Below are 221,932 nucleotides of genomic sequence, written 5' to 3'. Positions count from 1 at the left end.
ACACGTTCAGCGTCGGGTTTGGTTCGTCGTTCGCCGATGATGAGCTCGAGGATGCCGTCAAAACGGCCCGGACCTACGGGGCCAAGCACAATTCGGTTCACCTCACCCGGGAAACGTTTGAAGACGTCCTGCCCCGCATCGTGGACGTTCTCGAGGAACCTGTCGCCTCGTCATCGATCGTGCCCATGTACTTCGTCTGCCAGCGGGCTCGTGAAAACGTGAAGGTGGCGCTCATCGGCCAAGGGCCGGATGAGCTGTTCGGCGGATACACCCGACACCTAGGCGTGCACTATGGCGCCGCCTGGCGCGCGCTGCCCGCCTGGTTGCAGACACCCAGTGCCGCACTCGCACGCGCCCTCCCGCGGAACGATATGATCAAGCGTGGCCTTTACTCGCTGCACGAGCCCGACCGGCTTCGTCGTTTCCAGCAGATATTCTCCCTGGTTTCGGACGACGCGATGCAGGGGCTTTTTCGCCCCGAGCTGATCGCTGACGGGGAAGCTGCCGTGGCGGCCCGCTGCTGGGAGGAATACCGGCCGGCCTTCGAAAACCTGGACGACCTGAACGCCTTTCAGTTACTCGAGCTGCGCTCGTCGCTGCCGGACGAGTTGCTCATGTATGGTGACAAGCTGTCCATGGCGCACTCCCTCGAGGTTCGCGTACCCTATCTCGATCGTGAAGTGGTCGAGCACGTCCAGCAATTGGGCGCGTCCTTCAAGGTGCGTCATGGCGTTCGCAAGTGGCTTCATCGCGAAGTGAGCAAGCGGCTGTTGTCGTCGGAAATCATCCATCGCAAGAAGCGCGGATTTGCGGTGAATGTGGTCGATGGGTGGTTCCGCCAATCCCTCGACGGAGGGATCCGGCAATACTTGGCCGATCCGCAGTCACGGGTCTACCGGTTCTTGGAGCCGGCTGCGGTGCAATCCATGCTGCGTGACCACGCGGCAGGCCAAGCCGACCACCACAAGATGCTATTTAGCATCGTCGTGCTGGAGCAATGGCTCCGCAGCGTCCGTCTGACACGGCGGACGCGATGTCCACATCCCGTGCATTAGGCTGGAGGGTCGCCAAGCGGGCACGAGCTGAAAGATAATAGAATATCCCTGAGAGGGCGCGACAATTGCGACAGTAAGTATGGTTCGGAGTGACAATATGCCAAAGCCGATGATCTCGCGGGTTAGATCTAAGTTAGCTTTGCTCAATTATGAATTGAGGCGGTTGTATTTTGTTTATCTTTGGAAAATGGATATAAAAAAGGGGACACGCATCTCGCTTAGCGCAAAACTAGATAAGACAAATCCTACGGGCATACACATTGGTAAGAATACTGCAGTTGCTTTTCGATCTGCAATACTTGCTCATGATTTCATAAACACAAAGCACAAGGACGTTTTTATTGGCGACAACTGCCTGATCGGAGCGGGTTCAGTAATAATGCCAGGAATTCAAATCGGAAATAATTGCATTGTGTCACCAAATAGCGTGGTTTTGCAAAATGTGCCGGCGGGATCCATCGTGATGGGCAATCCGGCCAAAATCGTTCAGAAGAATATTATAACCGGCCCATGGGGAACCCGGTGCTCAACCCAAGAAAGCTCCGGCGAAACATCTGCAGCGGCGACTTGTCAGGGCTGAGCGCGGCCGCCGCTTCAGCTTGACCTCTCGTTCCTCAAGCTGCCCAGTCCGCGCATAAAGCTTGCCGTGTTCCCACTGACCGAGGTAGGCGCAATGGTTCTCTCAGCGAACATATCTGCGGCAGGTGATGCCGCCGGCGCGGTCCTTATCATCGTTGAGAACCTGCCGGTGCCGGCCGATCGCCGGGTCTGGACGCAGGCCACAGCGCTGCACCAGGCTGGTTACACCGTCTCGGTCATTTGTCCCAAGGGAAGGGGATATGACAAGGGATACGAGCAGATGGACGGTGTGCATATCTACCGCCATCCACGGGGTGTGGAAGGCTCGGGCGCCGTGACTTATCTTCTCGAATATACTGTCGCCCTTTTTTGGCAATTCGTTCTCTCGTTGAAGGTGTTGTACAGGCATGGATTCGATATTCTTCATGCATGCAATCCACCGGACTTGATCTTTTTGATTGCGATTTTTTACAAAGTTTTCTTTGGCAAGAAATTTCTGTTTGATCAGCATGATCCCGCGCCCGAACTTTATGAGGTCAAGTTCGGCCGCCAGGATTTCCTTTATCGTCTCCTGCTCCTGCTTGAACGCTGGACGTTTCGCTCGGCTAACGGGAGCCTCGTGACAAATCCTACCCTGAAGCGGCAGGCCGTGGAGCGAGGCGGGATGCCGCCAGACAGGGTCTGGATTGTCAGAAGCGTCCCCGAGCTTGGGCGCTTCAGCCGAGCCAAGCCCGAACTGTCGGTCAGGCGGGACTGTCGATATCTCGTCGGCTACGTGGGAATGATGGCCGAGCAGGACGGTGTAGACCTCCTGGTCAAGGCGATGGAACACATCGTCAAGCGCCTGCATCGAGCGGATATCGCCTGCCTGATCATCGGCGACGGGCCGGAGGCGGATCGGCTCAGGACGCTCACAAGCGAACTCGGGATTACCGACAATGTCGAATTTGCCGGGTACATTTCGGGCGATCCGCTTCCCGCCATGCTGGCGGCTTGCGACATCGGCGTTGTTCCGGATCCGCCCAATGCCTGCAACGTGGTTATGTCGATGATCAAGGTCTTTGAATACATGGCCCTCGGGCTGCCGTTCGTCCTGTTCGACTTGGCACAGGCGAGGGATGATGCAGGCGACGCTGGCCTGGTGGTGGCGGAGCCGACGCCGCGGGCGCTCGGCGAAGGAATCGTGGCGCTGCTTGAGGACGAGGCCGGGCGCGAGCGTATGCGGAACTACGGCAGGGAGCGTGCCTACGGCGCATTTCAGTGGGAGCTCGAAAAGCGTTCGCTTCTCGCCGCCTATACGACGCTGGCGCCGAGGCGCGCACGTGCAGGGACACCAGCCGATGCGAATCCTCACTGAGAGCGGAAGCAATTAGCCTCCGGGCGGTGGAGCGGGTGAACTGCTCGATCGCGAGGTCGAGTGTACCACGGCCCAGCCCCTTGGATCGCGAGCGTAATGTCCGGATCTTGGCTCCCGGCGGCGGCAAGACCGATCTGCACGGGGTGCGCGCCAGCGGCCGGACCTCGCGTGTCAATCGTTGCGACGTCCGTGCGTGCCGGGAAGAAAACCTTTCATTGAAAATGCGGTTTCGAAGATTCGGGTGCCGATCGGGACCAGGTAACTGCCAGCCCCCGCTAGAGAACGCTGACGTGGATTTTGTCCGCGCTGTCGGATGTTTTTGTCTACGCGTCTGGGGCGGTACCTCTTTGGTCTACCTCTTTCAGTTCTTGTCCGCGTGTTTTAATGCGATCGTAAATCGCATTGTGCTGCGCTAATCTCATTGAGACGCTCCATGCGTGGACGCTGGATCGCCACATAAGTCAGGCATCAGCTTCGTCAACACACTCGCCTCCATTCGATGTGGCCGCTCGTTTCGCCTAGCCTGAGATCGTGGCGATCGGCTCGCGCGGTGGGACAGGCGAGATACGGCTGCTCTCCTAGCCCACGATGAAGTTGACGAGGTCACCTGACTGCATCCCTGGTGGACCGAGGCCGATGGGCGGGGGCGCCGCCGCGTGTCGCACAACTTGGTAGGTCACCGGGTTCGCCTCTCTTCCGATTGCTGGGCGCAGGTCACCGGCAACGCGCTCAACTTCCAGATCGTACTTGAGGTCAGCCTTCGCAATAATCCTTACGGGTCAACCTGGAGCGGCAAGATGACTCCGCCATGCCGCCGATCGGTGGACTTGCAACGCCACTTGCTCCAAACAGATCGACAAACGACGCCACATTGCATGCTTATAGGCGCAGCGTTGCCACGTGCACTTCATGCGCAACGTGCTGGCGTATGCGGGCAAACGTGCTGGCGCATGCGGGCAAGAGCACACGGCGCGTCGTCTCCGCTTCCATCGCCATCGTTCGCCCAGGAAGATGCGACTGATGTGCTCGCCTACGCGACGTTCCGCGCTGGCATCGGACCAAGCGGTACTCTCCGACGCGATACAAGCTGACAGAAAAATCGGGTGCGCGTGTCTTGAACCAACCAATTCAATACGTGGCATAATATAGGCGCGTATGAGGCAAGTGCCGGGCGCTACATACTTGAGTATGAATCACACTTTGAAAGTTTTTTCGCCATTTTTGCTCATTAACCAACCGACCCAGCAGTCGGGGGGCACCTTCAAAAATCCCACTGCTTTGGAGTCCGCTCGCGGTCCGAGACCGCGATGCGTGGAATCCGCTCGCGGTCCGAGACCGCGATGCGTTGGAATCCGCTCGCGGTCCGAGACTGTGATGCGTTGGAATCTGCTTGCGGCCTGAGGTTGCGAGCACGTGGTATGTCGCGCGCCTTCGTGATGCGCGGCAGTGGAATTCCCTTGTCAACGTCAAAGACTCACGCAGAACGAAAGGTACGCATGTCGTTCAACTTGTCATCCACTCCGTTTTCGTCGACCTCCGCTTGGAACCAGTTGGTCCCGACCGGAGCAACGTATACGTCGCTGAACTGGCCCACCGCGACCGGATGGAACTACGACGTGGGCTGGGGCAACGTGCCAGTCTACGTCGCCTCGTCGTCGGACCCAGTCGTGCAGGTGTCTGTTCCCGCCAGCTGGGGATGGCCCGGCGGGACCGTCAGCGTCCATGTTCCGGCCGGGGGGACCGGCGGCATCGGCACGGACGGACCGGTTGTCATCGTCGACGGCGACATCGCCTACAATTTCTGGCGATTCAACCGCACGAGCACCACGACCGCGACCGCCCAGTCGTATGGCGAGGCGAACGTGGTCACGGGCACCGGTTGGGGCACCCCCGGGTTGGGCGCAGGCATCACTGCGGCCGGCTCGAACGAGCTCGGCGGGCTCCTGGTCCAGGCGCAGACGGACTCGGGCACGATCAATCATGCCCTGCAGCTCGCCGTCGAGGGCTCGCTCTTGAAGTCTGGCTATGTTTCCCCCGCCATTGCCACCGACGGCTCCAGTTCCAGCGGCATAATGCAGGAAGGGCAGCTTCTGGCCATTGCGCCCGGGACGCCGATGCCATCCGGCCTTTCGACGCTCGGCCAGGAGGTGTTCCGCGCGCTCCAGCAATACGGCGCCTACGTCATCGACGACGGAGGCACCCAGACCGCCATTCGCACCCAGGCGAACGCTTATGATTCGGCGACAATGAACGCCCTCCGTCTGGACATGAATTTGATGCTTCCGATGCTCAAGTCGGTGAGCGGGGGCACGCCGACAACGTCGCCCACCACCCCGAACGTCGCACCGACGGTGACTCAGGCCTCGGCTACACCGGGCACGGGTACCGAGCATGTCGGCGATACCGTCACGTTGACGCTCGGCTTCAGCGAGGCCGTGACGGTGACGGGTACGCCCACGCTGTCGCTCAATGACGGCGGCAAGGCCACGTATGCCGGTGGCTCGGGAACGAGCACGCTCACCTTCAAGACCACGGTCGCATCGACCGACACCAGTACGTCGGCGCTCGCGATCACGGGTGTCAATCTATCGAACGGTGCGGCGATCAAGGATACCTCCGGTCTCGCGGCCAACCTTGCTGGCGCCGTGAAGACGTTCTCCGGTCTGCAGATCGACACGACGTCTACGACGACGCCGACCACGCCCACGACGCCAACCACGCCCACGCAGCCGACGACTCCCTCCGTGATTTCGCCTGTCCTCACCATTGCGGATGACTCGCTCTGGGTGGCGGGTCGGGGTGGCACCGTCGATCTCGGGACGAAGGTGACGACGACCGATTCCAACGACCGCGTGGCCCTGCACATCACGGGGTTGCCAAAATATGAATCGATCACTGACAATCTCGACGGCCAAACGTTCCGCGGAAGAGACATCACGTTGACGGCCGCGCAGGTCAACAGCGGGCTAACTCTGACGTCCACCTACAGGGGCGGGGGCCATCCGGTTGCAGAACTTACGCTGACGGCAAGCGCGACGGATCCGTCAACCGGTGCGGTTGCGACCGCTGCGCCGCGGACCATCACCGTGGTCGATCCTCGACCTTCGACGGTCACGACGACAACAACGTCGTCGCACGGCCATCACACTGCGACGGATCAGCAGCCTGTTGCCGCCACGACGGCCGTGACCCCGACGACCTCGCAGACGATCGAGCCCACGGATCATCAGCCGGCGGCGGCTGCAAGCACGGGCTTCCTGGCAAGCCGGGCCTTTGAGCTGCTCCAGCAGCATTTTGATCCGGCCAGCAGCAGCCTGGCAACGACCGCTGCCCATCCGGTCATGGCGGCAGATCATCCGTCTGCCACCGGGAGCACGATGGCGTCGCTGGCAAGCCAGAGCTTTGCGCTGCTGAACCAGTATCTGGCCGCTCACACCGGCCGGGTGGATCCCGGTCAGATCGTGGCGGCGGTGTCGCAGGCGACCGGTTGGGGGCAAGACACGTTGCTGGCCAGACCGCAACACTAAGGCCATGCCGCACCCGGGCCCAGCGCCCGGGTGCGGCACCCGCAATGTTTTGGAATGCATGAGAAGGAACATCATACGCGGCCGGTAGCCGCGAAGGGTTGAGTATTAAATGGCGATCCAGAATGGAAATGCCCATGCCGGAGACCTCGGGCTTCGAACCCTGTCTCTGTTTCTGCGCCTTCATGGCGTAAACGCCGCGCCCGACCAGCTCCGCGACAGTTGCGGAGACAGCGCAATCGGCATCCGTGCGTTGCTTCGCTGCGCCCGCGAATTCGGCCTGAAGGTCGGTTCACGCACGACACATTGGAAACAGCTCGCAAGCATTAGTCTTCCCGGAATCGCAGCGCTGCGCGATGGCGGATTCCTGCTGCTCGGGAAGGTCGAGGACGGCGCGGCGCTTGTGCTGCATCCGAACGCGACACAGCCGAAGTTGATGCCGCGCGCCGAATTCGAGAAGATCTGGGACGGCCGACTGATCCTGAGCGGATCTCAAAGCCTCGCCGACCGGGCGCATCATGCATTTGCTGGCCTGACTGGGCGCGGACGCGATCTGGCCAACCGTGCCGGTGGCGCCCTTGCGCGTGTGTATCGTCGCGATACGCCGATCCAGGGGCCGGGGCCTGAGCCTGCGGATGGTGATGAATCGGGCTTGATTGCAATGGCGATATTGCTGCGTTGCCATGGCGTTGCCGCCGACCCGGAGCAAATTCGCCATCGCATGGGCACCTCGCGCGTCGGTGTGACCGAAATCCTGCGCTGCAGCAGGGAGTTCGGCCTCAAGGCCCGGGCACAACGGTCGAACTGGAGCAGGCTCGCCGTCACGCCGTTGCCGGCGATCGCCGCGCTGCGCGATGGCAGCTTCCTGATCCTGGGCAAGGTTGTCGACGACACGCTTCTCGTTCAGCGTCCATTGTCTTCCCGGCCCGAATCGATGACGCAGGCCGAACTCGAGGCGATCTGGGACGGTGACATCATCCTGATGACCCGACGGGCGGCCCTGACGGATCTCTCCAGACGATTCGATATCGGCTGGTTCCTCGGCGCGGTTCACAAGTATCGCGGCCTTCTCGGCGAAGTGCTGCTCGCCTCGTTCTTCCTTCAGGTCTTTGCGCTCGTCGCCCCGCTGTTCTTCCAGGTCGTCATCGACAAGGTTCTGGTGCATCGAAGCATCAGCACGCTCGATGTGCTGGTCGCGGGCCTCGTCGCGTTGACCTTGTTCGAGACCGTCCTCGGCACGTTGCGCGTCTATCTGTTCGCGCACACGACGAACCGTATCGACGTCGAGCTCGGCGCGCGGCTGTTCCGTCATCTGATGGCGCTGCCGATCGCCTATTTTCAGACGCGCCGCGTCGGCGACTCGGTTGCCCGCGTTCGTGAGCTCGAGAACATCCGTCAGTTCCTGACGAGCTCGGCGCTCACGCTTGTCGTCGATCTCCTGTTCACCGTCGTCTTCCTTGCGGTGATGTTCTACTACTCGACACCGCTGACGCTGATCGTTCTGGCTTCATTCCCGTTCTACATCGGGATCTCCGCCGGCGCCGCGCCGCTGTTTCGCCGGCGCCTCGATGAAAAGTTCAACCGCGGCTCGGAAAATCAGGCCTTCCTGGTCGAGAGCGTCACGGGCGTCGAGACACTGAAGGCGATGGCGGTCGAGCCGCAGATGCAACGCCGTTGGGAAGAGCAGCTTGCCGGCTATGTCGGGGCGAGTTTCCGCGTTCTCAGCCTGAACAACACGGCGAGCCAGGCGGTCCAGATGATCAACAAGCTGGTCACGGCCGCAACGCTGTACTTCGGCGCCAGGCTCGTCATCGGCGGCGATCTGAGCGTCGGCGAGCTGGTCGCGTTCAACATGCTGGCGGGGCGGGTGAGCATGCCGGTGCTTCGGCTCGCGCAGATATGGCAGGATTTCCATCAGGCCCGTCTGTCGGTCGATCGCCTCGGCGACATTCTCAACACCATTCCCGAGCCAAGCTTCAGTTCGGCTCGCGCCGCGCTGCCGCCGATCCGCGGCAAGGTTGTGTTCGAGCACGCGACCTTCCGCTACCGCGCCGACGGCCCCGAGGTGCTGCACGATGTGTCCTTCGGCGTCGAGCCCGGCCAGGTCATCGGTATCGTCGGCTCTTCGGGCTCGGGCAAGAGCACCATCGGCAAGCTGATCCAGCGCTTCTACGTGCCGGAGAGCGGACGCGTGCTGGTCGATGGCGTTGATCTCGCGACCGCCGACCTGACCTGGCTTCGGCGCCAGATCGGCGTGGTGTTGCAGGAGAACGTGCTCTTCAATCGCTCGATTCGCGAGAACATCGCGCTCGCCGACCCGTCCATGCCCATGGAGCGCGTCATCGAGGCGGCCTCACTCGCCGGCGCTCACGACTTCATCCTGGAACTGCCGGAGGGCTACGACACCGTCGTGGGCGAACGCGGCAGCACTTTATCCGGCGGGCAGCGCCAGCGTGTTGCGATCGCTCGCGCACTCATTACCAACCCGCGCATTCTTATCTTCGACGAGGCGACCAGTGCGCTTGATTACGAAAGCGAGAGGGCCATCCAGCAGAACATGAAACGGATTGCCGCGGGCCGGACTGTGTTCGTCATCGCTCATCGGCTCTCGACCGTGCGCAATGCGAACCGGATCATCACACTCGAGCACGGCCGAATTGTCGAGGACGGCAGTCATGATGAGCTGGTCCGCTCGAACGGACGCTACGCAAATCTCCACTACTTGCAGGCCGGTATCCATGATGTCCGCTAGCCGAAATATTGTCCCCTTTCCGCGAGCCGAGGTTCGACGGCGGGAGCCTGAGATCGCATTTCTGCCTGCGGCGCTCGAGATCACCGAATCGCCGCCGTCTCCGATCGGTCGCGCGATCGGGGCGAGCATCATCGCGGTCTTTTGCATCGCGCTGTTGTGGGCGTCGTTGGGCAGCGTCGATATCGTCGCCACCGCGACGGGCAAGATCGTGCCTGGTGGCCGTACCAAGCTGATCCAGCCGTTCGAGACGGGCGTCGTCCGCGCAATCCACGTACGCGACGGACAGAGCGTCAAGGCCGGCGACGTTCTGATCGAGCTCGATCCAACGATGACGGAAGCCGATCAGGAGCGCCAGAGAAGCGATCTCGTCGCCGCCGAACTCGACGTCGCGCGGCTGCGCGCGGCGCTCACTGACGACCCGCTGGCTGCCTTCCGGTCGCCGCAGGGCGCAAGCGCTGCGGAAATCGAAATGCACCGCCAATTTCTCATCAGCCAGCGCGCCGAACAGAGCGCCAAGCTCGCGGAGATCGAGCGCCAGCAAGGTCAGAAGGAAGCGGAACGGGCGACCACCTCGGCGAGCGTGGCGAAGCTCCAGGCGACGATACCGGTGCTCCAGGAGCGGGTCGATATTCGCAAGAATCTGGTCGACAAGGCCTTGGCCTCGAAGGTCGTCTATCTCTCGGAGTATCAGGAGCTGGTCGGCCTTCAGCAGGATCTGGTCCTCCAGCAGAGCCGGCTGCGCGAAGCGGACGCCGCTATCGCTCTGCTGAAGGAGACGAAAGAGAGAACCGCCGCGGAGTATCGGCGCGCGACCTATGACGCACTTGCGAAAGCCGAGCAGAAGGCGGCGACCACTGCGCAGGAAGTGGTGAAGGCGGAGCGGCGCACGAAGCTTCAGCATCTGACGGCGCCGGTCGACGGCGTCGTGCAACAGCTCGCCGTTCACACCGTTGGAGGCGTGGTGACGCCGGCGCAGGCGCTGGCCATCGTCGTTCCAAGCGAGAGTCAGCTCGAGATCGAGGCCATGCTCTCCAACCGTGACATCGGCTTCGTCCATCCCGGACAGAAGGCGGAGATCAAGATCGATACGTTCAACTTCACGCGCTATGGCCTCCTGCACGGGGACGTGCTCAGCGTGTCGACCGACGCCATCACGCGCGACAGGCAGGGGGCACCGAACGACCGTGCGTCGGGCACAGCGCAAGGCAGTAGCGAGCCAAAAGGCCAGGAGCTGGAATATGCGGCGCGCGTCTCACTCGACCGCTCGCACATGCAGGTGGAGGACAAGCTCGTCAAGCTCGGCCCCGGCATGGCGGTGACGGTCGAGATCAAGACCGGCGCGCGCCGGATCATCAGCTACCTGCTGTCGCCACTGGCTAGGTACAAGCAGGAATCGCTGCGGGAGCGGTAGACGAAGTGGAGCTTCTGCGTCGCAATTGTATGGCCTACCTGCGGCACGGTCGACATCGTCGCCACGGCCACCGGCAAGATCATCCCCAGCGGCATACGGTGGGGGCGTCGTTAGCCCGGCTCAGGTGCTCGCAGTCGTGGTCCCGCAGGATAGCCATCTCGAGATCGAAGCCATTGTCCAATGACGACGTCGGTTCGTCGATCCTGGGCAGGACGCCGAGATCAGGGTCCATACCTTCAACTTCACGCGCTATGGGGTGCTTCATGGCAAGGTGTTGAGCGTCTCGCCCGACACCATTTCGACGCGACGGCCGCGATGTCGCCGAACCCAGGTCTCGTGGCCAGAACAGGTCCGAAAGCCGACAGCAGGGGGCGGACGATCTCGTATAAGCCGCCCGGATCTCGCTCGACCAGCGGCAGTTGAAGGCTGAAGATCGCTTCGTCGATCTCGGCCCGGGCATGGCGGTCACGGTGGCGGTCGTCAAGACCGGATCCCGCCGTATCATCGGCTATCTACTCTCGCCCTTCGCCAGGTACGAGCATGACGTCCTGCGCGAACGGTAGGAAGCGCTCTTGTTGGCTCTGCGACCGAACTTGCCGTGCGCAGCGATGAAGATATCGCGACGTCGTCGACCTCGAACTTCGGAGGCGGCAACCAACCGGCCGAATGAGATCGGCCGCGTAGATGCTCCGGGCTAGGCGCCGGTATGTCATCCTCGGCAAATCTTAGCCGGGCGTCGTCAGTCGCATGCGCGAAGTCATATTGAAAGTTGGACCCGCGGCGCTCCAATTCGGCCCTCAGTTCTCGGAAATTATACCATGGGGGAGCCGCGAGATCGCGCTCACCCCGAACCCGTAAGGCGCGCTGGCCTTGTCTTTGCCGATATTTCAGATTGATGATGATCTGATCGAAGCACGTCCGGAATAGGTCGCTCGATCCAGTCGTCTTGTGCGCTTAGACGAGGTTCCCGCCCGATGGCGAGAATTGCGGACAGTTCGCGCAGTATTCCGATAGCGATGCCAAGAAGCGCTCCCGCAACAATCGCTGCTCCAAGCACGACTCTGGCTTTTGGCCAACTGGCCCTCAAAGGAGGCGACGCCCCAGTGATGAGACTCGCCTCAAACACCGGCAAGGATTGTTGTCGCGTGGCTTCCATCTTACGCAGCACGTGGCGAAAGTTATCATAGGCGCTTTTGGATGATTCAGCAGTCGCTGCCAGTCTATCGATAGTAGCAGCGGAATCCGCTGTATCTTTCCCGTTTCTACTGAAATCCTCCAATGCTTTTTGGGCAGCTAATGCTTGAGTGCTCAATTCGTTCAATCGATCCTTGATCCACGAATCATCTCGTAAGCCGGAATAGTCCATTTGACGGGTAATATATTTTTCTGCGACGGCGTTTAGGATCTGCGCCGCTCGATCAGGATCTCCGGAGTCAAAGGTAATCTCGACAAGATACGTAGCCCCGAGACGCTTGGCTGAAAGCTTGCGTTGGAACGACTCCACAATATACCGCGCCGCATTAGCTTTCGTTTCCGGTTTACTCCAACCGAGCAGACGGGATATCGAGCTGGTCATGCTGTGCAGGAGGCTGGCTTGGCTGGCATCAAATTCCGGATATTGAGCAAGACCGAGCTTTTCGATCACAGCGTTAGCGATGCTCTCAGACGTTATGATCTTGATCTGGCTTTCCACGATCGTTGACACCGAGGTAGGGTCGACCGCTCTCGAGTCCACCACGAGTTGCGCCTTCGCCGTATACGTGGGTGCCGCGGTAATGAGGTAAATTATGGCAGCGCCAAGCGTTGCCAAGGTTGCCAGCGATATGATCGAGAGATGTCGTCGTAAGAAGGCTAGCACTTCTACCAGGGACATGGTGGGTGCCGGACGAAAGTCAGGCGGCATATTGTCCCGATTTACCCAATTATCCGTTCTATTGGTCTGCACCATTTTTCGCACCAGCGCTGATAGTTGAGGCTTCGCGACGACGACCAAGCAAAATATGTCGATAAGGCGATCGTCGGTTGGCGGAAGATGCAGCAGACGAAGTCGCACGAGGCAACTAGCCGGCCCCTACCGACGCTTGGTGGGGCAGCCCTGCCGCCGTCGACTAAATGTGCCGGAAACTGTGTAGAGGCCGGCAATTTGGTGAAGAACGCATGACCCATGGCACTCTACTACCCAGTCGCTCATCTCCGGGTATCAGTACCTTGCCGCTCGGTGGATGGGAATTGGCGATAATTAGGTAACTACGATGGAGCGACGGCACTGCCGAAGGTTCGAGCTGCAAATCGGCCGCGCTGGCGGCGAAAGCAAGCCAGAAAGCTTCCCAGCGGAATCATACGAGCGAAAGCGGCGCGGTCTGAATTAGCTGCAAAAATCCCTGAACAGGAGCGCGAGCGCTCCGCAGGGCTGAAGCAGAAACTTGCGGAACAAGGTGGGCCGAATGACCGGGCATCGGGCGCGGCGCAAGGCAGCAGTGAGCCGAAAGGCCAGGAGCTGGAATATGCGGCGCGCATTTCACTCGACCGCACGCACATGCAGGTGGAGGACAAGCTCGTCAAACTCGGCCCCGGAATGGCGGTGACGGTGGAAATCAAGACCGGCGCGCGCAGGATCATCAGCTACCTTCTCTCGCCCCTGGCGAAATACAGGCAGGAGGCGCTGCGGGAGCGTTGAGCAGCGAGTTAGTTCTCGCAACGCCGATGCTCGACGCCACCACTGGGAAAGCGTCTGTGCGGTCCGCGTGCAGTTCGCGCGAAGGCGGCAAGACAGGTGTTAAGTGCCTGTCGAGTAATCGACGAAAAATATCGCAGCGTGCGCCCGCAATGGGAGCATTCCGATGGTTGGAGCCGTCTCCGGTCCCTTGGACTACTTATACAACCGTGGCGCCGCGCCGCCCTTGCGGATCCGGCCGTCGATAGCCGTTGCCGCGGCGTGACCAGACTGGCTGCGCAAGGGAGCCGTCTGATTGAGATGATCCGTCTCGGAGATCATCTTGAGAGGCGTCACGACACCTGCACCTGCATCGATGGCTGTCGGCGCGTGGTTGTTTGCCGCTCGCACCTGCGATCCATGGTTCATTCCCCAGATAGCTGCCTGAGTCCGGTTCTGAACCCGTATCTTTCGCAAGATCGCTTTGACGTGGACCTTCACAGTGGCTTCGGCGATATCGATCTTTCGAGCAATGCCTTTGTTGGAATCGCCTTCAATGAGGCAAGATAGAATTGCCCTTTCGCGCGGAGAGAGCTGCGGCGAGATCGCGTCCTCTGGAGCAACGAGGATCGCGTGTTCGTTCTGGCCGCATTGCTTGGTTTCACATTCGCGCTCGCGTTCACGATTGCCGTCGAGAGCGAACCACAGCAATGCAGGCGGGAAGACGGTCTCGCCCATCGTCACGAGTTCGACCGACTTGATGAAGGCGTCGCACGAATTGACGTTGACGAAGTAGCCATTGGCGCCTGCGCGAAATGCGGAGGCAAGCTCGACCGGCCGATAATTGTCCGACACGATTGCAATGGGCGCGTCGGGATAGTGATCTTTCAAATATCCGATCTGCGCTATCTCGAGGCCAAAATCATCGCCGGCGTGGATGATGAGAAACATCACTTGCTCGGCTTGAAGGGAGCTTGGCAACTCCTCGGCGCTCGAAGCAGATAGGGCAATGCGAAAATTTGCCTTGTGTAATATTCTGGCAATACCTTCACGGATTAAAACGCTCTTTCCGAGAAGCACCATTCCGTAAATTTGACGCCTCCTCATTTTTTTACCCTCCGGCCAACGCACTGACACAACAGAACCCAATTCACTGTAGTCTCACGACGGGCGAGCAGGCCTCGCTAGTGGTCGTCTTCGCCCTGCTTGCAAATTTTTGAACTAATGAATTTTCGTTACTCCGAACGCGCATCGTCCGGAAAATTTTATCCCTCCATGTTGTTGAAGCCTTTAAGAATGTTAGATGCGAATTGGCGATAGCCCTATATATCCTTCGTTATAGGCGTGCAGGCGCCGTCCACCCCCCAGTCCGGCTCGCAACGCTGCGTTTTTTGCGCAGTCTCTGCGCGAACTGCATGATCATGTTTATTCCAAATAGAAAATCGGTTACGCTTCGGTCGCCAATGCCGCCTCCGTGCGAACACGGTCTGCGACCGAATTTCGCAGCGCTCCGGCCGGTAGCAGTGTAGTCTCGGGGGGCGTGACGGACATCGGAAGCGCAAGTTGCCGCGTGAGCGTCGGAGAGCGAGGAGAGCAGCGCGTCAAGCCAATCCAATTTTGCGCTGCGACATGGACATCGGTCGTATTAGAAAAAATTTCGAAGGATCTGCGCCGCGCTTTGGGAAATAGCAGCGCGTTAGCGGCGTTAAAGTTTTTGGGGGCGTCAGACTGAGGAGCGCCCAATGCGACGTACTAATGTAGTCATTGCAGACCGGCATCCGGTCGTCCTACAGGGACTGAGCAACGTGCTCAGTGCCGCGACGGACTTCAACATCGTTGCATCTTGTAGCGACGCTGCGAGCTGCATCCGGGCGATTTATAGCTTGGCGCCCGACATCGCGATTGTTGACCCCGCGCTGCCCGAGCTCGCCGCGCTGATAGTTCTTTCCGTCGATTCAGAAAATCGTTCGACGCATTTGGTATTTTTCGCCTCGAGTGAAGATTGCGGATTGCTTTTGGATGCAGCCCCCTTTGCCTGCAGCATCGTCCTGAAAGATGCGGAGCCGGAGGCGCTGGTGCAGTCCTTGCGGCACATCGCCAATGGCCAAAGTCTGCTGCCGATGATGCCATCCGATTCGATCCAATCGCAGGAGCAGGGGGCGAAGTCGGACAAGATGGTGACAGCTCTGACCGACCGCGAGCGTCAGATCATGCGTCTGGTATCCGAAGGATTGTCGAACAAGGAAATCGGGCGACGGCTGAGAATTTCCGTCGGCACCATCAAAGTGCATCTGCACAACATTTATCAAAAACTTGAAATCAGCAATCGAACGGTGCTCGCGGCAATAGCGATCGGGCAACATGATCGTGCGAGCCCGACAGGTGAAGATCGCTAAGAGGATCGTCGCGGTGCGCCAATCCCGGTCACGCCTCCCACTGCAATGGACATGCGCCCTGGGGGCTGAAGACCAATTGCATGCGTCACTTGATCGCGCAGGTCAATGTTCGGAAGCTGAATGGAGTAATCCGTCGGGACCGTCAGTTCCCCCTGAATCGCAGCCAACGCAACGAGAGAGCGGGTTATTAGTCCATCATCTGCGGTTCTGGGTCGATCGTCGTAGTCCGCGGTCAGGTAAAGCGTCGTCGCGGGATATGGCGAACGGCTTGAGAAATCGCAGAGATGTGCCGATCTGAAACTCGGTACATGCGGAGCGGCGGCCCTGGCGCTGCCTTCCTGCCCTCCAGTGGTCAGGGCCGTTCTTCCTTCGCGCCTAGCCAGCGGGCTCACAACTCTGTGGTTGGGATGAAGGCCACTATGAGGCACAGCTAGATGTCTCTCAAGTTCAACCGTGCCGTCGCGGACATGGAAATCTGGAGCGCGACCGGCGACGGCTTTTCGTTTGTCATCTCGCATGAGAGCCCTGCTGGCGCCGGATTTCATGGGCGCGAGGGTTATGTGGCGTCATGGCGGCCGCTTGATGGGGGGAACGGCGCGATCAAGATCGGCGGTTCGGCCTTTGTAACTTTCACGGAGGCCGAGAAGGCCTGCAACACGATGCTTGGACATCTGACGGGGGAGCCGAGTTGAATCGTACAACCCAAGTCATGGGTTGCAGGCTGCGGTGAGGAGCTGCCAAATTGACGCGGCCATGACGGCGGGCTGCAGATCAAATACATCTTGCGGTCAGGCGGTATAACCCGCGTCGACCGTTACCACGGTGCCGGTGATGTTCCGGCCGCCTTCACCGAGGAGATATTCGACGTTACGCATCGGCGCGCGCCAGCTTCCCCGCTGCAGTGACCTCGAGCCGCTCGACGAAACGGATCACCGCGGGCACCTTCCATGCTGCGAGGCCGTCCTTGCATTGGCTGAGTATCTCTGAGCGAATGGTCTCGCGGCGCCTCTCATCGATGCCGCCCGCGAGGATGACATCGGCGACCACGATGGCGCCCGTGATCGGGCTCCTGCGCGATCGCGCGCGCGACATTTGAACGCAGGCGTGACGGTTGATCACGGCCTCCACCTCTTCCGGATGCACCTTCAACCCGCCGATATTGATAATGCCGCCCCGGCGGCCGACGAAGTAGTATCGTTCGCCGCGCAGCTCGACGATATCGCCGGTATCGACGAAGCCGTCCGCGTCGGCGAGCGGCGGCGCATCAGCGCCGACATAGGCGCGTGCAGTACGCTTGGAGCGGATCCGCAACGAACCCTCGACGACCTTCATCTCTACGCCGTCCCGATTTCGCCCGACCAGGTGGGCAGGAAATCCCTCGCGCCCGTCGTCGACGCTAAACCCGACTCCGGCCTCGGTTGAGGCATAGGCATGACCGATCGACGCGTGCGGAAATGCCTGGGCCAGGCCGTCGAGCACTGCCTGGTCGGCTATTTCGCCGGACAAGCGGATATAGCGCGGCGAAAAGTTGGCGGCCGCGCCGCTCATCAGGAGCTTGCGCCAGTGCGACGGCGTTCCGGAGATGTGGCTGACGCCGCCCGCGCGCAGCCGGGTCACATGGGCCGTGATGGCTTCTCCGGGCTCGGATAACACCATCGATCCACCGCCGATCACGGCTCGCAGGAAGATTTGCAGGCCGCCATAGCGGCGGATATCGTAGAACGTTGCCCAGGTTGCGTCACGGTGACGCGCAGGCCCCTCGGCAATGATCGCGCCGGCGAGCCCATCGAGCGTGTGTCGGACGATCTTCGGCAGCCCCGACGTCCCCGAGGTCAGCATCAACCATTCAGTCGCATGGTCGACCATCCGTCCCGTGGCTCTCCGTTCGGGCAGGTCGATGCCGATAACAGTGCATCTTCCAGCACAGTATCCGGATAGCGGTTGATCGGTGACGATGGTGTCGATCCCGGCCTGCTCGACCAGGACCTGCAGACGCTCCCAGTCGAGATCGGGCGGGCATAGAAGCATACGGCGTGCGACGCCGTCGAGCTCGATCATTGCAAGCGCGCAGAGCAACTGTCTCGACGTCGCAATCAGTACCGAGCGGCCGGACAACTCGCAGCATTCGCCAGCGAGGCAGCTGCGCCCGACCATGTCGGTCAGCGACACACTGTGCCGGGCATCGGAAATCGTGCGGTCCTTCGGTCCCTGGCCAAGGTAGTTGCGCAGCGCGATGATGTCAGGCGGGAACATTCTCATAGGCTCTGACAAACTCACCGAGGGTAGACGGGAAGGCAGCGTCCTCGGCAACAGTGAAGGGATCAATACCGAGCTCGTCCTCCAGACGCGCAACCAGGATGGCGAAGGCCAGCGAATCGAACCCGGTTTCGTTCAGGGACAGGTCGTCCTGAAGCCGCGGAAGCGTGACCTTCTGTTCCTCGGCGATCTGGTTCATTGCGGAGAAGATCTTTGTTCTGACCGACATGGTACACACCTCACATTTCGGCCTCCGGGCCGATGCTAGAGCCTGATTGCGCCCCCGACGATGCGCGCGTAGACGGCCCGGTCGATCGAACGATAGTGACCGGTCGCCGGATCACGCACGAAGAGCGGATCGTCCACGACCGAAGGATCGAACCCTTCGCGGATCAATCGCTGCTTCTTCTTCCTGAAGGTGTCTGTCGTATCCAGCGACGGGCACAACCTGACGAAAGCCGGGACTGCATAAGGCGGCAGGCGATGCGAAAGGTGTTCGCTGAACATCCCGAAATCGAAATTCTGGTCCGCCACCAGGGCCGCCATGCCGGCGCGGCCGTCGGTCCCGGACACCGCAACTCCATAAGTCGAGGCGTCGAGAACGCCGGGGCAGTCGGCGATTGCGTCGTTCACTTCGCTGGTCGCGACGTTCTCGCCCTTCCAGCGAAAGGTGTCGCCGACGCGGTCGATGAAGTGCAAGTAGCCCTGCGCGTCGCGCATCATCAGGTCACCGCTGCGGAACCAGGCATCCCCCATCACGAAGACGTCGCGCAAGATCTTCTTCTCGGTCTCGGCGGAATCCGAGTAGCCCTCGAAAGGACGGCCGTCGACATTGGCCTCGCCGATACGTCCGACGGCCTCACCGGTCTCGCCCGGGGCGCACGCGATGCAGAGCCCCGCGTCGTTACGGACCGGGCCGCTGTCGGCATCGACCCTGACGATCGATGTCGGAAAGCGATGCGCCAGAAAAGGCGGTATCCGGCCGACCGCGCCCGGCTTTCCCTCGACGTTGAACAGCGAAAAATTGCCTTCGGTGGCGGCGTAGAATTCGAGAATCTGCGGAATGGCGAACCGGTTGGCGAACGTCTCCCAGATGTCGCGGCGCAATCCGTTGCCGACAGCCAGCCGCAGCCGGTGCCGCGTCTCTTGTTCGGATGCCGGCGCCTTCAGCAAATAGCGGCAGAGCTCGCCGATATACTGGAAGACGGTACAGTCGAGGCGCTCGATGTCGTCCCAGAAGCGGCCAGCCGAAAATTTCTCCGCTATCGCAACCGAACCGCCCGCGCAGAGCATGCTGCAGGGAGCCGCGACGCCACCCACGGAGTGATGGAGCGGCAGGCAATCGTAGAGACGATCGTCGATAGAGGCGTCCGTCAGTCCCGCAAACCAGCCACCCCAGGCGAGAACGCGGCGATGACTGACGTTTGCCGCCTTCGGTAAGCCTGTGGTGCCCGAGGTGTAGATGAGGAGGGCGCGTCCATCGATCGTGACGTGGCCACGTTCGGCGGACGACAGCGGTCGTGGCTCGAAGGCGGCGAGCGCCGCGTCCAGATCGCCGCGTGAATTCCCGGCGCCAAGGCTCCAGCATTTCGGTACGCGGTGCAGGTGGGGACGCGCGCCCTCGAAGGCATCCGCGCAATCGGTCGCGAGGATGAGGTGATCTGCATGAGCGACATCGATACAGTGAGCGAGCGACCGGCCAACCAGCCTGGTGTTGATCAGCGCCACCGTTCCGCCAACGCTGCTGATACCGAGCCAGCAGGCGAGGTAGTCCGGCCGGTTCGGTGCCAGCAGGCAGACGGTGCGTCCGGCGTGAAGGCCGAGGTGCCGTGCCCAACGCGCATAGCGGTTGATCCGGTTCGTGAGTTCGCCATAAGAGAAGGATTGGCCATCCGAGAGCAAGGCGGGGCGCTCCGGCTGACGTTGAGCCCAATCCTCGACGAGGTCGGCGAACAAACGATGCGGCTGGGCTTCGAGCCGTGCGGTCAGTGCGATGGCTTGCAGCCAGGTCTTGGCGGCGGAGCGCCGCGGAGCGTCGCGTCCGGTGCGGCTTGCCTGGATTTCGAAGCATGACGGCATTTCAACTGGCTTCATCCCGCCCCGGATCCGAGCTGGTTGATAATCATCCGCTCCATCGCCTTCACCGATTGAAAGTTTTCGGGGGTGATCTCGAATTGGGGCAGGATGAGATCGAACTCGGCCTCGACTTTGAGCATCAATTCGACCATGCCCATCGAGCTCAGCCCGATGTCCACGAGTCGCGACTCCGGGTGGACTTCGGCGATGATCGCGTTCTGCTCGAGGACACTCCTGACGACCGATAGAACGCGGTGCTGAACATTGACGGCAAAGTGGTGCATTTCAGCCGGTCTCCCCGCCGTGATCACATTCAGGGCGACGATAACCAATTGTCCTTTCGGCCAATAGCTCTGCTTCGGAGGTACCTCGCCCGGGAGCGGAAGCTTCTTGATACCCACTTCTGCGCCAAGGACGCGGCGGGAGAAGTGGGCTAGTTGTCGTTCTTCATCGGAATCCTTCTGGACCCGGCTCGCATCGTCCAATCATGACAAGCATGAAGCGGGAGGCTCTGGCCAATGACTGTGCAGGAAGTTCAGTTCCGTAACGGCGCCACTGAAATCGGCCGAATCGCATTCTCTTCCGCCGAATCCTCGTTCCAACAACGAACGGCAAATGTCGCGGAGATCGCTGCCGCGGAGGCAGAAGCGGTCGATCGCGAGGCGTGCTTCCCGCGGAAGGCGATCGACGCGGCGCGGAAGGAGAGACTTCTGGGAGCTCAGATTCCGATCGAGTTCGGCGGGGAAAGCGCAGCGATCTCCGAGGTCGCGGACATGTGCTACGCGCTCGGCCGCGCCTGCGCCTCGGTCGGAATGATCTTCGCGATGCATCAGACCAAGGTCGCGTGCCTGGTTCGCCACGGCGCGGATAGTGCGTGGCACGAAAGTCTGATGCGGCGCGTGGCTGCCGAGCAGCTGCTGCTGGCATCGTCGACCACGGAAGGGCAGAACGGCGGAAACATCCGCTTCAGCTCGGCCGCGGTGGAGCGCGCAGGAACCGAGATTTCGCTGGTGCGCGACGCGACGGTGATTTCGTACGGCGCGGAGGCGGACGGCATCATCACTGTCGCTCGCCGCTCCGAATCCGCTGCCGGATCCGATCAAGTGCTGCTGGCCATCACCCGTGACGATTACACGCTGGAGCGCACCCTGGGGTGGGAGACGCTCGGCATGCGCGGGACCTGCAGCGCAGGCTTCAAGCTGGATTTCCGGGGGACTTCGGACCAGATATTCCCGGTGGCATACGAAAAGATCCATGCGCAGACGATGACGCCTGTCGCTCATCTGTGCTGGTCTTCGGTCTGGGCGGGAATCGCGGCAGCCGCGGTGGATCGGGCGCAGCTCTTCGTCCGCAAGGCCGCTCGCGGGTCGGGCGGCAACATGCCTCCTGCCGCGGCGCACTTCACCGCCGCCAGGATGACCCTGACGAAATTGCGCGCCGTCATCGCGGCAAATCTGCAGTTCTATGAAGCTCGTGGACAGGACGTGCGCGCGCTGTCGTCCGTCGACTTCCAGTCCTCGATCAATCTTCTCAAGGTGGAGGCCTCCGAGCTTGCGGTTGCGACCGTCATGCACGCAATGCGCACCTGCGGCCTCTCCGGTTACCGCAACGACACCGACGTGAGTATCGGCCGCCACCTGCGAGACGTGCTTTCTGCTCCGATCATGATCAACAACGATCGCATCCTCGCCAATATCGGCCCCGCCACGCTCATGAGCACGGTTCCAGATTCCCTGTGCGATTGATTTTTCTTCCGAGAAGGAGAGGGCCTGATGAAAGTGGCCATTGTTGAAGCACCGGCAGCCTCCACTCCGCCTCCAGCCGATCCGTTGGACCATCTCGCCGATGCACTGTTCCACGAGATGGGCTCGCCCGGCGTCTATGGCCGCACCGCACTCTACGAAGACGTGGTGGAACGGATTGCCGCGGTGATCTCGCGGAATCGCGACCCGAACACCGAGGTGATGCGTTTCCCGCCCGTCATGAATCGCGCGCAGCTCGAGAGGTCGGGTTACCTGAAGAGCTTTCCCAATCTCCTCGGCTGCGTCTGCGGCTTGCACGGCATGGAAAGTGAGATCGACGCGGCGGTCAGCCGCTTCGATGCCGGCGGTGACTGGACCACCTCGCTGTCGCCGGCCGATCTCGTTCTTTCGCCGGCCGCCTGCTATCCGGTTTATCCGATCGCGGCGAGCCGGGGGCCCGTTCCGGCCGGCGGCTGGAGCTTCGACGTGGCTGCCGACTGTTTCCGTCGCGAACCGTCGCGCCATCTCGACCGGCTGCAGTCCTTCCGAATGCGGGAATTCGTCTGCATCGGTAGTGCTGATCACGTCTCGGCATTCCGGGAGCGTTGGATCATGCGCGCGCAGAAGATCGCCCGAGATCTCGGGCTGACCTTCAGGATCGACCATGCCAACGACCCGTTCTTTGGCCGGGTCGGGCAGATGATGGCGGTAAGCCAGAAGCAGCTGTCGCTGAAGTTTGAACTGCTGGTGCCGCTGCGCTCCGAGGAGCGGCCGACCGCCTGCATGAGCTTCAACTACCACCGGGATCATTTCGGCACGACCTGGGGCATCGTCGATGCAGCCTCCGAGCCGGCTCACACGGCCTGCGTGGCGTTCGGAATGGATCGTCTGGCCGTCGCCATGTTCCATACCCACGGCAAGGACGTCGACCTGTGGCCGACCGCGGTGCGCGAGCTGCTGGGCTTCGCGCCGACCGACGGCCGAGCACCTTCAGCAAGCGAGGAGGTCCGATGCGCCAAGGAAGTCGGGAGCTAACCCGGGGCCGGAGAGCCGAAGGGCCAGCTGCCATGAGAAGAGAGACTGTCGCCGTCCATGGCGGCTTCGAAGACGATCCGGCAACGAAGGCCGTTGCCGTGCCGATCTACCAGACCGCCTCCTATGCATTCGACAGCGCCGATCATGGAGCCGCGCTCTTCAACCTCGAAGTCGACGGCTTCCGTTATACCCGGATCGGCAATCCAACCAACGCCGTGCTGGAAAAGCGCGTTGCCGCCCTCGAAGGCGGCATCGAAGCACTCAGCGTTGCCTGTGGCCAGGCTGCGGTGAACTATGCGGTCGTCAACCTCGCGGAGATGGGCTCCAATATCGTCTCGATCCCGCAGCTCTATGGCACCACACATACGCTGTTCGCGCACATCCTGCCGAGGCAGGGTATTGAAGTCCGCTTTTCGGAAGACGACCGACCGGAAAGTGTCGAAAGGCTGATCGACGACGACACACGCGCGGTGTTCTGTGAGAGCGTGGGAAATCCGGCCGGAAATGTCTGCGACATCCAGGCGATGGCGGAGGTCGCGCACCGGCACGGCGTCCCCCTGATCGTCGACAACACCGTGCCGACACCGATCCTGCTCAGACCGATCGAATTCGGCGCTGACATCGTCGTGGAGTCGCTGACGAAATTCATGGGCGGGCATGGCACGACGCTCGGTGGAATCATCATCGACAGCGGCAGATTCCCCTGGACCGAGCATCGCCGGCGCTTTCCGATGATGAACGAGCCGGAGAAGTCGTACCACGGACTGGTCTTCACCGAGCGCTACGGCGCCGCCGCCTACATTGCGCGTTGCCGCGCCGTTTCGCAAAGGACCACCGGCGCCGTGCTGGCGCCGATGAATGCTTTCCTGCTGCTCCAGGGCATCGAGACCGTCGCGCTCCGGATCGAGCGGCACGTCGAGAATGGCGCCAAGGTCGCGCGATTCTTGCGCGATGACGGCCGTGTCGGGTGGGTGAATTATGCGGGCTTTCCCGACAGCCCCTATTTTGCGCTGACGCAGAAATATCTGGACGGTCGAGCGTGTTCGCTGCTGACCTTTGGCGTCGCCGGGGGCTTCGAAGCAGGAAAGCGGTTCTACGACCGGCTGAAGCTTTGCAAGCGGCTGGTCAACATTGGCGATGCGAAAACGCTCGCCTGCCACCCTGCGTCGACGACGCACCGGCAAATGTCGGTCGAAGAACAGGGCAAAGCCGGCGTGCGGCCCGAGATGATCAGGTTGAGCGTCGGGATTGAGCACATCGACGACATCCTCGCGGATCTCGATCAGGCGCTCTGCGCCGCGAACGTTTCGTCAAACGTGAAGGCATTCGGATGACTGTCTTAATCGATATCGAGTCACACGATCACCACCTCTTCTCAAGAGCGCCGAGCGGCGCCTGTGCGACGGCGTCGCCGGGAGGCCGGGAGTGTCTCGACATCGGGCTCATCAACAACATGTCGGATGCCGCCTTGATGTCGACCGAGCGCCAGCTGTTCGACCTGCTCGATGCGGCTGCCGGACGACTTTGCGTCAGGCTGCACTTCTATACGATGGAGGCGACGCCCCGTTCGGAATGGGGGCGCGATTACGTGCGTCGATACTACCGTGGCATGGACGATCTGCTGAACAGGAGCCTGGATGGTGTGATCGTGACGGGCGCCGAACCCAGGGCCGCCAGCCTCACCGAAGAGCCATATTGGAACACCTTCACCGAGATCGCCGACTGGGCGACCGAGAACACCGTGTCGTCGGTGTTTTCCTGCCTGGCTGTCCATGGCGCCGTCCTGCACCGGGACGGCGTCGTGCGCCACAAGCTGCCTGCCAAATGCTTCGGTGTCTTCGCTCAAACGAAGACGAGACATCATCCCTTGATGCAGGATGTGCCGAGGACCTTCCGGATACCGCACGCCCGTTGGAATGAGGTGCAAGAGGAGGATCTCTCGGACTGCGGATACTCGGTTCTCACCTGGTCGGCGGAGGCCGGCGTCGACTGCTTCGTCAAGCAGCAGAAGAACAGCTTTTTCGTCCATTTCCAGGGCCACCCGGAATACGAAACCCAGAGCCTGCTGGGTGAATTTCGAAGGGATATCGGGCGTTTCCTCCGGGGCGAGAACGAAGTCTGTCCGACGATACCGAAGGGCTATCTGAACGAGGACGCGGAAAAGATCCTGATCGCTTTCCGACAGAAGGCCCTTTCCAACAGAAGCCCGGAGCTTTTTGCCGATTTTCCGGTCGATCAGCTGGCCAAGGACCTGAGCAACGTCTGGCGTCTTCCGGCCCATCGGATATACCGCAACTGGTTGCGCTATATCGTCTCGCAGCGACGCTCACGCTCGGTGCGAGAAGCAGCTCTCGCTGCAGCCGGAATTCCGCCACGTCGCCACGGACGCAAGTTGGTTGCCGCTCGATCCGCTCGCCTGGCGCGATCGCCAAACCCGGGGACCATGAGGCGGCTCGGATACAACGAGTGAGTCTGGATCATGATCCGGTGCCGTGAGATAGGAACAGCCGATCTCGACGCCGTCGCCGATCTTCTGACAAAGGGCTTTCCAATACGCTCGCGCGACTACTGGATCGACGGACTCAGGCGCTTGTCTGCGCGCGATACGCCCGACAGCTTTCCGCGCTTTGGCTATATGCTCGAGCACGACCAGGGACCCGTCGGTGCTCCCCCGGCTTGCCGACCTGTCGGACTCCGAGCTGGTGATCTACGGGCCGTGACTGGATCCCGGCTATTTCAGTTCCGTGTTCGCAATTGGCATGATCGAAGCGACGTGCCAGCCGTTCGCATCCAGAACGTAGGTCTGGCTGATCAGAAATGTATTTTGCTGCGGCGGCTTGCCCGCAAGGCTGCGCGTGAAGACGATTGGCACCAGGACCTGCATGACCTCGTTCGAGACCACGGCAACGTGGAATTTCGACATGTCGGGGTCGAGGTGCCAGGTGCCCTCGTAGTAGGTCTTGAAGCGGGCGGCGATTGCATCACGGCCCCTGGTCTCGATGCCTCTCGCAAACAACAGCGCGCCCGGCGAATTCCAGAGCAGGGCCTTCACATCGTCCGCGTTGTGCGCATTCTGTGCGGCAATGAACTTCTCGAAGATGATTCGTGCCTCCGCATCGTTTGCCGCGGCCAGCGCAGGCCCGGCCGGCCAGAACGCCGCCGCGAGAAACAGCGGCGCGGCAAGCGCCGCAGCATGTCGGCGCCGTGCACGGGGCCGCGGCTTGAGGGAGCCTGAAAACTTCCGGGAACGTGTCATCTTCACCCTTCTTTCTAGGAAAACCGGCGAATATTTTGAATGATGCACGTCATACCATAGATCGCCGCGCCGGGTTTTCAGGAACGTGCGATCGGCGCTCGCCGCTAAATCACGGTCTCGCGACTGTCGCGTCGCCTGGATGGAGGCAACGGGTCGGCGCGATGCGCCGCCCGATGACAGGCTCCGCGCAATCCGGGGATCTCGTCACTGGCACGAAACCCGGGTTACGCCACGCACCATTCGGGCTACAATCTGCTTCCGGAAACGAGGCTGTCCATGAGCGTGTCCGTCATCGAGCAAGCAAAAATCCAGGCCCAGGTGCTGGTGCCGCTGGTCAAGGCGCTCCAGGCCGAGCTCGGCGAGGCCCGTGCCAACGCGCTGGTGCGCAAGGCGCTCGGCGATCTCTATCGCGGCTTCGGCGAGGAGTTCTGGAAGGCCAAGAATACTGCGAACAACACTGCGAACAACGAAGCCGATCTCGGCAAGGCCGTGTCGTCGGCCTTCAGGACCTATGCCCGCGACGATGCGCTCGCCTATGACGTGATCGAACAGACCGCGGACGCCTTCGCGTTCGACGTGACGCGTTGCGCCTATGCCGAGTTCTACAAGGCGCTCGGCGAGCCCGAGCTCGGCTTTCTCCTGATCTGCACCGCGGACTTTGCGACCGCGGAAGGTTTTGGTCCTGACATCAGGCTCACGCGCACGCAGACCATCATGCAGGGCGCGTCTCATTGCGACTTCCGCTACCGGCGCGATGAAGGCGGATCACAGTGAGGGGAATGTGGATCATGCGGGCGAGCTGTCTTGCCGTGGCCCTGCTGACACTGGTCGCGCCGAACGCGCACGCCGCGATCATCGACTGGCAGGCCGAGCTCCAGCGCTGCCGCAGCTTGCGCGAAAACGTGGCGCCGCTGCTCCAGGCCGGCGAGGGCATATCCGCCGTCGGCCGCTCCAACAGATCCGTCCGCCGCTGCATCTGGATCCAGCGTATGGCAGTGCGGAAGAAGATCCCGGGTGCGGAGGCGTGGTAGGCATCGCGCCCGTCATGTGGGCTTGTTCCTCAGCCCGAGCAGCAAGTCCTTCAAACCGGTCGGATAGAGGCTCGGCCCGCCGACCACGTCGAGATCGACAAGGTCGAACCAGCGCGCGACGATCTCTTCTCCGTTGTCCTCCCGGAAATCGATGTGGTCCCGGCCGGCGAAAGCGCCTTCCGGAAACCCGACCTCGGCGATGAACATCACCTCGTGGCCGGTCGATCCCTCGTGCACGAAAATGTTCTCCAGCATCAAGGGCTCGCCGGTGATGGTGACGTCGATGCCAAGCTCTTCGTTGAATTCCCGCACCAGGGCAGCCCGCCAGCTCTCGCCGAATTCGATCTCGCCGCCGAGCGGACGTACGCCCTTGATCCGGCCCGCATCGTCGCGAACCTCGGCCGCCAGCAGCCGTCCGTCGCGCCAGTGCAGGCCGATCGCGACGACGCGGATGTGGGGATGAGGGCGCCATGTGGTCATGGAAGATCGTTATCGTGCTCGCCGCGGCTGCGCAATGCGCGCAGGCGAGTGTTGCCGGGCCTGGATCGCTTTCAAGCATGCAAAAGCTTCGCAGCCTTGATCCGTGACGTCCTGCCTGCCATTGTCCGGTCATCCATCGCGGCGACGGGCGTGGTGAAATCGAGATTGTGGCGTTCGGCGACATGTGTCGCTTCGCCGGATGCAAAAGGAAGACAGGTTGGCGAGATGAGCAGCGTGAACAAGCCCGGCGGCAACTACCTGCCGGTGATCATCCATGGTGGGATTGCGTATGTTAGCGGTCAGCTTCCGCGTCGCGGCGAAGACCTGCTGTATGCGGGCAAGGTCGGCGCAGGTGTCGATATCGTGGCCGCACAAGAAGCTGCGGCGCTCTGCGCTGATCTCTGCATTGCCGCCATCAACCACGCCACAGGCGGAGAGGACAGGATCGTCCAGGTCCTGCAACTCGTGGGATACGTCGCCTCGGCGCCTGGATTTACCCAGCAGTCGCAAGTCATGAACGGTGCCTCCGACCGGCTGATCGAGCGCCTCGGCGATCGCGGTCGTCACACGCGCACGTCCGTCGGCGTCGCCGAGTTGCCGCGAGGGGCGCCGGTCGAGCTGAACATGATTGCCGCTGTTCGGTCGTAGGCCCGTCGATCGGTGATCGACGCGGCGACAGGCGGCCTTATGTAACGAGATATTTGGCGACCGCCGCCTCGTCCCACGCGATCCCGTTGCCCGGCTCCTCGCTCGGCAGCGCAAAGCCGTCCTTGATCTTCAGCCGGCTCGCCAGCACCGCATCGGCCCAATCGACATATTCCAGCCAGTGCGCCGTCGGCGTCACACAGAGCAGATGCGCGCTCACTTCCGAGAACAGATGCGTCGACATCTCGATGCCGGCGGCGTGTGCCAGCGCAGCGGCGCGGAGCCAGCCGGTGACTCCGCCGATGCGCTGCACGTCGGGCATGACGTAGTCGCAGGCTTCCGCCGACAGTGCGGACTGCATCGCAAACGCGCTATCAAAATTCTCGCCGATCTGGACCGGCGTCCGCAGCGCATCCGCAATGCGGGCGTTCCCGGCATAATCGTCGTGGCGGATCGGTTCCTCGATCCAGGTAAGGCCCTCGTCGTCGAGCATCTCGCCGCGGCGGATCGCCTCGGTGACCGTGAGCGCCTGGTTGTAGTCGCACATCAGTGTCACCTCGTCGCCGACGGCCTTGCGTACCGCCCGCACCACGGCGAGGTCCTCGCGCGCATCGGGCCGGCCGACGCGGATTTTTGCGGCGTGAAAACCCTCGGCCAGCAGCTTGTGCGCCTCCTCAACCGCGGCGCCCGCCGGCATGATGCCGAGGCCCTTCGAATTGTAGGCCCTGACCGGTTTCGGTGCGCCGCCAAGCAGGCGCGCCAGCGGCAGTCCTTTGCTGCGGGCGAGCGCGTCCCATGCCGCCATGTCGATGCCGGATTGCGCCAGCCGCTGCAGGCCGGCAAGGCCCAGCAGGGTGAAGCGCTGGGTCAGCTTGCGCTCGATCTCGAACGGCAGCAGCTCGTCGCCGGCGACGAGCTCTGACATCTCCGTGACCATCGCTGTCAGCGGTTTCAAGGCCGACGGCGTGATCGAGAACAGGTAGGCATGCCCCACCGCCCCCTGGTCGGTCTCGCAGTCGATCAGCACCAGCGGCGCCCTGGCGACCGCCCCGGTCGAGGTCTGGAGCGGCAGGTTCATCGGCACGATCACGGGCCGCGCGATAAAGCGCTTGATGCGGATGGTCTCGGTCATGGCACTGGTTCCGGTTGATCAACGCAGGTTGATGGCGATCTTAAACATTCGTCATGAAACGAAAAGGCACCTGAAGCGACCACTATAAAATGGGGTTGCGCGGGCCTGCTTTTGTTGGCTCTGTGACGCCGCAGGCTGTGCCGAAAATCCACGTGATCTGCGACAAAATCGGACACAACGGAGCCACAGGGTGAAACAAGAGATCTCCGAAGAACAGCGCAAGAGCGGCGTCCTGACCGGGGCGGCGATCGCTTTCCTGCTGCTCGCTCTGCCGCTCGCGGTGTGGCTGGACCTGACCGAGCTCTCCAAGACCGCGCTGCGCCGGCAGGCCGCCGATCTCAATTCGGTGATCACGAGCGTGCGCAGCTATTACGCGACCAATGTGGTCGGGCGGGTGCTCGCCAACCCGAACGGCACGACCAGGGTCGTGCACAATTACGAATCCGTCCCCGGCGCGATCCCGATCCCGGCGACGCTGTCGCTCGAACTCGGCCGGGTGATCGGCGCCCAGCAGGAGAACATCACCTATCGCTTCGTCTCGGACTTCCCGTTCCAGAACCGCGCCCCGCACCAGCTCGACAAGTTCGAGAAGGACGCGCTGGATACGCTGCGCAAGGATCCCGAGCAGAAGATCGTGGAGACCGAGACCTCGCTGTTCTCCGACAAGGTCCGCCTGGTTGCGCCGGTTACCATGGGGCCGGCCTGCGTGAGCTGCCACAACAGCCACCCCGAGAGCCCGAAGAAGGACTGGAAGGTCGGGGATGTCAGAGGCATCCAGGAGGTGATCATCGCCCAGCCGATCGCCGCCAACATCTTCTCGTTCAAGTTCCTGCTGGCCTATTTCCTGATCGCCGCCGGCAGCGGCCTGTCGTTCCTCTCGCTGCAGCGCCGCCAGGCGCGCCGCATCAAGGGCATGAACAAGGAGCTCGAATCCGCCAACGACTTCCTGGCCTCGCTGTCGATGAAGATCTCGCGCTACATCCCGCCGCAGGTCTACAAGAGCATCTTCTCGGGCCAGAAGGACGTCACCATCCACACCGAGCGCAAGAAGCTCACCATCTTCTTCTCCGACATCCAGAATTTCACGGCGACCGCGGAGCGGCTGCAGCCGGAGCAGTTGACCCAGCTCCTCAACGAGTATTTCACCGAGATGTCGGCGATCGCCCTCGAATATGGCGGCACCGTCGACAAGTTCATCGGCGATGCCATGCTGATCTTCTTCGGCGACCCCGAGACCAGGGGCGACCGCGCCGACGCGCAGGCCTGTCTGCAGATGGCCTGGCGCATGCAGCAGCGCCTTGCCGAGCTCAACGGGAAATGGCGGGCCTCCGGCATCGAGCAGCCGTTCCGTTCGCGCATGGGCATCAATTCCGGCTATTGCAATGTCGGCAATTTCGGCAGCACCGACCGCATGGACTACACCATCATCGGTGCCGAAGCGAACCTCGCCGCGCGCCTGCAATCGATCGCCGAGCCCGGCGGCATCGTGTTGAGCTACGAGACCTTCGCGCTCGTCAGCGACATCGTCCGCGCCCACGCACTGCCGGCGATCACGATGAAGGGCATCAGCCGCGAGGTCATTCCCTATTCGGTCGACGCGCTGAACGATGCCGCGGCGGAAAAGAGCGGGATCATCACCGAGCGCGCGCCGGGGCTCGAACTTTATCTCGACCCGGCCATGGTGAAGTCGGGCGACGCCGCGCGCGTGCGCTCGCTGCTCGAGAACGCGCTGGCCTCGCTCAAGCCGGCGTGAGGGGGGCGATCAGACTTGAATAGTGTCTCTCGAGAGAGCGTGCAGCGTGGCGCTCTCTCTTACCCTCCAGGGGAGGGTAAGCGCGGACCTCTCATAACGCATGCACGCCGGCCCACGTCACCGCGCCGCCCCTTCCGTGAACGCCGTCTCGATCACCTCACCAAAAGGCTGCCAGGACCGCCCGTCGAACTGGACCAGCCGCATCTGCCTGATCGGCAGATAGCGGTCGGGCGAGGTGTTCATCCTGATGTTGGGCAAGGCGACGGAAGGCTGATAGTCCCTGAGCGAGGCCGCCTGGCGCATGATGTTCTCGCGCGAGACGTCGTCGCCGCATTGCTTCAGCACCTGCGTCAGCGCCTCGGCCGCGGCGTAACCGTAGACCGCAGCGCTGCTGTTGGTGCTTTCGACCTGATGGTACCTGTCCATGAACGTGAACCATTCCTTCATGGCGGGATCGTCTTTCCAGGCGGGATCGCTCGGATCCTTCAGGAAGGCCGACGAGATCACGCCGGCCGAATTCTCCAGGCCCGCCGGCGCCATCGCATTGGCGATCGTGGCCGAGGCATCGTTCACGATGAAGACCGGGCGCCATTTGAGCGACGCCGCCAGCTTGATCACCTTGGACGCGGTCGACGGCACACCGAGAAAGACGAAGATGTCGGCGCCCGCGCGCTTCAGGATCGAGACGTGCCCGTCGAGATGCTCGTCATTGATGTCGAAGGCGATGTCGACGAGGACATGACGATTCAGGTCACCGAGGCCTTCCTGGATGCCCTTGTAGAGCATGCGCCCGAACTGGTCGTTCTGCCAGAGCACGACGATCTTCTTCCTGGGATAATAGGCCTGGATGTAATTGGCGTAGATGCGCCCCTCCGAGCGGAATGACGGCTGCCAGCCCATGGTCCACGGAAACGCCCTGGCCTGGCTCAGCTCCTCGTCGCCGGAGGCGACGAACAGTTGCGGGATCTTCCTCTCGTTCAGGTACCAGCGCGTGGCGAGATTGCCGGGCGTGCCGAACGAGCCGAACATCACGTGCACGTCGTCCTTCTCGACCAGATTGCGCGTCAGCTCCAGCGCGGTCGCCGGATCGGAATTGTCGTCGCGGGTGATGAATCGGATCTTGCGGCCGTTGATGCCGCCGCGCGCGTTGATCATGTCGAAATAGGCAGCCTCCGCCTGGCCGATCGCGCCGAATTCCGACAGTGGCCCCGAATACGGCATGACATTGCCGATGCGGATTTCCTTGTCGCTCGCTGGCTGCTCTGAATGCTGTTGCTGCGACATCGCGCCGAGCGATGCGAAGGCAATCACGGAAACGAACAGCATCCTGCCGATGACGCGCATGTTCGAACCCTTGTCGTTGGCCCCCAACGAGGTCGGCTCAATCCGCACCAAGGCGAGTTGATCTACGTCAAGCGTTTGTCAATCGTGTGGCTTGACGGTTCGTTTTCGAAGCGGCGCACTTGTCATCCTCGAAATGGCAGGCGTGCTGACGCGCCGACCGTGGCGGGTCGCCAGGGCGGCCGCGGCTTTCGAACTCTATCTCGACCCGGCGGTCGTGAAATCGGGCGATACGGCGCGGGCTGCAATAGAGATATGCCAAGAGCCGCGTTGGCCGTTACAGGCAAAGGGCCCGTGCTACCGTTCAGCCGATAAGTTGACGAGGCGCAGCTTGGCCGCTTGAGCAGTCGCGGACGAAGGTGTCGGCGCTGTCTTCTCAAAGTCCGCGAGAATGCTGGCGCTGAGCTCCGAGGCAGGGACCGGCCGGCCGAAGAAGAACCCCTGGGCCTGATCACCGTCGGCCGATTCGAGAAAAGCCGCCTGGTTGGCGGTTTCGACGCCCTCGACCGTCACTCGCATGTGCAACTCGCGTCCGAGCGCGATGATCGCTTTCACCACCGTCCCGACCTGACAATGGGAGCCGTCGAGGCCCTGTATGAAGCTTCGATCGATCTTGATTTTGTCGAACGGAAAGCGCCACAGATAGCTGAAGCTCGAATAGCCGGCCCCGAAATCGTCCATCACGATCGCTACGCCCATCGCCTTGAGCGTCAGGAGCTGCGCCATGATCGTTTCGGTGTTGCCGAGCAGCAGGTTTTCGGTGATCTCCAATTCGAGCCGGTGCGCCGCGAGGCCCGCCTCTTTCAGTGCGGCGGCGACGATGCCGCTGATGCCACCCGCCACGAACTGCGTGGGCGACAGGTTCACTGCAACGGTCAGGTGCTCCGGCCAGGTCGCGGCGGTGCGGCATGCCTCCCGCAATACCCACGCCCCGATCTGGTCGATAAGCCGCAACTCCTCGGCGACGGGAATGAAGGTCAATGGCGGAATGAGCGTTCCGTCCGCCGCGGGCATACGGATCAGCGCTTCGAAGCCGACAAGGCGGCGCCGAGACATTTCGAAGAGCGGCTGGTAATGCAGTTCGAAGCGATGATTTAGCACCGCCTCGCGGATTGTCCTCTCGAGCTCGATCCGCGCCTGCAAAGCAGTATCCATCTCGGGCAGGAAAAACCGGATGCAATTGCGTCCGGCTGCCTTGGCCGCGTACAGCGCCAGGTCGGCGTTCTTGAGCAACTGCTCCGCGGTGGTGCCTTCCTCCGGCGCCAGGGCCACGCCGATGCTGGCGGTGGTGAGGATCTCGTGCTGCTTGAACTTCACCGGAGCATTTACAGCGGTGGCAAGATGGCGCGCAAACGAGTTGGCCTGCGTCCTGCCGGCGACGTCATACTGCACGACGACGAACTCGTCCCCGCCGAGCCGGGCCACCACGTCGTCGATCCGGACCGTTGCGCGCAGACGCTCCGCGATGGACTTGAGCAGAAAATCGCCACCGTCATGACCAAGCGTATCGTTGACCTCCTTGAAGCGGTCGACGTCGATGAAGTGCACGGCAAGGCTGCCGCCCCGCTTCGGCAAGTGAGCGAGAGCTCTCTCCAGTTTTTCGATCAGATGGGGACGATTGGTCAGTCCGGTCAACGCGTCATGGTGGGCGAGGAATCGGATGCGTCGGTCAGCCTGCTTTACCTTTGTTTCACGATACCACGCAATCGCGGGAATGGAGAAGGCGAGGCCCGACAGCAGGCAAAGGAATGCGGCCGCGGTCAGGAACGTATTGTGGACATTCTTGCGTTGCTCGGTTTCATCCACGTAGGCCGCAACGACCGCGGTGAGGCGACCATCGGTCTGGACCGGGACATAGGCGCGGGCGAAGAATGCCGGTCGGTCGGGCGAATTTCCCTCCCTGACGTCGACGATCGGTTGACCGTCAATCACTGATCGCGCCGCATCGGAGCTGTATTCAGACAAGTCGACGAGCGCGATCTTTTCGCGGGTCGAAACGAGCTGGGAGTAGCCATAACGGTTGAATATTTCGTAGTGAAAGACCTCGCCGGAATTTCGCGCCGACAGGAAGAACCGTAGACTCGCGGCTGAAGGCTGCTCGCCGCCGGCGATCTGCTCAAGATCGGTGACGCTGGCCGCCAGGAACCTCGCCCAGCTGCGTGCGGTCGACATCGCATCTTGGCGGAGAAGGTGATCGGTCGTGATCTTCAGGGTCATCCCGGTACCCGTCAACAGAATGGCGAGCGCAGCGACGATGGTGACGATATTTCGCTGAGGCCAGATGTTGGCGAGCGACGGCATCCGCGGCTACCGGGTCGATCGCATTTTCGTGAGCTCGGTCCGGACCGTTTTCAGCAGCTCGGCATTGCGCTCACTTTTTGAAGCCCAATCATTGGCAATGGCTGCGAACACGGCATTTGCCGCATCGAGGTCCGACGACGAGGGCATGATCAGCTGGCGCTTCGGATCGGACTTCAATTCCCGCATAATGCTGTTTTCCGCCGCTTCGTAGGTATCCATGAAGCGCGCGGCAGCCCACTCACCACTGTATTTGAGGATGATCGCCTGGGCCACTTCGGGCAGCCGATTGAACGTTTTTCGGTTCATCAGAACCATCAATGGCGCGCCGCTGATTCCAAGAAGGTAATGATAAGTTGCAACGCGTTTGATGCCATAGTCGACCAATGGAGACGGTGGCACGAGCGCGCCATCGATGCTGCCGTTGCCGATGGCTTCTGAGATCTTGGTGACCGCCAGAAACACGGGCTGCGCTCCGAGTTTTTCCAGCGCGGCGGCTTCGCCGGGATTGTTGACGCGAATTCTCTTGCCCTTCAAATCATTCAGCGACGTGATCGGGATCTTGCTGTGGATCGTCTCCGGTTCGGTGACGTAGGCGCCGATCACAGTGTAGTCATCGTATCCTTGCAAAGCGTTGGCGGCCACGAGCCGGGTGAACACAGGAACGGACTCCCGCATGCTCGTAAACAGACCGGGCATCTCGATGATTGCATTGTCTGCGAACCGGTTGCGCGTCAGGCCCGTCACGACGTAGGCGATGTCGGCCGTACCATCGAGCACGAGCTGGGGCTGCTCAGCCGGATCCTTGCCGAGCACGCCGCTGAAATAGGTTTCGATTTCGATCAGGCCTCTTGCTTCGGCGTTGACCGCGTCGACAAATGGTCTGACCGCGGCGAGATAGCTCGTCGAGCGGTCGGAGCTGGGGAAGGCCAATTTGAGCTTGACCGGTTCGGCGGCCGACGCCGAAATCAACACAACAGAGATCACCGCGCATCGCGCCAGCAACTTGAGCATCGGTTTTCCGTTCGTGGCGGCGGCGCGTCACACAGTTGTGCGAAACGCCGATTTCCTTGGTCTCTAGCAAACCCCCATAGATAGAAATGCCCCGGATAACTCTCCTAGATAGCACGCGGCGGTCCGGGGCGGCGACCAAATCGCGAATCGTGGTTTGAGGCGTGCTAACGCCAGCGAGACAATTGTCTGGGAGGCGCCAATGCGATGGAAGGCCGGGGAGGGAGCAACGCAGCAAAAGCTGGAGGCTATGGGAGCGCCGCCCGCAACGCCCCGCTACGGCAGCCCCCGCGCCTCCAGCTGGCGTACCAGCAGCAGCGTCGGTTCGGCGAGGCTGTCGCCGGAGCCGTCGAGACCGAACGCGGCGGCGATGCCGTCGCGGCTGCGCAGCAGCGCGCTGCGCGGGCAGTGGCCGGCGCCGCAGAGTGTCTTCTTCAAGGTCTCGCCCTGCGCCACGAGGCCGGCGGAATCGTCCGCGGCCCAGGCCAGCACAATGGGGACGTCGACATTGAGGATGCCGGGAAAGACCGATCGCTTGTCATATTGGGTGGGATCTAGGCCGAGATAGGCTTTCTCGCTGTCGCTGGCATCCTTGCCGACGCGGTAGATGCCGGACACCAGCACGACACCGGCGACGTCGGCGCGGTCGGTCTGCAGCTCCGGATGCGCCAGCAGGGTGGCGAGGTGGAAGGCGCCGGCGCCATAGCCGACCGCGACGATCTCGCGGGCATCGCCGTTGAACAGGTCGATATTGCCGTGGATCCAGGACAGCGCCGCTGCCACGTCGGTTGCCCCGGCGGGCCAGGTCGCCGCCGGCGCCAGGCGATAGTTGACGCGGACCCCGATTATGTCGTTGCGCGCGGCAAAGCACATCGCCTGGTCCTGGATTTCGCGGGACAGGTCCGGCGCGGCGCGGTCGCCGGTGAAGGTGTCGCCGGCCACGAACAGCAGCACCGGACGTGGCGTGTCCGCCTTGGTCGCGCTGGTGGCGACATCGAGCACCTGGGCCTCGCTCTCGCCGTAGCGCAGGCCGCGGGAGAAGGTGACCTGCTCGCACAGCCGCGCGGTGCCGCCGGCGGTGGTGTCGGAATCGGTGAGGCCTGCCGGGACAAGATCGGACGGCGCCGTCAGCCGCGGCGGCAGCGGGCCATGCGCGGAGGCGGCAGTCACGGTCAAAAGCAGGAAAAATGCGAGGTAATTCTTCATCATGGTGCCGGCCTTGCGCGCCCGATATTGGCTCGCTCCCTGGGCCTGTCTTTTCAATTCGCCTTATTAGTTGGCTGGTGTTGAGGCGATTTCACGGCACCCGCGGCTCGTGCGCCCGGCCTTGTGTCAATTCCCCGGCTGGAACGTGCAATCCGCCCCGCTGCCGTCCTTCCGCCTGATCGCGTTGGGATCGATCGTGCAGCTCAGCTTGGAGAGGCTTTCGAAATTCGATCCCGCCTCGCCGTCGGGCGGCACGCCCGCCAGTGCTTCGGTGGCGAAGATCTCGTTGGCGGTGGAGCCGTTCACGGTCTTCACCTTCTTGCCGAAGGTCACCTCGCAATTGCGAATGGTGATGTCGACATTGCCGGGCAGACGATCCGGTCCGCGGTCACCACGATGGCCTTCTTGTAAGGGATATCGGCATTGGCGGCGAACAGCATCGCCACCGCCTTCCTCTCGGCGCCGGTCAGGTCCGGTAACAGCGGCGCGATCACCCCGGCGAGCGCCAGCGCGGTCGCGCCCGAGACCTTTGCGGGCGTGGCTGCGGCGGTGCCGGCGAGCGGGAATGCGCCGGCAACGAGGGCGCAGGCGAGGATCGCTGGACCGGATCTCATCCCCTTTTCCCCCGGGCTCTCAGGCCGCCTTCTTCCGCTTGACGGACTTCTTCGCGGTCTTCCTGACGGCTTTCTTCACGGTCTTCCTGGCCTTCTTCGCCGCCTTCCGGGCCGTAAGGTAGGCCTCGACCTTCTTGGAGGAATGTCCGGCCGCGGCCACGGCGGCCTTCAGCTTGGCCGGGGTGATCTTGAATTTCTTCGACCAGTAGCGGACTTCGTAGGGCTCGCTGATCGCGATCCGGCTCTTGTCGGCGGCGCGGTGCTTCTGGAGCTGGATGTATTCCTCGACCTTCTTGGCGGAGCGGCCGACCTTCTTGACGGCGTATTTCAGCTTGGCCGGGGTCACCTTGAACTTCTTCGACCAGTAGCCGACTTCGTATTTCTCGGTGAGCGCGATCAGGGCGCGATCGGCGCCGCCCCGCTTCGCCTTGTTGTCGGCCATGCTTCCCTCCTGCCGTGGACGGCATCCAGTCTAGCATGCAACCGGATTTGGAAGGCAAGACGCCGGTCGTCCGACGATTGCGCGGAGCGGCCGTTTTGCACCGGTGAGTCAAGCTGTTGGGCGGCGTGAGCTGGCCTCATGCCCGAGCAGGCGTTCTACTGTGCATGGGGTTGTTTTCGCAGTTTTTGTTTTGCTCGCATTTCCGTGACGGAACCTTTTGCCGGCCGACGCGACTTATTCATGACACGGGGAAACACGTGCGAGGCAGTCATGGCACACAAGCATACCGCCGATCCGGCAGAGATCATGCGGGCGACTGGTCATCCCGAACTTGAATATGCCGCCGGCTGGACCATTGCGGGTCTCGTCACCATCGGCACCATCGTCGCCGCCTGGGTGTTTGCCATTTAGGCCACTGGAAACTGCAACTCGAAGGCCGCGCCCTCGTCGGTCGGCTTCAGTCTGATCGAGCCGCCATGGCTCGCCATCACCGCGCGCGCGATCGCCAGCCCCATCCCCGTGCCGCCCTGGTCGCGGCGGGTGGTGAAGAACGCATCAAAGATCCTGTCGCGGTTGGGCGCCGAGATCGGCTCGCCGTCATTGCTGACCGTCACAAGCAGGGTCGTCCGCTCGTCGACCGCCTCCAGCCGGATTGTCCCGGCCTTGTGCCGCACCGCGTTATCGGCGAGATGCGACAGCACGATCAGCGCCTTCTCCGAGGACATCCCGATCGCCCTGTCGAGGCTGCCGCTGGCTTCGATGGAGCTTGCCGGAAACCTGTTCCTGAGGTCGGCGATCACGGGTGCAAGCTCGGTGCGCTCGTTCTGTGGCAGGCTCTCGGCGCGGGCGAGCTCGCGCAGCCGCTGCGCCATCGCCTCCAGCCGCTGGGTGTCGGACAGGATATTGGCGATGAAGGTGTTCTGCTCGGCCGGCGTCAGGCCGTCGGCCTTGCCCTGAACCGAATCCTGCAACAGCTCGGCCGCGCCCTTGATCGAGGTCAGCGGCGATTTCAGCTCGTGGGTGAGATGGGCCGAGAACGTCGCGATATAATCGGAGCGCCGCGCCAGCTGTTCGGCCATGCCGAGGAAGCTGTGCGAAAGCTGGGCGAACTCCCGCGTGCCGTAATGCTTCAGCGGCTGGAACGCCTCGCGGTCGCCGCGGCCGATCCGCGCGGCGCGGTCGATCAGCTCGCGCATCGGCAGCGTGATGGTGCGGGAGAACACCAGCCCAATCAGGATCGTGCCGAGGATGACGGCGAGCCCGGCCAGCACGAACTTGCCGCGCTCCTGGTAGAGATGGTCGAAGATGTTGCTCGGCGTCCGCGTGGTGTAGATCACGCCCGCGACGCGGTTGTTGACGATGACGGGCATCGCCGAGAACACGTGCACGCCGAGGCCGCGGCTGAAGGAATAGATCGGCGGCGGCGGCTTGTCCGGCACGCGGTTGCGCAAGGTGGCGCGGTACTGCCCGCGCAGCGCGTCTCCGACCTCCTCGATATGGGCGAGCGATCGCCCGACCTCCTGCCGCCCGGCAATCACCACGCCTTGCGGATCGAGGATGCGAAAGCCCGCCAGCGTCACCTTCTGGGTCTCGCGGATGATCGGCGTCAGTTCTGCGCCGATCGCGACATAGGCTGCTTGCGCCGGCTGGGGCGCGGGCAGCGCATCGGGCCGCCGCCGGAGCAGGTCGTTCGCGGTGAGGTCGAGCGCGGGACGGATCGGGGTGACCTGGTCGCCGGGATCGGGCAGCACGCCCGGCGGCACCTCGGCGCCGAGCGTGAGGCCGCTGTCGAGCCGTGCCGTGACCTCCTGCGCATAGATGGTCGCCAGCACCCGGCTCTGTGCGATCAGCTCGGCCTGGGTCTGGCGGATCAGCTGGTTGTCGTAGAGGCGGAAGAAGAACAGGCCGACCAGCGGCAGCACCGCGACGGTCGCCAGCACCGCGAAGATCACGAGCCCCAGCGACGGCCGCCATTTGTCGGGCGCCGCGCTCATGCCTCTTTCTCGCAGCGGCCGAGCTTGAAGCCGACGCCATGGATGGTCTCGATCACGTTCTCGCAATTCAGCGCCGCGAGCTTGGCGCGGATGTTGCGGATGTGGCTGTCGATGGTGCGGTCGGAGACCTGGATGTTGAGCTGGTAGGCCGCCCGCATCAGCTGCTCGCGGTTGAACACCGAGGTCGGCCGGGTCAGGAACGCGCGCAGGATGCCGAACTCGATCGCGGTCAGCTTCAGCGGCGTGCCCGCGAACGACGCCACGTGCTGCTCGGGGTCGATCAGGAGGCCGCCTTGCGCCAGCGCGGCGGGCCCGGCCTTGGCCTCGCCATTGCGCGGGTTGAGGCGGCGCAGGATGACATTGACCCGCGCCACCAGCTCACGCGGGCTGAACGGTTTGGTCACGTAATCGTCGCCGCCGATCTCGAGGCCGAGGATGCGGTCGATCTCTTCGTCGCGCGCCGACAGGAACAGGATCGGCACGTCGGAGCCTTTGCGGATCTCGCGACAGACGTCGAGGCCGTCGAACTCGGGCATGCCGATGTCGAGCACAATCAGATCGGGCCTGTCGGCGGCAAAGCGGCTCAGCGCCTCCTTGCCGTCACGGGCCTCGATCACGTCCATGCCGGCCTTCCTCAGGGCGACGCGGATAACCTCGCGGATGTGGCCTTCGTCGTCGACGATGAGAATGCGATGCGCCAAGAATCTCTCCGCTGCCTCGTCAACCCGCCGGCTGATTCGTCGCCTGGGCGTCCAGCCTGCGCTGGAGCCGCCAGTTCCGAAAGCCCCAGCTCCGCCAGGCCAGATCCTGACGCTGCTGTTCTACAAGGCGGTCGCGGCGCGACACAAGGCAGGTCTCGGGATTGCCGGGCCTGAGCATGATCGCCTTGTCGATGGCGGGGAGCGCCTGCGGCCCAAGCGTCAGGAGATAGTTGATGTCGATCTGCACGCCGTTGCCCGATGCCTCCCGGCTGTGGGCGACATTGTAGTTGGCGATGAAGGCATCGAAATTCACCAGCGAGCAGCCATAGAGCACGACCGCCAGCGCGATCAGATTGACGCTGACCAGCCACTCGTTGGAGCGGTCGAGCACGATGCGCGCGACGATCAGGATCAGCCCGAGCGCCACCAGCCCCATCCAGATGAAGGCCGCGATGCGCCAATAGGTCAGCATGTAGATGCCGACATAGAGATCGAGGCGAAGGATGGAGGAGGCGACCAGCAGCACGTTCTGCCCCACCCAGAGATAGACCAGCGGCCGGATCACCTTCGATTTCTCGGCCGGCCCGCCCGGGCGCATCGCCACCAGCACGAAGGCAGCGGCGAGCAGGGCGGTTACGATCAGCGGATAGGCGCCGCGATGGGCGTACCATGCATAGGTCACATTATCGGGCAGCGCCACGTGGCCCCAGAGATAGATGCCGTCGAGCACGGACTGCGCCGCGAACAGCAGATTGAACAGGATGAGCGAGCGCAGGATGCTGGAGGGACCCAGAAACTCCGGCGAGATGAAGGGCGCAAGCGGCTCCGGCTCCACGACATCGGTTTGGGCGGTTGCGGCAATCTTCCTGCGCCGCCAGCGCACGTGGATGAACGGCCAGACCAGCGCCAGCATCACGATCCAGAACAGCACGCGCGGGACGCTGACATATTCGAGGATGATCTTTGGATTGAGCAGCGAGACCCATTGCTCGATCACGGGATTGGCGGCAGCGAACAGCGCGACGAACACTGTGCTCAGCACCACCGGCATCAGCCACAACGCAATGCCGCGGGTGAACGCCGACATGTTGAAGACCTGAAGCGCGTCGGGGAAAACTCTGAAGGGGCCGAACAGGACGAAGTTTCGCAGCGCGCGGGCTCGGTCGGCAAGGCCAGTCGTTTCAGGATTGGTTGCCAGCAGCAGGGCGATGACCAGCGCTGCAATGAGGATCAGGAACGAAAGCGTGTTGAGCTCTTCGATAACAGGCACGAGACCGAGGACGATGACGGCGGCACCGATCGCCGCGCGGCGGATGTCCAGGGATGCGTGGTTGGCGAGGAGCGAGGCGCAGACGATTGCTACCGCAAAGACGATCAGCGATAGCCCGGCCCGATGGCCATAGAAGAGCCAGTCGGCGAGTGCTGCGAGCACCAGCGCCATTGCGAGCTTGACCGAAATTGTCGAAGGCCTGATCGGTTGAATGTCCGTCGTAGACGTCGAAGCCAGGCTCGTCATGCGCAAATGACCTTTCGTGAACAGCGATGTCGTGCAGTCTGCACGGCGCTTGCGCAGAAGCCGGGGCCTTCGTCTGCACGGCTTCAGGAGTCTTTTGCAGTTTTCGTGCAGGTGCGCTTTTGCCCCTCGCGCAGCTTCAGTCGCCCTGATAGGTGCGATGCGTTCATCACCTTGGGCGCGACGCATCATGCAATTCCTCAATCGCCTTGGTCTCATCCTGCTCTGGCTTGCCGCGCCACTTGCCGCATTCGCGGCCGCGAACAAGAACGATCCCTATCTGCTCGTGCTGCGCGGCGCCGGAAACATCGCGCTTGTCGTCACAAGCATCCTGATCGTCATCGTCCTGCTGCGAAGAGGACGATGGCGCAGCATCGCAGGCAAGCTGCTCGTCATGCTCTGGTGCCTGCCGCCGGTGCTGATGTCTGCCGCACATCTGAAGTTCGAGCTGCGCAAGCGCGACGTCCTCGGTGCGAGCGCGACGGAGGCGCGGCAGCTCGGGCCTCACTTCATGGTCGGCTATTCCTCCTTTCCCGAGGTCACGCGCCTTGCCGAGCAGGGCCTGATCGGCGGCGTCTATGTCACCAGGCACAACATCCGTGGCCGGACCATCGAGGCGCTGCGGGCCGAGATCGCGGCGCTCCAGGACAAGCGGCGCGCAGCCGGCCTGCCGCCGCTGGTCGTCGCCGCCGACCAGGAGGGCGGCATCGTCGGGCATCTCGCGCCGCCGCTGACAAAGGTGCCGGCGCTGGCAACGCTCACCGGGCTTGCGCCCGACGAGCAGCAGGCCAAGGCGGAAGAGTTCGGGCGTATTCACGGCCGCGAGCTCGCGGGCCTCGGCGTCAACCTCAACCTCGCGCCGGTGCTCGACCTCAAGCCGCCGCAGCGGCGCAACCGCCTCGATTTCCACACCCTGATCGGCCAGCGCGCGATTGCGACCGATCCCGTCGTCGTCAGCACGATCGCAAGCGCCTATGTGCGGGGGCTGGAAGAGTCGGGCGTCGGCGCCACGCTCAAGCATTTTCCCGGCATCGGCCGCGTGCGCACCGACACGCATCATTTCAGTGCCAGTCTCAACACGCCGGTGAAGGAGCTGGAGACAACCGATTGGCTCCCGTTCCGCAAAGTGCTGTCGCACTCGCGCAGCGCCCTCATGGTCGGCCACGTCACGCTCACCGCCGTCGATCCCGACCGTGCCGCTTCGCATTCGAAGCAGGTCGTGCAAGGAATCGTTCGCGACAAATGGGGCTACCAGGGCATGGTGATGACCGACGATCTCGTGATGGGCGCGATCTACCAGAACGACGTTTGCAAGGCCGTGGTCGAGGCGATCAATGCCGGCGTCGATCTGCTGCTGGTCGCCTATGACGGCGCGCAATTCTACCGCGTCTTTGCCTGCGCTCTGGAGGGATCGCGGCAGGGCAAGCTCGATGCGGCGATGCTGCATGCGAGCGCAGCGCGGCTGGAGCGCGGCTTTCCGACCACGCAGGCGCGAGCCTCATCAGGCGCAATCAGCGTCGCGCGTCAGAACTAGCCCTTGGCGAATTGGCGATAGTCCGGCTCGCGGTGAAACCAGAATTCGTAGCCGGTGACGGCCTTCTGCATGGCGACGTCGTGGATCGGCTGGTTGAGCGGAATGACGGGGACGTCGCGCATGCAGAGCGCGATGAAATCCTTCACGCATCTGTCGTACTCCGCGGCATCCGTGGTGAAGCGCGCCTTGTCGATCAGGGCGTCCATCTCCTTGTTCTTGTACGAGGAGATGTTGAAGATCGAGTTGTTGCCGTGGAAATTCCAGTAGAAGTAATATTCGGGATAATCGAGCCAGCCGCTGAAGCGATTGAGCGCGAGCGGCAGCTCCTTCTTGTTCAGCGTCGTGCGCCAGTTCGCGCCGGGGATCTTTTCGATTCCCGCCTTGATGCCGATCTTGGCGAGGTTCTCCTGGATCAGGATCGCGGTCGGCTCGCCGACGGTGGCCGTGCCCGTGTCCAGAGACAACGTCGTCTCAAAGCCGGATTCGAATCCTGCTTCCTTCAGCAGCGCTTTGGCCTTGTCGAGATCGGTGACATAGGGAAACGGCTGCGGCCAGACCGGTTTTGAGACATCGGCCGCTCCGCCATACATGGGAACGGCGCGCCCGAAGAAGGCGCTGGTCTGGATCTGCTCATACGGCATCGCCCAGGCGATGGCCTGACGCAGCTTGGCATTGTCGAACGGCGGCTTCGCGGTGTTCAGCGCCACGTACCAGAGCGCATTCGGGATCGGCACGCCCGAGACCTTGACCTTGCCTTCCCTGATGATCTGCTCGAAATCGCGCGGCGCAAAGCCGCTGGAAATATCCGCATCGCCCCGCTCCAGCATGGCGCGGCGGGTGCCGGCGGAGGGGACGTCGCGCGCGATCACGCGCTTGACCTTCGGCAGCGGTCCGCTCTTCCAGTCGTCGAAGCGCGCCAGCACGGTCTCGCTGCCGGGCTTCCAGCTTTCGATCTTGTAGGCACCGCCGCCGGCCTCGTTGGTCTTCAGCCAAGCCAACGCCCACGGGTCTTCCGCAGTCGCGTTCTTCTTGGCAAGTTCGGAATTGATGATGAAGGGCACGACGACGGCGACGTTGAACAGCAGCATCTTGTCCTTGCGGACATAATCGATGCGGAAGGTGTAATCGTCGACCACCACGAACTGCTCGGGCTTTTCGAGGGAGCCCGCCGACATCTGGAAGGTCGGAAAGCCGCCGACCTTCACGGCGCGGTCGAACGACCATTTGACGTCTTTCGCGGTGACCGGCGTGCCATCGTGGAATTTGGCGTCCTTGCGAAGCTTGAAGGTGCAGGACATGCCGTCGGCCGCGACCTCCCAGCTCTCGGCGAGTTCAGGCGCGAGTTTTTCGCGGTCGTACGAGATCGTCCCATCGGGCAGCGTCTTGGAGGCGTAGGTCAGCAGGCGGTCGTAGCAATTCCAGGACAGGCCATTGACCGTCTGGTTGGAGCCGACGCCCTGCATGTCCAACGAATTCGGCCCGAGCTCCTGCACCACCAGCAGCGTTTCGGCTCGGCCCTGCGCCCAGGCGAGAGACGGAGCGACTGCTGCCGTTCCGGCAGCGCCGAGGCCGCCGAGCACCATTTCGCGCCGGGTCATATGGTGGGGTGCATCGCTCATCGTGGCCTCCGTCAGAGAATTGTCTGACATCGAGAGGCAAGGCGTATGCCATCGGCGCGCTTCAAGGTGTCACATGCCTTGTGCCCGAACGCACTACGGCGTCACCGCGCCGCGTGCGACCGGGCGCGGGGCGGTCAGCTCCTTCCAGGTCGAATTTGCCACGTGCACCGGCGAGAAGGCGGGACGTTCGACGTAACGGCCGTCGCCGGCTTCGGCGCGTAGTTCGCCAGCCTTCCAGACGACGCGGCCGCGTGACAGCGTCGCCGCCGGCCCGCCCGTACAGGCAAAGCCCTCGAACACGTTGTAGTCGATCCGGCTCATCTGCCGCCTGGCACTGATGGTCTTCGTCGCCTTCGGATCCCACACCACGATGTCGGCGTCAGAGCCGACGGCGACGGCGCCCTTGCGCGGATAGATGTTGAGGATGCGGGCGATGTTCGCCGAGGTCACCGCGACGAATTCTTCCTTGGTCAGCCGTCCCGTGGCGACGCCAGCGGTCCAGAGCAACGCAAGGCGATCTTCGAGGCCGCCGGTACCGTTCGGGATTTTTCTGAAATCGCCGCGCCCGAACCGCTTCTGCTCCGTGGTGAAGGCGCAATGGTCGGTCGCGACCACCTGGAGCGAGCCGGCCTGCAGGCCGGCCCACAAGCTGTCCTGATGCTGTTTGTCGCGGAACGGCGGCGACATCACGCGTTGCGCGGAATGATCCCAGTCCTTGTTCTGGTATTCACCGGCATCGAGCAGCAGATGCTGGATCAGCGGCTCGCCGTAGACGCGCTTGCCGGCGGCGCGTGCCCGCGCGATCGCCTCATGCGCCTCGCGGCAGCTGGTGTGCACGATATAGACCGGCGTGCCCGTCATGTCGGCGATCATGATGGCGCGGTTGGTGGCTTCGCCCTCGACCTCCGGCGGCCGTGAATAGGCGTGGCCCTCCGGGCCGGTGACGCCGCGCGCGATCAGCGCCTCCTGCATCAGGGCGACGACGTCGCCGTTCTCCGCGTGCACCACCGGCATGGCGCCGAGATGGGCGCAGCGTGCGAACGAGTTGTAGAGCTCGTCATCGTTCACCATCAGCGCGCCCTTGTAGGCCATGAAATGCTTGAAGGTGTTGATGCCGTAGGTTTTGACCACGGTCTCCATCTCGTCATAGATCTGCTTCGACCACGATGTCACCGCCATGTGGAAGCCGTAGTCGCTGGCCGCCTTCTCGGATTTGTGCCGCCACTCCTGATAGGCCGCGAGCATCGACTGGCCGGGATCGGGCAGGCAGAAATCCACCACCATCGTCGTGCCGCCGGTCAGCGCTGCCTTGGTTCCCGATTCGAAATCGTCGGCGGTCACCGTGCCCATGAACGGCATTTCGAGATGGGTGTGCGGATCGATGCCGCCCGGGATGACGTAGGCGCCGCCGGCATCGACGATCTCGGTGCCTGCCGGCGCCTCGATCGACGGGCCCACCGCGACGATGGTCTCGCCGTCGATCAGCACGTCCGCGCGGCGCGAATGATCGTGATTGACGACGGTGCCGCCGCGGATGAGGAGGGGCATGAGGAACTCCGGGGAGAGGTGAGGGACGGCCCGAAGGCTAAGCGCACCACCTGCGATGCGACAGGCGAAATTTTAGTCAGGCGCCGCCGATCTTTTTTACTCCGCGCGCGCGATCAGCCCGTCGATCATCGCGCGGACGAGGCCCGCGATCTCCTTGTGCAGCGCCGGCAGCGGAACGGCGACCAGTCTCTGCTCCAGCCCCAGCGCCACCATCCCGTGCACCGCCGAGAACAGGCTGCGTGCGGTGATGCCGAGCTCCTCCTGACTGCGCTTGGGTAACAGCAGCGCCAGCGGCCGGTAGATGTGGCGGAACAACTGCAACTGGTCGTCGATCGACCAGTCGGGGAGGATCTTGTCGGCGGCCATGCGGTGCTCGAACAACGCGCGCCAGAGCTCGAGGTTTTCGGCGGCGAAGTCACAATAGGCAATGGCGATGCGGACCAGCGTCTCCTGTGGGGACGGATCGCCCGCACTTTCCGCAGCGCTGAGCGCCTCATCGAGACGACGCAGCGTGCGTGAGCCAACCCGCAGGACGAGTTCGTCCACATCAGCAACGAGATTGTAGACCGCGCCATTGGCGCAGCCGATCTCGCGGGCCAAATCGCGAGTTTTCAGACCCGCGAGCCCCCGCTCAGCGATCATCCGCTCGGCCGCCTGGATCAGGTCGGTCCGAAGTTTCGCTCGACGTTCCAATGCCTTAGTCATCTCGCACCGAATTTTTGAGCGTCGCTCAAAAATATATTGAACGATGTTCAAGGTTTCTGCTACAAAGCATCTGTGAGCAACGCTCATAAAACAGGGAGCAGACAATGTTCAAGACCGTCGTGACACTTTTCCGCGGCAGCGTGGCGGCCGCGGGCGAGGAGCTGGAGGACCGCACGGCCCTTCTGATCCTCGACCAGCAGATGCGCGATGCCGCCGCCGCCCTCGAACGCAGCAAGCGGACGCTGGCGCTGGCGATTGCGCAGGACCAGCAGGAGGGCCGCAAGCTCGAGGCGACCGTCGCCCGCATCGCCGATCTCGAGACCCGCGCGGTTGCCGCGCTCGACGGCGGCCGCGAGGATCTCGCCAAGGAGGCCGCTGAAGCCATTGCGGGCCTCGAAGCCGATCGTGATGCGGCGATGACCGCACGCGCGCTGTTCGCGACCGAGATCGCGCGGCTGAAGCGGCACCTGACCAACGCGCAGGCCCGCATCACCGAGCTCGATCGCGGCCGGCGCCTTGCCCGCGCCTCGGAAGCGGTGCGCTCGCTCCGCCGCAGCGGCATCGAGGCGGCGCGTCCCTACGAATCCACGCTGCCGGAAGCCGAGAGTACCTTGAGGCGTCTGCGCGAGCGGCAGATGGAAGCCCAGGCCGCCGACGACGCGCTGGTCGAGCTCAATGCGGCCACGGGTCCGCTCGCTACCGCGGAGAGACTCGCCGAGCAGGGTTTTGGCCCCCGGCTCAAGACGACCGCCGACGACGTGCTGGCGCGGTTGAAGTCCAAGCGCACGCCGACGGCCTGAACTCAGATTTCATCATCATTTAAACCAACAGGAGACCATCATGAACCAGAACGGCCAGCCCCATAGCAGCGCCTGGGTCACCTTCACCTACGCGTCTTTCGCAGCCTCCGCCTTCCTCGTCGCCATCGGCGTCTTCTTCCTGCCGATCGACCTCTGGATGAAGGGCTACCTCACCATGGGCATCGTGATGCTGATCCAGACCTGCATCACGCTGACCAAGACCGTGCGCGACAATCACGAGAGCAGCCGGCTGGTGAACCGCATCGAGGATGCCAAGGCAGAGCGTCTGCTGATGGAGGTTTCCAAGGCGGCTTGAGGCGAGAGTGCGCCGCGGCCTGCAGTCTGACGCGGTGGGTGCCGGAGCATCCACCGCGTGCCTGATCCGCATATCGGGCCTGCGAAATGCAACCGAGCCATGACGGATCGCGCGGGCGCGCACCCTTGCGTGGCGGCGCCGGCCGACGCACTCTGTCCGGGCGGCGCGAAGAACGCCGCCAATAAAGACTGTGCGAGGAAACTCCGAGGAAACCTGCATGGCGGCGACGCGGATCGACTGCGACATCCATCCGGCGGTTGGTGGCACACGCACGACGCTGCTTCCCTATCTCAGCGACCATTGGAAAGAGCAGGTGGTGAGCCGCGCCATCGACGGGCTCGATCTCACCTCCTATCCGCCGAGCATGCCGCTTTCGGGCCGCGCCGACTGGCGGCCGGCCAATGGTTCCAAGCCCGGCTCCGATCTCGCCATGGTGCAGAAGGGCGCGTTCGATCAGCTCGGTGCGAGCCACGCCATCCTCAACGTGCTCTATGGCGCGCAGGCCGTGTTCGACGCCTACATGGCGGCCGACTTCTGCAAGGCCATCAATGACTGGATCGCAGCCGAATGGCTGTCGCGCGATCCACGCCTGCGTGCGTCCATCGTGGTGCCGATGCAGGCGCTGGATCTTGCCATCGAGGAGATCGAACGCCGCGCCGGCGACAATCGCTTCGTGTCCATCCTGGTGCTGGCGCAGGGCGAGACGCTGCTGGGACGGCGGCATTTCTGGCCGGTCTACCAGCTCGCGGAGAAGTACAAGCTGCCGCTCGCGATCCACGCCGGCACGCAATATCGGCAGGCGCCGAGCTCGGCCGGCTGGCCCTCGCATCGTTATGAATATTACTTCGTCGAGGCGCAGGCGTTTCAGGCGCAGATTTTGAGCCTGATCTATGAGGGCGTGTTCGGCAAATATCCTGACCTGAAGGTCGTGCTGATGGAATCCGGCGTCAGCTGGCTGCCGGCCTTCATGTGGCGCGCCAACAAGACCTGGCGCGGCGTGCGCGTCGAAGTGCCCTGGGTCGAGCGCGAGCCGGCCGCGATCATCCGCGAGAATTTCCGCGTCACCATGCAGCCGTTCGATGCACCTGGCGACGCGAGCAGCGTCGAGGAGATCATCGACCAGATCGGCTCCGAAAAGATGTTCCTGTTCGCGTCCGACTATCCGCACTGGCAGTTCGACGGCGACGATCCGATCCCGCCGAACCTGCCGCAGAGCTTGATCGCGAAGATGTGCGGCGACAATCCGCTGGAGACGTTTCCGCGGCTGTCGCTCGCCAACTAATTCCGGAGGTTTCGCATGAGTGAGGTCATCGACCGTCCGCTGCGTGACGACGAGAAGCCCGCGGCATCGCGGCTACGCATCGTCGATTGCGACGTGCATCCGAGCCTGCATTCGCTCGATGACCTCAACGAGTTCCTGCCGAAACGCTGGCAGCAGCATTTGAAGGAATATGGCAGCCATCTGCGCACGCCCTATCTCTTCACCACGCCCTATCCACGCTCCTCGCCGCTGATCGCGCGGCGCGACGCCTGGCCGCCGACAGGCGGGCCGCCGGGCTCCGATCTCGCCTTCATGCAGAAGCAGCATCTCGATCCGCTCGACGTCGAGTTCGGCATTTTGCAGGTGCTCGATCTCTTCATCTTCTCGCAGCAGAACCTCGAGTTCGGCGCCGCGATCCAGCGCGCCATCAACGACTGGCAGCTGGCGTTCTGGTCGCATCGCGATCCGCGCCTCAAGGCCTCGATCCTGGTCGGGCAGGACGGCGTGGATCTTGCCATCGCCGAGATCGAGCGCTGCGCCAAGATCGGCGAATACATCCAGATCAACGTCTCGCCGCGCGCCAACGAGCCGCTCGGCCGGCGCCGCTACTGGCCGATTTACGAGCGCGCCGAGGCGCTGGACCTGCCGCTCGGCATCCATGTCGGCGGTTATGGTGGTCACGCGCCGACCGGCGGCGGCTGGCCGTCCTATTATGTCGAGGAGCACCAGTCCAACGCGCACACCATCGCGGCGCAGCTTGCGAGCATCGTGATCGAAGGCGTGCCGGAGCGGTTTCCAAACCTGAAGATCGTCTTCATCGAGGGCGGTTTCGGCTGGATCCCGTCCGCGGTGTGGCGCATGGACCAGCATTTCGAGCGCTTCCGCAGCGAGGTGCCGCATCTCAAGCGCAAGCCGTCGGAATATGTCCGCGAGCACTTCTGGTTCACGACGCAGCCGATCGACGAGCCTGATGAGGCGCGGCACCTGCGCGCGTTGATCGAATGGGTCGGCATCGACCGTTTGCTGTTCTCGTCGGACTATCCGCACTGGGACTTTGACGATCCGCGCTTCGCCTTCAAGACGCCGCTGACGGAGGCCGAGCGGAAGAAGATCTTCAGCACCAATGCTCGTGCGGTCTACACGTTCTGAGACCGGCATGGCCCGTCACATCGTCGCCACCACCTCGGAGATCCCGCCCGGCGGCAACAAGGTCGTCGATGTCGCCGGCCGCGACATCGTGGTGTTCCATGTCAATGGCGAGTTCTTCGCGCTATTGAACCGCTGTCCGCACGAGGGTGCGCCGCTGGAGAAGGCGGCTTGCGTGGCGCGGCTGACCTCACCCGAGCCCGGCGTCTACGAGCGCTCGCGCGTCGGCGAGATGCTGCGCTGTCCCTGGCACGGCTGGGAATTCGACATGCGCAGCGGCCAGTCCTGGTTCGATCCCAAACGCGTCAGGATCCGGTCCTATCCGGTTGCGGTGGAGCGCGGCGAGGAATTGCAGAAGGGCCCTTATGTTGCCGAGACGTTTCCGGTGCATGTCGAAGACAGCTACGTGATTGTCGAGGTGTGAGGTCACCCACCGTCATTCCGGGGCATTCGCGCAGCGAATGAACCCGGAATCTCGAGATTCCCCGGTGCGCAATTGCGCACCTGAGGTCTGGTCCTTCGGACCATCCCGGAATGACGCGTTGATAGGGCCGCGATCCTCATCACGCATTGAGATTCCAACGCAGGTGCGATATGGCTCTCGCGCTTTCAGAGGCGGAGATCAGCTTTGTCGAAACAATCCCTGCGTGAGGAGGCCGAGCGCCTGATCCGCGAATCGATGGAAAAAAAGACCATCGTCGTCAAACAGGGCACGACCCGCATCGAGGCGGTCTGCGGCAAGTGCGGCGCGCCAAACCGGGTTCAGGCGGAAAAAGGCCAGAACCGCGTCAAGTTCGCCTGCAAGAACTGCGGGCACCAGCAAGAGACGCTGTAGGTTTCAACCTCTCCCCGCCCTTTGCGGGGAGAGGTCGGATCGCCCCGGCGATGCGAAGCATCGTCCGGCGCGATCCGGGTGAGGGGCAGGGCACTACGCAACCACGATCCAAGTCTATCCGACTCATGCCTTTCGCGGGCGCTCTTACAATTCTGACCGGAGTTTGCAGAGGCAGCCCCTCACCCCACCCTCTCCCCGTAAGAACGGGGCGAGGGAGTGAGAGAGCGGTGCAAGCCTACTCCCCCTCCACAAACCTCTTAAACGCATCCGCATAGTCCGGGTGCCAGCGCGACAGCGGCGGGCGGTTCTCGACGATGTCGCCGGCGGCCCACAACATGCGCTTTTCGTCGAGCGCACGCGGCACGTCGTTGTCCGGACACAGGATGTAGAAGTCGCCGGCCTCCAGTCGCGTCAGCATGAAGTCGACGGTCTGCTCCGGCGTCCACGCGCCGGCCGGTTTCTCGGTGCGGCCCTTTGCGGTCAGGCCGGTGAAGACGAAGCCGGGAATCAGCAGATGCGCGGTGATGTGGCAATCGCCGGTATTGCGCAGCTCGTGCTGGAGCGCTTCCGTAAAGGCCTTCACACCGGCCTTGGAGACATTGTAGGCGGGATCGCCCGGCGGTGTGGTGATGCCCTGCTTGGAGCCGGTGTTGATGATGAGGCCGGCCTTGCCGCGTGCGATCATGTTCGGCGCGAAGATGCGCGAACCGTTGATGATGCCCCACATGTTGACGCCGACGATGCGCTGCCAATTGTCGGGCTCTGCGAACAGCGTGCTGCCGGGCTGGATCCCGGCATTGTTCATGAGGACGTCGGTGCCGCCGTAATGCGCGCCCACGGCGCGTTCCAGTTCCATCACGCTTTCGGCACGGCTGACATCGACAGCGCAGGTCATCACATGTGTGGCAGACGTGACAGATGACAGTTTTGTTGCGGCCTCCGCCAGCCGCGCCTCGTCGACGTCAGCGATGCACACCTTCATGCCGGCACGCGCGAAGGCCGTGGCGGCGGCAAATCCGATGCCGGACGCGCCACCGGTAATCACGGCAACATTGTCCTTGATGATGGCAGGATGTGGCATGGCTCGTCTCCGCAGGAAGGGGCTTGGTCGAGCTATAACATGGCGCTCGCGCGACCCTGCACAAGTCGGCATGGGAGGTCTTCGCCCCACGCCGCCTTTACGCCTCTCCGGCACCGCTGTATTCTTCCCGACTTAACGGTCCCACCGAGATCGAACCCAATCAACGAGTTGACAGGGAGTGCAGCCATGGCTGTGTCGCAGGCTATTCCGATCACGCGCCACCCGTTCGCCAACGGGTCCTACAAGCAGATGTTGATCGACGGCAAGTGGGTCGACGCGGCCTCCGGCAAGCGCTTCGAGACCCGCAATCCCGCTACCGGCGAACTGCTCGCAACGGTCGCCGAGGGCGACAAGGAAGACATCGATCGTGCGGTCGCCGCCGCCCGCCGCGCCTTCGAGGGACCCTGGAGCAAGGTCAAGCCGTTCGAGCGGCAGAATCTGCTGCTCAGGCTCGCCGACCTCGTCGAGAAGAACTTTGACGAATTGTCGCAGCTCGACACGCTCGACATGGGAGCGCCGCTCAGCCGCACTCGCGCCTATCGTCTGCGCGCCATCGGCATGCTGCGCTACTACGCCGGCCAGACCACGGCGATCCACGGCGAGACCATCGAGAACTCGCTGCCCGGCGAGATCTTCTCCTACACGCTGAAGGAGCCGATCGGCGTCGTCGGCGCCATCATTCCCTGGAACGGCCCGCTCAGCGCGACGATCTGGAAGATCGGGCCGGCGATCGCGACTGGCTGCACCGTGGTGCTCAAGCCCGCGGAGGAAGCGCCGCTGACCTCGCTGCGCATCGCTGAGCTCGCGATGGAGGCGGGCATTCCGCCCGGCGTCGTCAACGTCGTGCCCGGCTATGGCGAGACCGCGGGCGCTGCGCTTGCCTCGCACCACGACGTCGACAAGGTCGCCTTCACCGGCTCGCATGTCACGGGCCAGTCGATCATCCGGGCCTCGGCCGGCAACCTCAAGCGCGTCTCGCTCGAGCTCGGCGGCAAGTCGCCGGACATCGTGTTCGCGGATGCCGATCTCGACGCCGCCGTGCCCGGTGCCGCGATGGCGGTGTTCGCCAATTCGGGCCAGATCTGCAGCGCCGGCACGCGCCTGTTCGTCGAGCAGGCGATCTACGAGGAGTTCGTCGGCCGCGTCGCCGAGTTCGGAAAGAAGCTGCAGGTCGGCAACGGTCTCGATCCCAACGTGCAGATCGGCCCGCTGGTGTCCGAGCAGCAGCTCGAGCGCGTCACCGGCTATCTCGATATCGGCCAGAAGGAAGGGGCGCGCGCGCTTGCCGGCGGCGGCCGCGTCACTGAAGGCGCGCTATCGAAGGGCTTCTTCGTCTCGCCGACGGTGTTCGCAGGCGTCCAGGACAACATGCGGATCGCGCAGGAGGAGATTTTTGGTCCCGTCATCTCCGCGATCGCGTTCAAGGACATGGACGAGCTGGTGAAGCGCGCCAACAACACCACGTTCGGCCTCGGTTCCGGCCTGTGGACGCGCGATGTCAGCAAGGCGCATGCGGTTGCGAAATCCTTGCGCGCCGGCTCGGTGTGGGTGAACTGCTACCAGGCGATGGACCCGGCCGTGCCGTTCGGCGGCTACAAGATGAGCGGCTACGGCCGCGAGTCCGGCAAGCAGCACGTCGAGGAATATCTCAACGTAAAGGCCGTCTGGATCAAGACGGCGTAACATCTATTTCCTCCTGCGTTCCGCGGGAGGGAATATCGACTTTTTACAGGGGCGGCGCCTTTTCGAGGGGCCGCCCCTCGCTATATGATCCGCATCCTTCCATAGCCATCTGGTGCCAGCATGAAATTCGAGGCGTTGTTTAGACCGTTGCAGGTCGGTCCGTACAAGCTCGCGCATCGCGTCGCGATGGCGCCGTTGACGCGCATGCGCGCCGAGCGGGAGAGCTTTTCGCCGCGCCCGCTCAACGCCGAATATTACGGCCAGCGCGCGACAAAGGGCGGCCTGATCATCGCCGAAGCCTCGCCGGTGCTCTCGCACGGCCGCGGCAACCCGGCGACACCCGGTATCTATTCGGAGGGGCAGATTGCGGGATGGCGCAAGGTGACGGATGCCGTGCACGCCAAGGGTGGCATCATCTTCCTTCAGCTCTGGCATGTCGGCCGCGTCTCGCATTCCTCCTTCCACGGCGGTGAGTTGCCGGTCTCGGCCTCGGCGATCGCGATCAAGGCCGAGGGCATGAAGGCGATGACCGCCGACGGCAAGATCGCCGATTACGAGACGCCGCGCGCGCTGGAGACGGAGGAGGTCAAGGACATCGTCGAGGCCTTCCGGCAGGGCGCCAAGAACGCGCTGGCCGCCGGCTTCGACGGCGTCGAAATCCATGGCGCCAATGGCTATCTGCTCGAGCAGTTCCTGCAATCGCGCAGCAACCAGCGCACCGACCAATATGGCGGCTCGATCGAGAACCGCGCGCGGCTGCTGCTGGAGGTCACGCAGGCCGCGATCGATGTCTGGGGTGCCAACCGCGTCGCCGTGCGGCTGTCGCCGCACGGCATTGCCAACGATTCCGGCGAACCTGATCCGATGCCGCTCTACACGCACGTCGTGAAGGCGCTCGACAAGCTCGGTCTTGCCTATCTGCATTTCATCGAGCCGCGCTCCAGCGGCGCGGGCCGTGCCGATGTGCACTGGGAGAACGTGCCCTCCGCCATGGTGCTGTTCCGCCCGCGCTACAGTGGCGTGCTGATGACCGCCGGCGGCTTTACCGGTGAGACTGCGAACGCGGCGATCGCCGAAGGCCATGCCGACATCATCGCTTTCGGCCGCATCTTCATCTCGAACCCGGATTTGCCGCGGCGCCTTCGGCACGACTACCCGATCACCCCGTACAACCGTGCGACGTTCTATGGCGGCGAGGAGAAGGGGTACACGGACTATCCAGAGCACGTGAGCTGACGCAGGCGTAATCTCTTCCGTCATTCCGGGGCGATGCGCAGCGTCGAACCCGGAATCTCGAGATTCCGGGTCTGGTGCTTCGCACCATCCCGGAATGACAGCGGGGAACAGAAACATGGCCAAAGCCGCAGCCGCCGCAGGAACCGCCACCGGCCAATGCCTCTGCGGCAAGGTCACCTTCGAGATCGACGTACCGGCGCGCTGGGCGTGGCATGATCACTCCGCCGCCAGCCGCCGCGCCCACGGCGCGGCTTACGCGACCTATATCGGCAGCTGGAAGAAGCGCTTTCGCATCACCTCCGGCAGGACTGCGCTGACCCGCTACGAGGACAAGGCGACGAGGACCGCACGCAGCTTCTGCTCGCATTGCGGCACGCCGATCATCTACGAGCGTCCGCGCGGGCCGCACATGGTCAACATCCCGCGCGCGCTGTTCCGGGAACGCACCGGCCGCCAGCCGCTCTATCACATCGCGATCGAGGAGCTGCAGGAATGGGCCTATACCGGCGAGCCGCTGGTGCCGCTGAAGGGTTTTCCCGGCGTGGTCTGGCAACGCTCGAAAAAGAAAAAGCGCGGAAGCGGCGAGGACCCGTTCGAATTGGGACGGGAAGAAATGTAACTCCGTTCTCCGTGCCCCGGACGCTGCGCAGCGCCTCTTCGGCGGTGCGCTGCCGAGCCGGGGCCCATGCGGCAATGGACTCCGCGCGAATCTGAGTCCCGGCTCTGCGTCGCAACGTTGCACGTTGCGCCGCGTCCGGGGCACGAGACCGTCACACGCAACGCAGCCATGACCGCGCTTCCTTGCGCGCCTCCCAGGACTTCGGCCATCATGCCTCCGTCCTTGCGGCAACGTCCGCTCCTGGAGGAAACATGAAGAACAAGATCACCGGCCGCTCCGCCTTTCTCGCGCTGCTCAAGGACGAGGGCATCACGCATCTGTTCGGCAACCCCGGCACCACCGAATTGCCGATCATGCATGCGCTGAAGGATCATCCTGATCTCACCTATGTGATGGCGATGCAGGAGAGCCTGGTGGTCGCGATCGCCGACGGCTATAGCCGTGCCTCCGGGAAGCTTGTCGCCTGCAACGTCCATGTCGCGCCCGGCCTCGGCAACGCCATGGGCTCGCTCTACAACGCTCAGTTCACGGGCACGCCGATGATCCTGACCGCAGGCCAGCAGGAGCAGGGCCACGGCCTGATGGAGCCGGTGCTCTACGGCCCGCTGGTGCGGATGGCCGAGCCGCTGGTGAAATGGGCGGTCGAGGTGACGCGGCTGGAGGATCTGCCGCGCATCGTGCGCCGCGCTGCCAAGGTCGCGATGACGCCGCCGACCGGGCCGGTGTTCATCTCGCTGCCCGGCGACATCCTCAACAGCGAGGCCGGCATCGATCTTGGCAGTTCCACCCGCATCGACGCGCGCACAAGACCGTCGGATGAAGCGTTGAAGGCGTTTGCTGCACGGCTGCTCAAGGCCGAGCGCCCCGTGGTCGTCACCATGGACGAGGTGGTCAAGAGCGACGCGCTCAGGGAGGCCGCCGAACTCGCCGAACTGCTCGGCGCTGCCGCTTACCAGTCCTCGACGCCCTATGGCGCGCACTTCCTCTCGGAGAGCCCGAGCTTCGTCGGCACGCTCGCGCGTCTACAAAAGACCGCGCGCGACACGCTCGCGCCTTACGATCTCCTGATCGCACTCGGCGGTGATCCCTTGCGGATGTCTGTTTATAGCGAGGTCGACGCGCTGCCTGATGGACTCGGCGTCGTGCAGGTTGGTCTCGTCGATTGGGAGATCGCCAAGAACTACGGCGCCGAGATCGCGCTGAAGGCGGATCTGAAGGAGACGCTGCGCGCGTTGATCCCGGTGCTGAAGGAGATGGGCGGTGCCACACTTGCGAGCCGCGCGAAACAGCGCCTCGCCGAACTCGCGCCGAAGAACTGGAGCGCGCGGCGCGCTGCGCTGGTCGAGCAGATCGGCAAGAGCGCGGGCCGCAACCCCATCGATGCGGATTTCCTGGTGCTGCAAATGGTCGAGGCCATGCCGGATAATGCCATTCTCGTCGACGAAGGTCTCACCTCCAGCCGCCAGGTGACGGCGCTGCGTCCACACCGCGACCGCTACGGCTATCATGGCCTTGCCTCAGGCGGCATCGGCTGGGGCCTGCCGGCCTCGGTCGGCGTCAGCATCGCCAATCCGGATCGCCCCGTGGTGTGTTTCTCCGGCGACGGCAGCGCGATGTATTCGATCCAGTCGCTCTGGACGGCGGCGCATCACAAGCTGCCGCTCAACGTCGTCATCGCCAACAATGGCGGCTACCGCATCATCAAGCAGCGGCTGCTCGCCTTCCATGGCGACGACAATTACGTCGGCATGGATTTTGTCGATCCACCCGTGGATTTTGCCGGAATGGCGAAAGCGCTCGGCTGCGAGGCGATCAAGGTCAGCGATCCCCGAGAGCTGAAGGCGACGCTGGCGTCGGCGTTCGGCCGGCCGGGCACGAAGCTGATCGAGGTGATGGTGGACGGGAAGGTGTAGCCCCGTCGTCCCGGCCTAGCGCGCAATTGCGCGCGGGGGGCCGGGACCCATACCGCGTGATCTCTCGATTGTGGATGCTGCTCGTCCCGAACGACCAGCCTTCGCCAAGCATCTCCCTGGGGTTGATGGGGTGGACGGCCCCCTACGGCATCAGTGTGCCAGAATGAGGTTGTTGCAAATCTCAGACAAGGGAGCCGTCCGTGAGCGAGATTATCCGAATTGGGATCGATACGTCGAAGCATATTTTTCAACTGCATGGGGTGGACGCGGCGGAGCGGCCAGTGCTGCGCAAGCGGCTGACGCGCAAGCAGATGCTGGAGTTTTTTGCCAAGCTGCCGGCGACGCAGGTGGGGATGGAGGCCTGCGGGGCGGCGCATTACTGGGCGCGGGAGCTGGGCAAGCTGGGCCACGAAGTGAAGTTGATGGCGCCACAGCACGTGAAGCCCTATGTCAAGCGCAACAAGAACGACGGGCGCGACGCTGAGGCCCTGTGCGAGGCGATGAGCCGGCCGACGATGCGGTTCGTGCTGGTGAAGAGTGCCGAGCAGCAGGCCGCGTTGATGCTGACGGGCTTGCGCGAGCAGATGATCGCCCGGCGCACCCAGCTTAGCAACATGATCCGCGGCTATGCGGCTGAGTTCGGGATCACGGCGGCCAAGGGGCTCAGCCAGGTCGAGCCGCTGTTGGCGCAGATCGCGCAAGACGAAAGCGTGCCGGAACTGGCGCGCGATCTGTTGGCGCAGCAGGGCCGCCAGTACGCGCAGTTACAGGAGGAACTGAAGACAATCGAAGCCAGGCTGAAGGCCTGGCACCGTGCCAACCCGGACAGCCGGCGCCTTGCAGAGATTCAAGGGATCGGGCCGATCGGTGCGCCTGAGCTGATCATGAAGACGCCGGATCCGCACGCGTTCAGCTCCGCAAGGCATTATGCGGCCTGGATTGGGCTGACTCCGAAAGACCATTCCACTGCCGGCAAAACCCGTCTCGGCAAGATCACCCGTGCTGGAGACGAGCGGCTGCGCAGCGTCCTGGTGGCGGGAGCGACCGCCGTGATCAAGCAGGCCATGTGCGGCCGCGGTCATCCGTCACCTTGGCTGTTGGCCCTGCTCAAGCGCAAGCCGCCCAAGCTCGCAGCCGTGGCGCTCGCCAACAAGAATGCCCGCATCGCCTGGAAGCTGATGGTGACGGGGGAGAGATACGACGGCGCTCGGATGCGGGCTGCATCCGCGGCTGCCGCCTAAGACAGATCAGCCGATCGGGTTCGCCCGACCGGCCGAGCCGGAGCTGCAAGAGGAGTAGATGGTAGGATCGATCGATCCGAGGTGCGAGACATCCCGTGGGACCCATCGGCCGAACCCAGGTCGCGTGGTTGATTGGAGCTCGCGTCGCGGAAACCATCTTGGCCAGCGGTTCAAATCAACCGCACCAACAGGCCGGACATATGGATGCAAGCGATCCGATCAGACCGCCAAGCCTCTTGTGCCACGGGGGCCGTCCACATATGGGTCCCGGCCCCCCGCGCGCAATTGCGCGCTAGGCCGGGACGACACCGAAATCCTACCCCTTCTTCCCCACCCGATACCCCGCCGCCGGATGCGGCGCACCTAGCCGCGCGCGGCCCTGGCCGAACAGCTTCTCCCGCAGCGTGCCCTTGGCATATTCGCTCTTGTACCGCCCGCGCCGCGTCAGTTCCGGCACCAGCATGTCGGCGATGTCCTCGAAATCGCCGGGCGAGATCGCGAAGGCGACGTTGAGGCCGTCGACGTCGGTCTTCTCGAACCAGTCCTCGATCTTGTCCGCAACCATCTCCGGCGTGCCGACGACGACGGGACCCGCGCCGCCGATGCCGACATGCTCGATGACGTCGCGCACGGTCCAGACCCGATCGGGGTCGGCGCGGGTGACGTTGTCCATCGCGCTGCGGCCGGCATCGTTCTGGACGTGACGCACCTGCTGGTCGAGGTCGTAGCCGGAGAAATCGACGCCGGTCCAACCGGACATCAGCGCCAGCGCCCCCTCGGGGCTGATATGGCGGCGATAGTCGGCGTATTTCTCCTTCGCCTCGGCTTCCGTCCGTCCGAGGATGATCGTCATCATCGAGAACATCAGGATCTCGGCCGGGTTGCGGCCGAGCGCGGCGGCCTCCTGGCGGATCGCGGAGACGCGTGGCGCGATCACCTTGGCCGATGGCCCCGACATGAACACACATTCGGCGTGACGTGCTGCGAATTGCCGGCCGCGCGGCGAGGTGCCGGCCTGGTACAGCACAGGCGTGCGCTGCGGCGACGGCTCGCTGAGGTGAATGGTGTTGTTGATGCGGTAGTTCGCGCCCTCATGATTGACGCGATGAACTTTGGCGGGATCGGTGAAGATGCCTCGCGCCCGGTCGCGCAGCACGGCGTCGTCTTCCCAGCTGCCTTCCCAGAGCTTGTAGACGACCTCCATATATTCGTCGGCGATGTCGTAGCGGTCGTCGTGTCCGGTCTGCTTGTCCTTGCCGGCTCCGCGCGCTGCACTGTCGAGATAGCCGGTGACGACGTTCCACCCGATCCGTCCCTCGGTGAGATGGTCCAGCGTCGACATCCGCCGCGCGAACGGGTAGGGCGGCTCGAACGACAGATTGCTGGTGACGCCGAAACCGAGATTTTGCGTCACCGCCGCCATCGCCGACAGTAGCAGCAGCGGCTCGTTCGACGGCGTCTGTGCTGCATTGCGCAAGGCTGCGTCAGGGCTGTTGCCATAGACGTCGTAGACGCCAAGCACGTCCGCCAGGAACAACCCGTCGAAGCGGCCGCGCTCCAGGGTCCTGGCAAGATCGATCCAGTAGGGCAGGCGGTTATATTCGGCGGTGCGGTCGCGGGGATGGGTCCAAAGGCCCGGTGACTGGTGTGCGACGCAATTCATCGCAAACGCGTTGAGCCTGATCTGCTTGGCCATGATGGTTCCCCGGCGCCCTATACTGAGCGCTCTTCGAATGGTAGATGTGCGCCCGAACTTGGCGAAGTTCTTGCATATAACTTGCGCTTGGCAAGGCCAAAATCAGCAGCGCTGCTGCCCTTGGCAAGCCAATCTGAAGAGAGCAAGAACGAAATCCCAAGAGAACTACAAGAACTATCGAAGTCCCCGCCACTTTCGAAGGCCTGCCCGTGTCGGGTAAGGTTCTTCGCCTCAAAGCCTCGAAAAAGTCATGACCAGAGCCGACGCCATCGCCCGCGCCCGTGAGGATTTCGAATCCGGTGCGTTCCTCGCTGAACTCGACCGCCGCGTCGCCTACAAGACCGAGAGCCAGAATCCGTTGCGCGGTACCGAGCTGCGTGCCTATCTGGAACAGGAGATGCAGCCGGCCTTCGCCGCGCTCGATTTCACCAGCCGTATCGTCGAATCCCCGAGCGGCAAGGCACCGTTCCTGTTCGCCGAGCATCACGAGAGCGCCTCGCTGCCGACCGTGCTGGTCTACGGCCATGGCGACGTCGTCGACGGCATGGAGGGCGAGTGGCGCGAGGGGCGCGATCCCTGGCGGACGACGGTTTCGGGCACGCGCCTCTATGGCCGCGGCACCGCCGACAACAAGGGCCAGCACAGCATCAACATGGCGGCGCTACGTGCGGTGCGCGACGCCCGCGGCGGCAAGCTCGGTTTCAACGCCAAGTTCATCGTCGAGATGGGCGAGGAGATCGGCTCGCCCGATCTCGGCAAGGTCTGCGATCTCAATCGCGATGTGCTGAAGGCCGATTTGTTCATGGCCTCCGACGGTCCGCGCTTGTCCGCCGACCGTCCGACGCTGTTCCTGGGCTGCCGCGGCGGCATCCGCATCCATCTCGACGTCAACCTGCGCGATGGCGGTCATCATTCCGGCAATTGGGGCGGCGTGCTCGCCAACCCCGCAACCATCCTGGTCAACGCGATCTCGACGCTGGTCGACGGCCACGGCCGCCTCCAGCTCGAGGCGCTGAAGCCGCCGCGGCTCACCAACCAGATCCGCAGCTATCTCGCCGACGTCGAGGTGGTGCCGACCGCGGACGAGCCGGCGCTGGCCGAGAACTGGGGCGAGGAGGGGTTGTCGGCGGCCGAACGGCTCTACGCCTGGAACACGCTCGAAGTGCTGGCGATGTCGTCGGGCAATATCGAGAAGCCGGCCAATGCCATTCCCGGCCACGCCAATGCCGTGCTGCAACTGCGTTTCGTGGTCGGCACGACGATCGACGGCCTGATCGAGGCCGTCCGCGCGCATCTGGTCGCAAAGGGTTTTCCGATGGTCGAGGTGCGGGCGGCCCAGAGCTTTGCCGCCTCACGCACCGACTTCGACAGTCCCTGGATCAAATGGGCAGCGGATTCGGTGCTGGCGACCACCGGCAAGGCGCCGGCGGTTTTGCCGAATTTCGGCGGCTCGCTGCCCAACGACGTGTTCTCCGAAATCCTGGGCCTGCCGACGATCTGGGTCCCGCACTCCTATCCCGGCTGCTCCCAGCATGCGCCCAATGAGCACATCCTGCTGCCTTTGACCGAAGAGGCCTTGACGGTGATGGCCGGGCTGTTCTGGGATCTCGGGGAATTGCCCAAGCCACTCGGCTGAGCCATTAACCTGGCCCGCAATCCAGCCGAAAGTCACATTCTAATCCGGCCTGATTTGTGCTTGCATCCGGCCGCATCATCCTGAAAGGGGAAGAAAAAAGTGAAACATTTCCGTAGCATTGGGCTCGCGCTCGCCGCGACCTTCGCCGTCAGCCAGGCCGGGGCCCAGGAGCTGACCGGCACGCTGAAGAACATCAAGGACACCGGCGCCATCACGCTGGGCTTCCGCGACTCCTCGATCCCGTTCTCCTATCTGGACGACAACCAGAAGCCGGTCGGGTTCGCGATGGACATCTGCTACAAGATCGTCGACGCCGTGAAGAAGGAGCTCAAGCTCGACAAGCTCGAGGTCAAGCTCAACCCGGTGACCTCCGCGACCCGCATCCCGCTGATGGCCAACGGCACCATCGACCTCGAATGCGGCTCGACCACCAACAATGCCGAGCGCCAGAAGCAGGTCGCCTTCACCAACACCCACTTCCTGACCGCCAGCCGCTACGTCTTCAAGAAGTCGAGCGGCATCAAGTCGATCGACGATCTCAAGGGCAAGACGGTGGTCTCGACCGCCGGCACCACCAACATCAAGCAGCTCACCGAAGCCAACGTCGCGAAGGGCCTCGGCGCCAACATCATCCCGGCCAAGGATCACGCTGAAGCCTTCCTGATGGTCGAGACCGACCGCGCGGTCGCCTTCGTCATGGACGACATCCTGCTCGCCAGCCTCGTCGCCGGCTCGAAGTCGCCGGATGACTACGCCATCTCCAAGGACGCGTTCTCCAAGCCCGAGCCCTACGGCATCATGCTGCGCAAGGACGACGCGCCGTTCAAGAAGGTGGTCGATGCGGCAACCGCTGCGGTCTATACCTCCGGCGAGGGCGAGAAGATCTACGCCAAGTGGTTCACGACCAAGATCCCGCCGAAGGGGCTGAACCTGAACACGCCGATCTCGGCCGAGCTGAAAAATGAGTTCGCCAAGCCGACGGACTCGCCGAACCCGGACGATTACAAGTAAGATGCTGTTCGCCTCTCCCCGCTTGCGGGGAGAGGCCCACCCTAGCCCTCTCCCCGCAAGCGGGGAGAGGGAAGAAATTCCAGCCACTCTGGAGGGGGTGGCCGGACATTTGCATAGGCGCCCAAGACTGACTTCAAGACAACCATGATGGGCGCGTTCGCGCGGGGGACACGTGAACTACCACTGGAACTGGGGAATTTTCTTCGAGCCGAACCCGATGGGGACCGGCACCTATCTCGACATGCTGCTGTCGGGGCTGGCGCTGACCATCAAGACGGCGCTGCTCGCCTGGATCATCGCGCTGATCTTCGGCTCGATCGTCGGCGTCATGCGCACCCTGCCGTCGCGGGGCGCCTACTGGTTCGGCTTCGGCTGGGTCGAGTTCTTCCGCAACATGCCGCTGCTGGTGCAGCTCTTCCTGTGGTTCTTCGTGCTGCCGGAATTGCTGCCGAAGGCCGCCGGCCTGTGGCTGAAGCAATTGCCGAACGCGCCGTTCTGGACGGCGGCGATCGGCGTCGGCTTCTTCATGTCGGCGCGCGTTGCCGTGCAGTTGCAGGCGGGCATCGGTTCGCTGCCGCGCGGGCAGAAGATGGCGGCGACCGCGCTCGGGCTCACTACCGTGCAGGGCTATCGCTACGTGCTGCTGCCGATGGCGTTCCGCATCATCCTGCCGCCGCTGACCTCCGAGTTCCTCAACACCATCAAGAACACGGCGGTGGCCATCACCATCGGCCTGATCGAGCTGACCGGACAGGCGCGCTCGATGCAGGAATTCTCGTTCCAGGTGTTCGAGGCCTTCACGGCCGCGACCATCCTTTATCTCCTCGTCAACGCCGTCGTCGTGACCGCGATGCGCTTCCTCGAGCGCTACGTCGCGATCCCCGGCTACATCACGGGGAAATAGCGCCATGCTCGGGAGTTTCGATTTCGACGTCATCCGCCGGTCGCTGCCCTACCTGTTCTACGAGGGCATGACCTTCACGCTGACGCTGACCGCGCTCGCCGCGCTCGGCGGCCTGATCTTCGGCACGGCGATCGCACTGATGCGGCTGTCCGGCTACAAGACCCTCGGGCGCATCGCCGGCCTCTATGTCGACTTCATGCGCTCGCTGCCGCTGGTGCTGGTCATCTTCTGGTTCTACTTCCTGGTGCCCTATATCGGGCAGTGGGTGACCGGCGCCTCGCGCCCGATCAGCGTCGGCGCGTTCGCGTCCTCGCTGATCACCTTCATCATGTTCGAGGCGGCGTATTTCTCCGAGATCATGCGCGCCGGCATCCAGTCGATCTCGCGCGGCCAGCCGGCCGCGGCGAGCGCGCTGGGACTTAGCTACGCCCAGACCATGCGCTACGTCGTGCTGCCGCAGGCGTTCCGCAACATGCTCCCCGTGCTGCTGACCCAGACCATCGTGCTGTTCCAGGACACCTCGCTGGTCTACGTGCTGTCGATCCCGGACTTCCTGGGTGCGGCCAGCAAGGTCGCGCAGCGCGACGGGCGCCTCGTCGAAATGTATCTGTTCGCCGCCGTCGTCTACTTCACCATTTCCTGTATCGCGTCTTTCGGCGTTCGCCGCCTGCAGTCGCGCATCGCCATCATTCGCTAGAGCGTGTCGGTCATGATCGAAATCAGCCACGTCAACAAATGGTACAGCCCCACGTTCCAGGTGCTGACCGACTGTACCACCAGCGTCACCAAGGGCGAGGTCGTCGTGGTCTGCGGCCCCTCGGGCTCGGGCAAGTCGACGCTGATCAAATGCGTCAACGCGCTGGAGCCGTTCCAGAGCGGCGACATCTCGGTCGACGGCACCAAGGTCAACGATCCCAAGACCAACCTGCCGAAGCTGCGCTCACGCGTCGGCATGGTGTTCCAGCATTTCGAGCTGTTCCCGCACCTCAAGATCATCGACAATCTCTGCCTCGCGCAGGAGAAGGTGCTGGGCCGGGGGCACGACAAATCGGTCACCAAGGGCATGCAGCTGCTGGAGCGCGTCGGCCTGAAGGAGCAGGCGCAGAAGTTTCCCGCGCAGCTCTCGGGCGGCCAGCAGCAGCGCGTTGCGATCGCACGCGCGCTCGCGATGGATCCGATCGTGATGCTGTTCGACGAGCCGACCTCGGCGCTCGATCCCGAGATGGTCAGCGAAGTGCTCGACGTCATGGTCGACCTCGCCCGTGAAGGCATGACCATGATGGTCGTCACCCACGAGATGGGCTTCGCCCGCAAGGTCGCCAACCGCGTCATCTTCATGGACCGCGGCGAGATCGTCGAGGACGCCCCGAAGGACGATTTCTTCGGCAAGCCCCGCAGCGACCGCGCGCAGAAGTTCTTGTCGAAGATTTTGTCGCATTAACCGGTCGTCATCCCGGGGCGCGCGTAGCGCGAGCCCGGGATCCATCAGGCGGCGTACGCGGGGCGAAATGGATTCCGGGCTCGTCGCTGCGCGCCGCCCCGGAATGACAGGTTGAGGGTTTCGTGGCCCCAACAAATCCCGTATACGAGCAGGAAAATCCCCCTTTCCCTCCCAGGAGACCTGCCTTGGACCCGCTCGCCTATGTCAACGGCTCATTCGTCCCGCTCTCGGACGCCAAGATCTCGGTCCTCGACCGCGGCTTCCTGTTCGCCGATGGCATCTACGAGGTCTCGGCGGTGCTGGACGGCAAGCTGGTCGACAACGCCTCGCACCTGGCGCGGCTGGAGCGGTCGGTCGGCGAGATCAAGTTGAAGCTGCCGGAGACGGTCGAGCGCATTACCGAGCTGCAGAAGGAGCTGATTGCGCGCAACAAGCTCGAGAGTGGCCTCGTCTACCTCCAGGTCACGCGCGGCGCCGACAAGGGCCGCGACTTTCCGTTCCCCAAGGGGGACGTCAAGTCGAGCCTGGTGATGTTCACCTCCGAGAAGGACATCATCAACGCCCCCGTGGCAAAGACCGGCATCAACGTGATCACGGTGCCCGACATCCGCTGGGAGCGCCGTGACATCAAGAGCGTCGCGCTGCTGGCGCAGGTGCTGGCGAAGCAGGCCGCGGCCGAAGCCGGCGCCGGCGAGGCCTGGATGCTGCAGGATGGCTATGTCACCGAAGGCGGCTCGTCCACGGCGTTCATCCTGACCAAGGACGACGTCATTGTCACCCGCCAGAACTCCAACGCCATCCTGCCGGGCTGCACCCGCAAGGCCGTGATCGCGCTTGCCGAGGAGCGTCAGCTCCGCGTCGAGGAGCGTTCCTTCACCGTCGCGGAGGCGCTTGCCGCCAAGGAGGCGTTCATTACCTCGGCCTCGTCGTTCGTGCAGCCGGTGGTCGCGCTTGACGGCAAGGCCATCGGCGACGGCAAGCCCGGCCCGATGGCGACCCGGCTGCGCGAGATCTACGTGGAGTTCGCCAAGGCCACGGCGGTTTAAGCGGCACACGCCGCTATCGTAGGGTGGGCAAAGGCGCACTTGCGCCGTGCCCACCATCTTTCCATCTCTCGATAGAAGGTGGGCACGCTTCGCTTTGCCCACCCTACAAGACCGTCGTTGTGGCTGCCTCACGCCACCGACGCCTTCACCTTCACCGGATGCACGGCGCGGAACGCGATCGCGATCCGGTTCCAGGCATTGATGGCTCCGATCAGCATGGTCAGGTTCACCGTGTCCGCGTCGGAGAATTGCGCGCGAACCTGTTCGTAGATGTCGTCCGGCGCGCGCGTCTCGGAGATCAGCGTCACCGCTTCCGTCCAGGCCAGCGCGGCGCGCTCGCGGTCGGAATAGAGCGGGGATTCGCGCCAGGCATTGAGCAGGTAGATGCGCTGCTCGGTCTCGCCGCGCTTGCGGGCATCCTCGGTGTGCATGTTGATGCAGAAGGCGCAGCCGTTGATCTGCGATGCCCGGATCTTGACCAGCTCGATCAGTGATTTCTCCAGGCCTGTCGATTGGATCTGCTCTTCCAGTGCCATCAGCGCTTTGATCGTATCGGGCGCGGCCTGGTAGTAGTTCATGCGGGGCTTCATGGTCGTTCTCCTTTTCCTTGGTGGGATCAGTGGGCTCCGCCGGCCGAGACCTGGCCGGGCTTCTTCAGAAAGAATACGGCGATGAGAGCGACGATCAGTGCCATGCCGAGCAGATAGAAGGTGTCGCTGAAGGCGAAGATATAGGCCTGCTTCTGCACGATACGGCCGATCGCAACATAGGCGCGATGCGACGCGTCCGCACGGTCGAGGATGCCGTGATTGACGAAATATTGCGTGAGCTGTTCGAGCCGCGTGCGGGTGGCCTGCTCGAACACCGAGACCGACTGCATCAGCACGTTGGAGTGATATTGCTCGCGCTTGGTCAGCACGGTCTGGAGCAGCGCGATGCCGACGGCGCCGCCGAGATTGCGCATCATGTTGAACAGGCCGGAGGCCGAGCCGGCATTCTCCGCTTCGATGCCAGCGGTCGCCACCGCCGACAACGGAGCCATCACCAGCGCCTGGCCGATGGCGCGAACCACGTTGGGCCACAACAGCTGGTCCGCGGCGTAGTCGCTGGTCATATAGATGTTCATGAAGTTCGAGGCAGCGAACAGCACGAAGCCGATGCCGATGATGATCCGCGCGTCGAAGCGCTGCATCAGGCGCGGCACCAGCGGGATCAGCACCAGCTGCGGCAACCCGGTCCAGGCCAGCACCATGCCGATCTGCTCGGCATTGTAGCCCTGGATGCGCGACAGATATTGCGGCAGGATGAACACCGAGCCGTATAGCGCGATGCCGAGCAGGAAGTTCGCGAGCATGCCGAAGCCGAAATTGCGGCGCACCAGCAGGCGCAAATTGAGCAGCGGCTTCTTCACCGTGAGCTCGATGACCAGGAAGGCGGTCAACGCCACCGCGGCGATGATCGACAGCTTGACGATGAAGGGCGAGCCGAACCAGTCGTCCTTGTTGCCTTCCTCCAGCACGGTCTGCAGCGCCGAGAGTCCGATTGCCATGGTGATGATGCCGGCCCAGTCTCCCTCGCGTAGCAGCGCCAGCTTCATGGGCTTTGCCTCGAGTGCGTACCAGAGCATGCCGACCATGACCGCGCCGGGCACGAGGTTGACGTAAAAGATGTACTGCCAGCCGAAATTTTCGGTGAGATAGCCGCCGATGGTCGGGCCGATCGCCGGTGCGAACGTTGCCGACAGCGCGAACAGCGCAAGTCCGACCGGCTGTTTTGCGCGCGGCAAGAGCGTGATGATCAGCGTGAAGGCCATCGGGATCAGCACGCCGCCGGTAAAACCTTGCACGGCGCGCAGCACGATCATCTGCGGCAGGTCCTGCGCCAGCGCGCAGGCTGCGGAGAGAAGCAGGAACAGGACCGCATTGGTGAGCAGGTAGATGCGGATCGAGAACACCTGCGCCAGCCAGCCTGACAGCGGGATCACCACGATTTCTGCGATCAGATAGGAGGTCGAGATCCAGCCGCCGTCGTCGATGCCGGCTCCGATCGCGCCCTGGATGTCGGCGAGCGAGGCGTTGACGATCTGGATGTTCAGCACCGCCATGAAGGCGCCGAGCGTCGCGCCGATCACCGCGATCCAGGTTTTGGCCGGGACCGCCGGCGTTGCGGCAGGCGAGGGGATGCTGGCGATCGATGCGGCGTTGACGGTCGGTTGGAGCGTGCTCATGGAAGCCTCGTCTCGGATACGGAGACAGGATGCATTAGACGGACGAAGTCGATAATCGAGGAAGTTCTGGAAGGATCATCCGGCAGGATTTGACAATTCCGCCGGAGCCTTCCCGGCCTCAGCCGCCCTTCGGGCGGGGCGTGTTGTCGGCAAGGCGCTTGGCCGTCTCGCGCTCGGCCAGCACGGTCGCCTTGGTGTCGACGGTCGGCACCGCGGACATGCCGGGCCGCAACAGGCCGGTGAGGCTGTGGTCATCGAGCACGATCTTCACCGGCACGCGCTGCACGATCTTCGTGAAGTTGCCTGTGGCGTTGTCAGGCGGCAGCAGCGCGAATTCGAGCCCGCTGGCCGGCGACAGGCTGTCGACATGGCCGCGCAGGGTCTGGTTACGAAAGCTGTCGACGTGCAGCTCGACCGGCTGGCCGGGGCGGACATGCGTCAGTTGCGTCTCCTTGAAGTTCAACGACATAGACCGCATCGAGCGGCACCACCGCCATCAATTGTGTGCCGGCCTGCACGAACTGGCCGACGCGCAGGCTGCGGGCGCCGACCGTGCCGTCCACCGGCGCGGTGATCTCGGTATAGGACAGGTTCAGTGCCGCCTGCTGCGCGACCGCGCGGGCGCGCTCGAGCTGCGCGGTGGCCTGGGCGCGCTGGGTGGTGAGCACGTCGACCTTGCGCTGTGCGGCGATCAGGCCCGACTTCGCATGCTGCAATTGCGCGTTGCTGGCGCGCAGCGCCGCATCGGTCTGCTGCGCGCGCTGGATCGTGCCGGAGCCCGACTTCATGAGGTCGTCGTAGCGGGCGCGCTCCTCCTGCGCGAACTTCAGATTGGCGTCCGCAGCTGCGACGTCGGCGGTGCTCTGTTCGATGATCGGCTGTTGCAGCTCGAGCTGGGCATCGATGTTGCGCACCGAGGCTTCGCCGGCGGCGACGTCGGCGCGAGCCTGGTCGAGCGCCGCCTTGAAGTCGCGGTCGTCGATCCTGGCAAGGAGCTGGCCCGCTCTGACCTTCTCGTTGTCGCCGACCAGCACTTTTGCGATGTAGCCGGAGACCTTTGGCGCGATGATCGTGGAGTCCGCCTTCACATAGGCGTCGTCGGTCGTCTCGAGGTAGCGGCCGTAGGTCCAGTAGTCGTGTCCGTAGTAGACCATGGTTGCGGTGCCTGCGAGGAGGGCGAGCACCAGGGCCGCGCGCCGGACCATGTTCCGGGCCGCGAGGACTGGCGGCGCCTTGGCGTAATCGCGAGCGATTTCAGTTGCTTGCTGGAAGGTCTCGGTGCGGGGCATCTCGGACATTGCGGTCTCCTGTCGGCTCGCTGAGACTGTCGGTCTTGCCGGCCCGGGTGATAATTGGCAAAATTCTAAAAGGATTATCCATTCGTGGTGGATAATCGGAGCCGTCGCCTTGGTTCGCATATCTACCGGGCCAGGGCCGCGACTGCCCCAGAGCGATTGCCGCCTCTGTCGCGCGATTGCTGCTGAGGCGTGCGTCCACTTGCAGGAGAAGCTGCAAGCGGGACGAGCTACGTGTGCGAACCGATGATCCGGGGTGATTTCCCGCGATTATCGATCAAGAGCGAATAATCAGGCAGCCATGGATCGATTGACCAGCCTCGAAGTGTTCAGCCGGGTGGTCGAGACCGGCGGCTTCTCCGCAGCAGCCCGCAAGCTCAACATGTCGACCACCATGGTGAGCAATCACGTGCAGGCATTGGAAGACCGGCTCGGGGTGAGGCTGCTCCACCGCACCACGCGCAAGGTCAACCTGACCGAGATCGGCAAGGCCTATTACGACCGCTGCGTCCAGATCCTCGCCGACCTCGAACAGGCCGACGACATCGCGGGCGCGCTGCAATCGACGCCGCGCGGCACGCTGCGTATCCATACCGCTACTCACATGGTGCCGTTCGTCGCGCCCGTGATGGCGGAATTCCTCGCGACCTATCCGGAGGTCAAGGTCGATCTGCGCATGGGCGAGACCAGTGTCGACCTGATCGAGGAGGGCTTCGATCTCGCGCTGCGCATGATCGCGCCGCCGGATTCGAGCCTGATCGTGCGGAGCCTTGCGACCTGGCGGCACGTGCTGTGCTGCTCGCATGCCTATATCGAGGCCCATGGACGCGTGCAGAAGCTCGAGGAGCTCGCCGAACACAATTGCGTGCGTCACGTGAACTATCCCTTCGACGAGTGGCGCTTCTTCGATCGCAAGGGCGCGCCCGCCTCGGTGCGAGTGTCAGGCAATCTGATCACCAACAGCGGCGAAGCCCTACGCGAAGCGGCGTTGCAGGGCGCGGGCATCAGCCTCGCGGCCGGATTCCTGGTGGGGGACGATCTCGACGCCGGCCGGCTGGTGCGCCTCCTGCCCGAATACCGTCCGGTGGAGATGTCGATGAATGCGGTCTATCCGCACCGCCATCATCTGTCGGCGAAGGTCAGGACCTTCATCGACCTGCTCGTGCAGCGCAGCGCCGAGCAGCAGAAGCTGATCAACCCGTATTCGTGAGCGGCGGCGGCAGAGCCGTAGGGTGGGCAAAGGCGCGTTAGCGCCGTGCCCACCATCTTTCCACGATATCGATAGAAGCGGTGGGCACGCTTCCGCCTTCGCTCTGCGAGCTACGGCGGACAAGTCGCTTTGCCCACCCTACGATTCCGTCAGCGCGGCGGCGGCAATCTTCCAAACACGTCGTCGAGCGCCATTCCGATCGCAAGCAGCCGGCGATCGCTGCCCGCGGGGCCATCCAGCTCAAGCCCGATCGGCAACTGACTCGTGGCCCCGAGCGCGATCGGAATCTGGATCCCGGGAATGCCGGCATTGCTGCCGGGATCGGTGTTCTGGATGAACAAGCCGAAATTCTCTAGCGTGCTGGACTCCGGATTGGAGAGGATCGCAACACGCGGCGTGGTCGGGAAGGCGATCGCCTCGACCCGGTTGTCGGCAAAAGTCTTGCTGTAAAGCGCCTGCAGCGCAGGGCGGGCGGTCTTGATCGCGGCGTCGTAGATCGGCTTGGCGTCGACCAGCGTGTTGTCCGGGCCCGGCAGCTTGCGGGGTATCACCAGGCCATCATAGGTGCCCTTCACGTCGGCGCTGGAAATCTCCTCCGCCAGAGCCTCGACGCTGAGGCCGGTGCCGGTGTGCTTGAGATAGGCGACCAGATCGTCATACGCCTCGTACAGCGCGACGGGAAAGCTGACCTGGCTGTTGAGCTCCGCGAGCTGCGGCATCTCGATCTCGACGACCGTGACGCCCTGCGCCTTCACTTTCGCGACGGCCGCCCGGAACGCGGCGTCGGTGTCGGAGTCGAGATTTGTCAGCATCGTCTTCACGATGCCGATCCGCACCTGCTTCAGATCAGCCGGCTGAACCGCATCGCCACCCGATATGACGCGATCGAGCAGTGCGACATCCGCCATGGTCGCAGCCATCGGGCCTGCAGTATCGCGGGTGTGCGAGATCGGCGCGATACCTGCCTGCGGATAGCGGCCGACGGTCGGGCGCAGCGAGGCGCATCCGTTCAGCGCGCCGGGCACGCGGACCGATCCGCCGGTGTCGGTGCCGAGCCCGCCCGCGACGATCCGCGCGCCGATCGCCGCGCCCGTGCCTGACGAGGAGCCGCCGGCGATCAGGGCGCGGTCATAGGCGTTGCGCACGCCGAACTCGGTGCCGGTCTTGAAGGCGGTGTTGTAGCCGGAGATGCCGAAGGCGAGCTCGTGCATGCTGGTCTTGCCGATGATGACCGCTCCCGCATCGCGCAGCTTTGCCACAACAGGCGCGTCGGCCTTTGGAATGTAATTCTTCAGCGCCAGCGTGCCGGCACTGCAGGGCAGGCCCGCCACCTCGATATTGTCCTTGATCACGATGGGCACACCGCCGAGCGGTTTTGTCTTGTCGCCGGTCGCGTCGAACGCCGCGGCGGCTTTCAAGGCACCGGCTTCGTCCAGGGTGACGAAGGCATTGAGCTCGGCGTTCGCCTTGGCGCGGGCCAGGGCTTCCCGGGTGAGCGCGGTGCTCGTGATTGTCCCGGCGCTGAGGCCGGCGGCGGCCTCGGTCAGTGTCAGCTGGTCGAAATTCATGATGCGTCACCCGGTTGCAGGGCTCCCTATGGGAGGTCCTTCAATGCAGAGGCTGAAGCCTCACGAGCGCCGCGTCAACCGTAGGCGCGCATCCCGGCCGGTGATGGTGTGTCGAGTTCAGCGAGCCGCCGTTCGACCTCGGCCTTCACCTTCACGATCGCGGCGTCCTTCACCGGCCCATAACCGCGGATATCCATCGGCGCCTTTGCGATTGCGATGAAACTCGGCAAATTCGTCGTGTCGAGCCCGCCGAGCATCCGTTCGATCAGCCCTTCATACCAGGCGATCAACTCCCGCTCGGCGCGCCGTTCCGCGGTGTAGCCGAACGGATCGAACGGCGTCCCGCGCAACCCCTTCAACCGCGCCAGCATGGCGAGCGGCATCTGGATCCACTGGCCGAAGGCGCGCTTGCGTGGGCGGCCGCGGGCGTCACGCCTCGAGGTCAGGAACGGCGGGGCAAGATGATATTTGACGCTGAAGCCGTCCTCGAACTCGCGCCTCAACTCGTCGAGGAAGCCGCTTTGCATGTGCAGGCGCGCCACCTCGTATTCGTCCTTATAGGCCATCAGCTTGAACAGCGCGCGCGCGACGGCCTCGGTCAGCGCCTCGCTGTTCAGGGTAGCTTCGGCATTGCGGACTCTTGCGACGATGGACCGGTAGCGCGCCGCATAGGCCGCATTCTGATAGGCCGTGAGGAATTCGGCGCGCCGGCAAATGAGCTGGTCGAGCGTCTCGGCCTTGGGCGCATCGTCGGCCTTCGGCAGAAAGTCCGGATCGGCAGCGGCGATCCGGCCCCAGGCAAAGGCCTGCTTGTTGCGTTCGACCGCAACGCCATTGAGCTCGATTGCGCGGAGCAGCGCCTGCAGCGAGACGGGGATCAGGCCGTGCTGCCAGGCAAAGCCCAGCATGATGATGTTGGCGTAGACGGCATCGCCGAGCAGCCGCTCGGCCAGCGCGTTGGCATTGATGGTGTCGAGATTGCCGTCGCCGATGACCTGGCGGATCGCGCGCAGGCGGGCAGGCGAGGCGAGATCGGCGTCGCGGAAGCGGACGACGTCGCCGGTCGGCATCTCTGCGGTGTTGACGGCGGCGCGCGTGCCGCGGCGATAGGTGCCGGACGCCTTCGGCGAGGAGCTGACGACGAGGTCGCAGCCGATCAGCGCATCGGCCGCGCCTTGGTCGATGCGGACCTGATGCAGCGCTTCGGGTGAGGCGGCGAGGCGGATATAGCTCAGCACCGGGCCGAATTTCTGCGCGAAGCCGGTGAAGTCGAGCACCGAGACGCCAAAGCGTTCGAGATGAGCGGCCATGCCGATCAGCGCGCCGACCGTGATCACGCCGGTGCCGCCGACGCCGGTCACCAGCAGGTCATACGGCTGGTCAAGTGTGACGGGGGCGGGCAATGGAAGCGTTGCGGCGCGGCCGGCCGCGTCGATCTGGCTGGCGCTCTTCTTCCGGCGTGTCGCGCCTTCGACCGTCACAAAACTCGGGCAGAAGCCGTTGAGGCAGGAAAAATCCTTGTTGCAGGCCGACAAATTGATCTGCCGCTTGCGGCCGAACGGCGTCTCCTTCGGCTCGACGCTCAGGCAGTTGGATTCCACCGAGCAGTCGCCGCAGCCTTCGCAGACGAGATCGTTGATGTAGGCAAAGCGCTTGGGATCGGCCATCTCGCCGCGCTTGCGGCGCCGCCGCTTCTCGGTGGCGCAGGTCTGCTGGTAGATCAGGACGGAGACCCCGGGGATGTCGCGCAGCTCGCGCTGCACGGCGTCCATCTCCTCGCGGGGATGGATGGTCACGCCGATCGGCAGGTCTCCCGGGCTGAAATGCGCGGGATCGTCCGACACGAGTGCGATGCGCTCCACGCCCTCGGCGCGGACGCTGTGCGCGATAGCATGCACGCTGATCGGGCCGTCGACCGGCTGGCCGCCGGTCATCGCCACCGCGTCGTTGAACAGGATCTTGTAGGTGATGTTGGCCTTGGCGGCGATCGCCTGCCGGATCGCCATCGAGCCCGAGTGATAATAGGTGCCTTCGCCGAGATTCTGGAACACGTGCTTGTGGCCGGTGAATCGTGACGAGGCCGCCCAGTTCACGCCCTCGCCGCCCATCTGGATCAGCGAGGAGGTCTCCCGGTCCATCCAGCTCGCCATGAAATGGCAGCCGATGCCGGCGAGTGCTTTCGATCCCTCGGGCACCTTCGTCGAGGTGTTGTGCGGGCATCCCGAGCAGAAATAGGGCGTACGCGTTGCGCCTGAAACGTTGATCGTGCGCGCAGCCTCCGGCATCAAGGCGGCTGCGCGGGCGGCGAGATTGAGGCCCGGAAACATCGGGTCGAGCCGCCGCGCCAGAACGGACGCAAGCGCGCGCGGCGATAACTCGCCGATCCAGGAGATCAGCCTTGCGCCGGTTTCGTCATGCTTGCCGACCATGCGCTCCGGCTTGCTGCCGGGATAGTCGTAAAAATATTCCTTGAACTGGCTCTCGATGATGCCGCGCTTCTCCTCGACCACGAGGATCTCGCGCTTGCCTTTCACGAAATCCATGGCGTCGTGCAGCGCCAGCGGCCAGACCATGCCGACCTTGTAGACGTCGATGCCGATGCTGCGGCAGGCGGCTTCATCGAGGCCCATGAGCCGCAGCGCCTCCATCAGATCGAGATGCGCCTTGCCTGTGGTGACGATGCCGTAGGTCGCGCCCGGGATGTCGTAGATGTGGCGATCGATCGGGTTGGCCTTTGCGAAGGCATAGACCGCGTGTTTCTTCGCCTCCAGCCGCTCCTCGATCTGTGGACCCGGCAGGTCGGGCCAGCGATAGTGCAGGCCGCCCGGCGGCGGCGTGAAGTCGGGCGTGCGGAAGAGGCGCGGTGGGCGCAGCGCGACGGATGCGCCTGATTCCACGATCTCCGAGATCGCCTTGAAGCCGACCCACATGCCGGAGAAGCGGCTCAGCGCGTAGCCATACTCGCCGAACGCCAGATATTCGCCGACATCGGACGGATGCAGCGTCGGCATGAACCAGCTCATGAAGGCGACGTCGGACTGGTGCGGCATCGAGGAGGAGACGCAGCCATGATCGTCGCCGGCGACCACCAGCACGCCGCCATGCGGCGAGGAGCCGTAGGCGTTGCCGTGCTTGAGCGCATCGCCGGAACGGTCGACGCCGGGGCCCTTGCCGTACCAGAGCCCGAACACGCCATCGACCTCGCGGTCTCCCTGCGTCTCGACCTGCTGCGAGCCCAGCACCGCCGTGGCCGCGAGGTCCTCGTTCACTGCGGGGAGGAATTCGATGCGATCTCGCTTGAGGTGTTCCTGAATGCGCCATAGCTCGAGATCGACACCGCCGAGCGGCGAGCCGCGATAGCCGGAGATGAAACCCGCGGTGTTGAGGCCGCTTGCCCGGTCGCGCCTCGCCTGGTCGAGCGCGATGCGGACGATGGCCTGCGTGCCCGTGAGGAAGACGCGGCCCTGCTCGCGGTCGTAGCGGTCGGAGAGATCGTAAGTGTCGAGTGAGGGAATGGCGTCCATGGCGGACCTCGCGCGGCATCCTGCCCAAGTGATGGAAGGTTATGCCCGGGAGGCTGGTAGGTCTTACCTATTTATCCCGCGTGGATCACGAATTCGGTAGAGTTTTGCACAATGCGATCAAATTTGGTAGATATTCCCGTCTTGAGAGGCCTCCATGATCGAAGAACAGGACACGCGAATTCTCGCCCATCTTCAGAAGGATGGTCGCGCCACCAATCAGCAGCTCGCCGACGAGGTCGGCATGTCCACCTCGGCCTGCTGGCGCCGGGTGCGGGCGCTGGAGGAGAGCGGCGTCATCCAGGGCTATGCGGCGCTGGTCGCGCGCGAGCAGGCGGGATTTACGATGTCCGCCATCCTCCACGTCTCGCTGGAACGGCACGATGCGAAGTTCGTGGATGAGTTCGTTGCGCGGGTGACCAAGCGCCGCGAGGTGCTGGAATGTTTCGCGACCACGGGCGATGCCGACTATCATTTGCGCGTCGTCGTGCAGGACATGGCGGCCTATAACCGCTTCCTCGACGAATTCATGTTCCGCATTCCCGGCATCCGCTACGTCCGCAGCAACGTGGTGCTGAAGGAGATCAAGACCGGCGTGGCGCTGCCGTTCTAAGACACGGGAAGTCCCGTAGGGTGGGCAAAGCGAAGCGTGCCCACCATCGCTAGCGAAAGCGTGGAGAGATGGTGGGCACGGCGCAAGAGCGCCTTTGCCCACCCTACGGCACCGTTGATCTGGCGGCAGGCGCACTCTCTCCCCTCACCCTGAGGGGCCGCGCAGCGGCCGTCTCGAAGGGCGAGGCCGAGAGCCGGGCCTTCATCCTTCGAGACGCGCGAAGACGCGCTCCTCAGGATGAGGATCACCGCTGCTCCCGCACGAACCTGTTGCGCAACGTCCCGACCCCCGTGATGTCGATCTCCACGACATCGCCGTGCTTGATGTCGGGGGAGGCGCCGTCGGTACCCATCCAGATCACGTCGCCCGGCCACAGCGTAAAGTACTTGGTCAGCTCGACCAGGAACGGCACCACGCCGAAGATCATGTCGTTGGTGTAGAAGCGGTTGGTCTCCTTGCCGTTGACCCGGACCACGGTCTCCATCCTGGCAAGATTGGCCTCGGTCTCGATCCACGGGCCCATCGGCTTGAACGTGTCGGCGTTCTTCGAGCGCCACAGGCTGCGGTCGGCCTTCTGCCAGCTGCGTTCGCTGACGTCGTTGCCGATGGTGTAACCGAACACGCAGTCCATCGCGTTCTCTTTGGTGAGGTGCTTCACCTTCTTGCCGATGACGACGACGAGCTCGCCTTCATAGTGGATCTTGTCCGTCGCCAAGGACGGGATCACGACCTCCTCCTCATGCGCGATCAGCGCATTCTGCGCGCGATAGCCGATCTCGGGACGGTCCGGCACAGCAGGCACCTCGCCGCGCTTGTCGGCGGCTTCCTTCAGGTGCTTCAGATAGTTCAGGCCGACGCAATAGAAGGTGCGCGGGATCAGCGGCAGCTCGATCTTGACCTCGGCAAGCGGATGCGTGCGCGAGCTGCGCTGCCATTCGCCGAAGGGATCGCCGTCGACCGCGATGACCTGATCGCCCTCGACGATCCCCCAGGAGGTCTTGTCCGAGGTGGTGAATTTCAGCCAACGCATCGTGTGTCCTTTTTGCTATTCCGCGGCATCGCGCGGCTGTACTTTCCAGGCGCCGGCAGCCGGCCGCTTCAGCCCGAGATTTTCCCGCAGCGTCTTGCCGCGATAGTCCTTATGGAACAGCCCGCGGCGTTGCAGCTCCGGCACGACGTGCTGCACGAAATCGGCGTAGGAGCCGGGCACATAGGTCGCGGCGATGACAAAGCCATCGCAGCCGCGCTCGACGAACATTTCCTCGAACTTGTCCGCGATCTCCTTGGGTCCTCCAACCATGGCGTCATGCACCTGGCCGCGGCCGGAGAAGGTGACGAAGTCGCGCGCGCTCGGATTGCTCTTGCCCGAATTCTTCAGCACGCCGTCGCGGATGCCCAGGATGCCCTGCATGCTCTTGAGCTCTTCCGTCGTCAGGGGCACGTCGAGATCCTTGGAGGCGAAATCGTAATTGAGCGCTTCGGCGAGCAGCGACAGCGCGTCGATCTGCAGCGGCAGCTTGTTGATCAGCGCCATCTTGTCCTCGGCCTCCGCCTTGGTTGCGGCGCAGACCGGCGTCGTCAGATTGCAGAGAAACATCTGGTCGGGATCGCGGCCGGCTTTGGCGGCTTGGTTGCGCACGGCCGCATAGCCTTCCTTGGCGGCGGCGAGGTTGCGCGCGGCGGTGAAGATCACTTCGCCCCAGCGGCCGGCAAAGCGCTGGCCGCGGCCGGAGGCGCCGGCCTGGATGATGACAGGATGGCCCTGTTGCGAGCGCGGCACGGTGAACGGGCCGCGCGATTTGAAGGCCGGCCCCTTGTGATCGAGCCGCTTTACCTTGGTGGGATCGGCAAAGCGGCCGCTTGTCTTGTCCATGATGATCGCGCCGTCCTCCCACGTGTCCCAATGGCCGAGCACGACCTCCATGAACTCGTCGGCCTTGTCGTAGCGGGAATCATGTTCGGGATGCGAATCGCGCCCCATGTTGAGCGCCTCGCCGTCGTTCAGAGAGGTGACGACGTTCCATCCCGCGCGCCCGCCCGACATCAGATCGAGCGTCGCGAAACGGCGGGCGACGTCGAAGGGCTCGTAGTAGGTGGTCGAGCAGGTTGCGCCGAGGCCGAGCCTCTCGGTGACCATGCCCATCGTGGTCAGCACGATCAGCGGATCCATCTTCACGCAGCGGATGCCGTATTCGACGGTGTGGGCGTGGTCGTTGCCGTAGCGGTCGGGCATCGCAAGGCGATCGTCGAAGAACGCCATGTGGAATTTGCCGGCTTCGAGGATCCTGGCGATCTCCTGATAGTAGTCCGCCGACATCGAATCGTCGCGCGAGTCCGGATGCCGCCACGAGCTCGGCAAATTGGTGCAGTTCTGTGCCTGGAGGAAGCCGACCAGTACCATCTGCCTCGTCATGCTGCTGTTCTCCGAATTGCGTCAGGCGAGGCCAAGGACGGTGTCGAGCCGGTAGTCGCGCGCCAGCGTGCGCAGCTTGTCCCAGGTCGCATCCTCGATCTCGATGCCGTCGCGCAGGCGCTGCTGCTCGCGCAGGCCCTCGATCTCGCCGGGATAGTAGACGCCCTTGCTGCCCTCGGACGGTGGCGTCGATTTCAGGTAATGCGCGAATTCGGCGACCTCGCGCTTGAACTCCTGCAGCGGGCGGAACGCCGCGACGTTGAACACCGCCATGAAGCAGCCGTCATTGTGCCGCCCCGTCGGCTCGACGCCAAAACCGAGACCGGTGAGCAGGCCGCAGAGAACCTCGACCATGGCGGCGAGGCCGCTGCCCTTGTAGCCCTCGGTGCCGCCGAGCGGCAGCAGCGCGCCGCCCTTGCGATATTGCGTGGGATCGGTGGTGTGCCGTCCCTCGGCATCGATGATCCAGCCGGTGGGAATTTCCTCGCCACGCGCGACCGCGAGCTGGATCTTGCCGGCGGCAACGGCGGAGGTCGCCATGTCCAGATAGAACGGTGCCTCGAGGTCGGACGGCACCGCGATCGAGATCGGGTTGGTGCCGAGCCGCGCCTCCTTGCCGCCGAACGGGGCCACGTGTTTCGGCGAGCGGCCGGAATCTGCCGTCGCGATTCCGATCATGCCTTCGCGCATCGCCATCAAGGGATAGGCGGCGAGGCGGCCGACATGGCTCTGCCGGAATACGGTGCAGGCAGCGACGTTCGCCGTCTTCGCCTTCTCGATCGTCAGCGCCATCGCTTTGGCGTTGACGTGGAAGCCGAAGCCCCAATGGCCGTCGATCACGGTCGTGGTCGGGGATTCCTGGACGATGGTCCATTTCGCGCCGGGAACGATGTGGCCGGCCTTGATGCGGTCGATATAGGTGGGAATGGCGATCACGCCGTGGGAGTCGTGGCCGGCGAGATTGGCGTTGACGCAGCCGGTCGCGACGGCGTCGGCCTCTTCCTCGGAAGCCCCGGCCGCCTGGAGCAGCGCGGCGCTGATGCGCGTGAGGCGGTCGGCCTTGACGAGCGGCATGGCGTTTCCCCGACTGGTGCCCTTATCGGGCTGCTTGTTGGGGCCATCGTCTCAAAGCAGGGCAGCGATATCAATCTCCCGTAAACCAATACAGGGCTGCAAATTCGTAAACGGAACACGCCTTTGGTCGAAGATCCGCCCCGAACGGCGGTATTTTCGAGAGTTTAGCGCTGCTCGTTCGCAGCTCGTTCACTTTGATCGATGGTTTGCGCGGCGGAATAACGACCACTTAGGCGATCGCCGTTCATAAAGGCACCGGGAGAAATAGGCAGAAATGCCCGGGAGCTGAGATCGTGCCGACGACACTCGCGCGCACCTTTGCGGCGCTGAGCGCCATCAATGAAGCGATCCTCTACGCGAGATCGCCGGACGAGCTGTACCAGAAGGTCTGCGACGCCGGATTTTCGAGCGGGGACTTTTTGGCCGTGGCCGTGTTCCTGGTGGGCCCCGATGGTCGGCGGCTGTGCTTTGTGGCCGGCTGCGGCGACGATATCTCGCGGCTGCGCGCGATCGAGATCACAACGGACGCCGGCACACCGGAAGGATCGGGCGTCGGCGGCGAGGCATTTCGCGATCAGAAGCTGTGCATCAGCAACGACTATCTGAACGATCCGCGCTCGCTGGCGTGGCGTGAGGGAGCCGCCAAGGCGCATATCGGTGCGGCCGCGGCGTTGCCGCTGCTCTGCAACGGCAAGAGCGTCGGCGTGTTGTACGTGACGCGGAGCGAGGCCAACTCGCTGAACGAGCAGATGGTGTCGCTGTTCGAGCGCATGTCGGCGAACATCTCCTACGCGCTGGACAATTTTGCGCGCGAGACCGCGCGGCAGACCAGCGAACGGGCGACACGGCGGCTCAACCGCATGTTCGGCGCCATCAGCGCCACCAACGAAGCGATCCTGCGCGCCAAGACCGAGCAGGAGCTGTACCAGCTCGTCTGCGACGCCTCCGTGCACAGCGGTAAGTCGCTGGCGACCATCGTGCTGCTCCGCGAGCCGGATTCGCACTGGATGAAGCCGGTCGCGGCCACCGGGCAGAACCTCGAGCTCGTCACCCAGGCGCGCTATTCGGTTGATCCGGACAATCCCTATGGCAAGGGCATCTCCGGCGAGGTGTTCCGGACGCAGAAAGCCATCATCGAGGACGATCTCGCCAGCCGCACCAAGGGCTCGCCGTGGGAGCAGGCCAACGTCAACACCGGCGTCGCCGCCTGCGTGGTCGCACCGCTGATCAAGCGTGGCGAAAGCGTCGGCGTGCTCCTGTTCTTCATCAGCCGCTCCTGGGCCAAGGACGAGGAGATCGTCGCGCTGTTGCTGCGCATGGCGGAGAACGTCTCGTTCGCGATCGAGAATTTCGGCCGCGAGGCCGAGAAGGCCAGGATCGCGGCGGAAGAAGAGCGCCTGGCGCGCATGTATGCGGCGCTCAGCGCCACCAACGAGGCGATCCTGCGCGCGCGGTCGCGGTCCGAGCTGTTCGACCTCGTCTGCGAGGCGACGGCCAAGGGCGCCAAGTTCACCTCGGCCAGCATCGCGCTGGTCGACCAGCGGGCCGAACTGCTGCGCGTGGTCGCCAGCTACGGACCGAATGCCGACCAGGTTCGCAACTTCAAGTTCTCGACCTCGGAGCAGGTGGCGGAAGGACGCGGGCTGACCGGCACCGCGTTCCGAACGCGCCAGCCCTCCGTCAGCAACGACGTGCTCGCCGACGACCGCATCGCGCCCTGGCAGGACAGCGCCCGCCGCAACGGGATCGCGTCATCCGCGGCGCTGCCGCTCTTCAACGGCGACCGGGTCGAGGGCGTATTCCTGTTCAACTCCCCTGAGTGTGGCGCCTTCACGCCCGAACTCGTCGAGCTGCTGCGCAAGCTGCAGGCCAACGTCTCTTTTGCGCTGGAGAATTTCGACCGCGCCGAGGCGAAGGCCAAGGCCGAAATGCAGCGCAATCGCCTCAGGGGCATGCTCGAGGCGCTGAGTGCGACCAACGAGGCGATCATGCGGGTGAAGACCCGCGCCGAATTGTTCGAGGTGGTCTGCGAGGCGGCGGTGCTCGGTGGCACCTTCTCCTCCGCAACCATCGCCATGGTGGATGCGACGGGGCACCATCTCGACATTGCCATGACCAAGGGCGAGAGCTGCGGCCTGATCAAGGAATGGCGCTTCTCGACCTCGGCCGATGACCCGGAGGGTCGCGGGCTCACCGGCACCTCCTTCCGTACGCGCGCGCCTTGCATCGCCAACGAGATTCTCACCGACATCCGCACCGCGCACTGGCACCAGATCGCGCGCGCGCAAGGCACGAAATCGGGCGCCTGCTTCCCGTTGCTCAGCAACGGCGGCGAGGCTGTCGGCGTGTTGCTGTTCCTGTCGCCGGACGAGGGCGCGTTCACGCAGGATCTCATTCAGCTGCTGGGGCGGCTTGCCGAGAACGTCTCGTTCGCGCTCGACAATTTCGATCGCGCCGAGGAAAAGGCCCGCACCGAGGCGCAGAAGGAGCGTCTGACGCGCATGTTCGCGGCGCTGAGCGCCACCAACGAGGCGATCATGCGGGCCAAGTCGCGGGCCGAGCTGTTCGACCTCGTCTGCCTCGCCGCGTCGAACGGGGCGAAATTCACCTCGACGACGATCGCGCTGGCAAAGGAAGGCAGCGATCAGCTCGAGATCGTGGCGGCGGCCGGACCGTCCGCGAACACCACGCGCAACATCCGTCTTTCCGTCGACCCCGAGCGTCCCGAAGGGCGCGGCATGAGCGGTACGGCGTTCCGGACGCGCCAGCCCTGCATCAGCAACGACTACCTCAACGACGATCGCGTCCGTGTCTTCCATGCCATCGTGCGCGGCGACGGCGCGCGGTCGGGCGCAGCGTTTCCGCTCATCGCGCACGATCGCGCCGTCGGCGTCATGATCTACATGTCGACCGAGCCCGGAACCTTCACGGAAGAGTTCGTCGAGCTGCTGCAGCGCCTGGCCGACAACGTCTCCTTCGCGATGGAGAATTTCGATCGGGCCGACGAGAAGAACCAGGCGGACGAGCGGATCGAGTATCTCGCCTCGCACGACAGCCTGACCGACCTGCCGAACCGCGAGACCTTCAACGGGCTGCTGCGCGCGGCGATCGACACCGCGCAGCGCCACGACCATCGTTTTGCGGTGCTGTTCATCGATCTCGACCGCTTCAAGGTCATCAACGATTCGCTGGGTCACGAGGCCGGCGACCTGCTGCTGCTCGAAGTGGCGAACCGGCTGCGCGGCGCGCTGCGGGCCAGCGACGTCGTGGCGCGGCTCGGCGGCGACGAGTTCGTGGTCATCCTCGACCAGTGCGGCGAGATCGACGACGTCCAGCGCATCGCGACCGGGCTGCTCGCGGCGCTCGCCGAGCCCATGGAGCTCGCCGGTCACGAGTGCCACACCACGGCCTCGATCGGCATCGCGATGTATCCGGCCAACGGCTCCGACGCGCAGACGCTGACCAAGAACGCCGACATGGCGATGTATCTCGCCAAGGAAGACGGCAAGAACGGCTACCGCTTCTTCTCCAAGGAGGTGAAGACCCAGTCCATCGAGCGGCTGTCGCTGGAAAGCGCGCTGCGCCGGGCGCTGGAGCGCGAGCAGTTCTCGCTGAACTACCAGCCCAAGGTGGACATGGAGACCGGCCAGATCACCGGCGTTGAAGCGCTGCTGCGCTGGACCCATCCCGATCTCGGCAACGTCTCGCCCGCACAGTTCATTCCGCTTGCGGAGGAAACCGGGCTGATCGTGCCGATCGGCCGCTGGGTGCTGAACGAGGCCTGCGCGCAGGCCATGGCCTGGCAGCGCCGCGGCCTGCTGCCGCTGTCGATGGCGGTCAACCTGTCGCCGCGGCAGTTCGCCGACGAGCATCTGTTGCAGGATGTGGACGAAGCGCTGGCGGCCTCCGGCATGTCGCCGGTGCTGCTCCAGCTCGAGGTCACCGAAAGCATGATGATGCGCAATGTCGGACGCGCGCTCAAGGTGCTCGACGCCATCCAGAGTCGCGGCATCCGCCTTGCGATCGACGATTTCGGCACCGGCTATTCGTCGATGTCGCTGATGAAGCACTTCCCGATCGACACCATCAAGATCGACCGCTCCTTCGTGCGCGACCTGCCGCAGGATTCGGAGGATCAGGCGATCGCGCAGGCGATCATCAGCATGGGCAAGGCGCTCGGCATGACGGTGGTCGCCGAAGGCGTCGAGAACGCCGAGCAGGAGGCGTTCCTGCGCAGCCACGGCTGCGACGAGATGCAGGGCTTCCTGATCTCGAAGCCGCTGCCGGCGAAGCAGATGGCCGGGCTGCTGCGGCCGATGGTCCTGCCTGTCGCGCCACCGCTTCAGCCCGAACCGGATCCGGTTGCCACTGCGGCTGCGGCGCTACGGCTGAAACGCGCTGTCGTCTGACGGCTGCGGGTGCAGCTCGCGGACGTCGTGATCCGCGCCCTCGGCGATGCTCGGAAAATCCTGGGGCCCCGTCAGCGATGTCTGCTCGACGAACAGCGCCAGAATCGTGCGAGCACCGTCGGCGAAGCTCGCGCCCTCGTGCAAGCCGAGCTCGGCGCACCATGTGCTGCTCATCGGCTCCTGGTCGTCGACCACCGCCATGGCGGGTCCCCACCACCAAGCAGGCGCAGGCGAGCGCTCGTCCTCGGGCACGACATGCCAGCGGACGAACTCATCCATCACGCGCTCGAACTCCAGGCGTGCAGCCTGATGCATTGGATCGATACTCCCGGAACCCGCGCCTGATGACAGGCCGTCACGCAGATTCGATTGTGGTCCTGACGCTCGGAAAAATCGGCTCGCGCAACAGGCGGAGCCATGCATCCCGACCTCATCGTCGGTGATGCCAAAAATGCGGCCGTCGGCGATACGCCAACGGCGGCAGCGAGCCTCCATTCTAGCCGTTTGGAGGCACGGCAGGCAAGGTACGGATGTTACGGTTGCTTAACGCGACTTGAGCGGATGGGCCTTCTGGTGCCACGCCCAGGCGGTGCGGATCACCGTCGGCAGGTCGGAGTGACGCGGCACGAAGTTCAGGACCTTGCGCGCGGCAGAGGGATCGGCGACGAGGTAAGTGGGGTCGCCGGCGCGGCGCGGCTTGACCGTGTGCGGCACCTCGCGCCCGGTCTCCTGCCTGATGGCGTCGAGGATCTGGCGCACCGAGAAGCCCGAGCCGGTGCCGAGGTTGAAGCTGCCGCCGGCATGTCCCGTTTCGAGGAGCTTCAGTGCCGCGACATGCGCGGCGGCGAGATCGGTGACATGGATATAGTCGCGGATCGCGGTGCCGTCGGGCGTGTCGTAATCGTCGCCGAACACGGCGAAGTCGACATGGCCCTGCAGCGCCATCATGGCGCGCGGAATGAGATGGGTCTCGTTGTCGCGCAACTCGCCGATGCCGCCAGCGGGATCGGCACCGCTGGCGTTGAAATAGCGCAGGCAGAAGGCACCGAAGCCGTAGGCTGCGCGATAATCGGCGAGCATGCGCTCGATCATCCATTTCGATGCGCCGTAGGGGTTGATCGGCGCGCAGGGGAAGTCTTCCGGCAGCTCCTTGGAATCGGCATTGCCGTAGACGGCGCCGGTCGAGGAGAACACGATGCGATGGCAGCCGGCGTTGCGCATCGCCTGCAACAGCGACAACGTGCCCTGAACGTTGTTGATGTAGTATTTCTGCGGGTCCGTCATGGATTCGCCGACGAGGCTGGCGGCCGCGAAATGCATCACCGCGGTGACCTTGTGCTCGGCAAAGGCGCGCGCGAGTGCTGCGCCATCGAGCAGATCGCCCGTCACAAGGGGGCCGGCGACGAAACTGCGGTGACCTGTCGAGAGATTGTCATAAACGACGGGCTGATAGCCGGCGGCGGTCAGTGCGCGGCAGGCATGCGAGCCAATATAGCCTGCGCCTCCTGTGACGAGGACAGTCGGTCGATCGGTCATGTCGTATGTTACTCTTCTCTCAGCGATTGAAGGGCCGTTTGCGGCTGAAGAGAAGATAGAGCGCGCGGGGGTTGGTGGTCAAATAGCGCCAGAGCAGGCGGCGTGGCTCGAGCCATGTGCGCCAGGCCCATTCGAGCCCGAATTTCTGCATCCATTGCGGCGCGCGGGACCGGCTGCCCGACAAAAAGTTGAATAAGCCGCCGGATGTCTTGATAACGCCAACATTGGTGAGCAGCGGCGTGAATTCCTCGACGAATGCCTGCTCGTTGGGCACGCCGAGCGCGACCCAGAGATAATCGGGCGCGAGCGCGTTGATCTCCTCGACTTTCACGCGCAGGGCTTCACCGCGCAGATAGCCGTGGCTGTGCCCGACGATCTTCAGGTTCGGATACAGATTGCGGACGTTCGCGACCGCCGCGGCGTTCTCGGCCTCGCTGGCGCCGAACATGTAGAAGGTGCGGCCGACCGCTTCGGCCTTGCGCGCGACGACATGGAACAGGTCCGTGGTCGCGACGCGCTCGGGCAGCGGAAACCAGGATTGCAGTCTCGAGGCCGCCACCAGCGGCTGGCCGTCGGCATTGATCAAATCGGCGATGCGGAACAGGCGCTCGGTCTGCGGCTCGGTCGAGCAGCGCGCCAGCACCTCGCCATTGGCCGACGTCAGGTACAGCGGACGGCCGATGCGATGTTGCGGATCGGTGGCCTCGATCATGAAATCGGCAGTCGCTTCCAGGTCGAGCGCGGCCATGCGGAGGCCGCCGACGGTGATCCGCGGCACGTCGGCGGTTGCGGCCCGTCCGTCCAGATTGACGCGGCGCTCAAGCATATTGTCTGCCTCGCTGGCGCGCTTGGGTTGCGGGGGTGAGTTCGTCGAGCACGACGCCGACGAGCTTGCGCTCGGCGCGGCCTAGCGTGCTCAAGATCTCTTCCAGGCTGTCGTTGATGTCCATGCTGGTCGGCAGCACCGCCACCAGCGCATCGACCTCATCGAGCAGCTTGCGGCTGCCGGCCGCGAGCGGCGTCACGGGCCCGTCGAGGACCACGAGGTCATAGCCGCCGGCGGAGCGCGCCTGCGCGATCGCCTTGCGAATGGCCTCGGTCGCCTTGCCGGCATCGCCTTCGGCGGCAGGCAGCACCGAGATGCCGTTGACCGTCTTGATCTCGCGTGCGGCCTTGCTGCCGTTCGAGAGCCAGCCGAGCCTGCTCGGCTCGCTCCTGCCGTTGCGGTTGACCTTGTTCGAGAGCGAATGGGCCTGATGGTCGGCGTCGATCATCAGCACGCGGGCGCCATCGCGCGCGGCCGCGAGCGCGAAATTCAGCGCGGTCACGCTACGTCCGGTAGTCTCGCCGGGACCGAGCAGCGCGACGACCGGCAGTGCCTTGCCGCCGGCGCGCCGGGCCACCGCCGCGCGCATGTCGCGCCAGGCGTTGAGCAGGCTCGTCAGGGGGAAGCCGGGGCGCAGCGTCGGCCAGCCCAGCCGTGTCAGGTCGAGGCCGCCGCCGGTGGCGAGAATGGCGCCGAGCGTGTGGATGACGTCGGCTTCCTGGAGGCGCGCGATCAGAGGCTTTTCGATCAGGGGGCGTTCGACCGCCGCAGGCTGCAGCGGTGGCGCGGCAAGTTCCGGCAAGGCTTGTTCCGGCAAGGCTTGTTCTGGCAAGGCTTGCGCAACTTCCGGTGCTCGCGAAACCTGCGGCTGCGCAATCTCGCTGGCCCGCGGAGACTCTGGAACGCGCGGAGCTTGCGGCGCCGGTGTGCGATCGCGGCGAGCGGGTGCAGGTGCTGGCGCGCCGGCGAACAGCAGCTCGGCCGCGGCGAACCAGCTCGAGGCAGCGATGGCGCCGAAGATGAAGCCGATCATGGCGAACAGGCTCATGGCGGGCGGGAACGAGCGCCGCTGCGGCACGGTGGCCTCGCCGATGACGCGGGCGGCCGACGTGTTCAGGCTCTCCTGCTCCTCGGTCTCGCGCGAGCGCTTGAGGAAGGATTGATAGACGTCGCGGCTGGCATCGGCCTCGCGCTCGAGCTCGCGCAGGCGCACCGCGGCCTGACTGAGCTGCACGCTCTGCCGCTTCTGCGCTTCCAGCGCCCGGTTCAGCGATGCCTCGTAGTCGCGGGCCCGCGTCAGATCGTTCTTGGCCGACTGGGCGAAGCGATCGATCTCCTCGCTGATGGTGCGCTTGAGATCCTCGACCTGCTTCTCGGTCTGGCGCAGCGCCGGATGGCGCGGGCCGAGCTCGCCGGCCTGCTCCGCATATTTCTTGCGGGCCTCGGCATATTGCGCGCGCAAATTGGCAATGGTCGGCGATTGCAGCGCTTCGGGAATTGCGCCGGCATCCGCCGCCGTGCGCCGGCTCGCCTCGATCTGGTCGAGCCGGGCCTGCGCATCCATCGTCGCCGCGCGCGCTGCAGAAAGCCGCTGGTTGCTGGCGGAGAGCTGCTGGTCGCTGATCAGCGCGTCCTGGGTGCCGACGAAATTGTTCTGCGCCTTGTAGGTCGCAAGCGCGGTCTCGGCATTGCGCAGCCGCTCGCGCAGCTCCTTCAGGCGGCTGGAGAGGTCGCTGGTGGCGCGGCGTGCCGCCGAGGCCTGCGAGTTGCGGGACTCCGTGAGGTAGGCGCTGGTCAGCGTGTTGGCGAGCATCGCCGCCTTTGCCGGATCGGTCGACCAGACCTCGATGTCGACGATGAAGCTCTTCTCGGTCTTGCGGATGGTGATGTGCCGGTTCAGCGCGTCAAGCGCCGCGAGCTGCACTTCCTTCGTCTCGGCGGCGGATGGCGCGCGGGGCTGGAGGCCGATCAGGCCGAGCAGCGACGACATCAGGCTCTTGCCGTCGCCGCCGCCGAATTCGGGATCCTTGTCGAGACCCGCCTGCTGGATCACCTGGAGCAGCACGCTGTTGGAGGTGATCAGGCGCGCCTGGCTCTCCACCACCATGGACATGCCGGAGACGTCCTGCGCGCGGGGCGTGAGCTCGCGATCGACGAGCTGGAGCTCGCGCGGGTCGACATAGAGCTGGGCGGTGGCGGTGTAGCGCGGCGTCAGGCTCTTGCCGACCGTGACCGCGAGCGTCGCGCCGAGCAAGGCGGCGGCCGCAATTGCGATCTTGCGCCGCCAAAGCAGGCTGACCAGCTCCAGCATGTTGAAGCCGGCCTCGGGCCTCTGCTGCGGGGCCTCTGGTCTCGCCCGATCGATCGGCTGGTTATAGTCCAGCATGGTCCCCAGCTTTCATTCCAACGGCCGCGGGCTGAGGGGTTACTCTTCGCTTTACGCCACGCACCGGGGATATAGGTGCCCAATCAACGCAACAGGGAAAATTAACCATACTCATTGAGGGACTATTCACCGAAATGGCAAACAAAGCGTTTAAGCGCATGCCCCGCTTCGACGCGTCGCAGTGACGCCGAGGTCCCTCAGAGATTAACGGTTCGTTACCGCGCGCAGCGTGGCCGCGAGGCTCCGCTCGGCTCGCAAATAGCTGCGCGCGCATGGTCAGCTTTTCCGCAGGATGACGTGATAATCGCCGCGACGGACGTCGGTGCCGCGCGGGAGCACGGCGTTCAGCACGGCGGCGCCGGCATCGACGAGCGCCGCGAACAGCGGCTTGCGCCGCCGCATCTCGGGATAGCGCGGACTCTCGACCTCACGGCGGTAGATCATCTCGAGGCCGTTGGCGGCGGCGAAGGCTTCCAGCCGCGGCAGCGTCACCAGTGGATGGAAGAAGGTGGGGAACGGCGGCTCGCCGGGCAGGCCGGCGTCCTTGATGCCGCGGATGTGCCGGTAGAACCAGACGTGAAACCAGTGCGGCGAATATTTGGTGACGACGCCGGACAGCGAGCGCGGATTGGGCGCGCCGATCAGGATCATCCCGCCGCGCTTGAGCGCATCGCGGAAGTTCAGCAGCGCTGCGTCGACATGGGGCAGATGTTCGATCACGTTGTAGCAGATCACGAGATCGAAGGTTTCGCGGCCAAAACTGTAGGTCTGCACATCGCCGAGGATGGCCTCGTCCGCGTAGGTGTTGTTGCGGACCTGGTCCTCGTCGATGTCGACGACGGTGACCTTGCTGCGGCTCAGCAATTCCGGCGGCAGAACGCTGCACGAGCCGCCACCGGCTTCATAAATGGCGAGCGGTCCCTGTGGCAGCTCGCGGCGCAGCAATTCGTGAACGGCGAGCAGGCTGTCGCGGGCTTCGCCGGGCACCAGATCATGCAGCGCCTGGACGTGTGTGGTGGTCGCGGGGGCGTCGATCGCCGTGGCTGTTGCGAAATCGATCGTGGCTGGCTTGTTCATATTTTCTGACCGCGCTTGTTCTATTCAAATTTACAGGAAAAAACTCGCATGCCCGAAGAGCAAATCTGATGCCGCGCCGTTTCACCGGTCGCGGTGCTTACGGTCGGGTTAATGCGGATGGGCGTTAACTACGGCATTGTCCATGTTGGCCCGCTCGCAGCGTAGTGGACTGCGAATTGCACTATCATGTTCGCGAGGATTTGCAGGAGAAACGCGCGAAAGCGGTTAAGTGCATGTATGCGAGCTGATCGGCGACGTGTTGCTGTCCTGCGCTTCCAGGCCGGTCGTTCATTTTGGGACGCATCTGTCCCGCGGTGATGTGCCGTCACAGAACAACGCTGATCCGCGCGGTTGATGCAGGGCTTTTTCAATAAATCTCGGACATCTAGAACGTCATGACGCTGATCCCGACAGACCTTTCCGCCAGCCGGATCTCGGATGCCGTGCGCGATCCCAATCGGGAGATCGCGGCGAGCTCCCGCGTCATCGACCTCTCGGTCGGCATCGTCGTCTGCATTCCCTGCTTCCGCCGCCCGCAGCATCTGCGGCTGACGCTGGACTCGCTCGCGAGCCAGCGCACCCCGCGTTCCTTTGCCGTCGTCATGGTCGAGAACGACGCTGCAAAGCGCGAGAGCGCGCCGGTCGCTGCGGAATATCTCGCCGACGGCAGGCTCCAGGGCATCTGCCTCGTCGAGCAGCGGCAGGGCAATTGCCAGGCGATCAACGCGGCGTTCGAGACGGCGCAGGCGCTGTTTCCCGCCGCGACCCGCTTCCTGATGATCGACGACGACGAGATCGCCTCGCCCGACTGGCTCGAGCTGATGGTCCGCACCGCGGAGGCGACCGGCGCCGACGTTGTCGGCGGCCCGGTGCTGCCGGTCTTCGACGACGACAGCAAGCCGTGGCTTGCGCGTCATCCCGCCTTCTGCCCGGCCTATGATTACAGCGGCGCGGTGCCGCTGATCTACGGCTGCGGCAATTGCCTGATCACCCGCGCCGCGTTCGAGCGGTTCGACAAGCCCGCGTTCGATCTGCGCTTCAATTTCCTCGGCGGCGGCGACTGCGACTTCTTCGTGCGGTGCCGCGACGCCGGCATGCTGTTTCATTGGACGGCGGAGGCGGTCATCACCGAGACCGTGCCGCAGAGCCGTACCAGCCTGAGCTGGATCGCCAAGCGGGGCTTGCGCATCGGCGCGATCAATTATCGCGTGCAATACAAGGCTGCGCGAAGCGCGGGAGCGCGGATGCGGGTGTTCGCACAGATGCTTGTCCGGTTGCCGCTATCGCTGGTTCGCTCGGCTCGCCTGCTGGCGACGTCGAAGGCCGTGGTCGCCATGCATCCCGCGTTGGTCGCGCTTGGCTCCATGCTGGCAGCATTCGGCTTCGCACCGAAGCCCTATGAAGCTTCGAAGGTCGTATCCTGACGCAGCAGGGAAGAGTTAGATGCCGAAGCGGGCCAGAGCTGTCCTGGCCGCGGCGCGCGGCAGTGCCTTGAGCGAGCGCCGGCCAACCATTGCGAGATAGCCAAGAGCGTCGCGATATCTGCCGAAGCGGACCGCCTGCATCGCCGAATAGGTGACGAGATGAATCTCCGCGGCGAGGCGCAGGCCGGCTGCCGTGCCTTCGGGCAATCTCGCCAGGATCAGACCGTCGTCGAAGACACGCGCGATCGCTGGAAAGAAATCCTGCGGCGTCCGCACCGCTGCGTTCATGGTGTTGGCCGTGTGCAGGCGATAATCGAGCAGAAGTTTCGGTGCGAACTCGAACTCGCCGATTGCGGCAAGGCGGCACCAGCAATGCCAGTCCTCGCAATATCTGAGCGAGGTATCGAAGCCGCCGATGGCGCGGAAGGCCTCGGTACGTGCGAGCGCGATGCCGCCATTGACGATGAAGTTGCCGCTGGCGAGCCGTGCCAGCACGTCGCCGGAGGGCTTGCGGCGTCCTTTCAGCAGGTTGCGCCGGCCGATCTGCCGTCCCTCGCTGTCGATCGTGTTGTAGTCGCCATAGACGAGGACCGCGCGCGGAGCGTCGCGCGCCGTTGCGAGCAGTGCCGCCACCGCGCCGGGGCGCAGGCGGTCGTCGGCATCGAGGAAGAGCAGCCACTCGCCGCTCGCATGTCGTGCGCCGAGATTGCGCGCCGCCGACACGCCGGCGGAGTCGTTGCTCATCAGGCGCAGCCGCGGGTCGCGGATGGCGCGAACGATCGCGACGGTCGCGTCGGTGGAGCCGTCGTCCACGACGATCACTTCGCTCACCTCGCCCTGTGACAGCGCGCTGGTGAGGGTTTCGCCGATATAGGCCGCAACGTTCTTGGCGGGAATGACGACGGACACCGAAATGGTCGAGCCGATCTGCAGCGGCAGACGCGCGGGCGTCGCGACGCGAGAGGAGGCCGGCAATTCGAGAACGTCTTCGGCAATGATCAAGCGGCGGCTCGTTCTTAATGATCTGTTAACCGGGGCGCATCTGGCGAGCTGGCAGGGCCAGCGATCGAAAACTCACGGATGATACCCGCATTACCGGCGAAGCGTTGTGGGCAAAGGCTGCGCAGTGCCGGTTTCGTCAAGTAACGTTAAGCCGGCGGCATTGAGCCTGCAGAAATATGGAGCGTGCGACAGGGCGGCGTGGCCGCAGAGGTGCGTGCTGGTTGACGGTTGGTTAATGGGGATGAGATAGGACCTGAAGCTTCCGCCGGCTTCACCACCTGCCTTGAGCCATGGATCGCAGCGCCGCTGACACCACTGACGTCGAGGCCCCGTCGCTCGGCCACGTCCTGAGCGACGGCCTTGCCGGGCTGAATGCCGTGCGCGCGGCGCGCTGCCTCGTCGCGATTGCGGCGCTGCTTCTCATCCTGGTGACGCTCGATCCGTTTCCCGACCTGCGCAGCGAGGACGCGGCCACCGTCGTCGGCGGACGCATGGCGCTCACCTATGTCGCCTGGGGGCTGCTGGCTGCGGTTGCGGTGGTGCTCGTCGCGCTCACGGATGCACCCGCACTGAAGACCCTGGTGACACCGCTGCATGTGTGCCTGGTCGGCTGGCTGATGATCAACATCGTCTTCTCCGAGAGTCGCGGCGTCTCGATCCAGCGTTTCGTGCTCGCGGCCAGCGTGACGTCGCTCGCCGTCCTGCTGCCGCTCTTGCCGCCGACGCAGCGCAGTTTCAATTTATGCCTCGGCGCCGCCGCACTCGCGCTGCTCGCGCTGTGCTATCTCGGCGTTGTCCTCGCCCCGCAATATTCGATCCACACCGCGCTCGACGTCAGCGAGCCGCAGCTCGCCGGCGACTGGCGCGGCAGCTTCGGCCACAAGAACGTGGCTTCGCCTGTGATGACCATTCTGGTCTATGTCGGCATCTACCTGTCCGCCGTCGGGTCGTTCGTGATGGGGCCGGCCATCGCTGCGCTCGCCGGCATCTTCCTGATCTTCACCGGCGGCAAGACCTCCTCGGTGCTGTGCCTTGCGATCTACGCGCTGGCGTCGCTGGTCTATGTCACGCGCAGCCTGTGGCTGAAGCGGCTCATCTGCTTCGTGCCGCTGATCGTGATGAACCTGCTGACGGTCGGCAGCGTGCTGAGTCCGGCGCTCGGGGCGATGACGCGGCTGCTGCCGCTCGATCCCACCTTCACCGGCCGTTCCGCCATCTGGGAGTTTGCGCTCGCGGCCGTCGCCGAAAAGCCGATCATCGGTCACGGCTATGCGGCCTTCTGGGACGACGTCACCGCGCGGCAGACCGCCCAGGGCTCCGAATGGGCGACGTCGGCTGCGCACAGCCACAACTCCTATCTCGATCTTGCGGTCACCATCGGCCTGCCGGGGCTGGCGCTGGTGATCCTCGTCTTCGTGCTCGCGCCGCTCGGCAATTTCCAGTCGGCCCAGGCTCACAACGGGAGCGGCGCCCTGGCAAAGCTGTTCCTGACTGTCTGGCTGTTCGGCCTGTACTACGGCGCCACCGAGACCTTCCTGCTCGAACGGCAGAATCCGATCTGGTTCATGTTCGCCCTTGCGGTCGCAGGCCTCCACTTTCTGGCAAGGTTCCAATGCGTGACGCAGACGGAACCTGATCATTGACAGCTTGTCGCAGTCGCGGCGCCGTGGTGGCACTGGCTTAACGATAAGCCGCGACGTCACTTGTGGTCTGCGGCAAAACATAATCTATCTGGAAGCATTCTGTAATCGTATGTCCCGGGGATGACGTTTCTCAGCGTCGAGCAACCAGATGGTCTTGCGTCCAGCACGTCGGAAATCGCAGTCGATTTCGTGCGTGACTGGCGGCAGGCCGCATTGCGCCTGAACGCAGGCCATCGCACAGCTTTCCAGGATGATTACTGGCTCGGCGCCTGGTACGAGGCGTTTGGCGACGTCGCGCCGCTGATTGCCGTGATCTCCGATGTCGCGACCGGCAAGGATATCGCGCTCGTGCCGATGATCAGCCATGTCAGGCGCGGCAGCCGCATCGTCGAATTCGCCGACCTCGGCGTCTCCGACAACAACGCGCCGATCCTGGCGCTCGATGCGGCGCCGGATGCAGCGGCGATGGATGCGATCGGCAAGGCGCTGGTTGACGCATTGCGCGCCTTGCCCGACCGCTTCGACCTGCTGCGCCTGAAGAAGATGCCGGCCCAGGTCGGCAGCAAGCCGAACCCGCTGGTGTCGCTCGGCCGTGCCGGATCCTGCTCGGTCAACGGCAACCTCGTGCTGATCGGCGACGACTATGAGGACTATCGGGCGTCGATCAGGCGCCTGCAGCTGCCGCGGTGCTGGCGCGTCTTCAGCCGCCTCGGCAATGCGCGGTTCGAGATCGCCACGGATGCCGGGCGCGCGCGCGAAATTCTCGATGTGATGGACATGCAGCAGGCGGAGCGGATGAGGCAGCTTGGCTCGCCGTTCGTCCTGAACGACGATGTTCACGCCCGATTCTATCGCGAGGTGGCGCGCCAGGGTGTCGCCGAAGGTTATGCCGTCATCTCGGCCCTGGTCTGTGACAAGGGCATCGTGGGGACCACGCTCGGCGTCCGCTACGGCTCGACCTACTTTCTGCTGCGCATCAGTCATAGCGGCAAGACCTGGGCGAACTTTTCTCCCGGACTGCTCGCGACCGAGCGCACCATGGCGGCGCTGCATGCAGAGGGCGTGCGCCGCTTCGATCTCAGCGTCGGCAATCAGGACTACAAGCGCCGGCTTGGCGCCGAGCAGGTGCCGCTGACCGATGCCAGCGTCGCGCTATCCTGGCGCGGACTGCCTTTTGCCTGGCGCGACCACGCCGCGCAGGGCCTGCGCCGTCACCCCCGGCTTGCCGCCTTTGCCGCGCGGGCGATGGGCAAGGGGGCGCGCTGACGGACGCCGTCCGTTTCGCCGTCACCTCGGAAGGCCCGCGCCAAAGGCGTCGAGCAATGCGCGTCCTTGCGGCCAGTCGCCGAGCCCGCTCGACGCATTGATGTGGCCGAGCGCGCCCGCCACGATCAGGCCGGACTGCCAGTCCTGTGCCCGCCGCCGTGTCACCTCGATCGCTCCATATGGATCATTCGTGCTGGCGATGATCAGCGCGGGAAAGCGCAGCGCGCGGCCCGGGACCGGCTTGAACGCCATGGCCTCCGCGGGAAAATTGCCGCCATCCGGATCGGGCACGGCGACCAGAAAGGCTCCCGCAATCGCGGACGGAAAGCGCGCCGCCCAGTGCGCCACCAGCAGGCAGGCGAGGCTGTGGGCGACCAGGACAGGCGGCCTGGTGCAGCGCGCGACTGCGCGCTCCAGGGCTTGCTCCCAGTCGTCGAGGTCCGGCTGGTCCCAGCTTGCCGGCTGGAATCGCGTGACGCGCGCGTCAGTGCGCTCCCACAGCGTCTGCCAATGGGTGTCTCCGGAGCCGCCGAGTCCGGGCAATGTGATGATGTCGTGCATGAACGTCCCGTGATATCTGAGGTGACGTTGCAGTGTGACCGACCGCGGTCCTGCATCACATGGCAAGTCATCGGCGAAATCGATCATCTGCCGATGATCTCAAGGTGGAAGGGAGAATTTTGTTGGATCGCTTCGGAAGCATCGATGCCAAGGATTTGAAGATCCTCGAGGCGTTGCAAGCCAATGCGCGCGTGCCGCTGTCCGAGCTGGGCCGCTCCGTCGGACTGTCCCAGCCGGCGATCTCCGAACGCGTCAAGCGGCTCGAGGAAGCCGGCATCATCGAGGGCTACAGCGCCCGCATCAACCCGCGCGCCCTCGGGCTCGGCCTGATGGCACTGGTGCGCCTGCGCACCTCGCACGAGCACATCAAGACCTGCCTGAAACGGTTCAGCGAGATTCCTCACATCATCGAAGTCCATCGCGTCACCGGCGACGACTGCTTCGTGCTCAAGGTGCTCGTTCCTGCCCCGGAGGACCTCGAGACGATCGTGGACCGCATCGCCGGTTTCGGCACTGTGACGACCTCGCTGGTGCTGCGGAGCGAACCCGCACGGCCGATCGGCAAGGACCTCGTCAGGAAGAAAACCGAACGCCGTTGACGCGTGACCTACGCGGCCGGCACGTCACCACGCCGTTACAAAGGCCCGCGATTGCGCAAATCTTCCGATGATCGCGCGCGTTGTGTTATCGTCGCCCTTGTTTCCCGGAGGCGACATGGAAGATCGTTCGGCTAAATATCGCGCATTCTATGCGCAGTTGATCTGCGCTGCGGCGAAGTCTGCGGATCCCCGTCTCAAGGAGGCCTTTCGGACCGTCAGGCGCGAGCCTTTCGTCGGGCCCGGGCCGTGGTCGATCGCTTTCGGCGGCCATCCCTATGTCGTGACGCCCGATGACGATCCTGCCTTCATCTACCAGAACGCGCTGTTGGCGCTGGACCCGGCGCGCGGCCTCAATATCGGAATGCCCGGTGCGCACGCCTACTGGCTCAGCGGCTGCGCCGTCAGGGAGGGTGAGACCGTGATCCAGATCGGCGCGGGCACCGGCTACTACACCGCGATCCTCGCGCATCTCGTCGGCCCCCGTGGCCGCGTTCACGCCTATGAGATCGACGAACGTCTGGCGGGACTTGCGCGCGACAATCTGAAGGATGTCGCTCATGTCGAGGTGCGCGACCGTTCGGGCATCGGATCCGATCTGCCGGCTGCGGACGTGATCTATGTCTGCGCGGGCGCGGCACAGCCGGCGACGGAATGGCTGGAGGCGCTGCGGCCCGGCGGGCGGCTGGTGTTTCCGCTCGCGCCCGAAGGTGTGCACGGTGGCATGTTGATGATCACGCGCCCGGATGACGGGGCGATCTGGCCGGCGAAATTCCTGGGCCGGGCCCAATTCATCGGCTGCGCGGGATTGCAGGATGCGGATGCCGGCCGGCGACTGGCCGAGGCGTTCGCAAGAGGATGGGAGAGCGTGCAGTCGCTCCGGAGAGAGGGGGCTCCCGACGAGACGTGCTGGTTCGCCGGTGAGGGCTGGTGGCTGTCGACGGCGCCAGCGCCCATGCCGACGGAGTCGGTTCGGCCTCACGCCGACATCACGCAGGCCTAGCGGGATCGCGTTTCACGATCCCGTGCACCCGGCGCAGTGAAACCGGCCGCGCGAGGCGCGGAACAGGCTGCGGCAGTACCATCGTCGCGCCAGCGCCTGCGCGGGCCTGCGGATCATCTGCACGATCAACAAGAGTTCGAAAGCCATTCGTATCGCTTGTGGTCGAATATCCTTGCCACGGATATGGGGCGGCATTCCCGAAGGAGAATGCCGCCCCAGTCGCATCAGCCATGCAGTCGATCGTCAAGCTTAACTGCGAGGCTCAGCCGTGCAGCTCAGCCATGGAGTTTCTTGGCGGTCTCCGCGATCTGCCGTCCCTGATAGCGTGCGCCGGCGAGCTCGTTGGCGCTGGGCTGGCGGCTGCCGTCGCCGCCGGTGATCGTGGTGGCGCCGTAGGGCGCACCGCCCGTGACCTCGTCGAGCTTCATCTGGCCGGCAAAGCCGTAGTTCAAGCCGACCACGACCATGCCGAAATGCAGGAGGTTGGTGATGATCGAGAACAGCGTCGTCTCTTGGCCGCCGTGCTGGGTCGCACTGGAGGTGAAAGCGCCGCCGACCTTGCCGTGCAGTGCGCCCTTGGCCCAGAGCCCGCCGGCCTGGTCCAAAAAGTTCGCCATCTGCGAGGCCATGCGGCCGAAGCGGGTGCCGGTGCCGACGATGATCGCGTCGTAATTGGCGAGATCCTCGACCTTGGCGATCGGCGCGGCCTGGTCGACCTTGTAATGCGAGGCTTTCGCGACCTCGGCCGGCACCAGCTCGGGCACGCGCTTGATGTCGACGGTGACGCCGGCTTCGCGCGCGCCTTCGGCGACGGCATTGGCCATCGCCTCGATGTGGCCATAGGCGGAATAATAGAGGACGAGAACTTTGGTCATGTGTGGTCTCCGTTGGGTGATGAGTTGAGTGTTCGTGATTGTTCCGTCGTTCCGGGGCGATGCATGGCATCGAACTCAGGTGCGCAATTGCGCACCTGAGAACCTCGAGATTCCGGGTCTGGCGCTTCGCGCCATCCCGGAATGACGGCAGATGATGTGGCTCGCCGCCGTTAAGCCGCGTCGACGAGCACGAGCTCGGAGTCTTCGAGCGCGGTGATCCTCAGCCGCTCCTCGTCGCGGATCGCAGCGCCGTCGCGGGCGTTGACGCGGACGCCGTTGACCTCGACCGAACCCGCCGCAGGCACCAGGTAGAGATGCCGCGACTTCTGCGGCGCGTACTCGGCGCTCTCGCCGGCCTTCAGCGTGGTGGCGAGCACCCGCGCATCGGCGCGGATCGGCAGTGCGTCCGTGTCGTCATCGAACCCGCTTGCGATGGTGACGAGCTTGCCCGAGCGGTCGGCCTTGGGGAACGGCTTCGAGCCCCAGGTCGGCTGTCCCCCGCGCGCTGTCGACTCGATCCAGATCTGGAAGATCCGCGTCTGGGTCGGTTCGAGATTGTATTCGGAGTGGCGGACGCCGCTGCCGGCGCTCATCACCTGCACGTCGCCGGCTTCAGTGCGGCCTTCGTTGCCGAGGCTGTCCTGGTGCGTGATCGCGCCCTCGCGCACATAGGTGATGATCTCCATGTTGGCGTGGGGATGGGCGGGAAAGCCGGTGTTCGGCGCAATCTCGTCGTCGTTCCACACCCGCAGCGCACCGTGTCCCATGTTGTTCGGGTCATAATGGCTGGCGAAGGAGAAATGATGCTTGGCCTTGAGCCAGCCGTGGTCGGCGCCGCCGAGCTTTGCGAAAGGTCTGAGTTCGATCATGGAAGTGGGTCCTGATTGGAGGGGAGGGGTTTGGCGTTACGCGCCAAACCCGCCGTCGACGTTGAGCACGGTGCCGGTGACGAAGGAGGCTTCCGGGCTTGCGAGGAAGACGACGCCGGCTGCGACCTCCTCGGGGCGGCCGAAGCGCTGCAGCGCGTGCTGCTTGCGCTGGGCTTCCGCGAAGTCGCGGTCGTCGTCCGGGTTCATGTCGGTGTTGATCGAGCCGGGCTGCACCACGTTGACGGTAATGCCGCGCGGACCTAAGTCGCGTGCCGCGCCCTTGGTGTAGCCGACGACCGCCGCCTTGGTGGCGACGTAGTCGGCAAGGCCCGGGAACGAGGCGCGGTCGGCGAGCATCGAGCCGACGGTGACGATGCGGCCGCCTTCACCCATCAACTGCGAGGCGGCGCGGATCGCCGCGATCACGCCATGCACGTTGACCTGGTCCTGACGGGCGAGGGCGTCGATGTCGGCATTGGCATCGTCGGTCGCGCCGCCCGCGGCAACGCCGGCATTGTTGACGAGAATGTCGAGATGGCCGAATTCCTTGGCGACATCGTTCACGAGCTGCGTCACGTCCTTTGCCGAAGCCTGGTCGGCCTTGAAGGCGCGGGCTTTGACGCCCTTGGCCTTCAGCTCGGCGACGACGGCCTCCGCCTTGTCGGGCGAGGCGACGTAGCTGATGGCGACATCCGCGCCTTCATCGGCGAGCGCGCGGGCAGAGGCCGCGCCGATGCCGCGCGAGCCGCCGGTGACGAGGGCAACCTTGCCTGAAAGCTTCTTGGTCATTGGATTTCTCCATTCCGTGGGTTTGCGATTGACCCTTGGATAAGCCTCCGTCTGTGGTATAGAAATAGAAACTGTCGAAACGCATTGTTTCCTTAAATATCCCAATTGGATCAGGGCCGATGGCAAAACTCCCGGATTTCGAGGCGCTCGCGATTTTCGCAAAAGTCGTGGAATTACGGTCGTTTGCGGGAGCCGCGAGCGAGCTCGCGATGTCCAAGGCGACGGTCTCGAAGGCCGTGACCCGGCTGGAGGAGCGGCTCGGCGCCCGCCTGTTCAACCGCACCTCGCGCCGGCTCGCGCTGACCGATGCCGGCCACAAGCTCGCCGACCGTGCCACGCGTCTGCTGGCAGACGGCGAGGCGGCGGAGAACGAGGCGCTGGCGCAATCGGTGGCGCCGCGCGGCCTGGTGCGCCTCGCCGTGCCCATGACGTTCGGCATCAAGGCGGTGGCGCCGCTGCTGCCGGAGTTCTTCGAGGCCTATCCGGAAGTCTCGGTCGACCTGCATTTGAGCGATGCGACCGTGGATCTGATCGGCGAGGGGTTCGACATGGCGGTGCGGATCGCGAGGCTGCCGGATTCGTCCCTGATCGCGCGCCGGCTGTTCACCATGCCGCGCTTCACAGTGGCCGCGCCGTCCTATCTGAAGCGTCACGGCCGGCCGACGCATCCGATGCATCTCGCCGAGCACAGATGCTTCAGCTACGCCTACATGTCGACGCCCAACATCTGGCACTACACCAATTCGGCCGGCGAGCAGGCCAGCGTGCGTCCGGGCGGCCCGCTTCGCGTCAACAACGGCGAAGCGGTGATGCCGTCTTTGATCGCGGGCCTCGGCATCGCCGAGCTGCCCGAATTCATCGTCGGTGACGCCATCTCCTCCGGCGCCGTCGAAGTGATCCTGAAGGACTGGAAGCAGGCCGAAGGCGCCGTGCACCTGGTGACGCCGCCCGGCGGCCCGCGTCCCGCGCGCGTCGAAGCGCTCGGCGATTTCCTCGCGGCGAAGCTGCCGGGCACATGCAAGCGGCGGCCGCGCGGGAAGGGTGGGAAAGTGCTGTGATTTTGGTCGGTGGGCACGGCGCGCGAAGAGCGCGCCTTTGCCCACCCTACGGCATCTTGCTAGTCTATCGTTCGAGGCAAACTATCGTAGGGTGGGCAAAGCGAAGCGTGCCCACGTCTTTGTCTGAAGGAATCGCAAGTGTCTCGATATCGGCGGGCACAGGGCAGGATGTTCTTCTTCACCGTCGTGCTCGCAGATCGATCGAGCACGCTGCTCGTCGATCAAGCTGATCGCTTGAGACGAATCTACCGAACCGTCTTTGAGCGCCAGCCATTCGAGACGGTCGCGATTTGTATCTTGCCAGATCACCTCCATGCGATTTGGACGTTGCCGGAGGGCGACATCGACTTTTCATCGCGTTGGAATCTGATCAAAGGCGGATTTTCGCGTGGCTTGGAGGCTGGGCCGCCTTCAATGAGCAAATTGAAGAAGCGCGAGAAGGGTATCTGGCAGCGCCGCTATTGGGAGCACGCCATTCGCGATGACGCGGATTTGGAGCGGCACGTTGATTACATTCACTTCAATCCCGTGAAGCACGGCCTCGTCACCCGGGTGCGCGATTGGTCGCTCAGCAGTTTCCATCGTTATGTGGTGCAGGGCACGCTTCCCTTGGATTGGGGAGGGGATATGCGAGACATCGCGGGGCATTTCGGCGAGTGATGGTGGGCACGCTTCGCTTTGCCCACCCTACGGCATCTCGCTTTGCGGCCGGGCTAAGACACCTTCACGCCGTTGACCGCGACAATGCGCAGGCTCGGCTTCAGCGTCCCTTCCAACCGCGCCTTCAATTCGTGGACACGCGGGTCGGTCGAGTGGGCCGCGCAGACCGCGTATTGATGGACGGATTTCGCCAGGGCCCGCCGCGCTTCCGGTGTTCGCGTCACGTCCGGCTCCGAAAGCCGCAAGACAATCGCGGCGAGATTGACCAGCATCTCGTCCAGAGCGACGTCGATAGTCCCAAGATTGTGCATCACTTCCTCCCGGGAAGGGCAACCCGCGGGTCCGGGGATGCGTTCCGGGTCGGGCCGGACATGGTTAATGCCTGGTAAACGACTTGTTCTTGCCGGTCGCCGCGCTAGGCTGGCCGGAGAAACAAAGAAAATCTGGGGAGGCACCACCATGGATCGACGCGATCTCTTGCGCGCCGCTGCGGCATTGCCGTTGTTGCGGGCTGCCTGGCCGGACAGGGCCTTCGCGCAAGCCTATCCGGTGCGCAACATCACCATGATCGTGCCGTTCCCGGCCGGCGGCCAGGCCGATCTCGCGGCGCGCCCGGTGGCGATGGCGCTGGAGCGGATCCTCGGCAAGCCTGTCATCGTCGACAACCGCGCCGGCGGCGGCGGCGGATCGGTCGGCAATGCCGCCGCCGCGCGCGCCGAGCCCGACGGCTATACGCTGCTGATGACGCTGTCCTCGCTTGCGGTGCTCCCGGAGGCCGACCGGCTGTTCGACCGTCCCGTCGCCTACGAGGTCTCGCAGTTCATGCCGATCGCGCGCGTGCTGGCCGACCCCACGCTGCTCGCGGTGCCGGCCTCGGCACCATGGAAGACCGCGCAGGATTTCGTCGAGGATGCGAGGAAGCGGCCGGGCCAGATCACCTACGGCTCGTCCGGACCGTACGGCACGCTGCATGTGGCGATGGAGATGTTCGCAAACAGCGCCGGCATCAAGCTCATGCACGTGCCGTTCCGCGGCGCGGGTCCCGCGCTCACCGCGTTGCTCAGCGGCACCGTGCAGGCGATCGCCGCCGCGCCGGGAACGCTGAAGCCGCAGGTCGACGACGGCAAGCTGCGCGTGCTCGGCAATTGCGGCGCGCAGCGCATCGCGAGCTTCCCTGACGTGCCGACCTTCCAGGAGCTCGGTTACAAGGACGTCGAGATGTACATCTGGGCCGGACTGTTTGCGCAGAGCTCTCTTCCTGCGCCGATCGCGACGCGGCTGCGCGAGGCGATGGCGCAGGTGATGACGAGCCCCGACGTGCTCAAGACTTTCGAGACATCAGGCAGTCTCGTCGCCTATCAGGACGCGCCGGCCTTCTCCGCATTCGTGGCGGCCGACAGCGCGCGGCTGATCGCGGCGGTGAAGAAGATCGGCAAGGTGGAGTAAGTTCCGGCACCGCCTTCACATTTTGTTGTTGGTCCAGAACCTGTCCGCGCCTCATTGATTGATGAGAATTCGACGGAATCGAGAAGGATTTCGACATGCGAACAGAGCGGATTGCACTCGGTGTGGCGCTCGCGATCGGCGGCATCGTCGCGCAGGGCGCAGCCTTCGCACAGGAATATCGCGGGACGATGGAACAGCAGATGGCCTGCACGCCGGATGTGTGGCGGCTGTGCAGCGACCAGATTCCGGACAGGAACCGCATTGTGGCTTGCTTGCAGCAGAACACACCGCAGTTATCGAGCGCCTGCCGTGCGGTTTTCCAGTCCAACAATCAAGCGCAGCCGCAGCAGCCGGTGCCGCGTGGCCGCGTCGCGCCGCCCCCGCGCTATTACAACGCGCCTCCGCCCCCGCCTTATTACGATGACGACGACTAGGCGGCTCTAAAGCATGATCCGGAAAAGTGCGAAGCGGTTTTCCGGAAAGATCATGCGTAAACAACAACCTAAAGCGCGATGACGATTCATCCCAATCTCATCGCGCTTTAGGGCCGGTGCTCGCAGACGTCGACCCATTCGGCCGCGGTCAGCTCGGCCATCCGCTCCGGAGTGATACGCACGGCGCTGTGGGTCGAGCCCGCAGCCGGCACCACGACGTCGAACGCCTTCAGCGAGACATCGCAATAGATAGGCAGCGGCGACTTCAGGCCAAACGGGCAGACGCCGCCGACCTCGTGGCCGGTGATGTCGGCGACTTCCTCCAGCCCTAGCATCTTCGGCTTGCCGCCGAATTGCGCCTTGACCTTCTTGTTGTCCATGCGCGAGGTGCCGGCGGCAACGATCAAAATCACGCGCTCGCCGATCCGCAAGGATAACGTCTTGGCGATGCGTCCGGGCTCAACGCCGTAGGCTTCGGCAGCCAGCGGCACTGTGGCCGAGCTGATCGGCGATTCCATCACGGTAATGTCTGGGGCTTTCTCGGCGAAGAAGGCACGAACAGATTGCAGGCTCATTCCAGTCTCACGGGCGGGCGGCGATACCTGGGTGATCCCTAGATGATACCTGGCAGCTCGGAGAGCGCGCGGACGCGGTGGTCCGGCGCAAAGCCAAGCTCGTCCATCTGGGTCCGGATCGCCTTGAACATGGTCAGCGGTGCCACGAGTTCGTTCTCGACGCAAGCCAGCGCCATCGCTTCCGGTGTCACCCGTTCGATCCAGGCGACGTTCAGCCCGAACGCCTTTGCGCCGGCAACGTCCCAGGGATTGGACGAGACGAACAGAACCTCATCCGGCTTGGTGCCGAGCACCTCGCCGATCAGCATGTAGGCCTCTGGAGATGGCTTGAAGATCTTCTTCGCATCGACGCTGATGGTGGCATCGAGCAGGCGGTCGAGCCCGGTGTTGCGCACCAGCGTGCTCAGCATGTCCGGACTGCCGTTGGAAAGGATGGCGAGTTTTCGCGGTTTCAAGGCTGCAAGCGCGCTCGTTGCATCCGGATAGAGATCGAGATGCAGATACTTTGCGATCACGCGCTCGAATGCTTCGCTGTCATAGGCGAGCCCGAGCACGCGCAGCGTATAGGCGAGTGAGTCGCGTGTGACCGCGTCAAAATCCTGGTAGCGCTGCATCAGCGAGCGCAACCAGGTGTATTCGAGCTGCTTGATGCGCCAGACCTGCGTGATGATCTCGCCATAGCCCGGAAACGCATCCTCGGTGACGTCAGCGACCGACTGGATGTCGTAGAGCGTTCCGTAGGCGTCGAAGACGACGGCTTTGAGGGGCATCGACCGGTCCTCCAGGATCGCAAGGTGGCGCAAGGACCTTACCCTGCCCGCGATATCGATCCAAACACGAAAGGCGGCGCGGAAGGCTTTCCGCCGCTCCCCGAATGAGCCCGTTAGCTGCGTTGCCTCATGTTTTCGAATGGTTGATCAACCGAGGATAGAGTAGTCTTCCGCCGATCGGGGCGCCGCCGTTGCGGTCTTTAAAGACGTGATCCCGGAACTCAAGTTCGAGATCGGCCAATGCAGGATGATGTCATCAAGCAACCGTTGCTGGTCGAGGTCGCGATCGAGGCGGCGTCGCGGGCGGAGCATGAGAAGCTCATGACTGCGCTAGCCAAGCTCACCGCCGACGATCACTCGTTCATTGTGTCGTTCGATCCCGAGTCGGGGCAGACTGTGCTGAAGGGGCCGAGCGAAAGTCATCTCAAAGGCAAAATCGAACTTCTTGACCGGGTTTATGGGATCGCCGTCACTGTCGGCGCGTGGCGGGTCGTATTTCTCGAGCGTCCCACCACGCGGGCAGAGGTGACTTACACTCACAAGAAGATCTACGGCCCCAAAGGCGATTTTGCTGCCGTCAAGCTCGGCGTCGGACCAATCGATCCCGGGAAAGGCTTTCACTTCGAGTCAAAGGTCGACGAGGATGTCCTGCCAAGGGAATATCTGCCTGGCGTCGAAAAAGGTCTGAAGGACGTCCTCGCTTGCGGCGTCGTTGCGGGCTTTCCGGTGATCGATGTCGGGGTCGAACTGATCGATGCCAGATATCACGACGTCGACTCGTCGGTACTTGCCTTCGAGATCGCTACGAGGGCAGCCTTTCGCGAAGCCCTGAAAATGGCAAAACCGGTCCTGCTCGAACCGATCATGAAGGTCGAGGTGGTCACACCGACGGCATTCGCAGAATCCATCGCCGATGATTTGCGATTGCGGCGTGGGCAGGTTCGCTTCAGGGACGCCGGAGACGATACTGCCGCGATCGACGCGATAGCGCCGCTCATGACCATGCTCGGTTATGCGAACAGTCTGGGCTTGGTGAGCGACGGGCGGGCGACTTGTGTGATGCGCTTCGATCACTACGCTCCAATGCCGTCGCCCGAGAGCGATCCGCCGTTTCGGCCAGCAATCGGGATGCGTGCGTGAGGCCCGGCTCTGGGCGGACCTGATGTTGCGTCCGCTGCGGAGCCGCTGCAAGCGACCCCGCCGATTGACACGAACGGGATTAGATCCCCAGCAGTTTTCGCGCGTTCGCCTTCAGCACCTTCGGCCGGATCTCGTCGCGGATCTCGATCTTGGCAAAATCCGACAGCCAGCGGTCCGGCGTGATCACGGGCCAGTCCGAGCCGAACAGCATTTTGTCCTGGAGAATCGAGTTGATGTAGCGCACCAGGATCGGCGGGAAATACTTCGGCGACCAGCCAGAGAGGTCGATGTAGACGTTGGGCTTGTGGGTCGCGACCGACAGCGCCTCTTCCTGCCAGGGGAAGGAGGGGTGGGCGAGGATGATCTTGAGGTCGGGGAAATCGGCCGCGACGTCGTCCATGTACATCGGGTTGGAATATTTCAGCCGCATGCCCATGCCGCCGGGCATGCCCGAGCCGACGCCGGTCTGGCCGGTGTGGAACAGCGCGATCGCGCCGCCATTGTTGATCTCTTCATAGAGCGGATAGGCCATGCGGTCGTTGGCGTAGAAGCCCTGCATGGTCGGGTGGAATTTGAAGCCGCGCACGCCGTACTCCTCGATCAGCTTGCGCGCCTCGCGTGCCCCGAGCTTGCCCTTGTGCGGATCGATCGAGACGAAGGGAATGAGGACGTCGAGATGCTCGGAGGCGACCTCCAGCATCTCGTAATTGTTGTAGCGGCGGAAGCCGGTCTCGCGCTCGGCATCGACCGGGAAGATCACGGCGGCGATGTTCTTGGAGCGATAATAGGCCGCGGTCTCCGGCACGGTCGGCGGATGCTTGTTCGGGGACTTGAAGTATTCCGCCATCTGCGCCTGGAAGTCGTCATAACCGTCGTCGGCGTGGCAGCCGCAGGGCTCCTCGGCATGGGTGTGGATGTCGATGGCGACGACATCGTCGATGTTTGGCAGCTTCAGCTTCGGCATTGGTTTCCTCCCGACGGGTTGCCAAATTGATTATATCATATAACGAATTTGGCAAGGCGTTGCTGGAGGCAAAACCGGAGGCCGCAAAAGTCGTTGCTGTGCTCGGCCTCTGGTGGTGCAGATCGGGCCGATCCGGCCATTTCTACGGTGCATGGGGTTGTTTTCACGAAATTGCCGGTTCGGAACCGGGCAGTTAACATTGACATGACCTCCCGCCATGCCTTAAGAACCGCCCCGTCCCGGGCGGTCGGTCCGCCAGCGGGAAAGATCTCATTTTGCCACATTCGCGCGTGCCGAAACGGTAGTGCCGAACACGGCCTTTCGAACGTTCAGGATTCTGCCATGAAGGTCCGTAACTCGCTGAAATCGCTGCGCGGTCGCCATCGCGCCAACCGCCTGGTCCGCCGCAAGGGCCGGGTCTATGTGATCAACAAGGTGCAGCGCCGCTTCAAGGCTCGCCAGGGCTGATTTCTGCCCTCGCGGTCGCCTTCGCGCGCCCCGCAAGACCACGGTCTCACACGAGTTTGACGCCGCCTTTGCTTTGCAAGGGCGGCTTTGCGCGTTTAGACTTTCACCATGGCAGTGAGATTCCCTTTCGCGTGCACGCTGTGCCTGGCTCTCGTTCTGGGCGCCACCGGCCTCGCTCCGGCCTTTGTTGCTCCAGCCTTGGCGCAGCAGATTGAGCCGCCGAGCCCGCCCGGCAAGCAGAAGAAGCTGCCGGAGGCGCCGCCCAAGCTGCCCAAGGTCGACCGCAGCAAGAATCTCGATTTCCTGTTCGGCGCGCTGAAGGCGGCGCCCGACGAGGCCAGCGCCAAGCATGTCGAGGCGCGAATTTGGGCGATCTGGCTCCAGACCCCGAGCGACACCGCGGCGCTGCTGATGTCGCGGGCCAAGACCGCGGTCGATGCGCAGAAGATCGAGATCGCGATCAAGCTGCTGGATTCGGTGATCAAGCTCAGGCCCGATTACATCGAGGCCTGGAACCGGCGCGCCACGCTCTATTACATGCAGAACGATTACGGCCGCTCGCTCGCCGACATCCGCGAGGTGCTGATCCGGGAGCCCCGCCATTTCGGCGCGCTCGCCGGCCTTGGTATGATCATGCAGGAGGTCGGCGACGAGAAGCGTGCGCTCGAGGCCTATCGCAAGGCGCTCGCCGTCAATCCGCACCTCGAGAAGATTCCCGACCAGGTCAAGTCGCTGACCGAGAAGGTCGAAGGCCGCGACATCTAGCTGAGAACTCGATCAGTTCTTGAGTGAATGCGGCGCCTGCGGATTAACCACGATCGGAAACGCGGCGTTTTGGCCCTATTGCCGGCCCCGCCACAGGCCTACCTGCATCGCAGGAGCAAAGCCATGAAGCGTTTGATCTTTGCGGGTAGCTTGCTGCTCGCGTCGGGGACGATGAGTTTTGCCGACGGACTGTTCTGGGTGGTCGGCAATCGCGCCACCGGCAGATGCGACATCGTGACCAGCAATCCGGTCATCATCGGCGATATCTGGTTCGGCGACGGTCCCTACAAGTCCAGGGCCGATGCCAAGCTTGCCCGCTCCACGATTCGCGCCTGTCCTGCGCTCCCTCCCGACGAGGAAAAGGCCGAGGACAGTACGAACCAGGACTAATGCAGGACGCTGCCGCCGCGCTCGGCGAGACCGCGATCGGCAGCCGCGGCGTAGGCCTTGGCAAGCTCCGCCTCGAGATGCTCGTTGATCAGGAGCAGCGCCCGCACGGCACCGCGCAGGTCGCCGTTGCAGCTCGCGACGATTTCGTCGATCGCAGTGTCATTCGATCTGAAGCTCATCGAAATTCTCCGGTTCAAACCAGGAAAAATCCTGCCGGCCTTTCCCGCATCCCCTGAAGGCTGCAAGGAGGATCGGCGCCCATCCGCGTCTAAATGGCGGAACCGACCATGGCGATTATATGGAAACCGCTATGACGGTCGCATGAAGCTGGTCCGAAGCTTGCGTGTCGCAGGGCAATATCATTGATTCCATTTGTTTTTTCATGTTTGGCAATTGTGGACATATCCACAGCCCCTTAATTTCTGTGGAAGTGCCGAAGTGCCCGGGGCGAAACTGCCACGTGCCACGCTCGTAATTGTGAAGTGCCCTGGATCGTCCGGATTCTCTCCATGATCGTGATGTCAGTCGTGACGGCGCTGGTTCTGCTGGCGCTGGTCACGCAAGCCGGTGTCATCGCCGTGCAGCGCGCTTTTCCGCCGCAGGGCCGCATGATCGAGGTCGAGGGCGCTGTGCTTCACGTCGTCGACATCGGTCCGCGCGAGGCTGCCTTGCCGATCGTGATGCTGCATGGCGCGAGCTCCAACCTCGAAGCGATGCGGCGTCCGCTCGGCGACCTCCTCGCCCAGGACCATCGCGTCATCCTGATCGATCGTCCCGGCCACGGCTGGAGCACGCGCGCGCGGCGGCGGGATTCGACGCCGCAGGTCCAGGCGCGGATGATCGACGAGGCGCTTCAAAAGCTCGGGATCGATCGCGCGGTCTTCGTGGTGCATTCCTGGAGCGGCGCGCTCGGCGCGCGGATCGCGCTCGATCATCCCCGCCGCGTTGCCGGCCTCGTGATGCTGGCGCCCGTCACGCATCCCTGGCGCGGCGGCGTCGGCCGTTACAACGAACTCATCGCAAGGCCTGTCATCGGCCCGCTGCTCGCCTACACCATCACGCTGCCGCTCGGCTATTTCGTCGCCGAGGCCGGCGCGCGCAACGTGTTCTTGCCGCAGGTTATGCCGGATGGTTTCGTGCAGGACTCCGCGACGCCGCTATTGCTGCGCCCGCGCGAGTTCATCGCCAATGCCTATGATCTGGTGACGTTGAAGGAGGCGGTGACCGCGCAGGTCGCGCGCTATGGCGAGATCAAGGCGCCGGTCACGATCATCGCCGGCGAGCCCGACAAGACGGTGAAGACCAGCACACACGCGCGCCCGTTTGCAGCATTGGTGCCGAATGCAAAGCTGATCGTGCTGCCCGATCTCGGCCACATGGTGCAGAACGCCGTGCCGGATCTGGTGAAGACGGAGATCGGGACGATGATCGGAAACATCGTCCCGGCGCAGGCAGCCGCCGATTAAAGCGCTTTCGAGCGAAGTGGACGCCGGTTCGCGTGAAGAAACGCGTCAAAACAAGAAGCCAGAGCTTCGGTTCCGATTCAATCAGAACCGAAGCTCCAGCGGTCGCCGTTCGCGCGCTTACTGCTTGATCTTCCCGTCCTTGTCGAACTGCGCGATGAAGGTCCAGAGATTGTTGATCTCGGTCTCGTTCTTGATGCCGGCGAACGCCATCTTGGTGCCGGGGATCTTGGCCTTGGGGTCCTTGATGTATTCCTTGAAGGTCGCCTCGTCCCAGGTGATGCCGGAATTCTTGTTCGCATCCGAATAGCTGTAGTCCGGCGCAGTTCCCGACTTGCGGCCGTTGAGGCCGTTCAGCTCGGGGCCAACCTTGTTCTTGGCGCCTTCGCCGATGGCATGGCACGCCAGGCACTTGTTGAACGACGTCTTGCCAGCGGCGACGTCCTGCGCCATCGCTTTGGAAGATATGGCGGTGGACGCTGCGGCAGTCATGGCGAGGGCAACCAGCGCGCCGATAGTCAGTTTTGTCATAAGGGTGCTCTTCGTCTCTTCCCGGGTCAGATGGAGGGTCGTGGTTTTGGCAGGTCCGATGCAAGTGGACAAGCCGCGAAACCTTGACAGGTTTCCTGATAGCCGACTTGCCCCAGAGAGAACTTGCGCTGCAACAAAGCAATGCGACCTTCGGAGGACCCTACCCAAAGACGGCAAGACATGATTGATTTGCCGGGACAATTCCCTCTGTCGGACGAAGGCTTCGTAATATGGCCATCATGATGCCCGCAAGCGACCAGGCGGTGCTGGCGCGTCGCAGCGAGATCGTCGCCGCCTTGCGCGCAATCGTATCAGGCGAAGGCGTGATCGACAGCGCCGCTGAGATGCGGGCCTATGAATCCGACGGGCTGACCGCCTATCGGCAGCCGCCGATGGTGGTGGTGCTGCCTGATACGACCGAGCAGGTTTCGCTCGTCCTGAAATATTGTGCCGCGCAGGGTATCAAGGTGGTGCCGCGCGGCTCCGGCACCTCGCTATCCGGCGGCGCGCTGCCGCTCGAGGACGGTGTGCTGCTCGGGCTCGGCAAGTTCAAGCGCATCCGCGAGATCGATTTCGACAACCGCGTCGTCGTCACCGAGCCCGGCGTCACCAACCTCGCGATCAGCCAGGCGGTCGCGCATGCCGGCTTCTATTACGCGCCGGATCCGTCCTCGCAGATCGCCTGCTCGATCGGCGGCAATGTCGCGGAGAATTCCGGCGGCGTGCACTGCCTGAAATACGGCATGACCACCAACAATGTGCTCGGCTGCGAAATTGTCCTCATGAGCGGCGAGATCCTGCGCATCGGCGGCAAGGGGTGCGAGAACGCCGGCTATGATTTGATGGGCGTCATCACCGGCTCGGAAGGCCTGCTCGGCGTCATCACCGAGATCACGGTGCGCATCCTGCAAAAGCCGGAGACGGCGCGCGCGCTGATGGTCGGTTTTGCGCAGGTCGAGGCGGCCGGCGAATGCGTGGCACGCATCATCGGCGCCGGCATCATTCCCGGCGGCATGGAGATGATGGACAAGCCCGCGATCCACGCCGCCGAAGCCTTCGTCCATGCCGGCTATCCGCTCGATGTCGAAGCGCTGCTCATCATCGAGCTCGACGGTCCCAAGATCGAGGTCGACGAGTTGATCACGCGCGTCGAGAGCATCGCAAGAGGCTGCGGCTCGGTGACGCTGCAGATCTCCAATTCGGAGGCCGAGCGCAACCTGTTCTGGGCCGGCCGCAAGGCGGCGTTCCCCGCCGTGGGCCGCATCTCGCCCGACTATCTCTGCATGGACGGCACGATCCCGCGCGGCGCGCTGCCGAAGGCGCTGGCGCGCATCCGCGAGCTCTCGGAAAAATACCAGCTCGGCTGCGCCAACGTGTTCCACGCCGGCGACGGCAATCTGCACCCGCTGATCCTCTACGACGCCAACAAGCCCGGCGAGATCGAGCGCGCCGAGGCTTTTGGTGCCGACATCCTGCGCGCCTGCGTCGAGTTCGGCGGCGTGCTCACCGGCGAGCACGGCGTCGGCATCGAGAAGCGCGATCTGATGGGCGACATGTTCACCGAAATCGATCTCAACCAGCAGCAGCGCCTGAAATGCGCCTTCGATGCGCAGGGCCTGCTCAATCCCGGAAAAGTGTTTCCGACCCTGCACCGCTGCGCCGAGCTCGGCCGCATGCATGTGCATGCCGGCAAGGTGGCGTTTCCGGACATCCCGCGGTTCTAGGCGCTCGCGAAAGAAAGGGCCCGCGGTGCGGGCCCTTCTCCCGCGAACCTCACAGCAGCCCGTACTGCGCCCGTTCGCGCTTTGCCAGCAGCGGCAGCGCTTGGCCGGCGATGTAGGTCTTGAAATGCGTGCTCTCCTGGTGCGCCTTGAAGGCGGCCTCGTCGCGGAACAGCTCGTAGAACAGGAACTGGGCCGGATTGTCCTTGCCGCGCGAGATCAGGAACAACTTGACGCCGTCCTCGCGCTGCGCCTCCGGCAGGAAGTGGTCGAGGATCCCTGCGACCTTGTCGGCCTCATCAGGCTTTGCCTCCCATTGCGCGACGACGAGCAGGCCGCCGCCGTCGACGGCGTCGCTGAGAGATTTCTGCGTGGCATAATGGTTCATGGTTCTTCCTCCTTGCTGCTGGGCTTGAGATGACGCCGCCGTCCATGGCGAGAGGTCGATCGCCAGCGCGGCTCCGAAGGCCCGGACGACTGACCTGCGGCTGAACGCTTCGTTGGCGCGCGGCATCAGTCGCTCATGTGTCGATCGCTTCATGTCTGTCACCATCGGTTGGTCGCGACTGCGATCGGCGCAGACTTGTAGCGACGGCCCGCCGGCTTTGGTTCGCCGATGATCGAAGTGTCGATGTCGTGAACGCTTCGATGATGATCGAGGCGTCGATGTGGGCGTTGCACGGGGCGCAATCGCGCAGGCAATGGTCGTTGGCGTCACGCCGCATTTGATTTTGGCGGCGAATTTCGCTACCGCCTTTTCCCGTGGATACGCTCAGGGTCAGAGACGCCAAAGACGTCGAAGAGGTGGTGCGCGCGGCGATTGCCAATGAGCAGCCGCTCGAGATCATCGGCCATGGCAGCAAGCGCAGCATTGGCCACGCCATGGCGACCAACGCCGTGCTCGACATCTCCGCGCTGAATGCCGTCACCTCCTACGAGCCCAACGAGCTGATCGTGACACTCCAGGCCGGGGCGCCGCTCGCCGACGTGCTGTCGCTGATCGATGCCAAGAACCAGCAATTCGCCTTCGAACCGATGAACACCGCGCCGCTGCTCGGCACGCCGGTATCAGGCACCATCGGCGGCATGATCGCGGCCGGGCTCGCCGGGCCGCGGCGCATCCGGGCGGGCGGGGCGCGCGATCACCTGCTCGGCGCGCATGCCGTTTCCGGTTTCGGCGACAGCTTCAAGACCGGTGGCAAGGTGGTGAAGAACGTCACCGGCTACGACCTCTGCAAGCTGCTCGCGGGGTCCTGGGGCACGCTGTCGGTGATGACCGAGGTCACGCTCAAGGTGATGCCGAAGCCGGAAGCCGAGCGGACGCTGCTGCTGCGCGGGTTAGATGATGCCGCCGCCAACAAGGCGATGATCGCGGCGCTCGGCTCGCCTTTTGACGTCTCCGGTGCCGCGCACCTGCCGAAATCGGCGCTCCGGGCCAGGACCGACGGACTTGGCGACATTGCAGGCCAGGGCGAGGCGCTGACCGCACTGCGGCTCGAGGGCATCACCGCCTCCGCCGCCCACCGCGCCGGCTCGCTGCGAGAATTGCTGGTGCCGTTCGGAACCGCAAACCTGATCGAGGACGAGGCGTCGTCCGCGCTATGGGCCACGCTACGTGACGTGCTGCCGTTCGCGGCCGGCGGCGCGCTGGGGGCATGGCCTGTCTGGCGGATCGTCTGCCCGCCGGCATCGGGTGCGGCGCTCGGGACGCAATTGGCGCGCGAGACCGGCGGCGACGTGATCTATGATTGGGCCGGCGGATTGATCTGGGCCGCATTGCCGCCGAAGGGCGACGCGCATGCCCCGGTCGTACGTGCATGCGCGAATGCGGTTGGGGGTCATGCCACGCTGGTCCGGGCGGCCGAGGATGTCAGGCGCGATGTCGACGTGTTCCATCCGCAAGCGCCCGGCATCGCCGCCCTGAGCGAGCGGGTGCGCGCCAGTTTCGATCCGAAGACGATTCTCAACCGGGGACGCCTGAGCCGGGGCGCTGCGGCATGAAGACCGAATTCTCACTCGCGCAACTCGCCGATCCCGATATCGCGGAAGCCGACAAGATCCTGCGCGCCTGCGTCCATTGCGGCTTCTGCACTGCAACCTGTCCGACCTATGTGCTGCTCGGCGACGAGCTCGATAGCCCCCGCGGCCGCATCTACCTGATCAAGGAGATGCTGGAGAAGGACCAGGCGCCGACGGCCGAGGTGGTCAAGCATATCGATCGCTGCCTGTCGTGCCTGGCCTGCATGACGACCTGCCCGTCAGGGGTGAACTACATGCATCTCGTCGACCAGGCCCGGGTCAGGATCGAGCAGCGCTATCAGCGGCCGCTGACCGAGCGGCTGTTGCGCCAGGTTCTGGCCTTCGTCCTGCCGGACCCGCAGCGTTTTCGCTGGAGCATGGTGCTGGCGCGGCTGGCCCGTCCGCTCGCCGTGTTCCTGCCGACGCCGCGGCCCTCGGCCACGCCCGGCCTGATCCAGCGCCTCAAGGCGATGCTGGCGCTGGCGCCGAACCGGCTGCCGCCACCAGGGCCCCTCCCGGGCAGCGTGTTCGCGGCCCTCGGCAAGAAGCGCGGCCGGGTCGCGCTGCTCCAGGGCTGTGCCCAGCAGGTGCTGGCGCCGCGCATCAACCAGGCCGCCATCAGCCTGCTCACCCGTCACGGCATCGAGGTCATCCTGGTCAGGGACGAGCAGTGCTGCGGAGCGCTGACCCATCACCTCGGCAACGACCAGGATGCGCTGGCGCGGGCGCGTGCCAACGTCGCGGCGTGGCAGAAGGAGGCCGCCGGCGAAGGGCTCGACGCCATCCTGGTGACGACGTCCGGCTGCGGCACCGTGATCAAGGACTATGGCTATCTGCTGCGCGAGGACGCTACGTTCGCAGCCGATGCGGCGAAGGTGTCCGCGCTTGCCAAGGACATCACCGAATACGTCGCGGGTCTCAGCCTCTCACCGAGCACGCGACACGACGACATCGTCGTCGCCTATCACTCCGCATGTTCGTTGCAGCACGGGCAGAAAATCACGGGGCTTCCGAAAGAATTGCTTTCCAAGAATGGATTCGTGGTGAAAGATGTACCCGAGAGCCATTTGTGTTGCGGTTCGGCGGGGACCTACAACATTCTCCAGCCCGAGCTTGCGGGCCGGTTGCGCGATCGCAAGGTCGCCAACATCGCGAGCGTCAAGCCGGACATGATTGCCGCGGGCAATATCGGCTGCATGGTGCAGATTGCCAGTGGCACGTCAGTTCCGGTCGTACACACGATTGAGCTTCTCGATTGGGCTACGGGCGGGTCGCGGCCGGCACTGAACGCGCAAGTTTGAGCTTTCAGAGCCTGAACTTTCCTCCCGAGGTGACGACTGAAGGCGCCCGATCGACCATTGTTCGGCGGCAACAGGAGGACCACGATGGCGAAAGCGAAGAAGAAGAAAAGCAAGAAGGCGAAAAAGGCCAAGAAGGCTGTAGCGGCGAAGAAGACCGCGAAGAAGGCGACGAAGAAGAAGGCAGCCAAGAAGTCCGCGAAGAAATCTGCCAAGAAATCTGCAAAGAAGGCCGCCCCGAAAAAGGCTGCCAAGAAGACAGCAAAGAAGGCGGCGGCCAAGGCTGCACCGAAGAAAGCCGCGAAGAAAGCGGCACCGAAGAAGGCGAAGGCAGCTCCCGCGCCGAAGCCGTCAGCGCCGGCGGCGGCTCCGGCTCCCGAGCCCGCCGCCGAAACGAGCTGGGCGATGCCTTCGTCTTCTGCGGAACCGACGCCGGCCGAGGGGCAAAGCTAGGCTGAAGGCGCCTTTCTCGATCTCTTGGACGATCTGCAAGCAGAAGGGCCGTGGCGGTAACGCTGCGGCCTTTTTGCATCGCCGCCTCGGAGGTGGGTGTGGCCGCTTCTTTGGGGCCCGGTTGATTCGTGGCGCCGGCACCACGAAGCCGAAGGCATCCGTACTTGCACGGCCCGCTTATGCACTATGGAGTGCAAATAATGTGATCGAGAAGCCACACAGGCTGACAACCTTTCGTGGAAACCTTAAAACGCCTAAAAAGTCGGCAGATGCCCGCGCTTTTTGCTTCACCGTTCGCATCCCTCGCTCCAGATTGTCGCAGTAACGCAATTTTGCAGACAGGTCGCATGCCCCGGGGGGCTTCCGGAGCCGACTGGTGAGTAAGAACGGGTAGATGGGGATCGAAATGAAAAAAGTGGCTTTGTTGGCAACGGCGCTGGCAATGGTGACGACGGGTTCGGCTTTCGCGGCGGACATGGCGGTGAAGGCCAGGAAGGCCCCGCCGCCGGTGGTTGCTTTCGATCCCTGGGATATCGCGTTCGGCGGCGCGATCATGAGCGACTACATCTTCCGCGGTATCACCCAGTCGAACCATAAGCCGTCGGTCGCGGCCTATTTCGAGCCCCGCTACAACGTCACCAAGGACCTCCAGCTCTATGTCGGCGTGGCCGGTGAGAGCATTTCCTTCCCGAACCGCGCTGCGGCCGAGATCGACGTCTACGGCGGTATCCGCCCGACCTTCGGTGCGTTCGCCTTCGATATCGGCGTGTGGGGCTACCTGTATCCGGGCGGCACCTGCTACTTCGGCGGCACCGGCATCGACAACGCCGGCGTCTTCCAGGGCGCCGACTGCGCCGAGAAGGCCTTGCTCAACACCAACGTGATCAAGAAGGACCTGAGCTTCTTCGAAGTCTACGGCAAGTTCACCTACACCGTGAACGACAACTGGTCGTTCGGCCTGAACGAATACTACACCCCGAGCTATCTGAACTCGGGCGCCTGGGGCAACTACACCTCGATCGTCGGCAAGTATACCGCGCCCAGCACGGTGTTCGGCTCGAGCGGCGTCGGCATGTATGTGTCGGGTGAGTTCGGCCGTCAGTGGCTCGGCACCTCCGACAGCTTCTACGGCGTGCCGGCTTTCCCGAACGGCATCAAATATGCCGATTACAACACCTGGAACATCGGCGTCGGCTTCACCTACAAGGTCATGACGCTGGATCTGCGCTACTCCGATACGGACCTGTCGAAGGGTGACTGTAACGCCTTCACCAGCGATTTCTCGGCACGCGGCAACATCACGGCATCGACCGGCACCTTCGTGACGCCGATCAATCCGACGGGCGTCGGCTCCAACTGGTGCGGCGCGGCCGGCATCGCCAAGCTGTCGTTCGACCTGACGGCGATGACCAGCCTGAAGTAAGTTTCTTTCCGGGACTACTCACGAGGGCGGCAGAGCAATCTGCCGCCCTTTTGCTTTGGGGGTGTGTCGTACCGTCTGTGAGAGCGCTCGGCCCGCATGGTTCGAGACACGCCGGAAGGCGGCGCCCTCACCATGAGGATCTAGGATCTTGCCGCGAGGACAGACCTCATCCTGAGGGCCGCCGAAGGCGGGCGTCTCGAAGGATGGCTACAAAGAGGGGCCTGTCGAGGTACGGCAGCTTTCGGCTTGGTTGCGCCGCCTCAGCGCGCCGCGGTCGGCTCCTTCTCGGCCGGCGCGCCGGCGCTGCCGAGGACATGGATCTCGCCGTCCTGCACCATCGCCACCTTGCGGGTGTGGAAGACATCGAGCGTCGAGCGGTGGCCGATCGAGACGATGGTGGCCTGCGGCAGCTTCTCTGTCAGCAGCCGGTACAGCCGCGCCTCGGACGGCTCGTCCAGCGACGCCGTGGCCTCGTCAAGGAACAGATAATCGGGTGCATGCAGCAGGGCGCGGGCGAGCCCGAGGCGCTGCTGCTCGCCGAGCGACAGCATCCGGTTCCAGTGACCGTCCTCGTCGAGCCGTCCGGCGAGGTTGGGCAGCCCGACTGCAATCAGCGTGTCCCTCACACGTGCGGCTTCGAACGCATCAGGCTTTGCCGGATAGACCACGGCATCGCGCAGCTTGCCGACGGGGAAATAGGGGCGCTGCGGCAGCATCATCAGCCTGGCCTTTTCGGGGACGAGGATGGTCCCGGTGCCGAACGGCCAGATGCCCGCGATGGCCCGGAACAGCGTCGACTTGCCGGAGCCGGACGGACCGGTCACCAGCACGCGTTCCGAAGGCTGGATGGCAAAGGCATCGGCCGCAACCAGCGGCGTGCCGTTGGGCAGGTTCACGCACAGCTGCTCGAGGGCGATGATGCGGCTGCCGCCCGCAGCCTTGAGGGCGATCGCAGGCTCATGCGCCGGCAGGTCTGTGGCGGAAGCGACCGACATCTCGAAGCCGTCGAGGCGCGCGACGATCGAGCGCCATTCCGCCAGCGCCCGGTAAGCCGTGACGAAGAACGACAACGCGCCTTGTACGCTGGAGAAGGCGGATGCGGTCTGCATCATGTCGCCGAGCTGGATCTTCTTGGCGAAGAAGGCGGGTGCCACCAGCACGTAGGGAAAGATCACGGCGGCCTGCTGATAGCTCGCCGTGAACGCGGTGAGCCGCTTGGTCCGGCTCATGATGGAGTACCAGTTGCCGATCACGAAGCCGAAGCGATCCAGCAGCCGGCCGCGTTCGGCGCCCTCGCCCTTGAGCAGCGCGATCTGCTCGGAGTTCTCGCGGACGCGGACGAGGTTGAAGCGGAAGTCGGCTTCATAGCGCTGCTGCTCGAAATTGAGGTTCACCAGCGGGCTGCCGATCCAGTGCGTCAGCGCAGTGCCGAAGATCGCGTAGATCAGTGCGCCCCAGCACAGATAGCCCGGGATCATGAGGTCTGTGCCGAACAGGTGCAGCGGCGCGGCGTTGGAGAGGCCCCAGAGGATGATCACGAAGGAGAACAGCGTCACGATCGAGGAGAGCAGGCCGAGCCCGATCGTCAAGGTCTGCTCGACGAAGTTCTTGACGTCTTCGGTGATACGCTGGTCCGGGTTGTCGGCCGCATCGCCCTTGAGCTGCATCCGGTAATGCGTGGCGCTCTCGAGCCATTCGCCGAGATAGTGCCGGGTCAGCCATTGCCGCCAGCGGATCTGCAGCCACTGGTTCAGGTACAGCTTGTAGACCGCCAGCGCGATGTAGGTGGAGGCGAGGGCAACGAAGATCCAGATCTGCGTGACGAAGGCGTCCCAGTCGCTCGCCTGCAGAGCGCTATAGAATCTGTTCTGCCACTGGTTCACCAGCACGTCGATCGCCACCAGCGCCAGCTCCATGGCAATGACGGCGCCGAGCAGGCCGCGGCCGGCCCATTTGTCTTCGGATCGGAAATAGGGCACGGCGATTCGCCAGACGATCGCGAGCGTGGCGCGGATGTTGTTCACAGAGCTCTGTCTCCTCGAGGGGATGTGCACAAATGCCCTGAGCCAAAGACTTGAGGCAATGGCGAAAACGGGCGCGCTTAGACTAAAGTCGCAAGTTCTGCAATTTGCGTTGGATTGTCGCAGCCTGCAACCCTAGCATGGGCTCGACGGCGCGGGGCGGGGTGCTCTGGGATTTCGCGAGCTTGTGAGCGGACGGGAACCGCCCGCAGTCGCGAGGAATTCGCGTCCAGCCCGGGGGTTATCGCTTCCAGCGAAAAGCAGGATCGGCTCTCCACGCGGGCCGTCTGCCGCAAACATGCGTGGGGAGGAAGACTTATGTGGAATCAAATTTATGATCCGCTGCACAGCTCGGTGCTGTCGACGATCGCAGCGGCGATCCCCGTCGTCACGCTGCTGGTCCTGATCGCGAGCGGCCGCGTCAAGGCGCATATTGCTGCCGTCATCGCCGTGATCGTCACCAACCTGATCACGATCTTCGTCTTCACCATGCCGGTGAACATGTCGATCCGCGCCTCGATGCTCGGCATCGTGACCGGCTTCTTCCCGATCGGCTGGATCGTCCTCAACGTCATCTTCCTCTACCAGGTGACGGTGGCGACCGGGCGCTTCGAACTGTTGAAGCGCGCGATCGGCGGCGTCACCGAGGACCGGCGGCTGCAGCTGTTGCTGATCGCGTTCTCGTTCGGCGCGTTCTTCGAGGGCGCCTCGGGTTTCGGCACGCCGGTCGCGATCACGGGTGCCGTGCTGATCGGGCTCGGCTTCTCGCCGCTCGCGGCCTCCGGCCTCTCGCTGATCGCCAACACCGCGCCGGTGGCATATGGCGCGCTCGGCACGCCGATCCAGGGCCTTGCCTCGGTCACAGGGCTCGATCCCTACATCCTGGGTGCGATGGTCGGACGGCAATTGCCGTTCTTCTCGCTGATCGTGCCGTTCTGGGTCGTCTGGGCGTTCGCGGGCTGGCGGGGCATGAAGGATGTCTGGCCGGCGATCCTCGTCACCGGCGTGTCCTTTGCGATCCCGCAATTCGTGATCTCCAACTACATCAATCCTTGGATCGTCGACATCGGCGCCTCGCTGATCTCGATGGGCGCCCTCATCCTGTTTCTGAAGGTCTGGCACCCGAGGCAGCTCTGGCTGTCGCCGGAGCTGCGCGGACACGACGAGTCGCATGCGACCATGGCGCCGGCGAAGCCGCTCGACAAGACTCCGCTCACGCAAGCCCAGCTCTGGAGCGCGCTCTTGCCATGGATCATCGTCTGCGTCGTGATGCTGCTGTGGGGAAGCGGCTGGTTCAAGACCTGGGCGAACTCGATCTTCACCTTCAACTACGCGGTTCCCGAGCTCGACAAGATGATCAACAAGATGCCGCCGGTGGCGGCGAAACCGACGCCGGAAGGCGCAGTGTTCGCCTTCACCTACCTGTCCTTCACTGGCACGGGCATGCTGATCGCGGCGATCATCTCCGGCTTCCTCATGGGCGTCGGTCCCGGCAAGCTGCTCGTTGAATATGGCCGTACTATCCGGCTATGCGCGATATCGCTGATCACGATCTCGGCGATGCTCGCGATCGGCACCTTGACGCGGCTCTCCGGCGTCGACGCGACGCTCGGTCTCGCCTTCGCCGCAACCGGCGTGCTCTATCCCTTCTTCGGCACGCTGCTCGGCTGGCTCGGCGTGGCGCTGACCGGATCGGACACGTCGTCGAATATCCTGTTCGGCAATCTCCAGAAGATCACCTCCGAGCAGCTCGGCCTGTCGCCGATCCTGATGGCTGCTGCGAACTCCTCGGGCGGCGTGATGGGCAAGATGATCGACGCACAGTCGATCGTGGTCGCCTCCACCGCCACCAACTGGTACGGCCACGAGGGCACCATCCTGCGCTTCGTGTTCTGGCACTCGATCGTGCTGGCCTGTCTCGTCGGTGTGCTCGTGACGTTGCAGGCCTATGTCTGGCCGTTCACGGCGATGGTGCTGAAGTAGCAGGCCACGCCCGGCTTCGATCAAATCCCCGCGGGGCTTCATCCCCGCGGGGATTTTTGCATCGTGCGCAGGCGAACCTTCTCAAGGGCGCCGCCGTCTTATAGAAGGTGCGGCAAATCAGGTCGGTCGAGAGGTTTCATGGTTTCGCTCAGGCAGATGGTGTGCGCGGCGGTTGCAATGCTGGCGATGTCCACGCTCGCGCGCGCCGAGGACGGTTTTCCTTTCGGCACCGAGATGACGCTGGAGGCGCTGCCGCAAGCCGGCTCGAAACGGATTCCGAACATCGAGATCGGCGACAATGGCGAGGTCGTGCTCGAGCTCTGGTGCAAGGGCGGCAAGGGCCAGTTCTCGGTCGCCGGCAACACCGTGATCTTCGTCCCCGGCCAGATCCAGGACCGGTCCTGTCCGCAAGCAAAGGCCCAGGCCGACGACGAGTTGGTCGCAGCGCTCGGCAGCGTCGAGACCTGGAAACGCCAGGGCGACGTGCTGACGCTGATCGGCCCCAAGCCGCTGCGCTTCCGCGTGAACGGGAATTAGGTCTCGCGAACGTTGCTCTCGTGTCCCGGACAAGGCGCGTCGCGGAAGCGATGCGCCGCAGAGCCGGGACCCAGTTTCCTATCCGCGACTTTGCATGGCGCCTCTGGGCCCCGGCTCTGCAGCACATCTGCGCTGCGTCCGGGGCACGATAGTTCAGCGCGTCACTTCCACACCGACTTGTCGGCGTCCCAGCGCTGGCCTTTCAGTTCCTTGACAAGCGCCTCGACCGAGCCGTTGTCGTCGGGCTGATCGCCTTCCTCGTCGGCCGAAGCTTCGTCCGAGAGGTTGAGCTTGGCGCCGCTGCTCTCATCGCTGGTCGTGGTCGCGGGGCTGCCGATCCACAGCATCAGCTTGTCGGTGGTGCCGGGCTTGTCGGGCGAGAGGAGCCCTGCGACCTCGATCGTGTCGGTGAGCTCGAGCGCCGGATGATCCTGGTTCGGCCGCTTGAACACCAGCTTGAGCTTGCCGGTCGCCGGGTTGAAGCTTTGCGACACCGGCTTTGCCGCGAGCGACTTGCTCAGCACGCCCGCAACTGCGGTTGCGAGCTTGTCGCGGTTGATCTTGTCGCCGTCGCGCCAGTCGGCGGCGGGGAAACGGATGGTGCGGTCCATCTCGGTCATGCCCGCGGTCCAGCCTGCCGCGGTGACGCCCGGCATCGTCTTGAATTTTGCCAGCAGCGCGGCCGCGCGCTCCGGGTCGACCGACATGTTGATGGTCTGCTCGCCGGCGCGCAGCGCATCGCAGCCGACATTGAGGCTCGACAGCGTCACCTCGACCGCCTGGCCCTTCAGGCTCTTCAGGAACTCGGTCGCCGCGTCCAGCTTCACCTTCACCGCGATCGCCTCCGGCGAGACGTCGGTGAAATCCTTCGGCTGCGGCGTGATGCCGTCGTCGGAGGTCTGGTTGTCCTGAAACTCCTTCTCGCTGAGATCGGAATTGTCGGGCGAGGTGACCTCGGTCACGGCCTGGCCAATGCTGATCTGGCCGCGGAATTCGAAGGTGTCGCCGCTCTGCTTGCGCAGCAGCTTGACGCTGACGGGCGCCTTCTCGCCGAGGCTCTGCGTCGTGCCGGTCAGCGTCTGGCCGGCGACCTGGAGATTGACGACGAAGCGGTCCTTGCGCTCGGAGTTCTTCGCGACCGGGTAACAGACGTCGAGCACGGCGGCCGTCACCGTCTTGCCCTGCCGCGTCTCCTTCAGGATCACGTCGGCATTGCCGTCCATCAGCCCGTCGATCGAGGTGAAATAGCGCGTCTCGGTTCCGCCCGGCGCCGTGGCCTTGGGCGACAGTTTCATCTGGGCGGAGGCGGTTTCGGGCGAGACGGCGAGCAGAGCCGCCAGAAGGGCAGTCGAACAAACCAGGAGCGCGCGCATCGACGAAATCCTCGGGCAGTGGGGCATGATCCGGAAAAGTGTGAAGCGGTTTTCCGAGAGGATCATGCCCAAACAATCAGAATCGGCGCCACCGTAGTGGGTTTTGGCCGCCGGTTGAATCGGAAAGCGGCGGGGCAGGGTCGGCAAAAAAGAAGGCCGCCCGGAGGCGGCCTTCGCAATGCTGTAAGATGAGGAAGGGCTTAGAAGCCGCCCATGCCGCCGCCTGCGGGCATGGCGGGCGGAGCTTCCTTCTTCGGCAGCTCGGCGACCATGGCTTCGGTGGTCACCAGGAGGCCGGCCACGGAGGAGGCGTCCTGCAGCGCGGTGCGCACCACCTTGGCGGGGTCGATGATGCCCTTCTCGACCATGTCGACATAGTCCTCGTTCTGGGCGTCGAAGCCGAAGGTCTCGGACTTGTTCTCCAGGATCTTGCCGACCACGATCGAGCCTTCCACGCCGGCGTTCTCGGAGATCTGGCGGATCGGGGCTTCCAGCGCCTTCAGCACGATGTTGATGCCGGCCTGGACGTCGTCATTGGCGTTGGACAGACGGCCCACCGCCTTCTTGGCGCGGAGCAGCGCGACGCCGCCGCCGGGGACGATGCCTTCCTGCACCGCGGCGCGGGTGGCGTTGAGCGCGTCCTCGACGCGGTCCTTCTTCTCCTTGACCTCGATCTCGGTGGCGCCGCCGACGCGGATCACCGCGACGCCGCCGGCGAGCTTGGCGAGGCGCTCCTGCAGCTTCTCGCGGTCGTAGTCGGAGGTGGTCTCCTCGATCTGCGCCTTGATCTGGCCGACGCGGGCCTCGATATCGGGCTTCTTGCCGGCGCCGTTGACGATCGTGGTGTTCTCCTTGTCGATCACCACCTTCTTGGCGCGGCCGAGCATCTTCACCGTGACGTTCTCGAGCTTGATGCCGAGCTCCTCGGAGATCAGCTGGCCGCCGGTGAGGATCGCGATGTCCTCGAGCATGGCCTTGCGGCGGTCACCGAAGCCCGGCGCCTTGACGGCGGCAACCTTGAGGCCGCCGCGCAGGCGGTTGACGACCAGGGTGGCGAGCGCCTCGCCCTCGACGTCCTCGGCGATGATGACGAGCGGCTTGCCCGACTGCACCACGGCTTCGAGCACCGGCAGCATGGCCTGCAGGCCCGACAGCTTCTTCTCGTGCAGGAGGATGTAGGCGTCCTCGAGCTCGGCGGTCATCTTCTCGGCGTTGGTGACGAAGTAGGGGCTGAGATAGCCGCGGTCGAACTTCATGCCCTCGACGATGTCCACCTCGGTGTCGAGCGACTTGTTCTCCTCGACGGTGATGACGCCCTCGTTGCCGACCTTCTGCATCGCCTGCGCGATCATCTTGCCGATGGCGGCATCGCCGTTGGCCGAGATGGTGCCGACCTGGGCGACCTCGGAGGAGGCGGCGACCGGCTTCGCGCGTTTCTCGATGTCCTTGATGACGGCGGCAACCGCGGTGTCGATGCCGCGCTTGAGGTCCATCGGGTTCATGCCGGCGGCAACCGCCTTGGCGCCTTCGCGCACGATGGCCTGGGCCAGCACGGTGGCGGTGGTGGTGCCGTCGCCGGCGAGGTCGTTGGTCTTGGAGGCGACCTCACGCACCATCTGGGCGCCCATGTTCTCGAACTTGTCCTCGAGCTCGATCTCCTTGGCGACGGTGACGCCGTCCTTGGTGATGCGGGGTGCGCCGAAGCTCTTCTCGATGACGACGTTGCGGCCCTTCGGGCCGAGCGTCACCTTGACGGCGTTGGCGAGAATGTCGACGCCGCGCAGCATGCGTTCGCGCGCCTCTCCGGAAAACTTGACGTCTTTGGCAGCCATTTCTGCAATCCCTCGTGTTTCGTGTTGTGTCTTGTTTCGGGGTATGGCCGGCGGAATGATGGATGCCCGGATCGCGCGATCCGGGCATGACATTCAGCGGCCGTTCAGGCGGATGGCCTTAGGCCAGAACGCCCATGATGTCCGACTCCTTCATGATCAGGAGCTCTTCGTTGTCGATCTTAACCTCGGTGCCCGACCACTTGCCGAACAGCACGCGGTCGCCGACCTTGAGGTCGATCGGAATCAGCTTGCCGGTCTCGTCGCGGCCGCCCGGGCCGACGGCGACAATCTCGCCCTGGGACGGCTTTTCCTTGGCTGTGTCCGGAATGATGATGCCGCCCTTGGACTTTTCCTCGGCGTCGATACGTTTGACCACGACACGGTCATGCAGCGGACGAAATTTGGATTTAGCCATGACGTTTCCCTTTGGAGGCTCGCTTCGGAAGTAGTGGAAGTGGGTGGGGCGGCGCTTCCGTTCCCCCTCGTCCCGAGGATCGAACGGCGCGCTTAGCAATCGGGCTTTCCGAGTGCTAATAGTGCGCCCGGGAATATGGCTTGGCCGCGATCCTGTCAAGCAAAGGTGGTTAAGCGATTGGTGAGGCGGATATAGGATGGTGGCATTGGAAACTTGTTCGGGGCGCCGGCGTGTCAAACGACGTCATTGCTCCGGCAGCGGTTTTGCGCTTGGCTGCGGGAGGGGTGCGGCCATGGTCTTGTTCGGGGGAATGCCATGATCATTTCAGCTCACGCGCGCACGGTCGCCAACCTGGCGGCTGCCTCTTGCCTGGCGCTGCTGCTTGGCGCCTGCGGCGGCGGCATGAGCCTGCCGTCCTTCTCTTCGTCGGCCCCGCCGCCGGAGGCGGAGCCCGGCACCGGTCCGGAAATGCCAGCGACCATCCGTTCCGACGAGATCGTCGGCCGCTGGGGTCTCGCCTCGTTCCAGAACCCGGCCGATCGTGCCCGCACCGAGGCCGCGGCGAGGTCCCAGTGCAAGAATCCCTACGTGATCACCGCCGGCTCCTCCGGCGGCGTGATCATGCATCTGGCCGACCAGGCGACGCCGCAGGAGCTGCGGCTGAAGGGCTCGCCCAGCGGCAAGAACTATATCGGCCCGGCCGGCCCCACGCCCGGCGACCAGGATCGCGAGATCGTCTCCTTCGACGGCCGCGTCCTGATCACCCGCTTCATCGACAAGGACGCCGCCACCCGCTACGGCAACATGGTCTACGTCCGCTGCGCGCCAAGGGCGTGATTTTTCTCTTTTGTCATTCCGGGGCACGCGAAGCGTGAACTATGGTGCGCACTTGCGCACCTGAGAATCTCGAGATTCCGGGTTCGGTCCTGCGGGCCGCCCCGGAATGACAACCTGGGAAAACAAAAACGCCGGCCCCAAGGGCCGGCGTTTTGCTTTGTCCCTATCTCTCGCGCTCAGTCGAACAGCGCGTCGATGTCGTCCTGCGAGGCGTGGCCGACGTCGCCGGCGAGCTTGGGGCCGTTGAGGAGCTTCTCGTCGTCGCTGCGCTGATCGACCGGTGCCGGCACATGGGCCTTGATCGCGTCGACGCCGCCCCAGATTTCCATCATCGCATTGATGTGCTGCTCGATGAACTTCATCGTGGTCATGACCTTGCTGATGCGCTGGCCGGTCAGGTCCTGGAAGTTGCAGGCTTCGAAGATCGAGATGACGCGTTCCTGGATGTCGTCGGCGAGCCGCTTCTGCTGATCGGCCGAGTCCACCTTGGACATCGCGCTGGCTGCCTGGTCGATCGATTCAGCGGCTTCGAGGATCTGCTGGGTCGCCTGCTCGGTGCCGCCGACCACCGCGCCGAGCTCGCCATTGACCTTGGCCATCTCGCCGCCGTCGAAGCTCTTGCCGTGCAGGGTCGCGATCTCGCGCTTGGTGCGATCGATGGCGTCGTGGATGAGGTCGAGCTCGACCTTCAGCTTCTCGCACTGCTCGATCTGCGCGCGGTAGGTCTCGAGCATGGTGCGCGCTTCGGACAGCTCATGCGCCGTCGACGCGTCGATCGCCGCCATCGCGGCGCTGCCGGACAGCGGGGCAGCCGTGATGCCCTTCGCCATCTGGGCGCGGATCGCGCGCAGCTCGGCCATGATCTCGCTGTGCATCGGCCCTGCCTCTTCAGTTACGTCTAGAATGGGCATCTCGCCACCGGCGATATCCTCGACACGAAAACGCTTGCGGTGAACAGCCATCAGGACACTCCCCCCACCTCACTCACGCGTCTTTGTAGGCAGAAGCGATTTAACACGAAGTTCACAGCAGGAACTGTCGTTGCGGCTGCGCGCGACGGCGCGCAAAGGAGCGATTAACCATGGTCGCGCGGCGTTCATCGAAAATAAACGCTGATCGCCAAATTGCAGGCCCGCTCGCGACGTGGTGAATCGAAACGCCGCTTCTGTTTACCAAACAAAACGGCTTTTGCTTTTTATTGACCACGTCGCGGGCGCGGATCAGCCACCGGCCCTGGACGACGCATGTGATCTAGACGAAACAGTACAGAGTACGTCGATGTTCAAGAAAATGTCTGTTGCGCTGCTCGGCAGCGCTTGCACCTTCATTGCCGGCGCGGATCGCGCCGCCGCCTTCGACAACACGGTGCCGAACGATCCGCCGGCGGTGCTCTATCAGCCGCGCGTGCCGCCGGCGCCGGTACGCGTCGCCTCCAATGCAAACATGGGCGGCGGCTTCATCGAGTTCCTGTTCGGCGATGGTCCGGGCCGCGGTCCGGCCTATGCGCCCGAGCGGCCGGTGTATCAGCAGCAGCCGGGCTATTACGACCCGCGCCGCCTGCCGCCGATGGGCGAGCCGCAGATGCAGGGTGCAGGTCTGCAGCAAGAGGCGATCGACCCGCGGCAGCGTCCGTTCGATCCGAAGTTCGAGAAACAGGTCGTTGACTATAGCGGCAATGAAAGCGCCGGCACGATCGTGGTCGATACGCCGAACAAGTTCCTCTATCTCGTCGAGGGCAACGGCAAGGCGATGCGCTATGGCATCGGCGTCGGCCGCCCCGGCTTCACCTGGTCCGGCGTGAAGTCGATCACCGCCAAGCGCGAATGGCCGGACTGGACCCCGCCGGCGGAAATGATCGCGCGCCGGCCCGATCTGCCCAGGCACATGGAAGGCGGTCCGGAAAATCCGCTCGGCGCGCGCGCGATGTATCTCGGCTCCACGCTCTACCGCATCCACGGCTCCAACGAGCCCTGGACCATCGGCACCAACGTCTCCTCCGGCTGCATCCGCATGCGCAATGAGGACGTCATCGACCTCTACGGCCGCGTCAATGTCGGCACCAAGGTCGTGGTAATGTGATCTCGACTTCGCCTCTCCCCGCTTGCGGCAGGGCAATCGCATATGACACTGGAGGGCAGCCCGCGACGGAATCGGAAAGTGAACGAAGTGGAATCGGATCGCGAACGTTCGCCTCGTTTTCCGTCGGTTTCTCCGAATTTTTGGCCATATGCGATTGCCCTGCCGCTTGCGGGGAGAGGCCGGAATTCGAGCGCAGCGCGAATTCCGGGTGAGGGGGAGTCTCCGCGAGTCCAACTCTCACTCATTTTGCGGAGAGAGTCCCTCACCCCGACCCTCTCCCCGTAAGAACGGGGAGAGGGAGAAGAGCAGCCTCACGCGTAATCGCTGCCGCCGTCGTCATTGCCGAAATCGCTGTCGTCGGCCATGTCCGTGTTGTCGTTGTCGCGATCGTCGTCGTAGTTCTGGTCGTTGTTGTCGCGGTCGTTCGACGCCTGGTCGACGAAGCCTTGACGAGAATCTTGGCGGGAGTCGCGGTTCGATCCGATGTCGTTGAGGCCGGCATCGCGCGCGAGCGAGCCGCCGGACTGATCGCCGCCGCCCCAAGGACTTCCACCAGCGCTGCGGTCGCCGAGCGCGTTGGTGTCGCCGAAGGCCTGCTGGTGCGAGCCGCCCATCATGCCGCGGATGCTCGAGAGCAACAGCGAGCCGCCGACCACGCCGGCCGCGGCTGCCGCCGCCGTGCCGAGGAACGAACCGCCGCCGCCACCGCCGACCGGCGGGGCGCCATAACCTTGTCCCGGACCCTGGGCGTAAGGCGGCTGGCCATAGCCCGGCTGGGACTGCTGCATCGCCTGGCCGCTGTTCCAGACCGGCCGCTGCTCGCGCGGCGGCACGTTCGGAACCGAACCCCGCGACGGGCTGCCGCCGAACAGCGTGTCGCGCATGGTGTCGAGGAAGCCGCCGGACTGCGCGGGCTCGGGCGCTTGGGCCGCTTCCAGCTCCTGGATGCGGTTATGGGCGCGCTTCAGCGCTTCGTCCTGCAGCAGTGTGGTCTGCACCAGTGCGTAGACCGCGCCGGGCGCCTTGCGCAGCCCGTCGGAGATCGCGCCTGTCGCGTCCGGATCGCGCGGTGCATTTTCCAGCTTTGAAAGCCGGTCGAAAAGGTCGTCGACGAGCTGGCGTTCCTGCGGCGTCATGATCTGTCTCCTTCGCGCAAAACCAAGCGCGCAGGAGATGTAGGGTTCCAATGTGGCCCCAACAGTGCCGGCCGGATTAAATTTCGGTATGCGACAAGCTGCCCCTTAGCCCGTTTTTCGCCGGTTTCATGCCAGTGTCACGTTGCTGTCGGCCAGCAGGCGGGCGAATGCGTCGCTCTTCAGATAGGCGTGCTCGCGCTCGCGGACGTCGGTCATCGGATCGAGGCTGGTGAGGATGTCATCGACGAAGCCGGGATGGCACATCACGAGGCCTCCGTCGGGCAGGCCCTCCAGGAATTGCCGCATCAGTTCGCCGAAATCGGCGGCGCGCGTAAAATCATAGGCGCCGGCAAAGCCGGGATTGAAGCGGAGGCCGGCGCCGCCGGCGCGGCGGCGGAATTGCGCGCTGAGGATGTCGAGCACCATGGCTTTGGGCGAGGCCAGCCGCTGCGCCAGCGGCAGGTTGCGGCCGCCCTGGCGCACCCACGCCTGTGGCGCAACCTCAGCGACCGCATCGACAAAGCCGTCGCGCACCTGCGGATAGAGCTGCACATGCTGATGGCCGTCGACGAAATCAGGCGCGCGGCCGAAGGCGTCCGCGAAGGCTGCGAGCTGCGCCTTCACCTCGTTGCGAAAGAATTCGCGGTCGAGCCGCCGCGCAAGGCCGGCGCGCAGCAGCTTTGGGAAGGGCATGAACATGTCGCCATCGAGGGGACGGAAATGCATGGTGAGCGGCCGGAACGGGGCCGACAGCGTGACGTGCAATCCGATCGCGCAGTGCGGGCTGGCTTTGGCCGAGACTTGAAGTGCCTCGGCCTCGCTGCGTTCGATCGCAGCCCCCACCATCATCACCGAAGTGGCGTTGAGGCGGCCACGTTCAATGAGGTCGCGGATGGCCCGGTTGACGCCGGGGCTGATGCCGTAATCGTCGGCGCAGAGCCAGATCCGCCGCGGGCTCGCGGCAGTGCTCATTCGGCTGCCGTCCTGCTCGAGGCGTCCTGGCTTGAAGCGTCCTGGGCCTTGTCGGCCTCGAAATGCTTCTCGCTGTGCTCGGCGACGAAGTAGATCGGGCGCGCCTTCAGCTCGGAGAGGATCTTGCCGATATATTCGCCGACGATGCCGATCATGATGAGCTGCACGCCGCCGATCGTCATCAGGCCGACCACGAGCGAGGGATAGCCGGGCACCTGCTTGCCGGTGGTCCAGACCTCCCAGAGGATCGACAGGCCGAACAGGAAGGCGCCGCCCGCGAGCACCACGCCGAGCAGGCTGGCGAAACGCAACGGCGCGACCGAGAACGACGTCAGGCCCTCGATTGAAAGGCCAAGCAATCGCGCGGCGTTGAAGGTGGTGACGCCATGGGCGCGCGGCGCCGGCTCGTAGTCGACGCGGATCTGGCGGAAGCCGATCCAGCTGGCGAGGCCCTTGAAGAAGCGGTTGCGCTCCGGCAGTTGCCTCAGCGCTGCGACCGCGCGCGGCGACAGCAGGCGGAAATCGCCGGCGTCCTCGGGAATCTTCTGGCGGGCGCCCCAATTGATCAGCGCGTAGAAGCCGTGCACGGCGAGGCGCCGCAGGAAGGGCTCGTTGTCGCGATGCGCCTTGGCGGTATAGACGACGTCATAGCCGTCATCGATCCAGTGCCGCACCAGCTGCTCGACCAGGGCCGGTGGATGCTGGCCGTCGCCGTCCATGAACATCACGGCGCCGAGCCGGGCATGGTCGAGGCCGGCCATCAGCGCCGCCTCCTTGCCGAAATTGCGCGACAGCGACACCACCTGGACGTTGATGGCGTCGGCCGGCAGGCTGCGTGCGATCGACAGTGTCGCATCCGCGCTGCCGTCGTCGACATAGACGACCTCGCAAGCGAGGCGGTAGCTCTGCCGCAGGGTCCTGGCGAGCTCGCAGATCCGCTGGTGCAGGGCGGCGAGGCCCGCCGCCTCGTTATAGACGGGGACGACTATCGACAGTCCTTTCGCGGCGGCGTTCGTCGCGGTGGTCGTCATGCCGGAAACGTCAGAGCCCAGCGTCATCGATCAAGGTTCCAGAGGCGATCAAGGTCATCTCAACAGCATATGGTAGCTGCCGTTTGCTGTCGCTACGCTGAACGAACCTGAGGCTCACCGCCGCAGGAACGCTTCGAGCTTGGCGAACAGGGGGTTCTCCCGGTCGAACACGTAGTCGAGCGAGACCACCGAGACGGTCTCGGCGCCGTGCTCGCGCAGGAAGCTCGCCAGCGCATAGAGCTGCCCCGGCGGGCAGTGCAGCGTCAGCATGCCCGACGAGGTCGGCCCGCCGAACGGGGCCTCGACGCCGAACCGGCTGTGGGCTTCGCCGAGCAGGGCGGCGTCGCACTGCCGGAAGCGGGTGCGGACCTCACGGTATTTGTTGGCGCGCGCCCTTGCTGCGATGTGGTCGAGGATGACGCGCGCGGTCTCGCGCGCCTGCGGCGACCAGTCGGCCTCCCTGGAGGCGACCAGATTGGCCTGGCTGCGCAGGATCACGCCGTCGTCGAGCACGCGGAGGCCGTTGGCGGCGAGCGTCGCGCCTGTGGTGGTGATGTCGACGATCAGCTCGGCGCTGCCGGCCGCCGGCGCGCCTTCCGTGGCGCCAGCACTCTCGACGATGCGGTAATCGGTGATGCCGTGGCTCTGGAAGAACGCCCGGGTGAGGTTGACGAACTTGGTCGCCACGCGCATCCGCATGTGATGCTGCTCGCGAAAGCCGGTGGTGACGTCGTCGAGATCGGCCATGGTGCGGACGTCGATCCAGGCCTGCGGCACCGCGACCACGACGTCGGCATAGCCGAAGCCGAGGCCCTCGATCAGCGACACGCGCTTGTCGGCGTCGGCGATATTCTCGCGCACCAGGTCTTCACCGGTGACGCCGAGATGCGCGAAGCCGCGCGACAGCTGCGCGGCGATCTCGCTCGCCGAGAGATAGGCGACCTCGACATTGTCTAGCCCTGCGATGGTGCCGCGATAGTCGCGGGCGCCGCCGGCCTTTGACAGCTTGAGGCCGGCCCGGGCGAAGAAGGCTTCGGCGTTTTCCTGCAGGCGGCCCTTGGAGGGAACGGCCAGAACGAATGGCGCGCTCATGACTTAAGCTCCCACCTTGCGGCCGATGCGGTTCAGCGCATCCACCCAGACCGAGAAGCCGACGGCCGGGATCGGCGCGGCCGAGCCGAGCTGGGTCATCAGCCCGTCATAGCGGCCGCCGGCGACCAGCGGCTCGGCGCCGTTGCCCCTGTGATGCAGCTCGAATTCGAAGCCGGTGTAATAGTCGAGCCCGCGCCCGAACGCGGTCGAGAAGCGCGTCTGCTTCACGTCGATGCCGCGTGCGGCCATGAAGCCGACCCGGCTCTCGAACTGATCGATCGCCGAGGCGAGATCGAGCTTCGCGTCAGTCGTGAGCGCGCGCAGCTCGGCGACGGCATCGTCGGGATTGCCCGCGATCGACAGGAAGCGCTTGAGCACGGCGATCGCCTCGCGCGGCAGCGCGCCGCCCTTCAGCGTCGACTGCTCGAGGAAGCGGTCGGCGATCTCGGCCGTGGTGCGGCCGCCGACATTGGTGGTGCCGGCGATCGACATCAGGTCGGTGACGAAAGCGAGCGCCGCCTTGCGGTCGGAGCCGGCGAGGGCCGCGAGCACGCCCTCATATTCGCTGCGCGTCGCGGTAGCCGCGGCCGCGAGCCGCTCCAGATCCTTTTCCAGGCTGATCTTGCGGTTGAAATCCTTGACCAGGCGGCGGCGCCAGACCGGATAGAGGTTGAGCGCGTCGAGCAGCGCGTTGAACAGCGCGACGTCGCCGGTGCGGATCTCGACGTCACGGACGCCGAAGGCGGCGGTCGCCTCCAGCGCCAGCGCCAGCATCTCGGCGTCTGCCGCGGCGCGGTCCTGGCGGCCGAACGATTCGATGCCGGCCTGCAGGAATTCGCTGGCCTGGCCGCTGCGGTAGCGGAACACCGGGCCGAGATAGCTGAACCCGGCCGGCTGGCCGGCCCGGCCCGAGGCGAGGTAGTCGCGCGCAACCGGAATGGTCAGGTCCGGGCGCAGGCAGAGCTCTTCGCCGGACAGGTCGCTCGTCAGGTACAGGCTCTTGCGGATGTCCTCGCCGGAGAGGTCCAGGAACGGCTCGGCCGGCTGCAGGATGGCGGGCTCGGCCCTGACATAGCCGGCCTGCGCGAACGACAAGAGCAGCGTATCCGCCCAGGCGGCGGAGCCGGCAGCATTTGAGGTGGCAGTCGCGGTCATCTCAAGGGTCCATCGTCCCGGCGGAACCGGGCAGAGTAGGGGGAGGCGAATTGGCGCAGCCCTTAGCATGGCCCGACAGCGGTTTCGACCTCCAAAGGATCAATCGCTTAACGGCTGGGCAATGGGGGCCCAACGCGGGAGGCGTTTAGTCGGAATCGCTCAAGCTGCGCCGGGTTCGGTCAACCTCTCCCGCTTGCGGGAGAGGTCGGCGCGGAGCGCCGGGTGAGGGCTCTCTCCGCTAGGGGATCTTCTCGGCGAGCCTCAGGCGATCCCGATGCGGAAGCACCCCCACCCCAGCCCTCCCCCGCAAGCGGGAGAGGGGGCGCACTTCCCTCGCGGAGCCATCAAGTCTGGGTGCCGCCCCAATCGCCAAGCGCCGCCTGCACCAGCGCCAGCGCGGCGACGGCGGCCGTATCGGCCCGCATGATGCGGGGGCCGAGCGCCAGCCGCAGGATCCTGGGCTGCCGCAGCAGCAGCGCTCGCTCTTCCCCGGCAAAACCGCCTTCGGGGCCGATCAGCACGTCGATACCCTGTTCGGCCGCGCGCGCGCTTTGCAGGCTCTGAATGGGGTTTTGGACCTCCGCCGCCTCGTCGCAAAAGATGAGCAGCCGGTCGGCAGAGCGCTGACCAAGGTACCGGTCCAGCGGCAGCGGCTCGGCAACAGTGGCGATGCTGAGGATGCCGCATTGTTCAGCCGCCTCGACCACATTGGCCCGCATCCGTTCGGTGTTGACCCGTGAGGCCTGGGTGAACCGGGTCAGGACCGGTTGCAGGCTGGCAGCGCCCATCTCGATGGCCTTCTGGACCATATAATCGAGCCGGGCATGCTTGAGCGGGGCGAAGACATAAGTGAGGTCGGCCAGGGCGTCCTGGGGCCGGGTCTGCTGCAGGATCACGAGGCCGTCCGGCCGCTTGCGGCCTTCGATCGCGGTCTGCCACTCGCCGTCGCGGCCGTTGAAGGCCAGGACCTCGGCCCCGGCCGCCAGCCGCAGCACATTGCCGAGATAATTGCTCTGGTCGCGGTCGAGCGCGACCCTGGCGTCCTGGGCGAGGGGGGCGTCGACGAACAGGCGAGGGGCGCGAAAATCGTGGGATGGCATCGTTCAATGGTCCAATTTGGGGCCGTTCTTAACCGAAACCAGTAGTTTTGGGGGTAAATATCGCCGAATCGGTGCGTCCCCGCGCCGCGCTCTTGCCCTATTCGGCGGGTTGTTAAGCGCTGGCGGGAATCGTAAAAAGCGCGAACACGCTGGTTGCGCTTCAATTGGGAAGACGCCGAACCCCGTAAGCTCCTGCCGGAGAGACTGCCTTGATGATCCGTCATCTGATGGTTCCGATCACTGCCGCCATGGTCACCATGGGTGCCGCGGGCGCCTATGCGCAAAGCGCCTTCCCGGCGCCGCTGCCGAACCAGGCCGCGAGCAGCTCGGCATTTCCGCCCGTGAATGGCTCGGCGCCGACTGCCTCCGTCGGCACGGCGCCGCAATCCTCGTTCCCCGTGAACGGCGCTGCACCGATCGGCGGCGCTGGCGCTTTCAGCGCGGCCCCGCCGACGCAAGCCCCGGGTGAGGACTGCATGAAGGCCTTCGTGCCTCTGCGCGAGGAGGCCGAGAAGCGCGGCAAGGCGATCAAGGCCGCGAGCGACCGTCATGCGCCGCCCGACGAGGCCTGCAAGCTGATCCGCAATTTCAGCCAGGCTGAAATGAAGATGATCAAGTATATCGAGACCAACGCCGCCAAATGCGGAATCCCGCCGCAGGTCGGCGCGCAGATGAAGGACGGCCACAAGAACACCGAGGCCATGCAGACCAAGGTCTGCAACGTCGCGCAGCAGATGCAGAACCAGCCGCGCGGTCCAGCCGGCCCGTCGCTGAGTGAGGTGCTGGGGTCGGGCTCGGCGCCTGAGGCCAATGCCGGCAAGAAGGGCGGCAGCACGTTCGATACGCTCAACGGCAACGTCCTGACCCGATGAGCGACACATCCGCCCGCGTTGCCGACTCCACCGGCAACTGGGTCGATACGCTCGCGCCGCAATGGGCGCGGCCGTATTTGCGATTGTCCCGCTTCGATCGTCCGATCGGCTCCTGGCTTCTCCTGATGCCATGCTGGTGGTCGGCGGCGCTCGCCGCCGGCATCGCGCATGACGTCAGCCGCCTGCCGCTCACCATCATCCTGTTCTTCATCGGCGCCTTCGTGATGCGCGGGGCGGGCTGCACCTGGAACGACATCACCGACCGCGATCTCGATGCCAAGGTCGAGCGCACCCGCTCGCGGCCGTTGCCGTCGGGGCAGGTCAGCACGAAGCAGGCGGTGGCCTTCATGGTTGCGCAGGCCGTGATCGGTCTCGTGGTGCTCCTGCAATTCAACCGCTTCGCGGTCCTGACCGGCATCGCCTCGCTTTTGATCGTCGCGATCTACCCTTTCATGAAGCGCATCACCTGGTGGCCGCAGATCGTGCTCGGGCTCGCCTTCTCCTGGGGCGCCCTGATGGGCTTTGCCGTCACCTTCGGACGCATCGACGTGACCGCGCTCGTGCTCTATGCCGGCGCGATTTCCTGGGTGATCGGCTATGACACCATCTATGCGCATCAGGATGCCGAGGACGACGCGCTGATCGGCATCAAGTCCACCGCGCGCCTGTTCGGCGCGCACACGCACCAGGCGCTGATCCTGTTCTATGGGCTTGCGGTGGTGCTGATCGGCGTCGCGCTGGCGTCAGGCGATGTGCGCTGGCCGGCCTGGCTCGGCCTTGCGGCTTTTGCCGCGCATCTCGCCTCGCAGATCGTGCGCTTGAGGATCGAGGATCCCGAGCTGTGCCTGCGCCTGTTCAAGTCGAACAAGCATGCGGGCGCGCTGCTGTTTGCGGGATTGCTCGCGGACGCAGTGATGCGGGCTTCGTAGCTGTCGTAGGGTGGGCAAAGGCGCCCTTGCGCCGTGCCCACCATCTTTCCAGGATTGAGACAGAAGAGGTGGGCACGCTATCGCTTTGCCCACCCTACGGCATCTTCAGTTCCGCGCGATGATCTCGCGTTCGTCGCGGTGAACGGCCAGCTCGCGCGCGATGCCGGTGCGGCGGCGCATCAAGAATTTCGGACGGCGGGCGCGGATCGCGTTGGCGCGGCGGCGGCGGGCTGCGGGCTTGCGCGCAGCTTCGTCGAGTTGCGGAAGCGCGAAGAGTTCGCTCCAGATCGCCCATGCCTCGGCGAGTTCTTCGCCATCGGCGCCGACCAGCAGCGGAACGGAGAGCGAGGGGTCGCGATGGACGAGGACGAGCGCCTGCGCCTCGTCATTACCGCGCAGCGCGACGCCGGTGAAATCGCTGACGCGGACGTTGATCGCCATCTGCATGCCGCGGACGGCACGGCGCAGCACGACACGCTCGCGATGAAGCTCGATCTGCCTCGTGTGTCCGTCGGCGCGCGGGTCATGCGCGTCGAAGCGGACCGGAAGGGAAAGGGGGTCGAGCCGCAAGCTGCGGCTCGACCCGGCGGGAGCGACCCCGCATGTTGTTGTTTGACGCCTCACGGCTTTCGTTCTCCCCGCCGGGATTATGTTCCCGGTCGATGCGAGGACCTTAGCGCGGCCCTTTCCGAAACCGCTTAAAAAGGCTGGTTAACCCAGCGTCACCACGGCTCATGATTGACAAGACCTTGGCGCGCATGATTGACGAGACGTTGCGCCGGAGAAGCGAATCTGAGCTTTTTGCGGGCTGAAAATGCTTGAAGTCCGCACCATTTGGGCACATCTGGTGGGTTCGGCCGTTCCGAGCCCGCCCCCCGCCCCAACAGGATTTCGTTTGTGAACCCTTCACCAAGCTCGACGCTTTCGCCCCAGGATTCTTCCAAGGCCAATCGCGACCTGTTCGATCAGTCCGCGCTGTCCGATCTCGCACAGCGGCTGGTGGAGGCGGCCAAACGCGCAGGCGCCGATGCGGCCGATGCGGTCGCGGTGCGCGGCGTCTCGCAAGGGGTCGAGGTGCGCGACGGCCGCGTCGAGGAATCCGAGCGGTCCGAGGGCGATGATGTCGGCCTGCGCGTGCTGGTGGGCCAGCGCCAGGCGGTGGTCTCGACCAACGACGTCAGCGGCGATGCCGTGACCAAGCTTGCTGAACGCGCGGTGGCGATGGCGAAGGTCGCTCCGACCGACAAATATGTCGGCCTCGCCGATCCCGCGCTGCTTGCGCGCGACTTCCCCGATCTCGATCTGCTCGATCCCGACGTCCCCGCGACCTCGGAGCTCGAGCGCCGCGCGCTCGCGGCTGAAGCTGCCGCACTCGCCGTCAAGGGCGTGACCAAGTCCGGCGGCGCTTCGGCCTCCGCCGGCATGGGCGGCATGGTGCTCGTCACCTCGACCGGCTTCCACGGCTCCTACCTGCGCTCCAGCCAGGGCATCTCGGCCACCGCCATCGCGGGCGAAGGCACCGGCATGGAGCGCGACTACGATTTCACCTCCGCGCCGCACGGCGCCGATCTGCTGTCGCCGGAAACCGTCGGCCGTTCCGCCGGCGAGCGCACTGTCGCGCGCTACAATCCGCGCAAGGTCGAGACCTGCAAGGTGCCTGTGGTGTTCGACCCGCGCGTCGCGGGCTCGCTGGTCGGCCATCTCGTCGGCGCCATCAACGGCGCCTCGATCGCGCGCAAGACCAGCTTTTTGAAAGACAAGCTCGGCCAGCAGCTGTTTGCGAAGAACATCCGCATCATCGACGATCCCCTGCGCAAGCGCGGCCTGCGCTCGCAGACCTTCGATGCCGAAGGCGTCGCGGTGAAGAAAATCGCGCTGGTCGACGAAGGCGTGCTGACGACCTGGCTGCTCGACTGCGCCACCGCACGCGAGCTTGGGCTAGCCACCACCGGCCACGCCCATCGCGGCGTCTCGTCCTCGCCCTCGCCGGGGCCGTACAATCTGCATCTCGAAGCCGGCACGCCGAGCCCGGCCGAATTGATCGCCGACATCAAGCAGGGCTTTTATGTCACCGACCTGATCGGCTCCGGCGTGAACGGCGTCACCGGCGATTACAGCCGCGGCGCCTCCGGCTTCTGGATCGAGAACGGCGAGATCACCTATCCCGTCAGCGAGGTGACGATCGCCGGCCATCTGTACGAGATCTTCAAGTCGATGCAGCCGGCGAACAATCTCGAATTCCGCTACGGCATCAATGCGCCGACGGTGCGCATCGAGGGTTTGACGCTTGGCGGACGCTGACGCGAACTCCCTCGACGAAACCATCCTGACCCGCGACGCGGCGCTGCTGAAAGACACGGTGCGGGAGGCGGGCGCGCTCGCGCAGTCGATGTTCCGCACCGAGCTGAAGAAGTGGATCAAGGGCGTGTCCTCGCCGGTGTCGGAAGCCGACATCGCCGTCAACGACCTGCTCGAGGCGCGCCTGCGCGCCGCCAGGCCGGACTACGGCTGGCTCTCGGAGGAAAGCGCCGACGACGCCACGCGGCTGTCGCGGCGGCTGACATGGGTGGTCGATCCCATCGACGGCACGCGCAACTATCTGGGCGGCCATGACGAATGGTGCGTCAGCGTCGCGCTGGTCGACGGCGCCACGCCCGTGCTCGCCGCGGTGTTCGCGCCGGCCAGCGACGAGTTCTTCTTCGCGGTCCGAGGGCAAGGCACGACACTCAACGGCACAGCCGTGCAGGCGACCTCCGGATCCGAGCTCGACTTCTCGCGCGTCGCCGGGCCCAAACCCCTGGTCGAGCGCCTGAAGCCCTCGCTCGGCGAGATCAAGCTGCACCGGCGAATCGGTTCACTCGCGCTCCGGCTCTGCCGGGTCGCCCATGGCGCGCTGGATGCGGCTTTTGCGGGCGGCAACAGCCATGATTGGGACCTTGCGGCGGCCGATTTGATCGTGCAGGAAGCGGATGGTAGGATGAGCGACCTCTCCGGAGATCCCATCCTCTATAACCGCCGGGAAGTGGCCCACGGGGTGCTGGTGGCAGCGGGACGCGATCGTCATGCGAGCATTGTCGCGCATTTTCGAAACCGTCCCTTGGCCTGAAGCGCTTTCGCGTGCCTGTCGACCTCTGCTTTGCCGGGCAGCCCGTTAGAAAGAGAACCCATGCCAGATAGTGCCCCGCAACAACTGCTTCACCTCGTCATCGGCGGAGAGCTCGTCGATCTCGAGCACAACACCTTCAAGAACCTGGACGACGTCGAGATCGTCGGCCTCTATCCGAACTATGCGACGGCGCACGCCGCCTGGCGCGCCAAGGCGCAGAGCACGGTCGACAACGCGCAGATGCGCTACTTCATCGTCCACCTCCACCGCCTGCTCGACCCGAATCAAGAACCGGCGCGTTGAAAAAACTGCTTCGCAATACGCTGCGAAGCAGCTTCGTTCAGCGTGCCGTCGGGGTCCTGGCGGCCGAATATCTGCGTCTGGTCTGGCGGACCAACAAATTCACGTTCGATCCGCCTGACGTCTATGAACGCGTCGAGCCGCAGATCCCCGCGATCTTCGCCTTCTGGCACGGCCAGCACTTCCTCACCCCCTTCATCAAGAACAAGGACTGGTACAAGGCCAGGGTCCTGATCTCCCGGCACCGCGACGGCGAGTTCAATGCCATCGCCGCCGAGCGCCTCGGTATCGGAACCATCCGGGGGTCCGGGGATCACGGCGGCGCCTTCCACCGCAAGGGCGGGGTCGGCGCCTTCAAGGAAATGGTGCGGACGCTCCAGGACGGTTGTAATGTCGCGCTGACCGCCGATGTCCCCAAGCGCTCGCGCGTGGCCGGGCTCGGCATCATCATGCTGGCACGGGAATCGGGACGGCCGATCATGCCTTTCGCGATGGCGACCAGCCGCTTCATCCGGCTCAAGAACTGGGACCGCACCACCATCAATTTGCCATTCGGGCGGGGCGCACTGGTCGGCATCAAGGAAATCCACGTTCCCGCAGATGCCGACGCCGCGACGATGGAGGCGCTGCGGCAGGAGCTGGAGGAGACGCTGAACGAGGCGACCCGGCGCGCCTATGCGCAGCTCGGCCGCCCGGGACCGGAAGATGCCTAAATCGCTGCCCATTGCGCTGCCGATCACGCTGCGGATGTATCGGCGTCTGGCCTCCGGCCTGGTGCCGCTTGCGCCTGCACTGATCAAGCGGCGGCTGAAGCAGGGCAAGGAAGACCCCGCGCGGGTCGGCGAGCGGCGCGGCCTGTCCCGCGACGTGCGGCCGCACGGCCCGCTGGTCTGGATCCACGGCGCCAGCGTCGGCGAGGTGCTGGCTGCGGCGGCGCTGATCGGGCGCCTGCGCGATCTCAATTTGCGCATCCTGCTCACCTCGGGCACCGTCACCTCGGCGGCGGTCGCCGCAAAACGCTTTCCGCCCGACGTCATCCATCAATACGTGCCGTATGATTCCCCGCGCTATGTCGCGCGCTTCCTCGACCATTGGAAGCCTTCGCTGGCGCTGTTCATCGAATCCGATTTGTGGCCGAACCTGATCCTGGCGGGCGCTGCGCGCCGCGTGCCGATGGTGCTGATCAACGGGCGGATGTCGCCACGCTCCTTCCCGCGCTGGCGCCGCATGCACGGCACCATCTCGGCGCTGCTGTCGCGGTTCGACATTTGTCTGGCGCAGTCCAGGACCGATGCCGAGCGCTTCTCCACGCTCGGTGGCCGCGACGTGGTCACGACAGGGAATCTCAAGCTCGACGTTCCCGCACCGCCGGCCGATCCCGCAAAACTCGAACGGCTGATGGCGATGACGCGCGGGCGTCCGATCATCGTCGCGGCTTCGACCCATCCGGGCGAGGACGAGATGCTGGTCGCGGCACATCGCAGCCTCGTCGGCTTCTTCCCGCAACTCCTGACAGTGATCGTGCCGCGCCATCCCGACCGCGGCTCCTCGATCGCGGGCCTCGTCACGGCGTCCGGTCTCAAGCCGGCCTTGCGCTCGCGCGAGGAGCTGCCGACGGCCGCGACCGACGTCTACGTCGCCGACACCATGGGCGAGCTCGGCCTGTTCTATCGCCTCTCGCCCATCGTGTTCATGGGCGGATCGCTGATCCGCCACGGCGGGCAGAATCCGATCGAGGCGATCAAGCTCGGGGCGGCCATCGTTCATGGTCCGCACGTCTTCAATTTCACCGATGTCTACGAGGCGCTCGATGCGAGCGGCGGCGCGCGCCAGGCCGACACGCAGGAGCTCCTGGTCAAGCAGCTCGGTCAGCTGCTGGCCGATCCGACGTTGCGCGACAAGATGCAGCGCGCCGGCAGCGATGTGGTCGAGCAGCTCGGCGGCGCGCTGGAGCGCACCATGACCGCACTCGAGCCGTATCTATTGCAATTGCGCATCGAGATGGGAGCCGCCAATGCGTGAGCCGGCCTTCTGGTACCGGCCACGTTCCCTTCAGTCGCACGCGCTATGGCCGCTCGGTGCGCTCTACGGCGCGATCACCGAACGGCGCATGCTGCGCGAGGGGTTTGACGCCGGCATCCCCGTGATCTGCGTCGGCAATTACCATGTCGGCGGCGCCGGCAAGACGCCGACCGTGCTGGCGCTGACCAAGCTTTTGCGCGAGCTCGGCGAGACGCCGGTGGTGCTGAGCCGCGGCTATGGCGGGCGCCTGAAGGGCCCGGTGATGGTCGACCGCGAGCGCCACACCGCAGCCGACATCGGTGACGAGCCTTTGATGATGGCGCGCGATGTTCCCGTTGTCGTCGCGCGCGACCGCCTCGATGGCGTGGCGCTGGCGAAGTCGCGAGGTGCCACCGTGATCCTGATGGACGACGGCTTTCAGAACCCGCGCCTCCTGAAGGATGCCTCGCTGATCGTGATCGACAGCGAGCGCGGCCTCGGCAACGGCGCGGTGTTTCCCGCCGGCCCCCTGCGCGCGCCGCTGCAGGCGCAGCTCGCGCGCACCGATGCGCTGGTGCTGATCGGGGATGGCCGCGCCGCGAACGATGTCGCCGCCGAGCTCGCCAAGCGCAACAAGCCCGAGCTGCGCGCGCGCTTGAAGCCGGGTGCGGCTTCGCTCGCGCAGCTCCTCGGCAAGCGGGTTTTCGCCTTCGCCGGCATCGGCGATCCCGCGCGCTTCTTCCGCACCCTGCGTGCCAGTGGCATCGAGGTCGCGCGCACGCGCCGCTTCGACGATCATCATATGTTCTCGCGCGAGGAGATCGCCGCGCTCGCGGCCGAAGCACAGCGCGAGCAGCTCACGCTGGTGACTACGGAAAAGGATCTTGCGCGCCTGCATGGCAGCGAAGGCGTGCCCGCTGGTATCGTGCCGTTCGCCGTCCAGCTCGAATTCGACGACCCGGCCAAGCTGCGGCAACTGATCAGCGACCACCTCTACAAGGCGCGCGAGCGTCGGTTCTCCAGACGCTGATCGCTGCCTTGTGGGTCCGCGATCGCGGCTCGGCGGTCATGCTCACCACGCCCCAACGGCCATCAATCCGATAATGGTCAGGCACGAGACGCAGGTCACCATGAAAGTATAGCATTCGGGTGTGTTCATCGCTGCCTCCCAAACTGTTACCAATTGCTTGGTCACTGCCATGCGGGAGAGATTGCCGGTCTTGGCCGCTTCAATTCGGTGCGCCAGGGCCGGTCCTGCTGTGTACCGCCGCTCTCTCATCGTCACTCTGGTCCGCAGGATGAAAATCCGCTTCGAGAGCTTCAAATCGTTCAGCTGCGATCAGAAGCTGTTTGCGCATTTCAGCGAGACGGGCGCGGCAATATTCGCGATAGAGCAAGTCCAGTATGATGGGCATGATCACCCCCATCGATTGACTTTGAATTTACAGATATTCCACCGCGAGGTGATCGTAGCCCGTCAGGTGGCTCTTCGATATGAGCCCGTTCACAGACTGCGCCAATTCCAAAGCTCAATGGCCGTTTGGTTGACTTGATCGTCTGTGCGATAAAAAGAACAGGGCTAATTACCTAACACGCAGTTTAGCAGCGCTCTGTTTCAACAAGACTTCGTCAAACAACTTAAGGGCGCCGGACCGCGACGAAAAATCCAACCACAGGGCGAAATGACTTACCTCGGAGTGCAAGCACGATTCGATGCAACGCGGATCGGCACGGCGGAAATCATTTCGGCTGCGGAGTCGCGATTAAGGTGCGCGTGCACATCGTCTCCACCCCCAGGTCGTGCGAGAAGTTACGCGTGCGTGTTACGCTGGCAGGATGATTGCGCTCTCTCCATCCTTGCAGGCATTCGTCCCGTTCACGACCTCAAGTCGGAAAGCATGCCCGGGCGGTCAGCGTCACTGGAGAGAGGTTGAGAATCTGCGGAAACGTAAATGCATAATTCGCACTTACCTCGTTACCGCATGCCGACGTGGAAAAGGTGAACGTCTCCGCAGGGAGCGTGAGGCCGTACGCCTGCTGGGCCGCGTAGCTCGTGATGGCGCTGCTGCTTGGGCAGAGCGTGCTGTTGACGGTTGCGCAACGCGCCGCCATTTCGCTCCCGTGCTGGATCCCCAGCTGAGTCCAGAACAGCAGCCCGAATTCGATGATGCCAAATATGAACAGGAAGAACGCGGGAGCGGTCAGCGCAAATTCCAGCGCTGACGCGCCGCGATTGTCTTGCCATAGTGCCGCGAGTTTCACTGCAACCTCGCAGTGGACTGCGCGCTATAGGTGTATGTGGCCCCCACGATCTGGTAATCGATGAGCGTGGAGTACGTCGCTTGCGCCGAGACCGTCGCATATGTTCCAGCCTGCGCGCCGCCGGTGCAGGCCGACCCGCAGGTGACGGCGCTAACCCCCGCACTCGTTGGGCAGCCGCAAAATTGGACCGGCGCAGGTGAAGCAGTGACGTTTGTGGCGTTGGTGGCGCTTGTCACGGCGGTGGAAATGCCGCTCTCGTTGAAGCCGCGCGCGATTGCGTATTGTGCGCCCGCTTGTGCGGCATTTTCGACCTGCATCTTGCGATAGAGGGCAAGCCCGATGTCTGTCACCGAAACGGCCATCAGGGCCAACACCGGAATCAAGATGCCGAATTCGGCGGCCGCGACGCCACTCTTGTCGCGGACAGCGGCACGGACGTGCCCCGTCAGCGAATGAAGCAGTCGACGTTGGCGCTTGGATGAGAAGCTCTGGTTTTGCATCGGTCCAAACCTCATTCGATGAGCTGGGCGGTTTGCGAACCTATCGTCGCGGTGCCGAGCGCGGTACAATTGACCTGGAGATTCGACGTGCCGCTGAATGTCAGCGTATCTGCGATGATCTTGGTGCAGGATGTGCTCGTGCCGTTGCCTCCACTGAAGCTGAGGTTGGCCTTCGGCAGGTAGATGGCACCGCCGAAGTTCTGTGTGCTGCCGCCGGTGAGATTGAAGGCAGTTCCGGCCGGCATGTTGCGGTCGCCGTACATGACGATGCCTTTCGTGGGGCCGCTGGTCGGCGCCGTCAGGTCGACGGTCGCGTTGCTGCCGATTGAAGCGCTGCCCCAGTCGCTTCCCGAGCCCGTAAACACCAGGGTCACGCCGCTGCCCGTGATGGTGGCGTTTCCGGCGACGCTCAAATTTGCCCCGTCCAGATAATAGATGCCTGGACTAAGGTTCAGGGTTGCGCCGGCATTGACCGTAATGCTGCCCATGTAGCAGCCGGGGTCGAGCGAGTTTGTTTTTCCATTGGCGTTGACCGTGATCTTGGCGTTGGTGCAACTCGGCCTCGCGGGGGGAGAGACGTTGGCGTAGGGATCGGCGACGGGCCGTATGTGCGTCCTGATACCGTTGGTCGCCGTGATGCTGCTCGCCCCTGAGACGTCGCCGACCACTCCGACCTGATTTGCTGCGACCGAGGCGCTGCCGGCGACGTTGAGCGAGGGGCTCGCACCTGAGTTGCTGTAAAGATTGCACTTGATCAGGTTGAGCTGGTTGCTGCCGGTGACGCTGACAGCGGGACTTGCGCTTGAGTTGAGTGCAAGTACGCAGCCTGTCCCGGAATTGGGCAGGGCGACGGAGCGGGCGGTTATCTGGACAGGATCCGAGCCGAACAAGGCCGACAGCAAGCGCTGTTGCGGTTGACTCACGATGACTTCGATTGCCTGCGAATTCGATGCGTGATTGCCCGTTTTCGGTGGCTGGTTCACGGTGACCGTGACGTTGTTCGCCCCGTTCGCGTAACCGTAGTTTGCCGTAACCGCATTGGCTTCGGACAAGGGGTCGGTCCCGGCACTCGCCGCTGTCGCAGCACTCACCGCGCCAGAGTCAGCCGCGCTCTGCATGTTCTTGTGCTTGTAGTACCACCAGCCGACTTCGGTGCCGAGGCCCGCGGTGCCGACCAGGACCGGCATCAGCAGCGCCGAAACGATCACATAGCTGCCCGACTGGTCTCGGGCAAATCGCCGAAGCAGGCTAACCGTCCGCTCGCGCTGCCGGGCATGTCCCTCTGGACACAATGTTGCATCGAACGAACGGTTGCAAAGTCTGCGGCGGTCCATGCGTCACCTGCCTGCTTGCCACTTTTTCCCAGCAAATGGTGATGCAGACCGACTTAAACCTGGCTCAACGGGATAGAGACAATTTTAGACATCGGCTGACATTCAGCCGACGTTCATGGCCGCACCCCTATCGATATATCTCCGATCAGGAGAATTCGATGAAACTGCGGTCCGCAATCGTTGCCGCCGGCCTCATGTGTCTGCCGGTTTTGCCCGCTTTGGCTCAGACATCCTCGCAGCCGTCCGCGGCTCCCACCACCGTTCCGGTTCCCGCGGCCAAGCGCGTCACCTGTCTAGCCACGACGGCCAGTCTGAAGGGGCAGGACAAGCGCGACCAGATGCAGCTCTGCATGGCGCAGGCGCGGGTCGATTGCCTGAAGCAGGCGATCGATCAGAAGGTCGTCGGGGAGAGCAGGAAGAGTTTTATCAAGACGTGCGTAGGCGGAGATGCCACGGAGCAGTGAACAAGCTCGATGCCGTAGGGTGGGCAAAGCAACGCGTGCCCACCTTGTTCGTCGCGATCGTGAAGAGGTGGTGGGCACGGCGCTGCGCGCCTTTGCCCACCCTACGAGATCACGACTGCTTCAGCGCGCCGGGAAAATGCCGCTGCAGCACCGCGACAGGTGTGGCGTAGGCTTCCTGCAGATCCACGCTCCAGTACTTCAATTCGTCGAGCGGGATTCGCGTGTCGGTGATGGCGCAGCGCACGAAGGTCCCCGGCGAGATCACGCGGAAATCGCCGTCGAGATATTGCACCTGCGCTTCGCCATGGCCGGAAGAGCCGAACTTGTTCAGCACGGTCGAGAGTCTCCGTGGAAGGCCCGTAAGGGCACGATGTGTTGGACGGGATGTACCATAGATAGGGTGGCTTGTCCGCCTGTTAAACCCACCGGTTTGTGATGTTTTGCCGCCGTTTCCGCGTGGTAGTGCTCCGGGCGAAGGATCGTCCCGCCGCTCGCGGCCGGCACCTGATACGGCAGAGTCCGATGAGCCTTCGACTGATCACCCTGTTCCTGATGCTCCTGATACCGGCCGCACACGCTGCGTCGGCGCCCGCGCCGCATCAGGTCGAGATTCCGCTCGCCTCGGGAATCCTGCATGCGCAGCTCTACAAGCCCGAGGGTGACGGACCGTTTCCGACCGTGATCGCGCTGCATGGCTGCGGCGGCCTCGGCGGCCATTCCGATCCCGTGCTGCCGCGCTATCACGACTGGGCCGAGCGCCTGCTCAAGGCCGGTAACGCCGTGCTGCTGCCCGACAGCTACGGCTCGCGCGAACTCGGGCCGCAATGTCGCGTCAAGGAGAGTCACGTCAAGGCGCGGCGCGAGCGCGTCGCCGACATCGCGGGCCTCCCGCGCCTGGCTGATGAAGCAGGCCTGGGTGGCGCGCGACCGCATCAGCCTGATGGGCTGGGCCAACGGTGCCAGCGCACTGCTCTGGGCGGTGCGCCCGCAGAGCACGTCGCGCGATCAGGGACCGGATTTCCGCGCCGCGATCGCGTTCTATCCGGATTGCCGGATCTCGGCGGGTTTAGGCTGGAGCGCGCGGGTGCCGACGCTGCTGCTGATCGGCGGCAATGACGACGTGTCCTCGCCCCCGGCCTGCCGCCAGATGGTGGACGGCGCGCATGGCCGCAGCGCGCTCGCGCGCATCGTGGTCTATCCCGGCGCCTATCACGATTTCGACCGTGCCAACACGCCGCTGCATGCGGCCAGCGGCAGCAGCGACGCCGCCGCGCCCGAGCACGGCCATCTCGGCACGGATGCCGAGGCGCGCGCGGAATCGCAGAAGGAAGTCGCGCAATGGCTGGCGCGGTAGCCCGGACGAGCGGACTTGTCCCGCCATAGCTCGATAGAGCGAAGGCGGAAGCGGGGCCGCCCGGGGAACAACGTCAGGCGGACAGCCCCGCATCGACCACCGCCCTGCACGGAAAATGGCCGACCGTGAATCTACGGACCCCACCTTGATGCGGTTTCAGCCTGTGGCCGTGCCATCATTCGACCACGATGTCGACTAAACGCATCTCACATGCGCAACCGCATCACGCTCTTCGCCTCCGCCCTCATCGTCTTCACCGTCGCGATCTTCCTGTACGAAGCCCACGCCGGCGCACCCATGCTGGCGCCGGAACATTGCGGCTTCTGGACCACGATCGACGCGGGATTGTCCTGCCGGTAAGGCGGCGGACCCTTGTCGCCGCGCATTACGTTGGACGTGTGAGGCGTACTCTCTCTGAGTCGTCCTGGCGAAAGCCAGGACCCATTACCCCAGGGAGTAGTTTGGCGAAGACCGGTCGTTCGGGACTGATACCGTGAGCAACCGATAGATTCCGCGGTATGGGTCCTGGCTTTCGCCCATGGGCGCTAAAATAGTTGCATTGCTTGATAGCGACGTTTTCGTCTTGGTGGTTCGTGTAGATGCCGTCCGAGCGTGGAGCGAAGTCTGCGCAGGCAAGCAATCGCGGGTTGGGGCATGATTGCTTGTCGGAGGGAGGCGACGAGTTGGCGGAGCAGACGCCAGGTCCCTGGACGGGTCAGGCGGCCTCGGCCAAGCGGGGAGAGTCCTCGAGTTCGTCGACGAGTGGCTCGAGCAGGAGAATGATCAGCAGATGAGCGAGGATGTGGGGCCTGGCGGACCGCTCGTCAGTTCCGGGAGGGCCCTTCAGGCCAATCAAACTCTTGAGCCGCTTGAAGCCGAGTTCAATGCGCCATCGCAGCCGATAGAGGGCAAGGACATCGCTCGTTGAGAAGTCCTCCGGTGCGAGCGAGGTCACCAGGATCACCCAATCTGCAGCGTCAAGTGTTTGCCTGGAGAGCTGGTGGCCTCCCTTTTGGGCCGTTCGGCGCGCCTTGCGTCGTGCGACCGCGGCCGCTTGCGCCGGCTTCTTGACGGCAACCAGACGCAGAGCGAGCAGCGGTGCGCCAGACTTGCGTTTTATCCAGATCGGTCGATCGATCAGGCCACATGCCGAAGCCTTGCGCAGTTCGGCCGTCAGATCGACCAGACCACCTTTGGCATCAACCCAACGCGCGCTCTTCCAGCCGGACCGGATCACGAAGTCCGCGCCGGCATCGACGAGACGTGCCATGCGCTCCGGTTGCAGATAAGCGCGGTCGCCAAGACGGATTTCGCCGGCAATCACCGGTATCCGGTCCAGCGTCTCGCCCGCTCGCTGATCGGTCAGCTCGAAGTGACCAAAGCGCTCCTGCGGAAGATCGAACGCGCTGTGTATGCGCCACACCGCGTTCTTGTTCCTGCCGCTCGTCCCAGCCTTCGGGACCGTCGTGGCGTCAACAATGCGGATCAGGCGGCCGTGGCTCGCCTTCGGCGCACCGCTCGCCAGTGCTTGGCCTATCAACTTCGCCAGCCAATCTCCGCACTGACGCAACCGATACAACAGAGCCACGTTGGAGATATCGACAAGGCCCACCGACGTGGCCCATGCCGCCGTCAACCGCAGACCTCGCTCGCCAAGGCAATACGCCAGGATCAAGCGCAGCAAATCCACCGCATTGCTGATTTCCCGCGGGCGGACAAACGCCTTCGTCTCGCGCGCGCTAACGTTGAGCGCTTCGGCGCCGCCAAGCCGGGCGACAACACGCGCCCAGTCCTCGTTCACAAGCGATTCGTGTGCCATCCCAATTTGGAATCACAAGCCAATCCAATGCGCAAATCCTATTTTAGCGCCCATGGGCTTTCGCCAGGACGACGGCGAACATGTTCGCCGTCCGCGCGCCTCAGAACAAGCTGCCCTGATCCACCGGCTTGCCCACGCGCTTCGGCGCGGGCTTTGTGTCCTGCGCGGCCGGCTTCGGCTGCGCCGGCGCGCGTTTTGCCGCGGGGGCCGGGCGATCCGTATCCGCGGTCGCGCCGACGCGTCCGTCCGCAAACTCGATCTCGACGCGTGCGCCGGGACCGATCGCGTCCGCCGCATGGACGGGGTGGCCGGCTTCATCTCGCACCAGGGCAAAGCCGCGCGCGAGCACGCCGCGGTAGGACAAGGCGGAGAGCAGCTTGCCGCTGTTCTCGACGCGGGCATCGAGCCGCTGCAGCAGCGTGACCAGCGCGCGGCCGGCGCGCTCGGCGAGGCGATGCGTGCGCTCGCGCTGGCGGGCAATCGCGTTGCGCTGCGCCTGCGCATTCGAAAGCTTTGAGGCGCGCAGGCGAACCTCGAGCCCGGCAAAGCGGTCGCGCCGCTGCCGCAGCAGCGAGCGCGCGGACAGGCCGAGCCGCTCGCCGCACACGGTGAGGCGGTGATCGGCCTGCGAGATCTGACCATGCAGCACGCGCAGCGTCAGCTTTGCACCGGCAGCGGTGAACCTGCGGAAATGCGCATGCGTGTTGGCCTTGAGGCCGCGGGGCAGGGCGCTGCCCGCTGAATCCAGCCGCTGTCGCGGGATCGCCAGCAGATCGCCGGCCGCCGGCAGCGCGCGCGCTGCGGCGCGCAGCTCGCTGCGGCGGCTCTCCTGGGCGCGCTGCCAATAGGCGCGGGTGCGGCGTCCGAGATCGGCGACCTCGACGAACAACTCGCTGCGCACGGGGACGGCCATCTCCGCCGCCGCCGTCGGCGTCGGTGCGCGCTTGTCGGCGACGAAATCGATCAGCGTGATGTCGGTCTCGTGGCCGACTGCCGAGATCAGCGGGATCATGCTTTCGGCCGCCGCCCGCACCACGATCTCCTCGTTGAACGACCAGAGATCCTCCAGCGAGCCGCCGCCGCGCGCGACGATCAGCACGTCGGGCCGCGGAATCTTGCCACCCTCCGGCAGCGCGTTGAAACCTCGGATCGCGGCCGCGACCTGCTCGGCCGAGCCTTCGCCCTGCACCTTGACCGGCCACACCAGCACGCGGCGGGGAAAGCGATCCTCCAGCCGATGCAGGATGTCGCGGATGACGGCGCCGGTCGGCGAGGTCACGACGCCGATCACCTCGGGCAGCCACGGCAGCAGCTGCTTGCGCGCCTCGTCGAACAGGCCTTCGGCCGCGAGCTTCTTCTTGCGTTCCTCCATCAGCGCCATCAGCGCGCCGATGCCGGCCGGCTCCAGCGCCTCGATCACGATCTGGTATTTGGAGGAGCCCGGATAGGTCGTCAGCTTGCCCGTGGCGATGACCTCGAGCCCCTCCTGGGGCTTGAAGCGCATGCGGCCGTGCACGCCCTTCCAGATCACCGCCTCGATCTTGGCGCTCTCGTCCTTGAGCGCGAAATAGCAATGGCCGGAGGAATGGGCGCCACGGAAGCCTGAGATCTCACCGCGCACCCGAACGTGGCCATAGGTGTCCTCCACCGTCCGCTTCAGGGACTGCGAGAGCTCGGAGACGGTGAATTCGAACGCGTTGTTCAGTTGTTCCGCAGGCGGCATCGGCAAACGATTCGGCATTTTGGGGTCAGACCCGACGTTAAGGATTTTCGCCGCGCGGCGCCAATCCTGGGATTGATCGAAAGAGTACTCTGTAATATAGAGTTCTCTATTTGTTGATGAGTTTGAGGAGGCAAGCCATGGCGATCCGCCTGCTGCGTGGCGTCTTGAACGGACTGAAATGGGCCCTGTGTGCGGTCGGCGCGGTGGCGCTGATCCTGGCCGCGATGATCGCAACTCCACTGGAGCGGCCGCCTGAGATGCGTTCGGTCTCGGAGTCGGTGAAGCTCGTCGACTTCTCGACCATGCCGCAGCTGGAGCGCTTTCAGGCGCGTGACGGTACCTGGATCGGCTATCGCCACTATGCGCCGAACGGCCCGGCGACCGGCGGCGGCGCGATCTTCATTCATGGCTCCTCCGGCTCCAGCGGCACCGTCAACCACGCGCTGACCCATGCGATCGCCGCCCGCGGCGTGGAGACCTGGGCGCTCGACATCCGCGGCCACGGCGGCTCCGGTACGCGCGGCGACATCGGCTATGTCGGCCAGCTCGAGGACGACCTCGTCGATTTTGTCGCCCATCTGCGCAAGACGGCGCCGGACCTGCCGCTCACCCTGATCGGCCATTCCGCCGGCGCCGGTTTCTCGCTGCGCGTCGCCGCGACACCGATCATGCAGGACATGTTCGTCCGCACCGTGCTGCTCGCGCCATATCTCGGCTATGACGCACCGACCAACCGGCCCAATGCCGGCGGCTGGGCCAATATCGACATCCCGCGCTTCTTCGGCCTGACTGCGCTGCGCAGGCTCGGCATCGATTGCTGCTCACAGCTTCCGGTGCTCGCGCTGGCGGTGCCGCCGACCTCGGCGAAGTACCTCGTCTCCACCTATTCCGATCGCCTGATGCGCAATTTCGCCACGCGCGGCTATCGCGTCGATCTTCCGGCAACGACGCGTCCGATCACGATCTTCGGCGGCGCGGAGGACGAGATGATGATCTCGGACAAATATGCTGAGACCGTGCAGGCGGTGAAGCCGTCAATCGACGTCAAGATCATCGACGGCATCAACCACATGGGCATCGTCACCCACCCGAAGGCGATCTCCGTCATCGCCGAGGACGTGGCAACGCGCGGGGGCGGGCAGTCATGATCGACAGCAAGGAGGCGTCCGCCGCGCTGGCCGATATTGACGACATCGTCCAGCGCGTGAAGCAATCGCAGCTGTATGAACTCGCGAGCCTCGCAGCCGTGTGGTGGGGCGTGCTGGTGTTCGCAGCCAATCTCGTGACCTGGCTCTGGCCGACATACGCGGTCTACGCCTGGGTTGCGGTCGATGTTCTCGGTGTCGGCGGCCTGGTCGCGCTGCGCCTGCTCAATCCGCCGCATCACCACGGCTCCGGCGTCAGGCTGCTCCTGGTCTTTGTGCTGTTCTTCGCCTTCGGCTATCTCTGCACCAACGTCGTCGGCCATTTCGGCCCGCGCCAGTTGGGTACATTCTGGCCGCTCTATTTCATGCTATTCTACACGCTGGCGGGCCTGTGGTTCGGCTACGCCTTCGTGGCGATCGGCCTCGGCATTTCCGCGCTGACACTGATCGGCTTCTTCTACATCGGCGAAGCGTTCCCGCTCTGGATGGCCTTCGTGAACGGTGGCGGCCTGATCCTCGGCGGCCTCTGGATGCGGCGGATCTAACGGATGGCGGAGCTCGACGACATCATCCACCAGCCGCTGCGCCTCAAGATCATGGCGGCGCTGAATGCACTCCCCGTGTCAGCTGGTTTGGATTTCTCGCGGCTGAAGAAGCTGACCGGCGCCACCGACGGCAATCTCGGCGCCCATATCGAGACCCTGGCCAAGGCGGGGTACGTTTCGGTGGACAAGGCCTTCGTCGGCAAGAAGCCGCAGACGACGGTCACCGCCACCGCCGCCGGCCGCGGCGCCTTCGCGCGCCATGTCGCGACGCTGCAGGAGATCATTGCGGGGAAGCAGGTTTAGCCTCCGCTGTCATTCCGGGGCGTTCCCCTCTCTCCCCGTCCTTCCGGGGCGCGCCTCTTTGGCGCGAGCCCGGAATCCATACTCACGATGGTGGTTATGGATTCCGGGCTCGCGCTGCGCGCGCCCCGGAATGACGGGGAATGGGAGGCAACACCCCCTTGAGACCCGCGCCGATTCGTGCGACCTCCGCCCCAGCAAACCCCTTATTCTGAGCCCTCGATGCACATTCTCCTGCTCGGTTCCGGCGGCCGCGAACATGCCCTGGCGTGGAAAATCGCAGCCTCTCCCCTCGTGACCAAATTCTGGTGCGCGCCCGGCAACGCCGGCATCGCGCGCGAGGCCGAATGCGTGGCGCTCGATGTCGCCGACCATGCCGCCGTGATCGACTTCTGCAAGGCGAATGCAGTCGCGCTCGTGGTGGTCGGCCCGGAGACGCCGCTGGCGGCCGGCATCGTCGACGACCTCACCGCCGCCGGCATCAAGGCGTTCGGGCCGAGCAAGGTGGCTGCCCAGCTCGAAAGCTCGAAGGGTTTTACGAAAGCGCTGTGCACCGAATTCGGCATTCCGACCGGCGCCTACAAGCGCTTCACCAACGCCAACGACGCGCGCGCCTATGTGCAGAGCCAGGGCGCGCCGATCGTGGTGAAGGCCGACGGTCTTGCCGCCGGCAAGGGCGTGGTCGTCGCCAAGACCGTCCGCGAGGCGGAAGACGCCATCGCCATGATGTTCGAGGGCGCCTTTGGCGAGGCCGGCGCCGAGGTCGTGATCGAGGAATTCCTGCCCGGCCGCGAGATCAGCTTCTTCGCGCTGTGCGACGGCGAGACGGCGATTCCGCTGGCGTCCGCGCAGGACCACAAGCGCGTGTTCGACCACGACGTCGGCCCGAATACCGGCGGCATGGGTGCCTATTCGCCGACGCCGCTGGTGACGCCGGCGATCCACGACGCGATCATGGCCAAGATCATTTTGCCGACGGTTGCCGGCATGAAGCAGCGCGGCACGCCGTTCCGCGGCATTCTCTACGCCGGCATCATGCTGACGACGCAGGGCCCAAAGCTGTTCGAGTTCAACGTCCGCTTCGGCGATCCCGAGTGCCAGGTGCTGATGTTGCGCATGATGTCGGACATCGTGCCGGCGTTCATCGCCGCCTGCGACGGGGAGTTGAAGCATTTCGATCTGCGCTGGCATCCGGAATCCGCGCTTACCGTGGTGATGGCAGCCAAGGGCTATCCGGGTGACTACCAGAAGGGCACGCGCATCGAGGGGCTCGATGACGCCGCCAAGGTGGACACCGTCGAGATCTTCCACGCCGGAACCGTGGCCAAGGATGGTGCCATCCTCGCCAATGGCGGCCGCGTGCTCAATGTCTGCGCGCTCGGCAAGACCGTGACGGAGGCGCAGGCGCGCGCCTACCAGGCCGTCGACCGCATCAACTGGCCGGACGGCTTCTGCCGCCGCGACATCGGCTGGCAGGCGGTGGAAGCGGAGAAGGCCAAGGGCTGACAGCGGTTTTTCCGCTGCGCGCGCAAGAACCTTGCGCCATCGCGCCGCCACATCGACATTCCAAAAATGCGCAGTCGGCTGTTGGGCTTAGCGACCTTCGCCGCGGCCGCGTGCTACTGTGCATGGGGTTGTTTTCGACATTTTATTGTCGGGGGCCCCGGCAACGACCAGACAAGGATGCAGAAAGATGTCCGATCTCGCCGACCTCTATCCCGGCTTCGCCTCCGAGTGGATCAACACCTCCTTCGGCCGCATCTTCGCCCGCGTCGGCGGCGAGGGTCCGCCGCTCCTGCTGCTGCACGGCTTCTCCGAGACGCATGTGATGTGGCACCGCGTGGCGCCGCAATTGGCCGACAAGTTCACGCTGATCATCGCCGACCTGCCGGGCTATGGCTGGTCCGACATGCCCGAGAGCGATGCGCTGCACATCCCCTACAGCAAGCGCGCGATGGCGAAAGCCATGGTCGAGGCGATGGAGCAGCTCGGCCACGTGCACTTCGCGCTCGCCGGCCACGACCGCGGCGGCCGTGTGTCGTATCGGTTGGCGCTCGACCATCCAGGCCGGCTATCAAAGCTCGCCGTGCTCGATATCCTGCCGACCTATAATTACTGGGAGCGGATGAACCGCGCCTATGCGCTGAAGATCTATCACTGGACTTTCCTGGCCCAGCCCGCGCCGCTGCCGGAGACGCTGATTTCGAGCAATGGCGAATTCTTCCTGCGCTTCAAGATGGCGAGCCAGACCAGGTCGAAGACGCTCGATGCGATCGACAAGCGCGCGCTCGAGCATTACATCGCCCCGTTCCGCGATCCCGCCCGCGTGCATGCGATGTGCGAGGACTACCGCGCCGGCGCCTATTTCGACTACGACCTCGACAAGGCCGATTTCGAGGCCGGCAAGAAGATCACGGTGCCGATGCTGGCGCTGTGGGGCAATGCCGGCGTCGCGCAGGCCGCCGCCACGCCGCTGGACATTTGGAAGCAATGGGCGACGAACGTGGACGGCATGCCGGTGGACTCGGGGCATTTCCTGACCGAGGAGAATCCCGACGTCACCGCCAAGGCGCTGCGTGAGTTTTTCTTGGCTTAGGCACCGCTGTCCGCCACACCCTCAACTGTCATCGTCCGCGAAGGCGGACGATCCAGTACTCCGTGACGGCAGTGGTTGATCGACAGGCCGCGGCGTACTGGATGCCCCGCCTTCGCGGGGCATGACGGTTGAGTGAGGGGCGGTCAGCGCCGCTCGCGAAAGAACTCCTTGAGCAGCCGCGCCGCCTCGCTCTCGCCGACGCCGGAGTAGACATCAGGCGCGTGGTGGCAGGTCGGCGAGGCAAAGAACCGCACGCCTGACTCCACCGCGCCGCCCTTGGGGTCGGCCGCGCCGTAATAGAGCCGGCGGACCCTTGCAAAAGAGATCGCGCCCGCACACATGGTGCAGGGCTCCAGCGTCACGTAGAGGTCGCAGTCCACCAGGCGCTCGCTGCCGATCTTTTTCGCCGCCTCGCGCAGCGCGACGATCTCGGCATGGGCGGTGGGGTCATGGTCGGTCAGCGTCCGGTTCGCCGCAGTGGCGACGACCTCGTAATTGCGGACCACCACGCATCCGATCGGAACTTCGCCCGCTTTTCCGGCATTTTCGGCCGTCTTGAGCGCCAAATCCATGAAAGAGGGGGCTTTCAAGCCTCGTATCATCGCCAGAAACCTGCTAGTAGCTCCGCCTTCAGCAAGAGTGAATACCGGTTTTGCCTGAGCATGCGGCTCGGAACGAGCGCGCGCAATGCTCTCGCGCCACCCCCTGAGTGAGATTATTCATGCCTCGCGACAGCGACAAAGACAACGATTCCCGCGGCCGGCGTGACCGCGGCCCGGCCAAAGGCCGTAGCGGCAAGCCGCGTGGCCCCGAGAAGAAGTTTGCCAAGCGCGGCTTCGAGGGCAAGGGTGATCGCGACAGCCGGCCGCCCCGCGGCGACCGCAGCAGTGAGAGCCGTGGCGAGCGCAGCTTCAAGCCGCGTGGCGATCGGCCGTTTTCCGACCGCTCCTCGCGCGATGGCGAGAAGCGACCGTTCAAACCGCGCGGTGATCGCCCGTCCTATGGCCGTGACGACCGCCCGCCGCGCAGCCGGGATCGCGACGAGTCCCGGCCCGCCGGCCGGGGCGGTGACAAGAAGTTCGGCGACAAGCGGTCCTACGCGCCGCGCGGCGACCGTCCGGAACGCAAGTTCGACGGCGAGCGGAAGTTTTCGCGGGGAGGGGATCGCGGGCCGCGCGAGGATCGTGGCGAGCGCAGCTTCAAGCCGCGCGGAGACCGTCCGAATTTCGATCGCGGTGATCGCGCGCCTCGCGGCGAGCGCCCCGACCGCAAATTCGAGGACCGGAAGTTTTCACGGGGCGGACCGGATCGCGGGCCGCGCAAGGATTTCGGCGGTCGCGATCGCGGTGAGGACAAGCCCTGGCAGAAGCGCGACGACCGTCGCCAGGGTGGCCGCGGTGAGGACCGTCCACGCTTTTCGCGCTCGCGCGATGATCGTGCATCGGGCGACCGTCCGTTCCGCGACCGGCCGAAATTCGATCGTCCACGCGAGCGTCCGGAAGGCCGCATGGACTGGCAGGAGCATCCGCGGAGCGAAGGCCGCTTCCGCGATCGTCCGCGCCGCGACAACGAGGACGACAGCCGGATTTTCGAGAAGCGCCCGGCCTTCGGCGGCCGCGGTGCCTATCGCGAGCGCGATCGGGATTTCGAGGGCCGCCCGCGCCGCGAGGACGCGCCGAAGCCGAAGAAGGTCGGCGAGCGCATCGCCAAGGCGCTGGCACGTGCGGGGCTCGCCTCGCGCCGCGACGCAGAGGAAATGGTCACGCAGGGCCGCGTCACCGTCAACGGCCGCGTCATCAACTCGCCGGCGCTCGACATCACGCCGAACGACGTCGTCCTGGTCGACGGCAAGCCGTTGCCGCCGCGCGAGCGCACGCGCCTGTTCCTCTATCACAAGCCGCGCGGGCTGATGACGACGCATGACGACCCCGAGGGTCGTCCGACCGTGTTCGACAATCTGCCCGAAGGCCTGCCGCGCCTGATCAGCGTCGGCCGGCTCGACTTCAACACCGAGGGCCTGTTGCTGCTCACCAATGACGGCGGCCTCGCGCGCACGCTGGAGCTGCCCGACACCGGCTGGCTGCGCCGCTACCGCGTCCGCGCCCATGGCGACGTCACCCAGGCGCAGCTCGACGAGCTCAAGAGCGGTATCGAGGTCGATGGCGTCAAATACGGTCCGATCGAGGCGACGCTGGAGCGCGACCAGGGCGCCAATGTCTGGCTGGTGTTCGCGATCCGCGAAGGCAAGAACCGCGAGGTGCGCAACGTCTGCGCCCATCTCGGGCTCGAGGTGAACCGGCTGATCCGCGTCTCCTATGGCCCGTTCCAGCTCGGCGAGATTCCCGAAGGCCAGGTCGACGAGATCAAGTCGCGCGTGCTGCGTGAGCAGCTCGGCGACAAGGTGATCGAGAAATCGGGCGCCGAGTTCGACGTGCCGTCGAAGTCCGCCGGGCACGGTGACGATGCGCCGAAGAAGCCGATGAAGCGCGCCGTCATCAACGACCGTAAGGGCCGCCGCGTGCTGGTGCAGCGCACCGGCAGCGAGGAGGCGCGCGAGCGCAACGAGATGGAGGCGAACGGCTACGGCCCGCCGCGCCGTCCCAAGCGCGGCTATCACGGCAAGCGCGACCTGACGCCGCGGGAGGACTAGTCTTGCGCGTCGTCGGCGGCAGGTTGAAGGGGCGCAATCTCGCCTCACCGTCCTCGCGCGACATCCGCCCCACGGCGGACCGGTTGCGCGAGTCCGTGTTCAACATCCTCGTGCACGCCTATGACGATCCGATCGAGGATGCGCGCGTGCTCGATCTCTTCGCCGGCACCGGCGCGCTTGGCATTGAGGCGTCGTCGCGCGGCGCGAAGTTCACGCTGTTCGTCGACAACGGCGCGGAAGCACGCGCACTGCTGCGCAACAATGTCGAGTCACTCGGCCTCGGCGGCGTGACAAAGGTCTATCGCCGCGATGCGACCGATCTCGGCCCCGCGCATCCGGTCGAGCCGTTCTCGCTGGTGTTCCTCGATCCGCCCTATGGCAAGGGATTTGCCGAGAAGGCGCTGGCGAGCCTGCGCGACGGCGGCTGGCTCACGCCGGGCGCGCTGCTGGTGGTGGAAGAGGCGAAGGCCGCGCAGTTCGTGACGCCGGAAGGCTTTGAGGAATTGGAGCGGCGGGCGTACGACGACACGGAGTTCGTGTTCTTGAAGAGGCCGTAGGGCCGCGCTGCCGTAGGGTGGGCAAAGGCGCGCTTTTCGCGCGCCGTGCCCACCACTTCTATCGCAATCATGGAAAGATGGTGGGCACGGCGCTTCGCGCCTTTGCCCACCCTACGGCACCGTCTCCGCTTTCCGAACAGCTTCTCCACATCGCTCAGTGCGTAGGGCGTAACCCACCTCTTTGGTTTCCGCGGCGGCAGAAGTGGTGGGTTACGCCTTCGGCTAACCCACCCTACAAGAGCGCCAATCACCGCCTTCCGAACAGCTTCTCCACATCGCTCAGCTTCAGCTCGACATAGGTCGGCCGGCCGTGATTGCACTGGCCGGAGTTCGGGGTGTCCTCCATCTCGCGGAGCAGGGCGTTCATCTCCTCGGGCCGTAGCCGGCGGCCGGCGCGGACCGAGCCATGGCAGGCCATGGTGGCGGCGACGTGCATCAGGCGGCGTTCGAGAGGAAGGGCCTCGTCCCATTCGGCCATGTGCTCGGAGAGATCGCGGAGCAGGCCGCCGGCATTGGTCTTGCCGAGCAGCGACGGTGTCTCGCGCACCGCGACCGCGCCGGGGCCGAAGGATTCGATGGCAAGGCCGAACGAAGCCAGCTCCTCGCTGCGCTCGAGCAGGCGCTCCACCGTGGCTTCGTCCATCTCGACGATCTCGGGGATCAAAAGGATCTGACGCTGCACGCCGTTGGCGGCGAGCGAGGCCTTCAGCCGCTCGTAGACGATGCGTTCATGCGCGGCATGCTGGTCGACGATGATCAGGCCGTCGCGAGTCTGCGAGACGATGTAGGTCTCGTGGATCTGCGTGCGCGCGGCGCCGAGCGGGCGGTCGACGAGGTCAGCGACCGGCTGGGTCTCGATCCGCACGTCCGCGCTGGGCGCGCCGACATCGAAGGCGGCCTGCGCGCGCTCGGCGAAAGCCGGTGCGGCAGCGCCATCGAACGACGGGATTGGCGCGACCGGGGCGGATGGCGAGGCCCGCCAGTCCCAGCTTGCCGGGCGGGGCGGCGCGAACGCGGGGCGGAACGAGGACAGCGCGCTCTCGCCGCTGTTGGCGGCGGTGCGGCGGCCTTCGCGCGCCAGCGCTTCCTTCAATCCGTGCACGATCAGCGCGCGGACGAGGCCTGCGTTGCGGAAGCGCACTTCGGTCTTGGCCGGGTGCACGTTGGCGTCGACCTCGCGCGGATCGAGCGTGACGAACAGCGCCAGCACCGGATGGCGGTCGCGCGGCAGATAGTCGGAATAGGCCGCGCGCACGGCGCCGAGGATCAGCTTGTCGCGCACCGGGCGGCCGTTGACGAAGAGATATTGCCCGAGCGCGTTGGCCTTGGTCAGCGCAGGCGCCGCGGCATAGCCGGCGACGACGACGCCTTCGCGCTCGGCATGAACCTCGATGGCGTGGCTGCGGAATTCCGCGCCGAGGATATCGCCGAGCCGCGTCAGGCGCCCGGCAGTGCCGGGCAGGGCGGCAGCCCAGGTCACCGGCGCGCGCTCCTCGCCGGCGAGCGTGAAGGCGACGTCGGGTCGCGCCATGGCGAGGCGCCGCACCACCTCGCGGATGGCTTCCGCTTCGGTGCGGTCGGTCTTCAGAAACTTGAGCCGCGCCGGCGTCGCATAGAAGAGGTCGTTGACCTCGACACGGGTGCCATGCGCCAGCGCCGCCGGCATGATCTCGGACTTCTCGCCGCCCTCGACCGACAGCGCCCAGGCATGCGGCTCGCTGGCATGGCGTGTCGTGATCGACAGCCGCGCCACCGAGCCGATCGAGGGCAGCGCCTCGCCGCGGAACCCGAGGGTGCGGATCTGCAGCAGATCCTCGTCATCAAGCTTGGAGGTGGCGTGGCGCTCGACGGCGAGCGAGAGGTCCTTCGCGGTCATGCCGCTGCCGTCGTCGGTGATGCCGATCCGCCGCCGCCCGCCGCCGTCGGTGAAGACGTCGATCCGGCTCGCGCCGGCATCGATGGCGTTCTCGACCAGCTCCTTGACCACGCTCGCGGGCCGCTCCACCACCTCGCCGGCGGCGATGCGGTTGACGACCTGCTCTGGCAATTGGCGGACGGGCATGGGCTTTTCGATCTGGATTCGCTGACAGCGCTATTCTAGGCCGTGTTGCGTCAAAAGCATGTGTTGGGCAACAGGGACGTGGTGGGCTGGGGAAGAGCGGTGTCTATCACATTGAAGACATTGGGCGTTCGAGAAAATCGCGCGACTTCGGGTGACCGTTCTGATTGTGGGGTGCCGGGCCGCAGTGTAGCATCGTGAAAAAATGGCAACAGGACGGGAGGACGCCATGTGCCATCTCTTCGCGCACCAGCCCCAACGCGACTACGAATCCCAGACCCGGTCTTTGCGGATCGGCGGGCACTGCACCTCGATCCGGCTGGAGATGGCATTCTGGGACACGCTGGACGAGATCGCGGCCAAGGAGGGCATGAGCCTCGGCAAGTTCCTGACCACGCTCTACAACGAGGTGCTCGACCATCACGGCGAGGTCAACAATTTCGCTTCGCTCTTGCGCTGCTCATGTTTGATCTACCGCTCGAGGAGCGTGGTGGCGGTGCAGGATTTCAAGGAGACTGTGGCGCCAATTCTCGACGCGGCGGAATAGCCGCTCCACCCTCGATGTCGTCCTGGCGAAGGCCAGGACCCATACCGCGAGGTCCATCAATGATCCGCGGTATGAGTACCGGACGATGGGTCTTCGCCAAATTCTTCCCTGGGGTAATGGGTCCTGGCTTTCGCCAGGACGACGACCGAGGGTGCAGCCAGATCAAATCTCCTTCTTCTGCATCGCCCCTGCAATGTAATCCGCCTGCCGGATCGCCAGCGCGACGATGGTCAGCGTCGGGTTGCAGGCCGCGCCGCTGGTGAACTGGCTGCCGTCGGAGACGAACAGGTTCTTGACGTCGTGGCTTTGGCCGAACTTGTTGACCACGCCGTCGCGCGGCTTCTCGCTCATCCGGTTGGTACCGAGATTGTGGGTGCTCGGATAGGGCGGCGTCGGATACGTCACGGTGGCGCCGACGGCGTCGTAGACGGCGGCGCCCTGCTTGTAGGCATGCGCCCGCATCGCGACGTCGTTGGGATGATCGTCGAAATGCACGCTCGCGACTGGCTGGCCGAACTTGTCCTTCACGACGGGATCGAGCGTGATCCGATTGGTCTCCTGCGGCATGTCCTCGCCGACCAGCCACATGCCGGCCATCCTCGGATAACCGTCGAGCGCTGACGTGAACGAACGGCCCCAGGCGCCGGGATTGAGGAACGCCGCCATGAAGGGCAGCCCGATCGACAGCGTCTCCATCTCGTAGCCGCCGACGAAGCCGCGCTTCGGGTTGTTGGCGGCTTCATCACGGATGATGCCGGCCATCGTGGTGCCGCGATACATGTGCACCGACTTCTCGAACACGGCATAGACGCTGCCGGTCATGTGGCGCATGTAGTTGCGGCCGACCTGTCCCGATGAATTGGCGAGGCCGTCGGGGAACATGGTCGAGGCACTGTTGAGCAGGAGCCGCGGACTCTCGATCGAATTGCCTGCCACCGCAACGATCCGCGCCTTCTGGCGCTGCATGGCGCCGGTCTCGTCGGCGTAGACGACGCCGGTCACCTTGCCGCCGGCGTCATGCTCGATCTTGACCGCCATGCTGCTCGGCCGCACTTCGAGATTGCCGGTCGCCTCGCCCTTGGGGATCTCGGTGTAGAGCGTCGACCATTTCGCCCCGGACTTGCAGCCCTGGAAGCAAAAGCCGATCTGCTGGCAGGCGCCGCGTCCGTCGCGCGGCTGGCTGTTGATCGCCATGTTACCGGTGTGCACGGTCTTGTAGCCGAGCTTCTTGGCGCCGGCCTCCAGCACCTTGAAGTTGTTGTTGCCGGGAAGTCCGGGAATGCCGTTGGTGCGGGTCACGCCCATCTTGTTCTCGGCCTTGGCGTACCATGGCTCCATCTCCGCAAGCGTGACCGGCCAGTCGAGGAGGTTTGCGCCGGGAATGTTGCCGTAGGCGCTCTTCACCCTGAACTCGTGCTCGTCGAAACGCAGCGACGCACCGGCCCAATGTGTCGTGGAGCCGCCGACCGCCTTGACGATCCAGGCGGGCAGGCCCGAAAAATCCCTGGCGACGCGCCACGTGCCGGATGTGGTGCGGGCATCGGTCCAGGCGAGCTGGGAAAAGCTCTCCCACTCGTCGTTGACGAAGTCCTGGTTCTCGATGCGGGGACCTGCTTCCAGGATGACAACCTTGACGCCCTTTTGCGCGAGCTCGTTGCCCAGCGTGCCGCCGCCGGCACCAGAGCCGACGATCACCACAACGCTCGAGTCGTTCAGATCGAATTTTGCCATATGCGTTCTCCTGAACCGTTGGGTGCGTTAAGCCTTCGGCAGCCAGTCGATGTCGGCGAAGCCGCGGTTGATGTAACCGCCATGCTCGGCGGAGGAGCCCTCGTAGCCGAACCGCGGCCAGACCTCTTTCTGGTTGTAGAGCGAGACGACGAGGTCGCCGCGCACCTTCTGGAAGAAGTCGCTCTGCTCGATCTCCTTAAGCAGCACCACGCGGTCGGCCTCCCAGGGCACCTCGGCATAGGCGACCTTGTGGCGATCGCGCGCGTTCTGATCGAGCCGGCTGATGCCGTCGCTGATCAGCGCCTTGACTGCGGGATCCTTCGCCGCCTTGCCGTCCCACGGCTTGATCGCGGTGATGTAGTAGCTGTCGCCGAGCACATCGTGCGGATAGATGTCGCGCGCGACCTTCAGCAGCGTCTTCATGGTCGCGGGCGAGAGCGCGCTCGCATCATCGGCCCAGGCGCCTTCGATGCTGACGGCGACGCTGGTCGCGACCGTTACGACCGGCACGGCGGTCGCCGCGCCCTTGAGAAAGACGCGGCGGCTGTGCTTGCTTCGACGATCGACTTCTCTCATGGCATTCCTCCGTCAATTTTTGTGATTTGGTCTTCTGTGATTTTGATCAGCCGAAGCGTCCGCCCCGCTGGATCACCTCGATCTTGTAGCCGTCGGGATCGCTGACGAAGAAGAAGCGCGCCAGCGTCCGGCCGTCGTGCTTGAAGTCGCGCAGGGGACCCGGCGCGAGCTTCTCGCGCTCGAAGCGGGCATGCTCGGCATCGAGATCCTCGACGACGACGGCGAGATGGCCGTAGCCGTCGCCGAGCGCGTACGGCTCCTTGCGATCGAAATTCACCGTCAGCTCGACCTCGAAAGGTGAGGAGGGGTGACGCAGATAGATCAGGGCAAAGTCGGAAAACTTCAGATGGTCGGCGACCTCCAGGCCGAAGGCGCGCCTGTAGAAGTCGAGCGACCGCGCCTCGTCGAGCACGCGGATCATGGAATGGACTGGCTTTGCCATTCAGTTCTGCTCCTTGAGAAAAGTGATGATTGCGGCGCGCGTCTCCGGCTTGGCCTGCCGGTAGATCATGATCACGCCGGGAATGACGGCTTGCGGATTGGCCAGCCACGCATCGAGCCGGGTCTCGTCCCAGGTGAACTCAGCCTTGGCGAGGCCGTCCGAATAATGGAAGCCCTCGACCTTGCCGGCGGGCCGGCCTACGACCTTGACCAGGGGCGGGCCTTGCCGCATCGGCTCCGACAGGCTCAAGGTGTGACACACCGCGCATTGCTGCTTGAACAATGTGGCACCATCCGGCGGCTTTGCGGCCGGCAACGGCATCTGCGCATCGGCAACCCGCGCCACAGCACCATCGCGGTGCACAATCCCAGCACGATCGCGCGCATAGCCAAGAATCCGCCCATCTGCATCAACGTGCGCAAACACTAGGCGCGGCCAAACATGCGGTGGTAGTAGCGGGCTGTTTCGCTGCGCGCGGAGATGCGTGTGGCGTCCGGTGTTCCGCGCTGCCTTATATGCGGAGCACAATTCCGCGAAAGCGCCGCGAAAACCCTAAACGATCACCACACGGCGCGGATTGCATCAACACCGCGCCGTTCGAACTCTCTACGCGATGAACCGGTCCGGTGCAGGCGAACGGCGCAGAAGGCAGCCGAACCGTTCATCGCGAAAAAATCCAGGAGATAATGGATGAAGTTGGTGAAGACCTCTGCAATCGCATGCGCTCTCGCGGCCCTCATTGCGACGCCCGTTCTCGCGCAAGGGACGTCGTCTGGCGCCAGGCCTGGCGACACCGTGCAAAGCAAGCCCATGCAAGGCAACACGATGGGCAGCGGCGATGAGGAGATGGATGCTCAGCCGGGCGCAGCGAACGAGAAGGCCGGCATGAAGTCGAGCAAAGGAACGAAAGGCGCGGTCGGCACCACGGGCAGCGCAGCGCACAAGGGAACGGCCGACGATGCTGCGACGGGCGGCGCAGCCCCGTCCAAGCGTTACTAGTCTCGCCGGGTGAAACGACAAAACTCCGGTCGCCTTGCGGCCGGAGTTTTTTGCCGTGTCAGTCAGTCGTCGAAGCGGCCGCCGCGTCCGGCCTTGACGTCGCTGCGGCGCTTCTTGCCTTCGAGCCGACGCTGTTTGGAGGCGTAGGTCGGCCGTGTGGCGCGGCGCGGCGTCGGCCGCACCATGGCCTCTTTGAGGATTTCCACGAGGCGGTCGATGGCGTCCTGCCGGTTGCGCTCCTGGGTCCGGAAGCGCTGGGCGTGGATCACGATGACGCCGTCCTTGGTCATGCGCTGGCCGGCGATACGGGCGAGGCGGATCGCCGCATCCTCAGGCAGGGTCAGCTTGCGCGTGTCAAAGCGGAGCTGCGCGGAGGTCGCGACCTTGTTGACGTTCTGCCCGCCCGGGCCGGAGGCGCGGACGAAGCCGATCTCGATGTCGTCCTCGTCGATGACGAGATCGCGGGATATCCGCAGCATGATGGCACCATTCGTGATGCCCGGACATACCGCGGACATCAGCCTTCAGCAATGGCGCTGCTACGAAACGCAAATGGCCGGGGCGAGCCCGGCCATTTCAGGAAGCCTATAGAGAAGAGGTCAGTTCGACTTCTAGTTCGACTTGCTAGTTCGATTTGGGCGCCGTTGCAGCCGGCTGCGCGGCGGCCTGCGGGGCGCGGCCGACGACGACGGTCAGCAGGCCCTGGCCCCAGAGCCGCTTGGCGGCAGCTTTGGCATCATCCAGCGTCACCGCATCGACGATGGCATTGCGCCGTTCGATATAGTCGATCGGCAGCTTGTCCTGCTGGTACTGCAGCAGCGCCTGCGCCAGCTTGGAGGAGGTGTCGAGCGCCAGCATCTGCGAGCCCTTGAGGTAGGACTTGGCCTCGTCGAGCTCCTTCTGCGTCGGGCCCTCATCGGCGATGCGGCGCACCTCCTTCTCGATGGCGTCGATGGTGTCGCCGGCGCGGTCGGCGCGGGTGCCGGTGTTCCCGATGAAGACCGCAGAATGCTCCATCCAGAGCAGGGATTCGAACACGGAATAGGCGAGACCGCGCTTCTCACGAACCTCGCGATAGAGCCGCGAGGACAAGCCGCCGCCGCCGAGGATGTGGTTGACGACATAGGCCGCCATGAAGTTGGGGTCGCTGCGCTTCACGCCGGGGCCGCCGAAGGTGATCACGGTCTGCGGCACGTCGAGCGGCACGAAGGCGCGCTGCGGCGGCTTGGCCGCGTCGACGTCGGGCACCGGCACGAGACTGGCCTTGGCGGGCAGGCTGCCGAAGGTGTGGTCGAGCAGCTTGCCGAGCGTCGCCGGATCGACGTCGCCGACGACAGCGACTTTCAGCCCGTCCCTGGCGAGCACACGGCCGACGTAGTCCTTGAGGTCGGCGACCGTGATGGTCGGCACGCTGTCCAGCGTGCCGTTGCTCTGCCGGCCGTAGGGATGATCGCCGAAGGCGACCTCGAGGAATTTGCGGCTCGCGAGCGATGACGGATTGGTGGTCTCGCGGCGCAGGCCCGAGATCACCTGCGAGCGGATGCGCTCGACATCGACCGTGTCGAAATGCGGCGAGGTCAACGCCATCCTGAGCAGGTCGAAGGCCTCGTCCTTGTTGTCGCGCAGCATGCGCAGGCTGCCGCGGAAAGTGTCGCGGCTGGCGCTGAAGGAGAGCTCGATGGCGCGGCGGTCGAGCCGCTCGTGGAAGGTCTTGGAGTCGAGATCGCCGGAGCCTTCATCGAGGAGGTCGCCGACCAGATTGGCGACGCCGGACTTGTCCTTGGGATCCTGGGACGAGCCGCCGGCAAAGGAATATTCCATGGCGATCAGCGGCACCGTCGCGTCCTGCACGAACCAGGCCTCGATGCCGCCGGGCGAGACCAGGCGCTGGATCTTTGCCGCCGCCTGCGACGGCGAGATCGTGGCGAGCGCGAGCGCCGCGCCGGTGGCGAGGGACAGTGCGAAGTGTCTTGCGCGAAGGAAGGGATAGGTCACGAACGCTTCTCCTCGCGCTTGGCGGCTGCAGTGTCCTTGATCAGGTAGCCCGTCACCGAGCGCTTCTTCTCGAGCCATTTCTGCGCGACGGCACGCACCTGCTCGGCTGTGACCGCGCGGATGCGGTCGGGCCAGCTTCTGATGTCCTCGATCGACAGGCCCGTGGTCAGCGCACCGCCATACCAGCGCGCCAGCACGGCCTGATTGTCCTGGGCGTAGATCGCCTCGGCAATGAGCTGGGTCTTCACGCGCTCCAGATCCTCGGCGCGGATCGGGTTCTGCGCGATGTCGGCGATGACGCCGTCGACCACCTGCTCGACCTCGGCGAAGCTGACGCCGGGTTTCGGCGCGGCCGAGATCGCGAACTGGGTCGGGTCGAGCGAGATGCTCGAATAGCTGGCGCTGGCGGAGACCGCGAGCGGCTTGTCGACGACGAGCGCGCGGTAGAGATAGGAGTTGCTGCCGCTGCCCATCAGCTGCGCCAGCACGTCGAGGGCCGCGCTCTCGCCGGCCGCGGCCGTGGTTGCGGAGGGCGCCAGATAATAGCGGCGCAGGCTCGGCTGCTCGACGCGCGGGTCGGCCAGCGTGACGGTGCGCGGCGCGGCCGGCTCCGGCTCCTGCGGGCGGACGCGGCGCGCCGGGATCGCGGGCTGGGCCGGGATGGAGCCGAAATTGCGCTCGACCAGCGGACGGATGTCGGCGGCCTCGACGTCGCCGGCGATCACCAGGATCGCATTGTTCGGCGCGTAGAAGCGGCGGTAGAAGGCCAGCGCGTCCTCGCGATCGAGCTTCTCGATCTCCTGGTGCCAGCCGATCACCGGCCGGCCATAGGGATGGTTGAGATAGAGCGCAGCCATGATCTGCTCGTTGAGCCGCGCCTCGGGATTGTTGGCGACGCGCATGTTGTACTCTTCGAGCACCACGTCGCGTTCGGGCAGCACGTTCTCGTCCTTGAGGATCAGGCCGGTCATGCGATCGGCCTCGAACTCCATCATGGTCGGCAGCTGCTCTTTCGGCACGCGCTGGTAGTAGTTGGTGTAATCGACCGACGTCGAGGCGTTCTCGTTGCCGCCGACGCGAAGCACGGTCTGGGAGAATTCGCCAACCGGATGCTTCGAGGTGCCCTTGAACATCAGGTGCTCGAGGAAATGCGCAAGCCCGGATTTGCCTGGCGTCTCGTCGGCCGAGCCGACCTTGTACCAGATCATCTCCGTGACCACGGGCGTGCGGTGATCGGGGATCACGACGACCTGAAGGCCGTTGGGAAGCGTGAAGCTGGCGGGTGGGGCCGATGTCACCGTGGTCTGGGCAACGGCGGCGCCGGCCGACAGGACACTGGTCGAAAGCAACGCGGCAAGGAGGCAGGCAGCCGATCGGTTAGCGGACATCATGATCCTTATGACAGGCCGAGCCCGGATGTCCGGCTCGGAAGGCACGGCATGGTATACCGTGCGGCTGAGGCTTCGCGTCACGAAGCAGAGAACTCAACGCTTAGGCAAGTTACTGATAAGCAATTTATAGCCCGCGTCCGGTGGGCAGCAGCCGCCGGCGCCGGTTTGGCGTCTGTCGGGATGGTGCGACGGAGGAGGAACGCTATTGTTCCTTGTCCTTGCCCGACATGATGTCGAAATAGGTCCGCCGCGACTTGTCCGGCCCGGCGCCATAGGCGTAGTTCGGCGACGGCGTCTGGTAGCCCGGCGGCGGCTCGACCAGCGACTGGCGCGGCGGCTCCGACGTGAACTTCTTTTCTTCGGAGCCGTTGCCGCCCTTCATCATGTTCCACAGACCACCGGAATAACCGAGCTGGGCGGGGCTGAGTGAGGGGTTGCCGTTGGTGCCCGGCTGGATCGGATCGTTGCTCGTGCGCTCCGAGGCCGCGACCTGGCCGGCTTTCATCTCGGCGGGCGTCAGCGGCTGGGCGGCCTGCCAGTTCTCCGTCGCCTTGACGGCCTTCTTCCGCTGGGCGATCGCCTCCTTGCGGCGCTTCTCGTCGGGGTCCTTCGGCCAGTTCGGCGCGTTCTTGGCTTCGGTTCCGGCGGGTGGCGGCAGGTCGAGCTTGGGCGGCACCACCAACGGGGAGCGCTCGCGGTACTCGATACCCTTCTTCTCCATGCTCTTGGCGCCGATGCCGGACATCAGATTGTCGATGAGCTTCTCTTCGAAGGTCATGTCATCGTCATCGTCTCCGTCATCACCGGCGCGGACTGCGCCTGCCGACATGACGAGACCGATGCCGAGCGCGACGGCGGATAGTTTCAATGCCCGCCAGAACCCCGACCGGGGATCTCGAACCATCGAAACGCTGGTTTTCGAGCTGCGCATCGCTGTACCTGTTCCAAATTGTGGCAGTTTGCCGCTCGCACGCGGCTTAAATCCTCGCAAAAGCAAGGTTCCACCTGCCGGTCGTATCGGCCGGGATCAGGGCGCTTTTGCGGCGGGTACCCCCAGGAAGGAATCATACAATAGCCCCGCCACCCCAGCAACGATGGCCACGTCCGCGAGGTTAAACACGTACCAATTATAGGTATTTCCGCCGATATCGATGTGAAACAGGGCGAAATCGACCACCGCGCCATAGGCCAGGCGGTCGATGCCGTTGCCGATGGCGCCGCCGATGATCAGGCCGAGCGCGATCGTGGCCAGCAGGGTGTGGGAGCGGGCCATCCAGATCGCCAGTGCGACCACCGCAATGGCCTTGACCGCCATCAGCGCGATCTGCGCCGCCTGGCCGTCATTCTGGAGCCAGCCGAAGCTGATGCCGATGTTCCAGGCCAGCACCAGGTCGAAGAACGGCGTCACCTGCACCACGCCGCGGCGGGCGAGTCCGAACGCGTTCAACAGCCAGAGCTTCGAGGCCTGGTCGAGGATGACCGTGACCACGGCCGAGAGGATGCCGGCGCGGAGGGGGGTCATGCCGGGATGGCCGCGACACACTCCGCCGTCGTCCTGGCGAAAGCCAGGACCCATACGCCGAGGCGGCCGTTGGTTGAAAGACTCGTGGTCATCTGCCTTCGCTGCAATTGGCCGCAGTGGTAATGGGTCCTGGCTTTCGCCAGGACGACCCTAGATCAAACGCCAACCCCCAACGCCTTCCATTCGCGCAACGCCTTCGCGTCGCGCGGGGTGACGTCGGGATATTCGGGGTCTTCGCCGACCGTCGGCGAGATCTTCCAGGAGCGCGCGCATTTGGTGCCGACCGCCTTCTCCACCACGACGGCAACGCCGGGCACGGCATCGAGACGGAACGCCGAAGCCGGCGCCTCGCCCTCACGCACCTCGTAGTTCGAGGTGATGCAGATTTCGGCGAGGTCGGTGTCGAACAGCGTCATCAGCATGTTCCGGTCGGCGATATAGATCACCGGCGAAGCCTCGAGCGAGGAGCCGATGTTCTTGGCGGCGCGTTCGAGCTCGAGCGCGCCGGTGACGACACGGCGGACGTTGCGGATCGTCTCCCATTTCGCGGCGAGCTTGTCGTCGAGGAATGCGTCCATTCCATCGGGGAAAACCGTGAGATGGACTGACGGTTCGGCCTTCGGCCTGTACATCCGCCAGGCCTCCTCGGCGGTGAAGCTCAGAATCGGAGCGAGCCACTTCAGCACGGACTCGCACAACAGATCGATCGTCGTCAGCGCCGCTCTGCGCGCCGTCGAGGACGGCGGGTCGCAATACAGCGTGTCCTTGCGGATGTCGAAGTAGAAGGCCGACAGCTCGCTGTTCAGGAAAGCGGAGAGCGTGGCGACCACGGTCTTGTAGTCGAAGACGGTGTAGGCCGCGCGAATGACGGCGGCCCGCTTTGCAAGCTCGTGCAGCATCAGCCGTTCGAGCTCCGGCATCTCGGCATGAGCGACCTTCTCGCTCGCCTTGAAGTGATGCAGCGTGCCGAGCATCCAGCGGACCGTGTTGCGCAGCTTGCGATAGGTCTCGATGGTGTTCTTCAGGATCTCCGGGCCGATGCGCTGGTCGTCGGCATAGTCGGTGGCGCAGACCCAGAGGCGCAGGATGTCCGCGCCCGAATCCTTGATCACCTTCTGCGGCTCGACGGTGTTGCCGATCGACTTCGACATCTTGCGGCCGTTCTCGTCGAGCGTGAAACCGTGGGTGAGCACGATGTCGTAGGGCGCGCGGCCGCGCGTGCCGGCGCTTTCCAGCAGCGAGGAATGAAACCAGCCGCGATGCTGGTCGCTGCCTTCGAGATACATCACGGTGTCGTTGCCGCCGTCGACCTTGCGGACGATGTTGCCGAGTTGCGGGAAGTTCTGGCGATCCTCGAGCACGAAGGCGTGCGTCGAGCCGGAATCGAACCAGACGTCGCAGATGTCGTCGACCTTCTTCCAGTCCTCGTTCGCGCGCGAGCCGAGGAAGCGCTCACGGGCGCCGTCCATGTACCAGGCGTCCGCGCCTTCCTCCATGAAGGCTTCGGTGATGCGCTGGTTGACGATCTCGTCCTGCAGGATCTCGGCCGAGCCGTCTGCCTTCTCGCGCACGAACACGGCGATCGGCACGCCCCAGGCGCGCTGGCGCGAGATCACCCAGTCCGGACGGTTGGCGATCATGCCGTTGATGCGGTTCTCGCCCGACGGCGGCACCCATTGCGTGACCGAGATCGCATGCAGCGCGCGGGCGCGCAGCGTGTCGCCCTTCTTCGCATGGCCGTTGTCGACGATGTCCTTGTCCATCGCGATGAACCATTGCGGCGTGTTGCGGAAGATCACCGGCTTCTTCGAGCGCCAGGAATGCGGATATTGGTGCTTGAGCCGGCCGCGCGCGAGCAGCTTGCCGCCCTCGATCAGCGCCTGGATCACGGCCTCGTTGGCATCGCCCTTTTCGCCCTTGTCGTTGAGCACGCGCTTGCCGGTGAAGCCGGGGGCCTGTGCGGTAAAGGCGCCGTTCTCGTCGACGGTGTAGGGGATCGCGGTCGGGATGCCGCGCGCATCGAGCTCGCGGGTGTTGGCCATCCAGACGTCGAAGTCCTCGCGGCCGTGGCTCGGCGCGGTGTGCACGAAGCCGGTACCGGTGTCGTCGGTGACATGCTCGCCGGCGAGCAGCGGAACGATGAACTCGTAACCGCCACCGAGGCCGCGCAGGGGGTGGGCGCATTCGACGGCGTCCAGCGTGTCGCCGGGAATGTCGCGCACCTTCTCGTAAGCCGTGACGCGCGCCTGCTTGAACACGTCCGCGGCCAGCGCATCGGCCAGGATCAGGAGATCGCCGGTCTTCGCCCAATTGTCGGCCGGTGCATCCGTCACCTTGTAGAGGCCGTAGGCGATCTTCGGCGAGAACGAGATGGCACGGTTGCCGGGCAGCGTCCAGGGCGTGGTGGTCCAGATCACGACGCTGGCGGAAGCCAGCACGCCATGCGCGGGCGAGGTGACCGGGAATTTCACCCAGACCATGTCGCTCGTGTAGTCCTCGTACTCGACCTCGGCTTCAGCCAGCGCGGTCTTCTCGACCACGCTCCACATCACCGGCTTGGAGCCGCGATACAGCGTGCCGTTGGCGGCGAATTTCATCAGCTCGCGCGCGATCTGCGCCTCGGCGGGGTAGGTCATCGTCTGATAGGGATGATCCCAGTCGCCGATGATGCCGAGCCGCTTGAATTCCTCGCGCTGCACGTTGATCCAGTGCGTCGCATAGGCGCGGCACTCCTTGCGGAAGGCCACCATCGCGGTGGAGTCGCGGAAATCGGGCTTCTGCTTGCCCTTCTTGCGGTAGTTCTCCTCCTCGATCTTCCATTCGATCGGCAGGCCGTGGCAGTCCCAGCCCGGCACGTAATTGGAGTCGAAACCGAGCATCTGCTGGCTCTTGGTCACGACGTCCTTGAGGATCTTGTTCAGCGCGTGCCCGATATGGATGTTGCCGTTGGCGTAGGGCGGCCCGTCGTGCAGCACGAATTTGGCACGGCCCTCGGCCTCCTTGCGGAGCTTGTCGTAGAGGCCGATGTCGTTCCAGTATTTCAGGATCTCCGGCTCGCGCTGCGGCAAGCCGGCGCGCATCGGGAATTCGGTCTGCGGCAGGAACAGGGTTTTGGAATAGTCGTTGACTTCGGTCTTTTGGGACTTTTGCGGCTTTTCGGACATGAGGCTGACTGGCTCGGAAGGGCGCGGGAACGGATGGCGACATGGAAATCGCGGGGGTGAAACGACAAAATCCCGGTCTTGCGCCGAGCCAAAAGCTCAGGCGGAAGCCGGGCCGCTAATCCCTATGATGCGCCGCGCAAACATCGGCTCTCCATAGCAGGGGGCCAAGGGAAGCGCAAAGGTCCGGCAGGCCGGTTTTCGGCCTCAATCGATCACGCCCAGCCGCGGAAACGCATCCGGAGCGGCGGCCAGCATGGCGCGGGCGTGGGCGGAATCATCGTCCATCTGGCGGATCAGGGCCTCCAGGCTGTCGAATTTCAGCTCCTCGCGGATGAAGCCGATGAAGGCGCAGTCCAGCGTCTGCCCGTAGAGGTCGTCCTTGAAGTCGAACAGGAAGATTTCGAGCAGGGGCGCGCCATTGTCGAAGGTCGGGCGGCGGCCGAAGCTGGCCACCCCGTCCAGCCGCTCAGGCCCGCGGCCGACCCGTACCGCGTAGATGCCGTGCTTCAGGCCGCAATTGGCATCGAGCCGGATATTGGCAGTGGGATAGCCGAGGTCGCGGCCGCGCTTCTCGCCGTGGATGACCTCGCCGGTGATGAACCAGGGCGCACCCAGCATGGTCGTGGCTTCATCAAGCTGACCTTCGGCGAGCGCGATCCGGATGGCGCTGGAGGACACCGGCCGTTCGTCGATGTCGACATGCGGCTGCACGTCGACCTCGATGCCGAGCCGGGGCGCTTCATTGACCAGCAGGCCCGGCGAGCCGACCCGTCCCTTGCCGAAATGGAAGTCGTAGCCGACCGCGATGCCGCTGACGCCAAGGCGCCGGATCAGGTCATGGTGAATGAAATCTTGCGCGCTGGTGCCGGCCCTTGCCTTGTCGAAGGTCATGACCACGGCGCCGGCAAGCCCGGTGCCGGCCAGAAGCCGTAGCTTGGCCCGCTCGTCCGTCAGGCGGAATTGCGGGGTGTTGGGACTGAAAAACCGCCGCGGATGCGGCTCGAAGGTCAATGCCAGCGCAGGGCGGCCATGCGTTCGGCCCATTTCCAGGGCGGCCGCAATGACGGCCCGGTGGCCGAGATGAACCCCATCGAAATTGCCCATGGCGACCACGGCGCCCCGGGGAATAGCGGAATCCGGAGTGGTGTCGCGAATAACGGTAAATTGCGGGGCCATCAGGGGAATTCTCAAGCCGGCGGGACCGGTCGGGACCGTGGCTTGACCCGCCCGATGAAGTCAAGCGGGGGAGGCGGGCGGGATTGAACAGGATTTCAATTCTTCGGGGGCGCCCGCAGTTAACGGGCTGTTTAACGCCTTGGTGCTAGTCCTTGGAACGTGGAACTGGACGGGCCTCCCGCCTGGCAGGTCCGATCGTAATATTCCTGGGTATGCGTTGGGGGAGTCGAGATGGCGGTTGATTTGTCGATGTCGGTTCTGGTGGTGGATGACTACAGCACCATGATCCGAATCATCAGGAATCTGCTGAAGCAGCTTGGCTTCGAGAATATCGATGATGCCAGCGACGGTTCGGCGGCACTGAACAAGATGCGCGGCAAGAAGTACGGGCTCGTGATCTCCGACTGGAACATGGAGCCGATGACGGGTTACGACCTGCTGCGCGAAGTGCGCGCGGACCCGAACCTCGCGACCACGCCCTTCATCATGATCACGGCGGAATCGAAGACCGAGAACGTGATCGCGGCCAAGAAGGCCGGCGTGAACAATTACATCGTCAAGCCGTTCAACGCGGCGACGCTGAAGACCAAGATCGAAGCGGTCTTCCCGGACATGGCGAGCGCGTAAGCGCGCCCGAGCTTTCGGCTGAATTCGCAAGGCCCGGGTTCGTCCCGGGCTTTCTGCGTTGGGATTGTCATTCCGGGGCGGTGCGCAGCACCGTACCCGGAATCTCGAGATTCCGGGTTCGCGCTTCGCGCGCCCCGGAATGACAGAAGTTAGGTCATCACCACTTCAATTCGCGCATCAAGGCCTTCGGCGGATGGCCGAACAATTCCATCACCGAGGCCGGGTCGAGCTGGTCGAGGCCTTCGAACTCTTCGGCGTGGATGCCGCGGGTGACGAACAGGCAGTCGATGCCGAACTCGCGCGCGCCGGTCAGGTCGGTGCGGACGGAATCGCCGATCGCCAGCACCTTTTTCCGGTCGATCTGGTGGCCCTGCCTCTCGCCGGCGAGCCGCATGGCGCGCTCGTAGATCGGGCGGTGCGGCTTGCCGTAGAAGATCACCTCGCCGCCGAGCTCGCGGTACAGCTCGGCGATGGCGCCGGCGCAATAGATCAGCCGGTCGCCGCGCTCCACCACGATGTCGGGGTTGGCGCAGACCAGCGTCAGCTTACGCTCGCGCGCTTTGAGCATCATGCCGCGATAGTCTTCGGCGGTCTCGGTCTCGTCGTCATAGAGGCCGGTGCAGACGATGTAGTCGGCTTCTTCCAGCGGTGCGGTTGTCGCATCGAGGCCGCGGTAGATCGAGTTATCACGCTCGGGGCCGAGCCAGAACATCTTGCGACCGGGATGTTCGGCGACATAGAGCCGGGTCAGGTCGCCCGATGACACGATCGCGTCATAGGTCTCGTCGGCGACACCGAGCTTGCGCAATTGCCGCTGCACCGAGTCGGCCGGGCGCGGCGCGTTGGTGATCAGGATCACCGTACCGCCGCGGCTGCGATAGGTGTGCAGCGCCTCGCAGGCCTCCGGGAAGGATTCGAGGCCGTTATGCACCACACCCCAGATGTCGCTGAGCACGACGTCGACCCCGCCCACGAGCTCGCGCAGGCCTTCGGCGAAATGCAGCGTGGTCATGATGCGTGCGGCCGATCAGATGCGGCGCGCGAGCGCCGCGTTGCCGGTGAGGCGCTGGGGCGGAGGCGCCGAAGACGTCGCGCCTGAGCTTTGTGTGCCGGAGCCATTGGGTTCCTGAGTGTCCTGCGCCTGGTTCGGCGAGGTCCCGCCGGTAGCAGATGCCCCCTCCGGCCGCAATGGCCGGGGCGGTGCAAACAGGAATCCCTGGCCGAACCGTACGTCGTAATCGAGCAAATCGACCACGGCGCGCTCGCCCTCGATCCGCTCGGCGATCAGGTCGATGCCGAAGCGGCCGAGCAGGTCCGAGAGGTCGGACGGGTGGATGTCTGAGGTCGAGGCCTGCCTGGGGTCGAGCAGCAGCGTGGCCGGCACCTTGATGAAGCGCACGCCGCGGTCGGCGAGCTCGCGCGGCTCGATCCGGAGATCCGTGACATGATCGATCGAGAAGCGGAAGCCGCGCTGGGCGAGCGCGGCGAGGTTCTCGGTCTCGACCGGACCGAGATTGCGGAAGGTCGACTGCTTGAACTCCAGCACCAGCGACGGCGCCAGCGCCCGGTTGGCTTCGAGGAAGTCGAGGCATTGGGCGAAGGTGGTGGAATTGCCGAGCGTGGAGGCCGCGACGTTGCAGAACACGCCGAAATCCTTGTTGCGCACCATCAGGCGCCGCAGCACCTGCACACAGCGCAGCATCACCATGTTGTCGATGCGCCCGATCAGCCCCGAGGCCTCGGCGATGCTGATGAAGTCCTCGGCGGCGATCAGCTGGTCGCGCTCGTCGCGCACCCGCGTCACGGCTTCGTAGAACCGCACCTTGCGCTGCGGCAACGTCACCATCGGCTGAAGGAAGATGTCGATGCGGTTCTCGTCGATCGCGTTGCGCAGCGTCGCCAGCAATTGGGTCTGGTTACGTCCGTTGGCGGCCTGGACGGCATTGGCGGTCTGGGTCTGAACCGCCCCTGCCGGCCGCGGCTGCACTGCCGGAGGCGCGGGCGAAAACGGCGGCGGCGCGGCCTGTCGCTCCTCGAACGGCGCGATCAGGTCGATCGGCGCTTCCACCTCCGGTCTCGCCACCGGCGCTGCCGCAGGCCCCGGCGCGGCACCAGCCAGCAGGTCCTCATGAGCCGATACGGTGGAAGCGAGCTGCCTGACCAGGCCGCCGAGCTCGTTGATCTCGCCGACCACCGACTGGATGCGGTCGGAATTGGTCGAGTTGGACGAGGCGATGCGCCCCTCCATCGCCGCCAGCCGGCGGCCGAACTCGGCCACCTGGCGGGCGAGGTCGGCAGTGCCGCGGGACAGATCGGCGATCTGGCCGCCGACGTCGCTGCGGTCGCGCAGCCGCATCGACACCGCGTTGTAGAGGATGAGGAAGGTCAGCGCGGTCAGCGCCACGATCGCGGATTCGGTTCCGCTGATGCCGGCGACCGCGTAGAGCACCAGCCCGAGCGAGGCCGCGACCAGAACCATGCAGATGGCGATGAAGATCGTCGAAATGCGAATCATGCCGCGCGTTACGCCTCAAGAGCTGACTGCCTCACCCGGGAAAACACGGGCCAGTGTGCGACCCCGTCGCGCCTCATGCTCCCCCAAGCCGCATCAGCTTAACATCATTGTTGATTCGAGGGGATAGCGGCCTGTTCGGGCTTCAAGTGAGGCCAGCCCGGCGAAAGCCTTCGAGGTAGCGCTCGCGGTCGGCGGCGAGCTTGATCGGCATGAACTCGGCGATCCAGGCGAGCGAGATGTTCGGTTGGGCGCGGCGCAGTTCCCTCAACGCCGCGGCGGCGATCTCGCGATGCCCGGCCATGCCGGCGGCCGCGGTCAGCACCCGGTGCGCCCCGACGAAGTCGCTGCGCTGGCGCAAGGCCTCCTGCGCCAGGCGGATGGCCTCCTCGTCGTCGCCGCCGAGGAAACGCGCATAGGCGGCGATGCCGAAATAGACCGGGGCATAGGGGTCGCGCGGGCTGAGGCGGATCGCCCGCCGCGCCGCCTCGTCGGCCTCCTGCCAGCGACCGCAATAGCCGAGCGCCAGGCCATGATAGCCCTGTGCCAGCGCGAAGTTCGGATTGAGCCGCAGCGCCGTCTCGAATTCGGCCAGCGAGTCCTCGAACCGTCGCGCGAACAGATGGACGTGGCCGAGCGCGTTGTGGGCCCAGGCATCCTCGTCGTCGGCGCGGATCGCGGCACGCGCCGCGCGTTCGGCGGCGGGTATCGCGATGGCCATGTCCATCCAGCCCATATGCGCCGTGAACATGTAGCTGGTGCCGAGCAGGCCGAGCGCCTTGCCGTAGCCCGGGTCGAGTGCGATGGCCTTTTCGAGCAGGGCCTGGGCGACCACGTGATCCTGCCGCGTCACGCGCCAGTAGTGCGAGAGCGCGCGCATCAGGAGATCCCAGGCGTCCATGCTGTCGGGCGGCTTGCGCTGGGCGCGAAAATTCTCCGCGGCATAGAGCTGCGGCTCGATCGCGGCGACGATCGCCTCGGTGATCTCGTCCTGCACGGCGAAGACGTCGGCGAGCTCGCGGTCGTAGCGTTCGGCCCAGAGATGGCTGCCGGTGGCGACGTCGTTGAGCTGCGCCGTGATGCGGACGCGCTCGCCATCCTTGCGCACGCTGCCCTCGACGACATAGCGCACGCCGAGCTCTTCGGCGACCTGCCGCAAATGAACCGTGCGGCCCTTGTAGATGAAGGAGGAGTTGCGCGCGATGACGAAGAACCAGCGCAGCTTCGACAGTGCGGTGATGATGTCCTCGCTGATGCCGTCGGAGAAATAATCCTGCTCGGCCTCGCCGCTCATGTTGGTGAAGGGCAGCACCGCGATCGCGGGGCGATCGGGCAGCGGCAGGCCCGTCGGCGGCGCGGCCGGCCCGTCCGTCCCGGCTGGTCTGGCGGCGCCGGCCAGCTCGGTCACCGCGCCGACGAACCGCACGCCCTTGCGCGCGATGGTGCGAATCAGCCGTTGCTCCTCGCCATTGTCGCCAACCGCGCGGCGCGCTGCGTTGATCCGGCTGGTCAGTGTCGATTCCGAGACGACGCGGCCGTTCCAGATCGAATCGAGCATATTGTCCCGCGTCACCACGCGATCGCGGTTACGGACGAGGTAGGTCAGGAGATCGAACACTTGCGGTTCGAGCGCGACGAGCGTGTCCGCGTGCCGCAATTCGCGGCGCTCGGGGTCGAGCAGGAAATTCTCGAACTGAAACGTCACAATTCCCCCTCGGCTCCCGTTCGGAAATCAAGGCGCTCTCAGCGTAAAATAACGCCGCTCTCAAGGCCAGCGAACCGCATGCGCCCTATCGTCCCGGCGTTTTCAACCGCAGGAGATTGCCATGTCGACATCCGCCGCGCTCAAGCCAGCCGCAACCCAACCTGATCTTGCCGCCGTCAAGCAGCGCCAGCACGGCGCCTGGTCGTCGGGCGACTATGCCGTCGTCGGCACAACCTTGCAGATCGTCGGCGAGCAGCTCTGTGAGGCACTCGACATACGCGCCGGCAGCAAGGTGCTGGACGTCGCCGCCGGCAACGGCAATGCGACGCTGGCCGCGGCGCGGCGCTGGTGCGACGTCACATCCACCGATTACGTGCCGGCGCTGCTCGAGCGCGGGCGCGAGCGCGCGGCGGCCGAACATCTCATGATCGAATTCCGCGAGGCGGATGCCGAAGCGCTGCCGTTTGCCGACGCCAGCTACGACGTCGTGCTCTCGACCTTCGGCGTGATGTTCACGCCGGACCAGGACAAGGCGGCCTCCGAGCTCGCGCGGGTCTGCAGGTCCGGCGGCAAGATCGGCCTCGCCAACTGGACGCCGCAAGGTTTCATCGGCCAGCTGTTCAAGACCATCGGCAAGCATCTGCCGCCGCCGGCGGGCGTGAAGTCGCCGGCATTGTGGGGCACGCAGGCGCGCCTCGAGGAGATGTTCGCAAGCCAGGCTTCCGAGATCGCCGCCGAGCCGCGCATGTTCGTGTTCCGCTATCGCTCGCCGGAGCACTGGCTGGAAATCTTCAAGACCTTCTACGGGCCCACGCTGAAGGCGTTTGCCGCGCTGGACGAGACCGGCCAGGCGGCGTTGAAGCGCGATCTCCTGGCGCTGCTCGGCGAGTTCAATCATGCCGAGGACGGCACGATCGTGGTGCACAGCGAATATCTGGAAGCCGTGATCACCAGGCGCTGATAGGCGCGAGATGCGGTCAGGCCGGCTCCCGGCCTGACCGCCGCCGATCAAGATGGCGCTGCGGCGCCGACCGTGTCGGCCGAGACGGCTTCGCGAGTGCCAAGCGGCTTGGGGCGGCCGGTCGTCGTGTCGCGCAGGGTCTGCCGTTCGATCTCCGAGTTCAGCTCGGCGCCGAACATGATGACGACCGCCGACATCCACATCCACATCATCAGGCCGATCGCGGCGCCGAGCGAGCCGTAGGTCGCGTTGTAATTCGCGAATTCCGAGAGATACCAGGACAGCAGCGCCGAGCCGGCGATCCAGAGGATGGCGGCCGTCACCGCGCCAAGGCTCAGCCATTGCCAGCGCGGCGAATCGCGACTGGGTGCGAAGCGGTAGAGGATCGCGAGCGCCACCAGCAGAATGAGGAACAGCAGCGGCCATCGTGCCAGCGCCACGATCAGCTTGCTTTCGGGCGCCATGCCGAGATGGTTGAGCGCGAGCGGGAAGGCGACGACGGCGGCGACCATCAGCAGCAGCGCCACGATGCCGCCGACGGTGAAGGCCAGCGACACCATGTTGAGCTTGATGAAGCTGCGCTTCTCGCGCTCCTCATAGGCCACATTGAGGGCATCGAAGATGGCCTTGACCCCCGCATTGGCGCTCCAGATCGCAAGCAGAAGGCCGAGCAGGAAGGTGGCCCCGAGCGTCGTATTGCCATGCGACACCACGCGCGCGACCTGGTCCTCGACGATCTGGAAGGATCCCTCCGGCAGCATGGTCGCGAGCGTCTGCAGATTGGCGGTGATGGTCGAGGGATTGGCGAACAGTCCGTAGGACGAGACCAGCGCGGTCACGGCTGGGAAGATTGCGAGCAGTCCGAAGAACACCACGCCGCCGGCGGTCGCCAGCAGCCGGTCATCGTCGATGCGCTGATAGGTGCGCCAGAAAATATCCTTCCAGCCCGCCCAGGGAATCGCGAACGGGCTCTTCGAGTGGCGGCCGTGGCCCGGCTGCATGGCTGCGCCCGCCGGGTGGGTTTCCGGTGAGTTCGCCTCGTTGTTGCGATGGTCCGGCGGAGGTCCCGGCCGGATCAGGCCGGAGTCCTGGAAGTAGCGCTCCGCCGTGAGCACGAAGACGGCGGTGGCCGCCACCAGCAGCCAGCTGTCGATGGGCTCGGAGCGCCGCACCAGCATGTCACGTCTCCAGCCTCTGCCCGTGGCGTCGCCGGCGCGCCGCCGTGACGCCCAGCAGCCCGATTGCTGCGAGCATCAGGCCAAGCTGCACGGGCCGGTTGGTGCGAACCGGCCAGCCCCTCTTGCCATCGCCGCGTTCGCCCGGCGCGAGCGGCGCCAAGGGAATCGTCGTCGCCACCTCCTTCACGGCCTGCTTGACCGTTCCGCGCGGGATCCGGGGCGTTGCGACCGCCACGCGCAGACGGCTCGCGAGCGGCACGATCGGCTTGGGCTTGCGCCTCATCTGCACCATCGCCACCCCGGCACAGACAGCAGCCAGGATCAGCAGCACTGCGCCGACCGCGCCAAAGCCCCAGAACTGCCCGTAGGTGATCGCGATCCAGCGGTACAGGGCGATCAGCCCGACGAAGAGTGCTGCGACAACGAACAGGCCTGCGACCGCGAACAGCCCGCCGGCCACCGCGTAAGATGTCACCTTGCCGGTGGCTTGGCTGGTCTGGTCACGCAGATAGGATTGAGCAGCGCGTTTGACGTGATTGAGCTTGAGCGCCATGCCGGCGCGCAGCAATTCGCCCGATGGCGCGAGCATGCGGACATCCTCCGAGAGCGAGATATTCGTCGGGGGATGAACGTGGCGGAATTTGACTTGTTCCGTCGAACCGGGGCCGCCCGGACGGATCAGCCGAGATCGGCGGCCGCGATCCAGAACACCTCGCCCTCGGAGTCTTCCGTGTCGAGCCAGAGCAGCGGCAGTTCCGGAAACGCCTCGTCGACCAGTTCGCGGCCGCGGCCGATCTCGCAAATCAGTCCGCCGCCAGGCGTCAGGTGATCGGGCGCATCGCGCAGGATCTTCCGCACCACGTCGAGACCGTCGGCCCCGCCGTCGAAGGCGAGTTTTGGCTCGGCCCGGCACTCCGGCGGCAGCGCGGCCATGCCTTCGGCGTCGACGTAAGGCGGGTTGGTGATGATGAGGTCGTACCTGCTGTCGCCGAGCGGGGCGAACAGGTCGCCGCGATGCAGCGTGATCCGCTCCTCGAGCCCGTATTCCGCGACATTGCGCGCGGCGACCTCGATCGCGCCCTTGGAAACGTCGACGGCATCGACCACAGCGTTCGGGAAATGATGCGCGGCGAGGATCGCGAGACATCCCGATCCCGTGCAGAGATCGAGCACGCGCTCGACGGCGGTGGGGTCGTCGATCAGCGAGCCGGGTCCGCTCTCGTCGCCGAAATGCGAATCCAGGAGCTCGCCGATGAAGGAGCGCGGAACGATGACGCGCTCGTCGACATAGAAGGGCAGGCCGCGCATGTAGATCTTGTTGACGAGATAGGCGGCCGGTTTGCGCGTGGTGACGCGCGTATGGATCAACTCGAGCAGGGCCTTCCCTTCTGCGGCGGTGACGCGGGCGTGGGCAAAGCCCTCGAACTGATCGGGATTGAGATGCAGCGCCTCAGAGACAAGGAAGGCGGCCTCCGCGACTGGATCAGTCGTGCCATGGGCGAAGGCGAGCTTCGCCTCGACAAAGCGGCTCACCGCATAGCGGACGAAGTCGAGCAGCGTGAGAAGCTCGCCGGGCCCCACTTTCGCAAGCTTCGGCGCGGCGCGGCCGCGCGCGGGCTTTTTCGCAACTCTTGCCATCAGGATTTGGTCCAGCGTGCGGCGGCCTCGTCGTCCCGGGCGTGGGCCTCGACCCAGCCGGTGCCGGTGGCGCTCTCTTCCTTCTTCCAGAACGGGGCGCTGGTCTTGAGGTAGTCCATCAGGAACTCGGCCGCCTGGAATGCGGCCTGGCGATGCTGCGAGGCGGTGAGCACCAGCACGATGTTCTGGCCGGGCATGAAGCGCCCGACGCGGTGGATCACCGTGACGCCATTGAGCGGCCAGCGCGAAATGGCCTCGTCGGCATGGCGCCTGATCTCTTCCTCGGCCATGCCGGGATAATGCTCGAGCGTGAGCGCTGCGATCTTGGCGCTGTCGTCGTCGGCGCGGCAGATGCCGGAGAAGCTCACGACCGCGCCGATGTCGGTGCGGCTCCTGGTCAGGACCGCGATCTCGCGCGCGATGTCGAAATCGTCTTCCTGGATACGGATGGTGACGGGGCAGCTCATGAGCCTAGCCGCCAGTCATCGGCGGGAAGAACGCGATCTCGCGTGCGCCCGCGATGGCGGTGTCCTGTTTGACGTGGGCATGGTCGATCGCAGTGCGGATCACCTTCGGCTTCTCGAACGCATGTGCATAAGCCTCGCTCCGGCCGGACAGCCAGGCGATCAGCTCCTCCACGGTGCGCACGGTCGCCGGCGGCTCGATGGTCTCCTCGGCCTTGCCGACGCGCTCGCGCACCCAGGCAAAATACTTCACCTTCATCCTTCATCCTCCTTGATGAGGTGATGGATGCCGGCGCGGAAATAGTCGTAGCCGGTGTAGATGGTCAGGATCGCCGAGGCCCACAGCAGCGCCAGCCCGATCATCGAGACGACGGGCACCACCTCGTCGCCGGCAGGTCCGGCGAGCAGGAAGCCGATCGCGACGAGCTGGACCGTGGTCTTCCACTTCGCAAGCTTGGTCACGGGAACGCTGACGCGGAGCGCGGCGAGATATTCGCGCAGGCCCGAGACCAGGATCTCGCGGCACAGGATCACGATGGCGGCCCACAGCGACCAGCCGTGGATGATGCCGTCGGCGGCCAGCATCAACAGGCAGGACGCGACCAGCAGCTTGTCGGCGATCGGGTCGAGCATCCGGCCGAAGGCCGATTGCTGATTCCAGATCCGCGCGTAATAGCCGTCGAGGTAGTCGGTGACCGCAGCCGCAATGAAGATGGCGACCGCGACCCAGCGCAGCCACAGCGGCTGATCCAGGATCGACTGCGCATAGATGCACCCGACCACGACCGGGATCGCCGCGATCCGGCCATAGGTCAGGATGTTCGGGAGGGACATCGCGCGGCTGGTTGTCCCTCGTGTCGTGGCGATGTTCATCCGTCCTACCAATACCGCTCAAGGCTGAAGGTCAACCGTCCCGCTCACAAATGGGATGCGGGATGCGACGCCCTTATGACCTATGACCGCGGTCCCCCTTTAGTTCACCCCGGCTGGGGATGGAAATACTCGAAAATCCTCCGGGCGCTTTCGGCGCTCACCCCCGGAACCTTGCCCAGATCGGCGATCGAGGCCCGTTCGATCTCCTTCAGGGTTCCGAAATGGTGCAGCAAGGCACGTTTGCGTGACGGGCCGATACCCGGAATCTCCTGCAGGCCGGCCTCGCGGATGTCCTTCTTGCGCAACTTGCGGTGCGAACCGATGACGAAGCGATGGGCCTCGTCGCGCAGGCGCTGGATGAAATAGAGCACGGGATCGCGCGGCTCCAGCTTGATCGCATCGCGATCCGGCATGAACAGGGTCTCGCGCCCGGCGTCCCGGTCCGGCCCCTTGGCGACCGACATCAGCGACACCTGGGTCAGGCCGAGATTGGCAAAGATCTCGCGCACCGCGTTGAGCTGGCCGCGGCCGCCGTCGATGATCACGAGGTCGGGCCATTGCGGGAAGTCATCGTCCCTGGCCTTGGTCGCGCCCTCTTCGGGCGGGTTGATCAGGCGCTTGAAGCGGCGCTCCAGCACCTCGCGCATCATGGCGAAGTCGTCGCCCGGCGTGATCCCTTCCGACTTGATGTTGAACTTGCGGTACTGGTTCTTCACGAAGCCGTCGGGGCCGGCGACGATCATGGCGCCGACCGCATTGGTGCCCTGGATGTGGCTGTTGTCGTAGACCTCGATGCGCTTGGGCGCATGCGGCAGGCTCAGCGTCGCAGCCATGGCATCGAGCAGGCGGCTCTGGGTCGCGGTGTCCGCGAGCTTGCGGCCGAGGGCCTCGCGCGCATTGGTCAGCGCGTGGGCGACGAGCTCCTTCTTCTCGCCGCGCTTGGGCGCGGTGACCTCGACCTTGTGGCCGGCCTTGATTGACAGCGCGTTGGCAAGCAGCTCGCTCTCCTCGATCTCGTGCGAGAGCAGGATGACCTTCGGCGGCGGCTTGTCGTCATAGAACTGGGCGAGGAAGGACCCCAGCACTTCCTCCGGCGTAAAGGTCTTCTCCGCGCGCGGGAAATAGGCGCGGTTGCCCCAGTTCTGGCCGGTGCGGAAGAAGAACACTTCGACGCAGGAGAAACCGCCCTCCTGGTGGATGGCGAACACGTCGGCTTCCTCCACCGTGCGCGGATTGATGCCCTGCTGCGACTGGATCGCCGACAGCGCGGCGAGACGGTCGCGGTAGAGCGCGGCGCGCTCGAACTCGAGCTCGCTCGAGGCCTTCTCCATCTCGCCGGCGAGCTCCTGCTTCACCGCATGGCTCTTGCCGGTGAGGAAGTCGCTCGCCTCGCGCACCAGGGTCGTATAGCCGCCGAAGTCGATCTCGCGGGTGCAGGGACCGGCGCAGCGGCGGATCTGGTAGAGCAGGCAGGGCCGGGTGCGGCTCTCGAAGAAGGAATCGGTGCAGGAGCGGATTAGGAACGCGCGCTGCAGCGCCGTGATGGTGCGGTTGACCGCGCCGGCGGAGGCGAACGGGCCGAAATAGCGTCCGGGCCGCGTCTGCGCGCCGCGATGCTTCAGGATCTGCGGCGCCCAATGGTCGCCGGTGATCAGGATATAGGGAAACGACTTGTCGTCGCGCAGCTGCACGTTGAAGCGCGGCCTGAGCTGCTTGATCAGGTTCGCTTCCAGCAGCAGCGCCTCGGTCTCGGTGTTGGTCGAGACGATCTCCACCGTCACGGTGGCTGCGATCATGCGCAGGATGCGCGCCGGCTGCGGCGCACTCTGGCGCGCGTAGTTGGAGAGGCGCTTTTTGACGTTCTTGGCCTTGCCGACATAGAGCACGTCGGCATTGGCATTGAGCATGCGGTAGACGCCGGGCGAGGTCGGGGCCAGCCGGACCGCGCGCTCGATCGCCTCGTGGCCGGTCGCCAGCGGCTCTTCGCCGACCGCGCCGCTCTCTTCGAGGATATCAGGCAGCAGCGCATCGTCCTCGTCGTCGCCGCCTGTGGTGGCGGGATCGACGTCCGGGGCCGCCAGCCCCCCGGGCGGCGCGTCGTTTGCAGCGGCTTGCCGCGATTTGCGCGCGCGATCGTCCGGATTGTCGGTGGAATCGTGAACCATGGGACGAATTTAGGCGCTGGGGGTGCCGATTTGAAGTTCCGGCCGTGCCGCACGCACAGGATGGCGGTGCAGTTCCCGGTAACGCTTGCTTAATCCTGTTAAGCGGGCGGTAACGGGTCTTAACAGCCCTTTAACTTAAAACTCTCGATAAATCCTACGCGAAAGGGTCTTGGTTCCGTAACCATGCGGTTTTGCCTCGCGCGCGGCGGCGCCAGGCATCGCACCGGTTGCGGCAGTTGCGTTGGAGTTAAGTGATGAAGAGGCTCGTTGTGGGCGCAGCCGCGTTGGTTGCGGCCGGCTGGACAGCTTCGGCAGGGGCCGCCGACATGAATTATGGAGGGCGTGCGCCCTATACCGTCAATCAGCCGCTCAACGCGTATAGCTGGGCCGGTCCGTATCTCGGCGGCAATATCGGCTACGAATGGGGCTCGGTCGACAACAACCCCTCGAAGCCGTCCGGCTTCGTCGGCGGCGTCCAGGCCGGCTACAATTTCCAGAACGGCCCGTGGGTGTTCGGCGTCGAGGGCGACATCCAGGCCGCGGGCGCCGACGATACCTTCGCGCCGTGGAAGTTCTCCAATCCGTGGTTCGGCACGCTGCGCGGCCGCGCCGGCTATGCCTTCAGCAACGTGCTGTTCTACGGCACCGCCGGCCTCGCCTTCGGCGAGCTGCGCGCGCAGACCTTCGGCTGGACCGAGTCGCACACCACCGCCGGCTGGACCATCGGTGCCGGTGCGGAAGTGGGCCTCGCGCCGAACTGGAGTGCCAAGCTCGAATATCTCTACATCGACCTGTCGACGAGCCAGTTCGCAATTACCGGCGTGTCAAACGGCTACAGCGCCAGCGTTGTGCGCGCAGGCGTGAACTATCACTTCTGATAGCTGAAGAAGAAAATACCGGACCACAGCCTCCCGGCCGCTCGCGGCCGGGATTTTTTTCAGGGCACGCTAGGAAAGGATGACCAGGTTGACCGCCTTCGGTCCCTTCCCCTTCTTGTCCGGCTCGACTTCGAAAGTAATACGCTGTCCTTCGGCAAGGTCCTTCAGTCCCGCCCGCTCCACCGCGGTGATGTGAACGAAGACATCGCGACCGCCGTCATCAGGCTTGATGAAGCCGTAGCCGCGCTCGCCGTTGAAGAACTTAACCGTTCCCGTCATGGCCATCGGGAAACTCCCCCTCATTGCTCCTCCGTCGCGACGCAGACACACGACACGACATGACCGGACCTTACGGAGCCCGGGAGCTGGCCATCCTTGATCGGGCCTCATCGGCCCGGTCGGATCTTTCTTCGGCCTTCACTCCGCCGCAACCATTCGCGGAAGCGGAACGTAAAGCCAGTCACGGAAACAGCATAATACGGTTCTTTGCGAATTGACTACCGCTACTGCATATTTTTCCCAAGAATGCCGGAGTGTTACGGCTTCGGTATCTCTAATCGGAATCTGGCAGCGCCGCCCTGGCCGAGCGGCATTTCCAGCTCGGGCAGGATCGTCTTGAGCTCGCCGTGCAGCGTGTAGGGCGGATTGACGATCAAGAGCCCGGTGGAGGTGAGAGCCCCGCCATCGAGTTGCGGTGCGGCGCTGAATTCGAGACGCAGGCATTTGCCCGGTGGTTTTGCTGCGGCTGCGAGCCGCGCCACGAGCTGTGCCAGCGTGTCTGTGGCGCGGCGGTTCTTGGCGGGATACCAGATTACATAGATACCGGTCGGCCATTTCGCGAAGGCTGCCGAGAAGGCTTCGCCCAGCCGCTCAAACTCGTCCTTTGCCTCGAACGGCGGATCGATCAGCACGAGACCACGGCGCTCTTTCGGCGGCACGAAGGCCGGCAGCGCGACCCAGCCGTCGAGATCGACCACGCGAGCCTGCTCGTCGCGGCGCAACACGTCGATCAGCGCCTTGCGCGCCTTCGGCTCGAGCTCGCAGGCGACGAGGCGGTCCTGCGGCCGCAGCAGGCCGCGCGCGATCAGCGGCGAGCCAGGATAGGCCTTGAGCTCGCCCTTCGGATTGAAGGCGCGGACGATGTCGAGATAGGGCTTGGTCAGTGCTATGGTCTCGTTCGACAGGCGCGCCTGCATCAGCCGCGCGATGCCGGTCAGCCACTCGCCGCCGCGGCGCGCCTCGTCGCTTTCGAGATCGTAGAGGCCGGCCCCGGCATGGGTGTCGATGACGCGGAACGCCCCCGGCTTGTCCTGTAGATAGGTGATGATGCGCGCCAGCACGATGTGCTTGATGACATCGGCGAAGTTGCCGGCATGGAAGGCGTGGCGGTAGTTCATGAGAAGAGCACTACGCCACGTGATGGCTTGAAGCAAAGAGGCGCAATCACATGTCCCGGACGCGGTGCGGCGTGTAACGCTGCGCCGCTGAGCCGGGACCCAGCTTCTTCTTGCGTGATGGGCCCCGGATCAGCAGTGCACTACGCCGCGTTTCGCGGCGCATTGCACTGCATCCGGGGTACTAGAGCGTGGCTATCCACCCCTGATCGGGGGCATCGTCACCTGATCGCGGCGGCAGGCGCGGCGGTCAATCTCCTCGCAGGCGCGGAATTGCAGGTCCTTGCTGAGGCAGATGCGGACCTCGGACAATCGCGTCCGGTTGCAGGTGACCGAGACGGCGGCGCTGCTGAGACCCGGATTGGCCTTGATGAAGGCCTCCTCGACGTCACCGGGCGCCACGGTCTTGGCCTGCGACAGATCGAGATACTCGGCCGGGATCTTGATCGCGGCGCGCGCTTTGCGGATCGTCTCGAAATAGCTGCGGTCGGCCAGACCCGAGCAGGTACCGTGCTTGTCCCATTCGTTGAAGATCAGGCCCGGCGCCGGCATCAGATCGAGCATCGAGGAGACGATGCTGCGGTTCAGCCGCGGCGCCGGCCGCTGGCAATATTCCGGAAAACCGTTCTCGTATTGCGGCCACAGCCCATGCACCACGAAGGCGTACGGGCGGCCGCTGCACTGTATCTGGGAGCGGCCGCCGCGCTCGGCCGCTTCCTCGCAGAACGAGGGCGACCATGACAGCGACAGCACGTAGAAATCGAATTCGCCCGGCGTGTTCTGCCGCTTGTCCTGCGCCTTCGCGCCGCCGGCGAGCGATGCCAGCCCGGCGGCGAGGGTGAGTGAGATCACAAGGCGGGAGAACGAACGCAATCTGGAATGAAACATGGCGACGCCCCTCAACTAGACTGTGCAAGCGAGCCTAGCAGGCGATGAGAACATTTCAAGAACAAATTTCGAGCGCCGGTCGTTCGGCCGCTTGATCGGGCCGAATCAGGGCGTTCGAATTACTGCCTCGCGGCGCGGCAGGCCGGGTTGTAGGCCCAGTTGCGATCGAGCCCGACCACGCACCATTCGACGCCATTGCCGTAGCCGGCAAAGCCGCCGTCCTCGATGATCGAGAAATGCACTTTGCGCACCTTGCCGTCAGTGAGCATGGCGTCGCCGGTGCAATAGCGGCGCGGGATGTTGTCGGACTGCCAGGGCCGGAACGCGACCTCGCGAACCGCCGAGAAGCCCGTGATCTTCAACGAGGAATTCCAGAACGAGCTTTCCTTCTCCCAGAACTGGGTGGCGATCGTCGGCAGCGCCTTGTCGCAATCGGTGACGGCGCCGTCATAGCGCGGCCCGCTCAGCCAGAAGTTCAGCTCCAGCGGATTGGCGGCCCGGGCCTCGCCGAGCGACAGCGCCCCGAACATGAGGCCGAACACGGCGGCGAAGCGGAGCGATTTCAGGGAGGGGGCGCGCATGGGCAATCCGGACAGCTGGGTCTTGCGAAGCTCGGACGGTGCCGCGAAGGCCGGAAGAGGTCAAGTGCAGCGCGGCAACACTTCGCCAGGAGTTGACCGGAACGTCGCGGCCGGCAGGCCTCGGTTCTTTTCACTTCCGTTCCGGCACCGTAAACTGGCCCCAGCCAATTGGAGTGACGGGAATGCGAATCATTGCGGCCGCGGGCCTTCTTGCCCTGGGTATGATGGCGAGCCAGTCGGCGCGCGCCGATATCCTTCCGGTGCCTCCGTTCAAGGGCAACGACACCGGCGGTATCATCGCCTATTCGATGGCGAACCAGGTCGATGCGCGGCAGGTCGCGGTCGATCATTGCGCGCGCTACGGCAAGGTCGTCAAATTCCTGGGCGTGCAGGCCTATGAGGGTGGATACATCTCCTTCTCCTGCCGCTGGGTGCCCTATGGCGCCGCCGACCGGCCGATCCGCACGCTCTACTGAGGCGTCGTCGTAACGTCGCAATCTCTTAGCCGGGAGCTTCCCACATGACGCGCAAACTCGCTTTGCTCGGCTCGGCCCTTTGCGTCGTGTTGTCGGCAGGTGGCGCCTCTGCCGACGACCTGCCGGTGCGCAAGGCCGGCCTCTGGGAAATGAAGCTGGTCACGAGCGGCTCGCCCATGCCCGAGATGACCATGCAGCACTGCACCGACGAGACCGTCGACAAGGAGATGAGCAACAACGTCTCGCCGATGGCCAAGCAGATCTGCGCCAAGCAGGAGATCAAGAAGACCGCGACCGGCTATGTCAGCGATTCCGAGTGCAGCGTCGCCGGCGTCAGCACGACCTCGCATGCCGAGATCACCGGCGACTTCAACTCGGCCTATACGGTGAAGACCTCCTCGCACGCGCAAGGCGGCGTCGCCGGCGCGGCGGGACGCGATACCAAGATGCAGCTCGAAGCGAAGTGGCTCGGGGCCTGCAAGCCGGATCAGAAGCCCGGCGACATCGTGATGCCCGGCGGCTTCAAGATGAATGTGCGCGACATGGACAAGTTGAAGAGCCTGCTGCCGAAGTAGGTGAGATCGTAGCCCGGGAAATCGGTGCGCTCCCTCGCCCCGTTCTTACGGGGAGAGGGTTGGGGTGAGGGGCCTCTCTCCGCGCATGAGATCTTGGTGAGACCTGTACCCCCTCACCCGGATTGCATCTTCGATGCAATCCGACCTCTCCCCGCAAGCGGGGCGAGGTAAGAAGCCTACACCGGTATCCTCACGCTCGCCCTCAATCCCCCCATCGGGCTGTCACCCAGCGTGATGTCGCCGCCATGGGAGCGGGCGATGTCGCGGGCAATCGCAAGGCCAAGGCCCGTGCCGCCTTCGTCCTGGTTGCGGGCGTTGTCCAGCCGCAGGAACGGCTTGAACACCTCTTCGCGCAAATGGGCGGGGATACCGGGCCCGTCGTCGTCGACCGTCACGGTCAAATAACGGTGATCGCGCTGGCCGGTGATGGCGATGCTCTTGCCGTAGCGCGCCGCGTTGGTGACGAGGTTGGCGAGGCAGCGCTTGAACGAGGCTGGTTTCACCGTCACCACGGGCAGGCCGTTGAACGCGACGGTCGCGGTATGGCCGTGGCGCTCGGCGTCGCTGCGCAGCTCCTCGAGCGCCTGCGCCATGTCGGTCGGCTGCGACTGCTCGCCGGAATCGCCGCGGGCGAACGCGAGGTAATCCTCCAGCATCATCGACATCTCGTCGACGTCCTTGCGCATGCCTTCGAGCTCCGGGCTGTCGCCGATCAGCGCCAGCTCGAGCTTGAAGCGGGTCAGGATGGTGCGCAGATCGTGGCTGACGCCGGCGAGCATCGCGGTGCGCTGCTCCATCGTGCGCTCGATGCGCGACTTCATTTCCAGGAAGGCGACCGCCGCACGCCGCACCTCGCGCGCGCCGCGCGGGCGGAAGTTCGGCGCCTCGCGGCCCTTGCCGAAACTCTCGGCGGCATCGGCAAGCCGCAGGATCGGCTTGATCTGGTTGCGCAGGAACAGCACCGCGACGATCAAGAGGATCGAGGACGTGCCGACCATCCAGAACAGGAAGATCTCCGAGTTCGAGGCATAGGCGGCGCTGCGCTGCGCGAACACGCGCATCACGGCATCGTCGAGCTGGATGCGGATCTCGACGAGGTTGGAGCGGCCGACCGTGTCGATCCAGAACGAGCGGCCGATCTGGCGGCCGAGCTGTACCGACAGTGTCTGGTCGAGCAGCGAGAAGAACGGCTTCGGTCCCGGCGGCGGCATGTCGCCGGCGGGCAGGAAGTCGACGACGAGGCCGAGGCGCTGCTGCGCGATGCGGCGGATCTGGTCGCGATCCCGGTCCTGCGGATAGCCCTTGTAGACGTCGATGAGCGCGGCGATGTCCTGCACCACCGCGGCCGACAGGCGGCGCGTCACCGTATTCCAGTGCCGCTCCATGAAGACGAAGGCGACGACCGATTGCAGGATCACCATCGGGACGATCATGATGAGGAGCGCGCGGGCATAGAGGCCGGTCGGCATCCAGCCCTTGAACGCATTGCCCATCCAGCCATTGACGGCCGAAACGCGGCCGGCGGCGCTTTTCAGAAGCGTCAGGCCGGTATCGATCGTGCTCATCGGTCGCGCTTCACTGATTTATGGCGAGGCCACCAGGCGGTAGCCGATGCCACGCACCGCCTGCAGGAACAGCGGATTGGCAGGATCGGTCTCGATCTTGCGCCGGAGGCGGTTGATCTGCACGTCCACGGCGCGCTCGTTGACGCTGCCATTGCCGGTCAGCGCGCTGCGCGGCACGGTCTCGCCCGGCGTCTCCGAGAGAATGCGCAGCATCTCGCGCTCGCGGTCGGTGAGGTGGATGACCTCCTCGCCCTGGCGCAATTCGCCGCGCTCGAGATGGTAGACGTATGGGCCGAACGCGATCTTCTCGACGGTCGTGGTCTGCGGCGGCGGCGCGGCGCGCTTGAGGATGTTGTTGATGCGCAGCGCAAGCTCACGCGGCTCGAACGGTTTGGCGACGTAGTCGTCGGCGCCGATTTGCAGGCCTTCGATACGGGCTTCGGCCTCGTGGCGCGCTGTCAGCATCACGATCGGCACCGAGGAGGAGGTCCGGATGAAGCGGGCGAGGTCGAAGCCGGTTTCGCCGGGCATCATGACGTCGAGGATCAAGAGGTCGAAATGCAGGCCCAGCAGTTTCGAGCGCGCATCGCCCGCGCTCGCCGCGGTGGTGACGCGATAGCCTTCGCTGGCGAGAAAGCGCGAGAGCAGGTCGCGGATGCGGCGGTCGTCGTCGACCAGCAGCAGATGCGGGGCATCGTCGGCGGGTTCGACCGGCGGGCGGGCGAGCGTGGCTGCGAGCGGCACGGTCACTCCTTCGATTCTTGATTGACGGAGGCGAAGATCGTCTCGAGCACCTTGTCCGGATCGTCGCGATCGATCATCGCGCGCAGGAAGCGCTTGACCGTCTCGGCGTCCTGCGGACCCATCTCGGCGAGCGCCTTGGTGATCCGTGTGGTCTGCAGCCCGGCGAGCTTCTGCACCAGCGCCTCGCCCTTCGGCGTCGCGTAGAGCAGGCGCTGGCGGCGGTCATTGTCGCCGGTCTTCTGCACGATATAGCCCTCGTCCAGGAGCTGCTTGAGCACCCGGCCGAGCGACTGTTTTGTGATGCGCAGGACGTCGAGCAGGTCGGCGACCTTCAGCCCGGGATAGCGGTAGACGAAGTGCATCACGCGGTGATGGGCCCGGCCGAAGCCGAACGCCTCCAGCTCCTGGTCGGGATCGCCGACGAAATCGCGATAGGCGAAGAACAGCAGCTCGATGATATCCCAGCGCAAATTGCCTCCATCGCCTGCGGCCGGCCGGAGCGCGGCAGTGTCTTGAGAGGGAGTTGCGAAATTTATGTCAGGCATATTGACGTATCTTGGGTTCAATGTTACAAAACGATCGCCCCGCACGAAATTTTAGATCGTTCCGCGTCGGGTGGCATCGTAGCAGGGCGGCCAGAGAGAGCCGGACAGGCGGCGACGGCCGAAGCAGATCTACCGTGCGATTGTCGAGCGGCATTTCGGCAAAACATACTGGACTTCCGCCTTCCGCAAAAGCATGTCCTCGGCGACATGCTGGCCACGGAAACCGGCCGTAACATGGCTGGCGGTGGTCCGGCCAGAAACCCAACCAAGCCAGCCGGCCCCGAAACGGGCAGGCGGGCGCGAGAAACAGCGCCGCCACCGGCAGCGGGAGGCAAGGACATGAGCATGAAATTCGACATCCAGCCCGCATCCGATCCGACTCCTGAGAAGGACCGTGTCGCCAAGCTGGTGGACCCCGGCTTCGGACGGGTCTTCACCGATCACATGGCGGTCGTCCGCTACAACCAGGCCAAGGGCGGCTGGTACGAGGCCCGCGTCGAGGCGCGCGCCAACTTCCAGCTCGATCCGGCCGGTGCCGTCCTGCACTACGCGCAGGAGATTTTTGAAGGCCTCAAGGCCTACAAGCGCGACGATGGCGGCGTGAACCTGTTCCGGCCCGACGCCAATGCGCGGCGCTTCAGGGACTCCGCCGACCGCATGGCCATGGCGCAGCTCCCCGAAGACGTCTTCATCGAGGCGGTCGAGCAGGTCGTGCGCATCGACCGCGTCTGGATGCCGGGCGGCGAGGGCAGCCTCTATTTGCGCCCCTTCATGATTGCGAGCGAGACCTTCCTCGGCGTCAAGCCGTCGTCCGAATACATCTTTGCGGTGATCGCTTCGCCTGTTGGCTCATACTTCAAGGGCGGGCCTGCGCCGGTGTCGATCTGGGTCTCCGAGAACTACACGCGCGCCGCGATCGGCGGCACCGGCGCGGTCAAATGCGGCGGCAATTATGCCGCGAGCCTGCGCGCCCAGGCCGAGGCGATCCAGCACGGCTGCGATCAGGTCGTCTTCCTCGACGCGGTCGAGCGTCGCTATATCGAGGAACTCGGCGGCATGAACGTGTTCTTCGTGTTCGACGACGGCTCGCTCTCGACGCCGCCGCTCGGCACGATTTTGCCGGGCATCACCCGCGACTCCATCATCGCGCTCGCCCGGGACGCGGGTAAGACGGTGCGCGAAGAACCCTATTCGCTCGATCAGTGGCGCAAGGATGCGGCCTCAGGCAGGCTGAAGGAAGCGTTCGCTTGCGGCACCGCCGCCGTGATCTCGCCGATCGGCAAGGTGCGTTCGGTGAGCGGCGATTTCGAAATCTCGGGCGGCGCCGCCGGCCCCGTTGCCATGGGCCTGCGCAAGCAGCTCGTCGACATCCAGTACGGCCGCACCAACGATCCGCACAACTGGATCCGCAAGGTGTTTTGAGCAACGGCGAGAAGTTTCCCCTCTCTCACAAGGAGAGGGGAAGCGCGCAATGTTTGTGGCTTATTGCGCTATGAACGTGCTGCTGCCGACATGCGACAAAGCCAGGACACAACAAGCATCCTGGACATCGCGAACATGACAACAAAACTCTCCCAGCCCATGAAATGGGTGGTTCTCGCCGCCATCACCGGCGTCTCCGTTTTCGGCATCCTGACCATCGGCCCCTCGCACGAGGTCGTCGCGCAAGACCGCTCGCCGATCGTCGACGTGCGCACCTCCGACCCCGAGATGAACGCCGCGATCGCCCGTGCCCGCGGCACGCTCCCCACCTTCTGGGCCTCCTATGACGCGCCAAAATCGTCGGAGACCGGGCACGCCCTGAAGGTGCGCTTCTCGACCCGCAAGGGCGGCGAGCATATCTGGATCGGCGAGGTGAAGAAGCAGCCCGACGGCACCTATTCCGGTCTGTTCGCCAACGAGCCGCGCGATCTGCCCGGCAAACGGGCAGGCGACCAGGTGAAGTTCACGGAAGCCGACATCTCGGACTGGATGTTCATGCGCAACGGCAAGATCGTCGGCGGCGAGACCATCAAGCCGACGCTGAAGTCGCTGCCGAAGGCGGATGCGGATGCACTGAGGGCCCGGATGGAGCAGCCGTAGAGGAGGGGTTGTCATTCCGGGATGGTCCGCAGGACCAGACCTCAGGTGCGCAATTGCGCACCGGGGAATCTCGAGATTCCGGGTTCGATGCTGCGCATCGCCCCGGAATGACGGCAAGCTTGGGGCTTCCGCGATGCTACCCCGGTTGCCGCCCCGCGCGTCGGCTGGTAAACGCCGCGCATGGCCGAGAAACCCAAAAAACCCCAGAAACTGAAGGCGCGCCTGCCGCGCGGGCTCGAGGATCGCGATCCCTCAGCGATCCGGGCGACGCGCGAGATGGTCGAGAAGATCCGCGCCGTCTACGAGCTCTACGGTTTCGAGCCGGTGGAAACGCCGGCGATGGAATATACCGATGCGCTCGGCAAGTTCCTGCCTGACCAGGACCGCCCGAACGAGGGCGTGTTCTCGTTCCAGGACGACGACGAGCAGTGGATCAGCCTGCGCTACGATCTGACGGCGCCGCTCGCCCGCTACGTCGGCGAGCGCTACGGCACCGACGGTCTGGTCCTGCCCTATCGCAGCTATCGCGTCGGCTATGTCTTCCGCAACGAGAAGCCCGGCCCCGGCCGCTTCCGCCAGTTCATGCAGTTCGATGCCGATACGGTCGGCTCGGCGACGCCGGCGGCGGACGCCGAGATCTGCATGATGGCCGCGGACACGATGGAGGCGCTGGGCATCGCGCGCGGCTCCTATGTCGTGAAGGTGAACAACCGAAAAGTGCTCGATGGCGTTTTGGAAGCCATCGGGCTCGCCGGTGACGAGAACGCCGCGCGCAGGCTGACCGTGCTGCGCGCCATCGACAAGCTCGACAAGTTCTCCGCCGACGAGGTGCGCAAATTGCTCGGTCCCGGACGGTGGGATGGCGGCGAGGAAGGCAAGGGCGACTTCACCAAGGGCGCCAATTTGAGTGAAGCTGAAGCTGACGTCGTTCTCGCCATCACCAAGCCGCGCGACGATTGGAAAGAGGCGATTAGCGCGGCAGAATCCTACCTCGCCAAGAGCGAAGTCGGTCAGGCCGGCGTGAGTGAGCTGGAAGAGATCGCCAGGCTGGTTACGGCGTCGGGCTACGGTGCGGATCGCATCAAGATCGATCCGTCCGTCGTGCGCGGCCTCGAATATTACACCGGCCCCGTCTATGAGGTCGAACTCTTGCTCGAGACCAAGGACGAGAAGGGCCGTCCGGTGCGCTTCGGCTCGGTCGGCGGCGGCGGCCGCTATGACGGCCTCGTCTCGCGCTTCCGCGGCGAGCCGGTGCCGGCGACCGGCTTCTCGATCGGCGTCTCGCGGCTGCAGGCGGCGCTGACACTGCTCGGCAAGCTCGACACGCGGCCCGAATTCGGCCCCGTCGTCGTCACCGTGTTCGACCGCGACCGCGTCGCCGACTACCAGAAGATGGTGGCGTCCTTGCGAGGTGCCGGCATCCGTGCCGAGCTCTATCTCGGCAATCCCAAGAACATGGGCAACCAGCTCAAATATGCCGACCGCCGCAACTCACCTTGCGTCATCATCCAGGGCTCGGATGAGAAGGCGCGTGGCGAGGTGCAGATCAAGGATCTGGTCGAGGGCGCGAAGGCTGCCGCCGCGATCGCCTCCAACCAGGAATGGCGCGAGACTCGGCCGGCGCAGTTCTCGTGCAGCGAAGCCGATCTCGTCGCCAAGGTGCGCGAGGTGCTGGCGCGCCATGACGTGAGCTGGGGCTAGCCATTCGCAAGCAGCCTCATGCACGGGCTTGTCCCGGGCAGCCGCGTCCTGTTTGATGCGCACGTCATGATCGGGGTGTGCCCGGTCATCGCGAAAGCAGCAGGGAGACAACGATGCCTGAGATCACCATCAGCATGGCCGAAGGCCGCACCGACGAGCAGAAGGCCGGCATGATGCGCGACATCACCCAGGCGCTGGTGAAGAATCTCGGCGTCGACGCCGATGCCGTCGTCATCCAGATCAACGAAGCCCCGCTCCGCCACAAGATGAAGGGCGGCAAGACGTTCGTGGAGCGCGCCGCGGCGGCGAAGAAGTGACGCATTAGCGTCATTCCGGGGCAGCCCGTCAGGGCTGAACCCGGAATCTCGAGCCGTAACTTCTGGATTCCGGGTTCGCGCTTTGCGCGCCCCGGAATGACGAGCAAGCACCATGGACGCACGCGACTTCATCAAGGTCGGCATGAGCGCCGAGCGCACGCTGGTGGTGCCAGCGGAGCGCACGGTCGGTCATTTCGTGCCCGGCATGCCGTTTGTCTACGCGACGCCGATGATGATCCTGGAGATGGAGATGACGTCGGGCGATGCGATCCGCGCCGCGCTCCAGCCGGGCTGGGTCACCGTCGGCACCGAGGTTGATATCCGTCATCTTGCAGCGGCGCTCGTCGGCGCGACAGTGCGGACCACCGCGAAGGTCGTCGCGGTCGAACGCCGCGTCATCCGCTTCGAGGTCGAGGCGTTCGAGGGTACGCGCAGGCTCGGCGAAGGCCGCCACGCACGCGGGCTTGTGAATGTCGAGATGTTCAACAAGCGGCTGGGGGCGTAGCCCGGACGCGGTGCCGTAGGGTGGGTTAGCTCGCGGTCGCGCGAAGCGCGGTCCGCTAGCGTAACCCACCAACTTCGCTCCGCAATCGCTGATGCATGGTGGGTTACGGCTTCGCCTAACCCACCCTACGGCACCTTTCTACTTCGCCAATTCCTTCGAGCGCTTCGTCGCGGCCGCGATCGCGCGGATCATCAAGTCGCGCAGGCCCGGCTCGCCCATCAGCACGCCGAGCGCTGCAGCCGTGGTGCCGCCGGGCGAGGTGACGTTCTGGCGCAGCGTGGCGGAGGGGAGGTCCGACTGGTGCAGCAACTCGCCGGAGCCGGCGACGGTCTCGCGCGCAAGCTTGGTCGCGAGCGCCTCTGGCAATCCCGCTTCGACGCCGGCGCGCGCGAGTTCCTCGGCGAGCAGGAACACATAGGCCGGGCCCGAGCCGGAGACGGCGGTCACCGCGTCCATCAGGCCTTCGTCCTCGACCCATTCGACCGAGCCGGTGGCGCGCAGCAGCGCATCGGCCACCGCGCGCTGCGCGGCGCTGACATTCTTCGCCGCGACAGCGACGGTGATGCCGCGGCCGATCGCGGCCGGCGTGTTCGGCATCGCGCGCACCACGGCGCCGCCGCAGACCTCCTCGAGCAAGGCGATCGTGGTTCCCGCCATGATCGAGACCACCGAGGTCGTGTTCGAGACGAACGGCCTCAGCTTCGCACCGGCCTCGCGGAACATCTGCGGCTTCACCGCGACCACGAGCGTCTCGACCCGACCGGCAGTCGCAACATCGGGATTGAGCGCAACGCCTTTGGCGGCAAGCGCAGTGATCTCGGGCGAGATGTGCGGATCGATCACCGCGACGCGGCGCGGGTCGAGCCCGCCCGCAAGCCATCCGGTCAGCATCGCGCCGCCCATCTTGCCGGCGCCGGCAAGCAGGATGGTGCCGGTGATGTTTTGGAGGGTGCTGTTGTCTGCCATCGCTGTTGCCACAAAATCCGCCGTCGTCCTGGCGAAAGCCAGGACCCATTACCCCGGCTGGTTCTAGTGGATGGCGGGCAGAGCAACAAGCGCCGCGCGATACGGCGAGACCTCGCGGTATGGGTCCTGGATCGGCGCGACGACAGCGCTTCGCGCCGGCGTCGCTGGTCCAGGACGACGATGAGGGGAGAGCTCTGGCTCCCTCACGCCTGATGGAGCGAGGAGAGCTCTACGCCTCTCCCACCGTGTCGAACATCGCCGCGTCCATCGCCTCGGTCGTGGTCTTGCCGGCCCACACCACGAACTGGAACGCCGGGAAGTAGCGCTCGCAGGCGTGGATGGCGCCGGCGAGCATGGCTTCGCATTGCGCGGTCGAGGCGGTGAGGCCGCCCGGCAGCACCAGGGCCTGGCGATGCATAACCATGCCGGTGTTGGTCCACAGATCGAAATGGCCGACCCACAATTGCTCGTTGACCGCGGCGACGAGCCGCTGCACTTCGCTCCGCCGCGCGAGCGGAATCTTCATGTCGAACGCGCAGGCCAGATGCAGCGCCTCGATCTCGCCCATCCAGGTGAAGGAGAGCTGGTAGTCGGTCCATTGTCCCTTGGAGACAATCGTGAGTTCGTCTTCGCCGGAGCGTTCGAACGGCCAGTTGTTGGTGGCAGCGATATCCTCGACCACCGCGAGCGGATGGTTTCGGGAATCGATGTTGCCTTCGAGCAGGGACATGCCGTCTCGACCTCTTGCCTTCTTGTTGTCGTTGATACGCACGCGGTCGGCCCGGCACGCTCCCTCAATGTCGCTCTCGCGATCCCTCGGATCAGCGCGGGCCTGTCGCGGATCAAGTGATGTGATTTGCGGAATCTGCGCAACGGGGTCCCGAGTCCGTCCACAAGCCAGGACTCGTTCGTCCACAGCTGATCTCCGCCACAATTCTTAACGGGAAGAACAAATCGGAATCGGATTCCCCGGAGCGCGCCAATCGTTAATTCCGCCGGGCGAGGGCCGGACCGACATGGCGGCATGGGACCATGCGCATTCCCCATGCGGAACACGCTTGCTGCGGCCGCCGGGCGGCGTCATATTTCCGGTCAGGCCGTTCATTCCGGACGGCCGATGTTCTCAGGGCGGGGTGAAAGTCCCCACCGGCGGTAAGGGTCGAAAGGCCCAAGCCCGCGAGCGCCTTCCTCGAGGCTTTGTCCGAAGGGAAGGGTCAGCAGATTCGGTGCAATTCCGAAGCCGACGGTTAAAGTCCGGATGAAAGAGAACGGTCGGTGGCAGACGCATCGCAAGGATGCGGCTGTTTGTCGTTCCGTGTGCCCTGATTCTGGTCCTTGAACCGAGGAAAGCCATGAATCAGATGTTGCAAGATCCCCAAGCCGAAACTTCCGAAGTCATCCAACCGCCGGTTCCGCAGGACCCGGCACCGGCGCATCCGCGCTTCGCAAAGCCGCAGCGGGTGGCCTTCGTGCAGGCCTGCTGGCACCGCGACGTGGTCGAGGAGGCCCGCATCGCCTTCATGAAGGAGGCCGAGGCGCGTCACCTCACCCATGTCGACGTGTTCGAGGTGCCGGGCTCGTTCGAGATCCCGCTGCACGCACAGGTGCTCGCCAAGACCCGGCGCTACACCGCGATCGTCGCCGCCGGCCTCGTCGTCGACGGCGGCATCTATCGGCACGAGTTCGTCGCCGACACCGTGATCAAGGCGCTGATGGACGTGCAGCTGCGCACCGAGGTGCCGGTGTTCTCCGCGGTGCTGACGCCGCAGCAATTCCACGAGACCGAGGTGCACTACGATTTCTTCCGCCGGCACTTTGCCATCAAGGGCGTCGAGGTCGCGGCCGCCTGTGCCGAGACGCTGCACGGTCTGGAGCGCCTGCGCGGCCAGGTCGCGGCGGGGATTGTGTAACGCCGCGCAACGACGATCACCCCTCATCCGGAGGAGCGCGTCTCGACGGATGAGGGGCTACCCTGCGATCGCTGCCATCTTGCATCATCCCAGCGACACCCCGGCCTTGGCCCGGCTTATTCCAAGAGCCAGGATGCGCTGCAGGAGATCCGGATATTTGAGCCCGGCATGTTGGGCCGCCGTGGCGAACTCCTGGCTCTTGGCGATCTCGGGGTTGGGATTTGCTTCGATGAAATACGGCGTGCCGTCGGCGGCGAGACGAAAATCGATGCGCGCGTAGCCGTCGAGTCCCAGCGCTCGGTAGATGCGTTTCGCAGCGCGCTGGATGCGCATGGTGATTTCGGGCGCGAGGTCCTTCGCCGGCCCGTCGACGATGCCGAGGCGCTCCTGATAGCCGGTGTCGTGCTTGGCTTTCTCCGTGGCGATGTGCCGTGACCTGCGCCCGCCCATGCTGCCGAATTTCAGTTCCCAAACCGGCAGGACGCGTAGCCGGTTGTTGCCGAGCACGCCGACGTAAAGCTCTCGCCCCTCGATGAACTCCTCGGCGATGGCGGCGGATTCGACCCGCTCGTGGATGAAGGCGACGCGCTCTGCCAGTTTCTCGTCCGTGTCGACGATCGATGCCTGCGAGATGCCGAAGGAGCCATCCATGTTCAGGCTCTTGACGATCAGCGGCAGCGCAAGACGCGTCGGGCGTTTTACCTTGCGGCGCATCGGGAAGACGGCGAAGGCCGGCGCGGCGATCCGGCGGTGATGCACCAGCGTCTTGGACAAATCCTTGCCGCGCGCCAGGATGAGTCCGCGCGGATTGCATCCGGTATAAGGGACCTTCATCAGTTCGAGATAGCTGGCGATGTGCTGGTCGTAGGCGACGTTGTTGTGGAATTCCTCCAGCAACGTGAAAACCACGTGCGGCTTGAACTCTTCGATCGCCTCGCGCACCGGCTTGATTTCGTCCTGCGCGCCGAGGGCGCGAACCTCGTGGCCGGCCGCACGCAAGGTGCTGACCACGTCGTATTCCGTTTTCCACGTGTTGATTTCCTGCGGGGTGTATCCGTCGCTTGAATCCGGGGGCATGAAGTCCGGATGCATCAGGACCAGAATGTGGAGGCGTCTCATAACGCGATCCATTTGCGCCGAGACGGGCCAAATAGCGCGTGCATCGTCTTGGCGGTCACGAGGACGGTGAAATCGAGAACGAGCTTCTGTTCGGGGCCGACGGCGCGCAGATCGAGCTCGCGGCAGCGGGAGATCATGTCGTCGAGCACGGCATCGAGCGTGAGCTGGTTCTCGCCCGTCCATCGCGCGACCAGTTGCCTGATCTGGGCGCGGTGCCGCCTGATCAGGGCCGAAGCCGGCTTTGACCGGTGATGCCGTGGATCGGCTGAAAACAGCCGGGAGAGGTCGCGGTCGTAGGTCTTCGGGGGTGTGAAGGCGTAGAACGCCTGCTTCTTCTTGTAGTGGTCTTCGAGCGTCTGGCTGAGCCGACCCAGCGGGTCGACACGCTCTCGCGTCGTGATCGGCGGTCGCTTTCCCGCAATCTCGCTCATCAGTTCGTCGACATATTCGAGCTTCTTCAGCGCCGGCCAGCCGGCATATCGCGTCCGCCAGTTCGAGCGCGGCCGCAGCCAGACCGCAAAGGTTTCGGCGAAATCTTCGTCCGGATGGCTCTGCGCGTACCACAGCCGCAGATGCTGGACGTAACGCCGGCTCGCTGGATTGGGCCGGTAGTAGCGCGGATAGTGTTTCGACGACGGGCCGAACAGCTGCTGCCAGCGCCGCCGGCGCTCCAGCTGGTAGCCGTGCTGCACGGCATGGCCCGCCTCGTGGCGGAGGATGGCCATGCACTCGCGCCAGGTTCCGCCCTCGACGTCGAGCATCATCTTCTTCTCGAGCTTCATCAGGCGGGGATGAGCGAGATAGAACGGAATGGCGATGCCGGGCACACCGCCCGGACTGAACCATTCGCTCGACATCCATGTGTGCGGCCGCAGCCGGATGCCGCGCTCTTCCAGCTCCTCATGGAGCGTGCTGACGCAATCCTCGAGCCAGGTGCCTTCGACCGTAATCCTCAGGCTGGAGAGGCGCTGCTTGAGCAACTGCTCATCCGTCAGCTTTTCCCAGGCAAATTTCCGGCGTGGCATCGGGCATCCTGAGAGCAGAGATGGCTCGGTATCCGGATGATGTCATGGGCGGCCGTTGGCAACAACCCGTGGGGTTTTGCGAGGGGTGCTGTGGGACGTCAGTGCACGAGATTGTAGGGTGGGCAAAGCGTAGCGTGCCCACCGCCCGCGTTCCAAAGAAAAAGGTGGGCGCGGCGCTTTGCGCCTTTGCCCACCCTACGAGACCTTCCGGAACCGGAAAAACTAGTCGAACAGGCTCGACACCGACTCTTCCGCGGCGGTGCGCGCGATCGCATCCGAGATCAGGCTGGCGATCGGCAGCGTGCGGATGTTCGACGCCTTGGTCACCGCTTCCGTCGGCAGGATCGAGTCGGTGATCACCAGTTCCTTCAGCCTGGAGCCGGCGATGCGGGCGGCCGCGCCGCCGGAGAGCACGCCATGGGTGATGTAGGCGTAGACGTCCTTGGCGCCCTTGGCGATCAGCGCGTCGGCCGCGTTCACCAGAGTGCCGCCGGAGTCCACGATGTCGTCGACCAGGATGCAGCTGTAGCCGGAGACGTCGCCGATCACATTCATGACTTCGGATTCACCCGGACGCTCGCGGCGCTTGTCGACGATCGCGAGCGGGGTGTTGATGCGCTTGGCAAGGCCACGGGCGCGGGCCACGCCGCCGACGTCGGGCGATACCACCATCACCTTGCCGAGGTCGAAACGTTCGCGGATGTCGCGCACCATCAGGGGAGCCGCGAACAAATTGTCGGTCGGGATATCGAAGAAGCCCTGGATCTGGCCGGCATGCAGGTCGAGCGTCATGACGCGGTCAACGCCGGCATGGGTGATCAGATTGGCGACGAGCTTGGCCGAGATCGGCGTGCGCGAGCCGGAGCGGCGGTCCTGCCTGGCATAGCCGAAATAGGGGATCACTGCGGTGATGCGGCGCGCCGAGGAGCGGCGCAGCGCATCGGTGATGATCAGCAGCTCCATCAGATTGTCGTTCGCCGGGAACGAGGTCGACTGGATGATGAAGGCATCCGAGCCGCGGATGTTCTCCTGGACCTCGACGAAGATCTCCATGTCCGCGAAGCGCCGGACCACCGCCTTGGTCAGCGGCATGTTGAGGCCCTGCGCGATGGCCTGCGCGAGAGCCGGATTGGAGTTGCCGGCAACAAGCTTGATGGAGCCGTTCTTGGCCGACATGGACGCTTCCTCCCGCGCTTTGCTGGATACGACGTTCAACATCAGAAAATACCCACTGGCAGCACGGTTACGACGGGCGAGGAAATATCAGGCCGGGGGCCGCAATGGCAACCCGGGATGCTACGTTTTCCATTTGAAATCCTGAGTCCGGCCAACGGCTTGGCTGCAAACTGAGCCCGTGGTTTAGCGGGGGTTATCGCTCGGCATAGCCGAGCGCCGAGGCCGGCATGTCAGGCACTGGGCCCTCCTTGATCACGCTCGCCACCGCCGGGCCGCGCAGGCCGGGAGCCGCGCCCGGGGCATCCGGCGTTCCGTTGATCATGTTGGAAAGTCCGCTGAATCCGGCCTGGGCGATCTTGCGCAGCACGAGGTCGTCGGCCGCTTGCCAGGGATCGCGGCCGCCCTTGGCCGCGGTGGGTTCCTCGCCGGAGAGGCGCAGCGCCCGCTGCTGGTTGGCGTCGTAGACGTCCCAGACCCAGGCGATCACGGTCTTGCCGCGCACCACCTGGGCGGAGAGGTAGCTGCGCACGCGGTAGGCGGCCGTCCCCTCGCGGGAGACGACGGACAGGCTGCGCAGCTTGGATTCGCTGTCGAGCACGCCGACCATGCGGTCGAACACCTGCGGCGGCGGCCCGTCGATGGATTCGAACGCCACCGTCGCTCCCGAGCCGGTGCTCGGTGCCATCGCATAGGAATTGGCAGCACTACCGCCGCCACCGGCGCAGCCGCCAAGCGCGGCCGCTACTGCCAGCAGCATGGCCGCCAGCACGCGCGAACCCGCGCGGCCCAAGATGAATGACGCATCCCTCATTATGGAGGGCAGCGATATCGTTAAAATCGATTAAGGTCTAGGGCAGAGGCGACACAGACCACTGTCATCGCGTCGACGCACCGTCATTCCGGGGCGATGCGCAAGCATCGAACCCGGAATCTCGAGATTCTCAGGTGCGCAAGTGCGCACCGGGTTCTCGCTACGCGAGCCCCGGAATGACGATCGTAAAGGTTGCTCTTGTGTTCACGCTTCCAGCGCGATCGCGTGAACGTGTCGGCCGTAATCCGGCTCCTTGCGATGCACCGAGCGGCGGTAGCTGAAGAAGCGCTCGTCGGCGTAGGTATCGAGGCCGAGATCGTCGATCATCAGGATGCCGGCGGCTTCCAGCCGCTTGCGGATGAAGCCGGCGAGGTCGAACATCGCGTGACCCTCGCGCACCGAGGGAATGAAGAACACCGCGTTGTCCGCGTCCGCCTCGATGAAGCGCGCGACGAACTCGTTGCCGACTTCGTAGCTCTCCTGCCGGATCAACGGGCCGATCGCGGCGATGATGCCGCTGCGTGTGGCGCCGAGCTTCTCCATGGCCGAGATCGTAGATTCCAGCACGCCGGTCAGCGCGCCCTTCCAGCCGGCATGGGCGCCGCCGATCACGCGCGCATTGGGATCGACGAACAGCACCGGACCGCAATCTGCGGTGGAAACGCCGAGCGCGATGCCGGGCGTCTTCGTCACCAGCGCGTCGCCCTTCGGCCGCGGTCCGCTCGGCCACGGCATTTCGGCGATGAGCACGTCGGGCGAATGGATCTGGTGCAGGCTGATGAAGCGCTCCGGCGCGACGCCGACATGCTCGGCCATGCGGCGGCGGTTTTCCGCAACGAGAGCCTGATCGTCGTGGGAGCCGAGCCCGCCGTTCAGCGCGGCATAGATGCCGCCGGAGACGCCGCCCTCGCGGGTGAAGAAGGCATGGCGCAGGCCGGGCACCGCCGACAGCAGCGACGAGGCAACAGTCATCAATTTCCTCCGGCGTGTTCGAGATCGCTGAGGCCGGCAATGCCCGTCAGCCGCGGCTCGGAAATGCCGAGCACCTTGAACATCGAGCCCATGCCGCTGCGCCCGGTATCCGTCAGCCGCTTGAGCGCCACCGAAATGTCGGTGGCGACCTCCGGCGTCGCCTTCTGCATCAGGGCGGCGGCGCGGGTATCGATGCCGACGCGCTTGAGGAAGTCTCCTTGCGTCACCGGGCCGTGCACGCGAGCACCAACGTCTTCCGCTGCACGCGCCAGCGCCTGGAAATCGACATGGGCGGTGACGTCGGCCTGGCCCGGCGCCTTCAGGGGATCGGTGAAGGTGTGGCGCGCGATGGCCTGGAAAGTGTCGCCGGCATCGCTGCGCAGATGGCCGTAGTCGATGATCAGCGCCGCGCCGTCCTGGTCGCGCACGCGCGTGGCGAGCTTCATGATCTCGCCGTCCGGCCGCCATTCGAACACGGCGCCGACGGGAGCTGCGCGCACCAAAGGCGGCAGCAGCACGTCGAAGCGCGGCGTCGGCTCGGGGGCCGCGCCGAATTGAAGCTTGCCGTTCGGGTCGATCTCGATCATGCGCTCGTGCCAGCCGTTCTCGCCCTTCACCATCTGGTGGATCGGCAGCACGTCGAAATATTCGTTGGCGAGGATGACGCTCGGTCCTTCCGGCACGTCGTCGATGCTGTCGTGCCAGGCGATGTTGCGCACGCCCGCCAGCGTCGCGCTCTGCCGCTCGCGCAGGACGGGATTGACCTCGACCATGTGGATGTGGAGCGCCTGGTAGAGCGGCGGCAGCACGCGGAGCGCGCGCAGCGCATCCGCCATCATGGTGCCGCGGCCGGGGCCGAGCTCGATCAGCCGCAGGAATTGCGGCGAGCCCATCTGCTTCCACACCGAGGCGGTCCACAGGCCCAAGAGCTCGCCGAACATCTGGCTGACCTCGGGCGCGGTGGTGAAGTCGCCCTCACGGCCCAGCGGATCGCGCGAGACGTAATAGCCATAGCGCGGATGCATCAGGCACAGTTCCATGTACCGCCAGACCGGCATGGGCCCCGAGGATTTGATCAGCGCCTTGATCTCGTTGAGTAGCGGCTGGTCGTTCACGGCATACTTTCTCGAAATGAATTAACGAACGGCCTCGACAGGCTTCGGCGCACCGCGCCGCACTGCCAATACAATAAGTATGAGGCCGACAATAAGCATCGGGATCGACAACAGCATGCCCATGGTTAATCCGCCCCAGAGGTAGCCGAGCTGGACGTCCGGCTCGCGGAAATGCTCGCCGATGATCCGGGTCAGGCCGTAGATTAGGATGAAGCTGCCGAGGATGAGCCCCGGCCGCTTCAAGGCGCCGCGGCGGATCATCACGGCGAGCACGACGAACAGCAGGAGGCCCTCCATGCCCGCTTCATAGAGCTGGCTCGGATGGCGCGGCACGTCACCGCCGGTCGGAAAGATCATGGCCCAGGGCAGGCTGGGGTCGGCGGCGCGGCCCCACAATTCGCCGTTGATGAAGTTGGTCAGCCGCACCAGGAAGATGCCGATCGGCGCGACGCCGCAGGTGATGTCGCCGAGCGACAGGATGGAGATGCCGTTCTTGCGGGCGAACCACATCACCGCGACGACGCAGCCGAGGAAGCCGCCATGGAACGACATGCCGCCTTCCCACAATTTGAAGATGGCGGCCGGATGCTCGATGAAGAAGGGCAGATTGTAGAACAGGACGTAACCGGAGCGGCCACCGACGATGATGCCGAGCGTCACCCACAAGATGAAATCGTCGATCTGCACCAGGCTGATCGGCGATGAGCCGGCCCACAGCCTGTCGTTCTTGATCAGTGCGCGGGCATAGAGCCAGCCGAACGTGATCCCGCAGATATAGCCGAGCGCGTACCAGCGGATCGCAAACGGTCCGATCTGGAGTGCGATTGGACTGAACGAGGGAAAGTCGATGAGCAGAAAGGGCATCACGCCTTGCTTCTAGAGTTCGTTGGCAAGCTGCGGCCCCGACGGAGCTGCGCTCCCTCCCCCGCTTGCGGGGGAGGGTAGGGGAGAGGGTGCTTCCGCCGAAAGACTCCCAGCGGGGAGAAAGCCCTCACCCGCGCTTTCAGCGCGACCTCTCCCGCAAGCGGGAGAGGTACACCGAATTCGCGGATGCGTCGGTCCATACCGCTCACACGAGATTGCGGCGATAGAGCGCCAGCAGCCGCTCCCAGTGCCGCTCGGCGGCGTCGCGGTCGTAGACCGGACGCTTGGGGAAGGCAAAACCGTGATGCGTGCCGGGATAGATCTCGACCTCGGCTTTGGCCCCGCTCATGCCCTGCCTGACCTTCTCGATGATCTCCGTGGGCGCGTAGATGTCTGTCTCGGCGCAGGCGAAATAGAGCTCGGCCCTGGTCTTGCCGGCGGCGAGATGCGGGCTGTCCTCCTGGTCGGTTGCGAGCTGCGTGCCGTAGACCGAGGCCGCGGCCTTGACCCGGTCGGGGAAGTGCGTGGCGGCATTCACCGCGTAGCGGCCGCTCATGCAGTAGCCGACAGTGCCGACGATTTTCGTGTTCGCGGCCGCCTGGCCTTCGGCATAGGTGAGCAGCGCCCTTGTATCGTCCATGATCATGGGAATGGTGAGCGAGCCCATCAGCGCGAACATGCGCTTGCGCTCCGGCGCGTTCGGGTCGGCCGGCAACGCGCCGAGCTCCATCACGCCGGAGCGGTAATAAAGGTTCGGCAGCATCACGTAATAGCCCGAGGTCGCGAGCCGGCGCGCCATGTCGCGCAGCTCTTCGCGGATCGCCGGCGCATCCATGTAGAACAGGATGACCGGAAACGGCCCGCCGCGTTCGGGATGGCTGATGAAGGTTGCGGTGTGGCCGTCCTTGGTGGGAATCGCGATCTGCTGGTCGATCATCTCGTGCGCCTTCTGATTCTTCTTATGCCGGGACGTTGAATACGATTGCAAGGAAACCGGGGCATGACAAGGATACCGCCGCTTCGCTCTTGAACCGGCTCAATCGGATTGCCATTGTCTTTTCGAGTGTTCGCGCAAAGTTTATCGCAAGGCCGCGAGGAGACCGACATGACCCAGACCAGCAACCGGCTTTTCGACGAGATCGGCCGCCTGATGAACGACGCCGCCGGTGCGGCCCAGGGCGTCAAGCGCGAGTTCGACACGGTGATGCGCACCCAGGCCGAAAAATTCCTGCGCGACATGGACCTCGTCAAGCGCGAGGAGTTTGAGGCCGTCAAGGACATGGCCCGCCTGGCGCGCGAGGAGAACGAAGCGCTGAAGGCGCGGATTGCAGCGCTGGAGGCCAAGCTGGGGGGATAGGGCTCTTACCCTCCCCTGGAGGGGGAGGGTCGATCGCGCGTAGCGCGAGCGGGGTGGGGTGACAGTCTCTCCGCGTCGAATAGTGCCCGTGGGGAGAGATCACCCCACCCCGTCTCACATTTCGCTACGCTCAATGTGAGCCGACCCTCCCCCTCCAGGGGAGGGTAAGAACCCGGGTAGGAACCCAGGGCAACCGCCTATTCTCCTTGTCATTTCCGCATCTTCCGGGTAAAAGCCCGCCACGTCCGCGGCCCCCGCACCCCTGGAGGCTTGCTGTGGACCATGCCATGGGCCGCCTTGCGGCCCATTAACTTTTGCAAAAACAAGGACTTAACGACATGGCGACGACCGTCAAGGAATTGAAGGCGACCGCACGTCCGAAGAGCGGCAAGGGGGCCGCCCGGGCTGAGCGTCGCGCCGGGAGAGTGCCCGGAGTGATCTATGGCAACAACCAGCCCCCCGTCACGATCTCGATCGAAGATCGTGAACTGCGCCAGCGCATCCTCGCCGGCCGGTTCCTGACCACGCTGGTCGACATCGATCTCGAGGGCAAGAAGCACCGCGTGATTCCGCGCGACTACCACCTCGATCCGGTCAAGGACTTCCCGATCCATGTCGACTTCATGCGTCTCGGTGAAGGCGCCACCATCCGCATCAGCGTTCCCCTGCACGTGGTGAAGGCCGAAGGTTCGCCCGGCGTGAAGCGCGGCGGCACCGTCAACATCGTCGCCCACGCGATCGAGCTCGAATGCGGCGTCGAGAGCATCCCGCAGTACATCGAGGCCGACGTCGGCACGCTCGAAATCGGTCACTCGCTCCATCTGTCGGACGTCAAGCTGCCGGCCGGCGTGAAGGCGCTGACCCGCGAGGACGCGACCCTCGTCACCATCGTGCCGCCGTCCGGCTACGCCGAAGAGCAGAAGGCTGCTGCTGCGGCTGCGGCTGGTGGTGCGGCTCCGGCCGCGGGTGCCGCTGCTCCGGCTGCCGCTGTTCCGGCTGCGGGTGCTGCTGCTCCGGCGGCCGCCGCCAAGGCTCCCGCCGGCGGCGACAAGAAGAAGTAATCTCTCAAAGCTGGCGCGCGGTCTCTAGCCGCGCGCCGAGCGAGGGGCGCGCCGCGTCATGCGACTCTTTGTTGGGCTCGGCAATCCCGGCGCGAAATACGCACGTAACCGGCACAATATCGGCTTCATGGCCGTCGACGAGATCGCGCGGCGTCATGGTTTTTCACCGTGGCGCCGCCGCTTTCAGGGCGAGACCTCAGAAGGCACGCTCGGCACTGAGCGCGTGATCCTGCTCAAGCCCACGACCTACATGAACGACTCCGGTCGCTCGGTGCAGGAGGCGGCGAGCTTCTTCAAGATCGCGCCGGGCGACGTCACCGCGTTCCACGACGAGCTCGAACTGCCGCCGGGCAAGGTGCGGGTGAAGATCGGCGGCGGCATTGCCGGCCACAACGGCCTGCGCTCGATCTCGGCGCATATCGGCAACGACTATCGCCGGGTGCGGCTCGGCATCGGTCATCCCGGCGTCAAGGAAATGGTGCACGGCCACGTGCTGTCGGACTTCGCCAAGGCCGACAACGAATGGGTGGCGACGCTCTGCGACGCGGTCGCCGAGCACGCCGCACTGATCGCCAAGGGCACGGACGCGACCTTCGCCAACAGGGTGCATCTTGCCATGCAGGCGAAGGGATTTTTGACCAAGGACGAGAACGGCAAGGAATAACGCTCGTGGGATTTAAATGCGGGATCGTCGGGTTGCCCAATGTCGGCAAGTCGACCTTGTTCAATGCGCTGACCGAGACGGCCGCGGCGCAGGCCGCGAACTATCCGTTCTGCACCATCGAGCCGAATGTCGGTGAAGTCGCCGTCCCCGATCCGCGGCTCGACAAGCTCGCGGCCATCGCCAAGTCGGGCCAGATCATCCCGACCCGGCTGACCTTCGTCGACATCGCCGGCCTCGTGCGCGGCGCGTCCAAGGGCGAAGGCCTCGGCAACCAGTTCCTCGCCAACATCCGCGAGGTCGATGCCATCGCGCACGTCGTGCGCTGTTTTGAAGATTCCGACATTACCCATGTCGAGGGCAAGATCGCCCCGCTCGCCGACATCGAGACCATCGAGACCGAGCTGATGCTCGCCGACCTCGACAGCCTGGAGAAGCGCGTCGACAACCTCACCAAGAAGGCCAAGGGCAACGACAAGGACGCCAAGGAGCAGCTCGACCTCGTCAACCGCACCCTGGTGCTGTTGCGCGAGGGCAAGCCTGCGCGCCTCGTCGAGCGCAAGGCCGAGGAGGAGCGCGCCTTCTCGATGCTCGGCCTCCTGTCGTCAAAGCCCGTGCTCTATGTCTGCAACGTCGAGGAAGGCTCTGCCGCCACCGGCAACGCCTTCTCCAAGGCGGTCGAGGAGCAGGCGGCAAAGGAAGGCGCGGTCGCCGTCGTCATCTCCGCCAAGATCGAGTCCGAGATCGCGACGATCTCGCGTGAAGAGCGCGCCGATTTCCTGGAGACGCTGGGCCTGGAGGAGGCCGGCCTCGACCGCCTGATCCGCGCCGGCTACTCGCTGCTCCAGCTCATCACCTATTTCACGGTGGGTCCGAAGGAAGCGCGCGCCTGGACCATCCATCGCGGCACCAAGGGGCCCGGCGCCGCCGGCGTGATCCACACCGACTTCGAGAAAGGCTTCATCCGCGCCGAGACGATCGCGTATGAGGACTACGTCGCGCTCGGCGGCGAAGCCGGCGCCCGCGATGCCGGCAAGCTCCGCCTCGAAGGCAAGGAATACGTCGTCGCCGACGGCGACGTGATGCATTTCCGGTTCAATACGTAAGAGGCGAACGGCGGGATTTTTCCCCGTCGTCGTCCTGGACAAGCGAAGCGCAGATCCAGGACCCATTACCCCAGGGAGTGGTTTGGCGAAGACTCGGGGTTACCAGCTCGTACCACAACTTCTCCCTGGGGTAATGGGTCCTGGCTTTCGCCAGGACGACGTGGAGGTTTCCGCCACCTGCGCCCGCCTCACCGCATCCCGCCGCCCTGGTCCCTGATCGCGCCGAGATGCTCGTTGATGCGGAAGACGATCAGGATCAGCTCCGCGACGATGCGCGAGAACACGATCCCGACCACGACGCTCGCGATCGACGACAGCAGCACCAGGAAGCCGCCGAACGGGCTGATCGCCATCGCGGCCAGCCCTGAGAAGATGCCGGAGAGGCCGAACAGGCAGATCAGCGCGATCACCAGCCAGTAGAAGGTCTTGATGATCGTCGGCGTGATGAAGCGGTCCCATTGGAACAGGTCGCTGAATGAAAACATTGCTCTCCCCAAGGCAAATCGGGACTTCAAATCGGGCTTCGGCCGTCGATCGATCCGACTCAAATCAACGCCGATACCCCATATGTAGCACGAGCCATGCGGGCCGGCGGGTTGAGATTGCCGCAAAGTGCGGCCACAATCTGTCATTCCCGCAAAGCTTTCCCGAGATGACCCTGACCTTCGAAGATTTCCCGCCCGGCCGGTTCGGAACGTTCGGCCCGCGCCATGTCACCCGCGACGAAATCCTGGCCTTTGCCGCCGAGTTCGATCCGCAGCCGATGCACCTCGACGAGGAGGCAGCCGGCAAAAGCATGCTGCGCGGCCTGTCCGGCTCGGGCTGGCACCTCTGCTCGCTGATGATGCGGATGATGGCCGACGGTTTCATCACCCGCGCCGCGTCCCTGGGGTCTCCCGGAGTCGACGAGGTGCGCTGGCTCTCGCCGCTCAGGCCCGGCGACGATCTCACGCTCGACGTCGACGTGCTGGAGGCGCGCGCCTCGAAAAGCCGCCCCGGGCTCGGCATCGTCAAGTTCAAATGCACCGCGCGCAATGCGGCCGGGCAGGCGCTCGCCGAGATGACCTCACCGATCCTGATCAAGCGGCGCGAGGGAGCGGTCTGATGCGGTTCTTCGAAGACATCGCGATCGGACAGCGCCGCGAGATCGGCGCCTATACGTTCACGGCGGAGTCCATCAAGACGTTTGCCGCGAAGTTCGATCCGCAGCGCTTTCACCTCGACGAGGAGGAAGGCAAGAACTCGCTGTTCGGCGGGCTCGCCGCCTCGGGCTGGCATGTCGGCTCGGCCTGCATGAGCCTGCTTGTCGCCGACGGCCAGCGTCTGGCGCGCGAGGCCGTCTCGTGCGGCGAGAAGGTCGCGGTCTGGGGCCCGTCGCCGGGCTTTCGCGATCTGCGCTGGATCAGGCCGGTGCTTGCCGGCGACACCGTCTCCTACGTCAACGAAGTCATCGACAAGCGCACCTCCGCCTCGCGTCCCGGCTGGGGCATTTTGACGGCCCGCACCACCGGCACCAACCAGCGCGGCGAGGAGGTCTACTCGATCACCGCGAGCGCCTTCGTGCCGCTGCGGAAGACGGATTAGATCAGTTCCAGAATGAACGGGGCAAATGAGTGCGCAAGTGTTGCCCGCGCGCTATGGACGCTATTCGGACCGGCTGCCATAAGCCTGCGCAACATGGTTACCGCGAAGCAATTGTCGGAACCATCAAGTTGCTAACCAATTATGAACCTGTCGCTGTCTATTTGAACGAATAGACAGAGACAGGGGACGAGGACCATGGCTGACCGCGGCGCACTCAAGTTTGTTGGATTTATCTTTGCGACCGCGACGCTGGCCGTGATGCTGGTCGCCGGCATGGTGGTGAAGGGCTATGCCGACGGCGGCTACACCCTGGAAGCCTCGACCGTGGACGCCGACCGGTAACGGTCTGTTAACGTTCCGGGGCCGTCAGCCCCGCCTCAGCGGCTATAGACGAACGCCAGCACCGCGATCGCAACCGCCAGCAATCCGACAAAGCGCAGCATGATCGTGCCGAACTGGTTCGGCGCGGGCCGCAGCGGTATGGGGTCCGTGGTGTCGGGCCGAATGCTTTCCATCTGACATGTCCCCTGAGCCCGGCCGTAACGGCCAATGGCGCTTGGCATTGGTCGCGGGGAAGGGGCGGAGGGTTCAAAGCGCTTCTTTTCAGCTCTCCCCGCTTGCGGGGAGAGGCACAGGCCGCCTACGGCGGCCGTTCTAAAGAACGCCGAAGCGAAGCTTCGGCTATGTCGCTCTTGCGATCCGGGTGAGGGGGTACAGGTCCCTCGACATATCTCGCGCGCGGAGAGATGCCCCTCACCCTAACCCTCTCCCCGTAAGAACGGGGAGAGGGAAATACACCCCACAAATCAAAACCGCCGCGCTCCCTTCCGGGAACGCGGCGGCCTGTGATGCTTGGTGCCAGCGATCAGCTGTTGCGCAGGCCGTCGGCGGCGCGCTTCCACTGCGCGACGTTGTCGGCGATCATGCGGGTCGACTTCATCGCGGCCTGGCTGAGCTGGGCATAGCCGGAGATCTCGCGCTGGACGCGCTGGCCCTCGGCATGCAGCAGGTCACGCAGGCTCTCGAGCTCGGAGATCAGGTTCTCGATCTCGGCGAGCGAGGTGCCGGCGACGCGCTGGATCAGCGAGTTGACGTTGGTGACGGTGGCCTCCGCGCTCGGATCGAGCGGCGGCGCGTCGGTGGTCGACGCCGGACGGCGCAGATAGGCGATGTCGTTGCGGACGAAGTCACGGATGCCGGCTTCGACCTCGGTCACGGCCGCGAGATTGTTGTCGACGGTTTCGGTCTCGGTTGCTTCAACCTTTTCCGGACGAATGGCGTTCATCGTTGTTCCCCTGTTCGCGTTGAGCGCAGCGCGAGTGTCCCCCGCACGACGATGTCTGTAAGGCAGCCCGCATCAGGGCGTCCGATTTTGACCGCAAAGGGGCCGAGATGCGGCAAGGGGGGACCATTCGAGGGTTTTGCCGTGGCCTATGGTTAGGGGAGTATGAACGCTGGTCCAGCGACGGAACCTCTATCCCCTCATGGTGAGGAGCGCGCCCTTCGCGCGCGTCTCGAACCATGTAAGGCCAGGCTCTCGCGGCGGGCCTCGATCCTTCGAGACGCGCTCCTTCGGAGCGCCCTCAGGATGAGGGGAAAGAGTGGTCTACCAGCTCTTCTTGAAGCCGGCCGTCACGCTCTTGTTGATCGCGCCTTGTGAGGTCTCGCCGACCGAGCCGGAGACGGTGACGTTGTCGAACAGCTTCTGCTCGGCGCCGAACTTGCGCAGCCATTTGTCGTCGGTGGTCGACAGCGTCTGGCCGGCGGTGATGCTGGTGCCGGTGTCGGTGATGCTGACCTTGGCGGACTGGTCGGTCTCGTAATTGCGCGTGATGTGGCCGCCGATGCCGGGCACGGCGGTGGTGCCCTGCTGGTTCACGCTGTAGCCGTTCTGCAGCGTCAACGACGTGTCGCCCGACAGCGGCACCGACTTGGTCAGCGACGCGCCGATCTTGCTCTGTTCAGTGCCGGGGTCGACGCGGGCTTCGACCGCAGTCTTGTCCCAGATCACGCCTGCGCCCGGCGCGGTTGCGGTCGCCCAGGCGCTGCCGGAGGATTGCGGCAGGCTGCCGCCATTGGCGGCCTTCTGGGCCAGCAGCTCGGACATCGTCCGCGGCTCGCTCGCCACCGTCATGTCGGCGCCGATCCGCGTGTCCCAGAATTCGAAGACCGACTGCTTCACGGTCACCGCCGAGGAGCCGTTGGCATTGGCGTTCGACGACCAGTTCATCCCGTCATTGGCCGCGGCCTGCGCGCGCTTCTTGGCGGCGATGATGTCGTTGAGCGTGCCGGCGTCGATGGAGAGCTGGCTCCAGTCGAGCTTGTCGACGTCGATGCCTTTGAGCACGTCGGGATCGTTGACATCAGGGGCTTCCGCCGCCTCGGCATCCTCGTCGGGCGCGGCCGCGGGCGGGGAGAAGGGCGGAATGATCTGCGCCGAGACCGTCAGCACCGATCCCAAGATGAATGCGGCCGCCAGCACCGGCCGCCTGGCCCAGCCAAAACCCGTCGAGAATTCCATCGTCCTGCCCGCAAACCCCAGCGCATGCTGCCGCCAATATATAGCGGCCTTCCGCAACGCGCCATTCCGCGCGGAGGATGCTGATCTATCGTTGCGAAATTGTGGCAACTCGCCTCGAGACGCGTGCCTTGGGAACGCGAACCAACGGGCCGCGCGAAGAGCGCGCGCCCGATGACGGCTTTCCTGCGACGGCATCCGGCGGGGCTGGAGGCCAGGACGTCGCGGTCGCCTTGTCATCGGTCCCGAACAGCGGGGCCCGTTGGCGTCCCCCTCAGCCGACGCTGCTCATCTTCGGTAGATGAATGGCGCGGCCGAGTGCCTGCTCGACCAGGTCGAACGTGTCGATCAGCACCCGCATGCTGATGAGCTTGCCGGCCCTGAACTGGGCGAACTGCGCGACGCGCAAGGAGATCGGCTTGTTGGAATCGAGTGCCGTCAGCGAATAGCGCAGCATCGAGGCGGCGGAATCCACGCCCAGCATGATGCTCTCGCGGTCGAAGCGGCGGACCTGGAAATTGTCGGCGAGCTGGCGGATGACGTCGAGCACGGCATCCTTGCCCTGGCGCGCGCCGAGGAACGGAAACATGTCGATCGGGCCGTAGAGCGCCCACTCGACGTCCTCGTCGATCAGGGCCTCGATATCCTCGAAGTGCCGGTCGTTGATCGCACGGTGCAATGCGCGCGAGAAACGCCAGAGGCTGTGCTCTGTCATTTGGGCAGTCCTGACGCTGGCTTGCAGAAAAAACGGAAAACAACCCCATGCACCGTAAAGGTACCCCAGGGCGCTCAACTCATTTGTATACAAATGAAATAGCCGATTTCGGCCAAAACGCAATTCACATTTTCGCAATGCACAATTGAGCGCGCTTTGTGAGATTTACAACAGAACCCCGTAATCTACCGGTCCCGGTGGACCGCGGGTTCCCGTTCGAGCGCGATCGCATCGTCCCGCAGCGCCAGCAGGCCGAACAGCAGCGCGCCGCCGATCCCGCCGATCGCCGCCCCCAAAGGCATGAAGGTGAAGAACACCAGCATGGCGTTTTGGCCTTCGAAATTCGTGGTTTGCGCGATTTCGACGAAAGCGAGCCCGGCCCCGATGCCGAGCGCAGCCCCGCCCAGCGTCCCCAGGAATAGCCCCAAAACAGCGAGCAACACGACTTTCATCGGCCCATCACCCAGCCGGCGTGCACAACGCCCCGGGATGGGTCTCGGCGGCAGGGAGGGAGGTTCAAACGGGCTGGTAGAGCTGCGCGAGCGAGCGCCACACCCTCGCCGTCGTCCTGGCGAAGGCCAGGACCCATAACCACCGGGCTCGGTAATGGGCAGGCTGGTCGTTGGCCGCCTGTCGCCACATCGGCAGTCGGGGTAATGGGTCCTGGCCTTCGCCAGGACGACAGCTACACCCCGTCCACCCCCGCCCCCGTGATCAACGGCCCGATTTCGCGCTCCAGCACCTGCTGCACCAGATCGTAGGAATCGATGATCTCGCGGATCTCGGCCACCAGCCCGCCGCGGAAGGTGTAGAACACCGCCATGTCGAACTGCACGATGCGGCCGTTGCTGCGCTTCCTAAAATAGGTCTGGAGGTAGGTCGCGACCTCGTCGCCGTCGGCGAGGATATGCGGCACCTTGTAGCGAACTTCCGAATAGCGCGACCAGACCGTCTGCCAGAGCTCGCGCAGCTCCGCCTTGCCGTGGCGCGGCACCATGTGCGGCAGTACGTCGATCGGCGCGTGGGTGAGGAAGTCGACGTCGTCGGTGCAGCACGCCAGCGCGGCCTCGATGTCGCCGCGCGCAAAGCTGTCGAGCAGATGCACGACGCGCTGCCTGTTCAACGATTCAACCGTCATGCCGCGCCGCCCTCATTGCCCATGACCCGCGAACGCTATCGCGCAGCCCGCCCATGCTCCAATCCGCAAGAACACAGGGCTGATTGCAGTCTATGACGCGCGGGCGCAATGCCCGGTTCATGGGAGACAATTAGGGATTGTGCGCTCGTTGGCCTGCAAGGAAACGAGGGGCCTTCGCGTCTCGCGATGACGCCGTGTGCATATCGACAGGCGCGTCCTGCCGGGGTTCGCGCAAGGGAACCTGGGTCCGTTCACACCCGTTGATGTCAGGACATCGCCTCCGGAGACATCGATCCATGAAATCCACGCTTCTCACTGTGGCTGCCGCGCTCCTCATGCTCGGCGCGAGCCCCGCCGCCAACGCCAAGGGCTGCATCAAGGGCGCCGTCGTCGGCGGCGTCGCCGGCCACTATGTCGGCCATCACGGCGTCCTCGGCGCCGCCGCCGGCTGTCTCTACGGCAGGCACCACGCGAAGGAGCAGGAGAGGCAGCGGCAACAGCAGGGCCAGGTGAACGGGCAGGGGAAGCTGTAGGAGGCACGGAAAACCCGCGC

General features: G+C 64.6%; 212 protein-coding genes, 7 pseudogenes and 1 riboswitch (1 of these 220 cut by a window edge). Of the genes and pseudogenes, 103 read left to right on the top strand and 116 right to left on the bottom strand.

The genetic code is table 11. The annotated features are described in order from the left end of the window. The 7 genes from asnB to ACVJ19_RS07545 form a co-directional block, all read left to right on the top strand. Positions 1-1,055, top strand: partial view of an asparagine synthase (glutamine-hydrolyzing) gene (gene asnB / locus ACVJ19_RS07575; protein WP_453949535.1) — the 3' portion only. Its footprint begins 853 nt before the window's first position; the window shows 1,055 of its 1,908 coding nt (coding positions 854-1,908); its start codon lies beyond the left edge, outside the window; it ends in the stop codon at positions 1,053-1,055. Between the two features lie 97 nt (positions 1,056-1,152). Continuing rightward, positions 1,153-1,635, top strand: coding sequence for an acyltransferase (locus tag ACVJ19_RS07570; protein ID WP_453949536.1), 483 nt, complete (start codon positions 1,153-1,155; stop codon positions 1,633-1,635). Positions 1,636-1,728: 93 nt separating this feature from the next. Next, the gene (locus ACVJ19_RS07565; protein WP_453949537.1) at positions 1,729-2,991 is read left to right on the top strand and encodes a glycosyltransferase family 4 protein; all 1,263 of its coding nucleotides are present in this window, start codon (positions 1,729-1,731) and stop codon (positions 2,989-2,991) included. A gap of 1,496 nt (positions 2,992-4,487) precedes the next feature. Next, positions 4,488-6,518, top strand: coding sequence for a hypothetical protein (locus ACVJ19_RS07560; RefSeq protein ID WP_453949538.1), 2,031 nt, complete (start codon positions 4,488-4,490; stop codon positions 6,516-6,518). 109 nt (positions 6,519-6,627) lie between these two features. Continuing rightward, the gene (locus tag ACVJ19_RS07555; RefSeq protein WP_453949539.1) at positions 6,628-9,267 is read left to right on the top strand and encodes a type I secretion system permease/ATPase; all 2,640 of its coding nucleotides are present in this window, start codon (positions 6,628-6,630) and stop codon (positions 9,265-9,267) included. Beyond that, entirely contained in the window at positions 9,254-10,678 is a 1,425-nt protein-coding gene (locus ACVJ19_RS07550) for an HlyD family type I secretion periplasmic adaptor subunit (RefSeq protein WP_453949540.1), read from the top strand. Before ACVJ19_RS07555 ends, ACVJ19_RS07550 begins: the two co-directional genes overlap by 14 nt. A gap of 419 nt (positions 10,679-11,097) precedes the next feature. Further along, the gene (locus ACVJ19_RS07545; RefSeq protein WP_453949541.1) at positions 11,098-11,241 is read left to right on the top strand and encodes a hypothetical protein; all 144 of its coding nucleotides are present in this window, start codon (positions 11,098-11,100) and stop codon (positions 11,239-11,241) included. A gap of 278 nt (positions 11,242-11,519) precedes the next feature. Here the strand turns inward: ACVJ19_RS07545 and ACVJ19_RS07540 are convergent, their stop codons facing one another. Further along, positions 11,520-12,626 carry a Wzz/FepE/Etk N-terminal domain-containing protein gene (locus tag ACVJ19_RS07540; RefSeq protein ID WP_453949542.1) on the bottom strand — a complete coding sequence of 369 codons (1,107 nt, stop codon included), beginning with the start codon at positions 12,624-12,626 and terminating at the stop codon, positions 11,520-11,522. A 495-nt stretch (positions 12,627-13,121) separates the two neighbouring features. Here ACVJ19_RS07540 and ACVJ19_RS07535 point away from each other — a divergent pair. After that, positions 13,122-13,355 (top strand): annotated as a pseudogene (locus ACVJ19_RS07535) (HlyD family type I secretion periplasmic adaptor subunit); the annotation flags it as partial. Positions 13,356-13,547: 192 nt separating this feature from the next. On the opposite strand, the gene ACVJ19_RS07530 reads toward ACVJ19_RS07535, so the two are convergent. Then, a complete protein-coding gene (locus tag ACVJ19_RS07530) occupies positions 13,548-14,282 on the bottom strand; it encodes a LuxR C-terminal-related transcriptional regulator (protein ID WP_453949543.1) in 735 nt (244 codons plus the stop codon). Positions 14,283-15,073: 791 nt separating this feature from the next. Here ACVJ19_RS07530 and ACVJ19_RS07525 point away from each other — a divergent pair. Beyond that, the gene (locus tag ACVJ19_RS07525) at positions 15,074-15,727 is read left to right on the top strand and encodes a response regulator transcription factor (protein ID WP_453949544.1); all 654 of its coding nucleotides are present in this window, start codon (positions 15,074-15,076) and stop codon (positions 15,725-15,727) included. Between the two features lie 434 nt (positions 15,728-16,161). Beyond that, positions 16,162-16,419 carry a hypothetical protein gene (locus tag ACVJ19_RS07520; RefSeq protein WP_453949545.1) on the top strand — a complete coding sequence of 86 codons (258 nt, stop codon included), beginning with the start codon at positions 16,162-16,164 and terminating at the stop codon, positions 16,417-16,419. A 96-nt stretch (positions 16,420-16,515) separates the two neighbouring features. On the opposite strand, the pseudogene ACVJ19_RS07515 reads toward ACVJ19_RS07520, so the two are convergent. The 5 genes and pseudogenes from ACVJ19_RS07515 to ACVJ19_RS07495 form a co-directional block, all read right to left on the bottom strand. Next, positions 16,516-16,599: pseudogene (locus ACVJ19_RS07515) on the bottom strand (SDR family NAD(P)-dependent oxidoreductase); the annotation flags it as partial. Then, complete coding sequence (locus tag ACVJ19_RS07510) at positions 16,595-17,980, bottom strand: class I adenylate-forming enzyme family protein (RefSeq protein ID WP_453949546.1); 1,386 nt, start codon at positions 17,978-17,980, stop codon at positions 16,595-16,597. The gene ACVJ19_RS07510 and the pseudogene ACVJ19_RS07515, both read right to left, overlap by 5 nt. Further along, positions 17,967-18,212: an acyl carrier protein gene (locus ACVJ19_RS07505; RefSeq protein ID WP_080138234.1), complete on the bottom strand. Its 246-nt coding sequence runs from the start codon at positions 18,210-18,212 to the stop codon at positions 17,967-17,969. Before ACVJ19_RS07505 ends, ACVJ19_RS07510 begins: the two co-directional genes overlap by 14 nt. Before the next feature lie 35 nt (positions 18,213-18,247). Further along, complete coding sequence (locus ACVJ19_RS07500; protein ID WP_453949547.1) at positions 18,248-20,077, bottom strand: long-chain-acyl-CoA synthetase; 1,830 nt, start codon at positions 20,075-20,077, stop codon at positions 18,248-18,250. Further along, positions 20,074-20,343 (bottom strand): phosphopantetheine-binding protein, encoded by a 270-nt coding sequence (locus ACVJ19_RS07495; RefSeq protein ID WP_453955129.1) that lies wholly within the window; start codon positions 20,341-20,343, stop codon positions 20,074-20,076. The genes ACVJ19_RS07500 and ACVJ19_RS07495 overlap by 4 nt, the downstream gene beginning before the upstream one ends. A gap of 234 nt (positions 20,344-20,577) precedes the next feature. On the opposite strand from ACVJ19_RS07495, the gene ACVJ19_RS07490 reads away from it, so the two are divergent. From ACVJ19_RS07490 to ACVJ19_RS07470, 5 genes and pseudogenes are all read left to right on the top strand, one after another. Beyond that, positions 20,578-21,804, top strand: coding sequence for an acyl-CoA dehydrogenase family protein (locus ACVJ19_RS07490; RefSeq protein ID WP_453949548.1), 1,227 nt, complete (start codon positions 20,578-20,580; stop codon positions 21,802-21,804). Positions 21,805-21,831: 27 nt separating this feature from the next. Further along, positions 21,832-22,836, top strand: coding sequence for an amino acid--[acyl-carrier-protein] ligase (locus ACVJ19_RS07485; RefSeq protein WP_453949549.1), 1,005 nt, complete (start codon positions 21,832-21,834; stop codon positions 22,834-22,836). 32 nt (positions 22,837-22,868) lie between these two features. Continuing rightward, positions 22,869-24,170, top strand: a complete 1,302-nt coding sequence (locus tag ACVJ19_RS07480) for an O-acetylhomoserine aminocarboxypropyltransferase/cysteine synthase family protein (protein ID WP_453949550.1) — start codon at positions 22,869-22,871, stop codon at positions 24,168-24,170. Further along, positions 24,167-25,306, top strand: a complete 1,140-nt coding sequence (metA, locus tag ACVJ19_RS07475) for a homoserine O-succinyltransferase MetA (RefSeq protein WP_453949551.1) — start codon at positions 24,167-24,169, stop codon at positions 25,304-25,306. Before ACVJ19_RS07480 ends, metA begins: the two co-directional genes overlap by 4 nt. Before the next feature lie 9 nt (positions 25,307-25,315). Next, positions 25,316-25,501 (top strand): annotated as a pseudogene (locus ACVJ19_RS07470) (acyl-CoA acyltransferase); the annotation flags it as partial. Between the two features lie 66 nt (positions 25,502-25,567). On the opposite strand, the gene ACVJ19_RS07465 reads toward ACVJ19_RS07470, so the two are convergent. Then, entirely contained in the window at positions 25,568-26,092 is a 525-nt protein-coding gene (locus ACVJ19_RS07465) for a DUF4440 domain-containing protein (protein ID WP_453949552.1), read from the bottom strand. A 276-nt stretch (positions 26,093-26,368) separates the two neighbouring features. Here ACVJ19_RS07465 and ACVJ19_RS07460 point away from each other — a divergent pair, with 276 nt between their 5' ends. After that, on the top strand, positions 26,369-26,866 hold the full coding sequence (locus ACVJ19_RS07460) for an L-2-amino-thiazoline-4-carboxylic acid hydrolase (RefSeq protein ID WP_453949553.1): 498 nt from the start codon (positions 26,369-26,371) through the stop codon (positions 26,864-26,866). A gap of 14 nt (positions 26,867-26,880) precedes the next feature. Then, positions 26,881-27,123: a hypothetical protein gene (locus ACVJ19_RS07455; protein WP_453949554.1), complete on the top strand. Its 243-nt coding sequence runs from the start codon at positions 26,881-26,883 to the stop codon at positions 27,121-27,123. A 12-nt stretch (positions 27,124-27,135) separates the two neighbouring features. On the opposite strand, the gene ACVJ19_RS07450 is transcribed toward ACVJ19_RS07455, so the two are convergent. After that, positions 27,136-27,603, bottom strand: coding sequence for an NUDIX hydrolase (locus ACVJ19_RS07450; protein WP_453949555.1), 468 nt, complete (start codon positions 27,601-27,603; stop codon positions 27,136-27,138). Positions 27,604-27,828: 225 nt separating this feature from the next. Here ACVJ19_RS07450 and ACVJ19_RS07445 point away from each other — a divergent pair, with 225 nt between their 5' ends. Further along, a complete protein-coding gene (locus ACVJ19_RS07445) occupies positions 27,829-28,251 on the top strand; it encodes a RidA family protein (protein WP_453949557.1) in 423 nt (140 codons plus the stop codon). A 37-nt stretch (positions 28,252-28,288) separates the two neighbouring features. On the opposite strand, the gene ACVJ19_RS07440 is transcribed toward ACVJ19_RS07445, so the two are convergent. Then, positions 28,289-29,380 carry an enolase C-terminal domain-like protein gene (locus ACVJ19_RS07440; RefSeq protein ID WP_453949558.1) on the bottom strand — a complete coding sequence of 364 codons (1,092 nt, stop codon included), beginning with the start codon at positions 29,378-29,380 and terminating at the stop codon, positions 28,289-28,291. 190 nt (positions 29,381-29,570) lie between these two features. Between ACVJ19_RS07440 and ACVJ19_RS07435 the strand changes: the two genes are divergently transcribed. Then, on the top strand, positions 29,571-31,133 hold the full coding sequence (locus ACVJ19_RS07435) for an adenylate/guanylate cyclase domain-containing protein (RefSeq protein WP_453949559.1): 1,563 nt from the start codon (positions 29,571-29,573) through the stop codon (positions 31,131-31,133). Between the two features lie 117 nt (positions 31,134-31,250). Here the strand turns inward: ACVJ19_RS07435 and ACVJ19_RS07430 are convergent, their stop codons facing one another. From ACVJ19_RS07430 to ACVJ19_RS07405, 6 genes and pseudogenes are all read right to left on the bottom strand, one after another. Beyond that, entirely contained in the window at positions 31,251-32,477 is a 1,227-nt protein-coding gene (locus ACVJ19_RS07430; RefSeq protein WP_453955130.1) for an ABC transporter substrate-binding protein, read from the bottom strand. 294 nt (positions 32,478-32,771) lie between these two features. Further along, positions 32,772-34,775: a putative bifunctional diguanylate cyclase/phosphodiesterase gene (locus ACVJ19_RS07425; RefSeq protein WP_453949560.1), complete on the bottom strand. Its 2,004-nt coding sequence runs from the start codon at positions 34,773-34,775 to the stop codon at positions 32,772-32,774. A 6-nt stretch (positions 34,776-34,781) separates the two neighbouring features. Beyond that, a complete protein-coding gene (gene dctP / locus ACVJ19_RS07420) occupies positions 34,782-35,786 on the bottom strand; it encodes a TRAP transporter substrate-binding protein DctP (protein WP_453949561.1) in 1,005 nt (334 codons plus the stop codon). Positions 35,787-36,059: 273 nt separating this feature from the next. Next, positions 36,060-36,989: an alpha/beta hydrolase gene (locus ACVJ19_RS07415; RefSeq protein ID WP_453955131.1), complete on the bottom strand. Its 930-nt coding sequence runs from the start codon at positions 36,987-36,989 to the stop codon at positions 36,060-36,062. A 126-nt stretch (positions 36,990-37,115) separates the two neighbouring features. After that, positions 37,116-37,603, bottom strand: a pseudogene (locus ACVJ19_RS07410) (hypothetical protein). Between the two features lie 19 nt (positions 37,604-37,622). Continuing rightward, positions 37,623-38,045 carry a DUF3606 domain-containing protein gene (locus ACVJ19_RS07405; protein ID WP_453949562.1) on the bottom strand — a complete coding sequence of 141 codons (423 nt, stop codon included), beginning with the start codon at positions 38,043-38,045 and terminating at the stop codon, positions 37,623-37,625. Positions 38,046-38,315: 270 nt separating this feature from the next. On the opposite strand from ACVJ19_RS07405, the gene ACVJ19_RS07400 reads away from it, so the two are divergent. Then, positions 38,316-38,456, top strand: a complete 141-nt coding sequence (locus tag ACVJ19_RS07400) for a hypothetical protein (RefSeq protein ID WP_018321489.1) — start codon at positions 38,316-38,318, stop codon at positions 38,454-38,456. On the opposite strand, the gene ACVJ19_RS07395 is transcribed toward ACVJ19_RS07400, so the two are convergent. Genes ACVJ19_RS07395 through ACVJ19_RS07385 form a run of 3 tightly spaced genes read right to left on the bottom strand, consistent with a single transcriptional unit; the run spans position 38,453 to position 42,256 of the window. Then, positions 38,453-40,039: an ATP-binding protein gene (locus ACVJ19_RS07395; protein WP_453949563.1), complete on the bottom strand. Its 1,587-nt coding sequence runs from the start codon at positions 40,037-40,039 to the stop codon at positions 38,453-38,455. The two genes, ACVJ19_RS07400 and ACVJ19_RS07395, sit on opposite strands and share 4 nt — an antisense overlap. Next, positions 40,036-40,740, bottom strand: a complete 705-nt coding sequence (locus ACVJ19_RS07390) for a response regulator transcription factor (RefSeq protein ID WP_453949564.1) — start codon at positions 40,738-40,740, stop codon at positions 40,036-40,038. Before ACVJ19_RS07390 ends, ACVJ19_RS07395 begins: the two co-directional genes overlap by 4 nt. Before the next feature lie 19 nt (positions 40,741-40,759). Further along, a complete protein-coding gene (locus tag ACVJ19_RS07385; protein WP_453949565.1) occupies positions 40,760-42,256 on the bottom strand; it encodes a DUF4153 domain-containing protein in 1,497 nt (498 codons plus the stop codon). 187 nt (positions 42,257-42,443) lie between these two features. On the opposite strand from ACVJ19_RS07385, the gene ACVJ19_RS07380 reads away from it, so the two are divergent. Then, entirely contained in the window at positions 42,444-43,787 is a 1,344-nt protein-coding gene (locus tag ACVJ19_RS07380; RefSeq protein WP_453949566.1) for a glycoside hydrolase family 3 N-terminal domain-containing protein, read from the top strand. Here ACVJ19_RS07380 and ACVJ19_RS07375 read toward each other — a convergent pair. The 3 genes from ACVJ19_RS07375 to ACVJ19_RS07365 form a co-directional block, all read right to left on the bottom strand. Continuing rightward, a complete protein-coding gene (locus ACVJ19_RS07375; RefSeq protein WP_453949567.1) occupies positions 43,784-45,406 on the bottom strand; it encodes an ABC transporter substrate-binding protein in 1,623 nt (540 codons plus the stop codon). The two genes, ACVJ19_RS07380 and ACVJ19_RS07375, sit on opposite strands and share 4 nt — an antisense overlap. Before the next feature lie 93 nt (positions 45,407-45,499). Continuing rightward, entirely contained in the window at positions 45,500-46,954 is a 1,455-nt protein-coding gene (gene hydA / locus ACVJ19_RS07370; protein ID WP_456739365.1) for a dihydropyrimidinase, read from the bottom strand. 96 nt (positions 46,955-47,050) lie between these two features. Then, on the bottom strand, positions 47,051-47,659 hold the full coding sequence (locus ACVJ19_RS07365; protein ID WP_453955132.1) for a TetR/AcrR family transcriptional regulator: 609 nt from the start codon (positions 47,657-47,659) through the stop codon (positions 47,051-47,053). 104 nt (positions 47,660-47,763) lie between these two features. On the opposite strand from ACVJ19_RS07365, the gene ACVJ19_RS07360 reads away from it, so the two are divergent. From ACVJ19_RS07360 to ACVJ19_RS07335, 6 genes are all read left to right on the top strand, one after another. Next, on the top strand, positions 47,764-48,459 hold the full coding sequence (locus ACVJ19_RS07360; RefSeq protein ID WP_453949568.1) for a PspA/IM30 family protein: 696 nt from the start codon (positions 47,764-47,766) through the stop codon (positions 48,457-48,459). A 40-nt stretch (positions 48,460-48,499) separates the two neighbouring features. Further along, a complete protein-coding gene (locus ACVJ19_RS07355) occupies positions 48,500-48,775 on the top strand; it encodes a YiaA/YiaB family inner membrane protein (protein WP_015688680.1) in 276 nt (91 codons plus the stop codon). Between the two features lie 217 nt (positions 48,776-48,992). Beyond that, complete coding sequence (locus ACVJ19_RS07350) at positions 48,993-50,057, top strand: amidohydrolase family protein (RefSeq protein ID WP_453949570.1); 1,065 nt, start codon at positions 48,993-48,995, stop codon at positions 50,055-50,057. A 15-nt stretch (positions 50,058-50,072) separates the two neighbouring features. Beyond that, positions 50,073-51,185 carry an amidohydrolase family protein gene (locus ACVJ19_RS07345; RefSeq protein WP_453949571.1) on the top strand — a complete coding sequence of 371 codons (1,113 nt, stop codon included), beginning with the start codon at positions 50,073-50,075 and terminating at the stop codon, positions 51,183-51,185. Positions 51,186-51,192: 7 nt separating this feature from the next. Then, entirely contained in the window at positions 51,193-51,606 is a 414-nt protein-coding gene (locus ACVJ19_RS07340) for a Rieske (2Fe-2S) protein (protein WP_453949572.1), read from the top strand. 204 nt (positions 51,607-51,810) lie between these two features. Next, complete coding sequence (locus ACVJ19_RS07335; RefSeq protein ID WP_453949573.1) at positions 51,811-52,017, top strand: hypothetical protein; 207 nt, start codon at positions 51,811-51,813, stop codon at positions 52,015-52,017. A 235-nt stretch (positions 52,018-52,252) separates the two neighbouring features. Here the strand turns inward: ACVJ19_RS07335 and ACVJ19_RS07330 are convergent, their stop codons facing one another. Further along, the gene (locus ACVJ19_RS07330) at positions 52,253-53,098 is read right to left on the bottom strand and encodes an SDR family NAD(P)-dependent oxidoreductase (RefSeq protein ID WP_456739364.1); all 846 of its coding nucleotides are present in this window, start codon (positions 53,096-53,098) and stop codon (positions 52,253-52,255) included. Positions 53,099-53,284: 186 nt separating this feature from the next. Between ACVJ19_RS07330 and ACVJ19_RS07325 the strand changes: the two genes are divergently transcribed. The 5 genes from ACVJ19_RS07325 (at position 53,285) to ACVJ19_RS07305 (ending at position 59,790) form a co-directional block, all read left to right on the top strand. Continuing rightward, positions 53,285-54,781: an aldehyde dehydrogenase family protein gene (locus tag ACVJ19_RS07325; protein WP_453949575.1), complete on the top strand. Its 1,497-nt coding sequence runs from the start codon at positions 53,285-53,287 to the stop codon at positions 54,779-54,781. Positions 54,782-54,901: 120 nt separating this feature from the next. Further along, positions 54,902-56,017, top strand: a complete 1,116-nt coding sequence (locus ACVJ19_RS07320; RefSeq protein WP_453949576.1) for an alkene reductase — start codon at positions 54,902-54,904, stop codon at positions 56,015-56,017. A gap of 115 nt (positions 56,018-56,132) precedes the next feature. Further along, positions 56,133-56,636 (top strand): GFA family protein, encoded by a 504-nt coding sequence (locus ACVJ19_RS07315; RefSeq protein WP_453949577.1) that lies wholly within the window; start codon positions 56,133-56,135, stop codon positions 56,634-56,636. A gap of 251 nt (positions 56,637-56,887) precedes the next feature. Continuing rightward, a complete protein-coding gene (locus ACVJ19_RS07310) occupies positions 56,888-58,549 on the top strand; it encodes a thiamine pyrophosphate-binding protein (protein WP_453949578.1) in 1,662 nt (553 codons plus the stop codon). 200 nt (positions 58,550-58,749) lie between these two features. Then, positions 58,750-59,790: an IS110 family RNA-guided transposase gene (locus ACVJ19_RS07305; RefSeq protein ID WP_453948226.1), complete on the top strand. Its 1,041-nt coding sequence runs from the start codon at positions 58,750-58,752 to the stop codon at positions 59,788-59,790. A 316-nt stretch (positions 59,791-60,106) separates the two neighbouring features. On the opposite strand, the gene ACVJ19_RS07300 is transcribed toward ACVJ19_RS07305, so the two are convergent. After that, on the bottom strand, positions 60,107-61,486 hold the full coding sequence (locus ACVJ19_RS07300) for an LLM class flavin-dependent oxidoreductase (protein ID WP_453949579.1): 1,380 nt from the start codon (positions 61,484-61,486) through the stop codon (positions 60,107-60,109). 250 nt (positions 61,487-61,736) lie between these two features. On the opposite strand from ACVJ19_RS07300, the gene ACVJ19_RS07295 reads away from it, so the two are divergent. The 6 genes from ACVJ19_RS07295 to ACVJ19_RS07270 all read left to right on the top strand — a co-directional run bounded on the left by ACVJ19_RS07295 (position 61,737) and on the right by ACVJ19_RS07270 (position 67,524). Next, positions 61,737-63,122 carry a M20 family metallopeptidase gene (locus tag ACVJ19_RS07295; protein WP_453949580.1) on the top strand — a complete coding sequence of 462 codons (1,386 nt, stop codon included), beginning with the start codon at positions 61,737-61,739 and terminating at the stop codon, positions 63,120-63,122. 99 nt (positions 63,123-63,221) lie between these two features. Then, a complete protein-coding gene (locus ACVJ19_RS07290; protein ID WP_211406200.1) occupies positions 63,222-64,133 on the top strand; it encodes an amino acid ABC transporter substrate-binding protein in 912 nt (303 codons plus the stop codon). 172 nt (positions 64,134-64,305) lie between these two features. After that, positions 64,306-65,037: an amino acid ABC transporter permease gene (locus ACVJ19_RS07285; protein ID WP_453949581.1), complete on the top strand. Its 732-nt coding sequence runs from the start codon at positions 64,306-64,308 to the stop codon at positions 65,035-65,037. 4 nt (positions 65,038-65,041) lie between these two features. Continuing rightward, positions 65,042-65,734: an amino acid ABC transporter permease gene (locus tag ACVJ19_RS07280; RefSeq protein WP_018648486.1), complete on the top strand. Its 693-nt coding sequence runs from the start codon at positions 65,042-65,044 to the stop codon at positions 65,732-65,734. A 12-nt stretch (positions 65,735-65,746) separates the two neighbouring features. Beyond that, positions 65,747-66,478 carry an amino acid ABC transporter ATP-binding protein gene (locus ACVJ19_RS07275; RefSeq protein WP_018648485.1) on the top strand — a complete coding sequence of 244 codons (732 nt, stop codon included), beginning with the start codon at positions 65,747-65,749 and terminating at the stop codon, positions 66,476-66,478. Positions 66,479-66,663: 185 nt separating this feature from the next. Continuing rightward, complete coding sequence (locus ACVJ19_RS07270; RefSeq protein WP_453949583.1) at positions 66,664-67,524, top strand: D-amino-acid transaminase; 861 nt, start codon at positions 66,664-66,666, stop codon at positions 67,522-67,524. Positions 67,525-67,652: 128 nt separating this feature from the next. Here ACVJ19_RS07270 and ACVJ19_RS07265 read toward each other — a convergent pair whose 3' ends face one another. From ACVJ19_RS07265 to ACVJ19_RS07255, 3 genes and pseudogenes are all read right to left on the bottom strand, one after another. Next, positions 67,653-68,114, bottom strand: a complete 462-nt coding sequence (locus tag ACVJ19_RS07265) for a carboxymuconolactone decarboxylase family protein (protein ID WP_453949584.1) — start codon at positions 68,112-68,114, stop codon at positions 67,653-67,655. Positions 68,115-68,140: 26 nt separating this feature from the next. Then, a complete protein-coding gene (locus ACVJ19_RS07260; protein WP_453949585.1) occupies positions 68,141-69,751 on the bottom strand; it encodes an MDR family MFS transporter in 1,611 nt (536 codons plus the stop codon). A gap of 118 nt (positions 69,752-69,869) precedes the next feature. Then, positions 69,870-71,049, bottom strand: a pseudogene (locus tag ACVJ19_RS07255) (HlyD family secretion protein). Between the two features lie 298 nt (positions 71,050-71,347). On the opposite strand from ACVJ19_RS07255, the gene ACVJ19_RS07250 reads away from it, so the two are divergent. Then, positions 71,348-72,256, top strand: coding sequence for a LysR family transcriptional regulator (locus ACVJ19_RS07250; RefSeq protein WP_453949586.1), 909 nt, complete (start codon positions 71,348-71,350; stop codon positions 72,254-72,256). A 149-nt stretch (positions 72,257-72,405) separates the two neighbouring features. Here the strand turns inward: ACVJ19_RS07250 and iaaH are convergent, their stop codons facing one another. Together iaaH and ACVJ19_RS07240 are read right to left on the bottom strand one after the other, a co-directional pair. Further along, on the bottom strand, positions 72,406-73,824 hold the full coding sequence (gene iaaH, locus ACVJ19_RS07245; RefSeq protein WP_453949587.1) for an indoleacetamide hydrolase: 1,419 nt from the start codon (positions 73,822-73,824) through the stop codon (positions 72,406-72,408). A gap of 74 nt (positions 73,825-73,898) precedes the next feature. Continuing rightward, a complete protein-coding gene (locus ACVJ19_RS07240; RefSeq protein ID WP_453949588.1) occupies positions 73,899-77,348 on the bottom strand; it encodes an indolepyruvate ferredoxin oxidoreductase family protein in 3,450 nt (1,149 codons plus the stop codon). A gap of 154 nt (positions 77,349-77,502) precedes the next feature. Here ACVJ19_RS07240 and ACVJ19_RS07235 point away from each other — a divergent pair, with 154 nt between their 5' ends. After that, complete coding sequence (locus ACVJ19_RS07235) at positions 77,503-77,958, top strand: Lrp/AsnC family transcriptional regulator (RefSeq protein WP_453949589.1); 456 nt, start codon at positions 77,503-77,505, stop codon at positions 77,956-77,958. 244 nt (positions 77,959-78,202) lie between these two features. On the opposite strand, the gene ACVJ19_RS07230 is transcribed toward ACVJ19_RS07235, so the two are convergent. The 3 genes from ACVJ19_RS07230 to ACVJ19_RS07220 are packed head-to-tail and all read right to left on the bottom strand — an operon-like array spanning position 78,203 to position 81,445. After that, the gene (locus ACVJ19_RS07230; protein WP_453949590.1) at positions 78,203-78,988 is read right to left on the bottom strand and encodes a fumarylacetoacetate hydrolase family protein; all 786 of its coding nucleotides are present in this window, start codon (positions 78,986-78,988) and stop codon (positions 78,203-78,205) included. A gap of 15 nt (positions 78,989-79,003) precedes the next feature. Next, the gene (locus ACVJ19_RS07225) at positions 79,004-80,371 is read right to left on the bottom strand and encodes an LLM class flavin-dependent oxidoreductase (protein WP_453949591.1); all 1,368 of its coding nucleotides are present in this window, start codon (positions 80,369-80,371) and stop codon (positions 79,004-79,006) included. Between the two features lie 21 nt (positions 80,372-80,392). Beyond that, positions 80,393-81,445, bottom strand: a complete 1,053-nt coding sequence (locus ACVJ19_RS07220) for an Ldh family oxidoreductase (protein ID WP_453949593.1) — start codon at positions 81,443-81,445, stop codon at positions 80,393-80,395. 293 nt (positions 81,446-81,738) lie between these two features. Here ACVJ19_RS07220 and ACVJ19_RS07215 point away from each other — a divergent pair, with 293 nt between their 5' ends. Then, a complete protein-coding gene (locus tag ACVJ19_RS07215; protein WP_456739363.1) occupies positions 81,739-85,854 on the top strand; it encodes a bifunctional diguanylate cyclase/phosphodiesterase in 4,116 nt (1,371 codons plus the stop codon). Here the strand turns inward: ACVJ19_RS07215 and ACVJ19_RS07210 are convergent. The 5 genes from ACVJ19_RS07210 to ACVJ19_RS07190 all read right to left on the bottom strand — a co-directional run bounded on the left by ACVJ19_RS07210 (position 85,828) and on the right by ACVJ19_RS07190 (position 91,679). Next, positions 85,828-86,169: a hypothetical protein gene (locus ACVJ19_RS07210; RefSeq protein ID WP_453949594.1), complete on the bottom strand. Its 342-nt coding sequence runs from the start codon at positions 86,167-86,169 to the stop codon at positions 85,828-85,830. The two genes, ACVJ19_RS07215 and ACVJ19_RS07210, sit on opposite strands and share 27 nt — an antisense overlap. A gap of 228 nt (positions 86,170-86,397) precedes the next feature. Next, positions 86,398-87,390 carry a UDP-glucose 4-epimerase GalE gene (gene galE, locus ACVJ19_RS07205; RefSeq protein WP_453949596.1) on the bottom strand — a complete coding sequence of 331 codons (993 nt, stop codon included), beginning with the start codon at positions 87,388-87,390 and terminating at the stop codon, positions 86,398-86,400. Between the two features lie 19 nt (positions 87,391-87,409). After that, positions 87,410-88,216, bottom strand: a complete 807-nt coding sequence (locus ACVJ19_RS07200) for a WecB/TagA/CpsF family glycosyltransferase (protein WP_453949597.1) — start codon at positions 88,214-88,216, stop codon at positions 87,410-87,412. Then, positions 88,209-90,602: an exopolysaccharide transport family protein gene (locus ACVJ19_RS07195; protein WP_453949598.1), complete on the bottom strand. Its 2,394-nt coding sequence runs from the start codon at positions 90,600-90,602 to the stop codon at positions 88,209-88,211. Before ACVJ19_RS07195 ends, ACVJ19_RS07200 begins: the two co-directional genes overlap by 8 nt. Positions 90,603-90,878: 276 nt before the next feature. After that, complete coding sequence (locus tag ACVJ19_RS07190) at positions 90,879-91,679, bottom strand: class I SAM-dependent methyltransferase (protein WP_453949600.1); 801 nt, start codon at positions 91,677-91,679, stop codon at positions 90,879-90,881. 395 nt (positions 91,680-92,074) lie between these two features. Here ACVJ19_RS07190 and ACVJ19_RS07185 point away from each other — a divergent pair, with 395 nt between their 5' ends. Further along, positions 92,075-93,103 carry a glycosyltransferase family 2 protein gene (locus ACVJ19_RS07185; protein ID WP_453949601.1) on the top strand — a complete coding sequence of 343 codons (1,029 nt, stop codon included), beginning with the start codon at positions 92,075-92,077 and terminating at the stop codon, positions 93,101-93,103. Between the two features lie 15 nt (positions 93,104-93,118). On the opposite strand, the gene ACVJ19_RS07180 is transcribed toward ACVJ19_RS07185, so the two are convergent. Then, positions 93,119-94,105, bottom strand: a complete 987-nt coding sequence (locus ACVJ19_RS07180) for a glycosyltransferase (RefSeq protein WP_453949602.1) — start codon at positions 94,103-94,105, stop codon at positions 93,119-93,121. Positions 94,106-94,395: 290 nt separating this feature from the next. On the opposite strand from ACVJ19_RS07180, the gene ACVJ19_RS07175 reads away from it, so the two are divergent. Together ACVJ19_RS07175 and ACVJ19_RS07170 are read left to right on the top strand one after the other, a co-directional pair. Then, on the top strand, positions 94,396-95,748 hold the full coding sequence (locus ACVJ19_RS07175) for an O-antigen ligase family protein (protein ID WP_453949603.1): 1,353 nt from the start codon (positions 94,396-94,398) through the stop codon (positions 95,746-95,748). Positions 95,749-95,868: 120 nt separating this feature from the next. Beyond that, entirely contained in the window at positions 95,869-97,014 is a 1,146-nt protein-coding gene (locus tag ACVJ19_RS07170; RefSeq protein WP_453949604.1) for a GNAT family N-acetyltransferase, read from the top strand. A gap of 21 nt (positions 97,015-97,035) precedes the next feature. On the opposite strand, the gene ACVJ19_RS07165 is transcribed toward ACVJ19_RS07170, so the two are convergent. Further along, complete coding sequence (locus tag ACVJ19_RS07165) at positions 97,036-97,575, bottom strand: RBBP9/YdeN family alpha/beta hydrolase (protein ID WP_453949605.1); 540 nt, start codon at positions 97,573-97,575, stop codon at positions 97,036-97,038. Positions 97,576-97,697: 122 nt separating this feature from the next. Here ACVJ19_RS07165 and ACVJ19_RS07160 point away from each other — a divergent pair, with 122 nt between their 5' ends. Beyond that, on the top strand, positions 97,698-98,174 hold the full coding sequence (locus ACVJ19_RS07160; RefSeq protein WP_453949606.1) for an Lrp/AsnC family transcriptional regulator: 477 nt from the start codon (positions 97,698-97,700) through the stop codon (positions 98,172-98,174). Positions 98,175-98,289: 115 nt separating this feature from the next. Continuing rightward, positions 98,290-99,174, top strand: coding sequence for a protein-L-isoaspartate O-methyltransferase family protein (locus ACVJ19_RS07155; protein WP_453949607.1), 885 nt, complete (start codon positions 98,290-98,292; stop codon positions 99,172-99,174). 12 nt (positions 99,175-99,186) lie between these two features. Here ACVJ19_RS07155 and ACVJ19_RS07150 read toward each other — a convergent pair whose 3' ends face one another. The 4 genes from ACVJ19_RS07150 to ACVJ19_RS07135 all read right to left on the bottom strand — a co-directional run bounded on the left by ACVJ19_RS07150 (position 99,187) and on the right by ACVJ19_RS07135 (position 101,707). Next, positions 99,187-99,321 carry a hypothetical protein gene (locus ACVJ19_RS07150; RefSeq protein WP_453949608.1) on the bottom strand — a complete coding sequence of 45 codons (135 nt, stop codon included), beginning with the start codon at positions 99,319-99,321 and terminating at the stop codon, positions 99,187-99,189. Between the two features lie 128 nt (positions 99,322-99,449). Beyond that, entirely contained in the window at positions 99,450-100,049 is a 600-nt protein-coding gene (gene wrbA, locus ACVJ19_RS07145) for an NAD(P)H:quinone oxidoreductase (RefSeq protein ID WP_453949610.1), read from the bottom strand. A 170-nt stretch (positions 100,050-100,219) separates the two neighbouring features. After that, the gene (locus tag ACVJ19_RS07140) at positions 100,220-100,918 is read right to left on the bottom strand and encodes a pirin family protein (protein ID WP_453949611.1); all 699 of its coding nucleotides are present in this window, start codon (positions 100,916-100,918) and stop codon (positions 100,220-100,222) included. Between the two features lie 36 nt (positions 100,919-100,954). Next, positions 100,955-101,707: an SDR family NAD(P)-dependent oxidoreductase gene (locus ACVJ19_RS07135; RefSeq protein WP_453949612.1), complete on the bottom strand. Its 753-nt coding sequence runs from the start codon at positions 101,705-101,707 to the stop codon at positions 100,955-100,957. A 119-nt stretch (positions 101,708-101,826) separates the two neighbouring features. Here ACVJ19_RS07135 and ACVJ19_RS07130 point away from each other — a divergent pair, with 119 nt between their 5' ends. Both ACVJ19_RS07130 and ACVJ19_RS07125 read left to right on the top strand, forming a co-directional pair. Beyond that, positions 101,827-102,765 carry a LysR family transcriptional regulator gene (locus ACVJ19_RS07130; RefSeq protein ID WP_453949613.1) on the top strand — a complete coding sequence of 313 codons (939 nt, stop codon included), beginning with the start codon at positions 101,827-101,829 and terminating at the stop codon, positions 102,763-102,765. Positions 102,766-102,903: 138 nt separating this feature from the next. Continuing rightward, positions 102,904-103,425: an REP-associated tyrosine transposase gene (locus ACVJ19_RS07125; RefSeq protein WP_453949614.1), complete on the top strand. Its 522-nt coding sequence runs from the start codon at positions 102,904-102,906 to the stop codon at positions 103,423-103,425. A 53-nt stretch (positions 103,426-103,478) separates the two neighbouring features. Here the strand turns inward: ACVJ19_RS07125 and ACVJ19_RS07120 are convergent, their stop codons facing one another. Continuing rightward, positions 103,479-103,736, bottom strand: a complete 258-nt coding sequence (locus ACVJ19_RS07120) for a hypothetical protein (protein ID WP_453949616.1) — start codon at positions 103,734-103,736, stop codon at positions 103,479-103,481. Positions 103,737-103,884: 148 nt separating this feature from the next. Between ACVJ19_RS07120 and ACVJ19_RS07115 the strand changes: the two genes are divergently transcribed. After that, positions 103,885-104,871, top strand: a complete 987-nt coding sequence (locus ACVJ19_RS07115) for a tripartite tricarboxylate transporter substrate binding protein (RefSeq protein ID WP_456739362.1) — start codon at positions 103,885-103,887, stop codon at positions 104,869-104,871. 95 nt (positions 104,872-104,966) lie between these two features. Further along, the gene (locus ACVJ19_RS07110; protein WP_453949617.1) at positions 104,967-105,305 is read left to right on the top strand and encodes a hypothetical protein; all 339 of its coding nucleotides are present in this window, start codon (positions 104,967-104,969) and stop codon (positions 105,303-105,305) included. Positions 105,306-105,412: 107 nt separating this feature from the next. Here ACVJ19_RS07110 and ACVJ19_RS07105 read toward each other — a convergent pair whose 3' ends face one another. Beyond that, a complete protein-coding gene (locus ACVJ19_RS07105; RefSeq protein ID WP_453949618.1) occupies positions 105,413-105,880 on the bottom strand; it encodes a YbaK/EbsC family protein in 468 nt (155 codons plus the stop codon). 38 nt (positions 105,881-105,918) lie between these two features. Then, a complete protein-coding gene (locus ACVJ19_RS07100) occupies positions 105,919-106,650 on the bottom strand; it encodes a haloacid dehalogenase type II (protein ID WP_453949619.1) in 732 nt (243 codons plus the stop codon). A gap of 240 nt (positions 106,651-106,890) precedes the next feature. On the opposite strand from ACVJ19_RS07100, the gene ACVJ19_RS07095 reads away from it, so the two are divergent. After that, complete coding sequence (locus tag ACVJ19_RS07095; protein ID WP_453949620.1) at positions 106,891-107,790, top strand: hypothetical protein; 900 nt, start codon at positions 106,891-106,893, stop codon at positions 107,788-107,790. A gap of 79 nt (positions 107,791-107,869) precedes the next feature. Here ACVJ19_RS07095 and ACVJ19_RS07090 read toward each other — a convergent pair whose 3' ends face one another. After that, positions 107,870-108,754, bottom strand: coding sequence for an amidohydrolase family protein (locus ACVJ19_RS07090; protein ID WP_453949621.1), 885 nt, complete (start codon positions 108,752-108,754; stop codon positions 107,870-107,872). Positions 108,755-109,096: 342 nt separating this feature from the next. Between ACVJ19_RS07090 and ykgO the strand changes: the two genes are divergently transcribed. The 3 genes from ykgO to ACVJ19_RS07075 all read left to right on the top strand — a co-directional run bounded on the left by ykgO (position 109,097) and on the right by ACVJ19_RS07075 (position 110,377). Beyond that, complete coding sequence (gene ykgO, locus ACVJ19_RS07085; protein ID WP_006611362.1) at positions 109,097-109,222, top strand: type B 50S ribosomal protein L36; 126 nt, start codon at positions 109,097-109,099, stop codon at positions 109,220-109,222. Between the two features lie 108 nt (positions 109,223-109,330). Further along, a complete protein-coding gene (locus ACVJ19_RS07080) occupies positions 109,331-109,987 on the top strand; it encodes a tetratricopeptide repeat protein (protein ID WP_453949623.1) in 657 nt (218 codons plus the stop codon). A 123-nt stretch (positions 109,988-110,110) separates the two neighbouring features. Further along, a complete protein-coding gene (locus ACVJ19_RS07075; RefSeq protein WP_453949624.1) occupies positions 110,111-110,377 on the top strand; it encodes a hypothetical protein in 267 nt (88 codons plus the stop codon). Here the strand turns inward: ACVJ19_RS07075 and ACVJ19_RS07070 are convergent. Further along, positions 110,374-110,556 (bottom strand): hypothetical protein, encoded by a 183-nt coding sequence (locus ACVJ19_RS07070; protein WP_018648440.1) that lies wholly within the window; start codon positions 110,554-110,556, stop codon positions 110,374-110,376. The genes ACVJ19_RS07075 and ACVJ19_RS07070 overlap by 4 nt on opposite strands. Positions 110,557-110,886: 330 nt before the next feature. Here ACVJ19_RS07070 and ACVJ19_RS07065 point away from each other — a divergent pair, with 330 nt between their 5' ends. Beyond that, positions 110,887-111,843 carry an alpha/beta fold hydrolase gene (locus tag ACVJ19_RS07065; RefSeq protein ID WP_453949625.1) on the top strand — a complete coding sequence of 319 codons (957 nt, stop codon included), beginning with the start codon at positions 110,887-110,889 and terminating at the stop codon, positions 111,841-111,843. A gap of 117 nt (positions 111,844-111,960) precedes the next feature. On the opposite strand, the gene cycA is transcribed toward ACVJ19_RS07065, so the two are convergent. Further along, positions 111,961-112,371 (bottom strand): cytochrome c-550 CycA, encoded by a 411-nt coding sequence (gene cycA, locus ACVJ19_RS07060; protein WP_453949626.1) that lies wholly within the window; start codon positions 112,369-112,371, stop codon positions 111,961-111,963. A gap of 230 nt (positions 112,372-112,601) precedes the next feature. On the opposite strand from cycA, the gene ACVJ19_RS07055 reads away from it, so the two are divergent. Continuing rightward, a complete protein-coding gene (locus tag ACVJ19_RS07055) occupies positions 112,602-114,095 on the top strand; it encodes an FAD-linked oxidase C-terminal domain-containing protein (RefSeq protein ID WP_453949627.1) in 1,494 nt (497 codons plus the stop codon). Positions 114,096-114,144: 49 nt separating this feature from the next. Here ACVJ19_RS07055 and ACVJ19_RS07050 read toward each other — a convergent pair whose 3' ends face one another. Then, positions 114,145-114,633, bottom strand: a complete 489-nt coding sequence (locus ACVJ19_RS07050) for a putative quinol monooxygenase (protein ID WP_453949628.1) — start codon at positions 114,631-114,633, stop codon at positions 114,145-114,147. A gap of 221 nt (positions 114,634-114,854) precedes the next feature. Here ACVJ19_RS07050 and ACVJ19_RS07045 point away from each other — a divergent pair, with 221 nt between their 5' ends. From ACVJ19_RS07045 to ACVJ19_RS07030, 4 genes are all read left to right on the top strand, one after another. Then, entirely contained in the window at positions 114,855-116,093 is a 1,239-nt protein-coding gene (locus ACVJ19_RS07045; protein WP_453949629.1) for an FAD-binding protein, read from the top strand. Continuing rightward, on the top strand, positions 116,090-117,412 hold the full coding sequence (glcF, locus tag ACVJ19_RS07040) for a glycolate oxidase subunit GlcF (protein WP_453949630.1): 1,323 nt from the start codon (positions 116,090-116,092) through the stop codon (positions 117,410-117,412). Before ACVJ19_RS07045 ends, glcF begins: the two co-directional genes overlap by 4 nt. Before the next feature lie 84 nt (positions 117,413-117,496). Further along, positions 117,497-117,862 carry a histone gene (locus tag ACVJ19_RS07035; RefSeq protein WP_453949631.1) on the top strand — a complete coding sequence of 122 codons (366 nt, stop codon included), beginning with the start codon at positions 117,497-117,499 and terminating at the stop codon, positions 117,860-117,862. A 406-nt stretch (positions 117,863-118,268) separates the two neighbouring features. After that, a complete protein-coding gene (locus ACVJ19_RS07030; RefSeq protein WP_453949632.1) occupies positions 118,269-119,285 on the top strand; it encodes a TorF family putative porin in 1,017 nt (338 codons plus the stop codon). 260 nt (positions 119,286-119,545) lie between these two features. Here the strand turns inward: ACVJ19_RS07030 and ACVJ19_RS07025 are convergent, their stop codons facing one another. Further along, complete coding sequence (locus ACVJ19_RS07025; RefSeq protein WP_453949633.1) at positions 119,546-121,309, bottom strand: ABC transporter ATP-binding protein/permease; 1,764 nt, start codon at positions 121,307-121,309, stop codon at positions 119,546-119,548. A 315-nt stretch (positions 121,310-121,624) separates the two neighbouring features. Between ACVJ19_RS07025 and ACVJ19_RS07020 the strand changes: the two genes are divergently transcribed. Both ACVJ19_RS07020 and ACVJ19_RS07015 read left to right on the top strand, forming a co-directional pair. After that, positions 121,625-123,289 (top strand): L-lactate permease, encoded by a 1,665-nt coding sequence (locus ACVJ19_RS07020; RefSeq protein ID WP_453949634.1) that lies wholly within the window; start codon positions 121,625-121,627, stop codon positions 123,287-123,289. A gap of 138 nt (positions 123,290-123,427) precedes the next feature. Further along, positions 123,428-123,826, top strand: coding sequence for an META domain-containing protein (locus ACVJ19_RS07015; protein ID WP_453949635.1), 399 nt, complete (start codon positions 123,428-123,430; stop codon positions 123,824-123,826). 161 nt (positions 123,827-123,987) lie between these two features. On the opposite strand, the gene ACVJ19_RS07010 is transcribed toward ACVJ19_RS07015, so the two are convergent. The 3 genes from ACVJ19_RS07010 to ACVJ19_RS07000 all read right to left on the bottom strand — a co-directional run bounded on the left by ACVJ19_RS07010 (position 123,988) and on the right by ACVJ19_RS07000 (position 127,446). Next, positions 123,988-125,199, bottom strand: a complete 1,212-nt coding sequence (locus ACVJ19_RS07010) for a hypothetical protein (RefSeq protein ID WP_453949636.1) — start codon at positions 125,197-125,199, stop codon at positions 123,988-123,990. A 200-nt stretch (positions 125,200-125,399) separates the two neighbouring features. Then, positions 125,400-127,031 carry a chaperonin GroEL gene (groL, locus tag ACVJ19_RS07005; protein ID WP_453949637.1) on the bottom strand — a complete coding sequence of 544 codons (1,632 nt, stop codon included), beginning with the start codon at positions 127,029-127,031 and terminating at the stop codon, positions 125,400-125,402. A gap of 118 nt (positions 127,032-127,149) precedes the next feature. Further along, positions 127,150-127,446 (bottom strand): co-chaperone GroES, encoded by a 297-nt coding sequence (locus ACVJ19_RS07000; RefSeq protein ID WP_166818509.1) that lies wholly within the window; start codon positions 127,444-127,446, stop codon positions 127,150-127,152. 315 nt (positions 127,447-127,761) lie between these two features. Here ACVJ19_RS07000 and ACVJ19_RS06995 point away from each other — a divergent pair, with 315 nt between their 5' ends. Further along, positions 127,762-128,283, top strand: a complete 522-nt coding sequence (locus ACVJ19_RS06995) for a hypothetical protein (protein WP_453949638.1) — start codon at positions 127,762-127,764, stop codon at positions 128,281-128,283. A gap of 176 nt (positions 128,284-128,459) precedes the next feature. Here the strand turns inward: ACVJ19_RS06995 and ACVJ19_RS06990 are convergent, their stop codons facing one another. Beyond that, a complete protein-coding gene (locus ACVJ19_RS06990; protein ID WP_453949639.1) occupies positions 128,460-129,245 on the bottom strand; it encodes a protein phosphatase CheZ in 786 nt (261 codons plus the stop codon). 316 nt (positions 129,246-129,561) lie between these two features. On the opposite strand from ACVJ19_RS06990, the gene ACVJ19_RS06985 reads away from it, so the two are divergent. Next, entirely contained in the window at positions 129,562-130,362 is an 801-nt protein-coding gene (locus ACVJ19_RS06985; RefSeq protein WP_453949640.1) for a L,D-transpeptidase family protein, read from the top strand. A gap of 311 nt (positions 130,363-130,673) precedes the next feature. On the opposite strand, the gene ACVJ19_RS06980 is transcribed toward ACVJ19_RS06985, so the two are convergent. From ACVJ19_RS06980 to ACVJ19_RS06955, 6 genes are all read right to left on the bottom strand, one after another. After that, a complete protein-coding gene (locus ACVJ19_RS06980) occupies positions 130,674-131,498 on the bottom strand; it encodes a DUF2076 domain-containing protein (protein ID WP_453949641.1) in 825 nt (274 codons plus the stop codon). Between the two features lie 126 nt (positions 131,499-131,624). Further along, entirely contained in the window at positions 131,625-132,470 is an 846-nt protein-coding gene (locus ACVJ19_RS06975) for a ChbG/HpnK family deacetylase (protein WP_453949642.1), read from the bottom strand. After that, complete coding sequence (locus ACVJ19_RS06970) at positions 132,467-133,528, bottom strand: glycosyltransferase family 2 protein (RefSeq protein WP_453949643.1); 1,062 nt, start codon at positions 133,526-133,528, stop codon at positions 132,467-132,469. Before ACVJ19_RS06970 ends, ACVJ19_RS06975 begins: the two co-directional genes overlap by 4 nt. A gap of 87 nt (positions 133,529-133,615) precedes the next feature. Then, a complete protein-coding gene (gene hisG / locus ACVJ19_RS06965) occupies positions 133,616-134,593 on the bottom strand; it encodes an ATP phosphoribosyltransferase (protein WP_453949644.1) in 978 nt (325 codons plus the stop codon). A 3-nt stretch (positions 134,594-134,596) separates the two neighbouring features. After that, positions 134,597-135,748, bottom strand: a complete 1,152-nt coding sequence (locus ACVJ19_RS06960) for an ATP phosphoribosyltransferase regulatory subunit (RefSeq protein ID WP_453949645.1) — start codon at positions 135,746-135,748, stop codon at positions 134,597-134,599. A 344-nt stretch (positions 135,749-136,092) separates the two neighbouring features. Further along, positions 136,093-136,848, bottom strand: coding sequence for a 16S rRNA (uracil(1498)-N(3))-methyltransferase (locus ACVJ19_RS06955; protein ID WP_453949646.1), 756 nt, complete (start codon positions 136,846-136,848; stop codon positions 136,093-136,095). 212 nt (positions 136,849-137,060) lie between these two features. Here ACVJ19_RS06955 and ACVJ19_RS06950 point away from each other — a divergent pair, with 212 nt between their 5' ends. Together ACVJ19_RS06950 and ubiA are read left to right on the top strand one after the other, a co-directional pair. Beyond that, on the top strand, positions 137,061-137,720 hold the full coding sequence (locus ACVJ19_RS06950) for a hypothetical protein (RefSeq protein WP_453949647.1): 660 nt from the start codon (positions 137,061-137,063) through the stop codon (positions 137,718-137,720). After that, positions 137,717-138,649: a 4-hydroxybenzoate octaprenyltransferase gene (gene ubiA / locus ACVJ19_RS06945; protein ID WP_453949648.1), complete on the top strand. Its 933-nt coding sequence runs from the start codon at positions 137,717-137,719 to the stop codon at positions 138,647-138,649. The genes ACVJ19_RS06950 and ubiA overlap by 4 nt, the downstream gene beginning before the upstream one ends. A gap of 105 nt (positions 138,650-138,754) precedes the next feature. On the opposite strand, the gene ACVJ19_RS06940 is transcribed toward ubiA, so the two are convergent. Continuing rightward, positions 138,755-139,273 carry a DUF6101 family protein gene (locus ACVJ19_RS06940; RefSeq protein ID WP_453949649.1) on the bottom strand — a complete coding sequence of 173 codons (519 nt, stop codon included), beginning with the start codon at positions 139,271-139,273 and terminating at the stop codon, positions 138,755-138,757. A 273-nt stretch (positions 139,274-139,546) separates the two neighbouring features. Here ACVJ19_RS06940 and ACVJ19_RS06935 point away from each other — a divergent pair, with 273 nt between their 5' ends. Genes ACVJ19_RS06935 through lpxK form a run of 6 tightly spaced genes read left to right on the top strand, consistent with a single transcriptional unit; the run spans position 139,547 to position 145,086 of the window. Further along, positions 139,547-140,950, top strand: a complete 1,404-nt coding sequence (locus ACVJ19_RS06935) for a TldD/PmbA family protein (protein WP_453949650.1) — start codon at positions 139,547-139,549, stop codon at positions 140,948-140,950. Continuing rightward, on the top strand, positions 140,937-141,755 hold the full coding sequence (locus ACVJ19_RS06930; RefSeq protein WP_453949651.1) for an inositol monophosphatase family protein: 819 nt from the start codon (positions 140,937-140,939) through the stop codon (positions 141,753-141,755). Before ACVJ19_RS06935 ends, ACVJ19_RS06930 begins: the two co-directional genes overlap by 14 nt. A 60-nt stretch (positions 141,756-141,815) precedes the next feature. Next, positions 141,816-142,058, top strand: coding sequence for a DUF4170 domain-containing protein (locus ACVJ19_RS06925; RefSeq protein WP_018648410.1), 243 nt, complete (start codon positions 141,816-141,818; stop codon positions 142,056-142,058). Then, positions 142,055-142,768, top strand: a complete 714-nt coding sequence (locus tag ACVJ19_RS06920; RefSeq protein WP_453949652.1) for a lysophospholipid acyltransferase family protein — start codon at positions 142,055-142,057, stop codon at positions 142,766-142,768. Before ACVJ19_RS06925 ends, ACVJ19_RS06920 begins: the two co-directional genes overlap by 4 nt. Beyond that, on the top strand, positions 142,731-144,077 hold the full coding sequence (locus ACVJ19_RS06915; protein WP_453949653.1) for a 3-deoxy-D-manno-octulosonic acid transferase: 1,347 nt from the start codon (positions 142,731-142,733) through the stop codon (positions 144,075-144,077). The genes ACVJ19_RS06920 and ACVJ19_RS06915 overlap by 38 nt, the downstream gene beginning before the upstream one ends. Then, positions 144,070-145,086, top strand: a complete 1,017-nt coding sequence (gene lpxK, locus ACVJ19_RS06910) for a tetraacyldisaccharide 4'-kinase (RefSeq protein ID WP_453949654.1) — start codon at positions 144,070-144,072, stop codon at positions 145,084-145,086. The genes ACVJ19_RS06915 and lpxK overlap by 8 nt, the downstream gene beginning before the upstream one ends. 199 nt (positions 145,087-145,285) lie before the next feature. Here the strand turns inward: lpxK and ACVJ19_RS06905 are convergent, their stop codons facing one another. The 4 genes from ACVJ19_RS06905 to ACVJ19_RS06890 all read right to left on the bottom strand — a co-directional run bounded on the left by ACVJ19_RS06905 (position 145,286) and on the right by ACVJ19_RS06890 (position 148,152). Beyond that, a complete protein-coding gene (locus tag ACVJ19_RS06905; RefSeq protein WP_453949655.1) occupies positions 145,286-145,471 on the bottom strand; it encodes a hypothetical protein in 186 nt (61 codons plus the stop codon). Positions 145,472-145,940: 469 nt separating this feature from the next. Further along, positions 145,941-146,318: a TadE/TadG family type IV pilus assembly protein gene (locus ACVJ19_RS06900; protein ID WP_453949656.1), complete on the bottom strand. Its 378-nt coding sequence runs from the start codon at positions 146,316-146,318 to the stop codon at positions 145,941-145,943. Beyond that, positions 146,315-146,818 (bottom strand): TadE/TadG family type IV pilus assembly protein, encoded by a 504-nt coding sequence (locus tag ACVJ19_RS06895; RefSeq protein ID WP_453949657.1) that lies wholly within the window; start codon positions 146,816-146,818, stop codon positions 146,315-146,317. Before ACVJ19_RS06895 ends, ACVJ19_RS06900 begins: the two co-directional genes overlap by 4 nt. A gap of 11 nt (positions 146,819-146,829) precedes the next feature. After that, the gene (locus ACVJ19_RS06890; protein ID WP_453949658.1) at positions 146,830-148,152 is read right to left on the bottom strand and encodes a TadE/TadG family type IV pilus assembly protein; all 1,323 of its coding nucleotides are present in this window, start codon (positions 148,150-148,152) and stop codon (positions 146,830-146,832) included. Positions 148,153-148,310: 158 nt separating this feature from the next. Here ACVJ19_RS06890 and ACVJ19_RS06885 point away from each other — a divergent pair, with 158 nt between their 5' ends. Then, on the top strand, positions 148,311-148,616 hold the full coding sequence (locus ACVJ19_RS06885; RefSeq protein WP_453949659.1) for a hypothetical protein: 306 nt from the start codon (positions 148,311-148,313) through the stop codon (positions 148,614-148,616). 109 nt (positions 148,617-148,725) lie between these two features. Here ACVJ19_RS06885 and ACVJ19_RS06880 read toward each other — a convergent pair whose 3' ends face one another. Next, positions 148,726-148,950: a DUF2093 domain-containing protein gene (locus ACVJ19_RS06880; RefSeq protein WP_453949660.1), complete on the bottom strand. Its 225-nt coding sequence runs from the start codon at positions 148,948-148,950 to the stop codon at positions 148,726-148,728. Positions 148,951-149,138: 188 nt separating this feature from the next. Here ACVJ19_RS06880 and ACVJ19_RS06875 point away from each other — a divergent pair. Beyond that, positions 149,139-149,970: pseudogene (locus tag ACVJ19_RS06875) on the top strand (dienelactone hydrolase family protein). Between the two features lie 210 nt (positions 149,971-150,180). After that, entirely contained in the window at positions 150,181-150,330 is a 150-nt protein-coding gene (locus ACVJ19_RS06870; protein WP_211407658.1) for a hypothetical protein, read from the top strand. Between the two features lie 355 nt (positions 150,331-150,685). On the opposite strand, the gene ACVJ19_RS06865 is transcribed toward ACVJ19_RS06870, so the two are convergent. Further along, positions 150,686-151,789 carry an IS4 family transposase gene (locus ACVJ19_RS06865; RefSeq protein ID WP_453947895.1) on the bottom strand — a complete coding sequence of 368 codons (1,104 nt, stop codon included), beginning with the start codon at positions 151,787-151,789 and terminating at the stop codon, positions 150,686-150,688. Positions 151,790-151,889: 100 nt separating this feature from the next. Next, positions 151,890-153,512 carry an exodeoxyribonuclease VII large subunit gene (xseA, locus tag ACVJ19_RS06860; protein ID WP_453955133.1) on the bottom strand — a complete coding sequence of 541 codons (1,623 nt, stop codon included), beginning with the start codon at positions 153,510-153,512 and terminating at the stop codon, positions 151,890-151,892. A gap of 137 nt (positions 153,513-153,649) precedes the next feature. On the opposite strand from xseA, the gene ACVJ19_RS06855 reads away from it, so the two are divergent. The 5 genes from ACVJ19_RS06855 to ACVJ19_RS06835 all read left to right on the top strand — a co-directional run bounded on the left by ACVJ19_RS06855 (position 153,650) and on the right by ACVJ19_RS06835 (position 158,098). Further along, positions 153,650-154,660: an alpha/beta hydrolase gene (locus tag ACVJ19_RS06855; RefSeq protein ID WP_453949662.1), complete on the top strand. Its 1,011-nt coding sequence runs from the start codon at positions 153,650-153,652 to the stop codon at positions 154,658-154,660. Continuing rightward, positions 154,657-155,202: a hypothetical protein gene (locus ACVJ19_RS06850; protein ID WP_453949663.1), complete on the top strand. Its 546-nt coding sequence runs from the start codon at positions 154,657-154,659 to the stop codon at positions 155,200-155,202. The genes ACVJ19_RS06855 and ACVJ19_RS06850 overlap by 4 nt, the downstream gene beginning before the upstream one ends. A gap of 3 nt (positions 155,203-155,205) precedes the next feature. Continuing rightward, positions 155,206-155,505: a winged helix-turn-helix domain-containing protein gene (locus tag ACVJ19_RS06845; RefSeq protein WP_453949665.1), complete on the top strand. Its 300-nt coding sequence runs from the start codon at positions 155,206-155,208 to the stop codon at positions 155,503-155,505. Positions 155,506-155,724: 219 nt separating this feature from the next. Next, the gene (gene purD / locus ACVJ19_RS06840) at positions 155,725-157,008 is read left to right on the top strand and encodes a phosphoribosylamine--glycine ligase (protein ID WP_453949666.1); all 1,284 of its coding nucleotides are present in this window, start codon (positions 155,725-155,727) and stop codon (positions 157,006-157,008) included. Positions 157,009-157,195: 187 nt separating this feature from the next. Next, positions 157,196-158,098, top strand: coding sequence for an alpha/beta fold hydrolase (locus ACVJ19_RS06835; protein ID WP_453949667.1), 903 nt, complete (start codon positions 157,196-157,198; stop codon positions 158,096-158,098). Between the two features lie 143 nt (positions 158,099-158,241). Here the strand turns inward: ACVJ19_RS06835 and ACVJ19_RS06830 are convergent, their stop codons facing one another. Next, on the bottom strand, positions 158,242-158,700 hold the full coding sequence (locus tag ACVJ19_RS06830) for a nucleoside deaminase (RefSeq protein ID WP_453949668.1): 459 nt from the start codon (positions 158,698-158,700) through the stop codon (positions 158,242-158,244). Between the two features lie 119 nt (positions 158,701-158,819). Between ACVJ19_RS06830 and ACVJ19_RS06825 the strand changes: the two genes are divergently transcribed. Together ACVJ19_RS06825 and rsmD are read left to right on the top strand one after the other, a co-directional pair. Beyond that, the gene (locus tag ACVJ19_RS06825; protein ID WP_453949670.1) at positions 158,820-160,748 is read left to right on the top strand and encodes a pseudouridine synthase; all 1,929 of its coding nucleotides are present in this window, start codon (positions 158,820-158,822) and stop codon (positions 160,746-160,748) included. 2 nt (positions 160,749-160,750) lie between these two features. After that, positions 160,751-161,305 (top strand): 16S rRNA (guanine(966)-N(2))-methyltransferase RsmD, encoded by a 555-nt coding sequence (rsmD, locus tag ACVJ19_RS06820; protein ID WP_130221126.1) that lies wholly within the window; start codon positions 160,751-160,753, stop codon positions 161,303-161,305. Positions 161,306-161,552: 247 nt separating this feature from the next. On the opposite strand, the gene mutL is transcribed toward rsmD, so the two are convergent. Further along, a complete protein-coding gene (mutL, locus tag ACVJ19_RS06815) occupies positions 161,553-163,367 on the bottom strand; it encodes a DNA mismatch repair endonuclease MutL (protein ID WP_453949671.1) in 1,815 nt (604 codons plus the stop codon). Positions 163,368-163,593: 226 nt separating this feature from the next. Between mutL and ACVJ19_RS06810 the strand changes: the two genes are divergently transcribed. Next, positions 163,594-163,911, top strand: a complete 318-nt coding sequence (locus tag ACVJ19_RS06810; RefSeq protein ID WP_453949672.1) for a ribbon-helix-helix domain-containing protein — start codon at positions 163,594-163,596, stop codon at positions 163,909-163,911. A gap of 162 nt (positions 163,912-164,073) precedes the next feature. Here the strand turns inward: ACVJ19_RS06810 and ACVJ19_RS06805 are convergent, their stop codons facing one another. The 4 genes and pseudogenes from ACVJ19_RS06805 to ACVJ19_RS06790 form a co-directional block, all read right to left on the bottom strand. Beyond that, positions 164,074-165,642: a GMC family oxidoreductase gene (locus ACVJ19_RS06805; RefSeq protein WP_453949673.1), complete on the bottom strand. Its 1,569-nt coding sequence runs from the start codon at positions 165,640-165,642 to the stop codon at positions 164,074-164,076. 27 nt (positions 165,643-165,669) lie between these two features. After that, the gene (locus tag ACVJ19_RS06800) at positions 165,670-166,218 is read right to left on the bottom strand and encodes a gluconate 2-dehydrogenase subunit 3 family protein (protein ID WP_453949674.1); all 549 of its coding nucleotides are present in this window, start codon (positions 166,216-166,218) and stop codon (positions 165,670-165,672) included. A 46-nt stretch (positions 166,219-166,264) separates the two neighbouring features. Continuing rightward, positions 166,265-166,660, bottom strand: coding sequence for a VOC family protein (locus ACVJ19_RS06795; protein ID WP_283023628.1), 396 nt, complete (start codon positions 166,658-166,660; stop codon positions 166,265-166,267). Continuing rightward, positions 166,661-167,046: pseudogene (locus ACVJ19_RS06790) on the bottom strand (c-type cytochrome). Positions 167,047-167,350: 304 nt separating this feature from the next. On the opposite strand from ACVJ19_RS06790, the gene ACVJ19_RS06785 reads away from it, so the two are divergent. Continuing rightward, on the top strand, positions 167,351-167,659 hold the full coding sequence (locus tag ACVJ19_RS06785) for a hypothetical protein (RefSeq protein WP_456739361.1): 309 nt from the start codon (positions 167,351-167,353) through the stop codon (positions 167,657-167,659). A 62-nt stretch (positions 167,660-167,721) separates the two neighbouring features. Here the strand turns inward: ACVJ19_RS06785 and arfB are convergent, their stop codons facing one another. The 7 genes from arfB to ACVJ19_RS06750 form a co-directional block, all read right to left on the bottom strand. After that, positions 167,722-168,138 (bottom strand): alternative ribosome rescue aminoacyl-tRNA hydrolase ArfB, encoded by a 417-nt coding sequence (gene arfB, locus ACVJ19_RS06780; RefSeq protein WP_453949676.1) that lies wholly within the window; start codon positions 168,136-168,138, stop codon positions 167,722-167,724. Positions 168,139-168,283: 145 nt separating this feature from the next. Next, complete coding sequence (locus ACVJ19_RS06775; RefSeq protein WP_453949677.1) at positions 168,284-169,654, bottom strand: M16 family metallopeptidase; 1,371 nt, start codon at positions 169,652-169,654, stop codon at positions 168,284-168,286. Beyond that, positions 169,651-171,042 (bottom strand): M16 family metallopeptidase, encoded by a 1,392-nt coding sequence (locus ACVJ19_RS06770; protein ID WP_026312894.1) that lies wholly within the window; start codon positions 171,040-171,042, stop codon positions 169,651-169,653. Before ACVJ19_RS06770 ends, ACVJ19_RS06775 begins: the two co-directional genes overlap by 4 nt. Positions 171,043-171,247: 205 nt before the next feature. After that, a complete protein-coding gene (locus tag ACVJ19_RS06765) occupies positions 171,248-171,976 on the bottom strand; it encodes a hypothetical protein (RefSeq protein WP_453949678.1) in 729 nt (242 codons plus the stop codon). A gap of 96 nt (positions 171,977-172,072) precedes the next feature. Beyond that, the gene (gene lspA, locus ACVJ19_RS06760; protein ID WP_453949679.1) at positions 172,073-172,567 is read right to left on the bottom strand and encodes a signal peptidase II; all 495 of its coding nucleotides are present in this window, start codon (positions 172,565-172,567) and stop codon (positions 172,073-172,075) included. 155 nt (positions 172,568-172,722) lie between these two features. Next, a complete protein-coding gene (ileS, locus tag ACVJ19_RS06755) occupies positions 172,723-175,731 on the bottom strand; it encodes an isoleucine--tRNA ligase (protein WP_453949680.1) in 3,009 nt (1,002 codons plus the stop codon). A gap of 204 nt (positions 175,732-175,935) precedes the next feature. Beyond that, positions 175,936-176,907, bottom strand: a complete 972-nt coding sequence (locus tag ACVJ19_RS06750; protein ID WP_453949681.1) for a bifunctional riboflavin kinase/FAD synthetase — start codon at positions 176,905-176,907, stop codon at positions 175,936-175,938. A 231-nt stretch (positions 176,908-177,138) separates the two neighbouring features. On the opposite strand from ACVJ19_RS06750, the gene ACVJ19_RS06745 reads away from it, so the two are divergent. Then, the gene (locus ACVJ19_RS06745) at positions 177,139-177,534 is read left to right on the top strand and encodes a response regulator (protein WP_007596883.1); all 396 of its coding nucleotides are present in this window, start codon (positions 177,139-177,141) and stop codon (positions 177,532-177,534) included. 157 nt (positions 177,535-177,691) lie between these two features. Here ACVJ19_RS06745 and ACVJ19_RS06740 read toward each other — a convergent pair whose 3' ends face one another. From ACVJ19_RS06740 to ACVJ19_RS06730, 3 genes are all read right to left on the bottom strand, one after another. Continuing rightward, entirely contained in the window at positions 177,692-178,546 is an 855-nt protein-coding gene (locus tag ACVJ19_RS06740; RefSeq protein ID WP_453949682.1) for a TIGR01459 family HAD-type hydrolase, read from the bottom strand. Positions 178,547-178,561: 15 nt separating this feature from the next. Then, positions 178,562-180,049: an EAL domain-containing protein gene (locus ACVJ19_RS06735; protein ID WP_453949683.1), complete on the bottom strand. Its 1,488-nt coding sequence runs from the start codon at positions 180,047-180,049 to the stop codon at positions 178,562-178,564. A gap of 142 nt (positions 180,050-180,191) precedes the next feature. Further along, positions 180,192-181,751 carry a winged helix-turn-helix domain-containing protein gene (locus ACVJ19_RS06730; RefSeq protein WP_453949684.1) on the bottom strand — a complete coding sequence of 520 codons (1,560 nt, stop codon included), beginning with the start codon at positions 181,749-181,751 and terminating at the stop codon, positions 180,192-180,194. Positions 181,752-181,872: 121 nt separating this feature from the next. Between ACVJ19_RS06730 and ACVJ19_RS06725 the strand changes: the two genes are divergently transcribed. Then, positions 181,873-182,712, top strand: a complete 840-nt coding sequence (locus ACVJ19_RS06725; RefSeq protein WP_453949685.1) for a class I SAM-dependent methyltransferase — start codon at positions 181,873-181,875, stop codon at positions 182,710-182,712. A gap of 47 nt (positions 182,713-182,759) precedes the next feature. Here ACVJ19_RS06725 and ACVJ19_RS06720 read toward each other — a convergent pair whose 3' ends face one another. The 7 genes from ACVJ19_RS06720 to uvrC form a co-directional block, all read right to left on the bottom strand. Further along, positions 182,760-183,890 carry a YihY/virulence factor BrkB family protein gene (locus ACVJ19_RS06720; RefSeq protein ID WP_453949686.1) on the bottom strand — a complete coding sequence of 377 codons (1,131 nt, stop codon included), beginning with the start codon at positions 183,888-183,890 and terminating at the stop codon, positions 182,760-182,762. A gap of 1 nt (position 183,891) precedes the next feature. Further along, entirely contained in the window at positions 183,892-184,479 is a 588-nt protein-coding gene (locus tag ACVJ19_RS06715) for a phage holin family protein (RefSeq protein WP_453949688.1), read from the bottom strand. Between the two features lie 89 nt (positions 184,480-184,568). Beyond that, positions 184,569-185,528 (bottom strand): 50S ribosomal protein L3 N(5)-glutamine methyltransferase, encoded by a 960-nt coding sequence (gene prmB, locus ACVJ19_RS06710; protein WP_453949689.1) that lies wholly within the window; start codon positions 185,526-185,528, stop codon positions 184,569-184,571. After that, positions 185,528-185,995 carry a molybdenum cofactor biosynthesis protein MoaE gene (locus ACVJ19_RS06705; protein WP_453949690.1) on the bottom strand — a complete coding sequence of 156 codons (468 nt, stop codon included), beginning with the start codon at positions 185,993-185,995 and terminating at the stop codon, positions 185,528-185,530. Before ACVJ19_RS06705 ends, prmB begins: the two co-directional genes overlap by 1 nt. Positions 185,996-185,999: 4 nt before the next feature. Further along, on the bottom strand, positions 186,000-186,251 hold the full coding sequence (gene moaD / locus ACVJ19_RS06700; RefSeq protein ID WP_453949691.1) for a molybdopterin converting factor subunit 1: 252 nt from the start codon (positions 186,249-186,251) through the stop codon (positions 186,000-186,002). Then, entirely contained in the window at positions 186,248-186,865 is a 618-nt protein-coding gene (gene pgsA / locus ACVJ19_RS06695) for a CDP-diacylglycerol--glycerol-3-phosphate 3-phosphatidyltransferase (RefSeq protein ID WP_453949692.1), read from the bottom strand. The genes moaD and pgsA overlap by 4 nt, the downstream gene beginning before the upstream one ends. A gap of 104 nt (positions 186,866-186,969) precedes the next feature. Further along, complete coding sequence (gene uvrC / locus ACVJ19_RS06690) at positions 186,970-189,030, bottom strand: excinuclease ABC subunit UvrC (RefSeq protein ID WP_453949693.1); 2,061 nt, start codon at positions 189,028-189,030, stop codon at positions 186,970-186,972. A gap of 254 nt (positions 189,031-189,284) precedes the next feature. Here uvrC and ACVJ19_RS06685 point away from each other — a divergent pair, with 254 nt between their 5' ends. Further along, complete coding sequence (locus ACVJ19_RS06685) at positions 189,285-189,908, top strand: outer membrane protein (RefSeq protein WP_453949694.1); 624 nt, start codon at positions 189,285-189,287, stop codon at positions 189,906-189,908. A 69-nt stretch (positions 189,909-189,977) separates the two neighbouring features. Here the strand turns inward: ACVJ19_RS06685 and ACVJ19_RS06680 are convergent, their stop codons facing one another. The 4 genes from ACVJ19_RS06680 to ACVJ19_RS06665 all read right to left on the bottom strand — a co-directional run bounded on the left by ACVJ19_RS06680 (position 189,978) and on the right by ACVJ19_RS06665 (position 192,771). Next, positions 189,978-190,193, bottom strand: a complete 216-nt coding sequence (locus tag ACVJ19_RS06680; RefSeq protein WP_008544396.1) for a cold-shock protein — start codon at positions 190,191-190,193, stop codon at positions 189,978-189,980. A 251-nt stretch (positions 190,194-190,444) separates the two neighbouring features. Continuing rightward, positions 190,445-191,305, bottom strand: a complete 861-nt coding sequence (locus tag ACVJ19_RS06675; RefSeq protein ID WP_453949695.1) for a 23S rRNA (adenine(2030)-N(6))-methyltransferase RlmJ — start codon at positions 191,303-191,305, stop codon at positions 190,445-190,447. A 192-nt stretch (positions 191,306-191,497) separates the two neighbouring features. Continuing rightward, positions 191,498-192,190: a ribonuclease T2 family protein gene (locus ACVJ19_RS06670; protein WP_453949697.1), complete on the bottom strand. Its 693-nt coding sequence runs from the start codon at positions 192,188-192,190 to the stop codon at positions 191,498-191,500. Positions 192,191-192,309: 119 nt separating this feature from the next. Then, positions 192,310-192,771, bottom strand: a complete 462-nt coding sequence (locus tag ACVJ19_RS06665; protein WP_453949698.1) for a hypothetical protein — start codon at positions 192,769-192,771, stop codon at positions 192,310-192,312. A 182-nt stretch (positions 192,772-192,953) separates the two neighbouring features. Here ACVJ19_RS06665 and ACVJ19_RS06660 point away from each other — a divergent pair, with 182 nt between their 5' ends. Then, complete coding sequence (locus tag ACVJ19_RS06660) at positions 192,954-193,247, top strand: hypothetical protein (RefSeq protein ID WP_212341843.1); 294 nt, start codon at positions 192,954-192,956, stop codon at positions 193,245-193,247. 44 nt (positions 193,248-193,291) lie between these two features. Then, positions 193,292-193,822 carry a DUF3617 domain-containing protein gene (locus ACVJ19_RS06655; protein ID WP_453949699.1) on the top strand — a complete coding sequence of 177 codons (531 nt, stop codon included), beginning with the start codon at positions 193,292-193,294 and terminating at the stop codon, positions 193,820-193,822. A gap of 176 nt (positions 193,823-193,998) precedes the next feature. Here the strand turns inward: ACVJ19_RS06655 and ACVJ19_RS06650 are convergent, their stop codons facing one another. The 3 genes from ACVJ19_RS06650 to ACVJ19_RS06640 are packed head-to-tail and all read right to left on the bottom strand — an operon-like array spanning position 193,999 to position 196,676. Beyond that, positions 193,999-195,387 (bottom strand): ATP-binding protein, encoded by a 1,389-nt coding sequence (locus ACVJ19_RS06650; RefSeq protein ID WP_453949700.1) that lies wholly within the window; start codon positions 195,385-195,387, stop codon positions 193,999-194,001. An 18-nt stretch (positions 195,388-195,405) separates the two neighbouring features. Continuing rightward, positions 195,406-196,137, bottom strand: a complete 732-nt coding sequence (locus ACVJ19_RS06645) for a response regulator (protein WP_453949701.1) — start codon at positions 196,135-196,137, stop codon at positions 195,406-195,408. Next, complete coding sequence (locus ACVJ19_RS06640) at positions 196,134-196,676, bottom strand: MarR family winged helix-turn-helix transcriptional regulator (protein WP_453949703.1); 543 nt, start codon at positions 196,674-196,676, stop codon at positions 196,134-196,136. Before ACVJ19_RS06640 ends, ACVJ19_RS06645 begins: the two co-directional genes overlap by 4 nt. A 339-nt stretch (positions 196,677-197,015) precedes the next feature. Here ACVJ19_RS06640 and ACVJ19_RS06635 point away from each other — a divergent pair, with 339 nt between their 5' ends. From ACVJ19_RS06635 to ACVJ19_RS06615, 5 genes are all read left to right on the top strand, one after another. After that, positions 197,016-198,098 carry a branched-chain amino acid aminotransferase gene (locus ACVJ19_RS06635; RefSeq protein ID WP_453949705.1) on the top strand — a complete coding sequence of 361 codons (1,083 nt, stop codon included), beginning with the start codon at positions 197,016-197,018 and terminating at the stop codon, positions 198,096-198,098. Between the two features lie 135 nt (positions 198,099-198,233). After that, positions 198,234-198,758, top strand: a complete 525-nt coding sequence (locus tag ACVJ19_RS06630; RefSeq protein ID WP_453949707.1) for a YegJ family protein — start codon at positions 198,234-198,236, stop codon at positions 198,756-198,758. Positions 198,759-198,938: 180 nt separating this feature from the next. Then, positions 198,939-200,459 carry a histidine--tRNA ligase gene (gene hisS / locus ACVJ19_RS06625; protein ID WP_453949708.1) on the top strand — a complete coding sequence of 507 codons (1,521 nt, stop codon included), beginning with the start codon at positions 198,939-198,941 and terminating at the stop codon, positions 200,457-200,459. A 77-nt stretch (positions 200,460-200,536) separates the two neighbouring features. Further along, complete coding sequence (locus ACVJ19_RS06620) at positions 200,537-200,776, top strand: tautomerase family protein (RefSeq protein WP_453949710.1); 240 nt, start codon at positions 200,537-200,539, stop codon at positions 200,774-200,776. Between the two features lie 112 nt (positions 200,777-200,888). Further along, the gene (locus tag ACVJ19_RS06615; protein WP_354120885.1) at positions 200,889-201,281 is read left to right on the top strand and encodes a thioesterase family protein; all 393 of its coding nucleotides are present in this window, start codon (positions 200,889-200,891) and stop codon (positions 201,279-201,281) included. 138 nt (positions 201,282-201,419) lie between these two features. Here the strand turns inward: ACVJ19_RS06615 and proC are convergent, their stop codons facing one another. Together proC and ACVJ19_RS06605 are read right to left on the bottom strand one after the other, a co-directional pair. Then, positions 201,420-202,247: a pyrroline-5-carboxylate reductase gene (gene proC / locus ACVJ19_RS06610; RefSeq protein WP_453949712.1), complete on the bottom strand. Its 828-nt coding sequence runs from the start codon at positions 202,245-202,247 to the stop codon at positions 201,420-201,422. A gap of 229 nt (positions 202,248-202,476) precedes the next feature. Continuing rightward, positions 202,477-202,977 (bottom strand): YbjN domain-containing protein, encoded by a 501-nt coding sequence (locus ACVJ19_RS06605; RefSeq protein WP_453949714.1) that lies wholly within the window; start codon positions 202,975-202,977, stop codon positions 202,477-202,479. 385 nt (positions 202,978-203,362) lie between these two features. Beyond that, a riboswitch (FMN riboswitch) is annotated at positions 203,363-203,521 on the top strand. A gap of 78 nt (positions 203,522-203,599) precedes the next feature. On the opposite strand from ACVJ19_RS06605, the gene ACVJ19_RS06600 reads away from it, so the two are divergent. Beyond that, positions 203,600-204,157 carry a 6,7-dimethyl-8-ribityllumazine synthase gene (locus tag ACVJ19_RS06600; RefSeq protein ID WP_453949715.1) on the top strand — a complete coding sequence of 186 codons (558 nt, stop codon included), beginning with the start codon at positions 203,600-203,602 and terminating at the stop codon, positions 204,155-204,157. 84 nt (positions 204,158-204,241) lie between these two features. Here ACVJ19_RS06600 and ACVJ19_RS06595 read toward each other — a convergent pair whose 3' ends face one another. From ACVJ19_RS06595 to ACVJ19_RS06560, 8 genes are all read right to left on the bottom strand, one after another. Next, positions 204,242-205,276, bottom strand: a complete 1,035-nt coding sequence (locus ACVJ19_RS06595; RefSeq protein WP_453949717.1) for a D-alanine--D-alanine ligase family protein — start codon at positions 205,274-205,276, stop codon at positions 204,242-204,244. Next, positions 205,273-206,301, bottom strand: a complete 1,029-nt coding sequence (locus ACVJ19_RS06590) for a putative zinc-binding metallopeptidase (RefSeq protein ID WP_453949718.1) — start codon at positions 206,299-206,301, stop codon at positions 205,273-205,275. Before ACVJ19_RS06590 ends, ACVJ19_RS06595 begins: the two co-directional genes overlap by 4 nt. 222 nt (positions 206,302-206,523) lie before the next feature. Continuing rightward, on the bottom strand, positions 206,524-207,477 hold the full coding sequence (locus ACVJ19_RS06585) for a ribose-phosphate diphosphokinase (RefSeq protein ID WP_439396387.1): 954 nt from the start codon (positions 207,475-207,477) through the stop codon (positions 206,524-206,526). A 193-nt stretch (positions 207,478-207,670) separates the two neighbouring features. Then, positions 207,671-208,288, bottom strand: coding sequence for a hypothetical protein (locus ACVJ19_RS06580; protein ID WP_453949720.1), 618 nt, complete (start codon positions 208,286-208,288; stop codon positions 207,671-207,673). Between the two features lie 204 nt (positions 208,289-208,492). Beyond that, entirely contained in the window at positions 208,493-209,260 is a 768-nt protein-coding gene (gene pgeF / locus ACVJ19_RS06575; protein ID WP_453949722.1) for a peptidoglycan editing factor PgeF, read from the bottom strand. Then, positions 209,260-210,375 (bottom strand): class I SAM-dependent methyltransferase, encoded by a 1,116-nt coding sequence (locus ACVJ19_RS06570; RefSeq protein WP_456739360.1) that lies wholly within the window; start codon positions 210,373-210,375, stop codon positions 209,260-209,262. Before ACVJ19_RS06570 ends, pgeF begins: the two co-directional genes overlap by 1 nt. A gap of 21 nt (positions 210,376-210,396) precedes the next feature. After that, positions 210,397-211,239 (bottom strand): prolipoprotein diacylglyceryl transferase, encoded by an 843-nt coding sequence (gene lgt, locus ACVJ19_RS06565; protein ID WP_453949724.1) that lies wholly within the window; start codon positions 211,237-211,239, stop codon positions 210,397-210,399. Between the two features lie 205 nt (positions 211,240-211,444). Then, entirely contained in the window at positions 211,445-212,176 is a 732-nt protein-coding gene (locus ACVJ19_RS06560; RefSeq protein WP_453949725.1) for a dienelactone hydrolase family protein, read from the bottom strand. Between the two features lie 168 nt (positions 212,177-212,344). Here ACVJ19_RS06560 and ACVJ19_RS06555 point away from each other — a divergent pair, with 168 nt between their 5' ends. From ACVJ19_RS06555 to ychF, 4 genes are all read left to right on the top strand, one after another. Beyond that, entirely contained in the window at positions 212,345-212,596 is a 252-nt protein-coding gene (locus ACVJ19_RS06555) for an accessory factor UbiK family protein (RefSeq protein WP_194391531.1), read from the top strand. A gap of 338 nt (positions 212,597-212,934) precedes the next feature. After that, complete coding sequence (locus tag ACVJ19_RS06550) at positions 212,935-213,657, top strand: 50S ribosomal protein L25/general stress protein Ctc (protein WP_456739359.1); 723 nt, start codon at positions 212,935-212,937, stop codon at positions 213,655-213,657. A 58-nt stretch (positions 213,658-213,715) separates the two neighbouring features. Next, positions 213,716-214,321 carry an aminoacyl-tRNA hydrolase gene (pth, locus tag ACVJ19_RS06545; RefSeq protein WP_453949726.1) on the top strand — a complete coding sequence of 202 codons (606 nt, stop codon included), beginning with the start codon at positions 213,716-213,718 and terminating at the stop codon, positions 214,319-214,321. A 5-nt stretch (positions 214,322-214,326) separates the two neighbouring features. After that, complete coding sequence (gene ychF / locus ACVJ19_RS06540; protein WP_453949727.1) at positions 214,327-215,424, top strand: redox-regulated ATPase YchF; 1,098 nt, start codon at positions 214,327-214,329, stop codon at positions 215,422-215,424. A gap of 188 nt (positions 215,425-215,612) precedes the next feature. On the opposite strand, the gene ACVJ19_RS06535 is transcribed toward ychF, so the two are convergent. Next, positions 215,613-215,909 carry a DUF4282 domain-containing protein gene (locus tag ACVJ19_RS06535; protein ID WP_018648333.1) on the bottom strand — a complete coding sequence of 99 codons (297 nt, stop codon included), beginning with the start codon at positions 215,907-215,909 and terminating at the stop codon, positions 215,613-215,615. Positions 215,910-216,076: 167 nt separating this feature from the next. Here ACVJ19_RS06535 and ACVJ19_RS06530 point away from each other — a divergent pair, with 167 nt between their 5' ends. From ACVJ19_RS06530 to ACVJ19_RS06520, 3 genes are all read left to right on the top strand, one after another. After that, positions 216,077-216,529, top strand: a complete 453-nt coding sequence (locus tag ACVJ19_RS06530) for a MaoC family dehydratase (protein WP_453949729.1) — start codon at positions 216,077-216,079, stop codon at positions 216,527-216,529. Further along, a complete protein-coding gene (locus ACVJ19_RS06525) occupies positions 216,529-217,008 on the top strand; it encodes a MaoC family dehydratase (protein WP_453949730.1) in 480 nt (159 codons plus the stop codon). The genes ACVJ19_RS06530 and ACVJ19_RS06525 overlap by 1 nt, the downstream gene beginning before the upstream one ends. Before the next feature lie 195 nt (positions 217,009-217,203). Then, the gene (locus ACVJ19_RS06520; protein ID WP_018648330.1) at positions 217,204-217,350 is read left to right on the top strand and encodes a hypothetical protein; all 147 of its coding nucleotides are present in this window, start codon (positions 217,204-217,206) and stop codon (positions 217,348-217,350) included. A gap of 35 nt (positions 217,351-217,385) precedes the next feature. Here ACVJ19_RS06520 and ACVJ19_RS06515 read toward each other — a convergent pair whose 3' ends face one another. From ACVJ19_RS06515 to ACVJ19_RS06490, 6 genes are all read right to left on the bottom strand, one after another. Beyond that, positions 217,386-217,523, bottom strand: coding sequence for a hypothetical protein (locus ACVJ19_RS06515; protein WP_018648329.1), 138 nt, complete (start codon positions 217,521-217,523; stop codon positions 217,386-217,388). A 350-nt stretch (positions 217,524-217,873) separates the two neighbouring features. Continuing rightward, complete coding sequence (locus tag ACVJ19_RS06510) at positions 217,874-218,293, bottom strand: hypothetical protein (protein WP_453949733.1); 420 nt, start codon at positions 218,291-218,293, stop codon at positions 217,874-217,876. Between the two features lie 321 nt (positions 218,294-218,614). Continuing rightward, positions 218,615-219,529 carry a hypothetical protein gene (locus ACVJ19_RS06505; protein ID WP_453949735.1) on the bottom strand — a complete coding sequence of 305 codons (915 nt, stop codon included), beginning with the start codon at positions 219,527-219,529 and terminating at the stop codon, positions 218,615-218,617. A gap of 271 nt (positions 219,530-219,800) precedes the next feature. Beyond that, positions 219,801-220,241, bottom strand: coding sequence for a nuclear transport factor 2 family protein (locus ACVJ19_RS06500; RefSeq protein WP_453949737.1), 441 nt, complete (start codon positions 220,239-220,241; stop codon positions 219,801-219,803). Positions 220,242-220,426: 185 nt separating this feature from the next. Further along, positions 220,427-220,693, bottom strand: coding sequence for a hypothetical protein (locus ACVJ19_RS06495; RefSeq protein WP_453949738.1), 267 nt, complete (start codon positions 220,691-220,693; stop codon positions 220,427-220,429). Between the two features lie 233 nt (positions 220,694-220,926). After that, positions 220,927-221,379, bottom strand: a complete 453-nt coding sequence (locus ACVJ19_RS06490) for a nuclear transport factor 2 family protein (RefSeq protein WP_453949739.1) — start codon at positions 221,377-221,379, stop codon at positions 220,927-220,929. Positions 221,380-221,675: 296 nt separating this feature from the next. On the opposite strand from ACVJ19_RS06490, the gene ACVJ19_RS06485 reads away from it, so the two are divergent. Continuing rightward, a complete protein-coding gene (locus ACVJ19_RS06485) occupies positions 221,676-221,912 on the top strand; it encodes a hypothetical protein (RefSeq protein ID WP_453949740.1) in 237 nt (78 codons plus the stop codon). The last annotated feature ends 20 nt before the right edge of the window (positions 221,913-221,932 follow it).

The organism is Bradyrhizobium sp. USDA 376, assembly GCF_054063675.1.
This window is presented reverse-complemented; position numbering and strand designations above follow the sequence as displayed.

What these genes read in the sequence shown, in the direction of transcription:
- lspA (WP_453949679.1), bottom strand. Translation starts at nt 172,567, where the DNA reads ATGACCCCCCTCCGCGCCGGCATCCTCTCGGCCGTGGTCACGGTCATC.
- ACVJ19_RS06715 (WP_453949688.1), bottom strand. Translation starts at nt 184,479, where the DNA reads ATGCTCGCGCCATCGGGCGAATTGCTGCGCGCCGGCATGGCGCTCAAG.
- ACVJ19_RS07050 (WP_453949628.1), bottom strand. Translation starts at nt 114,633, where the DNA reads ATGAAGCGATCGACACATGAGCGACTGATGCCGCGCGCCAACGAAGCG.
- ACVJ19_RS06765 (WP_453949678.1), bottom strand. Translation starts at nt 171,976, where the DNA reads ATGCGCAGCTCGAAAACCAGCGTTTCGATGGTTCGAGATCCCCGGTCG.
- ACVJ19_RS07190 (WP_453949600.1), bottom strand. Translation starts at nt 91,679, where the DNA reads ATGAACAAGCCAGCCACGATCGATTTCGCAACAGCCACGGCGATCGAC.
- ACVJ19_RS06530 (WP_453949729.1), top strand. Translation starts at nt 216,077, where the DNA reads ATGACCCTGACCTTCGAAGATTTCCCGCCCGGCCGGTTCGGAACGTTC.
- iaaH (WP_453949587.1), bottom strand. Translation starts at nt 73,824, where the DNA reads ATGAATTTCGACCAGCTGACACTGACCGAGGCCGCCGCCGGCCTCAGC.
- ACVJ19_RS07385 (WP_453949565.1), bottom strand. Translation starts at nt 42,256, where the DNA reads ATGACGAGCCTGGCTTCGACGTCTACGACGGACATTCAACCGATCAGG.
- ACVJ19_RS07035 (WP_453949631.1), top strand. Translation starts at nt 117,497, where the DNA reads ATGGCGAAAGCGAAGAAGAAGAAAAGCAAGAAGGCGAAAAAGGCCAAG.
- ACVJ19_RS07030 (WP_453949632.1), top strand. Translation starts at nt 118,269, where the DNA reads ATGAAAAAAGTGGCTTTGTTGGCAACGGCGCTGGCAATGGTGACGACG.
- ACVJ19_RS07485 (WP_453949549.1), top strand. Translation starts at nt 21,832, where the DNA reads ATGAAAGTGGCCATTGTTGAAGCACCGGCAGCCTCCACTCCGCCTCCA.
- ACVJ19_RS06555 (WP_194391531.1), top strand. Translation starts at nt 212,345, where the DNA reads ATGACCCAGACCAGCAACCGGCTTTTCGACGAGATCGGCCGCCTGATG.
- ACVJ19_RS07265 (WP_453949584.1), bottom strand. Translation starts at nt 68,114, where the DNA reads ATGAAGCCCCGCATGAACTACTACCAGGCCGCGCCCGATACGATCAAA.
- hisS (WP_453949708.1), top strand. Translation starts at nt 198,939, where the DNA reads ATGGCCGAGAAACCCAAAAAACCCCAGAAACTGAAGGCGCGCCTGCCG.
- ACVJ19_RS07165 (WP_453949605.1), bottom strand. Translation starts at nt 97,575, where the DNA reads ATGCACGACATCATCACATTGCCCGGACTCGGCGGCTCCGGAGACACC.
- ACVJ19_RS06845 (WP_453949665.1), top strand. Translation starts at nt 155,206, where the DNA reads ATGGCGGAGCTCGACGACATCATCCACCAGCCGCTGCGCCTCAAGATC.
- ACVJ19_RS07340 (WP_453949572.1), top strand. Translation starts at nt 51,193, where the DNA reads ATGGCCCGTCACATCGTCGCCACCACCTCGGAGATCCCGCCCGGCGGC.
- moaD (WP_453949691.1), bottom strand. Translation starts at nt 186,251, where the DNA reads ATGAAGGTGAAGTATTTTGCCTGGGTGCGCGAGCGCGTCGGCAAGGCC.
- ACVJ19_RS07465 (WP_453949552.1), bottom strand. Translation starts at nt 26,092, where the DNA reads ATGACACGTTCCCGGAAGTTTTCAGGCTCCCTCAAGCCGCGGCCCCGT.
- ACVJ19_RS07450 (WP_453949555.1), bottom strand. Translation starts at nt 27,603, where the DNA reads ATGACCACATGGCGCCCTCATCCCCACATCCGCGTCGTCGCGATCGGC.
- ACVJ19_RS07075 (WP_453949624.1), top strand. Translation starts at nt 110,111, where the DNA reads ATGAAGCGTTTGATCTTTGCGGGTAGCTTGCTGCTCGCGTCGGGGACG.
- ACVJ19_RS06585 (WP_439396387.1), bottom strand. Translation starts at nt 207,477, where the DNA reads ATGTCGGCCAAGAACGGCTCCATCAAGCTTGTTGCCGGCAACTCCAAT.
- ACVJ19_RS07185 (WP_453949601.1), top strand. Translation starts at nt 92,075, where the DNA reads ATGACGCTGATCCCGACAGACCTTTCCGCCAGCCGGATCTCGGATGCC.
- ACVJ19_RS06515 (WP_018648329.1), bottom strand. Translation starts at nt 217,523, where the DNA reads ATGGAAAGCATTCGGCCCGACACCACGGACCCCATACCGCTGCGGCCC.
- ACVJ19_RS07195 (WP_453949598.1), bottom strand. Translation starts at nt 90,602, where the DNA reads ATGCTGGACTATAACCAGCCGATCGATCGGGCGAGACCAGAGGCCCCG.
- ACVJ19_RS07100 (WP_453949619.1), bottom strand. Translation starts at nt 106,650, where the DNA reads ATGCCCCTCAAAGCCGTCGTCTTCGACGCCTACGGAACGCTCTACGAC.
- ACVJ19_RS06795 (WP_283023628.1), bottom strand. Translation starts at nt 166,660, where the DNA reads ATGGCAAAGCCAGTCCATTCCATGATCCGCGTGCTCGACGAGGCGCGG.
- ACVJ19_RS07540 (WP_453949542.1), bottom strand. Translation starts at nt 12,626, where the DNA reads ATGGTGCAGACCAATAGAACGGATAATTGGGTAAATCGGGACAATATG.
- ACVJ19_RS06510 (WP_453949733.1), bottom strand. Translation starts at nt 218,293, where the DNA reads ATGAACGCCATTCGTCCGGAAAAGGTTGAAGCAACCGAGACCGAAACC.
- ACVJ19_RS07235 (WP_453949589.1), top strand. Translation starts at nt 77,503, where the DNA reads ATGATCGAAGAACAGGACACGCGAATTCTCGCCCATCTTCAGAAGGAT.
- ACVJ19_RS07130 (WP_453949613.1), top strand. Translation starts at nt 101,827, where the DNA reads ATGGCAAAACTCCCGGATTTCGAGGCGCTCGCGATTTTCGCAAAAGTC.
- ACVJ19_RS06850 (WP_453949663.1), top strand. Translation starts at nt 154,657, where the DNA reads ATGATCGACAGCAAGGAGGCGTCCGCCGCGCTGGCCGATATTGACGAC.
- uvrC (WP_453949693.1), bottom strand. Translation starts at nt 189,030, where the DNA reads ATGGTTCACGATTCCACCGACAATCCGGACGATCGCGCGCGCAAATCG.
- ACVJ19_RS07200 (WP_453949597.1), bottom strand. Translation starts at nt 88,216, where the DNA reads ATGCTTGAGCGCCGCGTCAATCTGGACGGACGGGCCGCAACCGCCGAC.
- ACVJ19_RS07365 (WP_453955132.1), bottom strand. Translation starts at nt 47,659, where the DNA reads ATGACTAAGGCATTGGAACGTCGAGCGAAACTTCGGACCGACCTGATC.
- ACVJ19_RS07345 (WP_453949571.1), top strand. Translation starts at nt 50,073, where the DNA reads ATGAGTGAGGTCATCGACCGTCCGCTGCGTGACGACGAGAAGCCCGCG.
- purD (WP_453949666.1), top strand. Translation starts at nt 155,725, where the DNA reads ATGCACATTCTCCTGCTCGGTTCCGGCGGCCGCGAACATGCCCTGGCG.
- ACVJ19_RS06825 (WP_453949670.1), top strand. Translation starts at nt 158,820, where the DNA reads ATGCCTCGCGACAGCGACAAAGACAACGATTCCCGCGGCCGGCGTGAC.
- ACVJ19_RS07350 (WP_453949570.1), top strand. Translation starts at nt 48,993, where the DNA reads ATGGCGGCGACGCGGATCGACTGCGACATCCATCCGGCGGTTGGTGGC.
- ubiA (WP_453949648.1), top strand. Translation starts at nt 137,717, where the DNA reads ATGAGCGACACATCCGCCCGCGTTGCCGACTCCACCGGCAACTGGGTC.
- pgeF (WP_453949722.1), bottom strand. Translation starts at nt 209,260, where the DNA reads ATGACTGTTGCCTCGTCGCTGCTGTCGGCGGTGCCCGGCCTGCGCCAT.
- ACVJ19_RS07080 (WP_453949623.1), top strand. Translation starts at nt 109,331, where the DNA reads ATGGCAGTGAGATTCCCTTTCGCGTGCACGCTGTGCCTGGCTCTCGTT.
- ACVJ19_RS06805 (WP_453949673.1), bottom strand. Translation starts at nt 165,642, where the DNA reads ATGGCAAAATTCGATCTGAACGACTCGAGCGTTGTGGTGATCGTCGGC.
- ACVJ19_RS06630 (WP_453949707.1), top strand. Translation starts at nt 198,234, where the DNA reads ATGACAACAAAACTCTCCCAGCCCATGAAATGGGTGGTTCTCGCCGCC.
- hisG (WP_453949644.1), bottom strand. Translation starts at nt 134,593, where the DNA reads ATGAGCGCGCCATTCGTTCTGGCCGTTCCCTCCAAGGGCCGCCTGCAG.
- ACVJ19_RS07490 (WP_453949548.1), top strand. Translation starts at nt 20,578, where the DNA reads ATGACTGTGCAGGAAGTTCAGTTCCGTAACGGCGCCACTGAAATCGGC.
- hydA (WP_456739365.1), bottom strand. Translation starts at nt 46,954, where the DNA reads ATGCCCCTCCTCATCCGCGGCGGCACCGTCGTCAATCACGATCATTCG.
- ACVJ19_RS06490 (WP_453949739.1), bottom strand. Translation starts at nt 221,379, where the DNA reads ATGACGGTTGAATCGTTGAACAGGCAGCGCGTCGTGCATCTGCTCGAC.
- ACVJ19_RS06995 (WP_453949638.1), top strand. Translation starts at nt 127,762, where the DNA reads ATGATCATTTCAGCTCACGCGCGCACGGTCGCCAACCTGGCGGCTGCC.
- ACVJ19_RS06655 (WP_453949699.1), top strand. Translation starts at nt 193,292, where the DNA reads ATGACGCGCAAACTCGCTTTGCTCGGCTCGGCCCTTTGCGTCGTGTTG.
- ACVJ19_RS07010 (WP_453949636.1), bottom strand. Translation starts at nt 125,199, where the DNA reads ATGCGCGCGCTCCTGGTTTGTTCGACTGCCCTTCTGGCGGCTCTGCTC.
- ACVJ19_RS07320 (WP_453949576.1), top strand. Translation starts at nt 54,902, where the DNA reads ATGAAATTCGAGGCGTTGTTTAGACCGTTGCAGGTCGGTCCGTACAAG.
- ACVJ19_RS06890 (WP_453949658.1), bottom strand. Translation starts at nt 148,152, where the DNA reads ATGGACCGCCGCAGACTTTGCAACCGTTCGTTCGATGCAACATTGTGT.
- ACVJ19_RS06520 (WP_018648330.1), top strand. Translation starts at nt 217,204, where the DNA reads ATGGCTGACCGCGGCGCACTCAAGTTTGTTGGATTTATCTTTGCGACC.
- ACVJ19_RS07090 (WP_453949621.1), bottom strand. Translation starts at nt 108,754, where the DNA reads ATGCCGAAGCTGAAGCTGCCAAACATCGACGATGTCGTCGCCATCGAC.
- ACVJ19_RS06615 (WP_354120885.1), top strand. Translation starts at nt 200,889, where the DNA reads ATGGACGCACGCGACTTCATCAAGGTCGGCATGAGCGCCGAGCGCACG.
- ACVJ19_RS07560 (WP_453949538.1), top strand. Translation starts at nt 4,488, where the DNA reads ATGTCGTTCAACTTGTCATCCACTCCGTTTTCGTCGACCTCCGCTTGG.
- ACVJ19_RS07555 (WP_453949539.1), top strand. Translation starts at nt 6,628, where the DNA reads ATGGCGATCCAGAATGGAAATGCCCATGCCGGAGACCTCGGGCTTCGA.
- ACVJ19_RS07250 (WP_453949586.1), top strand. Translation starts at nt 71,348, where the DNA reads ATGGATCGATTGACCAGCCTCGAAGTGTTCAGCCGGGTGGTCGAGACC.
- ACVJ19_RS07440 (WP_453949558.1), bottom strand. Translation starts at nt 29,380, where the DNA reads ATGACCGAGACCATCCGCATCAAGCGCTTTATCGCGCGGCCCGTGATC.
- ACVJ19_RS07355 (WP_015688680.1), top strand. Translation starts at nt 48,500, where the DNA reads ATGAACCAGAACGGCCAGCCCCATAGCAGCGCCTGGGTCACCTTCACC.
- ACVJ19_RS06590 (WP_453949718.1), bottom strand. Translation starts at nt 206,301, where the DNA reads ATGCCACGCCGGAAATTTGCCTGGGAAAAGCTGACGGATGAGCAGTTG.
- ACVJ19_RS07120 (WP_453949616.1), bottom strand. Translation starts at nt 103,736, where the DNA reads ATGCACAATCTTGGGACTATCGACGTCGCTCTGGACGAGATGCTGGTC.
- ACVJ19_RS06740 (WP_453949682.1), bottom strand. Translation starts at nt 178,546, where the DNA reads ATGACCACGCTGCATTTCGCCGAAGGCCTGCGCGAGCTCGTGGGCGGG.
- ACVJ19_RS06600 (WP_453949715.1), top strand. Translation starts at nt 203,600, where the DNA reads ATGAATCAGATGTTGCAAGATCCCCAAGCCGAAACTTCCGAAGTCATC.
- ACVJ19_RS06925 (WP_018648410.1), top strand. Translation starts at nt 141,816, where the DNA reads ATGCCAGATAGTGCCCCGCAACAACTGCTTCACCTCGTCATCGGCGGA.
- ACVJ19_RS06500 (WP_453949737.1), bottom strand. Translation starts at nt 220,241, where the DNA reads ATGACAGAGCACAGCCTCTGGCGTTTCTCGCGCGCATTGCACCGTGCG.
- ACVJ19_RS06595 (WP_453949717.1), bottom strand. Translation starts at nt 205,276, where the DNA reads ATGAGACGCCTCCACATTCTGGTCCTGATGCATCCGGACTTCATGCCC.
- ACVJ19_RS07230 (WP_453949590.1), bottom strand. Translation starts at nt 78,988, where the DNA reads ATGCGTTGGCTGAAATTCACCACCTCGGACAAGACCTCCTGGGGGATC.
- ACVJ19_RS07325 (WP_453949575.1), top strand. Translation starts at nt 53,285, where the DNA reads ATGGCTGTGTCGCAGGCTATTCCGATCACGCGCCACCCGTTCGCCAAC.
- ACVJ19_RS07210 (WP_453949594.1), bottom strand. Translation starts at nt 86,169, where the DNA reads ATGCATCAGGCTGCACGCCTGGAGTTCGAGCGCGTGATGGATGAGTTC.
- ACVJ19_RS07510 (WP_453949546.1), bottom strand. Translation starts at nt 17,980, where the DNA reads ATGTTCCCGCCTGACATCATCGCGCTGCGCAACTACCTTGGCCAGGGA.
- ACVJ19_RS07000 (WP_166818509.1), bottom strand. Translation starts at nt 127,446, where the DNA reads ATGGCTAAATCCAAATTTCGTCCGCTGCATGACCGTGTCGTGGTCAAA.
- ACVJ19_RS06750 (WP_453949681.1), bottom strand. Translation starts at nt 176,907, where the DNA reads ATGGCCCCGCAATTTACCGTTATTCGCGACACCACTCCGGATTCCGCT.
- ACVJ19_RS07530 (WP_453949543.1), bottom strand. Translation starts at nt 14,282, where the DNA reads ATGTTTCTCATCATCCACGCCGGCGATGATTTTGGCCTCGAGATAGCG.
- ACVJ19_RS06675 (WP_453949695.1), bottom strand. Translation starts at nt 191,305, where the DNA reads ATGAACTACCGCCACGCCTTCCATGCCGGCAACTTCGCCGATGTCATC.
- ACVJ19_RS07220 (WP_453949593.1), bottom strand. Translation starts at nt 81,445, where the DNA reads ATGCCGCTCGTCAAGGCCGACCGCCTCACGCGCATCAGCGCCGCGCTG.
- ACVJ19_RS06525 (WP_453949730.1), top strand. Translation starts at nt 216,529, where the DNA reads ATGCGGTTCTTCGAAGACATCGCGATCGGACAGCGCCGCGAGATCGGC.
- ACVJ19_RS07065 (WP_453949625.1), top strand. Translation starts at nt 110,887, where the DNA reads ATGATCGTGATGTCAGTCGTGACGGCGCTGGTTCTGCTGGCGCTGGTC.
- ACVJ19_RS06680 (WP_008544396.1), bottom strand. Translation starts at nt 190,193, where the DNA reads ATGGCCATGACGGGAACGGTTAAGTTCTTCAACGGCGAGCGCGGCTAC.
- ACVJ19_RS07150 (WP_453949608.1), bottom strand. Translation starts at nt 99,321, where the DNA reads ATGGCTTTCGAACTCTTGTTGATCGTGCAGATGATCCGCAGGCCCGCG.
- ACVJ19_RS07395 (WP_453949563.1), bottom strand. Translation starts at nt 40,039, where the DNA reads ATGAGCGCGGCGCCCGACAAATGGCGGCCGTCGCTGGGGCTCGTGATC.
- ACVJ19_RS06830 (WP_453949668.1), bottom strand. Translation starts at nt 158,700, where the DNA reads ATGATACGAGGCTTGAAAGCCCCCTCTTTCATGGATTTGGCGCTCAAG.
- ACVJ19_RS06955 (WP_453949646.1), bottom strand. Translation starts at nt 136,848, where the DNA reads ATGCCATCCCACGATTTTCGCGCCCCTCGCCTGTTCGTCGACGCCCCC.
- ACVJ19_RS06485 (WP_453949740.1), top strand. Translation starts at nt 221,676, where the DNA reads ATGAAATCCACGCTTCTCACTGTGGCTGCCGCGCTCCTCATGCTCGGC.
- ACVJ19_RS06960 (WP_453949645.1), bottom strand. Translation starts at nt 135,748, where the DNA reads ATGACCGCGACTGCCACCTCAAATGCTGCCGGCTCCGCCGCCTGGGCG.
- ACVJ19_RS06580 (WP_453949720.1), bottom strand. Translation starts at nt 208,288, where the DNA reads ATGAGGGATGCGTCATTCATCTTGGGCCGCGCGGGTTCGCGCGTGCTG.
- ACVJ19_RS07300 (WP_453949579.1), bottom strand. Translation starts at nt 61,486, where the DNA reads ATGGCCAAGCAGATCAGGCTCAACGCGTTTGCGATGAATTGCGTCGCA.
- ACVJ19_RS07550 (WP_453949540.1), top strand. Translation starts at nt 9,254, where the DNA reads ATGATGTCCGCTAGCCGAAATATTGTCCCCTTTCCGCGAGCCGAGGTT.
- ACVJ19_RS06720 (WP_453949686.1), bottom strand. Translation starts at nt 183,890, where the DNA reads ATGCTGGTGCGGCGCTCCGAGCCCATCGACAGCTGGCTGCTGGTGGCG.
- ACVJ19_RS07095 (WP_453949620.1), top strand. Translation starts at nt 106,891, where the DNA reads ATGCAGGATGATGTCATCAAGCAACCGTTGCTGGTCGAGGTCGCGATC.
- ileS (WP_453949680.1), bottom strand. Translation starts at nt 175,731, where the DNA reads ATGTCCGAAAAGCCGCAAAAGTCCCAAAAGACCGAAGTCAACGACTAT.
- ACVJ19_RS07015 (WP_453949635.1), top strand. Translation starts at nt 123,428, where the DNA reads ATGGTTTCGCTCAGGCAGATGGTGTGCGCGGCGGTTGCAATGCTGGCG.
- ACVJ19_RS06550 (WP_456739359.1), top strand. Translation starts at nt 212,935, where the DNA reads ATGGCGACGACCGTCAAGGAATTGAAGGCGACCGCACGTCCGAAGAGC.
- ACVJ19_RS06770 (WP_026312894.1), bottom strand. Translation starts at nt 171,042, where the DNA reads ATGTCCGCTAACCGATCGGCTGCCTGCCTCCTTGCCGCGTTGCTTTCG.
- ACVJ19_RS06535 (WP_018648333.1), bottom strand. Translation starts at nt 215,909, where the DNA reads ATGTTTTCATTCAGCGACCTGTTCCAATGGGACCGCTTCATCACGCCG.
- ACVJ19_RS07110 (WP_453949617.1), top strand. Translation starts at nt 104,967, where the DNA reads ATGCGAACAGAGCGGATTGCACTCGGTGTGGCGCTCGCGATCGGCGGC.
- ACVJ19_RS07280 (WP_018648486.1), top strand. Translation starts at nt 65,042, where the DNA reads ATGCTCGGGAGTTTCGATTTCGACGTCATCCGCCGGTCGCTGCCCTAC.
- ACVJ19_RS07430 (WP_453955130.1), bottom strand. Translation starts at nt 32,477, where the DNA reads ATGCGCGTCATCGGCAGGATGCTGTTCGTTTCCGTGATTGCCTTCGCA.
- ACVJ19_RS06870 (WP_211407658.1), top strand. Translation starts at nt 150,181, where the DNA reads ATGCGCAACCGCATCACGCTCTTCGCCTCCGCCCTCATCGTCTTCACC.
- lgt (WP_453949724.1), bottom strand. Translation starts at nt 211,239, where the DNA reads ATGCCCTTTCTGCTCATCGACTTTCCCTCGTTCAGTCCAATCGCACTC.
- ACVJ19_RS07460 (WP_453949553.1), top strand. Translation starts at nt 26,369, where the DNA reads ATGAGCGTGTCCGTCATCGAGCAAGCAAAAATCCAGGCCCAGGTGCTG.
- ACVJ19_RS07135 (WP_453949612.1), bottom strand. Translation starts at nt 101,707, where the DNA reads ATGACCAAGAAGCTTTCAGGCAAGGTTGCCCTCGTCACCGGCGGCTCG.
- prmB (WP_453949689.1), bottom strand. Translation starts at nt 185,528, where the DNA reads ATGGCAAGAGTTGCGAAAAAGCCCGCGCGCGGCCGCGCCGCGCCGAAG.
- ACVJ19_RS07295 (WP_453949580.1), top strand. Translation starts at nt 61,737, where the DNA reads ATGACCAGAGCCGACGCCATCGCCCGCGCCCGTGAGGATTTCGAATCC.
- ACVJ19_RS07525 (WP_453949544.1), top strand. Translation starts at nt 15,074, where the DNA reads ATGCGACGTACTAATGTAGTCATTGCAGACCGGCATCCGGTCGTCCTA.
- ACVJ19_RS07570 (WP_453949536.1), top strand. Translation starts at nt 1,153, where the DNA reads ATGCCAAAGCCGATGATCTCGCGGGTTAGATCTAAGTTAGCTTTGCTC.
- ACVJ19_RS07480 (WP_453949550.1), top strand. Translation starts at nt 22,869, where the DNA reads ATGAGAAGAGAGACTGTCGCCGTCCATGGCGGCTTCGAAGACGATCCG.
- cycA (WP_453949626.1), bottom strand. Translation starts at nt 112,371, where the DNA reads ATGACAAAACTGACTATCGGCGCGCTGGTTGCCCTCGCCATGACTGCC.
- ACVJ19_RS07175 (WP_453949603.1), top strand. Translation starts at nt 94,396, where the DNA reads ATGGATCGCAGCGCCGCTGACACCACTGACGTCGAGGCCCCGTCGCTC.
- ACVJ19_RS06685 (WP_453949694.1), top strand. Translation starts at nt 189,285, where the DNA reads ATGAAGAGGCTCGTTGTGGGCGCAGCCGCGTTGGTTGCGGCCGGCTGG.
- ACVJ19_RS06905 (WP_453949655.1), bottom strand. Translation starts at nt 145,471, where the DNA reads ATGCCCATCATACTGGACTTGCTCTATCGCGAATATTGCCGCGCCCGT.
- ACVJ19_RS07170 (WP_453949604.1), top strand. Translation starts at nt 95,869, where the DNA reads ATGACGTTTCTCAGCGTCGAGCAACCAGATGGTCTTGCGTCCAGCACG.
- groL (WP_453949637.1), bottom strand. Translation starts at nt 127,031, where the DNA reads ATGGCTGCCAAAGACGTCAAGTTTTCCGGAGAGGCGCGCGAACGCATG.
- ACVJ19_RS07315 (WP_453949577.1), top strand. Translation starts at nt 56,133, where the DNA reads ATGGCCAAAGCCGCAGCCGCCGCAGGAACCGCCACCGGCCAATGCCTC.
- ACVJ19_RS06605 (WP_453949714.1), bottom strand. Translation starts at nt 202,977, where the DNA reads ATGTCCCTGCTCGAAGGCAACATCGATTCCCGAAACCATCCGCTCGCG.
- pth (WP_453949726.1), top strand. Translation starts at nt 213,716, where the DNA reads ATGCGACTCTTTGTTGGGCTCGGCAATCCCGGCGCGAAATACGCACGT.
- metA (WP_453949551.1), top strand. Translation starts at nt 24,167, where the DNA reads ATGACTGTCTTAATCGATATCGAGTCACACGATCACCACCTCTTCTCA.
- ACVJ19_RS06670 (WP_453949697.1), bottom strand. Translation starts at nt 192,190, where the DNA reads ATGTTTCATTCCAGATTGCGTTCGTTCTCCCGCCTTGTGATCTCACTC.
- ACVJ19_RS06835 (WP_453949667.1), top strand. Translation starts at nt 157,196, where the DNA reads ATGTCCGATCTCGCCGACCTCTATCCCGGCTTCGCCTCCGAGTGGATC.
- ACVJ19_RS06895 (WP_453949657.1), bottom strand. Translation starts at nt 146,818, where the DNA reads ATGCAAAACCAGAGCTTCTCATCCAAGCGCCAACGTCGACTGCTTCAT.
- glcF (WP_453949630.1), top strand. Translation starts at nt 116,090, where the DNA reads ATGAAGACCGAATTCTCACTCGCGCAACTCGCCGATCCCGATATCGCG.
- ACVJ19_RS07020 (WP_453949634.1), top strand. Translation starts at nt 121,625, where the DNA reads ATGTGGAATCAAATTTATGATCCGCTGCACAGCTCGGTGCTGTCGACG.
- ACVJ19_RS07425 (WP_453949560.1), bottom strand. Translation starts at nt 34,775, where the DNA reads ATGCCGTCGCTCGCCAACATCTGGCCTCAGCGAAATATCGTCACCATC.
- ACVJ19_RS06950 (WP_453949647.1), top strand. Translation starts at nt 137,061, where the DNA reads ATGATCCGTCATCTGATGGTTCCGATCACTGCCGCCATGGTCACCATG.
- ACVJ19_RS07500 (WP_453949547.1), bottom strand. Translation starts at nt 20,077, where the DNA reads ATGAAGCCAGTTGAAATGCCGTCATGCTTCGAAATCCAGGCAAGCCGC.
- ACVJ19_RS07445 (WP_453949557.1), top strand. Translation starts at nt 27,829, where the DNA reads ATGAGCAGCGTGAACAAGCCCGGCGGCAACTACCTGCCGGTGATCATC.
- mutL (WP_453949671.1), bottom strand. Translation starts at nt 163,367, where the DNA reads ATGCCCGTCCGCCAATTGCCAGAGCAGGTCGTCAACCGCATCGCCGCC.
- ACVJ19_RS07455 (WP_453949554.1), top strand. Translation starts at nt 26,881, where the DNA reads ATGCGGGCGAGCTGTCTTGCCGTGGCCCTGCTGACACTGGTCGCGCCG.
- ACVJ19_RS06660 (WP_212341843.1), top strand. Translation starts at nt 192,954, where the DNA reads ATGCGAATCATTGCGGCCGCGGGCCTTCTTGCCCTGGGTATGATGGCG.
- wrbA (WP_453949610.1), bottom strand. Translation starts at nt 100,049, where the DNA reads ATGACCAAAGTTCTCGTCCTCTATTATTCCGCCTATGGCCACATCGAG.
- ACVJ19_RS07225 (WP_453949591.1), bottom strand. Translation starts at nt 80,371, where the DNA reads ATGACGAGGCAGATGGTACTGGTCGGCTTCCTCCAGGCACAGAACTGC.
- ACVJ19_RS06560 (WP_453949725.1), bottom strand. Translation starts at nt 212,176, where the DNA reads ATGATCGACCAGCAGATCGCGATTCCCACCAAGGACGGCCACACCGCA.
- ACVJ19_RS07310 (WP_453949578.1), top strand. Translation starts at nt 56,888, where the DNA reads ATGAAGAACAAGATCACCGGCCGCTCCGCCTTTCTCGCGCTGCTCAAG.
- ACVJ19_RS07400 (WP_018321489.1), top strand. Translation starts at nt 38,316, where the DNA reads ATGGCACACAAGCATACCGCCGATCCGGCAGAGATCATGCGGGCGACT.
- ACVJ19_RS06980 (WP_453949641.1), bottom strand. Translation starts at nt 131,498, where the DNA reads ATGACGCCGCAGGAACGCCAGCTCGTCGACGACCTTTTCGACCGGCTT.
- ACVJ19_RS06635 (WP_453949705.1), top strand. Translation starts at nt 197,016, where the DNA reads ATGAGCATGAAATTCGACATCCAGCCCGCATCCGATCCGACTCCTGAG.
- ACVJ19_RS06640 (WP_453949703.1), bottom strand. Translation starts at nt 196,676, where the DNA reads ATGCCTGACATAAATTTCGCAACTCCCTCTCAAGACACTGCCGCGCTC.
- ACVJ19_RS06855 (WP_453949662.1), top strand. Translation starts at nt 153,650, where the DNA reads ATGGCGATCCGCCTGCTGCGTGGCGTCTTGAACGGACTGAAATGGGCC.
- ACVJ19_RS07360 (WP_453949568.1), top strand. Translation starts at nt 47,764, where the DNA reads ATGTTCAAGACCGTCGTGACACTTTTCCGCGGCAGCGTGGCGGCCGCG.
- ACVJ19_RS06800 (WP_453949674.1), bottom strand. Translation starts at nt 166,218, where the DNA reads ATGAGAGAAGTCGATCGTCGAAGCAAGCACAGCCGCCGCGTCTTTCTC.
- arfB (WP_453949676.1), bottom strand. Translation starts at nt 168,138, where the DNA reads ATGCTGCGGATATCCCGCGATCTCGTCATCGACGAGGACGACATCGAG.
- ACVJ19_RS06705 (WP_453949690.1), bottom strand. Translation starts at nt 185,995, where the DNA reads ATGAGCTGCCCCGTCACCATCCGTATCCAGGAAGACGATTTCGACATC.
- ACVJ19_RS07240 (WP_453949588.1), bottom strand. Translation starts at nt 77,348, where the DNA reads ATGGACGCCATTCCCTCACTCGACACTTACGATCTCTCCGACCGCTAC.
- ACVJ19_RS06865 (WP_453947895.1), bottom strand. Translation starts at nt 151,789, where the DNA reads ATGGCACACGAATCGCTTGTGAACGAGGACTGGGCGCGTGTTGTCGCC.
- ACVJ19_RS06725 (WP_453949685.1), top strand. Translation starts at nt 181,873, where the DNA reads ATGTCGACATCCGCCGCGCTCAAGCCAGCCGCAACCCAACCTGATCTT.
- dctP (WP_453949561.1), bottom strand. Translation starts at nt 35,786, where the DNA reads ATGCTCAAGTTGCTGGCGCGATGCGCGGTGATCTCTGTTGTGTTGATT.
- ACVJ19_RS06735 (WP_453949683.1), bottom strand. Translation starts at nt 180,049, where the DNA reads ATGATTCGCATTTCGACGATCTTCATCGCCATCTGCATGGTTCTGGTC.
- ACVJ19_RS07505 (WP_080138234.1), bottom strand. Translation starts at nt 18,212, where the DNA reads ATGTCGGTCAGAACAAAGATCTTCTCCGCAATGAACCAGATCGCCGAG.
- ACVJ19_RS07275 (WP_018648485.1), top strand. Translation starts at nt 65,747, where the DNA reads ATGATCGAAATCAGCCACGTCAACAAATGGTACAGCCCCACGTTCCAG.
- ACVJ19_RS06915 (WP_453949653.1), top strand. Translation starts at nt 142,731, where the DNA reads ATGCGCAGCTCGGCCGCCCGGGACCGGAAGATGCCTAAATCGCTGCCC.
- ACVJ19_RS06990 (WP_453949639.1), bottom strand. Translation starts at nt 129,245, where the DNA reads ATGGCTGTTCACCGCAAGCGTTTTCGTGTCGAGGATATCGCCGGTGGC.
- ACVJ19_RS06970 (WP_453949643.1), bottom strand. Translation starts at nt 133,528, where the DNA reads ATGACGCTGGGCTCTGACGTTTCCGGCATGACGACCACCGCGACGAAC.
- ACVJ19_RS06785 (WP_456739361.1), top strand. Translation starts at nt 167,351, where the DNA reads ATGAAGTTGGTGAAGACCTCTGCAATCGCATGCGCTCTCGCGGCCCTC.
- ACVJ19_RS06745 (WP_007596883.1), top strand. Translation starts at nt 177,139, where the DNA reads ATGGCGGTTGATTTGTCGATGTCGGTTCTGGTGGTGGATGACTACAGC.
- ACVJ19_RS07330 (WP_456739364.1), bottom strand. Translation starts at nt 53,098, where the DNA reads ATGCCACATCCTGCCATCATCAAGGACAATGTTGCCGTGATTACCGGT.
- ACVJ19_RS07105 (WP_453949618.1), bottom strand. Translation starts at nt 105,880, where the DNA reads ATGAGCCTGCAATCTGTTCGTGCCTTCTTCGCCGAGAAAGCCCCAGAC.
- ACVJ19_RS07070 (WP_018648440.1), bottom strand. Translation starts at nt 110,556, where the DNA reads ATGAGCTTCAGATCGAATGACACTGCGATCGACGAAATCGTCGCGAGC.
- ACVJ19_RS07405 (WP_453949562.1), bottom strand. Translation starts at nt 38,045, where the DNA reads ATGGCCGACAACAAGGCGAAGCGGGGCGGCGCCGATCGCGCCCTGATC.
- ACVJ19_RS07155 (WP_453949607.1), top strand. Translation starts at nt 98,290, where the DNA reads ATGGAAGATCGTTCGGCTAAATATCGCGCATTCTATGCGCAGTTGATC.
- ykgO (WP_006611362.1), top strand. Translation starts at nt 109,097, where the DNA reads ATGAAGGTCCGTAACTCGCTGAAATCGCTGCGCGGTCGCCATCGCGCC.
- ACVJ19_RS07565 (WP_453949537.1), top strand. Translation starts at nt 1,729, where the DNA reads ATGGTTCTCTCAGCGAACATATCTGCGGCAGGTGATGCCGCCGGCGCG.
- ACVJ19_RS07415 (WP_453955131.1), bottom strand. Translation starts at nt 36,989, where the DNA reads ATGAAGAATTACCTCGCATTTTTCCTGCTTTTGACCGTGACTGCCGCC.
- galE (WP_453949596.1), bottom strand. Translation starts at nt 87,390, where the DNA reads ATGACCGATCGACCGACTGTCCTCGTCACAGGAGGCGCAGGCTATATT.
- lpxK (WP_453949654.1), top strand. Translation starts at nt 144,070, where the DNA reads ATGCGTGAGCCGGCCTTCTGGTACCGGCCACGTTCCCTTCAGTCGCAC.
- ACVJ19_RS06665 (WP_453949698.1), bottom strand. Translation starts at nt 192,771, where the DNA reads ATGCGCGCCCCCTCCCTGAAATCGCTCCGCTTCGCCGCCGTGTTCGGC.
- ACVJ19_RS07055 (WP_453949627.1), top strand. Translation starts at nt 112,602, where the DNA reads ATGGCCATCATGATGCCCGCAAGCGACCAGGCGGTGCTGGCGCGTCGC.
- ACVJ19_RS07260 (WP_453949585.1), bottom strand. Translation starts at nt 69,751, where the DNA reads ATGAGCACGCTCCAACCGACCGTCAACGCCGCATCGATCGCCAGCATC.
- ACVJ19_RS06985 (WP_453949640.1), top strand. Translation starts at nt 129,562, where the DNA reads ATGTTCAAGAAAATGTCTGTTGCGCTGCTCGGCAGCGCTTGCACCTTC.
- ACVJ19_RS06650 (WP_453949700.1), bottom strand. Translation starts at nt 195,387, where the DNA reads ATGAGCACGATCGATACCGGCCTGACGCTTCTGAAAAGCGCCGCCGGC.
- ACVJ19_RS06975 (WP_453949642.1), bottom strand. Translation starts at nt 132,470, where the DNA reads ATGAGCACTGCCGCGAGCCCGCGGCGGATCTGGCTCTGCGCCGACGAT.
- ACVJ19_RS06495 (WP_453949738.1), bottom strand. Translation starts at nt 220,693, where the DNA reads ATGAAAGTCGTGTTGCTCGCTGTTTTGGGGCTATTCCTGGGGACGCTG.
- ACVJ19_RS06810 (WP_453949672.1), top strand. Translation starts at nt 163,594, where the DNA reads ATGTGCCATCTCTTCGCGCACCAGCCCCAACGCGACTACGAATCCCAG.
- ACVJ19_RS07495 (WP_453955129.1), bottom strand. Translation starts at nt 20,343, where the DNA reads ATGCACCACTTTGCCGTCAATGTTCAGCACCGCGTTCTATCGGTCGTC.
- xseA (WP_453955133.1), bottom strand. Translation starts at nt 153,512, where the DNA reads ATGCCGCCTGCGGAACAACTGAACAACGCGTTCGAATTCACCGTCTCC.
- ACVJ19_RS06885 (WP_453949659.1), top strand. Translation starts at nt 148,311, where the DNA reads ATGAAACTGCGGTCCGCAATCGTTGCCGCCGGCCTCATGTGTCTGCCG.
- pgsA (WP_453949692.1), bottom strand. Translation starts at nt 186,865, where the DNA reads ATGAACATCGCCACGACACGAGGGACAACCAGCCGCGCGATGTCCCTC.
- ACVJ19_RS07115 (WP_456739362.1), top strand. Translation starts at nt 103,885, where the DNA reads ATGGATCGACGCGATCTCTTGCGCGCCGCTGCGGCATTGCCGTTGTTG.
- ACVJ19_RS07375 (WP_453949567.1), bottom strand. Translation starts at nt 45,406, where the DNA reads ATGAGCGATGCACCCCACCATATGACCCGGCGCGAAATGGTGCTCGGC.
- proC (WP_453949712.1), bottom strand. Translation starts at nt 202,247, where the DNA reads ATGGCAGACAACAGCACCCTCCAAAACATCACCGGCACCATCCTGCTT.
- ACVJ19_RS07520 (WP_453949545.1), top strand. Translation starts at nt 16,162, where the DNA reads ATGTCTCTCAAGTTCAACCGTGCCGTCGCGGACATGGAAATCTGGAGC.
- ACVJ19_RS07380 (WP_453949566.1), top strand. Translation starts at nt 42,444, where the DNA reads ATGCAATTCCTCAATCGCCTTGGTCTCATCCTGCTCTGGCTTGCCGCG.
- ACVJ19_RS07140 (WP_453949611.1), bottom strand. Translation starts at nt 100,918, where the DNA reads ATGATCGAACTCAGACCTTTCGCAAAGCTCGGCGGCGCCGACCACGGC.
- ACVJ19_RS06505 (WP_453949735.1), bottom strand. Translation starts at nt 219,529, where the DNA reads ATGGAATTCTCGACGGGTTTTGGCTGGGCCAGGCGGCCGGTGCTGGCG.